This window comes from Brucella sp. IR073, from assembly GCF_049065735.1.
Classification (GTDB): Bacteria; Pseudomonadota; Alphaproteobacteria; order Rhizobiales; family Rhizobiaceae; genus Paramesorhizobium.
Map to the genome: position 1 here is coordinate 110,350 of NZ_JBAKHD010000002.1, position 227,736 is coordinate 338,085.

Consider the following 227,736-nt stretch of genomic DNA (forward strand, 5'->3'; position numbering starts at 1 on the left):
CCTTGCCTCGCGGCCAAACTTCATGCTGCTGGACGAGCCGTTCGCGGGCGTCGACCCGATCGCCGTGTCCGATATCCAGCAATTGGTGCGGCATCTGACGAGCCGCGGCATCGGTGTGCTCATCACTGACCACAATGTACGCGAGACGCTGGGCCTCATCGACCGGGCCTATATCATTCATGCCGGGCAGGTGCTTACCCATGGCCGGCCGGCGGAAATCGTCGACAATCCCGACGTGCGGCGCTTCTATCTCGGCGATCAGTTCACGCTTTAAATTTAGCGGGCCATATCCTGCACTATCCACGCTTATAGCGCGCCGATGAATTATAGCCCCGCGATGAACGCGGGGCTTTGCTTCGATAGCTGGAACGGGCGATCAGAACTTGTAGGCGACGCCGATCCGCACCTCATGCGACTTGAATTTGCTCTCGAATTCGCTGTCGGCAAAATCGAATTTCTCCTTGCCGAGATCCACATAGCGGTATTCGAGGCGCAGAAGGATATTATCCGTGGCTGCGTAATCGACACCACCGCCGACAGTCCAGCCGGTCCGGGTCTGCTTCTTTTCGAATGTCTCCAGTCCTGTGCGCGAGATATCGTGCTCGACCTTGCCGAAGGCAAAACCACCGGCAAAATAGGGCAGGAAACGATCCACCGCATAGCCGACGCGGCCTCGTACGGCACCTTCCCAGCGCATCCTGGCTTCATGCGTAAAGCTCGCATCGAGGGGCATGCTGATGGGGCGGAAAGTATCGTCCTTCTTGACGCCGGCATAGACAATGTCGGCTTCCGCGCCGAGGACGAAGCCATTCCCGGCGTCAAAATTATAGCCGCCGTAGACGCCGCCAAGCCAGCCGGATGGCTTCAGCTTGTGGGAATAGATATCGGTGCCTGCTTCAAATTCATCCCTGGAATTGGCCCATGCATAGCCGGCCTGCGCGCCGATATAAGCACCGGTCCAGGAGAATGACGGAGGCAGCGCTGCTTCCGGCGGCGCGGGCTCCTGCGGGATCATATCCGCCGCCCTCGCGGAGGTCGCGGCGCCAAGCGCTATCGCGGAGGCCAGGATCAAATGCATAACCTTCATAGTTTTTTCTCCAGTCTTCGTGAGGCCAAAACCAAGTCTATGTCGAATCTATATACATGCCTATCAAGCATTGTATGTAACTAGAAAGACACGCTCGCCTAAAATCAATATATTTTATCTGTATATTTTTGCTTTATTTCAAAAAGTATGAGGAATTAATCATTAATTAATTGTAAATGCGATAATTATATTTAACTAATATTATAATTATCCAAATAAAATGGCACAAATAAACCCCGCGACAACGCGGGGCTTAGGATTGACGAGCGCATGCCAATTAGAATTTATAGGCGATACCGACACGGACTTCGTGCATCTTGAAGTCTGTTTTAAAGGAAGATTCGTCCGATATCCTGTAATTTTTGTCTCCCAAATCAGTGTAGCGGTATTCGAGACGAAGAAAGATGTTGTCGGTGGCTGCGTAATCAACACCGGCGCCTGCAGTCCAGCCGACCTGTGTCTTCTTGAAATCAGCCGAGTAACGCTCCGGGGTGTCGATGCCTATTGCGGCCTCAATGCTATGCTTGACTTCGCCGAAGGCGACACCGCCCGCGATGTAAGGCAGGAAGCGATCGACCGCGTAGCCGACACGGCCACGAACCGAACCTAGCCATCCCAGCTTGGTCTGCACACTTCCGTAGCCATACTCATCATCGAACCACTCGTCCGTCTTTTTCACCCTTGCGTAGTTGAAGTCCGCATCGGCGCCGAGGAGGAAACCATCCCCGACTTCCCAGTTGTAGCCGGCAAAGACGCCGCCGATGAAGCCCTTGGACTTCAATGTTTCATTCTCGTCACCGAGATCGACGTCGTAGGAGCTGAATTTAGACTTGGCCCATCCATAGCCTACCTGGCCGCCGAAATAGGCACCGGTCCAACTGAACACCGGAGGCATGTATTCCGGCGTCGGCTCTTCGTAAACGGCGTCCGCCGCCCTGGCGGACGTCGCCGCACCAAGCACGATTGCGGAAGCTGCGATGAAATGCATAATCTTCATGGCGTTTCTCCAGTCTTCGATGACGCCGTTATAACCGGCGGGCCTGATTCTCGCTGTAGCGCCAAGGACACATTGGAAGTAATGCACAGAGTAATTTAAAGATTATATTTTAATAACCCAATGATTAAACAGATAATTTTTTGATATGCATTAATCACCTTAAGTATATGTAAATAAATAAAATTCCTACACAGAGAGTATGCTTTATGGCGGGCAAAGCGATGAATACAAGGGTCGATTGGGTCGATATAGCCAAGGGAATATGCATCATCTTCGTGGTGATGATGCATTCAACATTAGGTGTCGAAAAGGCTGCCGAATCAGAAGGCTGGATGCATTATGTCGTCGCATTCGCCAAACCTTTCCGGATGCCGGACTTCTTCCTGATTTCAGGACTATTCCTGAGTCTGGTCATCGACCGCCCGTGGCGGCGCTATATCGACCGCAAGGTCGTTCACTTTCTTTACTTTTATATACTTTGGCTCACGATTCAGTTCCTCTTCAAGGCACCCGGAATCGCCGCCGAGGGCGGCGCGCATGCTGTCATCTCGGCCTATCTGATGGCGTTCGTCGAACCGTTCGGCACGCTGTGGTTCATCTACATCCTCCCGGTATTCTTCATCATCACGCGATTGGTGAAGCGGCTGCCGGTCTGGCTCGTCTTCGGCGCGCTGGCGCTCTTGGAAAGCCTGCCGATCCATACGGGCTGGGTGATGATCGACGAATTCTGCGGGCGTTTCGTTTATTTTTATGCGGGCTATGCCTTCGCACCGGCGATCTTCCGCGCCGCCGAATGGATGCGCCAGCGTCCCCGCGTGGGGCTTGCCGGGCTCGCGGCCTGGGCGCTCGTCGAATATGGACTGGTGTTCACCCCCGCGCCCGCCGCGCTTGCACATCTGCTGACGCCCGAGGCGTTCATGGCCGGGGCGCAGGGCGGATGGAGCGAACTGCCTATCGTCTCGCTGCTGCTTGGTCTTGCCGGTGCGTTCGCCATCGTGGCGACATCGGCGCTTCTGTCATTACTGGCTGAGAGAAACCTGTTGCATCGGGCGCTGAGCTGGCTAGGGGCGCATTCGATCGTCGTGTATCTCGCCTTCTTCCTGCCGATGGCAGTGGCCCGGACGGTGCTGCTCAAGACTGGCATCATCACCGATATCGGCACGATCTCGCTTCTCACCACCATCTCGGGCGTCATCGGCCCGGTCATTCTCTACGCGCTGGTACAATGGAGCGGCTATGGCCACTTCCTGTTCCGCCGCCCGCAATGGGCGATGATCGACAAGGCACCGGCAGGGAAGGCGGCGGCCGTGGCGGCGGAATAGCAAATCTTGTACCCTTCATCCTCGTCCTTCGAGGCTCGCTTCGCGAGCACCTCGCCATGAGGATGAAGGAAGACTGCGCGCCACTAACCCTCATCCTGAGGCGCTCGCGAAGCGAACCTCGAAGGACGAGGGTTACTGGCGATACTTCTCAGCTATGCGCAAAAATATCCTCTTCGGGCCATCCCATCAGGTCGAGCCGGGCGCGGGTCGGCAGGAAGCGGAAGCAGGCTTCGGCTTCCTTTTCACGGCCGTCGCGCTTGAGGCGCGTCTCCAGCACGTTCTTGAGGCGGTGGAGATAGAGGACATCGGAGGCGGCATACTCCAGCTGGGCGGGCGATAGCACTTCCGCCGCCCAGTCGGAGGATTGCTGCTGCTTGGAGATGGTGACCTCCAGAAGCTCGTTGCAGAGATCCTTCAGCCCGTGCCGATCCGTATAGGTGCGGGTGAGGCGCGAGGCGATCTTGGTGCAAAACACCGGCTGCGGCATGACACCGAAGGTGTGTGCCAGCACAGCCAGGTCGAAGCGGCCATAATGGAAGATCTTGGTGATCGACCGGTCTTTCAGGAGGCGCACCAGATTGGGCGCCTTTTTCTGGCCGGGATCGATCTGGATCACATCGGCGGTGCCGTCTCCGGGCGATATCTGCACCACGCACAGCCGGTCGCGATGCGGGTTCAAACCCAGCGTCTCGGTGTCGATGGCGACGGCGTCGACCTGATAGTTGGAGAGATCGGGCAGATCGTTCTTGTGAAAACGGATGCTCATCGGTCCCCTCCCCCTTATTTCTGCGCCAAAGCGGCGAGGATGCGCGCCCAGGAGCGCTGGCCCTTGTGGAAGGAGTCCAGCTCATATTTCTCATTGGGCGAATGGATGCGGTCATCTTCCAGCCCGAAGCCGACGAGCAGCGATTCCATGCCGAGCATGCGCTGGAAGTCGCCGACGATCGGGATCGAGCCGCCCATGGCGATAAGCACCGCCGGCTTCGGCCATTCGTCGGAAAGCGCGTCCTTGGCCTTGGTAAGGATCGGTGAATCATAGGCAAGCTGGATCGCCGGCGAGCCGCCATGCGGGTGGAACTCCACCGAGCAGTCGGCGGGAATGCGGGCGCGCACGAATTCACGGAAGGCGGCGCGGATCTTCTCGGGGTCCTGCTTGTGGACGAGGCGGAACGAGACCTTTGCGGAGGCCTCAGCTGCGATCACCGTCTTGAAGCCCTCCCCGGTATAGCCGCCGGTGATGCCGTTGACTTCTGCCGTGGGGCGCGCCCAAGTCAGTTCCAGAACGCTGCGGCCCTTCTCGCCCGCAGGAATGGAAAGGCCGATGGGGCCGAGGAAGCTCTCCGCCGTGCGGCCAAGGCCCTCCCACATCTGCAGAATCTGCGTCGGCGTTTCCTCCACGCCGTCATAGAAACCGGGCAGCGTCACGCGGCCGTTCTCGTCATGCAGATCGGCGAGGATGCGCGTCAGGATATGGATCGGGTTTGCCGCCGCACCGCCGAAGAAGCCCGAATGGAGATCGCGGTCGGCGGCCTTGACGATGATTTCCTCGCCGACCAAGCCGCGTAAGCCGACGGAGATGGCCGGCGTCTCCGGATCCCACATGCCGGTGTCGCAGACCAGCGCGAAATCCGCTTTCAGTTCCTCAGCATGCGCTTCGAGGAACGGCTTCAGTGACGGCGAGCCGGATTCTTCCTCGCCCTCGAAAAGGATGGTGATGCGGCAGGGGAGATTGCCATGCACCGCCTTATAGGCGCGGCAGGCCTCCACGAAAGTCATCAGCTGGCCCTTGTCGTCGGACGAGCCGCGCCCGGTGATGATCTTGCGCCCCTCGCCTACATCCTTGATCGCAGGCGCGAACGGATCGTTTTCCCAGAGGTTCAGCGGATCGACCGGCTGCACATCGTAATGGCCGTAAAAGAGCGCGTGCGGCGCATCTGATGTAGCGCCTTCATGATGGGCGACGACCATGGGGTGGCCCGGCGTCTCGCGCACGCTCGCTGTAAAGCCGATGGATTCCAGATCCTTCACCAGCCACTCCGCCGCCTTGCGGCACTCGGCCTTATAGGCGGGATCGGTCGAAATCGACTTGATCTTCAAAAGCTCGAACAGCCGGTCGAGGCTTTTATCGAGATTGGCGTCTAGGTGGGAAAGGACGGGTTCGAGCGTGGACATGGAAACTAACCTGATTTCGATTCACGAAGAGCCGCACCCTATTCCATTTTGCAGGGGAATGCACAGGGTTAGCCGCGAACGTACTCGATACGCTTTCAAACAGGAATCAGCGGAATGGAGATCATCTAAAACAGAAGTTCGGCCAAAACAATCTATGCGAGTGGTACTTATACGCGCGACTCCGAATCGAACAGCCTTCTGCCCAGTCCTTTCCATTGCGGGCCTGCCATGAAGAATCTAAAACGCCTTGACCGGAGCCACGTCGTCAAATCTAATATAGCTGCTTTAATTTTTTATCCGCCAGCGGTTTAGCAAAAGGGTGTGCTGTGGCACGCATTGAAGGTTTTAGAGTCAGAAACTATCGAGCGCTTCGCGATGTAACCTTGGGGAGGCTCTGGAATCAGCGAGAGCAAGAACCATTAAGCCCATTGACCGCAGTTATAGGCAAGAACGGTGTTGGAAAGAGCACCTTATTTGATTCATTTGGCTTTTTGTCTGATTGTTTGAGATTGGGCGTAGAGGAAGCTTGTGACGCTCGCGGGAGAGGAGGCTTTGAACGTATTCGCTCTCAAGGCGTTGCCGAACCTATAGAATTTAATATATATTATAAGGAAGACAGCCAGTCGCGCCCGATCACATATGAGGTTGCGATAGATATCGACAGACACGGGCGACCGTTTGTGGCACGTGAGCGCCTAAGACAAAGAAGAAAAGGACAATCTTCAGGTTGGCCATTTTCTTTTCTGATACTGAACAACGGGCGTGGACTCGCTTGGAAAGGTGAAACCTTAGGTATTCAGGAATCAGAGCAGGAATACACCACTCTAGACGATCTTCTTGGTTTAATTGAGCGTGAGAAAAATGATGAAGAACGCGCTGAAACCGAAGTTGTCGAACTAGATGATACTCGCAGACTTGGAATCGCAACCCTCGGATCGCTAAAACAGCATCCGAGAATTTCGGCATTTCGTCGTTTTATTGAGGGATGGCATCTCAGTTACTTCACGCCGGACGCAGCCAGGGGTCTGCCTATGGCAGGGCCTCAACGGCACCTTAATGTTCATGGCGACAATCTGGGAAATGTAGTCCAATTTCTCGAAAGAGAGCATCCGAAACTGTTTCGTGAAATTCTAAACAGAATTTCTTTAAAAATCCCCGGGATACGAAAAATTGACACCCATAAGACCGAGGATGGACGCTTATTATTGAGATTTAATGATCAAGGATTTAAAGATCCATTTTTCGCACAGCAAATGTCGGACGGTACGCTGAAGATTTTTGCGTATCTCCTTTTGTTAGAAGATCCAGAGCCCCCGCCATTTCTATGTATTGAGGAGCCTGAAAACGGCCTATATCACAAGCTTCTTGATTCGCTGGCCTCTGAATTTCGCGAACACGCGTTGGGACGAAGAAATAGTTCTCAGCTGTTTGTGACTACCCATCAACCCTACTTTGTCAACGCGCTTATGCCTAATGAAGTTTGGGTAATGGAAAAAGGTAAGCACGGTTTTTCTTCGATCCGTCGGGCGAGTGATGATGAGGTTGTTCGGAATTTGGTTGCAGAAGGACTGCCACTTGGTGGTCTTTGGTATAGCGATTATTTGGATTCGTAATTATGACTCATTTAGAGGTGCTTGTTGAAGATTCCTCAGGTAAAGCTTCTCTTGAGTTTCTACTTCCCAAAATACTACCGAGCAATGTCAGCTTTCGTATTATATCGTATAAAGGGATCGGCACCCTCCCGAAGGGGCTGACCCCCAATTCCGATCCCAACAAACGCATCTTACTGGACCAATTACCAAGATTGATCTCGGGCTACGGCAAAGCGTTTGCAAACGATGCGCCAGGCTATCGCCGGTGGGTGGTCATCATTTGTGACCTAGACGATCGGGACAAACAGGCTTTCGAAAATGAGATTGCCCAGTTGGTTATAGCTGCCAGTCCGAAGCCCCCTACAATTATCTGCTTGGCAATTGAGGAAGGAGAGGCTTGGCTACTTGGGGATTCAGATGCCGTTCTTGAAGCTTATCCCCATGTTAGCAGGGCTGATCTAGCTCGCTATGTGCCAGACGAGATTTGCGGTACCTGGGAGTTTATGGCCGATCTCATTGAGAAAGGCGGAGCTAAGGGACTTAAAAAGCTCGGGTTCTACGAAGTGGGGCAAGCCAAGCATCGTTGGGCCACAAATATTGCGCCACTTATTGATATCCAGCGTAATAAATCACCCAGCTTCGCGCAACTTGTCAAAGCTCTACTCGAAAGCATAAGCGCGTAGGACTGGCTTTGGAACGGATCCCTAGTGCAGCAGCACTTTCTTGCTCCGTTAGCCAGTGGCGCCGTTCAGAAGCAAGGTAAGCGCCCCAAAAAAGATTTGACCGCTGCGATGAGGGGGTATCGCAGCGGCCAGATCATTATATTAGCGGCAGCCCGGAGAGGGGGGATGAGGCTGCCGCCAGATCCGGGTCCGGCGGGGGACGGGCCGGAAGGCCGGATATCGACATGGCGTCGATGACCCAAATCTGGGGGACGAAGATGGCGATTCAAGGGCACGAAACATTACATGTTCGTAACAAACCCGTGAGAATCGTGAGAGCGAAATGCGGGGCTCTTTTCAAACAATCTGTCCAAATCCAACTCTCCTGACAGGGATTTCATTCCCTTTCCTGGCCGTTTGTTTTAAATCAGCCCCATGAAAAACGGCGATCATCTCTTTCTCGTTGACGGCTCGGGCTACATCTTCCGCGCCTATCACGCTCTCCCTCCCCTCACCCGCAAGTCGGACGGGCTGCCTGTCGGCGCGGTTTCGGGCTTCTGCAACATGCTGTGGAAGCTTTTGAAGGACGCGCGCAACACGGATGTCGGTATCGTGCCGACCCATTTCGCCGTCATCTTCGACTATTCCTCGAAGACATTCCGCCACCAAATCTATTCCGATTACAAGGCCAATCGCACCGCGCCGCCGGAGGACCTCGTCCCGCAATTCGGCCTGATCCGCCAGGCGACGCGGGCGTTCAACCTGCCCTGCATCGAAAAGGAAGGCTATGAGGCTGATGACCTCATCGCCACCTATGCGCGGCTCGCCGTCGAAGCGGGCGGCGACGTGACCATCGTGTCGTCGGATAAGGATCTGATGCAGCTCGTCAATCACAAGGTGCAGATGTATGACGGGATGAAAGACAAGCAGATCTCGGTCCCCGAAGTGATCGAGAAATGGGGTGTCCCGCCGGAGAAGATGATCGACCTGCAATCCCTGACCGGCGATTCGACCGACAATGTGCCTGGTATTCCCGGCATCGGACCGAAGACGGCGGCGCAGCTTCTCGAAGAGTTCGGCGATCTCGAGACGCTCTTGGCCCGCGCACATGAAATCAAGCAGCAGAAGCGCCGCGAGAACATCGTCAACTATACCGAACAGGCGCGGCTGTCGCGTCAATTGGTGACGCTGAAAAATGACGTGCCTATCGAGGTCGATCTGGACGCGCTGGTGCTGGAGCCGCAGGACGGGCCGAAGCTGATCGGTTTCCTGAAAGCGATGGAGTTCACCTCGCTCACCCGCCGCGTGGCCGAGACGACCGGCACCGATGCCGCGCTGGTCGAGCCGGTGCCGGTGGAAACGCAATGGGGCGCGGAGGCCCATGGGCCCGACATGGAAGTGACCGTGACGGTGACTTCAGTGGAAGTGGAGGTGAAGGACGCCGCTTCCTCCCAGGCCGGATCCGGCTCGGAGGTGCTGACGCCCGCTGCGCTCGCCAAGTCCCGCGCCGACAGCGCGATTGGACAAAAGATCGACACCACGGGCTACACCTGCATCCGTGACCTCGCCACGCTGCAGCAATGGATCGACGAGGCGACCGAGAACGGCGTCGTCGCTTTCGACACCGAGACCAACTCGCTGCTGCCGATGGAAGCCGAACTCATCGGCCTGTCGCTGGCGCTCGCTCCGGGCCGCGCGGCCTATGTGCCGCTGGCGCATAAATCCGGCGCGGGCGACCTTCTGGGCGGCGGGATGCTGGAGGGGCAGGTTCCGCTCGACCAGGCGCTCGCAGCGCTGAAGCCTATGCTGGAGGACCGTTCGGTCCTGAAAATCGCCCAGAACATGAAGTTCGACTGGCTGATCATGCATCGCTACGGCATCGATGTCGCACCTTTCGACGATACGATGCTCATCTCCTATGCGCTCGACGCGGGCCCCGGGGGACATGGCATGGACAGTCTGTCGGAGCGCTGGCTCGGCCACAAGACGATCCACTACAAGGACGTGGCGGGCAGCGGCAGAACCGCCGTCACCTTCGACATGGTCGATCTCGAACGCGCCACCGCCTATGCGGGCGAGGATGCGGATGTGACCTTCCGGCTCTGGCAGGCTCTGAAGCCGCGGCTGGCGGCGGAAGGCATGGCCTCGGTCTATGAGCGGCTGGAGCGCCCGCTGGTCGAGGTGCTGGCGCGCATGGAGGCGCGCGGCATCTCCATCGACCGGCAGATCCTGTCGCGCCTTTCCGGCGATCTGGCGCAGTCGGCGGCGGCGCTGGAGGATGAAATCTACAAGCTCGCCGGTGAGCGCTTCAACATCGGCTCGCCGAAGCAGCTTGGCGATATATTGTTCGGCAGGATGGGTTTTCCGGGCGGATCCAAGACAAAGACGGGGCAATGGTCCACCTCGGCGCAGGTGCTGGAGGACCTTGCCGCAGCAGGCCATGAATTGCCGCGCAAGATCGTCGACTGGCGTCAGCTCACCAAGCTGAAATCCACCTATACCGACGCGCTGCCGGGCTACATCCACCGCGAGACGGGCCGCGTCCACACCTGCTATGCGATGGCCGCCACTTCGACGGGCCGGCTTTCCTCGTCCGATCCGAATTTGCAGAACATCCCGATCCGCACCACGGAAGGGCGCAAGATCCGGACGGCCTTCATCGCCGCGCCCGGACACAAGCTCATCTCCGCCGACTACAGCCAGATCGAATTGCGCGTGCTCGCCCATGTGGCGGACATTCCGCAATTGAAGCAGGCTTTCGCAGAAGGGATGGACATTCACGCCATGACGGCGTCGGAAATGTTCGGCGTACCGGTCGAGGGTATGCCGAGCGAGGTGCGGCGCCGCGCCAAGGCGATCAATTTCGGCATCATCTACGGCATTTCCGCCTTCGGCTTGGCCAACCAGCTCTCAATACCCCGTGAGGAAGCGGGACAATATATCCGCACCTATTTCGAGCGCTTCCCCGGCATTCGCGACTATATGGAGTCAACCAAGGCCTTCGCCCGCGAGCATGGCTATGTGGAGACGATCTTCGGGCGGCGGGCGCATTACCCGGAAATCCGCTCCTCCAACCCGCAAATGCGCGCCTTCAACGAGCGCGCGGCCATCAACGCGCCGATCCAGGGTTCGGCGGCTGATATCATCCGCCACGCAATGATCCGCATGGACGACGCGCTGGAGCGGGCGGGGCTCTCGGCGCGGATGCTTTTGCAGGTGCATGACGAACTGGTGTTCGAAGCGCCGGACGAAGAGGTGGCGGAAACCATCACCGTCGTCCGCCGCATCATGGAAAACGCCGCCATGCCGGCGGTCTCGCTCTCAGTGCCCTTGCAGGTGGATGCACGGGCGGCGCAGAATTGGGATGAGGCGCATTAGGTAAAATAGAAAATGCCGGCGCTCTACGTCGCCCCCTCTCCTGCCGGACATCTCCCCGGCGAGGGGGGAGATTGGCTGGCACCGATGACCGTACCATTCTGAGACGTCAGCGATTGGCGGCAGTGTTAATGACTGCGTAATATCCCCCCTTGCGGGGGAGACGTCCGGCAGGACAGAGGGGGCGACGTAGAGCGCCAACATCTCCATTTTATCGTAAAACGCTACCTCCCCCGAACCAACCGCAATTGACGCATCGGCGCTAAGCCGCTAAAGACAACCCAAACGTAAATTTATCCCGCACCGCCCGCCGCTATGAAAACTGCATGGGTCCCGCAAGGATCGAGGCAGCGGTGGCCGTGCCAGCGAAAGCCATTCATGACCCTGCCTTCTACCATCGCTCCGGCGCTGTCCGGCGCTCTTACCGCACGTGGCTATACGGCCCTCACCTCCGTGCAGACCGCCATGCTTGATCCGCAGGCGCGCGACGCCGACCTGCTCGTTTCCGCCCAGACCGGCTCCGGCAAGACCGTGGCCTTCGGCCTCGCCATTGCCCCGACGCTGCTCGACGATGCCGAGCGGTTCGACAATCCGGGCGCGCCGCTGGCGCTCGTCATCGCGCCGACGCGCGAGCTTGCTCTCCAGGTGCGGCGCGAACTCGAATGGCTCTATGCGGATGCGGGTGCGCGCATTGCCTCCTGCGTCGGCGGCATGGACATCCGCACCGAGCGCCGGGCGCTGGAACGCGGCGCGCATATCGTGGTCGGCACGCCGGGGCGCCTGCGCGACCATATCACCCGCGGCGCGTTCGATATGTCGGCGCTTCGAGCCGTGGTACTCGACGAGGCCGACGAGATGCTTGACCTCGGCTTCCGCGAAGATCTCGAATTCATCCTCGGCGAAGCGCCGGACGACCGCCGCACGCTCCTGTTCTCCGCAACGGTGCCCGCGCCCATCGCCCAGCTCGCCAAGCGTTTCCAGCGCGATGCCCTGCGTATTTCCGCGACGAGCGAGAAGGAGCAACATGGCGACATCAGCTATCAGGCGATGCTGGTGGAGCCGCGCGAGCGCGAGAACGCGATCATCAACACGCTGCTGTTCTTCGAGGCGCAGAACACCATCATCTTCTGCTCGACGCGCGAGGCGGTGAAGCATCTGACCAGCCGCCTCACCAATCGCGGCTTTGCCGTGGTGGCGCTTTCGGGCGAACTCTCCCAGGCCGAGCGCACCAATGCGCTGCAATCGATGCGCGACGGGCGCGCGCGGGTCTGCGTGGCGACCGATGTGGCGGCGCGCGGCATCGACCTGCCGAACCTCGATCTCGTCATCCATGCCGACCTGCCGACCAATCCCGAAACGCTGCTCCACCGCAGCGGGCGCACGGGGCGCGCCGGGCGCAAGGGCACCTGCGTGCTGGTGGTGCCGTTCTCGCGCCGGCGCGCCGCGGAACGGCTGTTGCAGATGGCGAAGCTCAAGGCCGTTTCGGTGAGCGCACCCGGCATCTCCGCCATTCAGGAGAAGGTGAAGGAACGCATCCTCAACGACCCCACTTTGTCGGAAGCGGCGGATGAGGATATGCTCGATCTCGTCCGCGAGCTTCAGTCGCTCTACTCCCCCGAACAGATCGCCGCGGCTTATTTGCGCCGTGAGCTTGCCTCGCGCCCGGCCCCGGAAGAAATCTCCGACGTGCCCGTGCGTCCGCTCGGGCAGGACCGCAAGACCGGCGAGCGTACCGGCAAGTACGAACAGCGTACCGGCGGGTACGATCGCGAAGGGCGCGGCGAACGGGAAGAGCGCCCGGCAAAATTCATGGATGATGGCGTGTGGTTCTCGCTGTCGCTCGGACGCAAGCAGCGCGCCGATCCGCGCTGGCTCCTGCCCATGATCTGCAAGGCAGGCGACGTGACCAAGCGCGATGTCGGCTCGATCCAGATATTGGAAACGGAAACCCGCTTCGAAATCGCCAGAGCGAAGGCCGGGGATTATCTCGCCACGCTGCGCGAGCGTGGTACGGGCGAGAAGGGCGTCGCTATTCGTCCGGTCGATGGAGGAACGCCCGCTCCGCACTCACGGAAAGAACGCCCCGCACCAAAGGCGAAAAGCTGGCAGAAAAGGGATGGCGCGGAGAAAGCCTATCACGGCGACAGACCGGCAAAGGCGAAGAAGAAGTTCCGCGCCTGAGTTGATATCCGCTGCGGCGACGGCAGCGTTGAGGCATGGATTCCTGTGACAAGCACAGGAATGACGGCAGGTTGGTATCGCGGCGAACCTTCGGCGTTTCCGTCATGCAGGACGGTTCTTATCGGAGCGGAAGCATATCCACCTCGTCATTCCTGTGCTTGTCACAGGAATCCATGCCTCTACATTCTCACCGCCGCGACGGTGTAGAACAAATTCCCGATAACCTTTTGCTAACGCTGATTTCCGGGTTCTCCGGCATCTTTCGATGCAATTGTGACAATTAATTCTATTTTTAAAAACTTGGGCAAAGCTGCAATCCATAGGGGAAACCCGTCGCGCGGGGAAACGCGACGGGGGCATATCAGGGCCGCATGATCTTGACCGAAAAGTCTGCAACTTTTTGCTGACGCTGACCTTCGGTTCGGGATCATGCTTTATGGGGGTTGCGGGCAATGTTTTTTCTCAAGGCATCCAACAAATACAGGCTGCGCGAACTTGAGCGCGCCTATCTGATTGCGGGGCTGGCGCTGGGGGCGGGGCTCGCCGGTGCCGGTTTCGTTCTCGATACGCGCTACAGGCTGCTGGTCGGGCTTTCCGGCGATGCGTGGACGACGTTCACCGGAACGATCATGCATTTTCTCATGCTGTTCCTGCCTTTCATCATGGCGGGGCTGTTCCGCCAATTCGGGCGCAGCCAGCAGCTTTATCTCGACCAGATGCGCCGGTTCGAGCAGGCGGAGGAGCTGACGCGCAAGCAGGCGCATAGCGATACGCTGACCGGCCTTTTCAACCGCACCTATCTTGCAAAGGTGATGGAGGAAGGGCTTTCGACACGGCAATGGGAAGCGCGCCGCGCCCATGCCTATCTGCTCGATCTCGACGATTTCAAGCATATCAACGACACGATGGGGCATGTGGCGGGCGACCATGTGCTCATGGCCATCGCCGGACGCCTCAAGGAAACGGCGAAGCCCGGCGATGTCGTGGTGCGGCTCGGCGGCGACGAGTTTCTGGTCGTGCATTTCCTGGAAGCGGACGAAGAGGCCAGCGCTTTTGCGGAGCGGCTGATCGCGGCAGTGGTGCAGCCGATCCCGTTCGGCGACGCGGAAATCATTCCGAACACCAGCATCGGCATTGCCCGCATCGGCCATGACGGGCGGACGCGCTCTGATATCCTGCGCTGCGCCGATCTTGCGCTCTACGAGGCGAAGGGCGAGCCCACCAGCACCTACCGCTTCTACAGCGCGGAACTTAAACTGGTGCGTGACCATGAGGCGGCGCTCGAGGCTGAAATGCGCCTTGGCATAGCGCGGGGCGAATTCCATGTCTATTACCAGCCGATCTATTCCGTCTCAACCGGGCAGTTGCGCAGCTTCGAAGCGCTGCTGCGCTGGAAGCATCCGGAACGCGGCATGGTTTCGCCCGTCGAGTTCATCCCCATCGCCGAGCGCTCGGGCATGATCATTCCCATCGGCCAACAGGTATTGCGCGATGCCTGCCGCGCCGCTGCTTCGTGGCCGGCTCCAATCGGGGTGTCGGTCAATCTGTCGGTGGTGCAGTTCAAGGATAGCGGGCTGGTTTCCAAGATCGAAGAGGCCTTGCGCGAGAGCGACCTTGCACCCGACCGGCTCGATCTCGAAATCACCGAGAGCCTGCTGCTGGAACCAAGCCCACGTGTCATCAGTGCCATCGAGCGGGTGCGCGCGCTCGGCATTCATCTCACCATGGACGATTTCGGCACCGGCTTCTCCAGCCTCAACAATCTGCGCCGCTTCCGCTTCGACCGGCTGAAAATCGACCGCTCCTTCACCCGCGACCTCGACAGCAGCGACAGCGCCGAGATCATCCGCTCGATGATCAGCCTCTCCAAGGCGCTGCGCATGGAAGCGACGCTGGAGGGCGTGGAGACCGAAACGCAACTCGCCTTCGCCCGCAACGAGGGCGCGACCGAAGTGCAGGGCTTCTATTACGCCAAGCCGATGACTGTGGAGGATGTCGCGGTTCTCCTCAGCGAACAGCGGGGCGTCAGGGCGGCGTAGAAGCGGAGCCTTTCACCAAAGCTTCATGCCGATGTCACCCAGCCGACATCGAGGCGCTCTATCGGGACAGGACCCATCAACGTCCATGCAGGATCTGTCCCATGAAAGCTCTGCTTCTATCGACGACCGCGATTCTCATCGCGATTGCCCCTAATCCGGCTTTCTCCGATGAGACGAAATTTCCCGCCACGCTGAAGGCGCAGGCCGTTCTGCCGGCGAATTCGGTCATCAAGGCGCCGGAGGATGCGCCGGAGCATCTGCAGACATCGGGCAAGTTCACCACGCCGGACCGCCACCGCGCCACGGGGCTCGGCACGGTTCCAGGCAAGGATGAAAACCGCCCGACCGGGATTTCGGTGCCGCTCGACGGCCAGCCGCTGCAGGGCTTCTCGGGCATCAAGGCGATGGGCGACGGCACCTTCTGGACGCTGTCGGACAATGGCTTCGGCAACAAGCTGAACTCGCCCGATGCGATGCTCATGCTGCATCATGTCAAGTTCGACTGGGACCAGGGCAAGGTCGAGCGGATGGAGACGATCTTCCTCTCCGACCCCGACAAAAAGGTGCCCTTCCCCATCGTGCTCGAAGGGGCGGAGAAGCGTTACCTGACCGGCTCTGATTTCGACGTCGAATCGATCCAGCCCGTGGATGACGGCTTCTGGCTGGGCGAAGAGTTCGGCCCCTTCCTCGTCCATGTAGACAAGACCGGCAAGGTGACGGATGTGGTGGAAACATCTATCGATGGCGAGCCGGTTCGCTCGCCCGATTATCCCGCCTTCACGCTGCCCGCCAATCCGACGCTCAAGAACCCTGCCATCAACCTCAAGCGCTCCGGCGGCTTCGAGGGCATGGCGCGGTCGAAGGACGGCTCGAAGCTTTACGCCCTCTTGGAAGGCCCGCGCTATCTGGCCGACGGCTCGGTGGAAAAGGCCGGCGACAATCCGGCGCTGCGCATCATCGAGTTCGACATTGCCGGCAAGAAGTGGACGGGCCGCAGCTGGCTTTATCCCTTGAGCGCGGGCGGCGCGGCGATCGGCGATTTCAACATGATCGACGGCACCACCGGCCTCATCATCGAGCGCGACAATGGCGCGGGCACGGCGGCGAAGGCCTGTGCCGACCCGAAGAACCCGCAGCCGGATTGCTTCTCGACGCCCGCCAAGTTCAAGCGCATCTACAAGATCGAGATGACCGACGCGAATGCGGGCGGTCCTGTCCGCAAGATCGGCTATATCGACCTGATGGATGTCAAAGACCCCGACAACAAGGCGCGCCAGGGCAGCGAGAACGGCACTTATACAATGCCCTTCGTCACCATCGAGAATGTCGATGTGGTGGATGAGAACCATATCGTTGTCGGCAACGACAACAACCTGCCCTTCTCCGCCGGCCGCCAGATCGACAAGGCCGACGACAATGAGTTCGTGCTGCTGGAAGTGGGAGATTTCCTGAAGGCGAAGTAATTGCGCTTTGTTCCCGTTTTCCCGTTAACGGACGCCGTAACGTCCCTTTAAACCGCCGCAATTACCCTGCAACGCATGGGTCATTGCGACGGAAACGGAACGGACGGATTGTAAGACGGCATGGCTTCGGGTGGCGAGAGGGACAAACGGATCGAACCTTCGTTCGGGGATGAGCCCGGCGAGCGGGATGATGATTTGCGCGTGGATGACGAGGATCGCGCCTCGCGCGCGCCGCGCCGCAAGGCTTCGCGCAAAACCTCCTCGAAAGGCAGCCGCAAGAAATCGGGCCGCGGCGAACGCCGCGGTTTTTTCGGCCTTGTCCGCCGCATGGTCTACTGGTCGCTGGTCATGGGGCTGTGGGGCGGCATCGCGCTGGCCGGTGTCGTCGTCTATTTCGCGGCCAAAATGCCGCCGACGACCGACTGGGCCATTCCCGACCGGCCTCCTAACGTCAAGATCGTCGACGTCAACGGCAATCTCATCGCCAATCGCGGCACCACGGGCGGCGAGGCGGTCGGCCTTCACGACATGTCGCCCTATATCCCGCAGGCAGTCATTGCCATCGAGGACCGGCGCTTCTATTCGCATTTCGGCATCGATCCCATCGGCCTCGCGCGTGCCATCGTCACCAACATTTTGAGCGGCCGCACCGTGCAGGGCGGCTCGACCATCACGCAGCAGCTGGCCAAAAATTTGTTCTTGACCCCCGAGCGCACCATCGAGCGCAAGGTGCAGGAGGTGATGCTGGCGCTGTGGCTGGAGCATAAATATTCCAAGGACCAGATCCTGGAGATGTATCTCAACCGCGTCTATCTCGGCTCCGGCTCCTATGGCGTCGATGCCGCCTCGCGGCGCTATTTCGACAAGTCGGCGCGGGACGTGAACCTGATGGAAGCGGCGACGCTGGCGGGGCTCCTGAAAGCGCCCTCACGCCTTTCGCCCGCGCGCGACCCGGAAGCCGCGTCCGAACGGGCGAAGCTGGTGCTGAACGCCATGCGCGAGCAGGGCATGATCAAGGAAACCCAGCTTGCCGAAGCGATGAGCGAGCCGGCCACCCGCGCCGCCGCCTATTGGTCGGGCTCGGAGAATTATGTCGCCGACCGGGTGATGGAGGAGCTTCCCGGGCTGATCGGCGAGACGAAGAACGACGTGACCGTCGAGACCACCGTCGATCTGCATCTTCAGAAAATCGGCGAAGAGGCGATCCGCGACCTTATCTCCGCCAATGGCAAAAAGATGGGCGTCAGCCAGGGCGCGCTCGTTTCCATCGACGGCACGGGCGCGGTGCGCGCCATGGTCGGCGGCTATGACTATGCCAACAGCCAGTTCGACCGCGCCACGGAGGCCAAGCGCCAGCCGGGTTCCACCTTCAAGCCTTTCGTCTATCTCGCCGCGCTCGAACAGGGTCGCACGCCGGATTCGGTACGCAACGACGCGCCGGTCAAGATCGGCAACTGGACACCCGGCAATTACAACGGCAAATATTTCGGCCCGGTGACGCTCGCGACCGCGCTGTCGCATTCGCTCAATTCCGTTGCCGCGCAGCTCGTCATGGAAGTGGGGCCGAAAACGGTGGTGGACACCGCCCACCGGCTCGGCATCCAGTCGAAGCTTACGCCCAACGCCTCGCTCGCGCTCGGCACGTCGGAGGTGACTCTGCTCGAACTGACCGACGCTTTCACGCCCTTCGCCAATGGCGGCTACAAGGCGCCGGTGCATCTCATCACCAAGGTGACCGATTCCAGCGGTAAGGTGCTCTACGAGAACAAGCAGGGCGCTATGCAGCAGGTCATTTCCCCGCGCAATGTCGGCATGATGAACGCCATGCTGCGCCGGACCGTGGAAGACGGCACGGCGAAGAGCGGCAATTTCGGCTGGCCGGCGGCGGGCAAAACCGGCACCAGCCAGAATTTCCGCGACGCCTGGTTCATCGGCTATACGGCTAATCTTACGACCGGCGTATGGTTCGGCAATGATGACGGCAAGCCGATGAAGCATGTCAGCGGCGGCTCGCTCCCGGTCAAAGCCTGGAAGGAATTCATGGTGGCCGCGCATAAGGGCGTTCCCGTCGCCGATCTGCCCGGCAATTACCAGATCGAGAATGTGCTGCCCGGCGGCAGCGACGAACTGCCCGATTCCAACGCGCCATCGCCCTATGATGCAAACGCGCCGATGCCCGTCGCAAGTGAGGACGAGGGCTATTGGCCTCCCGCGCCAAGCGCGCCCCGGAACGGCGGCGTACCCGGCATGATCGACAGCGCGCCCGTCGCCGCGCGCGGGCCCATTCCGCCAGCCGATGTCGGCGGCGGCCCGCAGCCCGCCCATGGCAAGCCCACGACCCTGCTCGACCTCATCATGGGGAACGCGCAGTAAGCGTGTGACAGCGCGTGGTGAGAAAAGAAAACTTGCTCACCACCGCTAATCAATGGCCTCGAAATCTTGAGTGGAATGGTCTATGAAAAAGCCCTCAACAAAGGTGCCTTTCATGACCGACACCAGAAAAACGCTTGTGCTGACCGGAGCGAGCCGCGGTATCGGACACGCGACCGTAAAGCGCTTCTCGCGCGCGGGCTGGCGCGTCATCACCTGCTCGCGGCAGGATTTTTCCGAGAATTGCCCTTGGCCTGCCGGGCCGGAGGATCATATCCGAATCGACCTTGCCGACGCGGAGGATATAGGCCGTGGCATCGCTGAAATCCGCCGCCGGCTCGAGGCGGATGGCGGCCAGTTGCATGCGCTCGTCAACAATGCCGGCATCTCGCCCAAGGCGGAAGGCGGAAGGCGCATGAATTCCCTGGAGACGCCGATGCAGGTGTGGCGCGACGTGTTTCAGGTGAATTTCTTCGCGCCGATCATGCTCGCGCGCGGCCTCTTCAAAGAACTGGAAGCAGCCAAGGGCTCGGTCGTCAACGTCACCTCCATCGCCGGAAGCCGGGTGCATCCCTTCGCCGGGACCGCCTATGCAACCTCGAAGGCGGCGCTTGCGGCGCTGACGCGCGAGATGGCCTCGGATTTCGGCCCGCACGGCATTCGCGTCAACGCCATAGCGCCGGGCGAGATCGAAACGTCCATTCTTTCCCCCGGCACGGAAAAGCTTGTCGAGCAGATGCCGCTGCGCCGTCTGGGACAGACTTCGGAAGTGGCCGAGACGATCTATTTCCTCTGCACGGAAGCCTCGTCCTATGTCACCGGCTCGGAAATCCACATCAATGGCGGCCAGCATGTGTGAGGTTGAAAGAGCAGCAGAAACGGGATAGCGCTTCAGGGGTTCAATCGATTAGAAAAGTGGAGGAGGTCCGCATGATCATTTCCTGCGGCGAAGCGCTGATCGACATGCTGCCACGCGAGACCGTCGGGGGCGAACCGGCTTTTGCCCCTTATGCGGGCGGCTCGGTGTTCAACACCGCCATCGCCATCGGCAGGCTTGGCGCGCCGGCTGGTTTCTTCTGTGGCCTGTCCTCGGATTTCCTCGGCGATATCCTGCGCGACACGCTGAAGCGTTCGAATGTCGATACGTCCTTCTGCGTCACCTCCGACCGCCCGACGACGCTGGCCTTCGTGCGCCTCGTCAACGGCCAGGCAAGCTATGCCTTCTATGACGAGAACACGGCGGGCCGCATGCTGAGCGAGGCGGATCTGCCATCGCTCGATTCGCGTGTGACGGCGCTGCATTTCGGCGCGATCAGCCTTATTCCCGAGCCCTGCGGCACGGCCTATGAAACGCTGATGGCGCGCGAGGCTGAACGTCGGGTGATCATGCTCGATCCGAACATCCGCCCCGGCTTCATCACCGACCGCGAAAAGCATCTGGCCCGGATGCGCCGCATGATCGCCATGGCCGATATCGTCAAGCTGTCGGACGAGGATATCGCCTGGTTCGGCGAAGGCGACGACCATGACGCCATCGCCGCCGATTGGCTCAAGCGCGGGCCGAAGCTCATCATCATCACGCGCGGCGCGGCGGGCGCGGACGCCTATACGGCGCGCGGCAAGATCAGCGTTCCCGGCGTCAAGGTGACGGTGGCCGATACGGTCGGCGCGGGCGATACGGTCAATGCCGGGGTGCTGGTGAGCCTTTACCGGCAGGGGCTGCTCACCAAGGACGCGGTCGCCAATCTGACGGAAGACCAAGTCCACGCCGCCGTGGCGCTGGGCGTGCGCGCCGCGGCGGTGACGGTTTCCCGGGCGGGGGCAAACCCGCCGTGGGAAAGCGAGATGGTGGATTAAGGCTCTAAAAATTCAGCCGCTGGCGGGACAGCACCCCCTCTGCCCTGCCGGGCATCTCCCCCACAAGGGGGGAGATTACGCCTTCATCAACGTTCGGCACCAACCGCGAACCTCGCAGAATGAGGGAAGAGCGTTGTGTCAGCCAATCTCCCCCCTTGAGGGGGAGATGCCCGGCAGGGCAGAGGGGGGTGTTTGGCGACTTCGTCAACGCGGGGCCTAATTGCCTACCCTATCCCCCCGCAACGCCGGATACAGCGCCCGATAGCGCTCATATGCTTCATCGAAGGCGCCGCGCAGATGTGCCTCCGGCTCGATGGTTTCCGCGATAGCGGGCAAGGTGCAGACCGCCCACGGATCGGCTTTTTCCGCCGCGATGAGGCCCAGCCGCGCTGCGCCGAACGCGCCGCCGAAATCGCCGTCGCCGGGAACATCGACGGGAATGCCGAGCGCGGTCGCAATCGCCTTCAGCCAATAATCGGAGCGCGAGCCGCCGCCGACCGCCGTTACCCGGTCGAGCTTCGTGCCGGCAGCGGCGAGCGCCTCGAGGCAATCGCGGAAGGCGAAGGAAACGCCTTCGACGACCGCCTGCGTCAGCGTGGCGCGATCGCTTTCGCGGCCAAGACCGACAAAAGCGCCGCGAATGGCGGCGTCGTTATAAGGCGTGCGCTCGCCCGAGAGGTAAGGCAGGAAGGTAACGCCGGATGGCGCTTTCAGCTCATCGCCCAGTTCCGCCGTAAGATTGGCAGGCGTGCTGCAGGCAATGCTGGCATACCAGTTGAGCGCGTCGGTGGCCGAGAGGACGACACCCATCTGGTGCCATGTGTCCGGCAGGGCGTGGCAGAAGGTGTGGACCGCGCTTGCCGGGTTGGGAAGATAAGCGCCGTTGGCCGCGAAGAGCACGCCCGAGGTGCCGAGAGAGACGAAGGCATGGCCGGGCGAGACGACGCCCATGCCGCAGGCCGACGCGGCATTGTCGCCGCCGCCGCCCGCCACAACCGGCGTGCCTTCGATACCCCAGCGGCGGGCGAGTTCCGGCTTCAGGACGGCGGAAACTTCCGTGCCCTCGACCAGCGAGGGCATGTGGCTTTCGTCCATGTCCGTTGCAGCAAGCAGTTCCGGCGACCAGCGGCGCTTGCCCACATCGAGCCAGGCGGTGCCTGATGAGTCCGACATATCGGAGACATATTCTCCGGTGAGCCAGAAGCGCAGGTAATCCTTGGGCAGCAGCACCTTCGCCACCTGGGCAAAGATTTCCGGCTCGTTGTTCTTCACCCACAGAAGCTTCGGCGCGGTGAAGCCGGGGAAAACGATGTTGCCAGTCATCTCGCGGAAGCGCGGATCGGCATCGAGCCGGGCTGCTTCCTGATAGGACCGGGTATCGTTCCACAACATGCAGGGACGCAGCACCTTGCCTTCGCCATCCAGCAGCGTCGCGCCATGCATCTGGCCGGAAAGACCGATGCCGCGCACAGCCGCAAGCCTTGCCGGAAAGGTGGATCTGAGGACGCCCATCACGGTTTCCAGCGCGTCGACCCAGTGCGCCGGGTTCTGCTCGGACCAGCCCGAATGGGGCCGCGAAACGGTGAGGGCAGCGGAAGCGGAAGCGGTGATCCGTTGATGATCGTCGATCAGCAGCGCCTTGATGCCTGATGTGCCAAGATCAATTCCGAGATACATGAAGTGCCATCCTCCTTGGCCAACATATCTTCCTGATTGCACAATTTTGGAGCGAGCGAAAGCGCGCCGGCGCCCTTCCGGCTTCACTTCTCAATTCAGACTTTTACGAGATGCTCCGCGCGGTCCTCATTGCCGAAAATCTTGAGATAGCGCTCCACTTCCCTGGGGTCGCCGGTGGCCTTGCGCGGGTTGTCGGAGAGCTTCACCGCCGGGTGGCCATTGGCCTCGCTGACCTTGCAGACGAGCGAAATCGCGTTGAGACCGCTGATATTGGTCGGCGCGCAGCCGGCAAAATCATTGGTGAGGTTGGTGCCCCAGCCGAAGCTCATCCGCACCCGGTCGTGGAAATGATGGTAGGTCTCCTCGATTGTATCGACATCGAGCGCGTCGGAGAAAATGAGCAGCTTGTCGCGCGGGTTCTTTCCCTTCTCCTCCCACCAGCGGATGATGCGCTCGCCCCCCTCGATGGGCGGGGCACTGTCTGGACGGAAGCCGGTCCAGTCCGCCACCCAGTCCGGCGCGTCGCGCAGGAAGGCGGCGGTGCCGAAGGCATCGGGCAGCACGATCAAGAGATTGCCGTCATAATAGCGCTCCCAATCCTTGAGCACGCGATAGGGCGCGCCGCGCAGCTCCTTATCGTTGCGCGAGATGGCGGCGAGCACCATAGGGAGCTCATGAGCATTGGTGCCGAGGGCTTCCAGATCGGTATCCATGGCGAGCAGCACATTGCTCGTGCCGGTGAAGGCGTCGCCGATGCCTTCCTTCAGCGCCTCGACGCACCAGCGCTGCCAGAGGAAGGAGTGACGGCGGCGGGTGCCGAAATCGGAGATTCTAAGATCGCGCAGCCGCCGCAACCGCTCGACCTTGCTCCACATCTTGGCCTTAGCGCGGGCATAGAGCACATCGAGCGCGAAGGGGCCGAGCGATTTCATCGCCGCGCGCGAGCGCAGTTCGTTGATGATGGCGAGGGCCGGGATCTCCCACATGGTGGTGTGCATCCACGGCCCATGGAAGTTCAGCTCGAACTGGCCGTCGCGGCGAACGAGCTCGTAATCCGGCAACTGGAAATTGGCGAGCCAGGCGAGGAACTCCGGCGAGAATATCTGCTTGCGGCCATAGAAAGTGTTACCCGCCAGCCAGATCATCTCCTTCTTGGTGAAGCGCAGCGTGCGGGCATGATCGAGCTGCGCGCGCAGTTCCGCCTCGTCGATCTCGTCGGCAAGGCGCACGGTGGTGGTGCGGTTGATGAGCGTGAACGTCGCCTCCACCTTCGGGTAGAGGCCCCAGATCATCTGCAGCATCAGCAGCTTGTAAAAATCCGTATCCAGCAGGCTGCGGATAATCGGATCGAGCTTCCATGTGTGATTGTAGACGCGCTGCGCGATGTCGGTTCTGGTCATCGGGCTCTCCGAGAGGGGAGTAAGGGAACAAGCGATAGGGGAGTAAGGATAACTGGATTCCCTTACTCCCCTATTTCTCTATTTGCTTATTCCCCTACTCCGCTTGTGCCATCTTGGGAAGCTCCACAATGATTTCGTGCTCGCCGGTCTTCTTCAGCGGGATGCCCTTTTCGGGGCTTGCCACTTTCTTGCCGTCAAGCTTGATCGAACCTGCCTTGCCGCCCGTTCTGATTTCGATGCGGTAGGTGGCGTCGTCCACGCGCAGCGACACCGAGCAGCCATTCCATGCCGAGGGCAGCGCTGGGTCGATAAACAGCCGGTCGGCGCGGCGGTTGAGGCCGAGTATGCCTTCCGTCGCGACGCGATAGAGCCAGCCGGCCGAGCCGGTGTACCAGGTCCAGCCGCCCTGCCCGCGCCGCGGCGCGACGGAATAGATATCGGCGGCGACCACATAGGGCTCGACGCGATAGCTCTCGGGGTTGCGGCTGTGATGGATCGGGTTGATCATCTCGAACCAGCGATAGGCCTCGTCATTCTGCTTGAGCCGCGTCAATGCCAGAATGGCCCAGGTCGCACCATGGGTATATTGGCCGCCATTTTCGCGAACGCCCGGCGGGTAGCCCTTGATGTAGCCGGGATCGTGCACGGTCTTGTCGAAGGGCGGCGTGAAGAGACGGATGAGCTCGCCTTCCACGTCCAGCAACTGCTCGCGCAGCGACTGCATCGCCTGCCCGGCACGCTCCGGATCAGCCGCGCCCGACAGCACCGCCCAGCTTTGGGCGATGGCGTCGATGCGGCATTCGTCGCTGTCCCTGGAGCCGAGCGGCGAGCCGTCGTCATAATAGCCGCGGCGGTACCATGCGCCATCCCAGCCGGCTTCTTCCAGCGCAGCCTTGAGGCTTTCCAAATGGCGTGCCCAGGCCTCCGCCCGCTTTGCATCCTTGCGCGCTTCGGCGATGGGGACGAATTGCCGCAGCGTATAGGCGAGGAACCAGCCGAGCCAGACGCTCTCGCCCTTGCCATGGACGCCGACCAGATTCATGCCGTCGTTCCAGTCGCCGCCGAGAATCAGCGGCAGGCCGTTTTCGCCAGTGCGGGCAATGGCGAGATCGAGCGCCAGCGCGCAATGCTCGTAAATGCTGGCGGTCTCCTTCGACACTTGCGGCTGATAGAAGGCATCGTGCTGGCCCTCCTCCAGCGCCTGGCCTTCGAGGAACGGCACTTGCTCATCGAGGACGGCGAGGTCGCCCGTTGTCTGCGTGTAGAGCGAGGCGGCATAGCCGAGCCAGACGACGTCGTCCGAGATGAGCGTGCGAACGCCCGCCCCGGTCGAGGGCAGCCACCAATGCTGCACATCGCCCTCGCGGAACTGGCGCGAGGCGACATTGACGAGCTGCCTGCGCGCCAGCATCGGGTCGAGCGCCAGCAGCGCCAGCGTATCCTGCAACTGGTCGCGGAAGCCATAAGCGCCGCTCGCCTGATAGAAGGCGGCGCGAGCCCAGATTCGGCAGGCGAGGCTCTGGTAGGGCAGCCAGCGATTGACCATCAGGTCGAAGGCCGGGTCGGGCGTTTTCACCTGCAGGCTACCCAGGAAATCACGCCAGACAACACGCGAGGCCTCCAGCGTATCGTCAAAGGACTTCACCCGCTGTGCGGCGATGAGGCGGCGCGCCTCGGCCTCGCCCTCGGTGCAGCCGAGGTAGAAGATGATCTCTTCCTCCGCGCCTGCCGCAATCTCCAAATCGAAGGCGAGCGCGGCGCAAGGATCGCGTCCGGCTTCGACCGTGTTCAGAAGCGGCCTGCCCTGGAGGACGGTATCCGGCTCCTCTACGGAACCGGTATTGCCGATGAACTCGACACGATCCGACGAAACGGAAGTGGGCTGGCGCGACGCCGCGAAGAAGGCGACCTGACCGGCCTTGTCCACCTGATAGGGGTTGCGGGCGAAGAGGGCGCCCAGCTTTTCATCATGCGCGGGCACGATGAAAGGCGCGGTCCTGGAGCGGACATTGCCGAGCACCCATTCGACGTATGCGTAGACGCGCAGGCGCTTCGCCGCGCGGCCGCGATTGCTGATCACCAGCTTCGACATGCGGACCGGCTCGGCCGGATCTACGATGTGGGTCAGCGTCATCGCGGTGCCGCCCCGCTCGCTCGCAAAGCGGGCGTAGCCGGCGCCGAACTTCGCCTCGTAATCCGCTTCCTCGTCGCGCAGCACGGCAGCGACCGGTGAGGAGGCTTCGCCCGTATCGAGATCGACCACATAGACCGCTTCGCCCGGCCGGTTCGCTACCGCATCGTTGGCCCAGGGGGTCAGCTGGAAATCGCGGCTGTTGCCGGCCCAGGTGAAGGCTGCGCCCTCGGCGGAAATATGGAAGCCGAAATTCGGGTTGGAGATGACGTTGATCCACGGATGGGGCGTGACGCGCTGGCCATTGAGGCGCACCACATAGTCGCCATCCGCGTCGAAGCCGCCATAGCCGTTCCAGAATTGCAGGCCCGTGCCGTCAGGCTGCGCCCGTTCCTTCACCGGCAGGACAGGCGTCGTGACCAGGGGCTTGGCAATCTCCGCCGCGCGCTCGGCGGCGGAAACGGCGCTTTCGGCCTCGGCGATGCTTTCGCTGCGCGCGGCGAGGTCGCCGGTGATCTCCTGCGTGCGCCGGAGCTGCTCGGCGAGCGAGCCGTTCTGCGCATGCATGACGATGCGGGCGGAAGCGAGCAGGGTGTTATAGGTCTCCTCGCTCATCTGGTCGCGGCGCACCGCGAAGATGTGCTGGCGCGGACCCGCCCACGCGCCACGGGCGCGATAGCTGTCGGCAACCCATTCGATGCCGCGGTGGAAATCCTGCGCATAGGAGAAGGCACGCTCGTTGATGGCGACGACATCGACCACCAGACCCTTGGCCCGCCAATATTCCTGCGCCTTCAGCACCTCGCGCAGCACGTCCAGCGCGGCTTCGTCATCCATGCGCAGGGCAAAGATCGGGAAGTCGCCCGAGATGCTGAGCGGCCAGAGCTCCGACTGCTTGCCGAGCCCGCTGGCAATCGCCTCCGGCGACTGGCGGAACGCCCGGTCGGGGTAGAGAAGATAGGTCGCGACCTTCTGGTAATCGGCGGCCTGCGCCGGGCCGATGCCGATGTGATGCAGCCGCACCTGCGAGCGCGTCCACGAGAGCGAGAACTCGCGGGCGAAGCATTCGGGGTGACGGTAGCGCGACACCGTTTCTTCCAGTCCCTGGCGGCTATCGCTGGCGAGCGTCCAGAAGACGAGGCTCACCTTCTTGCGCGCCGGAACGCGCACGCGGCAGCGCACCGAGGCGATGGCATCGAGCACACAGCCCTGGCTGCCGAGCAGCGGCGCGTTCGTATCCAGAACAGCGGGGTTGCGTAAGGAACGGCCGCGGCCGATGAAGACGCGGCGGTCGGTTTCGGCTTCCGCCTCACGCGCCGCGCCGGAGAGATCGGCGACGAAATGCGCCACATGGATATCCGGGTCCGACGGCGCGCGCTTGCGCCTGGTCGCATAGACCGTCGTGCCGTTGGCGGCAATCTCGGTTTCCACGAACATCTTGGAGAAGGCTGGGTGGGCGCTGTCCGATTCGTCCGGGGCGAGCACCAGCTCGGCATAGGACGTCAGCTCGATGACACGGTCGCGCGAGCTCGTATTGATGATGTCGATGCGCCGGCCCTCGCCATTCGATTCCGAAGCGACGATGCACTCGACCACCGTCTTGATGTCGCCCACCGTCTTGAAGAACTCGGCCTTCTCGTCGGTGAAGACGGCCTTGGCCTCGCCTTCCGCATTGCGGGTGGGCTCGCCGGTGGCGGACCACCAATGGCCGGTTTCGACATCGCGCAGGAACAGGAAGGTGCCCTGCATGTCCTCGGCGGCATCCGCCTGGAAGCGGGTGACGGCGAGATTGTTCCAGCGGCTGTAGCCGGAACCGTTGGCGGTGAGCATGACGGCATACTGGCCGTTCGACATGATCTGCGTGGCGCGCGGCGCTTTCAGCGGATTGTCGATGATACGCATGGGCGCATCGTCGAAACCGCCGTCGTCGGTGCGCATCGGGTTTTCCGCCTTGGCGTAAACCATCGGAATTTCGCGCGGCGCCTTCTCCTGCAGAAGCAGCTCTGCCGCCTCGATCACAGGATCGCTGTGGAAGCGCTCGCGCATGCGGCCATCGAAGATGACGTTGTTGACAGCAATAATCGACATGCCGCTATGGTGCGCATAATAGTTGCGCACGACCGCGCATTTCTCGCCTTCAGGCACGCGCGACGGGGTGAAATCCACCGAATCGTGGAAGCCATAGGGCCCCAGCGCGCCGACCGTACGCAGGCGCTTCAAATTCGCCACCGCTTCCGCCGGCTGGTACTGCGCGGCAAGCAAGCTGGCATAGGGCGCGATGACGGCGTTGCGCGAAAGGCCGCGCTTCAGGCCCAGCGTCGGCACACCGAAATTGGTGTACTGGTAGTTCATCTCGGGATCGCGGGCATTGTAGGCCGCTTCCGAAATGCCCCAGGGCAGGCCGCGCGACGTCGCATATTCGATCTGGCGCTTGACCACGAGCCGGTTGGTCTGGTCGAGTAGCGAGCCGAGCGGTTCCTTCATCACCAGCGGCGGCATCAGATATTCGAACATCGAGCCGGACCAGGAAAGGAGCGCGCCCTTCCAGCCCACGGGCACGAGTAGGCGTCCAAGCCGGAACCAATGATCGACAGGCACGTCGCCCTTGGCGATGGCGAAAAGGCTGGCAAGGCGGGCCTCCGAGGCCAGAAGATCGTAGCAGCTTTCGTCCAGCTCGTTTTCCTGTACGCGATAGCCGATGGAGAGGAGACGGCGCTCCTTGCGCTCCAGGAAGTCGAACTGCATGTCGAAGGCAAGCTGGCGGGCGCGGGTAGCGAACTCACGCAGCCGCTCGCGTAGCGCATCCGTGTCGTGCTCGCCGATGGCGTCGTCCGTATGCGCCTTGCAGGTATCGACGAGAATGCGCGCCCACTGGCTGGCGGCGAGGCTCCCCGGCGTGCCGATCTCGCTGTTGAGCTCATCCGTCAGCTTGACGATGTCATTGGCGAAGAGCGCCAGATTGATCGTGCGGAAGGAAGCGGTTTCCGGCTCCTCCTTCACCGTGCGGACGGCGCGGCGGAAGTTGGAAATGCGCTCTTCCAGCCTGCGGCGTAACGGGCGCAGAATGCGCCGGTCATCAGGGATTTCGGCCAGCGTTTCCTCGAGAATGTCGTTGACATCAAGGATGCCGTCGAGATCGCTTTGGAGATAGACGGATGGCGCTTCGGCCCATTCTTCGAGGGCGGAGGAAAGCGTGACCAGATGGCCCGCCAGATTGCCGCTGTCCACGGCGGAGACATAAAGCGGCATCAGCGGCTTCAGGCTGGTCGTGTCGTACCAATTGTAGAGATGGCCGCGATATTTCTCCATCTTCTCGACGGTGCCGAGCGTCCGGTCGATCCGGTTGAGCGCATCGGCAAAGCCGATCCAGCCGAAATCGCGCGCGGCCACCACCGAGAGGAGATAGACGCCGATATTGGTCGGCGAGGTGCGCGGTGCGACGACCGGGAACGGGTCTTCCTGGAAATTGTCGGGCGGCAGGTGGTTGTGCTCTTCGGTCGTGAAGGTCTCGAAATAGCGCCAGGTGCGGCGGGCATAGCGGCGTAAATCGCCCTTGTCCGATGAGCGGACCTCCAGCGTATCCTGCGGCTTGGCCGAACGGCTGACCAGCCAGGCGATGAGCGGCGAGAAGAGCCAGAGAACAGTGAAGGGCACGGCGACGAGCAGCGCCTTGCTTTCCGTAAGAAGCGGGATCATGAGCGACACGACCCCAAGGGTCACCGCCGGCCACATCAGCCTGATGTAATAGGCAAGCGTGTCCGGAGAGGATTTCGCCTGCGCCGCCGTGCGCCATTCCAGGAGATTGCGGTGGGATACGCCGAGGCGATAGAGCGTGCGCACGATGGCGTCCGCCATCAGGCAGGCATTGTTGGCGAGGAAGGTGGTGCGGAGCCATACATCCGCAGCGCCAAGCCTGACCTCCGTCAGCAGCGATTCCAAATGGCCCTTCACGGAATAATCCATACCGGGCGGAAGCAGGTTGCGGATCAAACCGAAGGTCGGGGCGACGAACATGCTGGCCAGCAGGAAGAATTGCCACAGCGCAGCCACGCCGAGCGGCAGGAAGGTCCAGCCGGCGACCGAGGCGATGACCCAGAGGATCGGGTTCAGCGATCGGCGCAGATTGTCAGCCATCTTCCAGCGGGTGATGGGATTGACGCCGCGCCCGGTTGAGAAAAGATAGGACAGGAGCTGCCAGTCGCCGCGCGCCCAGCGATGATGGCGCGAAATATCGACATTGTAGCCTGTGGGGTAGTCCTCGACCACCTCGACATCGCTGACGAGGGCGCAGCGCGCATAGCCGCCTTCCAAGAGATCGTGGCTGAGAACGGCGTTTTCTTCGATACGGCCGGCCATGGCCTTTTCGAACGTGTCGATCTCGTAGAGGCCCTTGCCCGTGAAGGTGCCCTCGCCCAGCACGTCCTGATAGACGTCCGACACGGCGAAGACATAGGGGTCGATGCCGCGATTGACCGAGAAGACGCGCTGGAGGAAGGAGGCGTCGTCGCCCGTCGTCAGCGAGGGCGTGACGCGCGGCTGGAGGATGCCGTAGCCGCGCACGACCTCGCCCGTCTTCGGATCGAAAACGGGGCGGTTGAGGGGATGGCTGAGCTTGCCGGCGAGATGCGTGACCGCCTCCGGCGTCAGGCGCGTGTCGGCGTCGAGCGTCATGACGAACTTGACGTCCACAGGCAGGCGCGGGTCGGCAGGGAAGAAGCTCGTGTCCTGATCGCCGCGCAGAAGCAGGTTCAGCTCATGCAGCTTGCCGCGCTTGCGCTCCCAGCCCATCCAGCAGCCCTGCCGCGGATTATAGAGGCGGCGGCGATGCAGGATGAAGAAGCGGGGCTGTCCTTCGCCGGTATAATGATAGTTCAGCTTGTCGATTTCGGCGCGGGCATATTCCAGCACCTCCATATCCGCTGCGGTGATTTCCTGCTGCGAATCGACCCAATCGCTGACAAGGGCGAAATAGACCTCGCCGCGCGGATTGGTGAGGTAATGGACCTCGAGATTGCGGATCTGTTCATCGACCGAATCCCGCGAGGTGATGAAGGTGGGCACAGCCACCAGCGTGCGCGCCTCGGGCGGCAAGCCCTCCTTGAACTCATAGCCGATAAGCCGTGTGGGCTGGATGAAAAGCGGCACCAGCGAATTGAACAGCGCATAAGCGGCCTCCATCGCCGGGAAGAGCGCCAGAAGCGTGAAAGCCGCCGCCGCGCCTGCCGAAACGCCGAAGGCCGAGAGACCGGAATGGACAAGCGCCAGCAGCACCACCGTGAAAATAGCGATGGGCACGGCGAGGCCCCAGAGCCCAAGGCCGCGATAAAAGCGCAGGAGGCGCAGCGACAAGGGCGGCTGATACTCGCAGATGCGCTCTAGCTCCGGCCTGCCGTCGCCCGCCAGATAATAGGCGACAGCGCCCGTGCCCTTCGCTTCCTCACGGCCGGCGATTTCGGCCCGGTTGCCGTCCTCGGCAAGGCGCAGCGCCGCCCAGGTGATCTCGATCTCGGTTTTCGGCGAATGGCGCGCCATCTTCTCGATGGTGACGCGATAGGCGTTGCGCGAGCGGAAATCGAGCTTCTCGAAATCGCTGTGCTCGCGCAGGATGGCATCGACCTCATTGACGGTCTCGAACCAGGAGGTCCAGTCCACGTCGTCGATGGCCTTGAGGCTGCGGATGATATTGCCCATCGACACGCCGCCGGTGGACTGGCGGGCATGTTCCTGGATGATGGCGTCTTCGGCATCGCTGCCGTGCTTTTCCAGCTCCTTTTCCAGCCAGTCGGCGGCGACGCCCACATCGTTCGGGCTGTTGCGCAGGCGGTAGAGAAGATGCGTAGCGAAAGTGGGGTCGCGCGCGGCATCGGCATATTGCGAGAGAACGCGCTGCATATCCTCCTTCGACTGCGCCAGCTCGATTTCGTCCGCCACGCGGTTGGCGAAATTGCGCATGCCGCGCGCGCGCTCGACGCGAAGCGCAAGACGGCGGGCGTTCTCGATCAGCACAAATCGAACGGCTGACGGCAGCGCCCACAATTCGCCGATGCGCAGGGGCTCTACCGTCTGGAAGCCCCTGACGATCGCCGTCAGCGTCTTCAGCGAGAAATTGCTATCGCTATGGGCGACATAGAGCCAGGCCAGCGCGACGATACGCGGCATACCCTCCACCGGCGGGTAGGGCGGCAATTGCCGCAGGAAGCGCGCGGGCAGGGAGCGGCGCACCTGCTGGATGTTCTTGTCAACCGTATAATGATTGTCGAGCAGCCATTGCGCGGCAGGAGTGATCGTCTCGCCGGCGCGCGCGGCAGCATCGGAGGTGCGATAGACGTGAAGGATCAGCCCGGCATTTTCGGACAGCCGCTTGGTGAAATCGAACGGCTCATATTCCGGCAGGCGGATATGCTCGCCCCGCGCCACGGCGGCGGCAAGCGTCTCCAGATCTTCCGGCGACTTATAGGATGCCCGGATAGGGATAGGCAGTTGGGCTAGAAGTTTCCCATCGGGCTTACGCGAAAAGAAAGACGACACAGAAAAAGACAAAGCCGGCATATGCCCTTGCAGCCCTATGAATTGACGGTTTCAGTTTTCCGAATTTTGGCCGGAAGCAGACGGTTGTAGCACACCGCAGCCATTTGAAAAACGATGCGTTTCCCCCGAAGCCCCCGATCCGTGGTGCTGACGAGTTTTGGCCAAAATGCGTCAGCGTTCCTCAAGTCCGGCTAAATCGATTCATCCGCAACGCACAAATCGTGTCCAGCCGTAAATCTGCGTTAGAAGATAGGGCGGCGCAAGGGATTTGCCAGTGTGATGTAATCGGCCATTGGGAATGGGTGCTCGCGGCCTGTGCGATCGAGCAGGCCCGGCAAAAACTCGCCAAGCGGCAGCCGTCTGTATGAGAACGTCGCTGCCTGCTATCTCGCCTTCTCCGCAAACAGCTTCCAATGCTTCGGCATGAAAACGATCCGGCTGCCGTCCGCCGCGGGATAGCCGGCGGAAACTTCGATCTCGACGCGGGTACCCTCCACCTCCAATTCGATCCGGCGCGTGCCGCCCACCCGGCGGCTGGCCACCACCGTCCCGGCAATGCCATGGCCGGAGCCATCGGCAAGCTCCACATCATGCGGGCGGAAGTACAGCGTCGCCTCGCCGTCCGGCAGGCTGTCAGAGGAAAGGCCGGTGTTCTGTCCTGACACGAGCACAGCACCGTTTTCGATCTTCACCGGAAGGGTGCTCGACTCGCCGATGAAACCGTAGACGAAGGGCGAGTTGGGCCTGTCATAGACCTCGTCGGGCGTGCCGACCTGCTCGATGCGGCCCTGGCTCATGACGACGACGCGGTCGGCGAGCTCCAGCGCTTCGTCCTGGTCGTGGGTGACGAAGATCGTGGTGTGGCCGGTCTTGTCGTGGATTTCGCGCAGCCAGCGGCGCAGTTCCTTGCGCACCTGCGCGTCGAGCGCGCCGAAGGGCTCATCGAGCAGCAGCACCTTCGGCTCGATCGCCATGGCGCGGGCGAGCGCGACGCGCTGGCGCTGGCCGCCGGAGAGCTGCGCGGGGTAGCGTTTTTCCAGCCCGTTCAGCTGGACGAAGTCGAGGAGCTCCAGCGCGCGGCGGCGGATTTCTTCCTTCGGCGGGCGGCTCGAGGATGGGCGCACTTTCAGGCCGAAACCGACATTATCGAGCACCGTCATGTGCCGAAATAAGGCATAATGCTGAAAAACGAACCCCACATTGCGTTCCTGAACGGTCTTTTTCGAGGCATCATCATGGCCGAAGAACACCGTCCCCTCCGTCGGCGTCTCCAGCCCGGCGATAAGGCGCAAGAGCGTCGTCTTGCCGGAGCCGGAGGGGCCGAGCAGCGCGATCAGCTCGCCCGACCTGATATCGAGCGAAACATTGTGCAGCGCCGGGAACCGGTCGAACTCCTTGCGCACATCGACAACGCGAACTTCCATTCAGTATTCCCCTTTTAGTGTCCTGTTTCCCGCATAATCTTGACCGAAAAGTCTACAACTTTTCGGGATCATGCACCTGCCGCTACGAGCTCGGCGCTGTACCGCATTTCCAGAAGCGATTTCAAAACCAGCGTGACGAGCGCGAGCAGGGCTAGCAGCGACGCCACCGCGAAGGCGGCGACGAAGTTATATTCGTTGTAGAGAATTTCCACATGCAGCGGCATGGTGTTGGTCAGGCCGCGAATATGGCCTGAGACCACCGACACGGCGCCGAACTCGCCCATGGCGCGGGCATTGCAGAGGAGCGTGCCGTAGAGCAGGCCCCATTTGATGTTGGGCAGCGTGACATAGCGGAAGGTCTGCCAGCCGCTCGCGCCGAGCGACAGCGCGGCTTCCTCGTCGCCCGTGCCCTGCTCCTGCATCAGCGGGATCAGCTCGCGCGCGACGAAGGGAAAGGTGACGAAGATCGTCGCCAGCACGATGCCCGGCACGGCGAACAGCACCTCGATGCCGTGGCTCTTGAGCCATGGGCCGAGCACACTGTGGCTGCCGAAGAGCAGCACGAAGACGAGGCCGGAAATGACCGGCGAAATCGAGAACGGCAGGTCGATGAGCGTGGTCAGGAACGCCTTGCCCTTGAACTCGTATTTGGCGATGGCCCAGGCGGCGGCGACGCCGAAGACGAGATTGAGCGGCACGGCGATGGCCGCCACGAGCAAAGTCAGGCGGATGGCGGCAAGGGCATCCGGCTCGAAGAGCGAGGCGATATATTCGCCGGGGCCCTTCCGGAACGCCTCGACGAAAACCGAGACGAGCGGCAGCAGCAGGAACAGCACGAGAAAGACGAACGCGACTGCCATCAGGCCGTAGCGCGCGGACGGGCTTTCCGTCACCGCACTGTGGCGTTTGGGAGGCGCCTGCCGGCGCACCTTCACCGGACTAGGCGCCATAGCCATACCTCCTGCGGCTCCACGCCTGAATGAGATTAATCAAAAACAGCATGATGAAGGCGATGATCAGCATGATCGTCGCCACGGCGGTCGCGCCGGCATAATCATATTCCTCCAGGCGGATGACGATCAGCAGCGGCGCGATTTCGGTCTGGTAGGGCGTGTTGCCGGCGATGAAGATGACGGAGCCGTATTCGCCGACCGCGCGGGCGAAGGCGAGCGCGAAGCCGGTGAGGATGGCGGGCTGCAGCCCCGGCAGCAGCACGCGCCAGATCGTCTGGAACCGGCTCGCGCCCAGCGTCGCCGCTGCTTCCTCGATCTCGCGATTGATCTCCTCCATGACCGGCTGCACAGTGCGCACGACGAAGGGCAGACCGATGAAGGTGAGGGCCACGATGATGCCGAGCTTGGTGAAGGCGATGCGCAGGTCAAGCGGCGCGACGAGCGAGCCGATCCAGCCATTGGGCGCATAGAGCGCGGTGAGCGCAATGCCGGCGACGGCGGTGGGTAGCGCGAAGGGCAGGTCCACGATGGCATCGACAAAACGCCGCCCCGGAAAACGATAGCGCACCAGCACCCAGGCGACGATGACACCGAACACCGCATTGATGAGCGCCGCCACCAGCGAGGTGCCGAAGCTCGTCTCCAGCGCGCGCAGTGTGCGCAAATCGGTGGCGATGTCCCAGAAGCCGGACCAGCCAAGCCCCGCCGTGCGCCATACGAGCCCGGAGAGCGGGATCAGGATGATCAGCGTCAGATAGGCAAGCGTAAAGCCGAGCGTCAGCCCGAAACCGGGAATGATGCTCGGCTTTTTCCACTGCCACCCCGCCCGCGAAGCGACAGGAATGGAGGTCATGTTTTCATCGTCCCCACTGTCTTTTCTGGCCGTCATTCGTGGTCCTCGGGTTTAACCCGAGGATGTCCCAAGAATGACGGGCGGATGACCCGTTTATTTCCCGGGCTTGTAAATCTGGTCGAACGTGCCGCCATCGCCGAAGTGATAGGGCTGCGCCTTGGCCCACCCGCCGAAAATGGGATCATCGATCGTCACCAGCGTCAAGTCCGGAAGTTTGGCGCGTTCCTCCGCCGGGACGAGTTCCGGCTTGGACGGGCGGTAGAAATGCTTTGCGGCGATGCGCTGGCCTTCCTCCGAATAGAGATAGGAGAGATAGGCTTCGGCGACCTTTCGTGTGCCCTTGGTATCGACATTCTTGTCCACGACGGCCACGGGCGGCTCGGCCAGGATCGATTGCGGGGGCACGACGATATCGAAGGCATCGGGACCAAATTCGGCGACCGAGAGATAGGCCTCGTTCTCCCAAGCGAGCAGCACGTCGCCGAGCTGGCGCTGGACGAAGGTGGTGGTGGCGCCGCGCGCGCCGGTATCGAGCACCGGCACATGCTTGAAGAGATCGGCCATATATTGCTTTATCTTGGCTTCATCGCCGCCATATTGCTTGTGGGCCCAGGCCCAGGCAGCGAGATAGTTCCAGCGAGCGCCGCCCGAGGTCTTCGGATTCGGCGTGATGACCTCGACGCCGTCCTTGATGAGATCGCCCCAATCCTTGATCCCCTTGGGATTGCCCTTGCGGGTGAGGAAGACGATGGTGGAGGTGTATGGCGCGGAATTGTTGGGCAGGCGCTGGCGCCAATCGGGGTTGACGCTGCCCGATTCCTTGACGATGGCAGAAATGTCGCTTTCGAGCGCCAGCGTCACCACATCGGCATCGATGCCGTCAATGACAGAGCGCGCCTGCTTGCCCGAGCCGCCATGGGAGGTGCGGATCGTCACGTCCTCGCCGGTCTCGGCTTTCCAATGCTTGGCGAAGGCGGCGTTGTAGTCCTTGTAGAGTTCGCGAGTCGGGTCGTAGGAAACGTTGAGGATGGCCTGGTCGGCAAACGCTCCGGGGACGACGCCGAAAACGGCGACACCGGCGAGGAGCGCCGCGAAGGGAATGGAGAGACTGTATCGAGCCATTGCGCTATCTCCGTGCTGAAGCCCTGTTTGGCCGCATGGGTTTCTCACTCATGCTCGCAAAGGCTATCAATCACGAAAGAATGCGTGAATGCCATAAACCACCTATTTTGGTGGAATTTAAAAAAATTTTCCTCCTCCGGTGGGGGAGGAAGGGAATAAGTGAGTAGGGGAATAGGGAAAGGGGTATTGTCTGACGGTCAGGCAATCCCGAACATATTCCCTTATTCCCCTATTCCCCTACTCCCCTGATCGACATAAGCGAACTGCACCACGCCTGCGTCATGAGCGCGCGAGAGTTCGGTCTTATGCGGGCTGCGGTCGGCGCTCGCCGGCGCGATGAGGGCAGCCACGGTGAGCGCGGCGGCGGCGGCAATGCCGAGACGTCTTTCGGTGCGTGAATTCATCTCGTGTTTTCCTTCGTCCCAATAACAGCGAAACGCCTTCAATGCCGTGGGATAAAAACTAGACCGCAAAGTCTGACGGAAATCAGCCAGAGGATCGGCAAAAATGCGGGCGGCGGCGGGCATTTGGTCGCAGCCATCCGGGTTAACTGGACCACGCGGCAACCCTGCACATGCTGCGCTTTGTTTTGCCGCATGATCTTATCCGAAAAGTCTGCAACTTTTCGGGATCATGCTCGAGTGCCGCAAATGACATCCGCCCAGACGCGAAATCTCCGGCTTCAGGCCGGGACGGCCGCTCGGCAGCAGATCGAGCTGCCAGGAAAGCCCATCCACCGCCGCGACGCGGTGGGAATCAAGACCGATCATCAGGTCCTCCAATCGAAAGGGTTCAAGGCCCAGACATCAAAGGTTAAAGCGCAATCATGCGCATCTATATAAAGCCTAGAGTTCACCCCATAGTCAATGCCGATTTTATTAAAGTGTTTAGATTTCAATAAGTTAGAATTATTCTAGACTATTATAGTCATATTTAATCCCGGTTGCGAAGAGTGGAGGCGGGGGATTACCCCGCCACCAGATTTTTCAGCTTTTCGAGCGCCGTATCCGGATTTTCCTCGAAGGCGATGGTGCCCTTCAGCCGGCCATTGCGGTCGATCAGGAACAGCGAGGCGGTATGGTCCATGGTGTAGCCGCCATCGTCGAGCGGCACCTTGCGGGCATAGACTTTCCATCCTGCGACCACCTTGGCGATTTCCGCGGGATCGCCGGTGATCCCGGTGATGCGGTTGGTGAAATTGCCGGTATAGGCCTTCATGATCTCGGGCGTGTCACGCTCCGGATCGACACTGATGAAGAAGGCGCGCAGATCCTTGCCCTGGTCGCCCAGCTTGTCGATAAGGCCCGCGAGCTCATAAAGCGTCGTCGGGCAGACATCCGGGCAATGGGTGAAGCCGAAGAACAGCACGGTCGGATGGCCCGCGAAGGCCGCCTCGGTGATCGGCTTGCCGTCATGGTCGATGAGGTTGAACGAGGTGCCCAATTCCGCCGGCCTGACGGCGGGCTGGAACTTGCCATAGGCATAGACGGCGGCGACCAGCAGGCAAAGGACGGCTACCGCCGCCCAAAGCCCGTAACGGATGACCCTGGCGTTCATCAGTGCTGGTGCTCCGAGGAAGATGCGCCTGCAGAGCCGACCTTGAAGGCCACATCCACCTTGCCGGCCTTCTCGAATTCGAGCGTGACGGGCACGGTCTCGTGTTCCTTAAACGGCTTCACCACGTCCATGAACATGAGATGCAGGCCGCCCGGCTTCATTTCCACCGTCTCGCCCGCAGGCACGGCGATGCCGTCCTTCAACTGGCGCATCTTCATGACATCGTTCTCCATGGTCATCTCATGGATCTCGACGCGTTTGGCGGCGGGCGATGTTGCGCCGACGAGCCTGTCGGCCTCGCTGCCGCTATTGGCGAGCTTGACGAAACCGGCGCCGACCTTCGCGCCCGGCACCATGGCGCGGACGAATGCATGGGAAATCTCGATGGAACCGGCTTTGACCACCTTGTCTGCGTCGCCATGAGTACCATGCCCGGCATGCTCATCAGCAGAAGCGGCGGCGAGGACCTTCAATTCCGGCGCGGGGTGTTTCAAATCGTGCGGGTTCTGTCCCTCGGCGGGGATTTCCGTCCAGGCAACGGACGCATCCGGCCCGCATGATTGGGTGGCGGGGAAATAGAGCACTGTGTCCTTGTCGAAATTCGCGAGCCGCCCGACCACCACGAACTCATCATAGAATTCGTCCGGCAGGCTGCCGTCCGTCCAGCGCACCTCGACCACACCGGAGCGCACGTCCTTGCCATGGACCGTGTAGCTCTTCTGGTAATCGCCCTTCACCGTTTCCGTCTTCCAGCCGGCTTTCGGCATGGGTTGGGCGGAGACAAAGCCTTCCGGCAGCTTGATGCTGACGGCGGTGGTCGCCTTGCCGTCGCAGCCATGTGGAACGCGAAGAACGGCCTTGTAGGAGCCACCCGCCTTGGCCTCACCCTTTTCGAGCGTGGCGTGGGCGTGGGCGATAACGGGCATACCGGCGAGCGCCATAAGGGTTGCCGCGAAGGCGGCAGAGGGAATGATTTTCATCGTCTGTTTCCTGAAATGGGGATGTGTGGCGGCCATGCGCGAGCACGCGCGGAAGCCGGGATAATGCAGGTCAGGTCAGACGAAGGGCGGCGCTTGCGGCGGGGCCGAAGGCGGATAGCTGTCGCGCCGGATGACCGGCGCCACCGCAACGCGCGCGGCGACTTCGCCGGTGCTTAAGGCCGGTCCGGGCGCCTTTGGCGGGACCGGGCAAACGAAGCCTGAGGAGATGCGGCAGGCTTCGCAAGCCTGGCTGTAAAGGTGATCGTCATGGCCGCGATGATCGTCCCCTTTGCCCGAGGGCAGGCAGAGGACGGGGACGGTACCGTCAGGCAAGGTATAGGCGGCCAAATCATACCCGTCGCCGGGCCCAAGATCGATGGGCTTGTGCGCAAAGGCGACAAAAACGAGCGCGAGCGCGCATAAAAAGCGCACCATATACCGCCCGTTCAAGAGAATGTCGCGCATCGGTCTGCAGCTCGCCTTATTCACTTCTTGTTGATAGCGCACAAGCGAGAGCTTTGGAATGCGACAAACGCGAGCAGTTTGATTCCGCGCAAACAGAAGAAGGAAAATCGCCGCTGCGCCGCAACTCTTTAGCGGGCGCACCATTGGCCTTTGTAACGAACTGCATTATCTCAGGCGCACGGATTTCAAGAACGGTTCAAAACATGACAGGCGTAACGCGCGAAAAGGTTCTCGAGCGGCTCAGGAGCGTAATCGGGCCGGATTTTCAGAGCGACATCGTCACGCTCGGCCTCGTCTCGGATATTTTCATTGCCGATGGCAAGGTCTTCTTCTCAATCACCGTCCCCGCCGAGCGGGCGCAGACACTCGAGCCGTTGCGGGCCGCCGCGGAGCGGGCGGTGAAAGAACTGCCTGGTGTGGCGGGCGCGCTGGTGACGCTGACGGCGGAAAAGAAGGGCGGCAAGACCAGCGATGACGCGCCCCCTCCCCCCAGGGTCGCCGCGCGGCATATCCCGCAGCGGGCCGCTCCAGCCGGCGCGACACCTCCCCCGCGCGTGCCGCGCCCGCAGACAGTGTCCAAGCCCGGCATTCCCGGCGTCGGCGCGATCATCGCGGTGGCGTCAGGCAAGGGCGGCGTCGGCAAATCGACGACGGCGGTGAACCTGGCGCTGGGATTGAGCGCCAACGGCCTCAAGGTCGGCATTCTCGACGCTGATGTCTACGGCCCGTCCATGCCACGTCTCCTCGGCATTTCGGGCAAGCCCGAAACGGTTTCGGGCCGCGTCATGAAGCCGATGGAGAATTACGGGCTCAAGGCCATGTCGATCGGCTTCCTCGTCGAAGAGGAGACGCCGATGGTCTGGCGCGGGCCGATGGTGATGTCGGCACTGACGCAGATGCTGCGCGAGGTGGAGTGGGGCGAGCTCGACGTGCTCGTGGTCGACATGCCGCCAGGAACCGGCGATGCGCAGCTGACCATGGCGCAGCAGGTACCGCTCGCGGGCGCGGTCATCGTCTCGACGCCGCAGGACCTCGCGCTCATCGACGCGCGCAAGGGGCTCCACATGTTCCGCAAGGTGGATGTGCCGCTGCTCGGTATCGTCGAGAACATGAGCTACTTCATCGCGCCCGACACGGGCAAGCGCTACGACATTTTCGGCCATGGCGGCGCGCGGAAAGAAGCGGAGCGGCTCGGCGTGCCTTTCCTCGGCGAGGTGCCGCTGCACATGGATATTCGCGAGACGTCGGATGCGGGAACGCCCGTCACCGTCAGCGAACCGGACGGCGTCCACGCGAAAATCTATCGCGATATCGCCGCCAAGGTCTGGCAGGGCGTGGAAGCTGCCCGCGCGACGCAGGCGAGGCAGGCGCCGGCGATTGTGTTCGAATAGGCGGCGCGCATGGTGCTGAGGATAGAACCTCTCGACCGGTACAATCTGAAGCATGTGGGGCAAGTCGACGGCGCATTCATCGTCGATGCCGAGCTCGCCCTCTCCTTCGAGGCGGGCTCATTCCATCATAAGCTTATCCCCGTCACCCCTTATACGAAACGTTACGAGGAGCCCGAGACGCTATCCGATTATCTGGATGCGCCTGATAGCGCGGGCTTCATCGCCTATCTCGATGGCCGTCCGGCGGGCTATGTCCTCATTCGCGAAAACTGGAACCGTTTCGCGCTCATCGAGGATATCGCGGTGGACGCAAATTGCCGCCGTCATGGAGTCGGGCGGGCGCTCCTGGAAAAGGCCGGGTCATGGGCGGGAGCCCGGAAACTGCCCGGCCTGATGCTGGAAACCCAGAGCAATAATGTCGCCGCCTGCCGCCTTTACGAGGCCTGCGGCTTCGTCCTCGGCGGCTTCGATCGTTTTCTTTACACCGGAGAAAACCCGAAGAGGACCGAGATAGCCCTGTTCTGGTATCGTAGGCTCGAGGCCGTCAGGTAATCACATTCGGCCCGTTACGACCGGTCCATTTCCGGATCTGGGCGATATCCTCTGCCGCCACGATCAGATCGGCCAGCGCTTCCTGCGTTTCGATATTCTGCCGGGCGGAGTCCGGCTCATAGCGCTCAATGTAGACGCGGAGGGTTGCGCCCGAGGTGCCGGTGCCGGAGAGGCGGTAGACGATGCGCGAGCCGCCCGAGAAGAAGATGCGAATGCCCTGGTGCTCGCTTACCGAATGATCGACGGGATCGTGATAGGCGAAATCGTCGGCATGTTCGATGGTCAGGCTGCCAAAGGAAGTGCCGGGAAGTGCTGCGAGCCGTCCGCGCAGATCGCCGATCAGGCTGTTGGCCGCGCTGGTTTCCAGTTCCTCGTAATCGTGGCGGGAGTAATAGTTGCGGCCATAGGTGCGCCAATGCTCCTCGACGATCTCGCGCACGCTCTGCCGGCGGACTGCGAGAATGTTGAGCCAGAGCAGCACCGCCCAGAGCCCGTCCTTCTCGCGTACATGGTTCGACCCTGTCCCTGAGCTTTCCTCGCCGCAGATCGTGACCAGCCCGGCGTCGAGCAGATTGCCGAAGAATTTCCAGCCGGTCGGCGTTTCATACATGCCGATGCCGAGTTTCTCCGCCACCCGGTCGGCGGCGCGGCTTGTCGGCATGGAGCGGGCGATGCCTGCTATCCCGGCCTTGTAACCCGGCGCGAGATGGGCATTGGCGGCGAGCATTGCCAGTGAGTCCGAAGGCGTGACGAAGATGCCGCGCCCGATGATCATGTTGCGGTCGCCGTCGCCATCGGATGCCGCGCCGAAATCCGGAGCCTCTGATGACATCATGAGGTCGTAGAGTTCCTTGGCATAGACGAGGTTCGGGTCCGGGTGATGGCCGCCGAAATCGGGCAGCGGCACGAAATTGATGACGCTGCCATCGGGCGCGCCGAGGCGGCGCTCGAAAATCTCCGTCGCGTAGGGGCCGGTGACGGCGTGCATGGCGTCGAAGCGGAGACGGAAGCCGGAACGGATGAGCGCGCGGATGGCGTCGAAATCGAAAAGCTCTTCCATCAGGGCTGCGTAGTCAGTGACGGGATCGATCACCTCCACCGTCATGCCGCTGAGCTTCGTTTCGCCCAATTCGTCGATGTCGATATCGCCGGCGTCGATGGTCAGATAGCGGTCGATGACTTTGGAGCGGGCGAAGATCGCCTCGGTCAGCTTTTCGGGCGCGGGGCCGCCATTGCCGATATTGTACTTGATGCCGAAATCGCCATCGGGGCCGCCGGGATTGTGGCTCGCCGAGAGGATGATGCCGCCGAAGGTGCCGTATTTGCGAATGAGGTTCGAGGCGGCGGGCGTTGAGAGAATGCCGCCCTTCCCGACCATGACGCGCCCGAAGCCATTGGCAGCGGCCATCTTCAGCACTGTCTGGATGACCTCTCGATTGTAGTATCGTCCGTCGCCGCCAAGGACTAGCGTCTTGCCCTCAAAGCCTTCGAGAGAATCGAAGATGGACTGGACGAAATTCTCCACATAGTTGGGCTGCTGGAAGACGGGCACCTTCTTGCGCAGGCCCGAGGTGCCGGGCTTCTGGTCGTCATAAGGCTTGGTGGCGATGGTCAGAACGGTCATGTGGCCCTCTGGGTTGGGGAAACGTCACTTAAAGCGTGCTGCATTTTATCGCATTCATGGAACACGCTTTAAGTTTTTGTTTTTGCGCATGTCTTTATCCCAAAACCGGTTCCCACTTTTGGGAGACATGCTTTAGCTATTGCGGATAGCATCGGTTTCCATACCGGTCGCTTGGCAGGATAGATCAAGTTTATTGTTTTGAAATAACAATTCGTCAGGGCGCTTCCTTGAACAGAACGCTCTGGTCGAAGAGATAGCGGTTGAAGAGCGGCAGGCTGGCGCCGCCCATGGCCTTGGCGTGGACGCCGACCTTGCCTTCGACGATCTGCGGCGCAGTAATACCCTGGAGATCGAGACGGGCGATTTCAGCGCCTGTCGCCTCGACGATGCGGCGGCGCACCGATGCGGGGAGCCAGCCATCGATGATCGCTGCGGAAAAATCGATGATCGAAGCTGCTGCCACCGTGGCATGGGCAAGGTTGCGGGCGGTGAGCGCGATCCATTCATCGACGGTTACGCCGAAACCGTCCCAGTTTTCAGGTGAGAGCCAGAGGGGAGCCGTGTCGATCCCCCTTTCCTGCAACATGCGCTCCAGCACGAAGATGGACGCCGCGTCGATCAACTGCCTGGGCTTGCCGTCGAAGGAGGGCACGGGCATGGAGCCGAGCGCGCCGGCATTGCCTGATCGACCGGGATAAAGCGCGTTGTTCAGCACCACGCCGCCGCCGATGAAGGACCCGATGAAGAAATAGATAAAATCCGGAAAATCCGGCCCGCGCCCGAAGGTGAGTTCCGCACCGCAGGCGGCGGTGGCGTCGTTCTGCACGAACACCGGAAACGGCAGATGCGCGGCGAAGTCGCGCGCCAGATCGGCATTGCGCCAGGCATCGAGATCGGCAGGCGGCGCGCCGACCTCCTCCACCCAGTTCCACAGCTCGAAGGGCGCGGCAATGCCGAGGCCGGCGATGCGGCGGCGCTCGTTCTCATCGAGCGAGGCGCTGAATTGCCCGATCCCATCGAGCGCGAATTTTTGAATCGCGTCGGGCACCGGCCAGCGATAGGTCTCATGCAGGCGCATTCTTATAGTGCCGACGAAATCCATCAGGATCAGCTCGGCGCTGCGCCGCCCGATCTTCAAGCCGAAAGAGAACACCCCTTCGGCGGCAAGGCGCATCGGCGTCGAGGGTTGGCCGACGCGCCCGCGCACCCGCTCGCCGCGCGTCAGCAATCCGTCCTCTTCCAGCCCGCGAATGATGACGGAGACGGTCTGTGCCGAAAGCCCGGTCAGCCTTGCGATGTCAACGCGCGGCAAGGCGCCATGGCGGCGGACCAGCGACAGGACGAGACGCTCATTATAGGCGCGCACGCCTGACTGGTTCGAGCCGCGTCCGATGGCGGGGCCATGGTCCACGGCATGATCGGGCCGCAAACCGGTGCCTCGCCCATCTCCGCCCGTTTCGCCTTTTGCCTTGCCCTGCACCGGCCGCTTCTCCTTCATGGTCCCCAGCCGAAGATTGCATGGCGAATTAATAAATCAAGCGGATTTATTTATTGACAGCTGCGCGGGTGCATGTTTCCTTTCAAGTCGCGTGTGCCGGAAGGAGGACAGAACCGGCGCATCGAGGAGCACAATTCAGCCGGCTTCGGAGCCGGCACAATCGGGAGGGACTTTCATGAGACAATTGATTCTTGCCCCGGCATTTGCAGGCCTGATGCTGGGCGTGGCCGCCATGTCCGCCAGCGCCGCCGAGCCGGGCGCCTGCCTTATCACCAAGACCGACACGAACCCCTTCTTCGTCAAGATGAAGGAAGGCGCTGTCACCAAGGCTGGAGAATTGGGCGTGAATCTCAAGACCTATGCCGGCAAGATCGACGGCGACGTGGAGAGCCAGATCGCCGCGGTGGAAACCTGCATTGCCGATGGCGTCAAGGGCATTCTCATCACCGCCTCCGACACCAAGGGCATCGTGCCCGTTCTCGAAAAGGCGCGGCAGGCGGGCATTCTCGTCATCGCGCTCGATACGCCGCTGGAGCCGGCTGATGCCGCCGACGCCACCTTCGCCACCGACAATTTTAGGGCGGGCGAACTGGTCGGCAAATGGGCTGCCGAAACGCTGGGCGACAAGGCGAAGGACGCGAAGGTGGCCTTCCTCAACCTGACCGCATCGCAGCCCAGCGTCGACGTGCTGCGCGACCAGGGCTTCGACAAGGGCTTCGGCATCGACCCGAAGGATGAAAAGCGCCTTGGCGACGAGGACGACCCGCGCATCGTCGGGCGCGACCTGACTGACGGCAATGAAGAAGGCGGACGCCGGGCGATGGAAAATCTTCTCCAGAAGGACCCGGAAATCAACGTCGTCCACACCATCAATGAGCCTGCTGCGGCGGGCGCCTACGAAGCCCTGAAGGCGCTAGGGCGCGAGAAGGATACGCTGATCGTCTCCATCGACGGCGGCTGTCCGGGCGTCAAGAACGTGCAGGAAGGCGTCATTGGGGCAACGGCGCAGCAATATCCGCTGCAAATGGCCGCGCTCGGCATCGAGGCGGTCAAGAAATTCGCCGATACGGGCGAAAAGCCGAAGCCGACCGAGGGGAAGAATTTCGTGGACACGGGCGTGGCGCTGGTGACCGACAAGCCGGTGCCAGGCGTGCCGTCCATCGATACGAAGACGGCGCTCGGGAAGTGCTGGGGGTGAGCGGCTCGCTTCGCTCGCAAAGGGAGTAAGGGAATAGGGGAGTAGGGCAGTAGGGGATATTTTAACATACTCCCCTACTCACTTACTCCCCTACTCCCCTCATCATGAGGGAACCGCACATGACCCAACCAACCCAGGAATTCGAGCGTGTGCTCTCCGGCAGCGCCAGCGAGGTTGCGTCGTTCGAAGATAGCGGCAAGACGTTTCTGCAGCGGGCGCGGACGTTCCTGCATGGCAACCCCGCTGCCGTGCCGCTGATCGTGCTTCTGGCGTCGCTCATCATCTTCGGCCTGCTCGTGGGCTCGAAATTCTTTTCCGCCTTTGCGCTGACGCTCATTCTCCAGCAGGTGGCGATCACGGGCATTGTCGCGGCGGCGCAGACGCTGGTGATTCTCACGGCGGGCATCGATCTTTCGGTCGGCGCAATCATGGTGCTGTCCTCGGTGGTGATGGGGCAGTTCACCTTCCGCTACGGCCTGCCGCCGGAACTTGCGATCCTCTGCGGCTTCGCCGTGGGTGGGCTTTGCGGCTTCATCAACGGGTTCCTCGTCGCCTATCTCAAGCTGCCGCCCTTTATCGTCACGCTCGGCATGTGGCAGGTGATCCTGGCCACCAATTTCCTTTATTCCGCCAACGAGACCATCCGTGCGCAGGAAATCAGCTCCAACGCACCGATCCTGCAGTTCTTCGGCGAGAATGTCCGGGTCGGCGGCGCGGTGCTGACCTATGGCGTCATTACCTTCGTCGCGCTCGTTCTCCTGCTCTGGTACGTGCTGAACCACACCGCATGGGGGCGGCATGTCTATGCCATCGGCGACGATCCCGATGCAGCCGAGCTCTCCGGCGTGCGGGTGAAGCCCATTCTCGTTTCGGTCTATGTGCTCTCCGGCCTCATCTGCGCGCTGGCGGGCTGGGCGATGATCGGGCGGCTCGGCTCGGTCTCGCCAACGGCGGGACAATTCGCCAATATCGAATCGATCACGGCTGTCGTCATCGGCGGCATCTCGCTCTTCGGCGGGCGCGGCTCGATCCTCGGCACGATGTGCGGTGCTCTCATCGTCGGCGTGTTTGCGCTGGGTCTCAGGCTATGGGGCACCGATCCGCAATGGACCTATCTGATGATCGGCCTGCTCATCATCGCCGCCGTCGCAATCGACCAATGGATCAGAAAGGCTGCGGCATGAACGCTTCCGTAAACGCTTCCGGCCAACCCATCCTTTCCGCACGCGGCCTGGTGAAACGCTATGGCAGGGTGACGGCGCTCGACCATGCCGATTTCGATCTCTATCCCGGCGAAATCCTTGCTGTGATCGGCGACAATGGCGCGGGCAAATCCAGCCTTATCAAGGCGCTGTCAGGTGCGATTTCCCCCGACGAGGGCGAAATCCGTCTCGACGGCAAGCCGGTCCATTTCCGCTCGCCCATGGATGCGCGGGCAGCGGGCATCGAGACGGTCTATCAGAATCTGGCGCTGTCTCCCGCCCTCTCCATCGCCGACAACATGTTTCTGGGCCGCGAAATCCGTAAGCCCGGCGTGCTGGGCCGCGTCTTCCGCATGCTCGACCGCCCTGCCATGGAGCGGACGGCGCGCGAGAAGCTCTCCGAACTGGGGCTGATGACGATCCAGAACATCAGCCAATCCGTGGAAACGCTTTCCGGCGGACAGCGGCAGGGCGTGGCGGTGGCGCGCGCCGCCGCCTTTGGCTCCAAGGTCGTTATCATGGATGAGCCGACCGCAGCGCTGGGCGTGAAGGAATCGCGGCGTGTGCTCGACCTCATTCAGGATGTGAAGGCGCGCGGGCTGCCCATCGTGCTCATTTCGCACAACATGCCGCATGTCTTCGAAGTGGCGGACCGTATCCATATTCATCGCCTCGGGAAGAGGCTCTGCGTGATCAAGCCATCCGACTACTCCATGTCGGACGCGGTGGCGCTGATGACGGGCGCGATGAAGCCCTCGGAAGGTCTGGCCGCCTGATGGAGCGCATCGACCGGGAACAACTGCCTTCGGCCATCCTGTCGAAGGCGAAAGGCGGCGGGCGGTTTCTCCTTGGCATCGCCGGGCCGCCCGGCGCGGGCAAATCAACGCTGGCCGAACAATTGCGCGATGCGCTCAACAAGGGAGGCGACGGACCATCCGCCATCGTGCCGATGGACGGCTTCCACCTCGACAATGCCATTCTCGACCAGCGAGCCTTACGCAGCCGCAAGGGCTCGCCGCCCACCTTCGACTGCGCCGGTTTCGAGATGCTGCTCAGGCGGCTCAAAACGGCGGAGGAGGATGTCGTCATCCCCGTTTTCGACCGGACGCTCGATCTCGCCCGCGCGGGCGGGGCCATTGTCGAGGCGCGGCATCGCATTCTCATCGTCGAGGGCAATTATCTGCTGCTCGACGAGGCACCATGGAATCGCCTTCATGGCGTCTTCGATATGACCGTCTTCCTCGACGTGCCCTTCGACGAATTGGAACGGCGGCTCGTCCAGCGCTGGCTCGATCATGATCACACGCTTGAAGAGGCGCGGGCGCGGGCCCTCTCCAACGACATTCCCAATGCGCAGCTCACCGTCACAGCGTCGCGCCCGGCGGATTATGTAATCCGCACAGAGAGTTGATGGAACGGCTGCGGCGTTTAGAGCCTTTCCTTCGCACTTGCTGCATGATTAATACAGCGGGCCGAACCGGCGCGCTTCTCCCGGCGCGCCAAAGCAATAACCAGGACCGCATGCCCGCCCTCCCACGGCGCATCGGCCTTCCGTTGTTTATGCAAGGAATCGCCATGATTGTGAAAAAAGTACCCAACGTCGTGTTCCGCACCCGTGTGCGTGACGAGAGCATCGAAGGACCGAATCCCTATCGCTGGGAAGACAAGACGACGGCCGACTATTTCGCCAATAAGCGGGTCGTTCTGTTCTCGCTGCCCGGCGCCTTCACGCCCACCTGCTCCACCTACCAGCTGCCCGATTTCGAGAAGCTCTATGAGGAGTTCCAGGCGGAAGGCATCGACGAGATCTATTGCATCTCCGTCAATGACGCTTTCGTCATGAATGCCTGGGGCAAGTCGCAGAACCTTGAGAACGTCAAGCTCATTCCGGATGGATCGGGCGAGTTCACCCGCAAGATGGGCATGCTTGTCTGCAAGGACAATCTCGGCTTCGGCATGCGCTCCTGGCGCTATGCCGCCGTGGTCAACAATGGCGTCATCGAGAAGTGGTTCGAGGAAGAAGGCTTCTCCGACAATTGCGAGACCGACCCCTACGGCGTTTCCTCGCCACAGAACATCCTTGCCAGCCTCAAGACCGCGAAAGCGGCCTAATCCGGCAAGTTCCCGGCCGCATTTAGGCGGCCGGGACAATTCTTGCCACGATTTCGTTGCAATGAGAGAGCGATTCTGAAGGAAGGTTGTGCATGACTACTCATCTCCCTCAAGATTTACAGGACGCTCTCGACCGTTTCATCGCCAGCAAGCAGGGCAGCGTCAACAAGACCGAGGCGATCGCCATGATCCTGCGGGACTGGATGGTGAAGGAAGGCTATCTGCCGGCCCGCAAAGACGAGGGCCTGCCGCCTGAAGCGCTGAACTCCAGCAACGACGACTGAGCCCGCAGGCGCATGGAGACCCCGCCGCCCGAGCTTCTGCCGCCTTCCACGCTGGGAAGGCGCCTCGCCATCCTCGTGGCGCTGGCCGTGATCCTGCTCACGGCGCTCATCTGGATGACTATCTATCTGCTCGACGCGACGGGGCATATCGATATCGATCCGTTCACCTTCACCGCCAGCGATCTGGACGAGATCAATCTCCTCTTACCGCGGCTTCTTTAAGCTTCCACCACAACGGGCAAACGTGTTAGAAACGAGGGAATCCCAAGAGGAACGCCCATGGCATTTGAAGACATCAAGGCGGAAATCGCGCTGCTTTTCCAGGAAATGGTCAACCAGCCCGAGGGCGCGGCGGAAATTCGCGAGGCCATTCGCGAGAAGCTGAACGCGCTGAAGGCAAGCGGAATGCCCTTGCCTGACGATCTGGTGGAACTCGAAAAGCAGCTTGGCAAAGATTTCGACGTCTGATGCGGATGCAATTTTCTTCTTTTCCGGCTCTTGCCCTCTGTTCGCTCGCCCTCGCCGCCTGCACCACGGCTAAGCAGGAAGCGCCCAACCCCGCGCTTGCGCCGGCAGCAAGCCCCGTCGCCCTCGCGCCCGAAAAACCCGCCGAGCAACAAGCGGCGGCTCCGCAGAAGCGGGGCGTCGATGCGCTGATTTCGGAATATGCGACAGCCTATCAGGTGCCGGAGACGCTGGTTCGCCGCGTCGTGCACCGGGAAAGCAAGTTCAATCCAGCGGCGCGCAACGGGCCTTATTTCGGCCTCATGCAGATCAGCCACAACACGGCGCGAAGCATGGGCTATTCCGGCCCGGCGAACGGCCTGCTCGATGCCGAAACCAATCTCAAATATGCTGTGAAATATCTCTCGGGCGCTTACCGTGTGGCTGATGGCAATGAAAGCCAGGCCATCCGCTTTTATTCTCGCGGATATTATTACGATGCCAAGCGCAAGGGGCTGCTGGAGGAAACCGGGCTGAAAGCGCAGGCTTTCACCGCCGATCCGGTGCTGCCAGCTGCGTTCGCGCTGCCGCTTGTTCCGGAACGCCCGCTCTATCCCCAGATGATCACGGCTTCGGCCACGAATCTCTCATCCAATTGACAAAATCGCCCTTCATCCTTTTGCAACAGGATGGCTGCATCCTGTTGAGCTAAGCTGCCCGATCCATCCCGTCTGGAGATTCATGGTCGGGGCGAGAGGATGGCGATGGGCGACCGTTTGAAATTACCCGAGACGATCCGCTGGGATTACGACATCGCCGAATTATGGGCTGATGGCGTTATCCATGTAGTGGGCGTGACGCTGGCCGTCATCGGCGCCATCGCCATGACCGCCTTTTCCCTGCGCGTCGACCCGCCGCATTTCTTCATCGCGGCGATCATCTATGCCGTCAGCCTCGTCGCGACGCTCGGCATGTCGGCGGTGTATAATATTTGGCCTGTGACGCCGACGAAATGGTTCCTGCGCCGCTTCGACCATGCCATGATCTATTTACTGATTGCGGGGACCTATACCCCCTTCGTCATGAAAATGGGCGGGCAGTCCTGGGTGCTGCTGGCGGCTATCTGGGCGATTGCGCTCATCGGCATGGGGCTGAAGCTCCTCCTGCCGGGCCGCTTCGACCGGCTTTCCATCGTCCTCTATCTGGCGCTCGGGTGGAGCGGCGTGCTCATCTACGACACGATGACCGCCTCGCTTTCCCCCGCCGTCGTCTGGCTCATCGCAGCGGGTGGCATCGTCTACTCGCTGGGCGTGATCTTCCATGTCTGGCGCCGCCTGCGCTTCCAGAACGCGATCTGGCACGGTTTCGTCCTTGCCGGCGCAATGCTGCACTATGGCGCGGTGTTCCATTCGATAGCCATCACCTGACCGGACGTCTCCTTGAAGTCATATACGAATCATATATGCTTCGTATAGCTTTCCAGGAGACGCCCATGGGCATCGTAAAAATCAGCGACGAATTGCATGAGGAACTCCGCAAGGCGAGCGACGTCATGTGCCGCTCCATCAATGCGCAGGCCGAATATTGGATGAAGATCGGCATGCTGGCGCAGGCCAATCCGGACCTTTCCTTCAATGAGATCGTGCAGATGCAATTGCGCGCTGCCGATGTGCATCTCCCGCCCATGCCGCTTCAGCCGTCATGATCAAATCAGCAGCCGATCTGCAAAAAATGGCGGCGGCAGGCTCGCTGCTGGCTTCCGTGTTCACGCTTCTCGACAGGACGAAGCTTGCCGGCATGACGACGATGCAGGTGAACGATCTCGTCGAGGACTATATCACGCGGACCCTGCAGGCGCGACCGGCGAGCAAGGGGCAGTATGACTATCCCTATGTGCTCAACTCATCGAAGAACAAGGTCGTCTGCCACGGCATGCCTTCCGATGACGACATCATCGCCGAAGGCGACATCATTAATTTCGACATCACGCTGGAAAAGGACGGCTTCATCGCCGATTCCAGCAAGACGTATATGGTCGGCGACGTCGCGCCCTTCGCCTCGCGCCTGGTGCGGGTGACCTATGAAGCCCTGTGGAAGGGCATTGCCGCCGTGCGCCCCGGAGCCTTTCTCGGCGACATCGGCCACGCCATCGAGCGCCACGCCAAGCGGAATAGCTACAGCGTTGTCCGCGAATATTGCGGTCACGGCATCGGTCGGCAGATGCATGAGGAACCGCAGGTGCTGCATTTCGGCAAGCCGGGCACCGGGGTTCGGTTACGCGAAGGCATGGTTTTCACCATCGAGCCGATGCTCAATCAGGGTTCAGCCCGGGTGAAGACCGAGGAAGATGGCTGGACGGTCGTTACCCGCGACGGCAAGCTCTCCGCGCAGTTCGAGCATACGGTGGCGGTGACGTCGGATGGGGTGCGTGTGCTGACCTTGCGGCCTGGCGAGGAGAAGATGCTGGCGGGGATCAGGCGGGCGGCTTGATGCGCATTGAGCGATGCGTTTGGCTGAATCGCTAAGCCTTACTTGTTTTGATGGAATCGCCAAGCGCCCTCCCCTTCAAGGGTGAGGGCGCTTGGCACTATTCAGCCAATCACCCCTTACGATCCCGCGCCGCCAGCGTGCGCAACCGCAATGCGTTCAGCTTGATGAAACCCGCCGCGTCCTTCTGGTCATACGCGCCCTGGTCGTCCTCGAAAGTGACGAGCTTGTCGGAATAGAGCGACTTCGGCGATTCGCGGCCGATGACCATGACATTGCCCTTGTAGAGCTTCAGCGTCACTTCGCCCTCTACATTTTTCTGGCTCAAGTCGATGGCAGCCTGCAGCATCTCGCGCTCCGGCGAGAACCAGAAGCCGTAATAGATGAGCTCGGCATAGCGCGGCATCAGCTCGTCCTTCAAATGCGCCGCGCCGCGGTCGAGCGTGATCGATTCGATGGCGCGGTGGGCGGCGAGCAGGATCGTGCCGCCGGGGGTCTCGTAGACGCCGCGCGACTTCATGCCGACGAAGCGGTTCTCGACCAGATCGAGACGGCCGATGCCATTGTCGCGGCCATAATCGTTCAGCTTCGCCAGAAGCGTCGCTGGCGAAAGCCGCTCGCCATTGATTGAAACCGCGTCGCCCTTCTCGAAGCCGATCTTGATGATGGTTGCCTTATCCGGCGCATCCTCCGGGGAAATGGTGCGCATATGTACATATTCCGGCGCGGCTTCCGCCGGGTTCTCCAGCACCTTGCCCTCGGAGGAGGAGTGCAGGAGATTCGCGTCGACGGAGAACGGCGCTTCGCCCTTCTTGTCCTTGGCGACGGGGATCTGGTGCTTTTCGGCGAATTCGAGCAGGTCGGTGCGGCTCTTGAACGACCAGTCGCGCCATGGCGCGATGATCTTGATATCCGGGTTCAGCGCATAGGCGGAAAGCTCGAAGCGCACCTGATCATTGCCCTTGCCGGTCGCGCCATGGGCAATCGCATCCGCGCCAGTCTTTTTGGCGATCTCGATGAGATGCTTGGAGATGAGCGGGCGGGCGATGGAGGTGCCCAGCAGATAGACGCCCTCATAGACGGCATTGGCGCGGAACATCGGGAAGACGAAATCGCGCACGAATTCCTCGCGCACATCTTGAATAAAGATTTCCTTGATGCCCAGCATCTCCGCCTTCTTGCGGGCCGGCTCAAGCTCCTCGCCCTGGCCGAGATCGGCGGTGAAGGTGACGACCTCCGCGCCCAGCTCCGTCTGCAGCCATTTCAGGATGATCGAGGTGTCGAGGCCGCCCGAATAGGCGAGCACGACCTTTTTGACGTCTTTCCACTTGCTCATGTTTTTTGTCCGGTAGGGGATTTATGAGGGTTCGACGGGTCTTTTATCAGCTAGGCGAAAGCGCGCAAGCAACATGCGGACAGGCCGGAAACAAACTATGGCGGCGAAGTCAAAACCGCGTTAGAGTCGGCACTTTCCGGAGCTTGCATCATGTCCTTCATTCCCGATTGGGCCGTCCTCGTCCAGTTCGCCATCGCCACTTTCATCCTAACGATTACGCCGGGACCGGATATGACGCTGTTTGTCGGGCGGGCGCTTGCGCAAGGACGTGCGGCGGGGCTCGCCTGCCTTGCCGGAGCCTGCACGGGCATTGCGATCCATACATCCATGGTGGCGCTCGGCCTTTCCGCGCTGATCGTCGCCTCACCGCAGGCCTTCTTCCTACTCAAAATCGTCGGCGCTGGTTATCTCGTCTGGCTCGCCTTCCAGGCCATCCGCAATGGCTCGGCCTTTTCGCCGGAAAAGAAAGGCGGCAACGGCCCGCAGAGCCTCGCCCGCAACTGGGCGACCGGCCTCGGCATCAATCTGCTCAACCCGAAGATCATCCTGTTCTTCATGACCTTCCTGCCGCAATTCGTCTCGGCCCATGATCCGCATGCGCCGGGCAAGCTGTTCTTCCTCGGCCTGTCCTTCATTCCGCTGTCGCTGCCCTTCGTCATCCCGATGATCCTCGCTGCGGACAAATTCGCGGGATTGCTCAGGAAGAACCCGACCGTGACGCGGATTACGGACTGGCTGTTCGCCGGGGTGTTTTCGGCGTTCGCGATGAAGATTTTGATGACACAGGCGAAGTGAGTCAGCGCCTCGGCCCCGCGCTCCGTCCGGCTATCGCCCAATAGACAAAACCGGCAATGATCCCTGCCACGGCGGCGCTCGTCAGGAAGAGCGCATAGTCCGAAGGGCCGGCCTGCGCGTTCTGGACAATGTTGTAACCGACGATGCCGACGCCCATCAGCAGGCCAGCGAGGCTGTAGAACAGCCAGTCGCGGCGGGCAGCGAATTCAGCCCAGACGATGATGAAGAGCGACGGGACGAAGGTTCCGGCTCCGACATATATGATCGTAAACGGCGTGGCCACGAGGCTCACCTTGAGGAGATTCTCTACCGTGTTCTGATCTGGCGGGCCCTTGACGGCGGCGAAGAGCAAGACGGTAATGACGAAGGCTGCGACGATGACCGCCACCAGCCAGGCGACCGAGGCCAGAATAAAGCGCCAGAGCAGATAAAAGAAGGCGCTCATATGGGCCTGCTCATTCCTCGCCGTGTCCTACGATCATCATGGCCTCCAGCGCCAGGCGGTCCGCCTTGCGCATGCGCTCGGATTCCGATTTCAGCTGGCCACAGGCGGCGAGGATGTCGCGGCCGCGCGGGGTACGGATCGGAGAGGCATAGCCGGCATTGTTGACATAGTCGGCGAAGCGCTCGATCTGCTCCCAGTCGGAGCACTGATAATTCGTGCCCGGCCATGGATTGAACGGGATCAGGTTGATCTTGGCCGGGATGCCCTTCAAGAGCCGCACCAGTTCCTTGGCGTCTTCGAGACTGTCATTGACGTCCTTCAGCATCACATATTCGAAGGTAATGCGGCGGGCGTTCGACAGGCCGGGATAAGCGCGGCAAGCGGCGATCAGCTCTTCCAGCGGGTATTTCTTGTTGATCGGCACCAGCATGTCGCGCAGGTCGTTGCGCACCGCATGGAGCGAGATGGCGAGCATGACGCCGATCTCCTCGCCGGTGCGGTAGATCTCGGGCACGACGCCGGAGGTAGAAAGCGTGATGCGGCGCTTGGAGAGCGAGAGGCCGTCGCCATCGGAGGCGATCAGCAGCGCCTTCTTCACTTCCTCGAAATTATAGAGCGGCTCGCCCATGCCCATCATGACGATATTCGTCACCTTGCGTCCCTCGGCGGGTACGATGGCGCCATCGGGTGTGTCCTTGTCGGGAAAGTCGCCAAGGCGGTCGCGGGCGGCAAGAAGCTGGGCGAGGATTTCCTCGGCGGTCAGATTGCGCACCAGCTTCTGCGTGCCGGTATGGCAGAAGGAGCAGGTGAGCGTGCAGCCGACCTGGCTGGAAATGCACAGCGTGCCGCGCCCTTCCTCGGGGATGTAGACGGTCTCGATTTCGACGGGTCGCCCAGCACCGCGCGGCGGAAACCGGAACAGCCATTTGCGGGTGCCGTCATTGGAAATCTGCTCGTCGACGATTTCCGGACGCGCGATGGAGAAATGCTGCGCGAGAAGCGCGCGCATATCCTTGGAGATGTTGAGCATGTCGGCGAAGTCAGACACGCCGCGCACATAAAGCCAGTGCCACAATTGCGCGACGCGCATTTTCACCTGGCGCTCCGGCACACCGATGCCGGCCAGCGCCTCGCCCATCTCCTCGCGCGTCAGCCCCACCAGTGAGGGCTTGGGTGCCAAGGTGGCGCGGGCGGTGGCGGCAAGCGCGTCCCGTGCGGAAGGAACGGTCAGGTCAAACGAAATGGACATCGGCTTTCAACATTCGAGAATTTCGGTTATATGGGCGCTCGCCCATGGCAGCGCCAGTCGCGGGCGCATCTTGCGCGGCTCTTAGCATGGAATTGGGGCGTAGTCATCCTGGCACCCCTCCTTCCCCCTCGCGGGGAAGGAGGGGTGCCAAGGCCTGCAAAGCAAAAAGGCCGGAGTCACCTCCAGCCTTTCGTGCCTACTGCCGTGCCAGCGCTCACTTACATTTCTGAATAGCCGCCAGCGCTGCGGAAATGCCCTTCAGCGAATAAGTATAGCTGGTATTGGTGCCGCGCTTGGAGACGGCCTTGACGGTCATGTCCGAGCCGCCGCGCATGGCGGCGATCAGTTGCGGCTCCTCGGCTGCGTTCTCCATCCAGCCGGACTTACCGTTGACGAACATGGTGAAGCTGCGGTTGCCCACGCTCACCGTGACCTTGGAATCGGGCTTCAGCTCGTAACCCGCCATGAATTGCGGCTCGAAGGAGACATTCTGGCCGGGCTTCTGGCTGACGAGGAAAAAATTATCGCCGTGATCGACGCTGGCTGGCGCCTTCTGGGTCGGCACCGACAGGACATAGCAGACCTTGCCATTGCCCGACTGGTAGCTGTAGGCGCCCCAAGCGTTGAACTGGCTGATCTGGCTCGGGGTCTGCGCGAGTGCCGTGCCCGCCATCCCCATCATGAACACAGAAGCCGCGACGATCGATTTTCCAAGCATGTTCCTACCGGTTCTCTTTCGTTTGCTTCATACCCGAATCCGGGACGGCTGCCGCTATCCGCGCCTCCCCGTTCAAATTCCCGATTAATTTGACTTAATCTGGGTTACGAAACGGTGAAGTTTTGCGGACGCGCACGCTTTTCTCACACGAAAAAGCTCTAGAAGCCCCTGAAGCGATTTTGCTCCGGTAAGGTTCTCCAAAAGAAAGCGGCGAGAATGTGTTTCCGTAAAATGCCGGATGTCTATCCTTAATATTTGGTTAATCCAGCTTCGAAAGCGCCGCGCGGGCCGCCTCTCGGTGGGCCGGCGTGATATGGGAACGCACGGCGTTCAAGGCCGTCATCAGCACCGCCACATCGTCCGTAAAGCCGAAAGGCAGGAGAAAATCGGGAACGAAATCGAGGGGCAGCACGAAATAGGCGAGCGCCGCCATCAGCGTCAGGCGCACGCGGCGCGGCGTATGCGGATCGAGCGCGCAGTAATAGGCGGCCACCACCTCCTCCATGAAGGGGATGTAGCGGGCCGCCTTGCGCACCGTCTTCCAGAAAGCCTTGCGCACGCGGTTTTCCCGCTCGCGCTGGTTTTCCTCGCTGCCGGGCTCCAGAATCTCACCGATCTTGACCTTGTCCATCATTCTCATCTCCGGATGGAAGCCGATCAAACATGGGAAGCCCGGCTCCCGCCCGCAAGAGGAGCCGGTATGTGGTCAAAACGTCCATTGCGCGTCCAGATAGCGCGGGGAGGACTGGCGGCGCGATTGCAGCGGCCATGCCTCCTCGACCACATAAGGACCGCCGCCGACCGAATCGCGTGAGGACATCAGTACGAAACGCCCGACCCGGAAGGGCACGGTGGCGAAATTGCCGCGGGAGGAGAGATAGCGCGCCACATCCTCGTCGCGGACATTTTTCAGCCGGGCGAGCGTGACATGCGGCGTGAACTTGCGCGGATCGGCGGGAAGCCCGAGCCGCTGGCAGATGCGCTCGATTTCCGCCTGCAGGGCAAAGAGATCGGGCGACGGCGCAACGCCCGCATAGACACTGTGCGGCTTTTTCGAGCCGAACGCGCCGACGCCGGAAAGGCTCAACATGAATTCCGGACGGCTGACACGGTCGAGCGCGTTGGCGACCTCGTCGGCCACATGGCCTTCGATGTCACCGAAGAAGCGCAAGGTGATGTGGTAGTTCTCGACATCGATCCAGCGTGCGCCGATAAGGCCGCCTCGTAACAGCGAGAGCGAAAGCGCGGCGTCACGCGGAATTTCGAGGGCAGTGAAAAGACGCGGCATGGCATCCTCCTCGAATCGTTCTACCCCTCTACCGAAACACCGAATGGAGGCAAGAGCAAGCCGTTTATTCCAGCGTGTCCCGGCAGGGTGAACAAGCGATGCTCAGTTTTCCTTCGATTTGAACTCTTTCAGCACCTTCTCCATGACAGGCAGGAAGCCCTCGACCATGCGCGCCACACCTTGGGCATTGGGATGCATTCCATCATCCAGCACCATGGTCTTTTGCGCCGCGACGCCATCGAGGAAGAAGGGATAAAGCGGCAGGCCGTATTTTTCCGCCAGGGCCGGGTAGAGGGCGTTGAAGCGCTCGTCATAGGCCTTGCCCATATTGGGCGGGGCGAGCATTCCGGCGAGAACCACGGTCATGCCGCGGTCTTTCAGGCGCGTGATCATGGTCTCGAGATTCTTCTCGGCGATATCTGGCGCGATCCCGCGCAGCGCATCGTTGGCGCCAAGTTCCAGAATCACGATGTCCGTGCCATCGGGGATGGACCAGTCGAGCCGGGCAAGGCCGCCCGCCGTGGTATCGCCCGATACGCCGGCATTGTCGATTGTCACGTTGTAGCCCGCCTTCTTCAGCGCCTCCTCCAGCCGGGCGGGGAAAGCGTCCTGCGGCGGCAATTGATAGCCGGCCATGAGACTGTCGCCGAAGCCGACGATGCGGATCGGCTTGCCATCTTCAGAAGCGCTCGTCTGAGCCTCGGCCATCGGCACGAGGATAAGGCTGAAAAGGACGAACGATGCGGCCATTATGCCGGCAATAAATGCATGTACTGGTTTGAATCTCATCGGCGGCAACCCATATCAAAATTCCTTCCTCATGCGATGTCCCGCATGACAGTCCCGAACATATAGGAAAGACTTGCCCGTGACAGAACCCGTGATCGCTCTCGACAATGTGCATCTGACCCTGGGGAGCGGCGCTTCGACGGTCCATGTCCTCAAAGGCGTGTCGCTGACAATCGAGGCGGGGGAATCGGTGGGCATTGTCGGCCCGTCCGGCTCGGGCAAATCGACGCTGCTGATGGTGCTGGCGGGCCTGGAACGGATCGACAGCGGCACGGTGTCGATATCAGGCGCGCGGCTCGACAATATGAGCGAAGATGAGGCGGCGGCCTTCCGCGGGCGCAATGTCGGCATTGTCTTCCAGTCCTTCCACCTCATCCCCAACATGACCGCGCTTGAAAACGCCGCTGTACCGCTGGAACTGGCGGGCCAGACGGATGCCTTCGACATCGCGGCGCGCGAACTGAAGGCCGTCGGGCTTGAGCATCGTATGTCGCATTATCCGGGCGAACTCTCGGGCGGCGAACAGCAGCGCGTGGCGATTGCGCGGGCGCTCGCGCCTTCGCCGAAGATCCTGATCGCCGACGAGCCGACCGGCAATCTCGACGCGGCCACCGGCGCGAAAATCGCCGACCTTCTCTTCCAGGCGCAGCGCGAGCAAGGGTTGACGCTGGTGCTCGTCACGCACGATCCTGCGCTAGCCGCGCGCTGCGACCGCGAAATCCACATCCGCTCCGGGCAGATCGAACCTGACAGTGCCGGCGCCGCTCCACAGCGTATCGTGGCGGCCGGCCGATGAGCACAGGTCCTTCTTTCCGTCTCGCGCTGCGCTTCGCCTTGCGTGAAATGCGCGGTGGTCTCTCGGGTTTTTACATCTTCCTCGCCTGTATCGCGCTCGGTGTCGCGGCCATCGGCGGCGTCAATTCCGTGGCGCAGTCGATCGGCGGGGCCATCGCCACGCAGGGGCAATCGATCCTCGGCGGCGACATGCGGTTCGAACTGAACCAGCGCGAGGTGTCGCCTGATGAGCGCGCCTTTCTCACCTCGCACGGGCGGCTCGCCGACAGCGCATCCATGCGTTCAATGGCGCGGCTTCCCGATGGCTCGGACCAGTCGCTGGTCGAGGTGAAGGCGGTGGACGAGGCCTATCCGCTATACGGCACGTTCAAGACCGAGCCGGCACTGCCGCATGACGCTCTTTTCGGCGAGAAGAACGGCGCCTATGGCGCAGCGACGACGCAGCTTCTGCTCGACCGGCTGGGGCTCAAGCTCGGCGACCGGGTGGAGCTTGGGCAGGCGACGTTCGAACTGCGCGCCATCATCACGGACGAGCCGGACATGCTTTCGGACGGCTTCGGCTTTGCGCCGCGCTTCATGGTTTCGCTCGATGGGCTGCGCGCGTCCGGGCTCATCCAGCCGGGCAGCCTTGTCGAGCATGTCTACAAGATCGCCCTGGCCGCCGGCGCGACCGATGCGGACATCAGGGCCATCGAAGCCCAGGCGCAGCAGAAGTTTCCGGAAGCGGGGTGGAGCATCCGCACACGCAGCAATGCCTCCCCTGCCCTATCAGCCAATATTGAGCGCTTCTCGCAGTTCCTGACGCTGGTGGGACTGACGGCGCTGATCGTCGGCGGCGTGGGCGTCGCCAATGCCGTGCGCGCCTATCTCGACGGCAAGCGCGGCGTCATCGCCACGTTCAAATCCTTGGGCGCGCCCGCCAATTTCGTGCTCATCGTTTACCTCATCCAAATCCTCATCATCGCGCTCATCGGCATCGCCATCGGCCTGTTGCTCGCCATCGCCGCGCCCTATGCTGCAGCGGCGGCGCTTTCCTCCGTCCTGCCGGTGGCGAGCGCGGCGGGGGTCTATCCGGGCGCTCTGGCGATGGCGGCGGTCTTCGGCGTGGTGACGACGCTCGCCTTCGCCATTCTGCCGCTCGGACGCGCCCGCGATATTCCCGCGACCGCGCTTTTCCGCGAGCAGGGCTTCGACCAGCGCGGCTGGCCGCGCGCGGTCTATCTCTTTGCTGCGGCGGGATTGATCCTACTGCTGGCGGCGCTTGCCATCCACTTCGCCTATGACCGGAGGATCGCGACGATCTTCATCGTCTCCACGGCCCTCGCTTTCCTGGTACTGCGGGCGGTCGCGACAAGCGTACAGTGGCTGGCGCGCCGCGCGCCGCGGGTGCGCTCCACAGCGCTCAGGCTCGCCATCGGCAATATTCACCGCCCCGGCGCGCTGACGCCCTCGGTGATCCTGTCGCTCGGCCTCGGGCTGACGCTGCTGGTAGCGCTGACGCTCATCGACGGCAATCTGCGCCGCCAGATATCCGAAAGCATCCCGGAGCACGCGCCCAACTTCTTCTTCGTTGATATCCAGAGCGCGGAGATCGACAATTTCAGGAAGCTGCTGCAAGAGGCCGCGCCCGGCGGTAAGGTCGTCAGCGCGCCGATGCTGCGCGGGCGCATCGTGGCGCTCAACGGAATCGATGTGTCCAAGCTCACCATCCCGCCCGAGGGCGCATGGGTGCTACGCGGCGACCGGGGCATCACCTATGCGCAAAACATTCCCGAAAACTCGACGCTGAGCGAAGGGCAGTGGTGGCCTAAAGATTATACGGGCGAGCCGCTCGTCTCCTTTTCAGCCCAAGAAGGGAAGGAACTCGGCCTGAAACTCGGCGACACGGTGACGGTCAACGTGCTCGGGCGTAACATCACGGCCAAGATCGCCAATTTCCGGCAGGTGCAGTGGGAATCGCTGGCGATCAATTTCGTCATGGTGTTTTCGCCCAACAGCTTTGCCGGTGCACCCCATGCATGGCTGGCGACGCTGACGGAGCCCAGCGCTTCGCCGGAACAGGAAGCCAATGTTCTGCGCACGGTGACGCGGGCCTTCCCCGCCGTGACCTCCGTGCGAGTCAAGGACGCCATCGATGTCGCCAACGATCTGGTGGGTCAGCTTGCGACCGCCATCCGCGCGGCGGCGGCCGTCGCGCTCGGCGCCTCGGTGCTGGTGCTGGGCGGGGCGCTTGCGGCGGGCAACCGGGCGCGCACCCATGACGCGGTGGTGCTGAAGACGCTGGGCGCCACGCGGCGGACGCTGATCAAGGCATTTTCGCTGGAATATCTGATGCTGGGACTGGCGACGGCTGTCTTCGCGCTCATCGCGGGCGGCGTCGCCGGCTGGTATGTGGTGGCGCGCGTCATGCAATTGCAGGCGCAATTCCTGCCCGATGTGGCGCTGATGACGGTGGCGATCGCGCTGGTGCTGACGGTCGGCTTCGGCCTGCTCGGCACATGGCGCATATTAGGCCAAAAAGCCGCTTCGGTGCTGCGGAATCCATAAAAACGCAATAAATTGGGGCCAGAATGGTTGTCGCTGGCCCCAAAACAGCTTTTTCAGCCGCATGATCCTATTCGAAAAGCCTGCAACTTTTCGGAATCATGCTCGCGACACTTGTGAAGGCACCTTTGAATCCCCATAATCTTGGGCAGGTATGCTGGGGTCCCGCCAGCGGCGCCCGGGGAGTGCCCCCGATACCGGACGGGACAACGCAAGAGGAAAACCATGGTTGACTATCGAAACATGCAAGCGAGAAGCCCGGCCGGCGTCCGTGTAGACACTGGCGTCGATCAGGGCCTTCGCAGCTATATGCTGGGCGTCTACAATATGATGGCCCTGGGCCTTGCCGTCACCGGCATCGCGGCTCTCGGCACATCGGTACTTGCCCAATCGAACCCGGCCTTTGCCCAGCTTCTTTACGCCAGCCCGCTGCGCTGGGTGATCATGCTGGCTCCGCTGATCGCCGTGTTCTTCCTGAGCTTCCGCATCGAGAATTTTAGCGTCGGCGCGGCGCGGGTGACCTTCTGGGTCTATGCCGCCCTGGTCGGCCTGTCGCTTTCGTCGATCTTCCTGGTCTTCACCGGCCAGAGCATCGTGCGAACCTTCTTCGTGACCGCCGCGTCCTTCGGCGCGCTGTCGCTCTACGGCTATACGACCAAGCGTGATCTTTCCGCGATGGGCTCGTTCCTGATGATGGGCGTGTTCGGCCTCATCCTCGCGTCCATCGTGAACATCTTCCTCGGCTCGACTGCGCTGCAGTTCGCCGTTTCGGTGCTCGGTGTTCTCATCTTCGCAGGGCTGACGGCGTATGACACGCAGTCGATCAAGGAGATGTATTTCGAGGGCGACTCGTCCGACACGATGGGCCGCAAGATCGTGATGGGCGCGCTCAGGCTCTATCTCGACTTCATCAACATGTTCATGTTCCTGCTGCAGTTCATGGGCAACAACCGGAACTGATTTTTCTGGACCAAGGATTGAAGAAAGGGCAGCGGAAACGCTGCCCTTTTTGTTTCCAGGGATCGCCCTCCTTCCCCTTGCGGGGAAGGAGGCGCTATACCTCAACCAGCCGCAAGCTCTTGTCGAACACGCGCAAGACCCGCTCCAGTTCGTGGCCGCGCTTGAGGATGAGACCGCTGGCGGCGATGACCGAATAGGCTCCCTGGCGCTGCGCCAGCTTCGGGTTCTTTTCGATGCGGAACAGGGGGATTTCGCTGGCGCGGCGAAAGATGGAGAAAACGGCGCGGTCGCTCAGGTGATCGATGGCGTAGTCGCGCCACTCGCCGGATGCCACCATTCGCCCGTAAATGCGCAGGATTTTATCGAGTTCGTGGCGGTTGAAGGTTACCGGCAGGACCTGTTGCCGCGCCCTTGCCGCATCGATGGATATCGCCGAAGCTTCGATCTGCGATGAACCTCTGTTTCCGCCGTCCATCATATCCTCTTCGCTCGAGCATAGTCAGGCGCGGGCCGCCCTCCGGCCTGCACCGGAACCACATGACAGTTCCATGACTAGAAGGTGAAACCTCGCACCTGGCTTTTCAAGCCAAAATGCGCAATTGCTTTGAAAATTCGCAAGCTCTCACGAAACGCTACACCGTGTTGCCATAGGTTACGGCCCGCCACATTTTCGCCTTTTGCCGTTCGCATTGCAGCCCAATTATGCCAGCAACATCCCTCTCGTTGCCTGAGACGGTTCGGTCTGGACACGCTCAACCCCAAGCCCCCCGCCCAATGGGCTGTCCGGACCGAACCAGCAGCATTCAGGATGGTGAAAACCACTCAGCTTTTCACCATCCGCAACGGCAACAGCCACGAAAGCTTCAGGCTGGCAATGCGCCGGCCTCTTTTTTTGCATCAACCATCACTCGAAAAGTTTGTCAGGCCTGCGCCGGAGCATGGCGGCGCCCAGAATGCCGCCCAGGCGGTTGTCGTAACCGACTTCCTGCAGCAGCACGGCGCAGCCTGAGGCCTTCTTCTTCGAAAGCTCCGAAGCCGGGATTTCCACGCGCAGCGGCTTACCGTCCCACATGCCGATCGTTTCGATATCGCGGACCGCGTTGCGGTAGGTGACCGAGCGTCCCCTGTTGTCGCCCTTGCCGATGGGGACGGTTATCTTGTCATCAAAATAGGCCACGAGAAGATGAACAGGGGTGTCCGGTTTCCTGCCCGCGCCTGCCTCGATGACGAGGCGCTGGCCGTCTTGCCTGCTGATCGAAACAGGTACGCTGAGGCCGCCGGGACCGTCAGCCAGCCTTGCAATACCTGCCTTTATGCTCTTCGCGTCATTGCCGTTGAGCTCGGTGCGGCCGTTGAGAATGACTTGGGGGGTATAGATCATTCGCGCTTTCAGCGCATTGCGATAGGCATTCTGCCGCGCCGTGTTCTCAGAGGTGGCGAGCGTGTCGCGCCAGCCGAGATAATCCCAATAGTCGACGTGGAAGGCGAGCGTCACGAGATCCGTGCGCTTGGCGAGCTCGCTCAATGTGGCATCGGCGGGAGGGCAGGAAACGCAGCCCTGGCTGGTAAAAAGCTCCACTACGCCGCGCGTAGCGGACAAAGGCGGCGCTGCATACGCATCGTCGGCATAAGCCGGGGACAGTTGCGCCGCGATGGAAAGGAGGCCTGCGAACAGCAGGAGGTTCCAATCGCGCGCGGATGGAACAGAAAAATATCGGCCCCATGGATAATAGTCGGCGATCGGTTCCAAGGCTCTCTCCGGCTCTCACCATCTTACGCAAATTGTAGGGGACCTCTACTTTTACGCGACCGGCCGATCAAGGGGAAGTCACGTTGAGGTTATCGATGGGGCCTTGCTTAACGCTTCATCAACCACGAATGAGGCAAAGTCGCCTTATTCGTTGTGTTTGGGGTCGTGTAGCATCCATGTCGAGAGAACCGGATTATCTGAACCGCCGGGCATTCATCTTCGGGGCCGGGGCGGTGGCGCTTACTGGCGCGACTGGATGTTCCCAGACTTTTGACATGTCGGGCCTCAATCTCGACACCATGCCCACAGGGGCGATCCGCCCGCAGATCAGCGTCGACAAGGCGGTCACCACGCCAGATGTCATGTATGCTGCGGTGCAGGAGGGACCTTACTCCCTGCCGGCCATTCCCTACGAGAAAGTGCCGAAGCAGTTCCGCCGCCAGATCGTTCCCGATCCCACGGGCGAAGCGCCCGGCACCATCGTGGTTAGCCTGAAGGACCGCTATCTCTATCTGGTACAGCCGGGCGGCGATGCCATCCGCTACGGCGTCGGCATTGGCAAGGACGGCTTCCGCTGGTCGGGCCGCGCCAATGTGCAATATAAGAAGCAATGGCCGCGCTGGACGCCGCCGCCGGAGATGATCCAGCGCAAGCCCGAGCTCGAGCAATATCGCAACGGTATGGAGCCGGGCCCGCAGAATCCGCTCGGCGCCCGCGCGCTCTATATTTTCAAGAACGGTGCCGACACCGGCTATCGCATCCATGGCTCGCCGGAATGGTGGTCCATCGGACAGGCGATGTCTTCCGGCTGCGTGCGGCTGATGAACCAGGATATCATCGACCTCTATAACCGCGTGCCGGGCAAGGCGCCCATTGTCGTCGGGTAAAAGGTCTTTCGAGCCGGCCTTCGGTTCGGCTCAGGCGGCGATGCCTTCCGCATAGGTGCGGTTCCGTCCGGCCTTCTTGGCGGCGTAGAGGATGCCGTCGGCGCGCTTCACCGCGGCCCATAAGTCTTCGTCTTCGCGCAAGCCGGTGATGCCGAAACTGCAGGTGATGATCTGCGTCGAGGCGACCTTGTCGAAATGCTGGTTCTGCACCGCCTTGCGGATGCGCTCGGCGAAAAGATAAGCGTTTTCCACCGCCATTCCCGCCAGAACCAAAACGAACTCCTCGCCGCCGATCCGGGCGACGAGATCGGTGGCGCGGGTCGATTTTTTTAGAATCCGGGTGAAATGGATCAGCACGGCATCGCCCGCTGCATGGCCATAGGTGTCGTTGATGCTCTTGAAGTAATCGAGATCGCAGACGATGACGCTCGCCCTCTGGCCGCAATTTGCGAGAAGTTGCGGAAGCTGCGCGTCCAGTCCCCTGCGGTTCAGCGCGCCGGTGAGTGGGTCCGTATCCCGCTCGCTGCGAAGAGCGATGACGATGTCGGCCCCGGAAATGGTGATCAATCCGAGGGCGAAAGCCGCACCCACGATGGTGACGGAGCCTTTGGTCCAATGCCAAAAGCTGCTCATGGATAGTTCCTGCAGACGCTCGGCCGGCGGAAGGTGAGCGATTGCCGTCACTGACCCGATCGTCAGATATGTGCTGATAAAGAATTGCAGGCCCATGACCAGGACCAGCCAGAAGAGCAGGCGGTCCGTGACAGCACCCTGCCGGAGAAATCCCGCCCGTGCCGCGAGAAAAAGAAAAATTGTGCCCATCCCGAAGTGGAGAATATAGATCCGGGCAATCAGATTCCGGTCTATTGCATAGAAATAGGTGATCGGTATCAGGATGGTGAAAAAGGTCGCCGCGTAAAATCCCCGCGGCAGGGTACGGTTCGATCTGGCCAGGATGCCGTGGACCAGGAGCAGACCTCCGCCGACGAAGAGCGAGCCGGAAAGCACCGCGTTCTGGCCCGAGTCGGATGGAAAATGGGCGAATTGCGAGAGCATCCCCAGGCTGAAAGCGAGAAATGCCGCGCCATAAGTGATGAGAAAATTATATTTGCGCTCCGGCAGGACAACCCGGCAGGCAGCCCAGATTCCAAAAAACGCCAGGCTGAAAATAATCAGCAATATCGGGGCGACGAATATCATCGTTTCATGAATGCCCGGGAGAGCGGCACAAGCGCCGCGGGAAGATAACTAAACCCGACACTACGAATTTTCTAAGCCGAATAGTTTTCATTTCTAAGGCTGGTGGAATACGCGGATCGGATTTCCACCGAAATTACATGTGGCGTTCAGGTTTTGGCTAATCAATAGCGCGTCAATAGGCGGTGATGAGGCGGGGTACCCGCTCGGATAAAGCAAAAGCCGAGAGTGATGCTCCCGGCTTCATTTCTCTCAATCGAATGTCTGGCTATTCCGCCGCAATTCTGAAAGCCGGGCTGGTCTTGCCTTCGGCTGGCAGCGCGGTCGCTACATGGCCCGCCACCATCTCCGCCGTCGCCGTCGAAAGCGTCCAGCCCAGATGTCCATGGCCGGTGTTGTAGAAGACGCGTGGATGCTTGCCCGGTCCGACGCGCGGCATCATGTCCGGCATCATCGGACGCAGGCCCGCCCAGGGCACCACGCTCGACGTGTTCATGTCGGGGAAAAGCTCGGTGCTCCAATCGATGAGCGGCTTGATGCGGTCGTAGCGGATGTCGCGGTTCTCGCCGTTGTATTCAGCGGTTCCGGCAACGCGCAGGCGGCCGGCGCCGAGGCGGCTCGTCACGATCTTGGCGTCATCATCGAGCAGGCTCACCCAGGGCGCGGCTTGCTGGCTCTGCGTGTCATTGAGATTGATGGTGATCGAATAGCCCTTCACCGGGTAGATATTGACCCGGTCGCCGAGCTGCGCGGCGAATTTGCGGCTGGCGACGCCAGCGCAGACGATCAGCCCGTCAAAGCGCGTCTTCTCGGTCTTCACATCGTCGCCCTTGCGGGTGATCTCGGCCCACTCGACGGTGACGCCGTCAGCGGCATGGGACAGCTGGCGCACATCCGCATCGCAGATGATGGTGACGCCGCGCTTCAGGCAGGCATCGGCCAGGCCGCGGGTGAATTTGTGGATATCGCCGGTAGAGTCCGATGGGGTGAAGAAACCGCCATAGAGCGGGCCGGTCAGGGCCGGCTCGATATTGCGGATTTCCGCAGCCGAAACCGGATTGCGCTCCAGGCCGCCCGCCTCAAGCAGTTTGTTGACGCGCGCCGCGTGGTCATAGCCCTTGGCAGTGCGGTAGATATGCAGAATGCCCCGCCGCTCCAGGTCGAAATCGATGCCTTCCGCCTTCGCGATCTCGAACATATGCTTGCGCGCTTCGATGGCGAGCCGGGTGGTGGCGATGGTGTTCTTCTCATAATTCGGGATGTTCGCGACGAACTCCGCCATCCAGGAATATTTATGCCAGGAGGGCATGGGGTTCATCAGCAGCGGCGCATCTTTGCGGAACATCCATTTGATGCCCTTCTTGACCGTCGCCCAGCTGTTCCACACCTCTGCGTTTGACGCCGAAAGCTGGCCGCCATTGGCAAAGGAGGTCTCCATCGCCGCATAGCGGTTGCGATCGAAGACGGTCACCTCATAGCCTTGGCGTACGAGGGCATAAGCAGTCGTAATGCCGGTGATTCCGGCTCCGATAACGGCAATGCGGGTCATTTTAAGGTCCTTGCGACACCCGGTTTCTGCCTTGCCGCCCATTTCGGGCAGCGACGAAACCCCATCTGTCACTGAACCTGAGAGCTTTGGCCGGGGCCGGAGACCAGATGTTTGCCACCTGTGTTCCAGTCCGCGCTCCATCGGACCGATCAAAGGTCCGCCGGATGGCTTTTCTCCTTCGGTGGACGTCTCGCTTTTAACAGGCGGACGCCTCTCTCCAGATGTTCACAACCATTCTGGTCCTTTTGCCTGAGAGTTTCCGGGGCGGTTGCTCCGTCGGCGCCGGATTTTACCGGTCTCTCCCAGATGGTCTTATCGAACCCCTCTATCATATCGCAGCCGCGTATGCCGTACAACTCTTTTGCTGCAGCGCGATTTTCGCTAGAGGTGATACTTAAGTTGGAAAAGGAGACTGTTCATGAAACCGGTTTTTCTGCAATTGCAGTGCGCGCCCGGCAAGACCTATGAGGTCGCGGACGCGCTCTTCGAGCGTGAGATCGTTTCCGAGCTTTATTCCACCAGCGGGGAATTCGACCTCCTGATGAAAATCTATATCGAGGAGGATCAGGACATCGGTAAGTTCATCAACCAGAACATTCTGAATATACCGGGAATCGTCCGTTCCTTGACGACGCTCACATTCACCGCATTCTAATTCTTGTTACTCTCCCCTTGCGGCTATAACTTAATGAAAAGTCATGGGAGCGGTGCGATGCTGGACAGGCCAGACAAAGAAGCATTCGGCGAAGCTGCGACCTTTTCGCCTGAGGAGCGCGCCGCGCTCTATAAGGCCATCTACACGCGCCGGGACGTGCGCGACGAGTTTTTGCCCGATCCCATTCCTGATGATGTGGTGAGACGGCTGCTCGACGCGGCGCATCATGCGCCCTCCGTCGGCTTCATGCAGCCATGGAACTTCATCGTCATCCGCGATGAGAGCCGTCGCGCCCATATCCATTCGCTGTTCACCAAGGCGAATGAGGAAGCGGCGGGGATGTTTCCGCGCGAGAAGCAGACTCTCTACCGCTCCTTGAAGCTCGAAGGCATCCGCAAGGCACCGGTCAATCTCTGCATCACCTGCGACCGCACGCGCGGCGGCAAGGTGGTGCTGGGCCGCACCCATAACCCGCAGATGGACCTCTATAGCACCGTCTGCGCGGTGCAGAATTTATGGCTCGCCGCGCGGGCGGAAGGAATCGGCGTCGGCTGGGTCAGCATCATCGATGACGCCGCCCTGCATGAGGCGCTCTCCATCCCCGCGCATGTCGAGATCATCGCATATCTCTGCCTGGGCTATGTCGATCATCTCTATCAGCGCCCCGAGCTGGAGGTGAAAGGCTGGCGCAACCGCCTGCCGCTCGAGGAGCTGATCTTCGAGGAAACATGGCAACCGGAATGAAAGGAATCCGCCTGTAGGTTCGGCTTCTCACCGCAAGGAGCCAATGGGGCGGAATGGACGCGCGCAGGCACACGAGACAGGACAACCGCATCGACTTCGCCTCGATTCTGGCCGAGGTGGAGCGCCAGCCTGCCGCTGCATCCGCAAACCCGCGTCCGTTTTCCTTCGATTTTCTCGATGCGCTCACCCATCTTGCTCCGGCCAGCGAGGGTTATCGGCAACCGAATTTTCTTCTCGAAGCCGATGAAAACGCTTCCCAGCCGGAACCTGAATCGCCGCTTCCCAGCATCGATCCCGATGAGATTGCCCGTGAATTGCGGCTCTCGCCGGGAATGTCACCCGCTGAACTGACCCGTGTGCGGCGGCGTTTTGCGGCGATGAACCACCCAGACCGGGTTGCCGCCGCCTTGCGTGAGCGGGCTTCGGACCGCATGAAGATCGCCAATGCGCTTATCGACAGGGCGCTTGAGGGTGCCCCCTCACGCGAAATTTAATTTCGTCATTCATCTGATTTTTTGCTTTATATTGCATATATGCTAGGAGAGGTCCGAGAGGGGGCGATTTTACGCGTTGCGCGATGCTGCCCTCTATGAGAGGACAAATCTAAAGAATTTCCGGCAAGGATTGCACAGGATGCCCGCTTATCGTTCACGTACCACCACCCATGGCCGTAATATGGCCGGCGCGCGCGGCCTTTGGCGCGCCACCGGCATGAAGGATTCCGATTTCGGCAAGCCGATCATCGCGGTGGTGAACTCGTTCACGCAGTTCGTGCCGGGCCATGTGCATCTGAAGGATCTGGGCCAGCTCGTCGCCCGCGAGATCGAGAGCGCCGGCGGCGTCGCCAAGGAGTTCAACACCATTGCGGTCGATGACGGCATCGCCATGGGCCATGACGGCATGCTCTATTCGCTGCCATCGCGCGAGATCATTGCCGATTCGGTTGAATACATGGTCAATGCGCATTGCGCCGACGCCATGGTCTGCATTTCCAATTGCGACAAGATCACGCCGGGCATGCTGATGGCGGCGCTGAGGCTCAACATCCCCGTGGTCTTCGTCTCGGGCGGCCCGATGGAGGCCGGCAAGGTCGTCTGGGACGACCAGGTGAAGAAGCTCGACCTCGTCGATGCGATGATCGCCGCCGCCGACGATCACTATACCGATGAGCAGGTCAAGGTGATCGAGCGCTCGGCCTGCCCCACCTGCGGCTCCTGCTCCGGCATGTTCACCGCCAACTCCATGAACTGCCTGACCGAGGCGCTGGGCCTGTCGCTGCCCGGCAATGGCTCGACGCTTGCCACCCATGCCGACCGCAAGCGCCTCTTCGTCGAGGCGGGGCATCTGATCGTCGATCTCGCCCGCCGCTATTACGAGCAGGACGACGAAAGCGTGCTGCCGCGTTCCATCGCTACTTTCGCCGCCTTTGAAAACGCCATGACGCTCGACATCGCCATGGGCGGCTCCACCAACACCGTGCTGCATCTCCTCGCCGCCGCCCATGAGGGCGAGGTCGATTTCACCATGTCTGACATCGACCGCCTGTCGCGCCGCGTCCCCGTGCTCTGCAAGGTCGCGCCCGCCGTCGCCAATGTCCACATGGAGGATGTCCACCACGCCGGCGGCATCATGGGCATTCTCGGCGAGCTCAACCGTGCCGGGCTGCTGGACACCTCCGTCGGCTCCGTCCATGCAAAGACGCTTGGCGACGCGCTCGACCGCTGGGACGTGAAGCGCACCCAGAACCAGATGGTCCATGATTTCTACCGCGCCGCCCCCGGCGGTGTGCCGACGCAAGTGGCTTTCAGCCAGGACCGCCGTTTCGACAGCGTCGATCTCGACCGCGAAAAGGGCGTCATCCGCGATTTGGAGCATGCTTATTCGAAAGATGGTGGCCTCGCCGTGCTCTATGGCAATCTAGCCGAGGATGGCTGCATCGTGAAGACGGCGGGCGTCGACGATTCAATCCTGAAGTTCTCCGGTCCCGCCCGGATTTTCGAAAGCCAGGATTCGGCGGTTCTCGGCATCCTCAACGGCAAGATCGTGCCGGGTGATATCGTCCTCATCCGCTATGAAGGCCCGCGCGGCGGCCCCGGCATGCAGGAAATGCTCTACCCGACGAGCTATCTGAAATCCAAAGGCCTCGGCAAAGCCTGCGCCCTCATCACCGACGGCCGCTTCTCCGGCGGCTCCTCCGGCCTCTCCATCGGCCACGTCTCGCCGGAAGCGGCGGAAGGCGGCACGATCGGCCTTGTCGAGGAAGGCGATATCATCGAGATCGACATCCCCAACCGTAAGATCCACCTCGCCGTTGACGACGCCGAACTCGCCCGCCGCCGCGAGGCGATGGAGGCCAAGGGCGACAAGGCGTGGAAGCCCGCCGAAGAGCGCAAGCGCAAGGTGACGACGGCGCTGCGCGCTTATGCGGCGATGGCGACGAGTGCCGCGAAGGGGGCGGTGCGGCAGGTGCCTTAACCTGCCAGCGCCTTCTCGATAACCGGCATCAGTTCGTCGCGGATCGATGCCGGATCGAACGGCCCGACATGCTTGTAAACGATCTTCCCATCCCGCCCGACGAGGAAGGTTTCCGGCACGCCATAGACGCCCCAGTCAATGGCGGCGCGGCCTGTCGTGTCCGTCCCCACCGCTGAAAACGGGTTGCCGAGCTGAGTCAGGAAACTGCGGGCGTTTTCCGGCTTGTCCTTGTAATTGAGGCCGACGAGGCGGATGCGGTTGTCTTTTGCCAGTGCCATGAGGAGCGGATGCTCGACACGGCAGGGCACGCACCAGGACGCCCAGACATTCACCAGCGTTACTTGACCGGCGAAGGATGCGGGATCGAGGCCCGCCAGCGGCTTGCCATCCTTTGCGAGGCCTTCCAGCGGCGGCAGCGTCATGTCAGGTGCGGGCTTGCCGATCAGGACGGAAGGGATGACGCTTTCGTCCTTTCCCGACAGAAGCTGCACGGTAAACACCGCCGCCAGCGCCAGAAAGATGGCGAGCGGCAGCAGCGCCAGCAGGATGCGGCGGCGCGGGGCTGGGGATGCCGCGCTGTCGCTCATGGCTCCACCGCCTTCTGCGAGCGCCGGCGGATGCCTTGCGCTTCCAGCCGTTTCAATTCCGAGCGCTGCGAGCGCTGGTCGATGAGCAGCCACGCGACGAGGCCGAGAAGCACCGCCAGCGAAATGCCATAGGAGAGGAGGACAAAGGCGAGATGGCTCATGCGGCTGCGGCCTCGTTCCGGTCGGCCTTGCGCGCCGCCATCCGCCGCATGGCGATGACGCGCCTGCGCCAGATTTCATTGCGCATCGCCATCATGTGCAGCGTGAAGAAGAGGAGCGTGAAGCCCGCCGCCATCACCATCAGCGGCCAGAGCAGCGTCGGATCGATGGTCGAGCCGCCGGCGCGGAACACCGAGGCGGGCTGGTGCAGCGTGTTCCACCAATCGACGGAGAATTTGATGATGGGAATGTTGATGAAGCCGACAAGCGTCAGCACCGCCGCCGCCCGCGCCGATTTCGCCGGGTCGTCCAGCGCGCGCGAGAGCGCGATGATGCCGAGATACATCAGGAACAGCACGAAGACGGAGGTGAGCCGCGCGTCCCACACCCACCATGTCCCCCACATCGGCTTGCCCCAGAGCGAGCCTGTCATGAGCGCCAGCGCCGTGAACGCCGCGCCGATGGGCGCCGCCGCCTTGGCCGAGACATCGGCGAGCGGATGCCGCCACACCAGCGTGCCGAGGCTCGAGGCTGCCATCAGTGTGTAGCACATCATGGAAAGCCAGGCGAACGGCACATGGATGAACATGATCTTGACGGTCATGCCTTGCTGGTAATCGTCGGGGGCATTGACCGACATATAAAGCCCGATCGCCAGCACCAGCGCGGAGAGCCCTGCCAGCCACGGCAGGAGCGTTCCCGCCAGCGACAGGAAGCGCGTGGGGTTGGCAAGGTCGAGCAGTCTCAAGGGCTGGCTAGCGGTGTCTGACATGGCCAATTACATAACCCTACCGGGCAATTCCGGCAATTGACTTGTATTAAAACCATTCCAAATCTCGTCAGTCCGTCGAGAGTTTCAATGCCGCAGCCGCAGCCACCGGGCCGATCACCGCGAAGACCAGCGTAATTGCCGAGAGGATGAGGAAAGGCGCGAGAAATGGCGCACCCTCGGTCGTCGCGCCATAGGCGGCGGAAACGCCGAAAATCAGCACCGGAACCGTGAGCGGGAGCACGATCACGGAGACAAGCAGTCCGCCGCGCGGCAGCGACACCGCCAGCGCCGCCCCCACCGCGCCGATAAGCGTGATGGCCGGGGTGCCGACAAGCAGGGTTAGAGCGGTCGCGCCGATGGCCTCGGGCGCCATGTTCATGAACAGGCCGAGCAGTGGCGCGGCGATGACGAGCGGCAGAACGGTCGCAGTCCAGTGCGCCAGGCATTTGACGAGCACGGTGACGCCAAGCATATGCCGATCAGCCGCCATGACGAGGAGATCGAGCGAGCCGTCCTCCCGGTCCGCCTGGAACAGCCGGTCAAGCCCCAGCAGGGCGGCAAGCAGTGCCCCGACCCAGAGCATCGCCGGACCGATGCGGGAGAGAAGGTTGAGATCCGGTCCGACGCCGAATGGCACGACGGTTATGACGGCGAGAAAGAACAGGACGCCCACCAGCGCCCCGCCGCCCGCGCGCAAAGCCAACCGGAAATCGCGGAAGAAAAGGGCGGTCATTGGATGCTTCCTCGTGCGCGATGACGAGTCTTTGTTTCAGCGGAATTGCGAGGCGCCCCCCTCTGTCCTGCCGGACATCTCCCCCGCGAGGGGGGAGATTGGCTGGCATCGATGACGGCGCTCAATTTGCGACAGCGGCGATTGGCGAAAGTGGAAATGAGAGCGTAATCTCTCCCCTTGCGGGGGAGATGTCCGGCAGGACAGAGGGGGGCGCTGTCCCGCCGAGATGTCCATCCAATAATGAACGCTTGACTGCCGGAGGATATGAAAGCGCCGCTCATCCCCATCCCCCCATCCTCAACTCCCGCGCTCCCTCCAGCCCCAGCGGCAAATGCGTCGCGGCAACGATAATGCCCCCTTGCTCCAAATGCCCCCGCATGAGCCCCGCAAACCGTCCTTCCGAAATCTTGTCCAGCCCCGCCGTAGGCTCGTCGAGCAGCCAGACCGGACGATAACTCACCAGCAGCTTGGCAATCGAAATGCGGCGCCTCTGCCCGGTCGAGAGATAGCCGAAGGGCAGATGGTCGGTGCCATCCAGTCCCACCGTCTCGAGCGCCGCGTCGATATCGAGCCGCGCTTCGCCGTGGAACGCCTGCCAAAAGGCGAGATTTTCGCGCACGCTCAGGGCATCCTTCATCGCATTCTTGTGCCCGAGATAATGACAGGCGGTTTGCAAATCAGGAAAGCCATCCGCACCCTCCAGCCGCACCTTGCCCGCAGCAGGCGCGAGCAGCCCGGCGATGATTCGCAGGAGCGTCGATTTTCCGGCACCGTTCGGCCCGGTCACGACAAGCGCGCTGCCCGCTTCGATCACAAAGTCGAGATCGGCGAAGATCGTCTCGCCGCTGCGCTCGGCGCTTAATTTCAGGGCTTCAAGCCGCATTTGCCCTCCGGATAAGCCAGATAATGGCCGGAAAATATGCCGCAACAATTCGCCGCAATCGCTGATTTCGCGCAATAACAGTCTGGAACAGTTTTAGGAAACTCTTTATATAGCGGCTACCATACCAGCGGTCGGTGTGGGAACCCATTTTTGGCCGATCTCAAATGTTCGCTTTTCGTGAGAAGCGGGCAGCGGGACGGACAGCGGAAATGACTGCACCCGCACCTTGAGCCGCGTCCTTGAAACGTGAGCATTAGGCGTTCGTCTCGTGGTTTCGGCCCACAGCATAAGGACGAATGTTCGTGTCACATATCGACAGCTTCAAATGCCGTAAAACCCTCACCGTGGGGGACAAGGAATATGTCTATTACAGTCTGACCGAGGCCGAAAAGAACGGTCTGGAAGGCATTTCCCGGCTTCCGTTTTCGATGAAGGTTCTGCTCGAGAACCTGCTGCGCTTCGAGGACGACCGCTCCGTCAAGAAGTCCGACATCGAGAACATCGCCAAATGGCTTTCCGACCGCGGCAAGGCCGGCGCGGAAATCGCCTATCGTCCGGCGCGCGTGCTGATGCAAGATTTTACCGGCGTGCCCGCCGTGGTCGACCTCGCCGCCATGCGTGATGCGATGGTGTCGCTGGGTGGCGATCCGGAGAAGATCAACCCGCTCGTTCCCGTCGATCTCGTCATCGACCATTCGGTCATCGTCGATGAGTTCGGCAACCCGCAGGCCTTCAAGCGCAATGTCGATCTCGAATATCAGCGCAATGGCGAGCGCTATCGCTTCCTGAAATGGGGCCAACAGGCGTTCCGCAATTTCCGCGTCGTGCCGCCCGGCACCGGCATCTGCCATCAGGTGAACCTTGAGTATCTCGCGCAGGCCGTCTGGACGAAGGAAGAGGGCGGCGTCACCGTCGCCTACCCCGACACCTGCGTCGGCACCGATTCGCACACGACCATGGTCAACGGCCTTGGCGTGCTCGGCTGGGGCGTCGGCGGCATCGAGGCCGAGGCGGCCATGCTTGGCCAGCCCGTCTCCATGCTTTTGCCTGAAGTCATCGGCTTCCGCCTGACCGGCAAGCTGAAAGAGGGCGTCACCGCCACCGACCTCGTGCTGACCGTCACGCAGATGCTGCGCAAGAAGGGCGTCGTCGGCAAGTTCGTCGAATTCTTCGGCGAAGGTCTCGATAATATGACGCTCGCCGACCGCGCCACCATCGGCAACATGGCGCCGGAATATGGCGCGACTTGCGGCTTCTTCCCGGTGGACGAGGAAACGCTCAACTACATGAATATGTCTGGCCGCGACGAAGAGCGCATCAAGCTCGTCGAAGCATATACGAAGGCGCAGGGCATGTGGCGCGAATCGGGCTCGCTCGATCCGGTTTTCACCGACACGCTGGAACTGGACCTCGGCGACGTCGTCCCCTCCATGGCCGGCCCGAAGCGGCCCGAAGGCCGCATCCCCCTGCCCGAGATCGCTTCCGGCTTCGCCAAGGCGCTGGAGACGGAATATAAGAAGACCACCGGCCAGACCACGCGCTATTCTGTCGAAGGCGAGGATTTCGATCTCGGCCATGGCGACATCGTCATCGCCGCCATCACCTCTTGCACCAACACCTCCAATCCGAGCGTGCTGATCGCCGCGGGTCTCCTCGCCCGCAATGCGGTCGCCAAGGGTTTGAAGACCAAGCCTTGGGTCAAGACCTCGCTTGCTCCCGGTTCGCAGGTCGTCGCCGCTTATCTCGAAAGCGCCGGGCTGCAGAAGGACCTCGACGCGCTGGGCTTCAACCTCGTCGGTTTCGGCTGCACCACCTGCATCGGCAATTCCGGCCCGCTGCCCGCGCCGATCTCCAAGACCATCAACGACAAGGGCCTGATCGCCGCCGCCGTCCTCTCCGGCAACCGCAATTTCGAAGGCCGCGTCTCGCCGGATGTGCAGGCGAACTACCTCGCCTCGCCGCCGCTGGTCGTCGCCCATGCGCTCGCCGGAACGGTGACCAAGGATCTGACCAAGGAGCCGCTCGGCGAAGACCAGAACGGCAACCCGGTGTTCCTGAAGGACATCTGGCCGTCCAGCCAGGAGATCCAGGACTTCATCGCCAAGAACGTCACCCGCAAGATTTTCACGGAAAAATATGCCGATGTCTTCAAGGGCGACGAGAACTGGCAGGCGGTGCAGGTCCCTGCGGGCCAGACCTATGCCTGGGACGACCAGTCGACCTATGTGCAGAATCCGCCTTACTTCGTCGGCATGGGCAAGGTGCCCGGCAAGATCGAGGATATCAAGGGCGCTCGCGTCCTCGGCCTCTTCGGTGACAAGATCACCACGGACCACATCTCACCCGCCGGTTCCATCAAGGCGCAGTCTCCGGCCGGTTCCTACCTCATGGAGCATGGCGTCGGCGTCGCCGACTTTAACCAGTACGGCACGCGGCGCGGCAATCATGAAGTCATGATGCGCGGCACCTTCGCCAATATCCGTATCCGCAACTGGATGCTGGGCGAGAACGGGCGCGAGGGCGGCTACACGATCCATTACCCCTCCAAGGAGGAAATGCCGATCTACGACGCCGCCATGAAGTACCGGGCCGAAGGCGTGCCGCTGGTGATCTTCGCCGGTATCGAGTACGGCAACGGCTCCTCGCGCGACTGGGCGGCCAAGGGCACCAATCTGCTCGGCGTCCGCGCGGTCATCGCCCAGTCCTTCGAGCGCATCCACCGCTCCAATCTGGTGGGCATGGGCGTCATCCCCTTCGTGCTGGATGAGGGCGTGAGCTGGCAGTCACTGGGTTTGAAGGGCGACGAGACGGTCGAGATCGACGGTCTCAACGCTATCAAGCCGCGCCAGAAGACGGTGGCCAAGGTCACCTATGCCGACGGTACGGTGAAGGAAGTGCCGATCTGGTGCCGCATCGATACGCTCGATGAGCTCGATTACATGAAGAATGGTGGCATCCTGCAATATGTGCTGCGTGATCTCGCGGCCTGATCGAACATTCCCAAAATAATAGAGCCGCCGGAGAAATCCGGCGGCTTATTTGTTTTTATCGGCTGGCGCCGGCGGCAAAGGAAGGCGCACTTTCCCAAAAAACGTGCGTTCAATAATCCTTTTCGTAGAACACGCCGACGCTCGAATCGGTGGTGCCGAGTGCGCCCTTGGCTTTGAGGTTCTTGGTGATATCGAGGTTGATCGTGGCCTTGGTGTTGCCTTCCGCGCCCGCTTCCACGCCGAGATAGACATTGTCCCTGATATAGCGGCCCGCGCGCACGCCTGCATTGCCCTTCGCATCGGTGACGATATCGAGATCATCGAGGCCGGTGCTGCGCCGGAGGCTGCCGAGGAGCGAGGTGTTCTTGCCGCCAGCCAGTTCCGCCGCCGCGGCGGCGAGCTGCGCGATCTGGAAGGCGGAGAGCTCATTGAGCGAGCGGTCGAAGATCAGCCGCGCCAGCACTTCGTCCTGCGGCAGCTCGGGCTGCGAGGAGAAGGTGATGGCGGGATCGTCCACCGTGCCCGCCACGGTGATGACGACGACGATGTCGCTCCGCTCCGCCCGCGCGACGAAATTCAATTGCGGGTTCAGGTCGCCCACCAGCGTCACCTGCCCTTCGTCGAAGGTGATGCGCTGGCTCAGCAGGTCGAGCCGCCCGCGCCGCAGCGAGAAACCACCAACGGGGTGGATATTCGTCACCGGCCCGGTCAGGCGCACGGAGCCGCCCAATTCCACATCGAGCCCGCGGCCGCGCACGAAAATCCGGTTCGGCGCGTTGACTTCGACATCGAGGCGCACGACGCTGGGGCGCGCAACAGGCTTGGGAACACCGCCGCGGCCAACCACTTTGGCGCGCTCCAGGGTGCGCTCCACGGCGCGCGGGGTGAAGATATGCTTCACATCGATATTAGCCGCGCCGCCGCCGAGCTTCTCAGGGACCGAGATTTCCGCTTTCTCCACATCGATGCGCCCCGAAATCAACGGATCGCGCAGGAGCGGGCCGGTGATGGCGAGGCCGCCATTGAAGGTCGCCACGATCAGGTCACCATCAGCGTAGCGGGTGCGGTTGAAGGTCAGGCGAAGGTCGGCGGGGAAATTGGCGGCGGGATCGATCGAAATCGTCCCGTTGGCGCTGATCGAGCCGCCGGTGGAGAGCGCGGCGGCGGCATTGCGGATCGTCAGCGTCTGCCCGTCCATGCTGCCCATGACATTGATGTTGCGCAGCTCGACATTCGTTTCGGGATCGATGAGCCGGGCGCCATTGGCCGAGAACATGCCCCGGACAGACGGTTTGTCGAAACTGCCGGAGACGCTGGCAGTCAGCGAGAGCGTGCCCGACGCCTGCGCGCCGCGATCGGCGAGGAAGCGGTTGGCGAGGGTCAGCGGCACGCTGCCGGTGACATCGACGCCGAGCCCCGCGCCCGAAAGCGGCACGCGGCCCTTACCGGACAAGGCGAAGCCCTGCGGGCCGTCTATGGTGACGGAGGAGAGATCCACCGCCTTGTCGGCGTAGCGGCCGCCCGCGTGCAGAGTAAGGGGCGCCAGGCCGTTGTCGCGCAGCGGCTTTGCGGCCAGTCCCGCGCCGCTCACCTCGAAGGTCGCGGTGGGATTGGCGCGGGTGCCACCAATGCGGGCGGTGCCGTTGACGGTGCCTCCCAATTCCAGGTCCGGACGGAAGGTGTTGGCGATGGCGAGCGGCAGATCGCGAATGGCGACCGAGAGGCCGAGCGTATCGGCTATTGCGCCGCTCAAGGACACCTGCCCGCCGCCGACATCGAGCATGATATCGCCGAGCGTGATATCCTGCCCCTTCACGCTGATCGTCGCGGGCCGCACCAGCCTTGCAGCCAGCGTGCCCTGGCGCAGATCGGCGTGGCTGAGCGACAGGCGATAGCCGCCATTCTGCGGCTCGAGTGCGCCCTCCAGAGCGGCGGTGGTCCCGTTCCGGAGCTTGGCGTTCGCGGAAAAATCGGTTTTGGAGCCGGCCTGGGCGGCTTTGGCGTCGAGGCTATCGACCGCCTGCCCGCCGAGAACCATATTGCGCGCGGTCACCGTGCCGTTTCCGGCGGGAACGCCGAAGAGATCGCGCACATCAGCCGCTATATCCGCCGTGCCGATCTCATTTTCGTCGGCTTTGAGATTGCGCACCGAGGCGGTGATATCGGCGTTCTGGCGGCCATCCTGATGGTCGAGGCTGATATCGGCCTTGGCCGCGCCGGACGCATCCATCAGAAGCAGGGCGGCGGCGGTGGAAACATCGGTCGCGTCGAGCGAGAGGTTGCCCTGGTAGAGGCCATCCGCCCCTTCAGTGATGCCGCCGGTGATGCGCGTGCCGCCTGCGCTGAAGGCGAGATCGGTCAGACGCTTTTCGCCATTGGCAAGGGCCAGCAGCGTGGAGAGATCGACCCGATCGCCATTGAGGAAAGCGAGGCCCTTGACCGCACCGCTCAGATCACCCTTGTCGAGCGTACCGTTGAAATCGACAGCTCCCTCGGACAGTTTGCGGCCCGCCAGCGTACCCTGCGGTACGGCGGCGTGGACGGAAAGATCGATTTTGTCTTCCTGCCCCTTGGCGCTTCCCTTAACGGTCAATTTTCCGGATGCCTTCTCGGAAAGCAGCGCCAGATCGGCCAGCGCGACACCGAAATCAAAATCGGCGGATTTGGAGGAGAAGGTGCCGTTGGCGGTGATTTCGCTTTGCGGGTTGCCGATGCGGAAATCACGGGCGGTAAGGCCATTCTCGCCGCGGGCGACGCCGCCGGTCAGCCGCGTTTCGCCCGCAATGATGCGGTCGACCACCTCATTGCTCACGCGCATTCCATTGGCGTCGCCATTGAGCGTCAGGTCGAACGCGCCGGAAAGCGGCTTGATCGTGCCATTGGCCTTCAAATCGAGACGGCCCGCGAGATCGCGCCCGGCGAGCGCGGAGAAGGGCGCAATACTCTCCGCTTTGACGGTCGTCTCACCGTTAAAGACATAATCCTTGATGTCGCCCGTGAGCCAAACGCTGAGGCCATTGCCCGCAATCTCGGCTTTGGAGAGACGCACCGGCGTTCCCGCCTGCCAGGCGCCATCGGCGGTAAGCCGGATGGTGCCGCCCAGCGCCTTGGCGATATCGGCGCGCTTGGCGGTGATGCCCGAGACGTCACCGTTAACGTTGAAGGTGATGTGCCGCGCCGTGGGCAGGTTCAGGTTTTCCGCAACACCGCCCATCTTCAGCGCCACCGCCCGGGAGGCGAAACTGTCCGTGGTAAGGTCGCTTATATCGAGCGAGCCGGTCCAGTCATTGGTCGGACGGTCGCCGAAGGCCACATGCAGCGCGGCGTTTTGCACCGTCGTCTGGCCGCCCGGCACCGGCAGGATCACTTTCTTGCCCGTGGGATCGGCGAGGCGCGCATCGACGCGCAGGCGATTGAGGAAGCCGTCCGCACTGGTTTCGGCAGAGGCGGTCAGGTTCAGCGCCGCGCTCGTCAGGTCGAGCCCGTCGATGCGCATCCCGCCTCCATCCTTGACGAGCCCATGGGCGGCGAGCACGGTCTCGGCCCCGAAGAAATCGCGGAACATAGGCGAGACGAGCACGGCAATCGGCCCGCGAAAATCGCTGCGGAAGCCGAGGCCGCCATTTTGCTTGTCGAGGCTCACAAGGCCCGTCAGCACCCGTTTGCTGGCGGCATCGAGCGCGAGGTTCAAATCGAGACTGTCGAGCGGCCCGGCCCCGGCCAGCGTCAGATCGACAGGAGGACGCCCCTCGATCTCAAGGAGATTGGCGACGATGCCGTTGGCGGGTTCCGACAGTTTCAGATTGAGGTTCAGTTCGCGCGTCTTGTTGGCGTAGGCGGCTGCCAGATGAAGCTGGCCGCCCGGCCCGTCGAGCCGCCGGATATCGAGCACGGTATCGAGCGAGCCGTCAGCGAGGCTCAACCGCCCATTGGCCGTGACTTCCGAGGCGAGGCCGAAGACATCCTTGCCGAAGGTCAGATGCGCAACGTTCAACTGGTCGAGATTGATGGCAAGCGGCAGTTCCGGCAGGCTGAAACCCCTCGCCTCGGGCGAAGGCAGGCTATCGTCCGGCAGAGGCTTGCGGATGACGTCGATGCGGTCGGCGGCAAGCGTCTGGACGCTGAGCCGCCCGGTCAAAAGCGCGGCGCGGCTCCACACAATGCGCGCATTGGTGACGCGCAGCCAGACGCCCTCGCGGTCGGCCACGGTGATGGAGCCGATGGTGGCTTCCGACGACAACACGCCCTGAATGCCCGAAATGGTGATGCGGCGGTTCGGCGTGGAAAGCTGGTTTTCCACGAAGGAGAGGAAATAGGACTTTTCTTCTTCGGCATTTTGCGACGCAGCAGGTGCGTTTTGCTGCGCAACAGCCGGCGCGTTTTCCTGCGCGAAGGCGGGAAACGCGAAGAGAAGAAGGGCGATGAGAGCGAACAACCGGGTCAAAACGCCTGTCCTATGCCAACGTAGAATGCCAAACTCGGATCGCCGGAACGGCGGTTCAAGGGAACGCCGATATCGAGACGGATGGGGCCAAGGCCGGTCTGGTAGCGAACACCGCCGCCGACGCCGACGCTCATTTCCTGCGAGAAATCGGGCAACGTATCCTTGCCGACATAGCCAGCATCGACGAAGCCGACGAGGCCGATATCCTCAGTCACCCGCGCGCGCACCTCGCCCGACGCCTCGACCAGCGAGCGCCCGCCGATGATGTCGCCCGTGGAGGTGACGACGCCGATATTGCGGTAGCCATAGCCGCGCACCGATCCGCCGCCGCCCGCGAAAAACAGCTTGTCGGGCGGAAGCTCCGAAATGTCCGGCCCGGCGATGGCGCCAAACTTGAGACGGCCGGCCAGCACGACACGGTCATCCTCGCCGAAGCCGTAATAGGTGCGGCCTTCGGCGGTGAACTTGGTGGCGAAATTGCCGTATTCGAACTCGTAGAACGGCTCGATCACGCCTTCGAGGAAAAAGCCCTTGGTGGCGTCGGTCTTGCTGTCGCGGTTGTCATAGGTGAGGCCGCCCAGCACTCCGGCGGTCAGGAAATCGCGCTTGCCGAAATAATCATCGGCGAAACGCGCTTTTGAAACATTGGCGAAGGCGCGGCCCGTCAGCTCATCATTGAAGATATGGGTAAAACCCGCAAGCCCCGTCACGGCCGTGCGCGTGTAGGCGTCGAGTACCTCGCGCTCGGCGAGGAGCGAGGCGACGAAATCCGTATCCGGCGTGAAGGTGCCGGGCTTGGTGAAGGTGACGCCGCCCAGATAGCTGTAATTCTTCGGATCGAAGGCTTTGTCCTTGGTCGATCCGATGCCGCTGATTTTGGCATCGAAGCGCAGGCGCTCCGCCTTGCCGAACAGATTGCGGTGCATCCAATAGGTTTCGACGCCCGCGCCGTCGAGCGTGGAATAGCTGCCGCCGACGCCGAAGCGGCGCAGCGGGCGTTCCTGCACGCTCAAGGTCATGGGCAGGGAGCCGTCCGGCCCGATCTCTTCCGCCTCGGTGATCGTCGCGGCGCGGAATACTTCCAGCCGGTTCAACCGCTTTCTGGCGCGCTCGATATCGCGCGGATTATAGACCTCGCCCGGTTTCAGCCCCGTCTGCCGCGCGACGAAGTCCGGGTCCATGCGCTCGGTGCCCTTGACCGTCAGCGGGCCGTAATGGGCGCGGCGGCCGGGATCGACGGCAATATCGACATCGACCGTACTGTCGCGATGGTCGGCGGTGATGCTGTCCTTGGTGGTCTTGGCCTTGGCGAAACCCTGCCTGCGCCAGCCATCGACGGCCAGAAGCTGGGCTTTGACGATCGTACCCGAAAACGCCACCTTGCCCGGCGCGAAACCTTCCTCCTGTGGCGATTTTACCGCATCGCGCGGATCGGCCGGCGGCGGGGCGAGTTCGCGGATGCTGGTACGCGCGAAGAGGAATTGCGGGCCGGGATCGACCGATATCGTTATTGCCGACTGAGCAGGCAGTTCCGTGTCGATGGGAATATCCGCTGCCTCGCGGCCATTGACCTTGATGCTGATCGTGCCGCCATAGCGGCCATCGCCATAGAGCGCTTCGAGAATGCGGCGGTAGTCACCCCTCGCCTTGGCGAGCAGGCCCGCCGCGCCGGAGACGGGCTTGTCCTCATCCGCAACAAGGCCGGAGGCGCCTTCCACCGTTTCCTTGGCGTCGCTCTCGCTGCCATCATGATTGCGGATATTGCCGGTGACGACGACCTCAACCTTATAGCGCTTCGGGTCGGTGATCGATGCGTCCTCGGTCTCCTTCTTCTCCCCCCAAAGGTGGATGCCGAAGAGATCGAAGGCGCGGGCGGGATCAAGTGCGAGCGGGGACACCTGTGCGGCAAGAACAAGCGCGGCAATGCCAATTCTTCGCAAGGGCCCTCTCATCAATATGTTCTCTGGACGGAAAATCTGGCTCAACTCGTAAAATTCCGCAGATGCGGGTTGAAGCCCCTCCCCCAAAGGCCGGAACCGGCGAATATCATAGCCGGGAACGGCGGCAAAACATATGTTTAAAATTTGAGCTTTTACGTCAATGAACCGTTAATGTGGCATTCACGCAGCATCGATCCCGCCGTTTCCAGCGGGATGATGGCATAATTTTCCGCAAAGCTCGGAATCGCGCCCGATGCTGCCGCTCATCTGCCATGACGGCCTGTCGGGGAAGACGGACTGCCGCCGCCCCAATGCGGGCGTTGCCAGGGCGGGCGAACCGGGCCGGGACCGCCATAGGTCGGGCGTCCCCAGCGGGGGCCCGCGGGCCAGCGCGGACCGCCCCAGAACGGCCCGCCCCACGGGCGGTGGCGGTGCCAATAAGGCGGCGGGCCCCAAGCGGGAGGCGGACCCCAGAAGAAGGGGTCGTCATCGTCCCAGAACGGGTCTACGCCGCCGCCGATGATGACGGTGCTGGTCGAATAGCTGGGCGCGGGAGCAGGCGCTCCTCCTACCGAGAGGTAGCGGGCGGATGTCCAGCCGGTGATTCCCGCAGCACGGACGCTGCACCAGCTACCGCTGCAGGCCCTTATATCCACCGCATAACCGCCCGGCAAAGTCGCCACGAGCGGATAGCCCGCACCGGGGCCGGCCCTGACATTCAGTGACGTCACCGTATAGGCAAGCTCCGCCAGCGCAGCGGGCGAAAATAGAACCGCCGACAGAAGAACAGCAGAAAAAGCACCGCCGCGAAACTTCATGTCAAACCCCTCACGAAGAATAATTGATCGCCAGACGATAGATGATATCAAGACTACAGCAAGGTATTTACACGAGTATTATTTACACGAAGATAATAAAAACACAGAGAATACATATTAAATACTATTAATACTGACGGGACATTAAAGGCACCCGGCAATGCCGGCTCCGCTTCGTCAGAACAATCGCTCGGCGAAGCTCTATGCCCAGCGAAGGTAATTATCTTTCTTTACGAGGCATGCAATCGTCACTTTTCTTTCACACGCATTCACATTAAAGAAATCCCACGTCGGGCGTACTTGGAATCCTGCAACCCGCCCGCCACAATATGACAAGTGATAAGTGGGTTATAAAATGACAATCGCTGCAACGGATACGGTTACGCCGCAAGCGAATTCCGCGCGTCGTGTTTTGACCGCGAGCATGATCGGCACGACCATCGAATTCTTTGATTTCTATATTTACGCAACCGCTGCGGTGATCGTGTTCCCGCAGCTCTTCTTCCCGGCCAGCGACGGTAATTCGGCGCTGCTGCAATCCTTCGCCACTTTCGCCATCGCCTTTTTCGCCCGCCCCATCGGCGCGGCCCTTTTCGGCCATTTCGGAGACAAGATCGGGCGCAAGGCAACGCTCGTCGCGGCTCTGATGACCATGGGGCTTTCGACCGTCGCCATCGGTTTCCTTCCGACCTACGCCTCGATCGGCGTCGCGGCTCCGCTTCTGCTGGCGCTTTGCCGTCTCGGCCAGGGCCTCGGCCTCGGCGGAGAATGGGGCGGCGCGGTGCTGCTTGCAACGGAAAACGCGCCCGAGGGCAAGCGCACCTGGTATGGCATGTTCCCGCAACTGGGCGCGCCTGTGGGTTTCATCCTTGCAACCGGCATCTTCGTCGTGCTCGGCGAGATCATGACGGATGAGCAGTTCTTCGCCTATGGCTGGCGCATTCCGTTTATCGCCAGCGCGGTTCTCGTTGCCGTCGGCCTGTTCATCCGCCTGAAGATCGCCGAAACACCGGAATTCCAGAAAGCCATCGACAAGGCGGAGCGCGTCGCCGTTCCCGCGGCGCAGCTGTTCCGGCAGCACAAGCTGAACCTGTTTCTCGGCACCATCGGCGCGGTCGCCACTTTCGTGCTGTTCTACCTGATGACGGTGTTCTCGCTCGGCTGGGGCACGCGCGTGCTCGGCTATAGCCGTGAGCAATTCCTCGTGCTGCAGATGATCGGCGTCTGCTTCTTCGGGTTCATGATCCCGATTTCGGCTCTGCTCTCCGACCGCTACGGCATGCGGCCCGTCATGGTCATCGTGACGGTGCTGATCGGCGCATATGGCCTCATCATGGCGCCGCTCTTCGGCGCGGGCACGCTGGGCGTCTTGTTGTTTCTCATCATCGGCTTCGGCCTGATGGGCATGACCTACGGCCCGATCGGCGCGGTGCTGGCGGAACCCTTCCCCACCGCCGTCCGCTATACGGGCGCGTCGCTCGCCTTTAACCTCGCCGGCATCATCGGCGCGTCGCTGGCGCCCTATATCGCGACCTGGCTTGCCACCCATTACGGCTTCAGCTTCGTCGGCTACTACATGATGGCGGCGGCCATTCTCTCGCTGCTTGGCCTTGCCTTCATCACGCTTAAGGACAAGCAATAGACGTTGCTGCCCTGCCCTGATGGTAAGAGGCAGGCACCGAATCAATCCGTGAGGCCGGCAGTTTCTTCCTTGGTGAGGATGCCGGCCTCGACGCAATAGCGCACCTCGGCGTCGAGAATATCGCGCGGGCGGATATTGGCAGATACATTGCCATTCTTGTAAAGAGTGAGGTCCGCCAGGCTCTGCCTGCATCCCGCCTTCTGGATGGCCATGGCATCCTCGACAGGCGCCGTGGCAGCAGGAGCGGAGGGAGGCGTTAGGGTGGCGGGCGCGGCAGGCGCTTCATGCTCGGGCCCGTGCAGAAGCGGCCTTTCAAGCCCGGCATTGCTCGTCAGGTAATAATAGGCGAAGACGGCCGTTGCCAGCACGAGCGCTCCGAGCCAGAAAACAAGCCTGCGATCCCGCATATATCCTCCCATACTTCTCGCGCGCGATGATGATTTTTATATAAGCCCTTTCCCCCTATAGCAGCGTTCAAGAAAAAGAGAGTGACAAAAATCAAAATAAAAAAGGCCGGGGCAAGCCCGACCTTCTTCACTCATCTCAACGCCAGTGCCAGTACATCCGTGGTCAAAAGCGGAGACGAAACTGTTAACCTTATATAGGCCTGCCGAGACCCAATTACAACCGATGGCGTTGCTTTATGCCTCATTTCATCCGCTTGATCCTATCGAGATCACGCGGCGGCCCTATTCTCCGAATAATCCAGCACATCGCCAAGGCATTGCTGGAACAGATCGAGATCCACCGGCCCTATCCGGCTCAGGTAAATATCGATCTCATCAGGACCCAGACCGCGATTGAGCAGTTCTGAAATCGCCTCAAGCAGTATGGCCCTCTGATCGAACCTATATCGTAGCATAGCTCTGCCCCCAGAAGCCCAACCGCAACCGATAGAATGGATGATGCATGGACATAGTTAACGAAAAGTTAACGGGACGCCAGCGGATTCGAAAATAATAAAATTTTCGGAAAATGATTCACAGGAGGGTATGGATTTGGTGGAGCCAAGCGGGATCGAACCGCTGACCTCCTGCATGCCATGCAGGCGCTCTCCCAGCTGAGCTATGGCCCCATTTCCCTTCGCTGCACTAGATGTCCCCAAGGCCTGGAAACGCCTCGGGATCGTGCTCTACCCGGTGGTTCCGGGCGGGATCGTCAGATGCATCGCCCTGACGAGGCGGCTTATTAAAGGGCGCCGCGGCGAAGATCAAGAGCTAAATCGCATCTCTTTTAGCCAGATACGATTTATTTTCGTGAGGCACGAAAATTCGCGCCTCACGAGATCGAGGAGCAGGCCCGCAAATTACGCAAGTCCTGACGGAAAACCGCTTCGCACTTTTCCTGGACTTGCTTAGTGCTCCTCGTCGTCCGAGCCGACGCCGCCGCCCAGAATGCCGGAGACGTCGTCGTCATCCTCGTCTTCCTCTTCCTCGAGGAAGGGATCGTCGTCGCCATCGTCGATATCGACCTCGTCATCGCCGAGATCCGGCAGGTCGTCGGCGCCCTTGGCCTCGTCGTCGGCTTCCTCGAGCGAGACGAAGTCGGGCTTCTCCAGAACGGTATCGACCTCTTCCTCCTCCGTCTCCTCTTCGGCGACACGGGATTCCAAGGTCGCTTCGAAATAGGAGCGCGGGTAGGACAGGCCCGTATAGGGCGAGACGATCGGATCGCGGTTCAGATCGTAGAATTTGCGGCCCGTTTCAGGGCAGATGCGTTTTGTGCCAAGTTCGGGTTTTGCCACGGGGAGCCTCGCTGCTGACTGGCTAGCACATCCTGCCCATCACCCACGGCTGAACGGGATATGCTTTTTTCGGTATTTTCGGTGCATAAGCGCAATTTGCCGCCTTTGTCAAAGCTTATGGCTCTCGGATGCTTATATTGCCGGATGACCCGGCGGCAAGGCTATGCTAGGGAACGCCCGCTTTCTTTTAATTCAGGGGCGGCGCTGCCCGCCCGAACGCGGCGATAGACATGTCCCATACCGCTTCTTTGAAACCCGCAACCGCCCACCGCTCGCGCGATCTCAAGGGCGACATCCGTATTCCCGGCGACAAATCGATCTCGCACCGCTCCTTCATGTTCGGCGGCCTCGCCTCGGGCGAGACCCGCATCACCGGGCTGCTCGAAGGCGAGGACGTCATCAATACCGGCCGCGCCATGCAGGCCATGGGCGCGAATATCCGCAAGGAAGGCGCGACCTGGATTATCCAGGGCACCGGCAATGGCTGCCTGCTGGAGCCGGAAGCGCCGCTCGATTTCGGCAATGCCGGGACCGGCGCGCGCCTCACCATGGGTCTGGTGGGCACCTATGACATGAAGACGACCTTCATCGGCGACGCCTCGCTCTCCAAGCGCCCGATGGGCCGCGTCCTCGATCCCCTGCGGCTAATGGGCGTACAGGTGGAAGCGGCCGCGGGCGACCGCCTGCCGCTGACGCTGCGCGGGCCGAAGACCGCCGCGCCGATCAGCTACCGCGTGCCGATGGCCTCGGCGCAGGTGAAATCCGCGGTGCTTCTCGCCGGCCTCAACACGCCGGGCGTAACCACCGTCATCGAGCCGATCATGACGCGCGACCACACGGAAAAGATGCTGCAGGGCTTCGGCGCGGACCTGACTGTCGAGACCGACCGGGAGGGCGTGCGCCACATCCGTATTGTCGGGCAGGGCCAGCTCAAGGGCCAGACCATCGACGTGCCGGGTGACCCTTCCTCCACCGCCTTCCCGCTGGTGGCGGCGCTGATCGTGCCGGAGTCCGACGTGACGATCCGCAACGTGCTGATGAACCCGACCCGCACCGGACTGATCCTGACGCTGCAGGAAATGGGCGCCGACATTGAGATTCTCAATGCCCAGCTTGCCGGGGGCGAGGATGTCGCCGATCTCCGCGTGCGCGCTTCGGAGCTCAAGGGCGTTACCGTGCCGCCCGAGCGCGCGCCGTCGATGATCGACGAATATCCGGTGCTCGCCATCGCCGCCGCCTTCGCGGAAGGCGAGACTGTCATGGACGGACTCGAGGAACTGCGCGTCAAGGAATCCGACCGTCTTTCAGCGGTCGCCGCGGGTCTCAAGGCCAATGGCGTCGATTGCACGGAAGGCGAGGCATCGCTCACCGTGCGTGGGCTTCCCGGCGGCAAGGGCCTCGGCGGCGGAACGGTCACGACCCATCTCGACCACCGTATCGCCATGAGCTTCCTCGTTATGGGGCTGGCAGCAGAAAAGCCCGTCACGGTCGACGATTCGGCCATCATCGCCACGAGCTTTCCAGAGTTCATGGATCTGATGACGGGGCTAGGGGCGAAAATCGATTGAGAGGGCGTGAATAACAAGCCTATCGCTCCGAATATTGTTGCCTGCCGCGCAATGTTGCTATTATGTTCTCCCTATGGAGGGGGATTGAAACATGAGCGACAATGATAACGGCCCAGTACATCTCGTCGAAGACTCAGAGACCGGAGACCGGTTTCTGGTCTATGGCACAGATAGGGGTTTACGCCTCGATATCCGCTATGAAGGCGAAACCCTTTGGATGACGCAGGCGCAGATTGCACAGTTGTTCGGGAAGGATGTATCAACCATATCCCGTCATATCGCAAACGTGCTCGAAGAAGGGGAATTGGACGAATCGAGTTCTTTGCAAAAAATGCAAACAACTACCGGCAGACCGGCTGTATCCTACAATTTGGATATGGTGATCTCGGTCGGCTATCGCGTCTCGTCCGCGCAAGCCACCCTGTTCAGGCGTTGGGCGACCAGCATTCTGGTGCAGTTTGCGAAAAAGGGTTTCGTTGTCGATGCCCCCCGCCTCAAGCAGCCCGAAGCCCGCGACCGGGTTGCGGAACTTCGCGAAATCATTCGCGATATCAGGTCGGACGAGGCGAATGTCTATCGCGAACTGCGCCGAATCTGCGCGATGTGCCAGGATTATGACGGCACGACCGAAGCGGCGCGCGAATTCTATCAGCGCATGCAGGCGAAACTGGTCTATGCGGTAACTTCGCACACGCCTGCGGAGATCATCGCGAACCGCGCCGATCACACGGCTCCCAATATGGGCCTGGCGAGCTGGCCGGGCGACAATATCCGCAAGGCCGATGTGGCCGTTTCAAAGAACTATCTTGCCGAAGCCGAGGTGAAGGAGCTGAACCGGCTCACCACCATCCTCCTTGATATATTCGAGGATCAGCTCGATATCGGACGGCTTGTCGTCATGCAGGACGCGCAGGAACTGCTGGACAAGCAATTGGCAAGCCTGGGGCGCAGCGTCCTGAAGGCAGGCGGATCGATAAAAACCGTCGCAGCCAAGCAGTTCGCGAAAAACGAATACGAAAAATTCGATCAAGCCCGAAAGCTGGAGCGACAGAAACAGGCGGATGAGGCGATTGCCGCCTTGACGAAGCAGGCAAAACAGCTACCCAAGACACCCAAACGCTGAACCATCAAGCCAGATCGCGCGGTTATCATGTCCACATCCTTCATCATCGCCATCGACGGCCCCGCAGGCGCGGGCAAGGGCACGCTCGCGCGGCGGCTTGCCGATCATTACCGGCTCAACCTGCTCGACACGGGCCTCACCTACCGCGCCGTCGCCCACGCGATGCTGGAGCGAGGGCTGCCGCTCGATGACGAGGCGGACGCGGTGGAGGCGGCCTATGCGGTCGATCTCGGGAAGCTCGACCGGCAGGTGCTTTCGGCCCATGCTATCGGCGAAGCCGCCTCGCGGATCGCTGTTATCCCCGCCGTACGGCGCGCGCTTGTCGAAAAGCAGCGGGAGTTTGCGCAAACGCCGCCCGGAGCCGTGCTTGACGGGCGGGATATCGGCACGGTCGTCTGCCCCGATGCCGACATCAAGATCTATCTCACTGCCAGCGCCGAGGTGCGCGCCAAACGCCGGTTCGACGAGATCGAGGCGCGTGGCGGCGTGGCGGACCTCACCACCATCCTCGCCGAGATCAGGCAGCGCGACGCGCGCGACATGGGCCGCACCGATTCGCCCCTTAAACCCGCTGATGATGCGCACTTGCTAGATACAACCGAAATGGATATAGAAACAGCGTTTCTGGCCGCAAAACGGCTGGTTGACGGGGCATTGGCGAAACGCCAAGCCTAGGGCATTGGCTAAGCGCCAAGCCTGATCCATATATCGCATGACACGATTGCCTGCCTCCCGGTCCACGCGCCGGACTGCCCTTGAGGGCGGACCGGATGCAGGCAAAACGAAACACCAACCCGCCGGCGCCGTGTCCGAGGATGAATTCCGGGCACATCAGGAGATTACATGTCACAAGCAAACCCCACGCGGGAGGATTTCGAAGCCCTCCTCGCCGAGTCCTTCGCCAACAATGACCTTGCCGAAGGTTATGTCGTCAAGGGCCGTATCGTCGCCATCGAAAAGGACATGGCGATCATCGACGCCGGCCTCAAGGTCGAAGGCCGCGTGCCGCTGAAGGAATTCGGCGCCAAGGGCAAAGACGGCTCGATGAAGCCGGGCGACGAAGTCGAAGTCTATGTCGAGCGCATCGAAAACGCGCTTGGCGAAGCGGTTCTCTCGCGCGAGAAGGCTCGCCGCGAGGAGAGCTGGGTCAAGCTGGAACAGAAGTTCAACGCCGGCGAGCGCGTCGAAGGCGTCATCTTCAACCAGGTCAAGGGCGGCTTCACGGTCGATCTCGACGGCGCTGTGGCCTTCCTGCCGCGTTCGCAGGTCGATATCCGTCCGATCCGCGACGTCACCCCGCTGATGCATAACCCGCAGCCCTTCGAAATCCTCAAGATGGACAAGCGCCGCGGCAACATCGTCGTCTCGCGCCGCACCGTGCTCGAGGAAAGCCGTGCCGAACAGCGTTCGGAAATCGTGCAGAATCTCGAAGAGGGCCAGGTCGTGGAAGGCATGGTCAAGAACATCACCGATTACGGTGCGTTCGTTGACCTCGGCGGCATCGATGGCCTGCTGCACGTCACCGACATGGCATGGCGCCGCGTCAACCATCCTTCCGAGATCCTGAATATCGGCCAGACGGTCAAGGTGCAGATCATCCGCATCAACCAGGAAACCCACCGCATCTCGCTCGGCATGAAGCAGCTCGAGAGCGATCCGTGGGATGGCATCGGCGCGAAATATCCGGTCGGCAAGAAGATCAACGGCACGGTCACGAACATCACCGACTACGGTGCGTTCGTGGAAATCGAGCCGGGCATCGAAGGCCTGATCCACGTCTCCGAAATGTCCTGGACGAAGAAGAACGTGCATCCGGGCAAGATCCTCTCGACCTCGCAGGAAGTCGAAGTGGTGGTGCTCGAAGTCGATCCGGTCAAGCGCCGCATTTCGCTCGGCCTCAAGCAGACCCTCGACAATCCGTGGACGACCTTCGCCCAGAAGTACCCGACGGGCACCGTCGTGGAAGGCGAAGTCAAGAACAAGACCGAGTTCGGCCTGTTCATCGGCCTCGACGGCGATGTGGACGGCATGGTCCATCTCTCCGACCTCGACTGGAACCGTCCGGGCGAGCAGGTCATCGAGGAATACGCGAAGGGCGACGTGGTCAAGGCGGTCGTTCTCGACGTGGACATCGAGAAGGAGCGTATCTCGCTCGGCATCAAGCAGCTCACCGGCGACAAGGTCGGCGAAGCCGCTGCTTCGGGCGAGTTGCGCAAGAACGCGGTCGTCACCTGTGAGGTCACCGCGATCACCGATGGCGGCATCGAGGTGCGCCTGGTCGATCACGACATCGACTCGTTCATCCGCCGCTCCGACCTGTCGCGCGACCGCGACGAGCAGCGCCCCGAGCGCTTCTCGGTCGGCCAGAAGGTCGACGCCCGCGTCATCGCCTTCGACAAGAAGACCCGCAAGCTGCAGGTCTCCATCAAGGCGCTGGAAATCGCCGAAGAGAAGGAAGCGGTTGCCCAGTACGGCTCGACCGACTCCGGCGCTTCGCTCGGTGACATCCTCGGCGCCGCGCTGAAGAAGCAGGAAAAGAACTAAGTCGTTCTTTTGAACGCTCGAAAAACGAAACCCGCCGGTCAAGTGCCGGCGGGTTTTCTTTTGATGTTTTGTAACAGGAATCAGAGCCAAGCGCCCTCGTGGTTCGATGCTCGTTTCGCTGCGCTACACTCGCACCTCACCATGAGGGTTACTGCAAGCACCGCGCCTCGCTACCCTCACCCTGAAGGCGCCGACGCCCCTTTACCCTCATGGTGAGGCGCGACCGAAGGGAGCCTCGAACCACGAGGGTAAAGGGGATGATTGCATTTACATGACTCCAAGCGCCAATATGAGCCCATAACTGATCGTTCCCAGTGCCAGCAGCGACAGCACTGCGGCGAGGGTGACCCTCCCGCCCGAGCGGGCAACGGTGCGCAGGTCCGTGCCGAGGCCGAGGGCGGCCATGGAGATGACGGTGAGAAAAGTTGAGACCGTCTCCATTGGGCCATGCAGCCCCGCCGGAATGAGGCCGAAGGTTCCGAGCGCCATCATCAGGAGGAAGCCAATGATGAACCAAGGCACGAGGCGGGTGAGCGATGGGCGCGCGCCAAGGCTCCTGTCGCCCAGTAGAGCCAGCGTGAGGATGACCGGCCCCAGCATCAGGACGCGGACGAGCTTTACCAGCGTGCCGAGCTGAACGCTCATTTGCGCGACGGGCGCGGTGGCAGCGAGGACCTGCGGCACGGCATAGACAGTCAGGCCAGCCAGAACGCCATATTGCGCCACCGACAGATCGAGCAGGGGCACGAGCAGCGGCAGAAGCAGGACGACCACGACCCCAAGCACCGCCGTGAAGGCGATGGAGGCGGCGACATCGTCGCCATGGGCGCCTATGACCGGCGCGGTGGCGGCAATGGCCGAGTTGCCACAAATCGAGTTGCCGCAGGCGACCAGCACCGCGAGGCGATGCGGCAGGCGCAGGAGCCGGCCTATGCAATAGCTAAGCCCGATGGCGATAATCACCACCCCGACGATGCCCAGAATGAGGCCCGGCCCCGCCGCCGCAATCGCGCTCGCGCTGACCGAAGCGCCGAGCAGCACGATGGCGATCTCAAGCAGGATCTTGGCGGAAAAGCCGATACCCGCATCGAACCGTCCGCCCGGACGGCACAGGGTGCGGATGGCCGCGCCGATGAGGATGGCGAGCACCAGCCCTTCCAGCCATGCACGGCCCATGAGGCGGGTTTCGACTATTTGCAGCAGCATGGCTATGGCAGCCACGGCACCACTGAGAAAAATTCCCGGCATTAACTCGGTAATTTTTGAATGATTTTTGGCGAGCATCGCCATACTCCGACATGATTTTTCTAACCTTATCGGAAAAATCGGATATTCAATCCATCGCATAATATGGCATATTCCATTCGATAAAATCGAACGGTTGGCCGGATGACGCTCGAACAGCTGAGAATCTTCATTGCGGTCGCGGAGCGCGAGCATCTCACCCGCTCGGCAGAGGCGCTGCGCCTGACGCCATCGGCGGTGAGTGCGGCCATCCGCGCGCTGGAGGACCGCTATGGCGTCATGCTTTTCAACCGGATCGGGCGGCGAATTGAGGTGACCGATGCCGGACGGATCTTCCTCGATGAAGCGCGGGCGGTGTTGACGCGCGCGCAAGCCGCCGAGCTGGCGCTCGCGGAACTGGGCGATCTGAAGCGGGGCTCCTTGCGCATCCATGCCAGCCAGACGATCGCAAGCTACTGGCTGCCGCCCTATCTGGCGCGGTTCCATGCCGCCTATCCTGCCATAGACGTCAGCCTTGCGGTCGGCAACACACAAAGCGTCGCCCGCGCGACCCTGGAAGGCGAGGCGGATATCGGTTTCGTCGAGGGTGCGGTGGATGATCCCGCGCTTCTTACCCAGCACATCGCGGAAGACCGGATGATCGCCGTCATCGCCCCCTCTCATCCGTGGGCGGATAGACGTGAGGTGACATGGAAAGAGGCCGCGGGGGCCCATTGGATCATGCGCGAGCCCGGCTCGGGAACCCGCTCGGTGTTCGAAAATGCGGCGCGGGCGCAAGGGCTCGACCCGCTCGCGCTGAAAGTCTCGCTGGAGCTTCCCTCTAACGAAGCCGTGCTTTCAGCCGTCCAGTCGGGGCCGTATGCGGCCGTCCTTTCCGAACTGGCGGCGGCACCCCACCTGGCGACCGGACGGCTCATCAAGGCCAATTTCAGCCTGCCGCAGCGGCGTTTTCTCCTGCTTTCGCATAGGGAGCGATATCGCAGCAGGGCCTTTCACTCGTTCGTCGACTTGCTCCTGAATGAAGGAGCAAGGCTCAGCGAATCGCGCCAATCAGCGCTTTCTCCGGAAAGCAGGTGACCGCCCGCCCCTGCTTCGCCTGCCAGTCGCCGATGGAGCGGCGCGTCTTGAAGCCGGGCAGGCCATCGGCCTTTCCGACGTCATAGCCCTTGGCCTGCAATGCCTTCTGCATCGTGGCGATATCGGAGCGGTAGAGGCCGCCGACATCGCCCCAAGGGCGCGAGAAGCCGCCCGAGCCATGAGCGATACGGTCGGCCATATGGCCGATGAAGAGCGCGTAGAGATCGCTCATATTATAGTCCTTGAGGACGTAGAAATTGGGCGTGACGATAAAGGCGGGCCCGTGGCGGCCGGCAGGCATGAGCAGATAGCCCTCCCCCGCGAGTTCCTTTGCCGGAAACGGCTTGCCATTGACGCGGGTGACGCCCATCTTCGCCCAATCGGCAATCTTGAGGCCCTGATCCGGGCCTTCCAGCGCGCAGGTCAGTTCAGCCGGAACATTGACCTCGAAGCCCCAGTCGCGCCCTGACTGCCAGCCATGCAGGCGCAGATAGTTGGCGATGGATGCGAGCGTATCCGGAACGGAGTTCCAGATATCGCGCCTGCCATCGCCGTCGAAGTCGGCCGCGTGCTTGAGATAGGATGTCGGCATGAACTGCGGCTGGCCCAGCGCGCCCGCCCAAGAGCTTTTCATCGTGCCGGTGTCTATATAGCCCTTCTGGGCGATTTCCAGCGCCGCCAGAAGCTCCTTGCGGAACATCTCCTTGCGCGTTGCCATGAAGGCTTTGGTGCCCAGCACTTCGAAAGCGTTATAGGGAATTTTCACGCCGCCGAAGCCGGACTCGCGGCCCCAGATGGCAAGGACGATTTCGCCCGGCACGCCGTACTGTTTTTCAATCGCGGCGAGGGTGCGGGCGTGCTGCGCGGCCCGCGTGCGGCCGCCCGAGACGACATGATTCACCGTCTTCTCGTTGAAATATTTGCCGGGAGAGCCGAATTCCGCCTGTGTCTGGTCCTTGGGCGTCACCGGCTTGGTACCGGGGGGCACCAGATCCGGCAGTTTCCAGTTCAGCTTCACATCTGCGAAAGCCCGGTCGAATGTGGTGCGGGAGATGCCCTTCACCTTAGCCTCCGGCCATAGGTCACGAACGAGCCATGCCCGGAATTGCGCTTCCGTTTCGGCCTTGGAAGGGGATGCCGCTACCGGATTTATGAGCAGGAACGGAAGGAAGAGGATTGCCCATCTCAGATATTTCAAAGCCACCTGCAATTTATACGCTATCCCTCTTCACCCAATCCAACCATCTGCTATTCATATCATATCGGGGGCAGAAGCAGAAAGCGCCGAGACCAGCCGGCACCACTGGCGATCGATGGCCGCGTCAGCCAAGGCAAGTGGCCCTTGCCTCCGGTACGGAGGATAGCTATGTGGCGAAAACCATTTAGCATCACCTTACAAATACGAAAGAACCGGACGTGCTGGTCATTCACCGTCCGGTTCAAACGTAACGAAAAGTAAGGTAAAAGGTCGATAGGGAGTTCTGGCTCCCTATCGGCACTCCGGAATATAATAGAATCGAACGCAGGTTTTCAAGACCTCATAAAGCCGTCCGGGCGCGCAAGGCTGCGGCCAGCGTTCCTTCATCGAGATAATCAAGCTCACCGCCGACGGGCACGCCATGGGCGAGCCGCGTCACGCGCAAGTCGAAACCGGACAATTGATCTGTAATGTAATGGGCGGTGGTCTGCCCTTCGACGGTGGCGTTGACGGCGAGGATCACTTCTTTCACCTCGCCCGCGCTCACCCGGTCGACCAGGCCGCGAATGTTGAGGTCCTCAGGCCCGACGCCGTCGAGCGGCGACAGACGCCCGCCCAGCACGTGATAGCGGACATTCATCGTGCCCGCGCGCTCCAGCGCCCAGAGATCTGACACGTCCTCCACGACGATGATCGTCGCGGAATCGCGGCGCGGGTCGGTGCAGATGGTGCAGGGATCGCTGGTATCGGCATTGCCGCAGGTGGAGCAGACGCGCACCTTCTCGGCGGCTTCCTGCATGGCACTGCCAAGGGGGATCAGCAGCGCTTCCTTCTTCTTGATCAGATGAAGCGCCGCGCGACGCGCCGAACGTGGCCCCAGGCCCGGCACGCGGGCAAGCAGCTGGATCAGGCGTTCGATTTCGGGACCGGCGATTCGTTTGGACATGATGACGTAGGGAATAGAACAAAAAGGGAGTAGGGGAATAGGGGATTAAGGGAATATGCTGTGCCCGTACTTACTCCCCTACTCCCCTTATTCCCCTACTCCCTTAAATCGGCAGCTTAAAGCCCGGAGGCAGCGGCAGGCCGGCGGTCAGGGCCTGCGTCTTCTCGGTCATCAGCGTTTCGATCTTGGTCTTGGCCTCGTTATGGGCTGCCACGATCAGGTCCTCAAGGATTTCTGCCTCGTCTTCCTTCAGCAGCGACGGGTCGATCTTGAGCGCGCTCATCACGCCCTTGCCGGTCAAGGTGACGCTGACGAGGCCGCCGCCGGAATTGCCGGTCGCTTCGAGAGCAGCGATCTCTTCCTGCAGCGCCTGCATCTTGGCCTGCATTTCCTTTGCCTTGCTCAGCATTCCCATCATGTCGCGCATGGGGCTCGCACTCCTTTACTTACCCTAATCAGTCGTCTTCATCCGGCGTCAGGGAAACATCCGGCATTTCGCTGTCGAGGTCGCCTATGGCGTCGTCCTGCGCTCCATTGGCGGCGATGCGCACGTCGGTGATCCTTGCACCGGGAAACTCGGCGAGGATCGCGGCCACATCCGGGTCGGCGCGCGCGTCGGTGACCAGCATGTCGCGGCGCGCGGCTTCCATCTCCGCCATGGTCTGGCCGCCCGCCTCGCGCGAGACGGAAACCATCCAGCGCATATCGGTCCAGGCGAGAAGCTTCTGCGCGATGTCGCTCGGCAGCGTCTTCGGCGCATCGTCGGTGAGGCCGATCTCCAGCCGTCCCGGCGAGATGGCGACGAGGCGCACGCAATTCTTGACCAATATCTTGAACTGCACGTCGCGATGCTTATCGGCGAGGGCCATGATATCGGCAAGGCTGTTTACGGGAACAGCGGGTAAAGGCTTCTCCGCGGCAGGCTCCGGCTGTTTCGCCGTTTCCTGAACCGGACGAGCCATCGGCTCCGGCTGGACAAGGCGCATCGTCGCGGCCCCGGCGTTGGCCGACACGCCCATGGGCGCGGATGCCACGGCATTCACCGCCGAACCGGCAGGCGCTCCGCCGCCAGACGAACGGGGGCCGTCGCCGGCTGCGCGCGGCGCCGGGACGGTACCGCCATCCAGCGCCTTCAAGGCTTCGTCCAGCGTGGGCAGGTCGGCAGCGTGGGCGAGGCGAATCAGCAGCATCTCCGCCGCCTGCACCGGGCGCGCGGCGGTTTCCACTTCGGAAATGCCCTTCAGCAGCATCTGCCAGGTGCGCGACAGGGTACGGATCGACAGTTTCTCGGCAAAATCGCGGCCGCGCACGCGCTCGTCTTCCGACAACGACATGTCGTTCGCCACCTCGGGCATGAAGCGCAGCCGCGTGACCAGATGGTTGAACTCGGCAAGGTCGGTCAGCACCACCGCCGGGTCGGCGCCGACATCATATTGCGCGCGGAACTCCTTCAGTGCCGCCGCTACATCGCCGCGCATCAGCATCTCGAACAGGTCGATGATGCGGGCGCGGTCGGCGAGGCCCAGCATGGCGCGCACCGTCTCCGCCTCGACCTTGCCGCCGCCATGGGCGATGGCCTGATCGAGAATGGAGAGCGAATCGCGCGCCGATCCTTCGCCCGCCCGCGCGATCATGGCCAAGGATGTATCGTCGATCTCGATTCCTTCCTGCCCGGCGATGTTTTTCAGATGACCGGCGAGAAGGCCCGAGTCGATACGGCGCAGGTCGAAGCGCTGGCAGCGCGACAGCACCGTGATCGGCACTTTACGGATTTCGGTGGTGGCGAAGATAAATTTCACATGCGGCGGCGGCTCCTCAAGCGTCTTCAGCAGGCCGTTGAAGGCCTGGTTGGAGAGCATGTGAACCTCGTCGATGATATAGACCTTGTAGCGCGCCGAGACCGGGCGGTAGCGCACCTGCTCGATGATCTCCCTGATATCGTCGATGCCGGTGTGCGAGGCGGCGTCCATCTCGATGACATCGACATGGCGGCCTTCCATGATCGCCTGGCAATGCTCGCCGGGCACAGAGAGATCGATGGTGGGCTGATCGATGGTGTCGGTCTTATAGTTCAGCGCCCGCGCCAGAATGCGCGCGGTCGTCGTTTTGCCGACGCCGCGAACGCCGGTCAGCATCCAGGCTTGCGCGATACGGCCCGTGTGAAAGGCGTTGGTGAGGGTGCGGACCATCGGCTCCTGGCCGATGAGATCGCTGAAATTCTGCGGACGGTATTTCCGGGCGAGAACGCGATAGGCACCGCCTGCCGTATTCGTCTCCATGCCCAGTTCCTTGCGCGCTTCTACGAGGGAGAGGGTGGGAGGCTGGCACGGTGACCCGTGCCCGGCTCGTTAGGGCTGCTTCCTTCCGGACCTGACCCGGTTGGCGAGTGGCTCGTCCACCACCAACCTCCCACGCCTCATATCGGCTACGACGGCGCAAAAAGCAAGCCAAGGCTCAAAAAAACTGCTATTTCCATGTTCATGACAGGTTTCACGCTCGATAACAGGCTCGCCGCCGATACATTCCCCATTGCAAGGCTCGGCCTTTGCGATTTGCGGCTGATGAACGACCGCCGCTGGCCCTGGCTCATCCTCGTGCCGCAGCGGCCTGACATGGCCGAAATTATCGACCTGACGCCGCTCGACCAGACGGTGCTCACCTTCGAGACAGGCATTGCCGCGCAGGCGCTGAAGTCCGTGACGGCGTGCGAGAAGATCAACATCGGCGCGCTCGGCAATATCGTGCGGCAGTTGCATATCCATGTGATCGCTCGAAACAGCGGCGACACCGGCTGGCCGGGGCCGGTGTGGGGATATGGGACGCGGGAGACTTATGCGCGGGGGGATGCGGAGGCGTTTATCGGGGCGTTTCGGAAGGCGTTGTAAAGCTTGGCGCCCTTCCCTCCCCCTTGCGGGGAGGGTGGCCCGAAGGGTCGGGTGGGGGTGGTGACGTTTGCGCTACGGTCTTCAGCAAAAGCGCATTCGTCACCACCCTCATCCGCCCGCTAACGCGGGCACCTTCCCCGCAAGGGGGAAGGAGAGCGCCAAGGTTACTCCCCCGGCTGTTGCTGCGTGTCGCGGAACGGATTGGCTGGATAGACACCGAGAATGCGCATTTCCTTCGAAAAGAACGCCAGTTCCTCGAGCGCCAGCTTCACGGGCCGCTCTTCCGGGTGGCCTTCGATATCGGCATAGAACTGCGTGGCGGTGAAGGTGCCGCCTAGCTGGTAGCTTTCGAGCTTGGTCATGTTGACGCCATTCGTCGCGAAGCCGCCCATGGCCTTATAGAGCGCGGCGGGGACGTTGCGCACCCGGAAGACGAAGGTGGTGACGATGCGGCTGCCATCCGCTGGAAGCGGGGCCCGTTCTTCCGTCTTCGAAAGCACGACGAAGCGGGTAATGTTGTTTTCCATGTCCTCGACATTCTCCGCCGCGATGTCGAGGCCGTAGAGATCGGCGGCGAGGCGGGGGGCGAGCGCCGCCATGCTCCGGTCGCCAAGTTCCGCGATGAGACGCGCCGCGCCCGCCGTATCGCCCGCCACGACAGGCTTCCAGCCATTGTTGCGGATGATGTTGCGGCACTGGCCGAGTGCGTGGATGTGGCTGTGGACCGTTTTGATCTCGTCGAGCTTCACCCCCGGCAGCACCATCAGCTGGAAGCGGATGGGCAGGAAATATTCGCCGACGATATGGAGCCGCGAATGCGGCAGGAGGTGGTGGATATCGGCGACGCGCCCGGCGATGGTATTTTCGATGGGGATCATGGCAAGGTCAGCCGCGCCCGTCTCCACCGCGTTGAAGGCATCTTCAAATGTCGGGCAAGGCAGAGGCTCCATGTCCGGGAACATGTTGCGGCAGGCCGTATCGGAATTCGCGCCTGGCTCGCCCTGAAATGAGATTTTGTTGGTCTTGCCCGTCATGTTGGTGTCTTTCTCTTACATGCTCTGCAGAATTGCACGCGCGCGTTCCAGGTCCGCGGGCGTATCGACGCCGAGCGGCACGGAATTGACGATCTCGACATCGATGCGCATTCCCGCCTCCAGCGCGCGCAGCTGTTCCAGGCTCTCGCGCCGCTCGAGCGGTGACTGTCCCATTGCCACGAAACGTTCCAGCGCAGCGCGGCGATAGGCATAAAGCCCGATGTGATGATAGAGCGGCCCGTCGCCCCAAGGGGCGGTGGCGCGGGTAAAGTAGAGCGCACGCAGGCGTCCTTCCGCAAGCGGCGAGCCGACGATCTTGACCACACTCGGCGCGGTCTTCTCGCTCTCCTCGGTGATTTCGACGCCCAAGGTCGCGATGTCGGCCGGGCCTTCGGCCAGCGGCTGCAGGGCCTTGGCGATAATCTCCGGCTCGATGGTCGGCAGGTCCCCCTGGACGTTGATGACGGCTTCCACGTCGCCGTTGGGGTCGAGCGCCTGAAGCGCCTCGTAAATGCGGTCCGAGCCGGATTGGTGATCCGAGCGGGTCATCACCGCCTCGAAGCCATACTTGCGGACGGCGTCGGCGATTTCCTCACTATCGGTGGCGACGACCGTGCGCCCGAGAGTGGCGGCAGCGGCGCGCTCGGCGACATGGACGATCATTGGCTTGCCGGCAATATCCGCCAGCGGCTTGCCCGGCAGGCGCGTCGAGGCCAGGCGGGAAGGAATAAGGACAAGGGTTTTCATGATTGGGGTCATCGACATCTGCCGAAAGTGTCAAAAAGTCACGGGGTTCAGCGCCCTTATAGGTGTTGCATGAAAGAAGCAAAAGACCTAGTTTCCGCGCCATCTTGGACATGGAGGGGACCGGTTCCAGCCTTGGAGCGCCTGCGCCTCCGGAACATTGGACTCTCGCAAGGGGGAGCGCTGATAGTCGATGGAATCACAAGCCTATAAATATACCGGGGCATTTCTGGCGGCAGTTTTCGTCATGATGTCCGTCAGCCTTCTCTCCGACGTCATTTTCGACAGCCCGAAGCCGGAAAAGGAAGGCTATAACATCCAGCCGCTGGAAACCTCCGCCGCCGCACCGGAGAAGCCTGCCGCCGCCGCTGTGCCGATCGCCACGCTCCTGCAAAATGCCGATCCCAAGAAGGGCGAAGCCGTGTTCAAGCGCTGCCAGGCCTGCCATAGCGGCGAAAAGGGCGGCCCGAACAAGGTCGGCCCGCATCTGTGGGATATCGTCAACCGCCCGATCGCCTCAGTGTCCGATTTCAGCTATTCCGCTGCCATGAAGGAATTCGCCAAGACCGCCAAGGTCTGGGACTACGAGCACCTCAACGGCTTCCTCACCTCGCCCAAGACCTATGTGAAGGGTACGGCGATGGGCTTTGCCGGCGACAAGAACGACCAGGAGCGCGCCGACCTCATCGCCTATCTGCGTACGCTCGCCGACAACCCCGCACCGCTGCCGGCGGCCGAGGCCCCTGCCGAGGGCGCCAAGCCTGCCGAAGGCGAGCCGACGAAGCCCGCGACCGAGACGGAAAAGCCTGAAAACGAAGGCGGCCAGCCCGGCGGCGGCACCGGCAACCCCGCTGGAAACGTCGCTCCGACACAGGGCGAACAGCCGGCCCCGGCGCCGGAACAGCAGCCAGCACCGGCCGCGCCTGCAGCACCGGCACCAGCCGGGCAGCCCGCCCCGGCGCAGTAAGGCCGTCATCCTCGTCCTTGGGGTAAACCCGAGGATGACGGAGGCGTAGCGACCGAGACGACGAAGGTGTAGCGAAAGCCGGGAACTTTCCGGCTTTTTTCATTTTTCCCCAGCTAGCGCCTTTCTTCCTCCGCAAAAGACATTACTCTGGCCTTACGGTTAGAATCCCTAGAGAGGGCAAGGCATGAGGGTTATGCTGGCAGGCGCGATAGCGCTGGCTTTGGTGGCTGGGTTTTCGTCATATGGAAACGCGCAAGATTCCGAGCCCAAATGGCGGCATGCAAGCAGTCTGGTCGGTGAACCCAAATATCCTGCCGGTTTCAAGCAATATGATTATGTAAACCCGAATGCTCCCAAAGGCGGGACGCTCAATAGCGTGGCTGTCGGCACATTCGACAGCCTCAATCCGTTCGTGATTCAGGGGGTACCCGCTGCTGGATTTTCACCCCTCCTTGGAGGACTTCTCTATGACTCGCTGATGGCGCGCTCCGCTGATCAAGACTCGGTCAGCTACGCCCTTGTCGCGGAAGCAATGCAATATCCCGACGATTTTTCCTGGGCGAAGTTTCGCCTAAACCCGGCGGCGCGCTGGCATGATGGCAAGCCGATCACCGTGGAAGACGTGATCTGGTCGTTCGAGACGGTCAAGAAAAACACGCCTATCTATAATAAATATTACGCCGATGTGGTGAAGGCGGAAAAGACGGGCGATCACGAAGTCAAATTCACCTTCTCTCAAAAGGGCAATCGGGAACTCCCTGCTGTGATGGGAGACTTGCCGGTTCTGCCGAAACATTGGTGGGAAGGAACCGACGCCAGCGGCAAGAAGCGAGATATCTCGCGCCCGACGCTGGAAATTCCGCTTGGCTCCGGCGCATACAAGGTTGAAAAGGTGGATCCAGGTCGCTCCATCGTCTGGGCGCGCGTACCGGATTATTGGGGCAAGGATCTGCCGATCCATGTGGGACGCAACAATTTCGACCACATCCGGTACGACTATTTCATGGATGCGAATGCAGCCTGGGAGGCATTCAAGAAGGGCGGGCTTGACGATTACCGGCCAGAAAACCGGATACAACGCTGGATGCAGGAATATAATTTCCCCGCCGTCGAGCGTGGCGACGTGATCAAGCGCGCCTTCCCCATCCATTCCATGGGCCGGATGCAGGCTTATTTCCTCAATACGCGGCGGGAAAAATTCAGCGACCGGCGCGTGCGTGAGGGGCTGAACTGGGTGTTCGACTTTCAGTCGATTAACCGCACACTCTTCTTCAACCAGTACAAGCGGGTCGAAAGCTATTTCGAAGGCATTGATCTGGCCTCAAGCGGGCTGCCCACGGGCAAGGAACTCGAAATTCTTGAGACCGTGCGGGACCAGGTACCGCCTGAAGTCTTCACCAAGGAATTCAAGGAACCGGTCTTCGATACGCCTCAGGCGACGCGAACGAATTTACGTCACGCGATGCAGCTGTTTCAGGACGCAGGATATACGCTCAAGGACGGGGTTCTGACCGATAAAAACGGCAATCCCTTCACCATAGAATTCCTCGGCAACGATCCAACCGATGAGCGCATCTTCAACCCGTTTGTCGAGAATCTTCGCCGCGTCGGCATACGGGCGACCGTGCGCATCGTCGACAGCGCGCAATACGAGGCGCGGGTGCGGGATTTCGATTATGACGTGATCGCCACCATTATCGGGCAGACCAATTCGCCCGGCAATGAGCAGCGCGAATACTGGGGTTCCGCCGCGGCAGACATCAAGGGCGGCAGGAACTATTCCGGCATTAGGAATCCCGCAGTCGATAAACTCATCGACCGGGTGATTTACGCCAAGGATCGCGATGAACTCGTCGCCGCCGTCCGAGCGCTCGACCGGGTACTGTTGTGGAACTATTACGTCGTGCCACAATGGTATGACGATAAGATTCATGTCGCCATCTGGAACAAATTCGGCATGCCCGAGAAGCAGCCGGATTATTCGGGCATCGATCCGTTCTCCTGGTGGATCGACCCGGCCAAGCAAAAAGCGCTGCTTGCGCGCGGGGAGTGAGGCGAAACATGCGGCGGGCCATTTCATGATCCTCAAGCCGAAGCTCGACAGACGCTCGTTCCTCCTGGCTTCCGGCAGCGCGGCGATTGCCGCCTTCCTGCCGGGACGGGCTTTTGCGGAGACGCCGGCGGGCAAGCCGCTGCACGGGCTCTCGGCGTTCGGAGAGCTGAAATATCCCGCCGGTTTCCCGCATTTCGGCTATGCGAGCCCGGAGGCGCCGAAGGGCGGGACCTTCACCTTCAGCCCGTCTTACTGGTACTACAACCAGAGCACGCGCACCTTCAACACGCTGAACAGTTTTTCGAACAAGGGCGATGCGCCGCCGCGCATGGAGCTTTGCTTCGATTCGCTGATGACTTCCGCGCTGGACGAGCCCGACGCAATCTACGGCCTTGTTGCCGAGAGCGTAACCATCGCGGAAGACCGCAAGTCCTATATCTTCAAGCTGCGGCCGAAAGCGCGGTTTGCTGATGGCACGCCGCTGACCGCCGAGGACATTGCGTTCAGCTATCGAACGTTCAAGGAAAAAGGTCATCCGGAACTGCTTCTGGCGCTGACACAGCTCGATGAGGCGAGAGCGGAGGATGCGCATACGCTGCGCCTCACCTTTTTGCCTGACCATTCCGCGCGAGCCATTCTCGACGCGGCGGGGATGCCGATCCTGTCAAAAGCGTGGTACGCGGCCCGCGACTTTTCCGCCTCCACGCTGGAGCCGCCGCGCGGCTCCGGGCCATATAAGGTGGGGCGCTTTTCCGCGGCGCAATTCATCGAATATGAGCGCGACAAGGACTATTGGGGACGCGACCTGCCCGTCAACAAGGGCTTCTACCATTTCGACCGCATCCGCATCGAGTTCTACCGCGACCGGCAGCCGGAGTTCGAGGCGTTCAAGAAGGGTGTGCTCGACTGGCGCTCGGAAAGCTCGTCGAAGTTCTGGGCGACGGAATATAATTTTCCGGCGATCTTAGACAAACGGGTCGTGAAGCACACCTTTCCACGCGAAAAGCGGCCCAGCATGCAGGCCTGGGCGGTGAACCAGCGCCGCGAGCGCTTCCGCGATCCCAGGGTGCGCGAGGCGATTGCCCTCTGCTTCGATTTCGAGTGGACCAACAAGAACCTTTTCTACGGCATATATACGCGCTCGCAATCCTGTTTCGGCGGGTCGGATTTCGAGGCGAAGGGCAAGCCCTCCCCCGCCGAACTCGCGATTCTGGAGCGCTATCGCGACCGGGTGCCGGAGGCGATCTTCGGCGAGACGGTGACCATGCCGGTTTCCGACGGCTCGGGCCGCGACCGCAGGCTCTTCCGCCGCGCCATCGACCTCATGACGCAGGCGGGCTTCAAGCGCGAGAACGGGCGATTCACTGATAAGGAGGGCAAGCCCTTCGATCTCGAACTCCTGACCGATTCGGAAGGCTTTATCCGCGTCTACAATCCCTTCGTGCAGAATTTGCAGGCCATCGGCATCAACGCATCGGTGCGCTTGGTCGATCCGGTGCAGTACCAGGCGCGCATCCAAAGCTTCGATTACGACATGATGGGCATGGCGGTCGTTATGGCGGCGACGCCGACACAGGAATCGCTGAGCTCCATGTTTTCTTCCCAATCGGCCGCTATGCCGAGCACACGGAACTATCCGGGCACCGCCGATCCCGTTGTCGACGCGCTGATCGAGGAGGTCGGCAAGGCTTCCTCGCGCGAGGCGCTCGTGCCTCTGCTGCAGGTATTCGACCGCCTCTTGCGTCTCAGGCGTGACTGGATTCCAAATTGGACTTCGGCGAATCACCTGGTCGCCTATTGGGACAAGTTCGGGTTCAGGGAACCGAAGCCCGACTATGGTTTTCCCGTAGAGACACTCTGGTGGATGGATGAAGAAAAGGCCAAAGCCATTGATAAGGCTTGAACGAAATAAAAAGATTGCGGGAGCGGCAGGCTGATGGGCGCCTATATTCTGCGCCGCCTGCTGCTCATGATTCCGACCATGTTCGGCATCATGGCCATATCCTTCGCCGTGGTGCAGTTCGCGCCCGGCGGCCCGGTCGAACGGGTGATCGCGCAACTTTCCGGCCAGGGGGGCGACGCGCTCGACCGTCTCTCCGGCGGTGGCGGCGATATGGGTCAGAGCAACAATTTCGATTCCGGCTCCATCAATTCCAGATATCGCGGCGCGCAAGGGCTCGACCCGCAATTCATCGCCAGCCTCGAAAAGCAATTCGGCTTCGACAAGCCGCCGCTCGAGCGCTTCTTCGATATGCTGTGGAACTATCTGCGCTTCGATTTCGGGCGCTCTTATTTCCGCGACATCAGCGTGCTCGACCTGATCCTGGAGAAAATGCCGGTTTCGATCTCGCTGGGCCTGTGGCTGACATTCCTGTCCTACGCCATCTCGATCCCGCTCGGCATCCGCAAGGCGATCAAGGACGGCTCGCATTTCGATGTGTGGACTAGTGCCGTCATCATCGTCGCCTATGCGATTCCGAGCTTTCTTTTCGCCATTCTGCTGATCGTGCTTTTTGCGGGCGGCTCGTTCTTCGACTGGTTCCCATTGCGCGGCCTGACCTCGTCCGACTTCAGCCAGCTTTCGCTGTGGGGCAAGATCACGGATTATCTCTGGCACATCGCGCTGCCCGTAACCGCGCTGGTGCTCTCCGCCTTCGCCACCACGACGCTACTGACCAAGAACTCTTTCCTCGAAGAGATCCGCAAGCAATATGTGACGACAGCGCGAGCCAAGGGTTTGACGGAGCGGCAGGTGCTTTATGGCCATGTCTTCCGCAATGCCATGCTCATTGTCATCGCCGGCTTTCCCGGTGCCTTCATCTCCGCCTTCTTCACCGGCTCGCTCTTGATCGAAACCATCTTCTCGCTCGATGGGCTGGGGCTGCTCGGCTACCAGTCGGTGCTTAACCGCGATTATCCCGTGGTCTTTGCCACGCTCTACATCTTCTCTCTGCTGGGCCTGCTGGTCGGGCTTCTCTCGGACCTTCTCTACACCTGGATCGATCCGCGCATCGATTTCGAGCGGAGGGATGTCTGATGGCGAAGGCTGCTGCCCATATCCGCATTCCGGAACAGGCCGCGCCGGTGCGCCGGCCATGGCTCTCGCCGCTCAACCAGCGGCGTTGGAAGAATTTTAGGGCGAACCGGCGCGGCTGGTGGTCGCTCTGGCTGTTCCTTATCCTCTTCATCGCCTCGCTCTTTGCGAATTTCATCGCCAACGACAAGCCGATCCTCGCCTATTACAAGGGCGAGCTGCTGATGCCAGTCTTGGTGGATTACCCCGAGGAAAAATTCGGCGGGTTCTATGCCGTGACCGATTATCGCGATCCCGTTATATCGGACGAGATCAACAAGCATGGCTGGATGCTGTGGCCGCCGATCCGCTATTCGTACCGCACGGTCAACAATGAGATTCCGCAAGCCGCGCCGTCTAAACCCTCCTGGCTCTATACGAAAGAAGAGCGCTGCCAGCGCTATCCCAAGGGCGTCGATGACGAAAACTGCGTCTTCGGCAACTGGAATCTGCTGGGCACTGACGACCAGGCGCGCGACGTCTTTGCCCGCACGCTCTATGGCTTTCGCATTTCCGTGCTGTTCGGGCTGATCCTGACGGCGGCCTCGGCGCTTATCGGCGTGACGGCGGGGGCGATACAGGGCTATTTCGGCGGCTGGGTCGATCTCCTGTTCCAGCGGTTCATCGAGATCTGGTCGGCGATTCCCGTCCTCTATCTCCTGCTCATCATCGCCGCGGTGTTGCCGCCGGGCTTCTGGATCCTGCTCGGCATCATGCTGCTGTTCTCTTGGGTGGCCTTTGTCGGCGTGGTGCGGGCAGAATTCCTCAGGGCGCGCAATTTCGAATACGTCAACGCGGCGCGGGCGCTGGGCGTACCCAACGGCACGATCATGCGCAGGCACCTCTTGCCGAACGCGATGGTGGCGACGCTGACCTTCCTGCCGTTTATTTTGAACGGCTCGATCACCACCTTGACCTCGCTCGATTTCCTCGGCTTCGGCTTGCCGCCCGGCTCGCCTTCGCTCGGAGAATTGCTGGCGCAGGGCAAGAACAATCTGCAAGCGCCCTGGCTTGGTATCACCGGCTTCATCGTCATATCGCTGATGCTATCGCTGCTGATCTTCATCGGCGAAGCGACCCGCGATGCCTTCGATCCGCGAAAGGCGTTCAAATGAGGGGCGTGATCCACTATATTACCCCAGCGAAACACGGGGTCTGAAGCCATGGGTGTCACGATCAAGCATTATAGGGCATCGAATTTGCCCAAGGAATTGCGTGAAGGATTGCCTGACGATGCGCTGGTCAGCGTGACGGTGGAGCCGGAGTCGCCGAGGCGCGGAGCGACGACTGCAGAGGAATTGCAGCGCGAAATCGAAGAAGCAAGAAAATCGTTCAAAAACCCAATAACCATGGAAGAAGCGGTCAGGCAAATAAGGGAACTGCGCGACGAGTGGGATGACTGATGGAGGTATTCCAGCGCCTCTATTTCGATACGAACATTTTCATCGGACTAGGCGAAGAAATAGGCGCGCGGCAGCAGGTTCTTAATGCGATTACCGCTCTAAGAATGAAAAACGGAAGGCCGTTCATCTGTACAAGTGAACTCACATTGGCTGAATTGCTGGTTCGCCCGCTGCGAGAAAAGGACGAAGCTATGGTCCGGTTTTATGAAAACTGGATCACGCCAGATAGCGCTTGGCTGGATGTGCGTCCGGTAACGCGAAACGTTCTTTGGAGCGCCGCGCTTGTCCGGCGGGATTATCCCAGGGTGAAACTGCCGGACGCGATCCACCTGGCTACGGCTATCGATTTTAAATGCAGCCATTTTTTAACTGCCGACAAGAAAGTTCCCGATCAAGTTCATGTCGCAACCGATCACTTGGGATATAGCCGACCATCGCCAATCCTGACGGTCATCGAACCCACACCCAACATCCTCCAATCGATCCTGAGCGACCGCGCATGAAGAAAGCCCCTCTCCTCTCCGTCCGTGATCTTTCCATTGTCTTTACCCAGGATGGCAAGGAGAGGATTGCGGTCGATCATATCTCCTTCGATATCGACAAGGGGGAGACGGTGGCGCTGGTGGGCGAATCGGGCTCGGGCAAATCGGTGTCGGCGCTGTCGATCCTGAAATTGCTGCCTTATCCTTCCGCGAGCCATCCCTCCGGTCAGATCCTTTTCAACGGCAGCGACCTTTTGGACAAGGACGAACGCGACCTGCGCCGGGTGCGCGGCAATGACATTTCCATGATCTTCCAAGAGCCGATGACCTCGCTCAACCCGCTGCATACGATCGAGCGGCAGGTGGGGGAGACACTCAGGATTCATCAGGGCATGGGCAATAGCGCCGCGCGGGCGCGGACACTGGAGCTTCTCAACGAAGTCGGCATTCGCGAGCCGGAAAAGCGGCTTAATGCCTATCCGCACCAGCTCTCGGGCGGGCAGCGGCAGCGCGTGATGATCGCCATGGCGCTTGCCAACAAGCCGGCGCTGCTCATCGCCGACGAGCCGACCACGGCGCTCGACGTGACCGTACAGGCGCAAATCCTTGAGCTTCTGGCTGAACTCAAGGCCAAGCAGGGCATGTCGATGCTGTTCATCACGCATGACCTCGGCATTGTGCGCAAGATCGCCGACCGGGTCTGCGTGATGACCAAGGGCCAGATCGTCGAGGCGGGGCCGACGCAGGAAATCTTCGATAATCCGCAGCATGAATATACACGGCATCTGCTTGCCGCAGAGCCGAAGGGCAAGCCGCCCGCAGCCAATGCCAAAGCCCCTTCCGTCATGGAAGGGAGGGATATCAAGGTCTGGTTCCCGATTAAAAAGGGTTTTCTGCGCCGCACCGTCGATCATGTGAAGGCGGTGGATGGAATCGATGTAACGATCCGCGCCGGGCAGACGCTGGGCGTCGTCGGCGAATCCGGCTCCGGCAAGACGACGCTGGGGCTAGCGCTGGCGCGCATGATTTCCAGCCAGGGCGATATCCGCTTCGACGGACGCGAGATCGAGGGCCTCAGCTTCAAGCAGATGCGGCCGCTCAGGCGCGAATTGCAGATCGTCTTCCAGGACCCGTTCGGCTCCTTGAGCCCGCGCATGTCCATTGCGGACATCATCGCGGAAGGCTTGAGCGTGCATGAGCCGCGCCTCTCCGCGGCGGAGCGTGACGCGCGGGTGGTGGCGGCGCTAGAGGAGGTCAATCTCGACCCGGACACGCGCTTCCGCTATCCGCATGAGTTCTCCGGCGGCCAGCGTCAGCGCATCGCCATCGCGCGGGCGATGGTGCTTAATCCGCGCTTCGTCATGCTGGACGAACCGACCTCGGCCCTCGACATGAGCGTGCAGGCGCAGGTGGTGGATCTGCTGCGCTCGTTGCAGAAGAAGCACGGCCTCGCCTATCTCTTCATCAGCCATGATCTGAAAGTGGTCCGGGCGCTTGCCAATGACGTGCTCGTCATGCGCAACGGCAAGGCGGTGGAATTCGGCCCGGCGGCAGAAATCTTCACAAAGCCGAAGGAGGATTACACCAAGGCCCTGATGGCGGCTGCGTTCCGCATGGAAGTGGCGAATGGAGTGAGGCAGTAGTGCCCAAGCGCCCTCGTGGTTCGAGGCAAATTCCGCTGCGCTCCATTCGCACCTCATCCTGAGGTGCGGAGCGACGCGGAGCCTCGAAGGATGAGGGTGAAGGGAATCATTTCATGCGCGGTAATTGATCGTCTCGAACCGCGCCGCCAGCCCATCATAGAGCAGCAGCCTGCCGACGAGCGGCTTGCCAATGCCGGCGATGAGTTTGATGATTTCCATCGCTTGCAAGGAGCCGAGAATGCCCGGTAGCGCGCCCAGCACGCCCGCTTCGGCACAGGTAGGCACTTGGCCGGGCGGCGGGGCTTCCGGGAAGAGGTCGCGATAGGACGGGTTCGGCCTGCCCTCTTCATCCGATTCATAGGGCTTCAGGACCGTCAGCGAGCCATCAAAGCGCCCGATGGCGGCGGTGACCAATGGCCGTTTCGCAGCGGCGGCGGCATCGGCGACGATGTAGCGCGTGGTGAAATTGTCCGAGCCGTCGGCGATGATGTCGTAGCTGCCGATCAGGGCTTCGGCATTGTCTGCGTCGAGCCGCAGCGTGTGCGTTTCCACTTTCACATGCGGATTGATGCGGGCGATGTTGCGCGCGGCACTCTCGGTCTTCAATTCGCCGACGCTGCCGGTGTCGTGGATCACCTGCCTTTGCAGGTTGGAGAGCGAAACGCGGTCGTCGTCGATAATGCCCAGCGTGCCGACGCCCGCCGCCGCCAGATATTGCAGCGCGGGAGCGCCCAGACCGCCCGCGCCCACCACCAGCACGCGGGCGCGCTTCAGCTTGTGCTGTCCCGGCCCGCCGATCTCGCGCAGCACGATATGGCGCGCATAGCGCTCCAGTTCCGGGCCGGACAGAGGTTCGTCCTGATGGCTCATGGCGTTACCTCCTTCAGCCGGACCCGTGCCTCAATCGCCGTTCTCGTCCGTCTCCTTCAGCTCGTCCAGCGTCGGCATGGAGACGATGTTGTAGCCGGAATCGACGAAATGGACTTCGCCGGTCACGCCGCTCGAGAGATCGGACAGCAGATAGAGCGCTGAATTGCCGATCTCGTCGATATCGACGGTGCGGCGCAGAGGCGCGTTGCGGCGCTGATAGTTGAAGATGGCGCGGGCATCGCCGATGCCGGCACCGGCGAGCGTACGCACGGGGCCTGCGGAGATCGCGTTGACGCGGATGCCTTGCGGGCCGTAATCGGCGGCGAGATAGCGCACCATGGCCTCGAGCGCCGCCTTGGCGACACCCATGACATTGTAGTTCGGGATGGTGCGCGTCGAGCCGCCATAGGTCAGCGTCAGGATGGAGCCGCCGTCTTTCATCAGCTTTTCGGCGCGCTGCGCCACTTCCGTGAAGGAGAAGGCCGAGATCACCATGGTGCGGCTGAAATTCTCGCGCGTGGTCACGTCAGCATAGCGGCCCTTCAGCTCGCTCTTGTCGGAAAAGCCGATGGCATGAACGAGGAAATCGATCTTGCCCCAGCGCTTCTCAATCTCGGCGAAGACGGCGTCGACGGTTTCAATGTCTTCCACGTCGCAAGGGAGAACGAAATCGGAGCCGACCTGCGCGGCGAGCGGCTTCACCCGTTTGCCCAGCGCGTCACCCTGATAGGTGAATGCAAGCTCGGCGCCATGCGCGGCGAGCTGCTTGGCGATGCCCCAGGCAATCGAATGATTGTTCGCGACACCCATAATGAGGCCGCGCTTGCCCTTCATCAAACCTTCCATATTCATTCCTCTCTCAGCCCGCCTTTTTTAGCCGCATGATCTTGTCCGAAAAGTCTACAACTTTTCGGGATCATGCTTGATACCGCTGGAATACCAGCGTCGCATTCGTTCCGCCGAATCCGAAGGAGTTCGACAGGACCGTGTTCAGGCGAGCATTGTCGATGCGTTTGCGGACAATGGGCATGTCGGCAAAGGCGGGATCCAGTTCCTCGATATGGGCGCTCTCGCAGATGAAGTCGTTCTGCATCATCAGGAGCGAGTAGATCGCCTCCTGCACGCCCGTCGCGCCCAGCGAATGGCCGGTCAGCGACTTCGTCGCCGCAATCGGCGGGCAATTCTCGCCCGAGCCGAAGACGCGGCGGATCGCGTCGATCTCGGGCGCGTCGCCGGCGGGCGTCGAGGTGGCGTGCGGGTTGATGTAATCGATCTTTTCCTTGACGGTGGAAATCGCCATTTTCATGCAGCGCTCCGCCCCCTCGCCCGAGGGAGCCACCATGTCGTAGCCATCGGACGTCGCGCCATAGCCGACGATCTCGCCATAGATCTTGGCGCCGCGCGCCTTGGCGGTTTCCAGCTCTTCCAGCACCACAACACCGGCGCCGCCGGCGATCACGAAGCCATCGCGGTTCTTGTCATAGGCGCGGGAGGCGGTGGAGGGGCGGTCGTTATATTTGGTGGACATCGCGCCCATGGCGTCGAAGAGCACCGACAGCGTCCAGTCCAGATCCTCGCAGCCGCCCGCGAACATGCGGTCCTGCTTGCCGTACTGGATCATCTCATAGGCGTTGCCGATGCAATGGTTTGAAGTCGCGCAGGCCGAGGAGATGGAATAGTTGATGCCCTTGATCTTGAAGAAAGTCGCGAGCGTCGCCGAGGCGGTGGAGCTCATCGCCTTGGGAACCGCGAAGGGGCCGACGCGCTTGGGGCCTTTCTCACGGGTGATGTCGGCGGATTCGACGATGGTGCGCGTCGAGGGGCCGCCGGAGCCCATGATGATGCCGGTGCGCTCGTTGGAAACCTCGCTCTCGTCAAGGCCTGCATCGAGGATCGCCTGGTCCATGGCGATGTGGTTCCATGCCGTTCCCCGGCCATGGAATCGCATGGCGCGGCGGTCCACCAACGCCTCGACATCGATCTGCGGCGCGCCGTGGACCTGGCAGCGGAAGCCGAGCGCGGCGTAGTCCTCCGCGCGGGAAATGCCGGACTTCGCCTCACGCAGGGAGGCGAGAACCTCCTGGGTATTGTTTCCAATCGAGGATACGATCCCCATTCCGGTGACCACCACACGCCGCATCGCGTTCTCCTTTATGCCTGTCCTGCCTCGATCCAGCTTAGGCGGCAGCTTCCATTTTCAGCCGCATGATCTTATCCAAAAAGTCTACAACTTTTTGGGTTCATGCTTTGAAAAGCCCGACGCGCAGATCGCTCGCCTTATAAATGGTTTCGCCATCGGCCTTCAGCCAGCCATCGGCGATGCCGAGCACGAGGCGTCCGCGCATCACCCGCTTGAAGTCGATACCATATTCGACGAGCTTGGTCTTGGGCGTAACCATGCCTGAGAATTTTACTTCACCCGTGGAGATGGCGCGGCCCTTGCCGGGCTCGCCGAGCCAGCCGAGGAAGAAGCCGGTCAGCTGCCACATGGCGTCGAGACCCAAGCAGCCGGGCATGACGGGATCGCCGATGAAATGGCAGGGGAAGAACCAGAGGTCCGGCTTGATATCAAACTCGGCGCGGATAAAGCCTTTCCCGTGCTCGCCGCCTTCCTCCGAAATTTCGGTGATCCGATCGAACATCAGCATCGGCGGCGCCGGCAATTGCGCGTTGCCTTGGCCGAACATCTCGCCGCGCGCGCAGGCGAGGAGTTCCTCATACCCGTAGCTCGATTTACGCTCTGCCATCATGTCTCCCATCATCAGTTCCAGACCGCGCTCCGCGCTGTCTGAAATATTGACACATCCTTAACCGGAGTGTTTCCAACAGTAAAACCGGGTCAATGGCTTTTTCCCGGCCTTTCATCGCCTAAGGAAACGCTATTGATCGTTGTCTCGCGAGGGCATATATCAATCCTGATACGCCATCGGCAACCGCCTGCGGCGTTTTTGACCAGATTTGAAGCGAAGTTGACGGAAGGCCGTGCACACAAACCCCGCCCACGCCACCAATATCGAGGATCGTCTTCGCCATGCGGGCCTGCGCCCGACGCGGCAGCGCATCGCGCTGGCCAGCCTGATCTTCGCGCAAGGGGACCGGCATCTTTCCGCCGAGCAATTGCATGAGGAAGCTGTCGGCGCAGATGTGCCGGTATCGCTCGCCACTGTCTACAACACGCTCCACCAGTTCACCGAGGCGGGCATGCTGCGCATGATCGCCATCGAGGGCTCGAAGACTTATTTCGACACCAACACCTCTGATCACCAGCATTTCTTCATCGAAGGCGACAACGCGGTCATCGACATCCCCAACGGCCCGAAGGGTCAGCCGGTCGTCGGCAATCTGCCCGAGCCGCCCGAAGGCATGGAGATTGTCAATGTCGATATCATCGTGCGGCTGAGGCGGAAGGGGCTATAGGGCCCAGCATCGTCAAGACATGAACAAGCGGCCCTTGCGGGCCGCTTTTGTTTTGGATGCGCTCCAATCATTCTACCAATCGCAACGATCCGGCTGGCTACGCGTTATCTTCGCCTCGACAATTGCGGAGCAGCCGGAATGGATCGGGACTGGAAACGTCAGCATTCTCTCTGGCGGCGCGGAGGCCTGTCCGGCTTGTTCGCCGTTATCGCGCAGACGGCGCTTGCCGCGACGACCTACACCGTCCAGCAATCTGCGAAAACAAACGAACTGGAAATTAGTGTCGAGCGTCCGGCTAAAGCTCCCGTCACGTCGCTCGTCTTGCGCGGCGCGCGGTTCGGCATTGCGCCGCAGGTCGAAGCACCATCTTGTGACGGCAAACCGCTTGTAGCGGCTGGAAAAGGCCGATGGAAGGTTCCAGCCGAATGCCGGAACGTCAGCTGGAAAGTGCCGCTCGAACCATCGGGCGCAGAACCGGCAAATGCCCAGCGAAGCCTTTCGATGACAAATGGCGTTCTGCTGTCCGAAGCGTCATCGCTCCCTCGCCTCGACGACGCGGGTCCTGAGAAGCTGAGCCTGCCACCGGGTCAGAACTTTCCTGCCGCCAAAGATGGCCTGCCCCTGCCACCGGCCGGCAAGCCACCGCTGTTCGTACTGCTCGGTGTAAATCCTGCGGAAACGCGCACCGCTGATCAAATCAAGCTGGTTTACTTTTTCGACAACCCTGCCGCTCGCTCCCGTGTGCCGGATATGGCCGAACACCTCGCCGGTCTTCGCTGGCTGCGGGACCGGGTTCCTTCCGACGGGCCCATGCGTTTTTCCGTTCTCTGGCTCGGCGTGCCGAAAAAGCTTCTTTCGCTGGGGGGTGCGCAAGGCGACGGACTGCTTCTGGTCAATTATCTCGCAAGCGACACGCCGGAGCCTTTCGGCAAAGCGATGCGGCTTTACGTGCCATTGCATGAAGCCATGCATCAGTTCGCCGCGACAGGGCGGAAACGTCCGGTCTGGATGGAGGAAAGCCTTGCAAGCTATTTCGCCATACGTGCTGTTCTCGCAGTGACGCATGATGCGGCGGGGGCTAAGGCTTTATTTGAACGCTTCAAGGAAGGGGCAAAAGCCTTTCCCGAAGGTCTCGTCGCCATTTCAAGCCGTGTGGATGAGACCGGTGATCAGATGGCCGGCATCGGCGCATTCTACACCAAGGGCGTCGCCTTCTGGGACGCGGTGAACATGGCGATGGAGAAGGCGGGCGGGCAGTCGCTGGAGAGCCGGCTGACGGTACTGGTAAACACCGATTTCGACGGCGATAAAACGCCGGATCGCCTGCGCACCCTTCTCGGCGTTCCCCCGGAAATCTGGGCTCCTATCCAGAAACAATATCTGGATTAGTCGAACTGCTCCCCTGGATAAGCGCCCCAGAGCTCGCGCTGTCTTATCCAGCCGCTGACTCGCTCTATCTTGAATTCGCACCACTCGCCGTCGCATTCGTTCAAGGTGCCGATCACGCCCGGCTCGACGCGCGCGACGAGGTTCGAGGTCTCGCTCGGGCCTGAATACAAGTTCATAAGCGTCTTCGGGTCGTCCTTCTTCCACGGCGCGACGATGCCGGTGCGCTTGCCTGACAGCAGCGACTGGTAGACCCAGCCCTCCGCGCCATCGGCATCGCGGATGCGGCGCCAATTGTCATATTCCTGGATGATTTCGACCGGCAGGCCGGATTTCTGAAACAGCCAGGAGACGGCATATTGACGCCCCGGCCCGATGCGCAAGTTCACCTTGCTGGGCTTCAGGCTGACAAAGCGCGGCAAAGGCAGGCCGCTCGGCCCCAGCACGGTGCCGGGGGCGGGGTCCGCAGCCGCGGCGTGGTAATCGCCGGGACTGGCGAGCGGTACGCCCATCAGAAACAGGAAAACAGCCCCCGCCAGGAAGAAGGGGGAACGCAGCTTAAAATCCTTGTACAAATCCGTCCTCGCCGGTTCTGCCGTCACGTCTTTTCGGGTGTCGTTCCGGCGATGGTGCCGGCCCCTGTTTTTCTTTGTCTTTGGCGCGCCGCCTTGGTAGACAGGATGATAGTCTGCACCCTCCGTAGTTAAGGAGGCCTCAACTTGATTGGTTAAAGAGAGCTTAATAGCTGACATCAAGGAGCCAATAAGGCTCTGTCATTGTTTTATGCATGATATTGTCCGAAAAGCCTGAGGGCTCGCCGGGCGCATGTGAGGGGCGGGACGGCCCGGATTCAAGAGGTGGACATGCCGACAAGAAAGAAGCCTTTGGTCGTCATCACGCGGAAGCTTCCCGATCCGGTCGAGACGCGCATGCGCGAGCTTTTCGACGCCAGGCTGAATATTGACGACCACCCCATGTCCAGAGACGAAATCATCGCCGCGATGAAGGAGGCCGACGTCCTCGTGCCGACCATCCGCGATGTCATCGATGCGTCCGTCATCGATGAGGCCGGGCCGAATCTAAAGCTCATCGCCAATTTCGGTAATGGCGTCGATAATATCGACGTCGCCGCTGCGGCCAGACGCGGCATCATGGTGACCAACACGCCGAATGTGCTCAACGAGGATGCCGCCGACATGACCATGGCGCTGATCCTCGCTGCACCGCGCCGTCTGGTGGAAGGGGTGAACGTGCTCAGCGAAACCGGCAAATGGCCGGGCTGGTCGCCGACATGGATGCTGGGCCGCCGCATCTGGGGCAAACGCCTCGGCATTATTGGCATGGGCCGCATCGGTACGGCCGTGGCGCGGCGCGCCAAGGCGTTCGGCCTGTCGATCCATTATCACAACCGGCACCGCGTCAGCCCGCGCGTCGAGGAGGAGCTGGAGGCCACCTATTGGGAGAGCCTCGACCAGATGCTGGCGCGCATGGACATCATCTCGGTCAACTGCCCGTCGACGCCCGCGACCTTCCACCTGCTCTCGGCGCGGCGCATCGCGCTGATGCAGCCGACCGCCTATCTCGTCAACACCGCGCGCGGCCAGATCATCGACGAGAACGCGTTGATCGAGCAGATCGAGCAGGGCAAGCTGGCGGGCGCCGGCCTCGACGTCTTCGAGCACGAGCCGACCATCGACCCCCGCCTCGCCCGCCTCGCGGCCGAGGGCAAGGTGGTGATCCTCCCCCATATGAGCTCCGCCACCATCGAGGGCCGCACTGACATGGGCGACCGGGTGATCATCAACATCCGCGCTTTCGTGGACGGGCATAGGCCGCCGGACCGGGTGTTGCCAGAGAGGGGTTAGGGCGGCTCATGTTTTGACGGCATCGCGAGGGCGACGTGGAGCGCTGCCGTTTCAGTTACTCCACTCCTATCCTGCCCCGGCCTTCTCACCACGGTCGGATATTCATAAAGATACGCGATCCGCTCTATCGCCTCGCGCAGCGGCTCATAGGTGACGGTCATGGTATGGCCGCTGGCGTGGATGAGCGTGCTTTTATCCGCCGCAATCGCCACATGACCTTTCCAGAAAACGAGATCGCCGCGCTTCAGATTGCCATAATCGGCGTCTGGCTCGATCACTGTCCCGATGGTCGGGGCCTGCATATCGCTGTCGCGTAGCACGTCCCTGCCCGCCATGCGCATGGAGAGTTGCACCAGACCGGAGCAATCGATGCCGAAGCCGGATGTGCCCCCCCAGAGATAGGGCGTGTGAAGCAGGGTTTCAGCGACCGCGACATAATCCTCGGCATATTGACCGGCAGGCGAAAGGTGACGGGCGATGACCGCATCGCCGTTTTCAAGAAGAGAGTACCGCGTTCCGCGCGTCTCCGCCTCGCCCACGATTGTCACGCCGGAGCCGAGCGACAGCGAGCTTGTGTGGGGAAAGCGCAAATCCGCCCCGGGATAGACGAAGGTGCGGGGCACGTTCACCACATGAGTCGGCTCGCCGCGTATTTCCTCAAGCGCGGAATTCATAACATAGCCGACATAGTCGTCGCGCACCGCCTGCACCCAACACCAGCCATCCGCCTCGTCGAAGACCATGACGTCATCGCCGAGGAGAAGCTGGGTCTGCGGGCCGCTCTCGAGGCTTGGCCTGCCGCGTAAGTCCACCACTGGCACGGCCACGCGCATGGGCCGGCCCTCAGTGAAGCGCTCCGCCTCCACCCGGCCCTTCAGCCTTATATCGGCAAGGTCGGGGCGGTGGGCGTGGAGGCGACGGTCGAGACTCATAATGGCAATTCCCTTGATTTGGCGATGACCAAATCGCCCAGCCGCTCAACATAGAGCGCGCCGCTTACGGTTCTCTTTATCAGCACATTGCGGCGATCTTTCTCATCGCGATGCCGCGAGACAAGGCCCAGCGCGCCCATCGTGTCGAGCGCGCGGGTGATGACGGGCTTGGTCACGCCGAGCTTCGCCGCAAGGCCCCGCACCGTATGGGGCGGCGGCTCCAGATAGATCGTCAGCAATATCGCCAGTTGCCGCCATGTGAGGTCGGGCATCTCGTCGCGCACTTCGGCGAGGGCCACGCTCTTCAACAATGTCAGCGCCTGCAGCGGCTTCAGCTCGACGGGCATGGGAAACCATATCGTTTCGGCTCCGTATCATTCAACCGTCTTTCGCCGCTTCACGCAAGCTCTGTCATGCCGTGGGAAAGCGCTGCTTCAACAGATGGTAAAGAGCGCGTATCGCCTGCGCCTCGCCGCCGATGGGCGCGGCGGGCTTTTCCACGGGCGTCCAGCCGAAAATATCGAAATGGCTCCATGCGCGCGCCTTGTCGACGAAGCGCCTGAGGAAGAGCGCTGCCGTCACCGAGCCGGCGAAGCCATCGGTCGTTACATTGTTGATGTCGGCAACGCGGGAGGAAAGCTTCTTCTCATAGGGCGTCCAGAGCGGCATGCGCCAGACCGGATCGGCCACGGCATGGGCGGCTTCGGCGACATCTCCGGCAAAACCGTCATCGTCGGTGTAGAAGGGCGGCAGGTCGGGGCCCAGTGCCACGCGCGCGGCGCCGGTCAGCGTCGCCATGTCGATGAGCACCTCGGGCTCTTCCTCGTCGGCGAGCGCCAGCGCGTCGGCCAGAACCAGCCGGCCTTCGGCATCAGTGTTGCCGATTTCGACCGTAATCCCCTTGCGGCTTTTCAGGATGTCGCCGGGGCGGAAGGCGTTGCCGGCGATGGCGTTCTCCACCGCCGGGATTAGCACGCGCAGCCGGATGGGCAGTCCAGCGTCCATGATCATGTGGGCAAGGCCCAAAACATTGGCTGCGCCGCCCATGTCCTTCTTCATCAGCAGCATGCCGCTCGCCGGCTTGATGTCGAGACCGCCGGTATCGAAGCAGACGCCCTTGCCGACGAGCGTGACCTTCGGGTGGTCCTTGTCGCCCCAGATAATGTCGATAAGCCTTGGTGCCTCAGCACCCGCGCGGCCGACGGCGTGGATCATCGGGAAATTACGGTCCAGAAGCGCCTCCCCTACCGTCACCGCGATTTCAGCGCCATGGGCGGCTGCGAGCTTGCGCGCGGCCTCCTCCAGCGCTTCCGGCCCCATATCGTTGGCGGGGGTGTTGATGAGATCGCGGGCGAGCGTGACGCCTGCGGCGACGCGCCTTGTCTCGGCTTCCTCGACGCCTTCGGGCAGAACGAGAACGACATTTTCCTTCTCCGGTTTGCTGCGATAACGGTCGAAGCTGTAGCCGCCCATGAGGAAGGCGAGCGCCAGGAGATCGCCGTCTTTCACCGCGCCTTCGATATGCCATGTGCCTTCCGGAAGGCTCCGCGCGAGCTTGCCCGGAAGCAGGCGCGACTGGCCGTCTTTGCCGGGCTTTTCGGTGCCGAACAGCGCGCAGGCAATGCCGCCGGTACCATCGGGTACGGTGAGAAGCTGCCCCGCCTGCCCGGTAAAGCCGTTGGCGCGCGCCCATGCGAGGGCATGTTCCGGCAAGGGCAGCCGGTCGAAACCGTCTTTCGTGACCAGCCAGACCGGGCGGCTTTCGGCAGTTTTCTGGGCGGAGATGTCAACGGGCATGGAAGCGACCTTTATTCCTGATGAAGTCCAGAACGGCATACACCCAAGCACGCCGTTTCTTAATCATCTGTTAGGGTTAACAGAATATTTCTCGTTGAGGGAATGATGTGGGCGGTTTGCGGCAAAAAGCCGGAACCGGTTTCGGAGCGGCGGGAAATGGGCATCAGGGCGACCGGCGCGGCCAGGCGGGGCCGTTTTGTTTTTTCGGCAATGGCAATGTTACTTGCGGCGGGCGCTGCCGGCTGCACCACCACGGACCGGACTACGACCGGCTCGATCTCCCGCTCGGCGGCGCGTCCTGTCGAGCAGATGAACAGCGCCGAACTGGCTGCAGCCGTGCGCGGCTATGGCTTGCAATATCAGAAGGACCCCAAGAACAAGCCCGTCGCGCTCGCCTATGCCAATGTGCTTGCCATGACGGGCCGCAACGACCAGGCGCTGGCGGTGATGCGCGCGCTGGCGATTGCCTATCCGCAGGACCGGCAGGTGCTGGCCGCCTATGGCAAATCGCTGGCAAGCGCGGGCGAACTGGAAGCGGCGCTCGATGCGGTGCGGCGGGCGCAGACGCCCGCCTATCCCGACTGGAGGCTTCTCTCCGCCGAAGGGGCGATCCTCGACCAGATGGGCCAGTCCGAAGCCGCGCGCGCGCTCTACCGCCGCGCGCTCGAAATCCAGCCGAACGAGGCGTCGATCCTCTCGAATTTCGGCATGTCCCACATGCTGAGCGGCGATTTGAAGAGCGCCGAAACCTACATGCGCAACGCCGCCATGGCGCCCGGCGCCGATAGCCGCGTCAGGCAGAACCTGGCGCTGGTGGTGGGCCTGCAAGGCCGCTTCCAGGAAGCCGAGGCCATCGCCCGCCGCGAGCTTTCCCCGCAGCAGGCCGAAGCCAACATTCAATATTTACGCGCCATGCTGGCCCAGCAGAATTCGTGGAATATGCTGAAGGACAAGCCGAAAAAATAGGGCTTACCTGCCGAACAGCCCGCCCTGTGCGCTGATCTGGATAAAGGCGGGGCCGAGGATGACCATGAAGAGCACCGGCAGGAAGAATATCACCATCGGTACGGTGAGCTTGGGCGGAAGCGCGGCGGCCTTCTTTTCCGCCTCGGTCAGCCGCATGTCGCGGCTTTCCTGAGAGAGGGTGCGCAGCGCCTGCGCGACGGGCGTACCGTAGCGTTCGGCCTGGATCAGGGCCTGCATAACCGACTTCACCGGCTCCAGCCCCGTGCGGTTGGCGAGGTTTTCATAGGCCTGCCGGCGCTCGGGCAGGAAGGAGAGCTCGGCATTGGTCAGCACGAATTCCTCCGCCAATTCCACCGACTGGATGCCGATTTCCTCCGCCACCTTGCGGAAGGCGGATTCCGTGGACATGCCCGATTCCACGCAGATCAGCATCAGATCGAGCGCGTCGGGCCAGGCGCGCTGGATCGATTGCTTGCGCTTGCTGGCCCGGTTCGAAACATAGAGATTGGGCGCGTAGAACCCGGCATAGGCGCCGAGAATGCAGACGATGAGGCGCAGGAAAAAGGGCTGGTCCGCCAGGAGGCCGAGCCCGAAAATGTAGAACGCCGTCAGCAGAAAACCGGCGAAGGGCAGGACGAAACGCAGGAACAGAAAGACGTTGAGCGGGTTCTGGCCGCGGAAGCCGGCATTGTGCAGGGCGGCGATGGTTTTCTCATCGGCGAGGGCGCGCTTCAGGTCGAGCTTCTCGACGAAATCGCGGATGCCCTGCTTCTGGGTGCGGCGCAGGCCGCGCCGCTTCTCGCCCTCGGCAACCATCCGGGCGCGCTCGCGGATACGGATCGCATCGCGCTCCAATGCCACCGTTTTCATGCGGGATCGCAGTTGATTCTGGCTAAGGAGTGGCAACAACACGGATAAAAGTGTCGCAAAGACGGCAACACTTACAAATGCTGCAACGAGAAATTGCGGGTCGGCGAAGCGGGTAAGCAGTGTCATGAGCCGATCCCCTACATGTCGAAATTGATCATTTTGCGCATGATCAATATGCCCGCCAGCATCAGCACCCCGGAGATGGCGAGCAGCATGTGTCCTGTCCCATCGGTGAAAAGCAGCATGATATATTGCGGGCTCGTGAGATAGATGAGGACCGTGACGATGAAGGGCAGCGCGCCGATGATCGCGGCGGAGGCCTTCGCCTCCATCGACAGCGCGCTCACCTTGGCCTTCATCTTCTTGCGGTCGCGCAGCACGCGCGAGAGATTGCCCAACGCTTCGGAAAGATTGCCGCCGGCCTGCGACTGGATCTGGATGACGATGGCGAAGAAATTGGCTTCCGGGCAGGGCATGGAATCCGGCATCTTGCCCACCGCGTCGGGAATCGAAAGGCCCATCTGCTGCGCTTCGACGACACGGCGAAACTCGGCCCGTACCGGCTCGCGCGCTTCGCTGGCGATCAGCCGCAAGCCGTCATTGAGCGGCAGGCCGGAGCGCACGGAGCGGACGATGACATCGAGTGCGTTCGGAAACTCCTCCAGAAACGCCTTGATGCGGCGGCTGCGCCGGTGGCCGACGAACCATCGCGGCAGACCGACGCCACCGGCCAGAAGCACGCCGGGCGCAAGCCACAGCGGCACGCCGAGAAGGAGAGCGGCGAGCGTGATGACCAGCCCTGCGACAGCCGAAAAAAGATAGAAGCGCTGGACGCTCATGCTCAGCCCGGCCTGAGCCAGAAAAATGCGCAAGGGCGGCGATTTCTGGTTTTTCTCGCGCAGCTTCTGCCGGTCTTCCAGATCCTTCAGATTGTCCTGCAGCGATTTTCGCCGCTTCTGGATTTCGGCTGCGCGGTCGCGCGCGGCCTTCCTGCTTGTCGCTGTCGTTGCCGATTGCTTGACGCTGCTGAGCCTGCGTTCCTGGGCCTTGCCCTCGGCGATCCTGTCATAAAGCAGCCCATAGGCGAGCGCTGCCGCGGCGACAGCGGCAAGCAGCGCGAAGAGAAGTGTCGAACCGAACATCCGTCAGCGCCCCTTCCCGCTCATGGCTGGCCGCGTTTTTCCATGGCGTCGAGGGCAGCGGCGAGGCGCTGCTCCTCGCCATAATAGCGGGCGCGCTCCCACAAAGCCGGGCGCCCGATACCGGTGGAGACATGCTCGCCGATGATGCGGCCTTGCGCGTCCTCGCCCTTGATGTCGTAGGTGAGCAGATCCTGCGTGATGATGACATCGCCCTCCATGCCCACCACTTCAGTGATGTGGGTGATGCGGCGCGAGCCGTCGCGCAGGCGCGCGGCCTGGATAATGACATCCACCGAGCCGACGATGATCTCGCGCACGGTCTTTGCCGGCAGCGTGAAGCCGCCCATGGCAATCATCGCCTCGATGCGGTTTAAGCACTCGCGCGGGCTGTTGGAGTGAATGGTGCCCATGGAGCCGTCATGGCCGGTGTTCATCGCCTGCAGGAGGTCGAACACTTCCGGCCCGCGCACTTCGCCGACGATGATGCGCTCGGGGCGCATGCGCAGGCAGTTCTTGACCAAATCGCGCATGGTGACCTCGCCCTCCCCTTCCAGATTGGGCGGGCGGGTCTCCAGCCGCACCACATGCGGCTGCTGCAATTGCAGTTCCGCCGAATCCTCGCAGGTGATGATGCGCTCGTCGGCATCGATATAGCGGGTGAGGCAGTTGAGCAGCGTCGTCTTGCCCGAGCCGGTGCCGCCGGAGATGATGACATTGCAGCGCACGCGGCCGATGATCTGCAGAATTTCCGCGCCATGCGGCGAGATCGCGCCGAAACGCACAAGCTGGTCGAGGGTCAGCTTATCCTTCTTGAACTTGCGGATGGTCAGCACCGCGCCGTCGATGGCGAGCGGCGGGGCGATGACATTGACGCGCGAGCCGTCCGGCAGGCGCGCGTCGCAGATCGGGCTCGATTCATCGACACGGCGGCCCACCTGGCTGACGATGCGCTGGCAGATGTTAAGAAGCTGCTGGTTATCGCGAAAGCGGATGCCGGTTTCCTGCACCTTGCCGTCGACTTCGATATAGGTCTTGCGCGGACCGTTGACCATGATGTCCGCAATGTCGTCCCGCGCCAGCAGCGGCTCCAGCGGGCCATAGCCCAGCACATCGTTGCAGATGTCGTCGAGCAGTTCCTCCTGCTCGGAAATCGACATGGCCAGATTCTTGATGGCGATGATGTCGTTGACGATGTCGCGGATTTCCTCCCGCGCCGCGTCGGGCTCCATGCGGGAGAGCTGCGACAGGTCGATGGTGTCGATCAGCGCGGAGAAGACCTGGCTTTTCGTGGTGTAATAGCCCTCGTCCTTCTCCCTGACAGGGACGACGGGAGCAGGCGCGCGCACCTGATGAGGCGGCTGGGAAAGGCTGCCCGGCTCGATCACCGCCGCCTGTGCGGGGCTGAGCGCTGGCGATACGGCCATCGCAGGGGCAAGCGCGGGACGGGGCGCCTGTCCCGTTTGCCTTACACCGTCATTGCCTCTTCTGCCAAACATATGCTTCCCACCCGAATCTTTGTTTTAGCCGCGCGAAAACGTGCCCTACTTCCCGCGTGACAGGCGCTCGAGAAGGCTCGTCAGGCCGCTCTTCTTTTTGGCTCGCACCTCGACCCGGCCGGTCAGGATATGCGCGATGTCGCCGATCACGCCCGTAATGGCGTGGGAAGAGTCTGTCTCGCCCAGCATTCGGCCATTGTTGGCGGCATTGCCGAAGAGCTGCGGCTCGAAACCGATCAGTCCTATCGGCTCGACGCCCAGGGGCTCGGCAAAATCGGCGGGCGATATTTCCGGGCGCTTCGGCACGCCGATCTGGTTCAGAATCAGGCGCGGCGGCGTATCGTTGGGTCGCAGGGCTTTCAGCGTGTCGATCAGATTCTTGGCGTTGCGCAAATTGGCGAGGTCGGGCGCGGCGACGATCACCACCTCGTCGGCGCGGGCGAGCGTGGTGCGCGTCCAGCCGTTCCAGCCATGCGGCACGTCGAGAACGACATGGGGCGCGGTGCGCTGGGCGACGTCGATCAGATTGGTGAAGGCATCCTCGCCGAAGTCGAACGGACGGTCGAGCATGGAGGGCGCGGCGAGCAGCGACAAATGGTCGGCGCATTGCGCCAGCAGGCGGTCGAGATAGACCTCGTCGATCCGCTCGGGGGCGAACACCGCATCGGCAATGCCCTGTGCCGGGTCCTGATCGAAATTGATGTTGGCGGTGCCGTAGGGAAGGTCCATGTCGGCGATGACCACATCGCTTCCGAACCGGCTCGAAATCGTCCAGGCGACGTTATGGGCGATGGTGGAAGAGCCGACGCCCCCCTTGGCGCCGATGAAGGCGAGCGAGCGGCCCAGCGGCTCCGCCTCCGGCGCAACGAAGATGGAAGAGATGATGGCGAGGATGTCGGCGAGCGAAACAGGCGCCACGACATATTCGGAAATGCCGCGCCGGATCAGCTCGCGATAGAGCCAGACATCATTGGAATGGCCGATGACCATCACCTTGGATGTGGGATCGCAGACTTCGGCAAGCCGCATCAGCTGGTCGAGCAGCGCGCGCGGCTCGGCCGTCGATTCGACGATCAGCAGATTGGGCGTCGGCGCGCTTTGATAGAACTCGATCGCGGTGGCGATGCCGCCCATATGCACCTTGAGATGGGCCTTCGCCATGCGGCGATCCTCGCCCGCCCGCTCGATGGGCTTGGCGACGCCATCGGTCTCGCAAAAGGCCTGGATCGAAATGCGCGGTATCGGCCGCAGCGATTGCAGGAGCGCGATGTTCTCCTGCCGGAGATAGAAATCCGGATTTTCATCCGTCTCTTCGGTTTCATAGGCCAGATTGTGCATCAATACTCGACCTCCCGCGATTCCTGCCACACGGAGCTGGTGCTCTGTGACCTGTCCTGATAATCGCCGATCACATTGCCGCGCCGCGCCGCGTCGACTTCACCGGGGGCGCGCGGTCCAAGCAGATCGGCCGGATTGGCGATCTGCGCGGCGAGATTGTTCTGGCTGGCACAGCCGAAATTCGCATAATGCTTGTTCTCGACGGTGTTGAGCAGATCGTCAGGCCAGCGTCCGCACGGACCGGCGGCGGCGGTCATGGCGTAATAGGTGATGCGGATGGGCCCGACATCGGGCGAGGCGACCTTGTAGGTCTCCGTCGCAATATTGCCGGGACGCACCCCGCCCTTGCGCAGTACATTGGCGATCTGCGTGCTCAGCCTATAAGCCGCCGCCTCATTATAGGATCCCGAGGGCAGCATGATGTAGACCATGCCGGAGCCATTGGCGCGGTAATTGAGAAGCGCATTCTGAACGATGCTGCGCTGGCTGGCGGAAAGCCTGGTATCGCCATGGCGGACGGGTATATCCACCACCTGCTCGCGCTCGGCGATGGTGATGGGATGATTGGTGCGGTAATCGTCCGGTATGGAGCCGACCGTCATGTTCTGGTTGCTGGCGCAACCGGAGAGGAGGAGGGCGGCGGTGAAGGCGAGAACGTGGCGCATGTGAATCCCCCCCTCTGCCCTGCGGGGCCGGTTGAGCACCCTCCTTCCCCCTTGCGGGGAAGGTGCCCGCGTCAGCGGGCGGATGGGGGTGGTGACGGGTGCGCTTTTGCTGAAGAACGTGGTGAACGCGTCACCACCCCCACCCGACCCTTCGGGCCACCCTCCCCGCAAGGGGGAGGGAGGGTGCGAGCCCGGCCCGGCAGGGCAGAGGGGGGTGTCGCAGCGCAAACGTTTCAGAAACATCTTCTTCCCCCTCACTTGTAAATATAACCGACGACGCCGTGGTAGCGGCCGGACGGAAGCTGCGCTTTGCCGGTGCCATAGACGCGGTTGACCTGGCCGAGGATGTAGCCCGCCGGATCGCTTGCCGGAGCGAAATTGTCATCGGGCCGCGCCAGCGCGTTGCGCGCCACGGGGCGCACCAGATAGGGCGTGACGAGGATGACGAGTTCGCTTTCGTTGCGAACGAAATCGCGGCTGCGGAAGAGCGTGCCGAGGACCGGTATCTTCGATAATCCCGGCATGCCTGATATCGCCTGCCGCGTCTCGTCGCGGATGAGACCCGCGATCATCATCGAGCCGCCGGAAGGCAGCTCCACCGTCGTATCGGCGAGGCGCTTGCGCAGCGACAGGATGTTGCCGGCGGGGCGGCTGCCGCCGGCGCTCATGGCGATGGAGCCTTCCATCGTGGGCTCGGAGACGGAGGTGCGGACCTTGAGGCTGATGCGGCCGGGCGAGAGCACCACGGGCATGAATTCGAGGCCGATGCCGTACTCGATCTTCTCATGATTGGTGACGAGGTTTTCCGCGCCGGTCTTCTCGTTGACCTCGATCTCCTGGCCGGTGATGATGTTGTATTCACCGCCGACCTTGAAAGTCGCCTTCTCGCCCGAGACGGCGGTCAGCGTCGGCTCGGCGAGCGTCTTCATCACGCCCGCCAGTTCCATGGCGTTCAAATAGGCGCTGAGGGTGCCACTGCCGAAACGGCCCGAGATCATTCCGCCCGAATTGGTGATGGCTTGACCCGCGAGAGCGGCGACATTTTCTGAAATGCCGCCATAGGTGATGCCGTCGGCGCTGCCCGAGCCGATCATGTTGACGCCGAGCTGTTTCATGACCGAGCGGCTGACTTCCGCCACCGTCACCTTCAGCGTCACCTGATCGTCGCCGATGGTCTTGATGAGGTTGACGATCTTGCTGGTGCGGCGGGACTCTTCATCCGAGCCGTCGATAATCGAAATGCCGCCGCCGCCGGTCTGCGCCGAGGGGCTGCTGTTATATTGTCCCGTCGTCGCCTCACCACCTGACACGAAGAGTTCCGCGAGCTGGGCGGCTCTCGCCGAATCCTGCGGCGTCTCCACCGTCCCCGTCAGCACCACATTGTCGTTGATGAGCTCGACGGTGATGTCCGAGCCGGGGATATATTTCTTGAGATAATGGTTGAGGCCCGCGACATCGCGCTCGATCTCGAGATCGAGGCTGGCGATCTGCTCGCCGCCCGGCCCGAAGACGAAAATGTTGGTCTGCCCCACCTGCTTGCCGAACAGATAGATGCGCCGCGCCGTGCGCGTCACCGCATCCGCGACATCGGGATTGGCGACGAGGATGTCATAGGCATCGCGCGGCAGGTCGATGACGATGGATTTGTTGAGACCAAGCTTGATGCGCTTGGCGCCGCCGGTCTGGCTGAGCTGGACGATGTTGGCTTGGGCGTGGGCCTCCAAGGGAATGGCCGCAGCAGAAGCGAAAAGCACCATGCCGGCGAAGAGCGCGCTGGAGATTTTCCGAAAGCGGAGACGCCAACCGTTCATCAATAGGCCGCTCAAAAGCGGGTTGCCATTCATAATCATCGTGCCCCCACTTCCGTCACGGTTCCCGATTTGATGAGCTTCACCGTCCCGCGCCGTCCGGGGGCGGATACGAGATAGTCGGCCTCCTTTTCCGCCGGTTCCTGCGCGTCATGCGCGGAGCGCAGCGCGAGGCTGAGGCGGTCGGCCATTTGCTGGGCGACGATGATGATTTCCGATTGCTGCGGGGTCAGCTCCAGTGTCGCCGTCTGGCCGACGATCACCTTGTTGCCCTTCTCATCCTCCTGGATATTCTGGTCGATCGCGAGGACGCGGATGTTTTCCAGGATCGTCTCGGTCAGAAAGCGGCGCTCGCCGCTTGAACCTTCCTGCTTGCGGGTCATGATGACGTCGACGAAATCATTGGGCAGGATGAAGCCGCCGGCGGAGGTGTCGGCGGAAATCTGGGTGGCGACCGCGCGCATGCCCGGCGGCAGCATGGCCGACATGAAGCTCTGGCCCGGGCCGATGAGCTTGGCCTTGCGGATGGGCTCGCCGGTCATCAGCTGCAGGCGCACAGTAGAGCCCTTCAGCTCCTCCATCGCCTGCGGCTCGGCATCGCGGGTGATATAGCCTTCGGTGATCGCATCGGCGGGCCAGGACTGCCAGCGCATCTGCCCGGAGAGCTCAGCGCCGACGCCGAGATTCTCGGTGGCGACGAGCACGTCGCGCAATTCGATCTGCGGCCTCGCATCGGCCGCCTCGACCACAACGGGCGCAGGCGCCGACATGCCCATTGCGATATAGCCCGCCCCGGCAGCGGCAATAACCGCGACGGCCAGAATGACCAAGCGTGCTGACTTCATATTCCCACCCCACGCACCCTACGCGAGGCCACCATGCAGCGGGAATCGTGTAATTATGGTTAACGCAATCTTATGAGATCGAAGAAAGCCGCGTGAGGATCCACAGGCCGAGCGCAGATTGCGGAAAGGTGAGAAGACCGGCGGCGCCGAGCGCTATGCCATAGGGAATGCCGACATCCTTTTGGGCAAGCCGGTGCATGAATTCAAAACGGCCCGCGACAACGGCCAAGGGCGAGCGGCGATAGGCGAGGATCGCCAGCGTCAACATGCCGCCGAGCATGGAACCGATAACGATATAATTGACGAGATCGACGCTCCAGCCGAGCCAGACGGCCGTCGCCGCCATCAGCTTGGCGTCACCCCCGCCCATGGCGCGGATGGCGAAAAGGCCGAAGGTCGCCGCGAGGACCGCAAGCCCGGCGACGAAATGCATGGCGTAGACATCCAATGCCATGCCGGTCAGCGGCGCGAGAATGGCGAAGGCGCCGACGAGGACGAGCGACACGCGGTTCTGGATTGTCATCGACAGAAGGTCGGACACCATCGCGAAGGCCATCGCGAAAGGGAAGATGAGGAGGATGGCTGCTTCGGTCATGGCGGCGTACGCTCAAGCGTTCGTTTCTATTCGCCGGTAATAAACGCCCCGAGGAGGCGGAACGTCGCGTCTAAATTAGCGGAAAGCTGCAAAAGCCCAGCCAGGATGGCGAGGGAGATAAGCGCACCGATCAGGCAATATTCGATCGCAGTGCTCCCGGACTGATCACGGAGATAGCGCTTGAGGATCGTCATCGGGTGCGGCTTTCTGTTTTGAATTCAACCTGGACGAACGAACCGCCCGACTGAGGGGCGGGCGGTTCCTTTGACGCAACTTAGCCGTTGGTATTCGGGGCGGTCGGCGCAGCCGGCGTCGTGACCGTGGTGGCGAGACCATCGAATCTCGTATTGAGGCTGGTGCCCAGAGCTTGGGCTCCGCCGATGATGGCGACGGAAATGAGGGCGGCGATCAGGCCGTATTCGATGGCGGTTGCGCCGGATTCATCCTTGGCGAAGCGCTTGAGAAGATTCTTCATGATTTTGGCTCCTGAACTCTTTGTTGATACAGCACTTCCGTCAACTTGTTGTTCTGGTCTCGTTGATCGGATGGCCGCAACCTAGGAGCAGCGGATTGCAATCGCCTTAAAAAACACCCTTAGGAAAAGGTAAATGCGGGACTTGATTTGATGTGGTTAATCCGAGGGAAATATTTTCCGTCCGTTTTGAAGTATTGGGCGCCATGCGCCTGATTTTTAAACCTTCCTTCACCAATGTGGCTCATGGATGGATAAGGATTTGTTGAGGGCGGGGAGAAGCCACGTGTTACATAAAGGCCGATATGGGATGAGCCGTGCCCTTCTGACGGCCTTAGTTCTTTTAACGGTGTTCGTTACCAGTGCGGGTTCCGCCGCCGCCGATGAGGGCATCAAGCTTCTCACCAATCAGGCGCGCGTGCTCCGCCTCGCCCGGCCGGCGGATACGGTCGTGATCGGCAATCCGAAAATCGCCGATGCGGTGGTGCAGGATTCCAAGACCGTCGTGCTGACCGGCAAGGGCTTCGGCGTCACCAATATCGTCGCCATGGATGCGGAAGGCCGCGCCATTCTCGACAGCTGGATCGTCGTCGGCCGGGACGATACCAAAGTCACCCGCGTCTATCGCCGCGCCACCGTCCAGACGCTCTCCTGCACGCCCTTTTGCGAAGACGCCTATCAGGGTGACGATGCGGTCAACTAATATGGTTGACCTGATGTAACGATTTTTCCTTCAATTTGCCCCCTTCCGCATACGGGAAAGCAACATGTCCGCGCCTATGATGCGGTCATGGGCTAAGGTTGTGGGGAGCCGGGGGACAATGCAATCGCATCAATCAGGATTCATCGCGCTGCTGCGCCGCTTCAGGCGCGACCGCAAGGGCGGGACGGCGATCGAATTTTCGTTTCTGATCCTTCCTTTCCTGCTGCTTCTCTTCTCGATCATCGAAGTCTGCGTCAGCTTCATGGGGCAGCAGCTTTTGTCGAACGCGGTCGACCGGGTCGCCCGGCAATTGCGCACCGGCGAATTACGGGCGGCGGATGTTGAGGGCACCAAGCTGCACAAGCTCATCTGCGACCAGATCGAGATCCTGGTTCCTTCCGGCTGCCCGGGGCTGAGCGTCAATCTGCAATCCTACTCGACATTCGCGGCGGTGCCGAAGAGCGGCATCGTCAATGCGGCCGGGCAATTGAGCCTCGGCAACAGGATCGATCCCGGCGAGGCCTTGTCGATCAACCAGCTCAACGCGCTTTATCGCTGGCCGCTGCTGACCGACATCATGCGCCGGCAGCTGAGCGCCGCGAATGGCGACGGGACCTGGCCGCTCTTTGCGACCAATAGCTGGCAGAACGAGCCTTTCCCGCTCGACAGTTAAGGTATCGGGACCAGGCCAGAGGGGGCAAACCATGAAAATGACGGAAAGGTTCAGCCGGTTCCTGCGCGATCGATCAGGCGTGGCGGCGGTGGAATTTGTGCTGGTCGCGCCGCTGATCATTCTTATCTATCTGGGCGCGGTGGAGCTGAGCCAGGGCATAGAGGTGAGCCGGAACGTCAACCGCACCTCCGGCATCGTCGCCAATCTCGTCGCCCAGCAATCGGTCATCAGGAAAAACCAGCTCGACGATATCCTCGAGATCGGCCAAGCGACGATGTATCCCTATAACCGCGACACGCCGAGCATCAGGATAACGGCCATTCAGGTCGAGGCCACCCCTTCGTCGAATGCATCCGCCACAGTCGCGTGGTCTTATGCCAATGGGCAACTCACGCGCGACGCAAAAGACAGCCAGATCGCCATTCCCGCCTCGTTCAGGGTGGCGGGCATGTTTCTTGTCAAGGTGGATGTCGCCTTGAGCTATGTGCCGATAACCGTCTGGGGCTTGCGCAACATCGCATCTGTCAATGGCGGCCTGCCGCTGGGTGAGACCTACTATTTCTCGCCGATCAATTCGGAGATCATCATCTGCCCGGATTGCTAAAGACAGTTCCTAAAGTTCCGCCTTCTGCCCTGTGATCGCCGACAGCATCTTTTGCGGCATGCGGTAGTCATGCGGGCCGACGGCGACGAAGCCGCCGCCATGCACCCGGTCGAGGAGGTCGTAGACCTCAGGGTCCTGGGTCGAAAGCGAGACCAGGAATCGGCGCAGGATCAGCTTCGCATCAGGGGCCAGATTGCTGCGCACCGCATGAGGGCCATAGCGCAGCAGCGAGGATTCCCAGGCGACCCGGTAGCTGCCCGGTTTCATGCCATACTTTGCCAGGCGCGACAGTGTGCCGCCGCTCGGGGCCTTATCGTCGCCGCTGGACGGCACCCAGCCGAAAAATCCATCGGCCTTGCCGGCGACGAACAGCTTCTCCGCATTTTCGAGCGAACCGGCATTGATGAAGGTTTCGCGGACGGCATCGGTGTCTCTCCCCGAAACCATATAGGCCGAGACCGGACCGAGCGACGCCGCCTTTGCCGCCTCGGCAGGCAGGGCGATGCGGACGCCCTTCAGGTCCTCGCCACCGATGCCGGGGCGCAGCAGGAGGATGGAGCGGATGCCGAGCGAGCCATCGGCTCCAACTGGTGCAACCAGCGGCTCGACGCATTCGCATGCGGCGTAGGCGGCGGCGTAAGCGGCGGCGGTGTCGATTGCATAATCGACCCGCTCGGTCGCCTGCGCATCCACCAGCGCCGGAATGTCGGGAAGCACCACCAGCTCGACCGGCATGTCGAGCGCCTTCGCATAAGCCGATTTCAGCTTTTCGATATCGGCAGGCGGAAGCTCGGCAACGCGCGGCGACGCCACGCCGATGCGGAACTGTCCCATCTCCTTGCGCCAGTCGGCATGGGCGGCACTGGTCAATCCAAGAACGGCGATGCTGCCTAGAACCAGCAGTCTCGAAAAGGCATTGGCGGAAAGCATTATTCAGAAACCCTCAATGGTTTCCCACTTGGCTTTTTATGCATCGTTCGCCCTATGCCGGATTGTGTGGCGCAAGGGTTAAAGCTCCGTTAACCATGATGAATTTTTCGTGGCCCGGCGCATGGTTTGTGTTCGCGAGGATTTTCTTCTATCTCTGGCCGCAACAGATGGACCAATCCAATGCCAAGAGCCTTTCTTTTCGTGCTTGATTCCTTCGGTATCGGCGGCGCGCCGGATGCCGGTCAGTTCGGCGATGCGGGTGCGGATACGCTCGGCCATATCGCCAAGGCCTGTGCCACCGGCGCGGGCGACCGGGACGGCCTGCGCTCGGGCCCGCTGAGCCTGCCGAACATGACCGCGCTGGGACTCGCCCAGGCGGCGAAGCTAGCGACAGGCAGAATTCCGGACGGGCTTGACGGTGCGGTGTGCCCGAGCGGGCTCTGGGGCGCGGCGCAGGAGGTCTCGCGCGGCAAGGACACGCCGTCAGGCCATTGGGAGATTGCGGGCGTGCCCGTCGCCTTCGACTGGGGCTATTTCCCTCATAGCGTCCCCGCCTTTCCAGCCGATTTCCTCGCAGAGATCGCGCGGCGGACCGGCATACCAGGCACGCTCGCCAATTGCCATGCGTCGGGGACGGAGGTGATCGAGCGCTTCGGCGAAGAGCATGTCGCAACCGGCAAGCCGATCTTCTACACCTCAACCGATTCCGTCCTGCAGATCGCGGCGCATGAGACCTATTTCGGCCTCGAGCGGCTATATGATCTCTGCGCCGTTGCCCGCGCGCTGGTCGATCCCATGAATATCGGGCGCGTCATCGCGCGGCCCTTTACCGGCGACACGGCGGCGACGTTCCAGCGCACCGGCAACCGCCGCGACTATTCGGTACCGCCGCCCGAGCCGACCGTTCTCGACCGTCTGGCGGAGGCCGGGCGCAAGGTGATCGGCGTCGGCAAGATCGGCGACATCTTCGCCCATCAGGGCGTCACCGATGTGCGCAACGCCAATGGCAACATGGCGCTGTTCGACGCGACGCTGCAAGCCATGACGGATGCGCGCGACGGGGATCTCGTCTTCACCAATTTCGTCGATTTCGACATGCTCTACGGCCACCGCCGCGACGTGCCGGGTTACGCCGCCGCGCTGGAAGCCTTCGACAGGCGCCTGCCGGAAGCCTATGCGCTGATGCGGGCGGGCGACCTCCTGATCCTCACCGCCGACCATGGCTGTGACCCGACCTGGACAGGAACAGACCATACGCGCGAGCGGGTGCCGGTGCTGGTCCATGGCTCGGGGGCGGGCGAAATCGGCATCCTCCCGACCTTCGCCGATATCGGCGAGACGGTGGCCGCGCATCTGGGAATTCCTGCCGGCAAGCACGGTACGAGCTTTCTTCGGCCGTCATTCTCGGGCTTGTCCCGAGAATCTACGACGGTGAAAACCCAATGACCGTCCTGATTGGCTTTGCGTTGCAGATTCTCGGGACAAGCCCGAGAATGACGACCGAGGTGCGCAAGAATGCCTGAACTCCCCGAGGTGGAAACCGTCCGGCGCGGGCTCGAGCCGGTCATGGAGGGCGCGCGGATCGTTTCCGTCGAACAGCGGCGGCCGGATTTGCGCTTTCCCTTTCCCGAGCGCTTCGCGGCAAGGCTCGAAGGCCGGCGCATCGAGGCGCTGGGGCGGCGGGCGAAATATCTGACCATGCATCTCGACGACGGGCTTTCGATCATCAGCCATTTGGGCATGTCGGGCTCCTACCGCATCGAGATGGAAGAGACGGCGGACGCGCCGGGCATGTTCCATCACGACCGCTCGAAGAACGCGCTGCACGATCACCTCATCCTGCATATCCAGCGCAAGAAGGGCGGCGTCGCCCGCATCGTCTATAACGACCCGCGGCGCTTCGGCTTCATGGTGCTGGCGGAGCCGGGGGAGCTGGACAGCCACCCGATGCTGAGCGGCCTTGGCATCGAGCCGACAGGAAATGCACTTTCCGGCGAAATTCTTGCGCGCCTCTTTGCGAACAGACGCGCGCCGCTGAAAGCCGCGCTTCTCGATCAGCGCCTGATCGCGGGGCTCGGCAATATCTATGTCTGCGAGGCGCTCTGGCGGGCGGGCCTTCTGCCGACGCGGGAGGCGGGAAGCCTTGGCGGCGCCGGCGAGGCCGACGCGCTCGCCATCGCCATCCGCGAGGTCATCGCCGAGGCAATCACGGCAGGCGGATCGACCTTGCGCGACCATCGCCAGGCCGATGGCACGCTCGGCTATTTCCAGCACCGTTTTTCCGTCTATGATCGCGAGGGCGCGCCCTGCCCGCGCGCGGGCTGCGGCGGCACCATAGCGCGCATTGTGCAGAGCGGGCGTTCGACCTTCTTCTGCGCCCGCTGCCAGAATTAATCATTGGAGGAGCCGGCCATGGCCTATCACAACATCATCGTCGAAACTTTCGGACCGGTCGGCCTTATCAGGCTCAACCGCCCGGAGGCGCTCAATGCCCTGAACTCCGCGCTTCTTGGCGAACTCAACGCCGCGCTTGCCGATTTCGACACGGACGAGGAAATCGGCGCGATCGTGCTGACCGGCTCGGAGAAGGCTTTCGCCGCCGGGGCCGACATCAAGGAAATGCAGCCGCTCGAATTCGCCGATGCCTATAAGTCTGATTTCATCGGCGAGTGGGAGAAGGTCACCCATATCCGCAAGCCCATCATCGCGGCGGTGGCGGGCTATGCGCTGGGCGGCGGCTGCGAGCTTGCCATGATGTGCGATTTCATCATCGCGGCGAGGACGGCCAGATTCGGCCAGCCTGAGATCACGCTCGGCATCATGCCCGGCATGGGCGGCACGCAGCGGCTCGCCCGTTTCATCGGCAAGGCCAAGGCGATGGATCTGGTGCTCACCGGGCGGATGATGGATGCCGACGAGGCGGAGCGCGCGGGGTTGGTAGCGCGTGTGGTGGCGAGCGAAGAACTGGTCGACGAGGCGATCAAGGCCGCCGGCAAAATCGCCTCCTTCTCGCGCCCCGCCGTCATGATGGCCAAGGAAACGGTCAATCGCGCCTATGAGACGACGCTCAGCGAGGGCCTGCGTTTCGAGCGGCGGCTCTTCCATTCCATGTTTGCGCTGGAAGACCAGAAAGAGGGCATGAGCGCATTCGTCGAGAAACGGACGCCCGCCTTCAAGCATCGGTAGGTGATCGGGCGATATTTGATTGACGTCTGTGGAAAGCTGATCTATAAGCCCGCCACGGTTTGGCTGCCACCAGGGTGGCCCATATGGTTTCACGCCCGGCAGAGGCCGGATAGCTGACAGAAAAGAGAGGCATTCATGGCCAACACTCCTTCGGCCAAGAAAGCGGTGCGCAAGATCGAAGCCCGCACGGAAGTCAACAAGGCTCGCCGTTCGCGCGTGCGCACCTTCCTGCGTAAATTCGAGGACGCCGTGGCGAGCGGCAACAAGGCAGCCGCCGAAGCCGCCTTCAAGGCTGCCGAGCCGGAAGTGATGCGCGCCGCCAGCAAGGGCGTGGTGCACAAGAACACCGCCTCCCGCAAGATTTCCCGTCTGGCCAAGCGCCTGAAGGGCATGGCTGCCGCCTGATCGGTTTTTCTATATTCTCTAATGAAACCCGGCTTATCATTAGCCGGGTTTTTTATTTGCGTCGCAAGGACATGGTTAACGCCAGCGCTCCGGGGCCAAGTTTTTGCGTATCCGCGAAGGTAATATTTATGTAAAAAATCATTTGCGAAAAAAAGAATGAACGGCGCTATTTGTTTAGGTTTTTCAAAGAGTTGCTCGCTACTGTCCACAGATATCCACAGGCAGGCGAAGAATCCCCGGCGAGCAAAAATGTCAAGCAATTTTTTAAAATTTTTTTCCGGTGCGCGGGGCGCGCGCGCAGGAAAAATGGAGGGCGGAAAAACGCGTTGAATCCGAAGACCTTATCGCATTAACCATGAGGCGAGCGCCTTGCGGGAGGGCCGCGGGAGGGGTCAAAGGCTTAAAAAACGGTAAGCTTCGCACTTGCCCTTGCCGCCCCGGTTTTTGTAATGTCCTCCCCATCGAGAGGGATGGGCCACCGGCCCAGGTCAGCAAAAAACGACTGTCAATTCGAACGCAGATTCCATCTGCGGACGGTGTTCCATTGTCTGAAGACAAGGTGATGGAAAAATGGGGATGCTGGAGTGCAGGCTTGGAATTTACCGGGCATTAACCGGAACGAACATTTGCGCGGCAAATGAAAATTTGAATGGTTGTTGAAAGGCGGCGTTCAGGCAATCAGCAACGGGCGGAGGGAGAGTGAGTCGTAGAGACCAGCCGGAGCAAGCTGGGCAATACGGGTCGGGTGGACCCAGGAAATAACAAGAAGTGCCGGAAACGGCGCGCCGGAAAAAGAATGACAGGCGAGGCAAGATGATTTTGAGCAGCAAGGCGAATGAAGAGATGCGCAATGAGGCGTACAATTCCGCCATTCCGGCACTACCAGTTTCAGGCTCCGAGAGGGATGTGATGGATGCGAATGGCGAGGCCGTCTTCGAACGGCTGATGAGCAAGCTGAAGGCGCGTGTCGGCAGCGAGATTTATTCCAGCTGGTTTGGCCGCCTGAAGCTCGATGAGATTTCGAAGAGCGTCGTTCGCCTCTCCGTTCCCACCGCCTTCCTGCGCTCCTGGATCAACAACCATTATGCCGATCTCCTGACCCAGCTCTGGCAGGAAGAAAACGACCAGATCCTCAAGGTGGAAGTCGTGGTGCGCAGCGTCAGCCGCGCCGTCCGCGCGCCCTTGAGCCAGCCTTCCGGCGATGTCACGGAAGCGACGCGCACGCCGGTTCGTGAAAAGATCGTCTTTCCCGTCGGCCAGTCCAACAGCGACAAGCGCATGGCGCCTGTTCCCGCCGAGGGCGCCAATCAGAGCTCGGTGCTCGGCTCTCCGCTCGATCCGCGCTATACGTTCGAAAGCTTCGTCGACGGCGCGTCCAACCGCGTCGCGCTTGCCGCCGCCCGCACCATTGCCGAGGCCGGCTCGAGCGCCGTGCGCTTCAACCCGCTGTTCATCCACGCCTCGGTCGGCCTTGGGAAAACCCATCTGCTCCAGGCCATTGCAGCGGCGGCGCTGAAGCGCCAGGAAAAGGCGCGCGTCGTCTATCTGACGGCGGAATATTTCATGTGGCGCTTCGCCACCGCTATCCGCGACAACAACGCGCTCTCCTTCAAGGAGCAGCTGCGCGACATCGATCTCCTCATCATCGATGACATGCAGTTCCTGCAGGGCAAGTCGATCCAGCACGAGTTCTGCCATCTCCTGAACACGCTGCTCGACAGCGCTAAGCAGGTGGTGGTGGCTGCCGACCGTGCGCCGTCCGAGCTGGAATCGCTCGATGTGCGGGTGCGCTCGCGCCTTCAGGGCGGCGTCGCGCTCGAAATTGCCGCGCCTGATTATGAGATGCGGCTGGAAATTCTGAAGCGCCGCCTTGCCGCCGCCAAGGTCGAAGACCAGACCCTCGACATTCCTGAAGAGATCCTCGCCCATGTGGCGCAGACCATCACCGGCTCGGGCCGCGAGCTGGAAGGCGCGTTCAACCAGCTCATCTTCCGCCAGTCCTTCGAGCCCAATCTCTCCATCGACCGCGTCGATGAACTCCTCGGCCATCTGACCCGCGCGGGCGAGCCGAAGCGCATCCGCATCGAGGAAATCCAGCGCATCGTCGCGCGGCACTATAATGTCTCCAAGCAGGACCTGCTTTCCAACCGGCGCACGCGCACCATCGTGAAGCCACGCCAGGTGGCGATGTATCTCGCCAAGATGATGACGCTGCGCTCGCTCCCCGAAATCGGCCGCCGCTTCGGCGGACGCGACCACACCACCGTGCTCCATGCGGTGCGTAAAGTGGAGGATATGGTTGGAGCCGACCAGAAGCTGGCGCAGGAGCTGGAACTCCTGAAGCGGCTCATCAACGACCAGGCCGCCTGATCAATCAGAACAAACGGTTATCAACAGAAAGCAGGCCCGGGCAGGGGGCATGACCGCTCCCGGGCTTGCTTTTATGCCTTGGTTTCTGCCACTTTATACCCCCTTGGGGTGGGCTTCCCGCCCTTCTGGCCAGGCGGAGCAAATGGTCCGCGCAGGCCCGCAGCCAGTCGAGTCCAGTCTATCATGCGTGTTGCTCTCGAACGTTCCAATCTTCTGAAGTCGCTCAACCACGTTCACCGCGTCGTCGAGCGGCGCAATACCATTCCCATCCTGTCGAACGTGCTGCTCAATGCCGACGGCACGAGCCTCAAGATGAAGGCGACGGACCTGGATCTGGAGATCACCGAGGCGACCCCGGCGCAGGTGGAGCAGGCAGGCGCGACCACGGTGCCGGCGCATCTGCTCTATGACATCGTGCGCAAGCTGCCTGACGGGGCGGAAGTGCTGCTCGCCACCAATCCCGACGGCAATTCGATGGCGGTTTCTTCCGGGCGCTCGAATTTCCGCCTGCAATGCCTGCCGCAATCGGATTTTCCCGAGCTTACCGCCGGGTCCTTCACGCACACATTCCAGCTGCCGGCAACGGCGCTGAAGCGCCTCATCGACCGCACGCAATTCGCCATTTCCACGGAAGAGACCCGTTATTACCTCAACGGCATCTATCTGCATTCCATCGAGGACAATGGCGCGCTGAAGCTGCGTGCCGTGGCGACCGATGGCCACCGCCTGGCGCGCGCCGAACTGACCGCGCCCGCCGGCTGCGAGGCCATGCCCGGCATCATCATTCCGCGCAAGACGGTCGCCGAACTGCAGAAGCTGATGGACGATCCGGAGCTGACCGTCACGGTCGAGCTTTCCGAAGCCAAGATCCGCTTTACCATCGGCTCCGTGGTGCTGACCTCAAAGCTGATCGACGGCACTTTCCCGGATTACCAGCGCGTCATCCCGCTCGGCAATGACAAGAAGCTGACGATCGACCGGCAGAGCTTCGCCGCCGCCGTCGACCGCGTCTCGACCATTTCGAGCGAGCGGGGCCGTGCCGTGAAGCTCGCCATAAACGATGGCCAGCTGACGCTCACCGTCAACAATCCGGATTCCGGCAGCGCCACGGACGAACTGCCCGCCGACTACGACGCCGACGCCATTGAGATCGGCTTCAACTCCAAATATCTCCTCGACATCACCTCGCAGCTCTCCGGCAGCGACGCCATCTTCCTCTTGGCGGATGCCGGATCGCCGACCTTGGTGCGCGACACCGGCGACGAGGACGCGCTCTACGTGCTGATGCCGATGCGCGTCTGACCGTGAGCGATTCCATAGAGGCAAATGGCAAACGGCCGGACCGGGTGGCGGTCCGACGGCTGCAGCTTGCGCAGTTCCGCAACTATGCCGGCCTCTCGCTTACGCTTTCGCCTAGGCATGTGGTGCTGACGGGCGAGAACGGGTCGGGCAAGACCAATCTTCTCGAAGCAGTTTCGTTTCTCTCGCCCGGACGGGGGCTGCGCCGCGCCACCTATACGGATGTGACGCGCAATGGAGCGCCGGATGGATTCGCCATTCACGCGACGCTGGAATGCGAGACTTATGGCGAGGCGGAGATCGGCACGGGGCTTGCCGGTAATGCGCCCGGCGACACGGCGCGCAAGGTGCGCATCAATGGCGTGCCGGCGGCCTCCAGCGACGACCTCCTCGATTATTCCCGCATCCTCTGGCTCACACCGGCGATGGATGGGCTCTTCACCGGTCCCGCGGGCGACAGGCGGCGTTTTCTCGACCGCATGGTGCTCGCCATCGACACCGCGCATGGAAAGCGCGTGCTCGACTATGAGAAGGCAATGCGCAGCCGCAACAGGCTCTTGACCGAGGAGCGCAGCGACGCGGCCTGGCTCGACGCCATCGAGGCGCAGATGGCGGAGCTCGGCACGGCCATCGCCGCCGCACGGGCGGAACTGATGCATCTCATCACCGCCATGATCGAACGCCTGCCGCAGGAAGGGCCGTTTCCGCAGTCCGACTGCGCCCTTGAAGGCACGCTGGAGGAGCGTATCGCAAGCATGGCTGCGGTTGATGTGGAGGAGGATTTCCGCCGCGCGCTTCGCGACGGCCGCCCGTGCGACCGTGCGGCGGGCCGCACACTCGACGGGCCGCACCGCACCGACCTCATCGTCTGCCACAGGCCGAAGGCGATGCCCGCGGCGCTCTGCTCCACCGGCGAGCAGAAGGCGCTGCTGATCGGCCTCATCCTCGCCCATGCGCGCCTGACAGGAGAATTGTCCGGCATGGCGCCGATGCTGCTTCTCGACGAAATCGCCGCGCATCTCGACGAAGGACGCCGGGCGGCGCTGTTCGGCATTATCGACGATCTGGGTGGCCAAGCCTTCATGACCGGCACCGACCGCGCACTGTTCGATGCGCTGGGGAATCGAGCGCAGTTTTTTACGGTGTCGGGCGGGGTGTTGCAGGCAGAGTAGTTTGCCGGAGCGCTGGCGCTCTACGTCGCCCCCCTCTGTCCTGCCGGACATCTCCCCCGCAAGGGGGGAGATTGGTCGATACGGCTCGCCTCGCTCATTCTGCAACGCCGGTAATTGATGCCGGCGCTGATGAAAGTGTAATCTCTTCCTTTGCGAAGGAGATGGCCGGCAGGACAAAGGAGGCGTGCCGGACGAGACCATCCAGAATATTATCTCCGCGCCTCGATCACCTTAAACCCCTCCGCTACCTCCAGCACCTCCACTGCGCGGAACAGCGCTTGCAACGTCGCCTCATAAGGCAATTGCCGGTTTGCAACGAGGAGAAGTCTGCCGCCGGGCTTCAGCCTCTTGGCGGCGGTGGCGATGAAGCCTTGGCCTAGCGAGACATCCGCAGCGCGGGCGGTGTGGAAGGGCGGGTTCATGATGATGGTGTCGTAAATCTCTGTCACGGGGTCGCCGACAAGGTCGTGCCAGTAGAAGGTGACAGGGATGTCCCCAGCAAGCCCGGACAGGTTGCTGCGCGCGGCTTCCAGCGCCTCGTAATCCGCCTCGTAGAGATCGAGTTTTTTCATCTTTGCGGGATGTTTCAGGCACTCGGCGGAAAGATAGCCCCAGCCCGCGCCGAAATCCGCCACCGCACCGCTCAACCGGCCCTTGAGATGGCGGGCGAGTAGCGCCGATCCCCGGTCGATCTCGCCATGGGAGAACATGCCGGGCGCGGTGTGGAACTGCCCATCGACAAGCGCCGGAGCGGGATGCAGGACCTCGATTGCATCGTCGGTGAGGTCTACCGGACGTGTCAGCCAGAAAGCAACGGCGTGGTTCTTGGAGAGGCGATCCTCGCTGGGAGCGAGCTTCTCCACCCATTTGCGGAAACTGTCGATGCCGAGCTTCTTGTCGCCGCAGACGACGATGAGACCGCCGGGCATAACACTGGCCAGCAGGTCGGCGAACCATCGCTCGTTTCGCCCGCGATGCTTGCCGAGGAGAAGAAGGCCACCGTCGAAGCGATCCCTGCCGTCAAGACGCGGCATGGCATGGAAGCCCGCCCGCTCCAGTTTGATAAAACCCGGACGGAAGGGCTGGATAATCGTGAGCGCCTTTTCCCATTCCCTGCCCAGCGCCGCATCGGCCTCAATGCCGAAGGCGAGGAAGCGCGTGGAATGCCCCTCACCCTTACCCTCTCCCCGCAGGCGGGGAGAGGGTAAGGGTGAGGGGCAATCTGCCGGTAAAGGCAATATGCCGTTCTCGAAAGGCAGAAAGAGTGTCTGTTGTGCGAGCGAAACCATGCGCCCTTACAGCACGAAACCGCCAAATAAAAAAGCGCGCCCGGAGGCGCGCTTTCAGAATCGATGCCGGGAAGATTATTCCGCGTCGGCGTCTTCTGACTTTTTCTTGTCCTGGGCGATTTCCTTGCCGGTCTCCTGATCGACGACCTTCATCGACAGGCGGACCTTGCCGCGCTCGTCGAAGCCCATCAGCTTGACCCAGACTTTCTGGCCTTCCTTGACCACGTCGGTGGTCTTCTGCACGCGCTCCGAAGCCAGCTGGGAAATATGGACGAGACCATCGCGGGGGCCGAAGAAATTGACGAAGGCGCCGAAATCGGCGGTCTTGACGACCGTGCCCTCGTAGATCTCGCCCACCTCCGGCTCGGCGACGATGGAGTGGATCCACTTCTTCGCCGCCTCGATCTCCTTGCCATTGGAAGAGGCGATCTTGACCGTGCCGTCATCCTCGATGTTGATCTTGGCGCCGGTCTTCTCGACGATCTCGCGGATGACCTTGCCGCCCGAACCGATGACGTCACGGATCTTGTCGACCGGGATGTTCATCACCTCGATGCGCGGGGCGAACTCGCCGAGTTCCGCGCGGGCGCCGGAGAGCGCCTTCGACATCTCGCCGAGGATATGGGCGCGACCGCCCTTGGCCTGGTCGAGGGCGACCTTCATGATCTCCTCGGTGATGCCGGCGATCTTGATGTCCATCTGCAGCGAGGTGACGCCGTTTTCCGTGCCGGCAACCTTGAAGTCCATGTCGCCGAGGTGGTCCTCGTCACCGAGAATGTCCGAGAGAACGGCGAAGCGCTCGCCCTCTTTGATGAGACCCATGGCGATGCCGGCCACCGGACGCTGCAGCGGCACGCCCGCATCCATCAGCGCCAGCGAGGTGCCGCAGACGGTCGCCATCGAAGAGGAGCCGTTCGACTCGGTGATCTCCGAGACGGCGCGGATCGTATAGGGGAACTGCTCCTTGGCGGGCAGCATCGGATGGATGGCGCGCCAGGCGAGCTTGCCGTGGCCGATCTCGCGGCGGCCGGGCGAGCCCATGCGGCCCGTCTCGCCGACCGAGAAGGGCGGGAAGTTGTAATGCAGAAGGAAGGTTTCCTTATACATGCCCGTCAGCGAATCGACGAATTGCTCGTCTTCGCCGGTGCCGAGCGTGGCAACGACGATGGCCTGCGTCTCACCGCGGGTAAAGAGCGCCGAGCCATGGGTGCGCGGCAGGATGCCCACCTGCGCCTCGATCGGCCGGACGGTGGTGAGGTCACGGCCGTCGATGCGGTGACCGGTGTCGAGGATGTTCCAGCGCACGATCTTGGCCTGGAGCTCCTTGAACACGCTCGCGACCTGTTCGGCCGTATACTCGGTCGTCTCCGCGCCTTCGGGAAGGAAATGCGCCTTGACCTTGGCCTTGGCGGCGTCGACGGCGCCATAGCGGGCCTGCTTGTCGGTGATCTTGTAGGCCTCGCGCAGGTCGCTTTCGATGACTTTCAGCATCGCGGCTTCAAGCGCGGAGAGGTCTTCCGGCTGGAAGTCGCGCGGCTCCTTGGCGGCGACTTCGGCAAGCTTGATGATCGCATCGATGACCGGCTGGAACGCCTTGTGGCCGAACATGACGGCGCCGAGCAGCACATCCTCCGAAAGCTCCTGCGCTTCCGATTCCACCATCAGCACGGCATCGGACGTGCCGGCGACGACGAGGTCGAGCTTCGATTCCGGCATCTCATCGAGATGCGGGTTCAGCACATACTGACCGTTGATATAGCCGACGCGCGCGCCGCCGACCGGGCCCATGAAGGGAACGCCGGAAAGCGTCAGCGCCGCGGACGCCGCGACCATCGACAGCACGTCCGGGTTGTTTTCAAGGTCGTGCTGCAGGACGGTGACGATGACCTGGGTGTCGTTCTTGTAGCCATCGGGGAAAAGCGGGCGGATCGGACGGTCGATCAGGCGGGAAACCAGCGTTTCGTTCTCGCTCGGACGGCCCTCGCGCTTGAAATAGCCGCCGGGGATGCGGCCGGCCGCATAGGTCTTTTCCTGATAATTGACGGTGAGCGGGAAGAAATCCTGCCCCGGCTTCGGCTCCTTGGCGGAGACGACGGTGGCAAGAACCACCGTTTCGCCATAGGTGGCGACGACGGCGCCATCGGCCTGACGGGCGATCTTGCCGGTTTCGAGAACGAGCGGACGCCCGCCCCATTCGATTTCGACTTTATGGGTATTGAACATGGTTCAGTCCTTTATCGGGAATGGCAAGCATTCCCTGCTTCGTTGGCGGACAGGCCATGGGCAAGACAGCAGAAAGCTTGGGATATGGCGACCCTGCGCCAAGCTCTCAACAATCCTGCCCCATGACAGGTCCTGTGTGCTGGCTTCCATCCCTTGAATAAAAGCCCAGTGAAAATTCGGCGGGCGTGTGACACGCCCGCCGAACAAAAAGCCTTAGCGGCGCAGGCCCAGCTTGCCGATCAGCGTCTGGTAGCGGCCTTCGTCCACGCCCTTGAGGTAGTCAAGGAGACGGCGGCGCTGCGAGACGAGCTTCAGGAGGCCACGGCGGGAGTGGTTGTCCTTCTTGTGGTCCTTGAAGTGCTCGGTCAGATTGGCGATACGCTCGGAGAGAACAGCAACCTGGACTTCCGGAGAGCCGGTGTCGCCTGCCTTCGTGGCGTATTCCTTGATGAGTGCCTGCTTGCGTTCAGCGGTAATCGACATCGCAAACCCTTTCATGTGAGAGGAGAAGAGTCGCCCACGGCCGGGATGTCGTCCAGCGGGGGCCGGTTCAATTACGGACAAGGCAGATGCCCGCCGATGCCGGGCATATAGTGGAAATGGGGCGATATTGCCAGTTATTTCTGGTTTCCCCTCGCCGTCATCCTCGGGCTTGTTCCGAGAATCTGCTGTCCGGGCAGTTTCAAAGCCGCGTCTTATGAGACACGGGTTTGCAGCGGCAAACGTTGTAGATCCTCGGGACAAGCCCGAGGATGACAGCATTGGCTACCCAGCTGTAAACACCCGCTTCGGCTTGAACTGGCCCTGTTCGATATAGCCGATGGCCAGCAGCTTGCCGCGGATCGTCACGCAGGCCTCGTCCGCTTCCACGGGCGCGTCACGACCACGGAGGATAATCGGGTTGCCCATGCGGATGCGGTGGGCCTGTTCGTCGGACAGCGCCATTTGCGGCAGGCAGTCGAGCGCAGCGCCCGTGTCGATGACCAGTGCGTCGAGGGCAGAGAAATCGCGCCGGGGGCGCGGGGCGGTGCCGTCCTCTTCGGCATCCCTCGGCGGGAGCGGCGGCCAGGCGGCTTCCAACTCTTCCAGGGTCACGAGGTCTTCAGGGGTGAATGGTGCGACTTCGACACGGCGCAGATCGGAGATATGGCCGTAGCAGCTCAAGTCACGGCCCATGTCGCGGGCGAGCGAACGGACATATGTGCCCTTGCCGCATTCGACCTCAAAGACCGTGTGGGTTTCGTCCGGCATATCCACGATTTCGAGCCGGCCGATTTCGACCTCGCGGGCGGGAATTTCGATGCTCTCGCCCTCGCGCGCCAGATCATAGGCGCGCTCTCCGGCGATCTTGATGGCGGAGAATTGCGGCGGCACCTGCTGGATGACGCCAGTATAGCGCGGCAGCAGGGCGGATATCTCATCTTTCGTCGGGCGCTTGTCCGAGGTCTGCGTCACGCCGCCTTCGAGGTCATCGGTGGAGCGTTCCTCGCCCCAGGCGACGGTGAAGCGGTAGATCTTCGCGCCATCCATGACGTAAGGAACGGTCTTCGTCGCCTCACCCAGCGCAATCGGCAGCATGCCGGAAGCCAGCGGATCGAGCGTACCGGCATGGCCCGCCTTCTCGGCATTGAACAGCCATTTGATCTTCGAGACCGCCTCGGTCGACCCCATGCCCTTTGGCTTGTCGAACACCACCCAGCCGGAAATCGGCCGGCCCTTTTTCTTGCCGCGTCTTGCCATTCTTAAAAGTCGTTCCTGTTATCTGAATCGTTTGCGGGTGCCGCACCCTCCCTCCCCCTTGCGGGGAGGGTGGCCCGATAGGGTCGGGTGGGGGTGGTGACGTTTGCGCCTTTGCTGAAGACCGTGGCGCAAACGTAACCACCCCCATCCGCCCGCTAACACGGGCACCTTCCCCGCAAGGGGGAAGGAAGGCGCCAAGCTTTCAATCGCTCCCGCCGTCTCCACCGTCGCTATCCATGTCGTCCCCATCTTCATCATCCCGACGAGGATTCGGCAAATCCCGCGATACCTCCGGCGAGCGCAGTAACGCATCGATCTTGGCGAAATTGTCGAAACTGGTGTCGATCCGGAAACGGAACTCCGGCATATATTTCATCTGCCGCAAGCCCGGCGCGACGCGGCCGCGGATGAACTTGGCGTGATGGTTCAGCGCCCTGATGACCGCATCGCCGTCGATGGCGCCGATGGGCGAGATGAAGCAGGTGGCGATTTTCAGGTCCGGCGACATGCGCACCTCCGAAACCGAAAGCACGCTGTTTTCCAGCACTGGGTCCATGACCTCGCCGCGCTGGAGCACATTGCTCAGCTCATGGCGGACCTGCTCGCCGACGCGAAGCTGGCGCTGCGAAAGGCCGGAGGAAGAAGAACGGGACATGGGATTAATTCCTGTATCCGCACAGATCGTCATTCTCGGGCTTGTCCCGAGAATCTACAACGAAGAAGCGCAAAGCCAACGATCGTCCTGGCAGCACGCGAGCCGCAGATCCTCGGGGCAAGCCCGAGGATGACGCCGTGATTACAGCGTGCGCGTGATGTGCTCGACGCGGAAGGCCTCGATGATATCGCCGGGGCGGATATCGTCGTAATTCTCGAAGGCCATGCCGCATTCCTGGCCGCCGGGCACTTCCGACACTTCGTCTTTGAAGCGCTTGAGCGTCTTGAGCTTGCCTTCGTGGATGACGACGTTGTCGCGGATAAGGCGCACACCGGCACCGCGCTCGACCTTGCCTTCGGTGACGCGGCAGCCCGCGACCTTGCCGACCTTGGTGATGTTGAAGACCTCGAGGATCTCCGCATTGCCGAGGAAGGTCTCGCGGCGTTCCGGCGAGAGCAGGCCGGACATCGCCGCCTTCACATCATCCACCAGATCGTAGATAATGTTGTAGTAGCGGATCTCGATGCCCTGCTGCTCGGCGGCGCTACGCGCCTGCGCATTGGCACGGACGTTGAAGCCGATGATCGCCGCGCCGGAGGCTTCCGCCAGTGACACGTCGCTCTCGGTGATGCCGCCCGCGCCCGAATGGACGATGCGCGCGCGCACCTCGTCGGTGCCGAGCTTCTCCAGCGCGCCGGCGATGGCTTCGATGGAGCCCTGCACGTCGCCCTTGATGACCAGCGGGAATTCTTTCACGCCGCTCACCTGCAGCTGGCTCATCATCTGCTCCAGCGAGCCGCGCGAACCGGCCTGCCTTGCCACGGCCTTTTCACGGGCGAGGCGCTGGCGGTATTCCGAAATTTCCCGGGCACGCGCCTCGTTCTCAACAACCGCCAAGCGGTCGCCCGCCTGCGGCGTGCCCTGCAGGCCGAGAATCTCGACCGGCATTGCGGGACCGGCTTCCTTGACATGCTCGCCACGGTCGTTGACGAGGGCGCGCACACGGCCCCATTCGCTGCCCGCAACGATGATGTCGCCCGGATGGAGCGTGCCCTTCTGCACCAGCACGGTCGCAACGGAACCACGGCCACGGTCGAGCTTCGCCTCGATGACGACGCCCTCGGCGGTGCGCTCCGGATCGGCCTTCAGGTCGAGGATTTCGGCCTGCAGCAGGATCGCTTCCAGGAGCTTGTCGAGGTTCAGGCCAGTCTTAGCGGAAACTTCCACATCGAGCGTTTCGCCGCCCATGGATTCCACGAAGACCTCGTGCTGCAGAAGCCCAGTGCGAACCTTCTGCGCATCGGCCTGCGGCTTGTCGATCTTGTTGATGGCAACAATGATCGGCACGCCTGCCGCCTTGGCGTGGTTGATCGATTCGATGGTCTGCGGCATGACGCTGTCATCCGCCGCCACGACCAGCACGGCAATATCGGTCGCCTGCGCGCCACGGGCACGCATCGCGGTGAAGGCGGCGTGGCCCGGCGTGTCGATGAAGGTGATCTTCTGGCCGTTCTGCTCCACCTGATAGGCACCGATATGCTGCGTGATGCCGCCGGCTTCGCCGGAGACGACATTCGCATGACGGATAGCGTCGAGCAGCGAGGTCTTGCCGTGGTCGACGTGGCCCATGATGGTCACGACAGGCGGACGCGGCTTCATCGCTTCCGGCTTGTCCGAGACATTGAAGATGCCTTCCTCGACGTCGGACTCGGCGACACGGCGAACCGTATGGCCGAACTCCTCGGCAATCAGCTGCGCCATATCCGCATCGATGACGTCGCCGGGCTTCATCATCTGGCCCTGCTTCATCAGATATTTGATGACGTCGACCGAACGTTCGGTCATGCGCTGCGCCAGTTCCTGAATGGTGATCGTCTCGGGGATGGTCACCTCGCGAGAAATCTTCTCGCGATTTTCCTGATACATCGCGCGCTTGGCCTTCTCCTGACGGCGGCGCATGGCAGCCATCGAACGGCCGCGCGCGGCGCCGTCATCGTCGAGAGCGCTTGTCAGGGTCAGCTTGCCGCGACGGCGGTCGTCATCCCCCTTGGTCGCCTTCGGCGCGCGCACCTCGGGCTTGGCCGGTGCGCCACGGCGGGCGCCGGCGGGACCGCGGCGCTCTTCCTCATCGTCGGCGACGAGCGGACCCTTGCGCGGCGCGACAACAGGCTTTGCCGCCGCAGGTTCCGGAGCGGGGCTGGCGGCCTGGGCCGCTTCGGGCGCGCGGCGGCGCGCTTCTTCCTCGGCGCGCTTGCGCGCTTCGGCTTCGGCCTTCAGCCGCGCCTCTTCCTCGGCCTGGCGGCGCGCGGATTCCTCGCGCTCCTTCGCACGGCGAGCCTCTTCCTCAGCCCGGCGCTTCGCCTCTTCGGCGGCACGGGCACGTTCTTCCGCATCGCGCGCCTGAGCGCCTTCAAGCGCACGGCGACGCGCCTCGATCTCGGAGCGCGAAAGCGTGTTCAGCACCATGCCGGAACGGTCGGCAGGCTTCTGGCGCGGCGGAGGAGGCGTCTCTGTGCGCGGCGTCGGAGGCGGCGCGACATGCGGCTTCGACACCGGCTGCGCGGCTGCAGGCGCAGGCGCCTCCGGCTTATCGCCGGGCAGCGAAAACTTACGCTTCTTCGTTTCAACGACGACAGACTTCGTACGCCCGTGGCTGAAATTCTGGCGCACGGTGCTCTGCTCGACGCCGGGCCGCTTCAGGGTCAACGTCTTCTTCGTATTGACGCTCAGCGTCTTGTCGTCGCTCGATTTGCTATCGCTCATTCCGTTTCCTTCGCGGCTTTGCCGCCATATCTATTCCGAATCCGTTGCGCTTCCACCGCGAAATCGATGCAGCAGACGCGCCCGCGTGACGAACCCGGTCGCCGCCGTTCCTTCAAGCACGGCAGCATGTATCACATTTCCGCCACCAAATGCCAAATCCATTTCACCGCCTGTAAAAAGTGTGAAGGCGGGTATGTCGGGGCCTCCCGCATGGATAACCGCGCGGCGGGCCTGATCAAGTTTTCGCACCCCGTCGGCAGCGGCTTCCACCGCATGGAGCACCAGAGCCGCCCGGCCGCTGCGAATGGCGTCGTCGACCTTGGCGGAGCCCGTCACCACGGCGCCGGCCTTGCGTGCCAGCGAGAGACTACCGAGGGCCGACTTGGTGAGAAGCCGATCCACCAGCGCTCCCAAACCATCCGGCGCGGTCACGCCCGCTTTCAGGGCACGGGGGAAGAGCTTCTTCCGCACCGCCTCGTCCACATAGCGCCGCTCGGCTTTCACCCAGCAGCCGCGGCCGGGCAGGTTGCGCTTCAAATCCGGAACTACCGAACCATCCGGCCCCGCCACGAAGCGGATCAAGCCTTCAACGTCGCCGCTTTCGCGCGTAACGATGCAAGTCCTGTCGTTCATATCGGGTTCCACGCTTCCCGCTCCCAGCGCAGCATCATTGCCCCTCACCCTTCTCCCCGTCCCACAACGCTTCGCCGATTCTATGCGAGCAGGGAGAGAGAGGCAGGCGGACAAGGGGCAATGCTCAGATTTTACTCCGCAGCCGCCTCGCCGCCGGCCTCAGCTTCGGCTTCCTCGTCGACGCTTTCCTCATCGAGCCCCTTCGCGAGATCTTCTTCCGTGATCCAGCCGCATTTCAGGCGGGCGGCCAGAACCATTTGTTCGGCATCGGCGCGCGAGACCTCGAAGGGCGTCAGCACGCCGGGATGCGTGGTCGTCTCGCCTTCCTTGCGCTCGCGCCAGCCGGTCAGATCATCGACGGCATAACCAGCGAAGTCCTCGACAGTCTTGACGCCGTCCTCACCCAGGGCCACGAGCATGGCCGTGGTGATGCCGGGCAGCTCGCGCAGTTCGTCGGAAACGCCCAGTTCCTTGCGGCGCGCATCGCGCTCGCTTTCGATGCGGTCGAGATATTCCCTGGCCCGCTCCTGGATTTCGCTCGCCGTATCATCATCGAAACCGTCGATGGATGCAATCTCATCCGACTCGACAAAGGCAATTTCCTCGACCGAGGCGAAGCCTTCCGAGGCCAGAACCTGCCCGACCATTTCGTCGACATTAAGCGCATCCATGAAGAGATTCGAGCGCTCGGTGAATTCCTTCTGGCGGCGCTCGGACTCTTCCTGCTCCGTCAGAATATCGATGTCCCAACCGGTGAGCTGCGAGGCGAGGCGGACATTCTGGCCGCGACGACCGATCGCAAGAGATAGTTGGTCATCGGGAACGACAACTTCAATACGCTCCGCGTCTTCATCGAGCACGACCTTGGCGACTTCCGCCGGCTGAAGGGCGTTGACGATGAAGGAAGCCGCATCCGGCGACCACGGAATGATGTCGATCTTCTCGCCCTGCAATTCGGCAACCACCGCCTGAACGCGCGAGCCGCGCATGCCGACGCAGGCGCCCACGGGATCAATGGACGCATCGCGCGAGATCACGGCGATCTTCGCGCGCGAACCCGGATCGCGGGCGACCGACTTGATCTCGATGATGCCGTCATAGATTTCCGGCACTTCCATGGTGAAGAGCTTCGCCATGAATTGCGGATGGGTGCGCGACAGGAAAATCTGCGGGCCGCGCTGCTCGCGGCGCACGTCATAGACATAGGCGCGGATACGGTCGCCATAGCGGAAGGTCTCGCGCGGGATCAGCTCGTCGCGGCGGACGATGGCTTCGCCCTTGCCGAGATCGACAATGACATTGCCATATTCGACGCGCTTGACGGTGCCGTTGATGATCTCGCCGACGCGATCCTTGTATTCGTCATACTGCTTGTCGCGCTCGGCCTCGCGCACCTTTTGTACGATGACCTGCTTGGCGGACTGTGCTGCAATGCGGCCGAAATCCATCGGCGGAAGCTGGTCGGCGATGAAGTCGCCGATCTGCGCATCGGGATTGCGGTCGCGGGCGATTTCAAGCGGAACTTGCGTGGCATAGTCCTCGACATTATCGACCACTTCGAGGAGGCGCTGGAGACGGATCTCGCCGGTCTTGGCGTTGATGTCGGCGCGGATATTGGTCTCCTGGCCATAGCGCGAGCGAGCCGCCTTTTGGATGGCGTCGGCCATGGCCGCGATCACGATCTCGCGGTCGATCGACTTCTCGCGCGCGACCGCATCGGCGATCTGCAGAAGCTCTAGCCTGTTTGCACTGACTGCCATGGGTATCTCTCCTTGGTATAGCGCCCGCGATTTCCTCATCGCCGGGGCCGCATGAGATCTCTATCAGTTCTTGTCCGCGTTATCGGCTTCGGCGCCTTCGCCTTCCGGCGCATCGAGCGAACCGGCGCCATCATCCGGGATGCGGCCTTCGCGCAGCGCCTTGTCCTTGCGCAGCGCTTCGCGGATCAGTTCATCGGTCAGGATCAGCCGGGCGTCGGATACGAGTTCGAACGGTATGCGTACGACAGCTTCCGCGCCATAGGTCGCCTGATCGCTCTCGATGGTGACGCTGTCCGCGTCAACCGCGGCGATGCGGCCGCGGAACTTCTTGCGGCCATCATGCACCATTGAGGTTTCCACCTTGGCGATATGGCCTTGCCAGTTGGCGAAGTCCGACTTGCGCACCAGCGGGCGATCGATGCCCGGCGAGGAAACTTCGAGATGATATTTGCGGTCGATGGGGTCCTCCACATCGAGAACCGGCGAAACCGTGCGGCTGACAAGCTCGCAATCCTCGACCGTCATCGTGCCGTCGAAGCGCTCGGCCATGATCTGCAGGGTCAAGCCATTGAGGCCCGAAAGCCGCACCCGCACGAGGCGAAAACCCAGCGCTTCCAGCACCGGCTCGACGATATTGGCGACGCGGGCGTCGATGCCGGTTTCGCGGATAATGCGCTCGTCATTTACCGGCGCGTCATTCGATTGGAGATTTGCAGTCTCTTCCGTCAACGGAACTTCCTTGTCAATTTCGCGACGCATGATCACATCCGAAAAGTCTGCAACTTTTTGCTGACGCTGACCTTCGGTTCGGGATCATGCTTCTAGGTAACAAAAAAGAGCGGGACCGGGTGGACCCACTCTTGTTCTGACGACCAAGAATTTGAGGTCTATATACCTGCCTTGGGGGAGATTTTCAAGGGCGGGAATGAAATGCTTTGATAGCCGAGCGTTTCCCCTCCCCTGCGGACGGATGTCACGCAAGCCATTTCTAAATCGTCGTTGAGGTGGAAACGTTGAGGAATGGATCCCAGTGACAAGCACTGGGATGACGGGGTGGAGGTGCTTTCGCTTTACGAGGACCGTACTTGCGAGCGGAGACATTGGCGATTAGCGCCGACAGCCACCCCATCCGTCATCCCAGTGCTTGTCACTGGGATCCATTCCTCAACGGCGAAGCTGCAACGACCTCGCAGAATATTTTTAATCCTCATTCGCCGCCAGCTCCGCCAGCAGTCTGCCCTTGCCCCGGGCGCGCAGGATGAGCGGCACGACTACGGCGGCGACGGCGAGCAGCAGCAGAACGATGGCAATCGGCGAATGGACCAGAACGGTCGGGTCACCCTGACTAATGGACAAAGCCCGGCGCAATTGCTGTTCCGCCATCGGGCCAAGGATCAGGCCGACGACGACAGGCGCGATGGGGTAGCCGAAGCGGCGCAGGAAATAGCCGAGAAGGCCGAAGACGAGGAGCATGCCGAGCTCGAAGGTGGAAGGGTTGGCACCGATGGTGCCCAGCGTGGCGAACACCACGATGCCGGCATAGAGCCAGTGGCGCGGGATCGACAGAAGCTTCACCCAGAGGCCGATCAGCGGCAGATTGAGAACCAGCAGCATCAGATTGGCGACGAGCAGGCTGGCGATCAGGCCCCAGACCAGCGGTGCGTTGGTGGTGAAAAGGAGCGGTCCCGGCTGGAGGCCGAATTGCTGGAAACCGGCGAGCATGATCGCCGCCGTGGCAGTGGTAGGTAGGCCCAGCGTCAAGAGCGGCACCAGCGTTCCGGCGGCTGAAGCATTGTTGGCGGCCTCGGGACCGGCGACGCCTTCGATAGCGCCATGGCCGAATTCCTCTGGCTTTTTCGCCAGCTGCTTTTCGACGGAATAGGAAAGGAAGGTGCCGATCTCCGCGCCGCCCGCCGGCATGGCGCCGATGGGGAAGCCGATGGCCGTGCCGCGCAGCCAGGGCTTCCACGAACGGGCCCAATCCTCGCGGCTCATCCAGACCGAACCCTTGACCGCCTCGATCTCATCCTTGCCGAATTTGTGGGAGGCCGCGACGCTCAGCGTCTCGCCGATGGCGAAGAGGGCGACGGCGAGCGTCGTCACTTCCACACCGTCGAGAAGGTCGGGGATGCCGAAGGCAAGCCGCGCCTGTCCCGTTTGCAGGTCGATACCGATGAGGCCCAGCGTGAGGCCGAGGAAAAGCGAGGTGAGGCCGCGCAGCGTCGAATCGCCGAAGGCGGCGGAGACGGTCATGAAGGCGAGCACCATCAGCGCGAAATATTCCGCCGGGCCGAAGGACAGCGCGAATTTCACCACCCATGGCGCGAGCAGCGCGAGGCCAAGCGTGGCGATGAGACCGGCGACGAAGGAACCGATGGCCGATGTCGCCAACGCCGGGCCGCCGCGCCCAGCGCGCGCCATCTTGTTGCCCTCGATGGCGGTGACGATGGAGGAGCTTTCGCCGGGAGTATTCAGCAGGATCGAGGTGGTAGAGCCGCCATACATGCCGCCATAATAAATACCGGCGAACATGATGAGCGAGCCGGCGGGGTCAAGCTTGTAGGTGACGGGCAGAAGCAGCGCGACGGTCAGCGCCGGGCCAATGCCGGGCAGCACGCCGACAGCGGTGCCGAGCGTGACGCCCAGCAGCGCATAGAGAAGGTTCATCGGCTCGAGGGCGACGAGGAAGCCGTGCGCCAGAAGGGAGAAGGTGTCCATGGGTGGCGTGTCCCTAATGTCCGATGGTTGCGGGCGTTGCACTTGGACGCGTTGGCGGGACAGTACCCCCCTCTGCCCTGCCGGGCATCTCCCCCTCAAGGGGGGAGATTACGCCCTCATCAGCGCTTGGTATCAACCGCAAACCGCACAGAAGGAAGGCCGAGAGCAGTGTCAGCCGATCTCCCCCCTTGAGGGGGAGATGCCCGGCAGGGCAGAGGGGGGTGAGAGGCGCTTCCATTGCAATATCGCGTTAAATCAACTGTTCCAGCGGTCCTGCGGGCAGCGATAGCTGCAGCCCCTTGGCGAAGACCAGCCAGATGACGAAGGAGAGCACGATGCCTATCGGAATCGTCTGCCAGAGCGGGCCTTTGCCGAAGCCGCGCGCGGTGGCGGCGAAGAGCAGGCCCGTGGCGATGGAGAAGCCGGCCGTTTTCAAGAGCAGCATCTGCACGGCCAGCCCGCCGACGATCCAGAGGATCGGCTGTGTCTCCTGCGGCTCGCGCTCCGGAAAATCGCCGCGCCATGCCTCGATTACCGTCCATACCGACAGGATAAGAAGCCCGGCGGAAATGGCATAGGGGAAGGCGGTGGGGCCGATGCGGGCATAGCTTGCCGCGCCGCCCATCGTCGCCGTCTTCCAGAAGACGACGATGGCGAGGATGGCAAGACCGGCGGCAAAAACGAGTGCCGCCTTATCCGGCCCTGCGCGGCGCTTTTTCTCACTCACATCGGTCATTTGACGAGGCCGATATCCTTAAGGATGGTCGTCGTGGAAGCGACATCGGCGGCGAGCTGCTTGTCGAAAGCCTCACCGGCGAGGAACGTATCCTGCCAGCCCTTGGCGGCAAGCGCATCCTGCCAGGGCTTGGACTTGGCCATCTTCTCGATGTCGGCCGTGATCGCGGCCTTCTGCTCCGGCGTAATGCCGGGAGCGGCGGCGACCATGCGCCAGTTCTGCACGGCGACGTCGACGCCCTCTTCCTTGAAGGTCGGCGCGTCGACGCCTTCGATCCGCTTGTCGCTGGAGACGGCGAGAAGCCGCAACGCGCCCGCCTTGATCTGCGCTTCGAACTCGCCATAGCCAGAGATGCCTGCGGTCACCTGACCGCCGAGGATCGCGGCCAGCGCCTCGCCGCCGCCGGAATAGGCGATATAGTTGACCTTGGTCGGATCGACGCCCACCGCCTTGGCGATGAGCCCGGCAGCGATGTGATCGGTGCCCCCGGCGGAGCCGCCGCCCCAGGAGACGGAGCCGGGATCGGCCTTCAGCTTCTCGACCAGTTCCTTCATCGACTTGATCGGCGAGGAGGTCGGCACCACCACCGCCTCATATTCGCCGGTGAGACGCGCGATGGGGGTGACGTCCGAAAGCGTCACGGGCGACGCGTTGGTGAGGATCGCGCCGACCATCACATAGCCGCCGACGATAAGCTGCGAGGGGTCGCCCTTGGCCTGGTTGACGAACTGCGCGAGGCCAATGGTGCCGCCAGCGCCGGGCACATTGACCACCTGCACGCTCTTGGAGATGCCGTCTTCCTGCAGAACGGTCTGCATGGTGCGGGCGGTCTGGTCCCAGCCGCCGCCCGGTGCTGCCGGGGCGATGATCTTGTAATCAGCCGCGAATGCGGACGTGGAAATCGTCATGGCTGCCGTGATGGCAATGCCGGCCAAAAATTTGCGGGTATGATACATCAGTTTTGTCCTCCCTGATCCCTGCAAACCAAACAAGCCTGCACAGGCAGGATTGTCAATCCGTCAAAATAGGGGAGTGGGAGAATGGGTGAGTTCCCGTTCTGATGGAATCGGCAAGGCCTTCGCCGCCGTCATTCTCGGGCTTGTCCCGAGAATCTACAACGAAGGATGAAACGGCTACGTCAGCGATTTGGACGCGTGGCAGATTCTCGGGACAAGTCCGAGAATGACGGCGGAGAGCTTTCCTACTTCCTCACAAAAGTCAGATAGGCCGCGCGCCGCCCCTCCCGAAATGCCTTCGCCTCGTAGCGCGTGCCGGGCCATGCCTCGTAAGGCGTGTGCCAGTCCGCCGCGGACGAGGCCTGCCATTCGAATGCCGGATGCTCGCGGCAGTGAAGCAGCGTCCAGTTGACATAGGTATCTATATCGGAAGCGAAGCGGAAACGGCCGCCCGGCTTCATGACGCTGGCGAAGCGGTCAAGGTTCTTCGTGTTGACGAAACGGCGCTTCCAATGCTTCTTCTTCGGCCAGGGGTCCGGGTAGAAGAGATCGATACCGTCGAGCGAGGCTTCCGGCAGCCAGTCGAGCAGCTGCGTCGCGTCTTCGTCATAAAGGCGCAAATTCGGGAGTGGATCGTCTTTCAGCGCTGCAAGCAGCTTGGCCATGCCGTTGACGAAAGGCTCGACGCCGATGAAGCCGGTTTCCGGAAAGCGCCGCGCCTCGTGCAACAGATGCTCGCCGCCGCCGAAGCCGATTTCAAGCCGGACGCCCTTCACCGGAGCGCTGAAAAGCGTGGTTAGATCGACCGGTGCAGGCGATGCCAGATCGAGCCGCAGACGTGGCAGAAGGTCGTCACGGGTGGCGCGCTGGGCGGGGCGCAACGGCTTCCCGTGGCGGCGACCGAAGAAAGCTTCGGTCGCGCGCCCGCGGCGGGGTTCATGAGTCATGGGATGTTATGCTGCTATAGCGACCGCATCCCGCAGAGCCTTGACGAGATCGGTCTTCTCCCAGGAGAAGGAGCCGTCGCGGCCGGGCTTGCGACCGAAATGGCCGTAAGACGAGGTGCGGGCATAGATGGGGCGGTTGAGGTCCAGATGCTTGCGAATGCCGGTCGGGGACAAGTCCATGACTTTGCGCAAGGCGTCCTCCACCGTCGCTTCCAGCACCCGGCCGGTGCCGTGCAAATTGACATAGACCGCCAGGGGCTGCGCCACGCCGATGGCATAGGCAAGCTGGATGGTGCAGCGGTCGGCGAGGCCCGCGGCAACCACGTTCTTAGCGAGGTAACGCGCAGCATAGGCCGCCGAACGGTCTACCTTGGTGGTATCCTTACCGGAGAACGCACCGCCGCCATGCGGGGCCGCCCCGCCATAGGTGTCGACGATGATCTTGCGGCCCGTGAGGCCCGCATCGCCATCCGGTCCGCCGATGACGAATTTGCCGGTCGGGTTGATGTACCAGTTGCAATTATGCGCGATGGTCAGATCGCCCAGTGCCTCGCGGATATAGGGCTCGACGACCTCACGCACCTTTTTCGAATCCCAATTGGGGTCGAGATGCTGGGTCGAGAGTACGATTTGGGTGACTTCGGTGGGCTTGCCATCGACATAGCGCACGGTCACCTGGCTCTTGGCGTCGGGGCCAAGCTTGGCAGCATCCCCCTCGCCCTTGTGGCGGGCGGCGGAGAGCAGCTCCAGAATCTTATGGGAATAGTAGATCGGGGCGGGCATGAGATCCGGCGTCTCGCGGCAGGCATAGCCGAACATAATGCCTTGGTCGCCCGCGCCTTCCTCACCCTGACGGTCGGCAGCGTTATCGACGCCCTGGGCGATGTCGGCGGATTGCGGATGCAGCAGCACGTCGATCTTGGCGGTTTTCCAGTGGAAGCCCTCCTGCTCATATCCGATATCGCGGATGGCCCGGCGGGCGGCAGCGCGGAAGCGGGAAGGGTTGATGACCGGGTTGCCACGGGCATCCGTCACCACATTGCCGTTCTTGTCCTTCTTCAGGAGCGTCTCGGGCACACGCACCTCACCGGCGATAACGACGCGGTTGGTGGTGGCGAGCGTTTCACAGGCAATGCGGACCGACCAGGGATCGACGCCGGTTTTGCGCGCCTCCCGGTAGATCATGTCGACGATTTCATCGGAGATACGGTCGCAAACCTTGTCCGGATGACCTTCGGATACAGATTCGCTGGTGAAGAGATACGAACTGCGTAGCACGGGAAACCCCTCTTGAAAGTCCTGCGACATATCGCAGAAGAACAACGGCCGAAACAGCCATCTTTTCTTTGCCAATATAGGCAAGAACCGTCAATGCAGATTCGTTTTTGAAAGAGGCAATCCGGAGGAATTTTGCTCCTCCGGCTTCGCAATTATTCGTTATCGTCGGCCAGCGACTTGACGAGATCTATGATCTTGCGGCGGATCTTGGGGTCGGAGATCTTTGTGAAGGAACGGGTCAGCTGCACGCCTTCGTTGCTGTTGAGGAAATCGACCACATAGGTCGCCTCATTGTCCTCGCCGAAGCTGCCGGCTCCCGTATTGGTGTTGCTGCCGGGCGCGTCTTCAAAAAAGAAGGAGACGGGGACGTTCAGGATCGACGAAATCGCCTGGAGACGGCTCGCGCCGACGCGGTTCGTACCCTTTTCGTACTTTTGAATCTGCTGAAATGTAATTCCGAGACTTTCGCCAAGCTTTTCCTGGCTCAAGCCCAGCATGTTTCGGCGCAAGCGAATACGGCTTCCGACATGAACATCGATGGGATTAGGTTTCTTCTTGTTCTCAGTCATCAAATGTTGCTCCTAGCCGATGGCGCGCTTTCGGCATTTATCAGTCCTGCGGTGAACAGGTCGGAAAATACTACTGTATGGGAGGTAGTCGGACAAATGAGACATCGAACATTTGTCGCAACTGCATAACATAGTATCAAAAATGCGTTGTCAATCGACCCGCCCGCGAGACGACACTACAAAACCCAAGGAAATGCTCAACAACAGGGCGAAAACCGTCCACATGACGCCCTTGCCCGGCGGCGTGCCCCAAAACGGATCAATTGGTGACGGAAGGGAAGCATCGATTATCCCAACCGTATTAAGTGCGAGGCCGTCGGTGATTCGACCATAGGGGTCAACGACCGCGGAAAGACCGTTATTGGCGGCGCGGATCAGCGGCAGCCCCTGTTCCACGGCGCGCAATTGCGCTTGGCGGAAATGCTGGTAGGGACCGGGCGTGTCACCATACCATGCATCGTTCGTCACATTGAGAATGGCCTTCGCCCTAGGCCCGGCATAGCCCAATTCCGAAGGGAATATCGCTTCATAGCAGATCAGCGGCAGAAACGCCAAGGATTCGTTAACCCTAAGCGAATGGCGGCTTGCCGCAGCGGTGAATCCGCCGGGCATTTCCACGACCTCCTGCAGGCCGAGCGCGCGCAGCCATTTCTCCAGGGGCAGATATTCGCCGAAGGGCACGAGGTGCACCTTGTCGACGGCGTCGATGATTTCGCCCCTGTCGTCGATGGCGTAGATGGAGTTGTAATAGCGGGGCTCGGCGGCGCCCGCGCCCGTCTCCTCGCGCACCGCGCCGGCAAGCAGCACCTGCCCGTCCGACAAAGCCGCGCCGATGCGCGCCAGCGCCTCCGGCGTGCGGGTCAGGATGTAGGGGATGGAGGTTTCCGGCCAGATGACGACCGAGGGCCTGGGCTGCCCACTTGCAGGCGGCAGTTCGGTGAGCGCGATCAGCTTGTCGAATATGGCGCGGCGGGCGTCATTATCCCATTTCATCGTCTGTGCGATGGAGGGCTGGACAATGCGCACGCGCACGCCGTCCGAGGCGTCCTTGTTGACAGGCGGCGCATCGTGCAGCCGGTAGAGGCCGAAGCCGGCATGAGCGGCGGCAAGCGCCAAAGCAATCCCCGCTCCCGCTCCAAGATGCCGCCGGTCAGCCAGAAGCGCCGGCATGGCGAAGACGAGGACGGCGAGCGCGCTCATGGCGAAAAGCCCCACCACCGCGTCGGACTGCATCAGTAGCGGCGTGGGCATGGCGGAATAGCCGATGGCATTCCACGGAAAGCCTGTCAGCACGAAGGAGCGCAGCCATTCGGCGATGCCGAAGCTGAAGGCGAGCGCGAAAATCCGCCCCAGCCCATCGGACCAGAGAAGCCGGGCGATCAGTGCCGCCAGCGCATAAAAGAAGGCGAGGAAGGCAGGAAGACCGACGACGGCGAGCGGCAACGCCCAGGCAAAATTTTCCGCGTCCACCAGAAGAGCGGAGCCAATCCACCACAGGCCGCCGAGAAAATAGCCGAAGCCGAACCACCAGCCGACGATGGCGGCCGGCAGCACCCGGCGGACCGGACCGCTATCGGCGGTATCGACCGCACCATCAATGAGCCATACGAGAACAGGGAAGGAAACGAAGCAGACGGCGAAGAAATCATAGGGCGGAAGCGCCAGCGTCGCCAGCGCCCCGGCAAGGAAAGCGGCGAGCGCTCGGCGCCAGCCGCTCAGCAATATGATCCAGCCGGAAAGCCCCCCGATAGCCCTCATAGACCCCCGGCAGCGCTGTTGGCGTCCGGTTCCGGATCGCGCTCGCTGCCGTTGAGCGGCACGATGCGCACCTTGCGGATGCGGCGGCGATCAGCCTCCAGCACGTGGAACCGATAGTCAGGCAGCGCCTCGACCACTTCGCCGCGGGCGGGGATGCGGCCTAACACAGAGAAAATCAGGCCGCCGACGGTGTCGACCTCCTCGCCATGCTCGCCGACCACGAAATGCGGGCCGATCCGTTCGGCCAATTCGTCGAGTTCGGCGCGGGCATCGACCACATAGGAGCCATCGGCTTCTTCCGCGATCATCGGCTCCTCGTCGTCATGCTCGTCCTCGATATCGCCGACGACCATTTCAAGGATATCCTCGAGCGAGACGAGCCCGTCCGTGCCGCCATATTCGTCGATGACCAGCGCCATCTGGATATGGGTCGCCTGCATGCGGGCCATCAGCGTGCTTGCCTGCATGGAGGGCGGCACGAACAGCACCTTGCGCATCAGGTTGAGTTCGCCGATGGTCTTGTCGAGATCGACACGGCTCAAATCGGGCTTCGACGGACCGCCATTACCGGCGCGGCCCGAGCGCGTGATGTGATTCAGCACGTCGCGGATATGGATCATGCCGCGCGGATCGTCGAGCGTCTCGCTATAAACGGGCATGCGCGAATGGCCGGATTGTTCGAAAAGCTCCAGCACCTCGCCCAGCGGCGTCTCGATTTCCACCGCCTCGATATCGGAGCGGGGGATCATCACATCCTCGACGCGAACGCCCTGCAATTGCAGGATATTGACGAGCATCGCGCGTTCTTCGGGGGAGAACGCCTGGTTGGTGCTTTCCTTGTCCGAAAGGGCTTCGACGAGATCGTCCCTAAGCGAAGTACTCGGGCGGCCACGCAAGAAGGGGAGAATGCCTGCAAAGAGAGAACGCTTCTCGGCCGCTACCGGCCGCTGCGTACTCTGCTCCTCGGCGTCATTTTTCTGCGGCACGTCGGCGGCAGAAGGAGGCTGGGCTGTCAGGTCAGACATGGTCAATCAGTTTCATCGTCTATCTGCGATACAGCATAAGGGTCGGGGATGGCAAGCGCTTGCAGGATAAGGCGCTCCCAGCCTTCCATTTCTTCCGCTTCCTCGTCATTCTCATGATCGTAGCCAAGAAGATGCAGAAGGCCATGGACGATCAAATGTGTCAGATGGTGATCGAAGGGCTTCTTTTCCAGAGCGGCCTCGCGCTCCACGGTTTCGCGGGCGATTACGATATCGCCAAGCATCGCCCCCGGCGCGTCCCCTGCTTTCACGGGAAAGGCCGGGAATGACAGCACATTGGTCGGCTTGTCCTTGCCGCGCCATTCGGCGTTGAGTTCACGAATCGCGGCATCGTCGGTGAAGACGATGCTGAGTTCCGTCTCCTCTTCGTCCGGCAGCCCGAGCGCTTCCCAAGAGGCGGCGACCGCGCGGCTTGCGAGCGCGCGCAACGGCGCCTCATCCGGCCAGCCTTCCGTCTCGATCAGAATGTCGATGTCGATCAAATCCGGCCATCCCGCGAGTGCGTGATGCTCTTTTTCTGCCAAATCATGTCTTCGCATGCCCCTTGGCGTCCTTGTCCCAGGCCGAAACGATGGCCGCGACGAGCGGGTGGCGCACCACATCCTTCTCCGTAAAGCGGACGGTGACGATGCCGGGGACGTCGCTGAGGATGCGCAGCGCATCGACAAGGCCGGATTTCTGGCCGGGCGGAAGGTCAATCTGGCTTGGATCACCGGTGACGATCATGCGCGCATTCTCGCCCAGGCGCGTCAGGAACATCTTCATCTGCATGGATGTGGTGTTCTGCGCCTCGTCCAGAATCACGGCGGCGTGGGCGAGCGTGCGTCCGCGCATGAAGGCGAGCGGCGCGATCTCGATGACGCCCGCCGCCAGCGCCCGCTCAACCTTTTCGGCGGGCATCATGTCATAGAGGGCATCGTAAAGCGGGCGCAGATAGGGATCGACCTTTTCCTTCATGTCGCCGGGCAGGAAGCCCAGCCGCTCGCCCGCCTCGACGGCGGGACGCGAAAGGATGATGCGCTCCACCAGCCCGCGTTCCAGCAGCATGGCGGCGTGGGCGACCGCGAGATAGGTCTTGCCAGTGCCGGCGGGACCGACGCCGAACACCAGTTCCGAGCGATCCAGCGCCCGCATATAGGCGTCCTGCGTCGGCGTACGGGCAAAGATGGTCTTCTTGCGTGTCGATATCTGCGCCGCCGTCATCTTGCCCTTCACTTCCATTGTCGGAAGGGTCAACTGGTCGTCGGCGGCGACAGCCATGCGGATGGCGCCATCCACATCGGACACCGTCAGCTCATGGCCCTTCTGCAACAGGCTATAGAGATGGTCGAGCGTGCGGCGCGCCTGCTCGGTGGCCTCCGGCCCGCCACGGATCGAAAGCTGGTTGCCCTTGGACCGGACGTCGACGCCGAGCTTCTGTTCTATGCGAGCGAGATTTTCATCGAACTGGCCGAAGAGCGCGCTGGCCAGCCGGTTGTTGTCGAATGTCAGTACGATATGCGCCATGTCCGAAGCCCCTGCGGGGGCTGTCTTCAGCTTTTCGGTGGCGGTCAACCGGGTCTCCTCATGATCGAACCTTTTCGCAGTCGCGTGGCTTCAAGGGAAGTCTGCACCTTTTTTCGATCACGCTCAAGCTTGCAGTGGAATGATCCCAGCTCAAGCATGCATACGCTCCGCCACGAGGCTGTTGGTTCCGGTGGCGATGATTCGCACGTCGATGATGTCGCCGATTTCACCGGGGTTCTCACCCACGATAACAGGCAGAAGCCAGGGCGAACGGCCAACCATCTGCCCCGGCAGGCGGCCGGGCTTTTCCAGAAGCACATCCATTGCCTTGCCGATCATGCTTTTCTGAAAGGCGTGCTGCTGCTCCGTCAGGAGGACCTGCAGGCGCTGCAGCCGTTCATCCTTGACCGCTTCATCGACATGATCTGTCAAATCCGCACCCGGCGTGCCGGGACGCGGCGAATATTTGAACGAATAGGCCTGCGCGTACCCGACCTCGCGCACCAGCCGCATGGTCGCCTCGAAATCCTCATCGGTTTCGCCGGGGAAGCCGACGATGAAATCACCCGATAGGGCGATGTCGGACCGCGCCGCGCGGATGCGCTCTACCAAACGGAGGTAATCGGCGGCTGTGTGGCGGCGATTCATGGCCTTCAAAATACGGTCGGAGCCCGCCTGCACCGGCAGGTGCAGATAGGGCATGAGCATGTCGAGGTCGCGATGGGCCGCGATCAGCGCGTCGTCCATGTCGCGCGGATGGCTGGTGGTGTAGCGCAGGCGCGCGACGCCGGGAATCTTCGCCAGACGGAACAGAAGCTCGCCCAGCCCCCATTCGCGGCCATCCTCGCCAGCGCCATGCCAGGCATTGACGTTCTGCCCGAGCAGGGTCAGTTCGCGCACTCCGGCGCTTGCCAGCTTCTCCGCTTCGGCAATGATCTGCGAAACGGGACGGGAGATTTCCGAGCCACGCGTATAGGGCACGACGCAGAAGGTGCAGAACTTGTCGCAGCCCTCCTGCACGGTGAGAAAAGCCGAAACGCCGCGGCTTCTCACCTGCTCCTTCTTCGGCGCGGGCAGATGCTCGAACTTGTCCTCGATGGCGTATTCGGTCTCGACCACTTTCTCGCCGCGCCCGAGGCGGGCGAGTGCCTGCGGCAGACGGTGATAGGTCTGGGGACCGATGACGAGATCGACCGTGGGGGCGCGGCGGATGATCTCTTCCCCCTCGGCCTGCGCCACGCAGCCGGCAACGCCGATCATCATCTCCCTGCCATCGGCGGCGCGCTCGTCCTTGATCTTGCGCAGGCGTCCCAGCGCCGAATAGAGCTTCTCGGAGGCCTTTTCGCGGATATGGCAGGTGTTGAGCAGGATAAGGTCGGCCTCTTCCGGCGTCTCGGTCGCCACATAGCCTTCTTCCGCCAGGCTGTCGGCCATGCGCTGGCTGTCATAGACATTCATCTGGCAGCCATAGGTCTTGACGAAGACCTTGCGGCGCGGCGCGGCTTCCAGGATCTGAGCGGTGTTGGTTTCCTTCATCCTGCGGGTTCTACCGCTTTTCGGCGCGATTGAGAATAGGCATCCTCATTCCGCCTCACGCCCCATGAGGGAGGTCAGAAGCATCGAGCGGACCTCAGCTTCCATATTGCCGGCGAGCCGCTTCCTGTCCGTGCCGGCGCGGATTTCGACCGGCTCGCCGAAACGGATATCGACGTCGATAGCGCCTTGCCGAAGGATTCCTTTCAGGTGCGGCATCAGTTCGACATCGCCCGGCCAGGCGGCAATGGGGCGGTGATAGCGGCCCATCGGCAAGCCGTGGAGCTTGGTATAGGCAATCGCCACCGGCTGTACTGCCACGGTTTCCACATCCGTTTCCCGGATTGCCGCGGAGGCCGCGCCGAACAGCGAGCTCTTGAACGGCAGCACGCGGTTGCCGTCCGATGTGGTGCCCTCGGCGAAAAGCACCATCACATCGCCCTCCACCAGCCTTTGCGCAATTTCCGATGCCTGCTCGCCTGTCTTGCCGCGCCGCTCGCGCTCGACGAAGACCGAACGCTGCAGCACCGCGAAAAAGCCGAACAAGGGCCAGTCCCGCATCTCGCTTTTGGCGATGAAGGAGATATCGGCAACCGTGGAAAGAAGGACGATATCGCTCCAGGATATATGGTTCGAAACCAGCAGCAGCGGGCGATCCCTAGTCATCGCGCCATGAACATGGATGCGGAAACCCAGAAGCCATGCCAGAATGCGATGAAAATAGCGGGGAAGGCTGCTTTTCCGCCCCCAGCCCGCCTTCAACAGAAGATATTGCAGCGGAACGAGCGTCAGCATCAACGCCGCCATGCCTGACAATACCAGCCCTATGCGCAGCGTGCGGATCATCGCGTCATTCCGGAGGATGAAAATCGCGACGGAGAATCAGCGCCGCCGACCGCCCGGCCTCGGTCGCATAATAGCCGGGGCGCTCGCCTACCTTGGTGAAACCCAGGCGGCGATAGAGCGCCTGGGCGGCGGCATTTGCCTGATCCACTTCCAGAAAGAGCGTGCGCGCCCGCTCATGGTGCAGATGGCGCAGCACGGCGTCCATCAGCGCGCGGCCAACGCCCTTCCGCCGAAAGGCGTGGGAAACCGCGATGGTCAATATTTCCGCCTCGTCCACGGTGAGACGCGCCAGCACGAAACCCGCCGCGCGGCTAGGCCGACCCTCCTCCCGGGCGATGAAGCCGAAGACCGTGCCCTGCCCGATGAGGCCGTGGAAATCCTCCTCTGTCCAGGGATGCCGAAAGGTTTCCGCGTGAATGCGGTGCAGATGGTGGCAATCCTCTGCGCCCAGGGGCTCGATGGCGAAATTCCTGCCAAAAAATTGACCGAAGGGCAGGCCGATCATGATCAGGCTTTCCTTGGAAGGGCAAAGCCCGTTTGCGGCTTGGCATCGGGACCGCGCAGGTAAAGCGGCTTCGGCGCCTCGCCCGGCCTCCGCGAGGCGGCGATACGGGCATAGGTTTCGATTCGGGCAGTGGCAGCCTCTCCGGCAACCGGAAGCGGCTCCGCCAGCAGTTCATTGAGGCGCACCGCCGCCGATCCGATGAGCACCGGCGGGTGGAGCATATCCACAAGGAGGGCGAGCACATCCTCTGGACTTCCCGCTATGGGATCACCCAGCACCGCACCATCGGTCCCGAACCCTTGCGCATAGATTTCGCCGCGATGCGCGTCGATGGCGACCAGAACCGGCTTTTCAGGATGACTAGCCAGCGCTTCCCGCGCCAGCCCTTCGAAGACTGTCACCCCGATAGCAGGGCGCGAAAGAGCCAGTGCAAAGCCCCGCGCCGCCGAAACCCCGATGCGCACCCCGGTGAAGGAACCCGGCCCGACATTGACGGCGATGCGGTCGATGGCGTCGAAGCCGATATTGGCCTCCTCCAGCGTCCGCTCGACATAGGCCATCAGCACTTCCGCATGGCCCTTGCCGATATTTTCGCTGACGCAAGCCAGTAAACGCCCCTCATTCGCATCATAAAGAGCGGCGGCGCAGAAACTGGCAGCGGTGTCCAGGCTAAGAATCTTCATCGTATCCAACCGCCTAAAGCATTTTGCAGCCGGATGGAATCATCTGCCGCTGCATAAATGCGTCAAAGCCACGGAAAAGGCCTGCCGCGCAGGCAGGCCTTACCAGTAGACGGTCAGGGTTATGCTCTAGGAAGCAAGGACCACGGCGTCCGGTTCCTTTGCAGTGCCATGTCCGATGAGGGCTTTCAGGAAATTCTCGCACCAGCGGGAGACGTCGTTTTCCAGAAGATGCGGCATCATCCCGCTCCACCGCTCACGGCGCGCCTCGAGCGGCATGGAGAGCGCACGGGCGATGGCATCCGAGACCCCGTCGACATCGTAGGGATTGACGAGCAACGCACCGTCAAGCTCACGCGCCGCGCCGGCAAAGCGCGACAGAACGAGGACGCCGGGATTATCCGGGTTTTGCGCCGCGACATATTCCTTGGCAACAAGGTTCATGCCGTCGCGCAGGGGCGTCACCAGCCCGACCTTTGCCATGCGATAGAGACCGGCCAGTACATTGCGCCCGATGGAGCGGTTGACATAGCGGATCGGGGTCCAGTCCACCGCGCTCATCGCGCCATTCACCCGGCCTGCGAGCTCGGCCACCGTGCGCTGCATCTCGCCATATTCCGGCACTTCGGACCGGGATTTCGGCGTGACCTGCAAGAACGTCACCCGGCCCCGGCTGTCGGGATTATTGGTGAGGAACCGTTCGAACGCCTCGATGCGGTTGGTGATGCCCTTGGAATAATCGAGCCGGTCAACGCCGATGATTAAATCGCGGTCGCCCAGGCTTTCCCGCATCCGCTCCACGAGGCTATGCCGGCGCGAGGCGCGGGCAGCTTCGGCGAAAGCCGCTGTCTCGATGCCGATGGGAAACACATCGGCCCGGAAAATATGGCCATAGGCTTCGAACAGCCCCTGCCCCAGTTCCCGCCCGATGCCTTCTCGGCGCAGGCAGCCGGCAAAATTTTCCGCGTCGTGCGCCGTCTGGAACCCGACCACATCATAGGAGGCAAGACCGCGCATGATGATCTCATGCACGGGCAGCGTGAAAAGCACGTCCGCCGATGGCCACGGAATGTGCAGGAAAAACCCGATGCGGTTTTTCAATCCTATCTCTCGCAATTCGGCAGCAAGCGGGATCAGGTGATAATCATGCACCCAGATCACATCATCCGGCTTTACAAGAGGCGCAAGGTGCTGGGCAAAAAGGCGGTTGACCCGGAAATAGCCCGCCATGTCCTTGCGGGCATATTCGGTGAGGTCAAGGCGATAATGGCAGAGCGGCCAGAGGACGCGATTGGCGAAGCCCGCATAATATTCGTCGACATCCTGCCGGTTGAGGTCGACCAGCGCATAGGTGATCCGGCCGCGCTCGTGAACCGCGATGTCGGGTGTCTCGCCGGCGGGGAGGGCCTTGCCCGACCAGCCCATCCATATGCCGCCCCGCTCCTCGAGCGCGGCCTGCAGCGCGACGGCAAGGCCGCCCGCGGGTGCGGCGCCGCTTTTATCGGGGAGCGGAACCCTGTTGGATATGACGATAAGCCGGCTCATATGTTTTTCTCCCGTCGCGCCTGTTGCGAGATCCAGTCCCTGAGCGCCGCTGGCTTTTCCAGATAGAGCTTCGCGGCGGACGGCCGCTCTCTTTCATCTGCCGCCAAGCCCGAACGGAAAACCGCCTCACGCTTTTCCTGGACCTGGCTTGGCAAGCCGATGCGAACGGAAAGGCCGCCGCGGACGTTCACCGCCTCGAACATCGCCTCATCCGTCACATCGTCGCCGAAGGCGAGCGGACGCCTCCCCACAAACGGCGGAGCGCGCATAAAGGTTTCAACCGCATGGCCCTTGTCATGCGCCGCCGGGCGCAATTCGAGAACCATCTTGCCGCGCTGGAGGGTCCAGCCCGGTCCGGCAAGTGCGGCGATCTCCTCCATGAGCTGCCGCATTTCGCCTTCCAATTGCGGCGCCTGGCGGTAATGGACGGCAATGGCCGCGCGCTTGTCTTCGACGAGGATATCCCGCCAGCGCGCCGCCTGCATGCGCAACTCCTCCTTGGCGCGCAGGAAGGCCTCGGTCGGCTCGGTCCGTTCGACACGTCCGGCGGCATCGCGGATTTCTCCGCCATGGAGGCCGGCAACGGGGAAGCTAGTTTCAGGGAAGAGCGTATCGACGAAGGCGATGGACCGGCCCGTCACCAGCGCAAGTGCGCCGCCGAGCTTTTCGTCCAGATCGAGAAGATCGCCGATGAGGCCCTCCGGGACGCGCACCGCTTCCGGGCTCTCAGCAAGATCCAGAAGCGTTCCGTCAATGTCGAAAAACACAGCCCAGTTTCCGAGCGAATCGATGCCGGGCAGGTCGTCCGTAAAAGGATTGTTTAGAGGCCGCGCAGTCATGTCCATAAAGTTAGGCCGCACGTCCGGGAAGACAACTGGTATAGGCGGTAAAATATTGGAATTATTCTAATTTCGGAGCGTGGCGAGAAATTCGTAGCGTTCCCTTCCAGTCATGAATTTTCTACCTATCTTCATGGAACCGACAGCTGGTTCATACGTTTGTTGCCCCGGACTGGGCGGGGTATTTCCCCACGACATGCTTGAATAACAATGGAGCTAACCCCCATGGACGACAAGCTTTTTCCCGTTCCTGTGGTCATTCGTATCGGCGAGGCTCGCAGCCGCGTCGTGGCGAGCGCCTGGGAGGCCGTGGAGTGCCTCCGCACCTATTGGCGCAATCGTGAACAGGACCGCACGTATCGGCAGGCGCTCCAGACGTGTCTCGATGCACTCGATGGGCTGAAGCCCGTCGCCAAGGCGCGCCGCGCCTTCATTCATGCGGCGACGGAAGCAGGTCTCCTGCTACAGCGCACGCCGACGCCCCACGCGGGACATGGCCGCGCCGCGCACGGCTTCTGACGGAAAGAAGCTTTCTTACTCAAAAGCCCGGAAGGCGTTACGCTTTCCGGGTTTTTTTGTGGGTGATATTGAAGTTGGCTAAGGGGCGCCTCGCGATTCCCTTAAAATAGAAAATGCAATCAAACGGCCCATTCGCCGCCGCGCATGACCGGTACGCGGCTGCCGTCCTTGGCGATGCCGTCGATATCGATCTTGTCCGAGCCAATCATCCAGTCGATGTGAATGAAGCTCTTATTGCCGCCGCGCGCGGCGATTTCATCCGCCGAGAGCGAAGCGCCGTCGACGAAACACTTCGAATAGCATTGGCCGAGCGCGATGTGGCAGGCGGCGTTCTCATCGAACAAGGTGTTGTAGAACAGGAGCCCGCTCTTGGAGATCGGAGACGAATGCGGCACCAGCGCCACCTCGCCCAGCCGCCGCGCGCCTTCATCGGTGTCGAGCACCTTGTTCAGCACCTCTTCGCCGCGGCTTGCCTTGGCCTCGACGATACGGCCTTCCTCGAAGCGCACGGAGATGTTGTCGATGAGCGTGCCCTGATGCGACAGCGGCTTAGTGCTCGTCACATAGCCTTCCACACGGCGGGCGTGGGGCGTGGTGAACACCTCCTCGGTCGGAATGTTCGGATTGCAGGTGACGCCGTTCTTGGCCATCGAGGCGCCGCCATGCCATTCATGCCCATCGGCGAGGCCGACCGTCAGATCGGTGCCCGGTCCGGTGAAATGAAGCGCGTGGAAGGCATTCTCGTTGAGCCAGGCGCTGCGGCGGCGCAGCGCGGCGTTGTGCTCCGCCCAGGCGGCAACCGGATCTTCTACATCGACGCGCGAGGCGGCGAAGATGGCTTCGGCAAGCTTTGCGGTGGCAACGTCTTCCGGATCGTCCGGGAAGACCTGCTTCGCCCAGGACGGGTTGGGATAGGAAACGATGTTCCAGTTGATGTCGAAATTGGCGATCTTTTCGAGCGCCGGCTGATAGGCGACGGAATTGGCCTTGTTGGCGCGGGCAACCTTCGCCGGATCTTGGCCAGAGAGAAGCAGCGGATTGTCGCCGGCGATGGCAAGACGCGCCGCGCCGTTGGCATAGGCCTTGGCCATGCCCTCATAGAGCCAGCCGGAGGCGCGGTCGAAGCTCTCGTCGGGGGCGAAGCGATAGCGCGCCAGCGTCACCTCTTCATCGCCGAAGAAAGGCGTCACCAGTCCGGCGCCTGCCTTATAGGCGTGCTCGGCGATGCGGCGCACCAGCGGCAGGGCGGCGACAGGCGCGGTGATGACCAGATCCTGCCCCTGCTGGAGCTGCAGGCCGACCTTGACGGCCACCTCCGCCAGACGGTCGAGCTTGACGGGATCGATGATTGCATCGCGGGAATGTATGGTCATGGCGCATCCGATCATTGAAATGGACGAAAGGCTTTCTTCATACTCCCGCAGACCGAAGCTGGCTACCCTCTCGCGCCAGTAGCCATCGCACCGCGCCCTCTGCTATAGTCGGCAGCGGATCAGGAAAGACCGACCCATGAAGAAACTTGCGTTCTGTGGTATCCTTCTCACCGCCGCGCTTACCGGATGCACGACGATGACGCCCGAGGAGCGGCGCGCCGCCGACATCCAGACCTGCCGCGCCTATGGCTTCCGGCCCAATACCGACGCGCTCGCCAACTGCCTGCTGCAACTCGATCTCGACCGGCGGGCAGCCCGCCGCGCGGCCTTCGACGAACCGTTCTACCGGCCGTTCGGGCCGCCGATGGTGATCTATCAGCCGTTTCCGGTGCGGGTGAGACCGCGGTAACAATCATATGTTGGCGGACAGCGCTTCCAACAAGAAGCAAATTGCTTCGGCGATTCCGTGCGCCGATATTATCCTACTGAAACGCCGGCTCAGGCCTGTCCTGTTTAAGCAGCAACTCACCGATCGCGTCGATGGGCTTGCGGCCTGAATCATAGCCCAGTTCGATTTGCGTGGAGGTCGTGGTGGTTCCCATGCGCACCGGGGCGGGGCCGGTCTGCCAGGCGACCGTCTCGACCCGTGCCGTCGGGGCGCGCGTCACGCGATCCCCCTTGGCGCGGGGGCCGAAGCCCTGGTCAGACGCAATGCTGGCGACCATCGTCCGGTCGACGGGCGAGGCCGTAGGAATCGGCACCGCACGCTCGTGGCCCAAGGCGGGCATTGCCGGCTTCAGCACATCGGCGGCGGCGATGAGGCGCGGGGTCTCGAGGATCGGCGTTTCGAGCGAGCCGTCGCGGCGGCGCTTCTCATAGAAGGCATTGCCGCCCGCCACCAGTACATAGTGCATGTTGCGATAGGGGAATTTCAGCCCGGCCGTGTGGAAGAACATGGCCTGCTTCACCTTGGGGTGCCGCTCGCCGCGCAGCACCGCATCCGCGGCTTCATCGAGTTCCGGGAGCGATTTCATCGGGCGGGAGAGCACGCCGGGCGCAAACTGGTTCTTCTGGCCGACGACGCCGCAGATCGTGTCCGGATATCTGCCGGAGGCCAGGCGGTTCATCACCACCGTTCCGACCGCGAGAAAGCCATCCTCGCTGGAGCGGTTCGATTCGAAATACATTGCCCGCTTGAGGCATTCCCTGTCTTTGGCGGTATAGGCGTAGGTTTTCTTGCCGCCAGCCGTATAGCCATAGCCCGACGCACTCGACTGCGAGACGGTTCCCTTGGCCGATTGGCCGGATCCGCTGCCCTTCGACGTCGTGCATCCCGTCATGACGACAGGCGCGATAATCGCACCGGCCACGGCCAGGATTTTCCAGTTTTCAGCGCTCTTCAAAAGCTCAGTCTCATGCTTGGACACCTCAACGAAGGCAGCCATGAGGACGCATGTTTTAGGCCAAAGAATGGCAACGAAGAAAAACGGCGGGATAAACATAATATCCTGCCGTTTTCCTAACTATTTCTTAATAATACTTACCAGTATAGTAATATTTACTTTTTATAAATCTTTCACTTTATTGGCGCTTTGCCACAATATTATCTACCCGAACGAGTAGCCGGCGCCCCGAACCGTGCGAATCGGATCGACGGCACGACCCGTATTGATGGCCTTGCGCAAACGCCCGACATGAACGTCCACCGTGCGGTCATCGACATAGATATCCGGCCCCCAGACACCGTCCAGCAACTGGCTGCGCGAAAAGACGCGGCCCGGCGACATCATGAAATATTCGAGCAGGCGAAATTCCGTGGGCCCTAAGCGGATTTCCCGGTCCTTGCGGTAGACGCGGTGCTGCTCGCGGTCGAGCACGAGGTCACCCACTTTCAGCACGTGGGAAAGCAGGCTCGGCTTGGCGCGGCGCAGCATCGCCTTGACGCGGGCGAGCAGTTCCGGGGTCGAGAAGGGCTTCACGACATAATCGTCCGCACCGACGCCAAGGCCTCGCACCCGCTCGCTCTCTTCGCCGCGCGCGGTCAGCATGATGATCGGCAGGCGCTCCGTTTCCACCCGCTGGCGCAGGCGGCGGCAAAGCTCGATGCCGGAGACGCCGGGCAGCATCCAGTCGAGGATCAGGAGATCAGGCACATTCTCGCGCAAGGCGATTTCCGCCTCGTCCCCGCGCAGGATAGTATCGACCAGATAGCCTTCCGCCTCGAGATTGTAACGCAGGAGGACGCTCAGCGCCTCCTCGTCTTCGACAACCGCGACTTTGGGTGCATGGGCCATTTCAGCAGTTCCTCATTAGAATATGCTTGTCGAAGCGGATATGCCGGCCCCCAAGGCATCCCCGCCACCCCCACCGGGCAGGGCTCGCACCCTCCTTCCCCCTTGCGGGGAGGGAGGGTGCGAGCTGGTTAAGCCCGCTTCGCCTCGTCCACGACGATGCCGTGGCTCAGATCTTCCTTCGGGCGATCGGGCGGCATCTGCTGGCCGGTGACGATGTAATAGACCGTCTCGGCGATATTGGTCGCATGGTCGCCGATGCGCTCGATGTTCTTGGCGCAGAAGAGAAGATGCGTGCAGGCCGAGATGTTGCGCGGGTCTTCCATCATATAGGTCAAGAGCTCGCGGAACAGCGAGGTGTACATGGCATCGATCTCGTCGTCGCGGTCGCGCACGATGTTGATCTGGGCGACCGAGCGCGATGCAAAGGCGTCGAGCACTTCCTTCAGCTGCGTCAGCGCCAGTTCGGCCAGCGTCTGCAGGCCGCGATAGACCTTGATCGGCTGGCGGGTATCCGACACGGCGGCGACGCGCTTGGCAATGTTCTTGCCGAGGTCGCCGACGCGCTCCAGATCGGAGGAGATGCGGATGGCGCCGATGATCTCGCGCAGGTCCGAGGCCATGGGCTGGCGCTTGGCGATGATGGTGACGGCGCGGTCGTCGATCTCGCGCTCGCTGGCGTCAAGGATCAGGTCATCGGAGATGACGCGCTGCGCGAGCGCGTTGTCGGCATTGACGATGGCCTCGACCGATTGCTCGACCATGCGCTCGGCATGGCCGCCCATCTCGGCGATCTTGTGCGCCAGGAACTTCAACTCCTCATCATAGGAGCGGACTGTGTGCTGGGATGGCATTTCGTTTGTCCTCAATTTCTTCCAGACCAGCCCGTCAGCCGAAGCGTCCGGTGATGTAATCCTGGGTGCGTTTTTCCTTGGGCGTCGTGAACATCATCTCGGTGTCGCCGACCTCGACCAGATTGCCCAGGTGGAACATGGCGGTGCGCTGCGACACGCGAGCCGCCTGCTGCATCGAGTGCGTCACGATGACGATGGTGTAGTTCTGGCGCAGCTCGTCGATCAGCTCTTCCACCTTGGCGGTGGCGATGGGGTCGAGCGCGGAGCAAGGCTCGTCCATCAAAATCACTTCCGGGCTCACCGCAATGGCACGGGCGATGCAGAGGCGCTGCTGCTGGCCCCCGGAAAGGCCGGTGCCGGCATCATGCAGACGATCCTTCACCTCTTCGAACAGGCTGGCGCGGCGCAGGCTGCTCTCCACGATTTCATCCAGCTCGTGACGGTTCTTGGCGAGGCCATGAATGCGCGGGCCGTAGGCAACATTCTCATAGATCGACTTGGGGAAAGGATTGGGCTTCTGGAAGACCATCCCCACACGCGCCCGAAGCTCGACGACGTCGATCTTCGGATCGTAGATATCCTCGCCGTCGAGGGTGATGTTGCCGGTCACGCGGCAGCCCTCGACCGTATCGTTCATGCGGTTGAGCGAGCGCAGGAAGGTGGACTTGCCGCAGCCGGAGGGGCCGATCAGCGCCGTCACCATCTTCTCGGGAATGTCGAGATCGACGTCGAACAGCGCTTGTTTCGCGCCGTAGAAGACGGAAACCTTCTCGCCCTTCATTTTGTTCTTGGCGGTGACAGCGTTCATCTTCTCCCCCACTGCTTTTTCGAGAGATCGTTCGGTCATCAGGTTCATTTCTTCACATCTCCCGGTTTACCAGCGGCGCTCGAAACGGCGGCGCAGGATGATGGCACCAATATTCATGACCGCGAGGAACAGGAGCAGCACGATGATAGCGCCGGACGTGCGCTCGACAAAGGCACGCTCCGCCTCATTGGCCCACATATAAATCTGCACCGGCAGCGCGGTCGAGGGATCGAGCGGCGTAGTCGGATAGCCGACGACGAAAGCGACCATGCCGATGAGCAGCAGCGGCGCGGTTTCGCCCAGCGCATGGGCAAGGCCGATGATGGTGCCGGTCATGATGCCGGGCGCGGCGAGCGGCAGCACATGATGGAAAACCGTCTGCGTCTTCGACGCGCCGAGACCCAGCGCCGCGGCGCGGATTGAGGGCGGCACAGCGCGCAGCGCAGCGCGGGTGGCGATGATGATCGTCGGCAGGGTCATCAGCGTCAGCACCAGGCCGCCGACCAGCGAGGCCGAGCGGGGCAGGCCGAAGAAATTGATGAACACGGCGAGCCCCAGGAGGCCGTAGACGATGGAAGGCACGGCCGCCAGATTGTTGATATTGACCTCGATGAGATCCGTCAGGCGGCTCTTCTTGGCATATTCTTCCAGATAGATGGAGGCGGCGACGCCGATGGGCAGGGACAGTGCCAGCACGATCAGCATCATATAGAGCGAGCCGATGAGCGCCACGCCGAGGCCGGCGGTTTCGGGGCGGCTCGACGCGCCGAAGGTGAAGAGGCCGGTGTTGAACTCCTCCTTCATCAGACCTTCGCCGGTGAGCGTCTTCATCCAGCCGACCTGACGGTCGGAGACCTTGCGATTGGCCTCGTCCACGGAGAGGTCGATCTGGCCCTTGAAGGCGGAGTCGATGTCGCCGGCGGCGAGCACGGGAATGGTCTGCGTCGTGCCGATCAGCGAGGGATTGGCGGTGACCATCTCGCGCAATTGGTTGCGGACGCCATCCGAGAAGAACTTGGTGATGTCGCGCATCGCCGGACGGTCGGATGGGGAAACGCCCAGTTTCTCCGCGAGGGCGTTGCGCACCACGAGCGGATAATTGGCCGTCATCAGCACTTCCGGATTGGTGGCGCGCTGATTTTGCGGGTCGATGATCTTCTCGTCCAGCTTTACCGGCAGCTCGATGGTCGTCTGCCAAAAGGCGGTGTAGCCATTGGAGATGACCGAGAAGAGCAGCGCGAACAGGAAGAAGATGCCGATGGCAATGGCGGCGATGCCGTAGAAACGGAACCGGCGTTCCGCCGCGTAGCGGCGCTTCAGGCCGATGTCGCGCCGCACCGGACGGCTTGTCGCGACCGCCATGTTCGAATTGAGCGTTGCGTCAGTCATTCGTACTGCTCCCGGTACTTGCGCACGATATAGAGGGCGAACACGTTCATCGCGAGGGTGAGGAAGAAAAGCGTGATGCCGAGCGCGAAGGCGACCAGCGTCTGCGGCGAGTTGAATTCGAGGTCGCCGGTCAGCTGGTTTACGATCTTGACCGTGATGGTGGTCATCGCATCGAACGGGTTGATGTTGATCCTGGCGGCGACGCCGGCAGCAAGCACGACGATCATGGTTTCGCCGACGGCGCGGGAGGCGGTCAAGAGCAGCGCGCCGACGATGCCGGGAAGTGCGGCTGGGAGGATGACGCGCTTGATCGTCTCCGACCTTGTGGCGCCGAGGCCGAGCGAGCCGTCGCGCATGGCGCGGGGCACGGCGGTGATGATGTCATCCGACAGCGACGAGACGAAGGGGATAAGCATGATGCCCATGACGAGGCCCGCCGTCAGAACGCTCTGCGCCATGATGAAGGCCGGGCCGCCCGATATCGCCGCGCTCATATCGCGCAGGAAGGGGCCGACCGTAATGAGCGCGAAGAAGCCGTAGACGATGGTGGGGATGCCCGCCAGGATTTCCAGGAGCGGCTTGACGATCGAGCGTACCTTGGGCGTTGCGTATTCGGCCATGTAGATGGCGGCGAAGAGGCCGATGGGCACCGCCACCAGCATGGCGACGAAGGCGATATAGAGCGTGCCGGCGAGAAGCGGGATCAGGCCGAACTGCCCTGCCGCGCCCTCGGAGCCCGCCCCGGCGAAGCGCGGATCCCAGACCGTTCCGAAGAAGAAGCTCGCGGGCGAGACGGAACTGAAGAATGTGATCGTCTGGAACAGCATCGAGAAGATGATGCCAACAGTGGTGAGGATCGCGATGGTGGAGGCGGCGAGCAATCCCCAGAGCACGATGCGTTCCACATTGTTGCGGGCGCGGGCGCGGGGATGGATGCCGGAAAGGCCGAAGACGAGCCCGGCAATGGCGAGCGCGATGGCGATGGCCGCGCCGATGGTGCGCGCCATGGCGGCCTGGCTGTTCCAGCGCTCGGCGATGGGAACCATATAGTCCTGGCCTTCGGAGGCAAGCGCTACGCCCTTGGCGGCGAGAAGAGTCCGCAGTTCGGTGTAGGTCTGCGGCAGGTTCTGGCGCTCGACCGGATCGAGGCGGTCAAGCCCGTCCGCGAGGCTTTGCACCATGCCCAGCGCAAGGCTGCGGCTGGCAAGGGCGCTCTCCGCGGTCTGCGGCGGCAGGCTCCCCTTGGCCGATTGCTCAAGATAGATCGCCGAGCCGGCAGCCCAGATAACGATGAAGAGAATCGCCGGAAGCACCGTGACCAGGAAGACCCACCAGCCATGGTAATGGGCGCGGGAATGGACCTTGACGCCCACGGTTTCCTTGGCGCGCGCACGCTGGCGCCCGACAAAATAACCGACGAGGCCTATTCCGAAGACGATAAGCAGAACCAGCATTACGGACATCAGATTTCCCCGGTTGCCCCATTTAAGTTAGGCGGGCATGGGCGGAGTTCGCCCATGCCCTCGGTCAAGCCTTACTTGGCCTGCATGGTCTTTCCGCCGTCGAAGGCTTCGCGCTGGGCGACGCGCTCGGATTCCGGAGCCGGAACCAGGCCGTAATCGGCCAGCGGCGAGTCAGGGCCGATCATCTGGTCAGACAGGAAGAAATCGACATATTCCTTCAGGCCCGGGATGACGCCGATGTGAGCCTTCTTCACGTAGAAGAACAGCGGGCGCGAAACCGGATATTTGCCGCTGGAGATGGTCTCGACCGACGGGGTGACGCCGTCGACGGTGGCGACCTTCAGCTTGTCGGCATTGTTTTCATAGAAAGCGAGGCCGAACACGCCGACGCCGGTCTTGTTGGACGAGATGCGGGCGAGCGTTTCGCTGTAGTCGCCGTCGATGTCGACAGCCTTACCGTCCTTACGGACCTGAAGGCAGGCCTTCTCGGCATCCTTCTTGTCCATGCCGCCCTTTTCCATGGCTTCGAGCGCGCCGGTTTCCTTGCAGCCGGCGGCGAGCAGCTTCTCTTCGAAGACTTCGCGCGTGCCGTGCTTTTCGCCGGGGATGTAGGCAGCGATGTCCCAATCCGGCAGGTCCTTGTTGACCTGGCTCCACTTGGTGTTCGGATTGTCGACCAGCTTGCCGTCGACTACAACCTTGGCGGCGAGAGCCGAGTAGACATCCTTCGGCGTCAGGTTCCAGTTCGGGCCCTTGATGTCGGTGGCGAAAACGATGCCGTCATAGCCGATGCGGACTTCCTGCACGTCCTTGACGCCGGCGTCGATGCACGACTTCAGCTCGCTGTCCTTCATCGCACGCGAGGCGTTGGCAATGTCGATGGTGCTTTCGCCGACGCCCTTGCAGAATTCCTTGATGCCGGCGCCCGAACCGCCGGATTCGACGACGGGGGTCTTGAAGTTCGGATAGGTCTCGCCGAAGGTCTCGGCAACGATCTTGGCATAGGGCAGCACGGTCGAGGAACCTGCCACCTGAATCTGGTCGCGTGCCTCAGCGGCGGAGACCGACAGGGCGGCGGCAATCGCCAGCGCAGCGGTCGTGTAGATCATCTTTTTCATAGGAGCAGCTCCTGTTGGAAGAATTGGGTGACGCCTCCGACGTCGCTAGCCCTCTACGGGGTTTATATTACAGTGATATGACAGCAATGTTACAGAACCTTGTCGGTCGAAATCCGCATGGGAATCCCGTTGATTCCTATGGTTTTTATGCCCGCTGTTTTTTTGCGGCTGCCCTTCAATTTCAAACGAAGCCGCCGAGACGTCCCCTCCATCCGGCCGCGCTTCCATCAAAACATGGACCACTCTAAAGCGCCTTTTTCATCGGCTTCCCCGCGACATAGACCTCCGCCACAGTGCGGTCGTCGCCGAGCGTCTGCAACAGGAACAGTTCTTCGAGGAGCGTACGCATGGTGTCCCTGCGCATCCGCATGGCCGTCGTCGCCCCTGCGTCGAGCACGGTGATGTCAGCGTCGGTGCCCGGTTCCAGCGTGCCGATCCGGTTCTCCAGCGAGAGGGCACGGGCATTGCCGAGCGTCATCATATAGAAGGAATGAAGCGGCGAGAGGCGCTGGCCACGCAATTGCAACACCTTGTAGGCCTCGTCCATCGTCTTCAGCATGGAAAAGCTGGTGCCGCCGCCGATATCGGTGGCGACCGCGATGCGCACGCCTTGCGTCTGCAGACGCTCGCGGTCGAAAAGGCCGCTGCCGAGAAAGAGATTGGAGGTGGGGCAGAAGACCGCGACAGACCCGGTTTCGGCCAGCACTTTTGTCTCGCGTTCGGTTAGGTGGATGCAGTGTCCCAGCAGTGTCTTGCCGCCCAGCAGCCCATAATGCTCGTAGATGCCGGTATAGTCGGGCGCATCGGGATAGAGTGAGCGGGTGAGCGCGATTTCCTCATGGTTTTCGGAAAGATGTGTCTGGACGTAACAGTCGGGATGCTCGCGGGCGAGCGCGCCGCTCATCTCCATCTGCTCCGGCGTCGAGGTGATGGCGAAGCGCGGCGTGATGGCATAATGGAGCCGCCCCCTTCCCTGCCAGCGGGCGATGAGCGCCTTGGTATCGTCATAGCCCGATTGCGCGGTGTCGAGGAGCGTCGGCGGGGCGTTGCGGTCCATCATCACCTTGCCACCGATCACGCACATGTCGCGCCGTTCAGCGGCACGGAAGAAGGCATCGACGCTCTGCGGATGCACGCTGCAATAGGCGGCGACGGTGGTCGTGCCATGACGCAGAAGCTCGTCCATGAAGCGTTCGGCTATGAACTGCGCATGCTGCTCGTCGGCGAATTTCTGCTCCTCGATGAAGGTATAGGTGTTGAGCCATTCGAGAAGCTGGGCCGCGTAGGAGGCGACCGCCTGCATCTGCGGAAAATGGATGTGGGCATCGATCAGCCCCGGCACGACCAGATGCGGGCGGTGATCGGCGACGGGCGTGTCCGCGCCTGCGAGCCGAGTGATATCGGCATAATCGCCCATCGCGGCGATCTTGCCGCCGCGGACCAGAAGCGCGCCATCCTCGGCATAGCGGTAGGAGGCGGTATCGGCGATATCGCTGGGCTCGTCGATGAATGTCAGCACGCGGCCACGGATCAGCAATTCAGTCATTTTCTCTCTGCCTTGTTGGGAAAGGTTCCGTAGCGCTCAATCCGGACGGGACAGGACATAGGCGGCGGAAGCGAGCATGAAGACCGCCACGCCCAGCCCAAGCGCCCAGCCAGGGCGCACGCTCCACCAGAAGATCGCATAGCCCGCCGTCATGCCGGCGCAGGCGGCGATCTTGGCCCGACGCGGGATCGCGCCCTTGTCGCGCCAGCCGCTTAAGGCCGCCCCGAAGGTTGGATGGCCGAGCAGCCAGCTTTCCAGCCTTGGCGACGAGCGCCCGAAAAACCATGCCGCGAGGATGATGAAAACCGTCGTCGGCATGACCGGCAGGAAGGCTCCGATGATACCAAGCGCGAGCATCACGACGCCCAGGGCGAAATAGGCCCAGCGCAGCGCGCCAGACGCTGGCGGGACGGCTTCCTGCTCCGGCTTCTCGCCCTCGATCTTGTCATCCATGGCGGATTTCGGCTCCCTTCGCACGGAACAGACGCTCTATAGAGCGAAATCCGGCGCTCCGCGCGAAAAAAATGCTTAACTTCGCCCCGCCTCCATAAAACTTGGGAGACAAATAATGAATCCGGCTCCTGAGCCGATCACGGCCGCGTGAAGGCGGAAACTGTTTCGGAATCCAAGTATCACAACTTACAGCTGCCCTGTCCGCCTCGTCCGAACAACAGAGGTGGCACAGTAAAATGATCCATCGCAAGCGAAAGCATAAAGAAGATTCGGTGACAGTAATTAAATTTTAACCATCATTTTACTTATGTATAGGATAATTTTCCTTAAAGATCACATAAATGAATCGATTTGTAACCTTCGGTGAAACCTTTTATTGCCACATTCTCACTTCAGCAAAAGCTCGCTTCCCAGGGGATAATCTGCCGGAAGCACTTCCGAAACAGCTAAGTGAAGAAGGCATGATCTTTCATACACGCAGGATATTCATGGCCGCGGCAACGGCCGGCATTCTCTCCGCATCCGTGATCGGGGCTTCAGCGCAGTGCGGTGGCGCCTCCTGGTATGCGCTCCATTCGCGCACTGCCTCGGGCGAACGGATGAACCCCAGTGCGATGACGGCGGCGCATCGCACGCTGCCGCTGGGCACGAAGGTAAAGGTGACGAACGAGCGGAACGGGAGATCGCTTGTCGTGCGCATCAACGACCGCGGCCCGTTCATCCGCGGACGCATCCTCGATCTTTCCAAGGGCGCGGCAGCCCGCCTCGGTTTTATCGGCGCGGGACACACCAAGGTTTGTATTAGCGAGATAGAGAAGACCCGTATGCCGGGTTGAGCATTTAGGGGAGCGAGCGCGTAGAGCGTAATCATGATCTTATCCGAAAAGTCTGCAACTTTTCGGGATCATGTTCTAGCACTACCTCCCCCGCTCCAGGCGCTCGATGAACCAGCGCGTCAGGTTGAGCCAGACTTCGTCCTTTTCGGCGGCATCCTCGATGCCGTGCTCGACATTAGGGTTGTCGTTGACCTCGATGACGAAGACGCCGTCATCGGTCTCCTTGAGATCGACGCCATAAAGACCTTTGCCGATGCAGCGCGCCGCCCTGAGCCCGGTCTCGATGACAAGCGGCGGCGCGTCGGCCAGGGTGAAGGAGCGGGATCCGCCTTCCAGAGGCTTGCCTCCCGTATCGTGCTTGACGATCTGCCAATGATGCCGCGCCATCAGATATTGACAGGCAAAGAGCGGCTTGCCGTCAAGAACGCCGACGCGCCAGTCGAATTTCGTCGGCATGTATTTCTGCGCGATCAGCAGGTCGCTGTCGGCGAGCCATGCCGTCGCCAGCGCCTTCAGCTCCTCACAGGAACCGACCTTCTTGACCCCGCGTGAGAAGGATGAATCGGGAATCTTGATCACCATCGGAAAGCCCAGAAGATCGGCAGCGCGGGAGAGATCCTCGTCGCCCGCGATCATCACCGTCGGCGGAACCGGAACATTGCTCCCCTGCATCAGCTCGTTTAAATATACCTTGTTGGTGCAGCGGATCATCGACACCGGGTCGTCGATAACAGGCATTCCCTCCTGCTGGGCGCGGCGGGCAAAGCGGTAGGTATGGTTGGAGATCGACGTCGTCTCGCGAATGAACAGCGCATCGTAATTGGCGAGCCGCGGCAAATCCTTCTTGCCGATCGGCTCGACATCGACGCCAAGCCGGTTGGCGATGCGCGCCCAGTGCTTCAGCGTCGAAACGGTCGAAGGCGGCATCGCTTCATGCGGGTCGCAAAGGGTGGCAAAGGAATAGCGCGCCGGGATCTTCTGCGGCGCGGCGCGCCATTCCCGCTGGGTATAGCGGGCGAGCGCCTGGTTGAACTGCGCCTTCTCCGCCTCGTCGAGCTTCGTCAGATTGGCGAAGGAGATCTTGCGGATGCGCGCCCATTCGCCGGGTTCCACCGAGACCTCCAGCGCCGGGGCGCGGAACCAGTCGAACAGGAGGCGGCTGAAACGCTCCAGCTGATGGTTCGGCGCAAAGCCGAAATAGACGCGAATGATGGTCGGCGCCTCTTCCGGATGCGCGCCCAATGCCTTGTTGAGCGCGTCCTCCAGTTCGGGAATCGCGTTTTCATAAAGCCGCCGCTCGGAAAGATCGATCATGGTCTCGACCGAAGGGATGACTCGGTGGCCGCGCGCCTCGGCCAGCAGCGAGGCATAATAGCCGCGGCTCTGATAGGCATAGGTGCGGGATAGATTGATGATGCGCGGGTGCTGGCCGCTGAACAGCGCGGGGTGGGCCAGATAATCGCGCGTGGTCATGACCTTATGGGGCGTTGCGCCGTTATCGATATCGGACGGGCGCCCGACGAGAATGACACAGATGGGCATCGTCAGGTCCTTTTTCCTTCCGGGTGGCGCGTCGTCTTGCCGGGAAAGTCAGCAATCTTGTCCGGATCATGTTCGAGAAACACCGCCGCGCGTAGGCCGTTTTTGCCGAACCGCGCCATACGGTCGAAAATGTCATAGGGCACCGGGACATTGGCCGCGTCGGCGACCGTCTCGCCGGCTTCGTCCTCCACCCACGGATCGTGGATCATGATATGGCGCCCGTCATCGCCATGGGCGAGGACCCAGTGCGGCACCTTCTTGCCGAACATATGGTAGCCGCTGACGAGGACAATGGCGGTGGCGCCGCGCCCCAATGCCTCGCGAAGATCAGCCATGGTGAAGCCTTTATGGCTGACGCCGATACCATAATCCTTGACGCGGCGGCGGAAGTCCGTCTGGGCGAGTTCCATGATTATGCGCTTTTCCGGGTCACGCACGGATTCAAGAAACAGGATCGCCTTGGTCGAGACCGCGACCGATGATTTCAGCCCATGCTCATGCGCGGCGACCGCAAGACCGTAGGGCTCACACCCGCCGGGGCCGGACTGCATGAAAATGGTCGTTGCCTCGCGCCACAGGCGGATTTCCAGAACCGGGTCGAGCTTGACCGAGGGGATATGGGCGGCGAGCGCCATCATGAGGCAGGCGGCGCCGCAGGTGAAATCCGTCGTCTGCTCGTAATAGGGGACCCGGGCGGAAACCGGCGCGTCGCCGCGCAGGGTTTTCTCGAAGCGCAGCGCATCGGAATGATCGGCGTAGTAATCGAGGCAGCGGCCGAGCGGACGAAAGCCGTGACGCCGGTAAAGCGCGATGGCCCGGGCATTGTCTTCCCGCACCTCCAGGCGCAAAAGAAGCCGGTCATGGTCGAAGGCGGCCTGTTCCGCCGCCTCCAGCAAGCGCGTGCCGACGCCGCGCGATTTCGCGTCGGGATCGACGGCGATCGAGTAAAGCCGGGCGAGCGACGTCCCTTTGCGGAAGAGGATCATTGCGTAGCCGATGATGGCTCCGTCCTCTTCGGCTACGATGGTTTCCGCCGTGCTGCTGGCGAGCAAATCCCGGAAGGAGCGCCGCGAGATGCGGTCGGCATCGAAGCAGCGCTCTTCTATGCGCAGAAGCGCCTCGATGTCGTCGGGAGTGGCCTTGCGCGTGGAAGCGCCTGTCATTTCCTGGCCTTTGGAGCGAAGCATCGGGATGGAGCCATGACGAACGGACGAAGCGATGGCCGGTCCGATAGCGCAGCGATGACTATTCCGTTGTTTACAGGCAAGCATGAGGACATGGGCGGGATTGTGACGCCGAAGGGCGTGAAACATGACCTCTCGAAAATGTGTGCATTGCAATATCCTCGTATTCCTTTATGTTCAGGCTTGGGGACGGGTGCAAGTATAAGATAGATTCGCTATCTTTATACTTAATATACTGTTGGGGCGTTGTGGATGTATTATCAGCTTTACGAACTAAATCATGCTGCCTTGCAGCCTTACCGGGCGCTGGCGGATGCGGCGAAGCTGTTTTTTCAGGATCCTGGCAATCCGATCTCGCAAAGCTCCTATGGGCGGTCCATGGCGGCGCTGATGGAGATGTTCGAGCGCACGACGCGGCGCTACGACAAGCCGGCCTTCAATCTCGGCCAGACCCTCATTGACGGCAAGCCGCGCGCTGTGACGGAGGAGACCGTCTGGCAAAAGCCCTTTTGCAATCTCATCCATTTCCGGCGCGACCTGCCGGAAGGCCATGCGCAAGGCCCGAAAATCCTGCTCGTCGCCCCGCTTTCCGGCCATTATGCGACGCTTCTGCGCGGCACGGCGGAGACGTTCCTCCCCCATGCGGATGTCCATATCACCGACTGGGTGGATGCACGCATGGTGCCGGCGAGCGAAGGCCGGTTCGACCTCGACGATTATATCGATTACCTCATCGAAATGCTGCAGCTGCTGGGCGGAAACACCCATGTCATCGCCGTCTGCCAGCCCTCGGTGCCAGTGCTGGCGGCGGTAGCGCGGATGGAGGCGCTGGGCGATCCGTGCTCTCCCGCGTCGATGACATTGATGGGCGGTCCGATCGATACGCGCATCAACCCGACAGCCGTCAACCGGATGGCCGCGGAAAAGGACATCGGCTGGTTTCGCGATCATGTCGTCATGCCCGTTCCCTGGCCGCATCCGGGCTTCATGCGCCCGGTCTATCCGGGCTTCCTGCAGCTCTCCGGCTTCATGAGCATGAATCTCGACCGGCATATTGCAGCGCACAAGGACTTCTTCTTTCATCTCGTGAAAGATGACGGCGATTCGGCAGAGAAACACCGCGAATTCTATGACGAATTCCTGGCGGTGATGGACATGCCGGCGGAATTCTATCTTCAGACGGTCGAAACCGTGTTCATCCGCCACGACCTGCCGAAGGGCCAGATGACGCATCGCGGCGAGCCGGTCGATCCCTCAGCCATCCGCAAGACGGCCCTGATGACCGTCGAGGGCGAGAATGACGACATATCCGGCCTCGGTCAGACGGAAGCGGCGCACAAGCTCTGCGCCAACATTCCGGAAAGCCGCCGGATGCATTACGTGCAGCCGAAGGTCGGGCATTACGGCGTCTTCAACGGCTCGCGGTTCCGCAATGAGATCGCGCCGCGGATTCTTGAGTTCATCAAAGTGAATGGTGATTAGTGAGCGGGACACCGAATTTTTCGGTGGCTGAAACTATTCACGACTTCACCATTCACTATTCGCCCTGCGGCGTCGCCCCGCAAGTTGTGCACAACCCTCCCCTCGCGCCTTAACCATAAATGTAATTGAATCGTTAAGGATCGGGATTCCGAATTGACTCAACTCCGTTTCAACTTTTAACGTTTTGTTAACGATTGAAGTGCGGCGGAGTGATGCGTATGTCGAGGGGCATGTTGTCTTGGGGGGCGGTCTGTGCGGTCATGCTCGGCACGCTTTTTTCTTTTTCCTCTCCCGCCTCTGCCGCGTCCGACGATTTCATGCGGATCGGCGGCCTGACCTCGCAGCCCATCGGCCATTACGAACTGTGCAGGCGCATGCCGATCGAATGCGCGTACCGCTCGGAAAACACCGCACCGCTGCCCCTTACCCATGAGATGTGGACCCAGCTCGTCGCCGTCAACGCCTCGGTCAACGAGCGGATCAAGCCGATGACCGATAAGGAAATCTACGGCAAGGAAGAATATTGGGCCTATCCGACCGTGTTCGGCGATTGCGAGGATTATGTGCTTCTCAAGCGCAAGGAACTGGCTGAGGCCGGCATTCCGCTTTCCGACCTGCTCATCACCGTGGTGCGCAAGCGCGACGGCGAGGGCCACGCGGTCCTGACCGTGCGCACCGACCGGGGCGATTTCGTCCTCGACAATCTCTCCGACGAAATCAAGATCTGGTCCGAGACGAGCTACACCTATTTGAAGCGCCAGGCGGCGAACAACAGCGGCCGCTGGGTCAGCATCGAAGCGCCGAGCAATCTGTTGGTTGGTTCGGTGGAGTAGGATAAAACAAGCCGGCGGATGGGCGGACAGTATCTATATCGCGCCCATCTTTGACGCCGGATGGCTTTCAATGTCCGTTTTACCAAATCGTTGCCCTTGAACGGCAAAGGCACTTTTGCGACCTTCGCGGTAGCGTAAGAAAAACAGTCGCCCATGTTCAGGGAGGCGGTATGCCGTCCTTTGCCGAACCTGCTGAAAGCTTTTTCGGCCGCATGGTAATGGCTTCCGTCGAAAGAAATCGCCTTCACATTCGATGCGGAAGCCAGACGGGAAATGATCTGGGGCGCGTTTGGAAACCCTTTGGACGTCAGGAGTATCCGGATTTCCAGCAGGGTCGGCCAGCGATCAGGACTAAATCTTGCCGTAGCGTTGCCTTGAAAGCCTCCGCCTCAGGTTCGTCCAGAGCGATAGCAACGATCACCGACGTGTCAACCGCTATCATCGCGGCAGGCCGTGTTCATCATAGAGATCATCATGGGCGAGGTCGTTGCGGCGGGAACATGCCGCCGTCCTTCCGCGGCTAGCTCCCACGCCGCATCGATGGGCTGGCGATACGTCGCTTCTCCAAGCTCAATGGCATAATGCTCCAACGCCTGCTCGACGAGCCGGTTCAGCGACAAACCCGTGCGGCGCGCCAGTGCTTCGGCCAGTTCCTTGGCCTTGGCGCTATGAATGGATAATCGCGGCTCGGTCATCTCGATGCTGTCGCTCCGGCTTCGATCCTGAAATATAAGGCCTCATATAGGTGGCGACAACGCCTCCATGGCTTACGCCGTCGCCATGATCCTGTCCCCGCTCATGCGGTAGGCGATGGCTTCGGCGAGATGCAAGCGGCCGACCTTATCCGCGCCGTCGAGGTCGGCGAGCGTGCGGGCGACTTTCAGGATGCGGTGATAGGCGCGGGCGGAGAATTTCATCTGCTCGCTGGCCTCGCGCAAAAGCGCCAGGCCGCCTGAATCGGGCGCGGCGATTTCTTCTATGAGCGATGGAGAACAGTGGGCGTTGGTCGAGATGTGCGGCAGCCCCAGCGCCTCGTAACGTCGCTTCTGGATGGCGCGGGCGCGCGCCACACGCTCGGCAACTGTCTTGCTGCTCTCGGCTTGTGACGGGCGGATGAGATCGGCGGCGGAGACGGCGGGGACTTCGATGCGCAGATCGATGCGGTCGAGCAGCGGGCCGGAGATGCGCGCCTGGTAATCCGCCTGGCAGCGCGGGCCGCGTGCACAGCGATGCCCCGGCTCACCTGCCATGCCGCAGCGGCACGGGTTCATCGCGGCGATCAGCTGGATCTGGGCCGGATAGCTGACACGGTGATTGACGCGGGCGATCATGCACTCGCCCGTTTCGAGCGGCTGGCGGAGCGAATCGAGCACCTGCGGCGTGAACTCAGGGAATTCGTCGAGAAAGAGCACGCCATTATGGGCGAGCGACACCTCACCCGGCTTGGCCCTGATACCGCCTCCAACCATCGCGGCCATGGAAGCGGAATGATGCGGCGCGCGAAAGGGGCGGCGATCGGAGAGCTTGCCGCCAGCGAGTTCCCCGGCGATGGAGGCGATCATGGAGACATCGAGGAGCTCGCGCGGCGAAAGCGGCGGCAGGATCGAGGGCAGGCGCTGCGCCAGCATCGATTTGCCCGAGCCGGGCGGGCCGACAAGAAGCAGGTTGTGATTGCCCGCGGCGGCGACTTCCAGCGCGCGCTTCGCCGTTTCCTGCCCCTTGATATCAGCGAGGTCAGGCAGATCGTCCGCTTTCAGCCGCATCGCCGGTTCGGGACGGGAGAGCACCTGTGTGCCGCGAAAATGATTGGCGAGCGCGATCAGGCTACGCGGCGCGAGGATTTCGATCTCTGCTCCCGCCCAGGCCGCCTCCGGGCCGCAAGCATGCGGGCAGATCAGCCCCTTGTCCTGCCTGTTGGCGCCGATGGCGGCGGGCAAAACACCGGCCACGGCGCTGATCGTGCCATCGAGGGAGAGTTCGCCCAGGACGACGAAGGATTGCAGCGCATCGCCCGGAAGCGCGCCCAGCGCCGCCATCAGGCCGACGGCGATGGGCAGATCGTAATGGGAGCCTTCCTTGGGGAGGTCGGCGGGGGCGAGATTGATCGTCACCCTTTTCGGCGGCATCGAGAGGCCGGAGGCATGGAGCGCCGCCTGCACCCGCTCGCGGCTTTCGGCCACCGCCTTGTCGGGCAAACCGACGATGGATATGCCCATCTTGCCCGGCGCGATCATCACCTGCACATCGACGGGGACCGCCTCGATCCCCTGAAACGCCACGGTGCTGACCCGCGATACCATGTCCCCGCCCCTCAATTCATGCCCAAGATAAGCTAAGCACAGATCAACGGGGCGAACAAGAACGTTTATAGAACGGTTGGTTTTATAAGCACGGTCTTATTCAAAGAGGCTGCAAAGATCGCTGCCTTATACTCACCGCCGCTTGGCCTCGACGCAATCCCAGAAAAGGCTCGCCACATCCGCGCCGCCGAAACGCTTGATTTCGCGGATGCCGGTGGGAGATGTGACGTTGATCTCCGTCAGGTAATTGCCGATGACGTCGATACCGACAAGGATAAAGCCGCGCTCGCGCAGCGAAGGGCCGATGCGGGCGCAGATCTCGCGGTCGCGCTCCGTCAGTTCCGACGCCTCGGCCCGTCCGCCGACATGCATGTTGGAGCGGGCGTCGTGCTCGGCGGGGACGCGGTTGATCGCGCCGACCGGCTCGCCGTCGATCAGGACGATGCGCTTGTCGCCCGCGCGCACATCCTTCAGATAACGCTGGACGATGAAGGGCTCGCGATACATCTGCGCGAACATCTCCAGCAGCGAGGCGAGGTTGCGGTCGCCATTCTGGAGATGGAACACGCCCGCGCCACCATTGCCATAAAGCGGCTTGATGATGATGTCGCCGAATTCGCGGCGGAAGGCCGCCACCTCCTGGGGGTCCTTGGTGATCAGCGTCTCCGGCATCAGGTCGGGGAATTCGGTGACGAAGATCTTCTCTGGGCTGTTGCGCACCCACATGGGGTCGTTGACCACGAGCGTCTTCGGGTGGATGCGCTCGAGCAGATGGGTGGTGGTGATGTAATTCATGTCGAAGGGCGGGTCCTGGCGCAGCAGCACCACATCCATTTCCGAGAGGTCGCGGCGCTCCGGCGCACCTAACGTGAAATGATCGCCCTCGATATCGCGCACCTGCAGCGGCTCGACCTGCGCGCTGACAATGCCGTCGCGCAAGGAAAGACGGTCCGGCGTATAGTGATAAAGCGTGTGGCCGCGGCGGGCCGCCTCCAGGCAGAGCGCGAAATCGGTGCTCCCGGCAATCTGGACGAAGCGGATATGGTCCATCTGGACCGCGATTTTCAATGCCATTGATGTCCTCGATGCTTTCGCGATTCGTTATGCCCGAAATGGCCCAAAAACTGCCACCGGTACAATCACGATAACAGGAAATTTTATTCATCATACTATACGATTTGCCTGAAACAGGCTAAGCCTCCCACCCAATCAAAAGCCTATCAACCCATACCCATTGCGGGAGGATTTCTCATGCTGCCATCGACCGTGTTTCCCGACCTGAAGGACCGCTCCGTCCTGATTACCGGCGGCGGCTCCGGCATCGGCGCGTCGCTGACGGAAGGCTTCGTCAAGCAAGGCGCCAAGGTCGCCTTCATCGACATTGCGGAAGCGCCGTCGCGGGAGCTGGCCGAGCGTCTGGAAAAGACCTATGGCAATCGCCCGCTCTATCTGAACGCCGATCTGCGCGACATCGAGGCGCTGCGCAAGGCTGTGGCCGAAGCGGAAGCGGCGCATGGCGCGATCACTGTGCTCATCAACAATGCCGCCTGGGACGACCGCCACGAAATCGAAGCGGTGACCGAGGATTATTGGAACCTGAACCAGTCGATCAATCTGCGCCCGCAATTCTTCGCGGTGCAGGCGGTGCTGCCGGGCATGCGCAAGGCCGGCGGCGGGGCGATCGTCAACTTCACCTCCGTCTCCTTTATGATGAACCAGGGCGATCTGCCCGTCTATACCGCCGCGAAGGCGGGCGTCATCGGTCTCACCAAGGGCCTCGCCGGACGGCTCGGCGTCGATAAAATCCGCGTCAACGCGATTGCGCCGGGCTGGGTGATGACGGAGCGCCAGAAGCAGCTCTGGGCCACCCCCGAAGGCATGAAGGCGCATGTCGGCAAGCAGTCGCTCAAGGAAGAGATCCAGCCGGACGACATGGTCGGCCCGTGCCTGTTCCTCGCTTCCGACGCCGCGCGGATGCTGACGGCGCAGACGATCATCGTCGATGGGGGCTATCTGTGAGCCAAGCGCCCGCCTTTGCCGGCGCCGATTGGGGGACCAGCCGCTTCCGGCTCTGGCTCATGGACCGCGAGGGGCATGTGCTCGCCGAGAAGCGCGCCGATGACGGGCTCGACGTCTCGCGCGCCAAGGGCTTTGCCAATGTGCTGGAAAGCCATCTTTCAGCGCTTGGCGCTCCCGATGAACTGCCGGTCGTGATCTGCGGCATGGCCGGATCGCGGCAGGGCTGGGTGGAAGCGCCCTATGTGGACGTGCCCGCCGATCCCGCGACCATCCTCGCGGCGGCGGCGCGCATTCCAGATGTGAGCCGCGATATCCGTATCGTGCCGGGGCTCGCGCAACAGGGGGCAAAGCCCAATGTGATGCGCGGTGAGGAAACCCAGCTTCTCGGCCTCGTCCATGGCAAGCCGGGCTATACCGGCCTCGTCGCCATGCCCGGCACCCATTCCAAATGGGTTTCTCTGGAAGGCGGAAGGGTTTCGGGCTTCTCGACCTATCTGACCGGCGAGCTCTATGCCCTGCTTGCCGGGCAGTCGATCCTGCGCCATTCCATTGGCGCTGGGGCCGAGAATGTCGATGCGGACCAGCTGGCGTTTGAGGAAGGGCTTGCCCAGGCCCTCACCCCCGGTTTCAGCCTGTTGGGCACACTCTTCGAAATCCGCGCCGCCATGCTGCTCAACGGGCAGAGCGAGGCGGAAGCCGCGGCGAAGCTCTCCGGCCTGGTGATCGGCTCGGAAGCGGCGGATGCGCGGGCGAAGGCTCATGCCGCGCTCAGTACGGTGCAGCTGGTCGCCTCGGGCCGCATGGAACGGCTTTACCGCAAGGCGCTTGAAGCAGCGGGGTTCGCTTGCGAAACGGTCGATGCCGACGATGCGGTGAGAAAAGGCTTACATGCGGCGGCTTCTGGACTATGGTTCCAAATCTGAACGCCTGATCGAGGAGATACCGACATGACCTATGCTCCCCCCGTCGCATGGCCGAAACTGAAGCGTGATCTCGTCGCCATCCTGCGCGGGATCAAGCCGGAGGAGGCGTTCGCCATTGGGCACGCCCTCGCCGAAGCGGGCTTCGAAGCCATCGAAGTGCCGCTCAATTCGCCGGAGCCGTTCCGCTCCATCGAGACGATGGCGAAGGCGCTGCCGGATGTGCTTGTCGGCGCGGGCACGGTGCTCGATCCTGCCGATGTCGCACGGCTTCACGATGCGGGCGGGCGGCTGATGGTGAGTCCGAATGTCGAGCCGGAGGTGATCCGCGCGGCTTCCGCCAAGAGCATGGTGACGATGCCGGGCGTGTTCACGCCGACCGAAGCGCTCGCGGCCTGCAAGGCGGGCGCGTCGGGGCTCAAATTTTTCCCGGCCAGCGTGCTGGGACCCGACGGCATCAAGGCGATCAGCACCGTTCTACCGAAGGGCGTCGTCATCGGCGCGGTTGGCGGCGTCACCGAAGGCGAGTTCGCGGCCTATGCGGAGGTGGGCATTCGTACCTTCGGCCTCGGCTCCAGCCTTTACAAGCCGGGCATGACCGTTTCGGACGTGAAGGAGCGGGCGTGGATGGCGGTTTCCGGCTATGATTCGGTCTTTTACGGAAAGAGCTACGCATGAGCGCGACCGTCTTTTGCGATATCGTCTGCGAGCTTGGCGAGGGGCCGGGCTACGATCCGCTGACCAACACGGTCTGGTGGCTCAACATTCTGGCGGGCCGGCTCATGGAAAAAAGCTGGCCGGATGGCGAGACGAAGGTTCATGACCTCGGCATGAAGGCGAGCGCGCTTGCCGTCATCGATTCGGAGCGGCAGCTCGTCTGGACCGAGAACGGCCTCTATATTCGCGAGCGCAAAAGCGGCGCGATGACGCTGCACAAGCCCATCGAGGCCGACAATCCCGCCACCCGCTCGAACGATGCGCGCGTTCACCCCTCCGGCGCTTTCTGGCTGGGGACGATGGGGAAAAAAGCCGAGGAAGGCGCGGGCTCGATCTGGTGGTACCGCGAAGGCGAGGTGCGCCAGCTCTTCACGGGCATCACCATCACCAATTCGATTTCCTTTTCGCCCGACGGTCGCGTTGCCTATTTCGCCGATACGCGGAAAAACATCATCTGGCGCGTCGATACCGATCCGGAAACCGGGCTGCCGGTGGGCGAAAAAAGCGTGTTCCATCATCGGACGGAGGATGGCGGCATCGACGGCTCGGTGGTGGATGCAGATGGCGTGCTCTGGAATGCCTGCTGGGGCGCGGGCGCGGTGCATGCCTATTCGCCCGAGGGCAAGCTTATTCGCACCGTCGCTGTGCCTGCCCGCCAGCCCTCCTGCCCGGCCTTTGTCGGACCGGATGCGGACCGGATGCTGGTCACTACCGCGTGGGAAGGCATGAGCGAAGCCGACCGCGCTGGAGACGGCAATGCGGGGCGCCCCCTGCTGCTGGATTTGGCGGTGAAGGGTGTGTTCGATCCGGTGGTGAGGCTTTAATTCACTGGACACCCTCCTTCCCCCTTGCGGGGAAGGTGTCTGCGGAGCAGACGGATGGGGGTGGTTACGTTTACACCAAGTTCTCCAGCAAACGCGCAAACGTCACCACCCCCATCCGCCCGCTAACGCGGGCACCTTCCCCGCAAGGGGGAAGGAGGGCGCCAAGCTCTAAGCCCCCGCCATCTCCGCCAAAATCGCCTGTGCGGCGGCTTTTCTGTCCGGTGCGGCGATAATCGGGCGGGCGACGACGAGATGGCTGGCCCCGGCCCGCAGCGCTTCCTTCGGGGTCATGACGCGCTTCTGGTCGCCTTTCTCCGCGCCGGCGGGGCGGATGCCGGGCGTTACCAGCGCCATGTCCGGTCCAATCACACGGCGCACGGCGGCGGCCTCAAGCGCGGCGCAGACGATGCCGCCCATGCCTGCCTCGCGGGCCTGCTCCGCCCGTCTCAAGACCAGCGCTTCGGGGTCTGCCACATAGCCCGCCTCGGCCAGGTCCGCGCCATCCATGGAGGTCAGCACCGTGACGCCCAGCAGGCAAAGATCGCTTCCCTTCGCCGCTTCCACCGCCGCGCGCATCGCCTTGGGATAGGCATGGAGCGTCAGCATCGACACGCCCATCCTGGCGATATTCTCGACGCCCTTGGCGACGGTGTTGTCGATGTCGAGCAGCTTCATGTCGAGGAACACTTTTTTGCCCGAGCGGATCAGTTCGCCCGCCAGACCGAGCCCGCCGACGAAGGCAAGCTGATAGCCGATCTTGTAGAACGACACCGTGTCGCCCAAGGTCTCGATCACGGCTTCGGCTTCCTTCACCGTCGGCACATCGAGGCCGACGATCAGCCGGTCGCGCACGCTATTCTCATCCATGAAAATCACCGCTGAATGTTTCCACCGCGCTCCAATCGCACAACAGCGCGCGGTCCGAAAGGCGGAAGGCGAAGATATTTCCACCGCCGGGCGGCTGGTCGTGATCGCGCGCAATCGCCTTGCCGCCGAGATGGCACTTCAAAAGCGTGCCAACGCCGCCATGGCCGACGAACAACACCGGGCCGTCGCTCGCGTGGCGGTCCAGCGCGGCATTGAACGCCTTGACGATGCGGGCCTGGGCCTCCACTGCCCGCTCCCATCCCTCGAAGCTCAATTCTGGCTCGGCAAAGAAACGGTCCGCCGCCTTCTCGAACTCGGGCGGGGGAAGGAAGCCGGTCGAAGAGCGGTCGTTCTCGCCCATCATGGCGTCGATCTCGATCGGGCAGCCGGAATTTCGGGCGAGTATCTGGGCCGTTTCGATGGCCTTTTTCTCGTCGCTGGAGAATATCCGCGCAAGCCTACCCACCCAAGGTCTTTCATATATTGCCTCGATCTGCGCCTTTCCCAATTCGGACAGGCCCCATTGCGGAACGGGAATCGCGGGATCGATCACAATCTGCGGATGGGTGAGGTAGTAGCCGACCGTCATCGCGGGTAAGACGCCAGTTGCGCGTGCTCGATCAGCGCGCGGCAGACTTTCGCCATCATCTTGGCAGTGCGCTCATCCTTCAGGGAACCGTCCTCGTCGAAGGCCTGCGAGGCATGAGCGACGGAACATTGTTCGGTCAGTATCTGAACGCCGACATTCATCAACACGGCGCGCAAATGATAGAGGCCGCGCATGCCGCCATACTGGCCGTCCGAGGAAGAGCAAAGCCCAACGACCTTGCCTGCATAGGGCTTTAGCACGCGCTCGCCATCGCGGGAAATGCGGCTGACCCAGTCGATGGTGTTCTTGAGGAGCGGCGGGATGGAGGCGTTATACTCGGGCGAGCAGATCATGAGCCCGTCATGGGCTGCGAAGAGGCGTCCGAGCCGCATGGCATTTTCAGGAATGCCACTCTCCTTCTGCAAATCCTCGTCCATGATCGGCAGGGGATAATCGGCAAGCGAGATGCGCGTGACTTCCGCGCCTTCGCGCGCAAGCTCCCTGGCGGCGGCATCCGCCGTGCGTCCGCTATAGGCGCCGGAGCGGATCGAACCGGCGAAAACGAGGATTTTGGGAGCCATTTTCTTTGCGAGCCTGGTTATGCATGGCCGCGCTTATAGACCCACAGCCGCGCCGGGGGAACATTGCGTATGACGAAATCATAGGCGCTGACGCTATAATTGCCGCGTCCTGCGGGGATGGCCGGAAGCGGGCCATAGGTGATCTGGATGACCGGACGGCCTTCGGGAATGCGCCGGAGGAGATCTTCCAGCAGCGCCACACGCTGCGGAACCGGGAAGTTCAGCAATGGCACGGCGCAGACCACGCTGTCGAAGGCCAGATCCTTATGCTCCCCAAGCGTGGTGTCGAGATCGAAGGCGTCACCTTGAATGATGTTCACCTCGGGGAAATCCTGGCGCAGGCGGCGGGCGAAATCCTCCGAATATTCGACGCAATAAAGGTCCTTTGGCTTCACGCCGCGCTGAAGAATCGCCTTGGTGATGACGCCGGTGCCGGGACCAAGCTCCAGCACGGGCAAGCCGGAATGGGGATTGACGACGCTCGCCATGCGGCGCGCGGTGACGGAACTCGTCGGCAGGATGGCTCCAACTGCCTTGGGGCCATCGATCCATCCCTTGAAGAACCGGATTTCCTCGTCGAACTTCTCGGCCAGCTTCTTGCCCAATGGTCCTGCCATGGCGTTCCTCTCCCATGTCGTTGCGGAGACGATTTATGACGCATCGCGGAGCAAAAGCAAAGCCTCGCAAGAACGAGTATAGCTATTCAACCTACCCCTCGAAGAACTCCTTCATCCGGGCAAAGAAGCCGCTCGATTGCGGGCTGTTTTCCTTCGAGGAAATCTTTTCGAACTCCTCCAGAAGTTCGCGCTGCCGCCGGGTCAGGTTCTGCGGCGTCTCGATATCGATCTGGATATAGAGATCGCCCATGGCCGGCTGGCGCAGGACCGGCATGCCCTTGCCCTTCAAGCGGAACTGCTTGCCGTTCTGCGTGCCCTCGGGAATCTTCACGCGCGTCTGGGTGCCGTCGAGCGTGGAAACCTCGAACTGGCCGCCAAGCGCCGCCGTGGTCATCGAGATCGGCACTTTACAATAGAGATCGGCCCCGTCGCGCTGGAAGAACTCATGCGGCTTGACGGAAAGGAAGATGTAGAGATCGCCCGCCGGTCCGCCGCGCAGGCCCGCCTCGCCCTCGCCGGAAAGGCGGATGCGAGTGCCGTCTTCGATGCCTGCGGGGATGTTGACCGAAAGCGAACGCTCCTGCGTGACGCGGCCCTGGCCGGCGCACTTCCCGCATGGGTCCTTGATGGTCTGGCCGCGCCCGTTACACGATGGGCAGGTGCGCTCGATGGAGAAAAATCCTTGCGCCGCCCGAACACGTCCGGCGCCGCCGCACATGGTGCAAGTGGCTGGCTGGGAGCCGGGCCGCGCGCCGCTGCCCGAGCAATCCTCGCAAACGATGGAGGTCGGCACCCGGATTTGCGCCGTCTTGCCCGAATAGGCCTCTTCCAGCGTGATTTCCATATTATAGCGAAGATCCGCGCCGCGCTCGCGGCCCGAGCCGCCCCGGCGCTGGCGACCGCCGCCCATCATCTCGCCGAAAATATCCTCGAAGATATCGGCAAAGCCGCCGGCCGCGCCAAAGCCATGGGCGCCGAAACCGCCATTGCCGTGCTCGAAGGCCGCGTGGCCGAAACGGTCATAGGCCGCGCGCTTCTGCGGGTCCTTCAGCGTCTCGTAAGCCTCGCCGATCTCCTTGAACTTGCGTTCCGCCTCGTGATCTCCCGGGTTCTTGTCCGGATGATACTGCATGGCGAGCTTACGGAATGCGCTCTTCAGGGTCTTTTCGTCAACGCCTCTCTGGACGCCGAGTGTCTCGTAATAGTCAGCTTTCATAAACCAGCCATCCCAACAGCAATATTCATGCGGATACGAGTTCCACGTTTTTCGTTCCGGTTAAAATGACGGATGCCAGGCATGCCGCCTGACCGCAATGCTCCAGCCCGCTATTTAGGCGCTCTCTTGCCCGAACGCCATAGCCAAACGGAAATTCTGCTGGGGTGTTGTCTGCGGAGGCTCCGGCAGGGACGAGCGCTCGGCTAAAACAATAATAAAATTATGGAAAGATTCAAATATATCCTCATGGTGCAACACGCAGCGTAATTTACTTAAATTTACTTTCAAGATTTTCATTAGAATAATTGAAACATTTGCTTTAGCTGAGCTTATGACTGCGTTTCAAATGTATAGTATTTTACACTTCTTGCGATTATTTACTTAACCAGACCTCATTAAATACAATAACTTAGGCCAGATTTTATTTTTACATCAAGGAAATACATGGCAGCTTCCCGGCGCATCGACGCGAAATGGTTCCGTCGCAAGCTGAGGATATGCATAATGAAAACTTTCCTTGTTACTGTTGCCGCCCTCGCGCTGAGCGCCAGCGTCGCCTTTGCCGAGAACCCGAACTTCGGCGATCCCGGTGACGGACCGGATTATCCGGGACAGCAGGTCGACATGAATGTCGGCATAAACAGCGATGCCGAGCCCGCCACCGATTATACGGCGACGAGCGATATCGGTCTTCGCACCGCTCCTTCCGCCGTCAGGGCGCCGGTCTATGTTCAATCTCCGGCGAACAATCCGGCCGCCAACCGGTTCGGCGACGCCTCGCCGCAGAACGGCCAGTGATCGCCGATTGCAGCTGAAGGGCGGCAAATCCTCCTGCCGCCCTTATTTTGCGTTTCGTTCCCGCTTGCCAAGCGCACTCATATGTGAAAATACTATTCACATAAGAAGAATAAGAACTGCGGGAGGAGACGCGCATTTCATGACCCCTGATACCGGACTGCCGCTCGCCGGGCTGCTTGTCGTCGACATGAGCCAGTTTCTCTCCGGTCCCTATTGTTCGCTCCGGCTTCTGGATCTGGGCGCGCGGGTCATCAAGATCGAGCGGCCCGATGGCGGGGATCTCTCGCGCCGGCTCTATTTGAGCGATACGGAAATCGGCGGGGATTCCACCATTTTCCACGCCATCAACCGGGCCAAGGAAAGCCTGGCGATCGACCTCAAGAACCCTGACGACATGGCGGCACTGCGCAAGCTCCTGCAGCAGGCGGACGTGCTCATCCAGAATTTCCGGCCCGGCGTAATCGAGCGCCTCGGGCTCGATTACGAGGCGGTGAGCCAGCTCAACCCCCGGCTCGTCTATGCCTCGATCAGCGGCTATGGCGAGGAAGGCCCGTGGGTGAAGCGTCCGGGGCAGGATTTGCTGGCGCAGTCGCGCTCCGGCGTGATGTGGCTCAATGGCGACGAAACCCAAGGCCCGGTGCCCTTCGGCCTCGCCATTGCCGACATGCTGGCGGGGGCGGCGGCGGCGCAGGGGATACTCGCGGCGCTCGTCCGGCGCGGCATTTCGGGCAAGGGCGCGCATGTCGAAACAAGCCTCCTCGAAGCGCTCATCGATTTCCAGTTCGAGGTGCTGACGACCCATCTCAATGACGGGCGGCGCCTGCCGAAGCGCTCCGGATTCCGGAGCGCGCATGCCTATCTCGCCGCGCCCTATGGCGTTTATCCGGCTGCCGACGGCTATCTCGCCATCGCGATGACGCCGATCCCGAAGCTCGCCGACCTCCTCGAAATGGAGGAACTTGCGCCCTATCGCGACGATCCCAAGAGCTGGTTTACCGCGCGCGATGAGATCAAGCGGCTAATCGCGGCGCGAATCGCGACGAAGACGATCGACGAATGGCTCGCCATTCTGGAGCCCGCCGATATCTGGTGCGCCAAGGTGCTCGACTGGAACGAGCTTCTGGAAAGCGACGGCTTCAAGGTGCTGGACATGCTGCAGCAGGTGGAGCGGGAGGACAACCTCTCCATCCTCACCACCCGCTCGCCGCTGCGGATCGACGGCGTGCGGCCCAATTTCACGCGCGCGGCGCCGAAGATCGGCGAGCAGAGCGCGGCCATAAGGGAGGAGTTCGGGCTATGAGCGCTGTTACCCTCAAGGCCATGACCTGGAGCCATCCGCGCGGCTATGATCCCATGATCGCGTGTTCCCGCCTGTGGCTGGAGAAGACGGGCGTCCAAATCGAATGGGACAAGCGCTCGCTGCAGGATTTCGAGAGCTTTCCGGTGGAGGAGCTGGCAAGGGCCTATGACCTTATCGTCATCGACCATCCGCATGTCGGCCAGATCACGGACGAGAAATGCCTGGCGCCGCTCGATACAACCGGGCGCGAGGAGGAGCTGGCGGCGCTGTCAAAGGGGAGCGTGGGTCAGTCCTTCCCAAGCTACCATTGGCAGGGCCGCCAGTGGGCCTTTCCCATCGACGCAGCGACGCAGGTCCAGGCCTGGCGGCCGGATCGCCTCACTGCCGCGCCTGTCCGGTGGACCGAGGTGCTGGACCTTGCGCGCCAGGGTCAAGTGCTGCTGCCGCTGCGCCCGCCGCATTCGCTGATGAGCTTCTTCACGCTGAGCGGCAATCTCGGAACACCGTGCGCCAATGACGGACCGGGCGATCTCATCGGCCTCGACGCTGGGAGCACGGTCTTCGAAATGCTGCGCGAGATCGCGGCGCTTATCGATCCCGCCTGTTTCGGCATTGACCCCATCGCCGTGCTGGAAGAAATGGCGAAGCCGGATGCGCGCTTCGTCTGCGCGCCGCTGATCTATGGCTATGTCAATTACGCCATTCCGGGCTTTCGCCCCGCCACTATCCGCTTCGCCGACATTCCCGCCGCCGGTAGTAACGGGCCGGTGGGTTCCGCGCTCGGAGGAACCGGCATCGCCGTTTCGGCTTTCTCGAAGCATCAGGATGAGGCCATCGATTTCGCTTATTGGATTGCAAGCGGCGATGTCCAGCGCGGGCCTTATGCGCAGGCGGGCGGACAGCCCGGACATGCAGAGGCGTGGGAAGACAAGGCCGTCAACGCCGCCACGAGCGATTTCTACGCCGCCACCCGCGCCACGCTCGAGGGCGCATGGCTGCGCCCGCGCCATGACGGCTACATGGCTTTTCAGCACGCGGCCTCCGACCGGCTCAATGAAGGGCTCCAGCGGGGGGAAAAACCCCGCGCGGTGATAGCCGATCTCAACCGGCTTTTTGCCGAGAGTTTCAAGGCTTAGAGTTTGGACGGAATCAGCGCCCCGTATTTTTTGCCGTTGTTGTGATGGATAGGGAGAGGAATGGATCCCAGTGACAAGCACTGGGATGACGGATGGGTTGGCTGTTCTCGGATAATCTCCACTGTCCGCATCTCCAACCCTTCCGGATGCCACAAATGGCTGTCCTTGGGCGAACACCTCTCAAGCGCGTCATCCCAGTGCTTGTCACTGGGATCCATTCCTCTACGGTAAATCTTACACCAAGGGCGAAGATCAAGCTTCGTTGAAAAAGAATTCCCTCGCCGCCGAAGCAGGCCGCGGCCCGTTCCGGTGTTCCCTTTTTCTGCTGCTGCCCTAGTTGTGGAAGGTGTTTCCCCGACCGTTCGGGGAGATCATGCTCGAAAGCAGATCAGGCAAGAGGGGAAATAGACGGACTGCCGACAATCTCTCCGGGTTTCTTAACCGCATGATCAGCACCTTCTTGCAATCATGCTCCCGACAACCGGTGTCAGTAGGATAGGGTGAGGGGCACTTCCCTTTTGCCCATACCGATGGTTCCTCTCCAGTCCGCCACGGAACAAAGGGAATACAAACATGTCTTACCGGAATATCTTTCTCAAGGCCGCGCTTGGCATCGCCCTGACCGTGGGGATTGCCACGGGTTCGGCCAGCGCTCAGGTGGTCGTTTCCTCCAAGATTGATACAGAAGGCGGGGTGCTGGGCAACATCATCCTCGCCATGCTCAAAGCCAACGATATTCCCGTCACCGACCGGCTCCAGCTCGGGCCGACGCCGGTGGTCCGCAAGGCGATCATCGCGGGTGAGATCGACCTTTATCCCGAATATACGGGCAATGCCGCCTTCTTCTTCGAAAAGGCGGGCGATCCGCTCTGGCAAGATGCCGCAAAAGCCTATGCGGAAGCGAAGAAGCTCGATTACAACGCCAACAAGATCGTCTGGCTGACGCCCTCCCCCGCGAACAACACCTGGGGCGTGGCGCTGCGCAAGGATGTGGCCGAGCTGAACAAGATCGTTACTTTCAGCGATTTCGGCAAATATGTTGCCGGTGGCGGCAATGTTGTGCTCGCTGCCTCATCGGAATTCGTCAATTCGGAGGGCGCGCTCCCCGCTTTCCAGACGGCCTATGGCTTTACGCTGAAGCCGGACCAGCTCATCACCCTCTCGGGCGGCGACACCGCGGCCACCATCGCCGCCGCCGCCAACCAGACCAATGGCGCAAATGCGGCCATGGTCTACGGCACCGATGGCGGCATAGCGGCCTCGGGGCTCGTCGTTCTCCAGGACGACAAGCATGTGCAGCCGGTCTACCAGCCAACGCCTGTTATCCGCGAGGCGGTGCTGAAGAAATATCCGCAAATCGAGACATTGCTGAAGCCGGTGTTCGAGAAGCTCGACCTCGTCACGCTGCAGGATTTGAACGGCCGCGTGCAGGTGGGCGGCGAGCCAGCAAAGGCCGTGGCGGCGGACTTTTTGGAGAAGAACGGGTTTGTGAAGTGACGGATATGTTGGCGGACAGCACCCCCCTCTGCCCTGCCGGGCATCTCCCCCTCAAGGGGGGAGATTGGCTGGCGCGGGCGATAGCGCTTATTCTGCACCGTCTGCGATTGGCATAAACATAGATGACGGCGTGATCTCCCCCCTTGTGGGGGAGATGTCCGGCAGGACAGAGGGGGGTGCCTCGCGGTGCCGTCAAAAACGAAGGGGCAATTCATGGACCGCTTCCGCATCGACAAGCTTGGCGTCGTCATTGCCTTCATTGTGATCGGCGGCGCGCTGCTGCCCTTCGCAACCTTCCGGGCCAATCGGATCGTTGCCGGAGAAGGCCGCACGATCTTCGAGTCGCTTCCGACATGGGCGGCGACCCTGCTCGCTCTCGTTCTTTCCACTGCAACGATCATCGCGCTCTTCCGTCTTCCCCTCGCCTGGCGGCTTTCAGCCGGCATCCTTGCGCTCGTGGCACTGCTGCTCGGCATCGGTCTTGCCCCAAGCCATCTGGCATCGCCGGACAACACTTACGCCCGCATTTCCCCGGCATCCGGCTTCTGGACCTTAAGTTTCGGCTTCGCGCTGCTTATTGCCGACAGTCTGACCCGGCTTCGCTTGTCTCCCATCGCCCGCATCGGCGCGCTGGCGGTTGCGGCGTTGGCGCTCGCCGCCGTCTTGCTCTCGGGAAGCTGGAACGGGCTGTCGATCCTCAAGGAATATGCCAACCGTTCCGACAGTTTCTGGGCTGAGGCGGCGACCCATCTGGAACTGGCGCTCGGCTCGCTCCTCGCCGCGGTGGCGGTGGGCTTGCCGCTCGGCATTCTCTGCCACCGCGTCCCCGTGCTGCGGGACGGCGTGCTCAATGTCCTCAACATCATCCAGACGATTCCGTCGATCGCGCTGTTCGGACTGCTGATCGCGCCGCTCGGCTGGCTCGCGGTCCATGTGCCGGGGGCAGCCGATCTCGGCATTCGCGGCATCGGCGCACCGCCCGCGGCGCTGGCGCTTTTCCTCTATTCGCTCTTGCCCGTGGTCGCGAACACGGTGGCGGGGCTTGCGGGTGTGTCGCCCGCCGTCACCGATGCCGCGCGGGGCGTCGGCATGACGCCGATGCAGCGGCTGGCGAAAATAGAGTTTCCACTGGCCTTTCCGGTCATCCTGACAGGAATTAGAATCGTGCTGGTGCAGAATATCGGCCTTGCCACCATCGCCGCGCTTATCGGCGGCGGCGGGTTCGGCGTCTTCGTCTTTCAGGGCATCGGGCAGACGGCGATGGATCTGGTGCTGCTCGGCGCTGTGCCCACCGTGGCGCTGGCCTTCGCTGCTGCCGTCATCCTCGACGCCATCACGGAAATGAGCCGATTCAACGGAAACGGACGGTCAGCCACATGATCGAGATCGAAAACATCACCAAGCGCTATGATGACATCGATGTGGTGAAGGACGTCTCCTTCACCGTCGAGCCGCATACCATCGCCGTGATCGTCGGCACCTCCGGCTCCGGCAAGACGACGCTGCTGCGCATGATCAACCGGCTGGTGGAACCGACATCGGGATCGATCCGGCTCGACGGACGAGACAATCGCGATGTGCCGGGCTATGAATTGCGCCGCCATATCGGCTACGCCATCCAGGGGCATGGGCTTTTTCCCCATCGCACGGTGGCGCAGAACATCGCCACGGTTCCGGTTCTGCTCGGCTGGGACAAGGCCCGCATCAGAGGGCGCGTGGAGGAATTGCTTTCGCTCTTCCAGCTCGATCCTGACATTTTCGGTCCGCGCTACCCGCACGAGCTTTCCGGCGGGCAGCAGCAGCGCGTCGGCGTCGCCCGGGCGCTGGCGGCAGAGCCGAACGTGCTATTGATGGATGAACCTTTCGGCGCGCTCGATCCCGTCATCCGCGCCACGGCGCAGGAGGAACTGCTCGCCATACAGCGGCGGTTCGGCACCACGATCATTCTTGTCACCCACGACATGGAGGAGGCCATTCATCTCGGCGACAAGATCGCTGTCATGGATGAAGGCCGCCTCATCCAATATGCGTCCCCGGCGGAAATTCTGAGCCATCCCGCCTCACCTTTCGTCGAAACGCTGGTCGGCGCGGGCGACAGGCCTTTCCGGCTGCTTTCGCTGGAAGAGGTGCGGAAGGCGGTGGAACCGGGCACGGCCAAGGGTGCGGCACTGCCCGCTTCGGCAACGCAGCGTGACGCACTCGCCGAACTGCTCTGGTCCGGTCGCGAGGCGCTTCCGGTCACCGCCAATGGCAAGCGCATCGGGCGCGTCACCGTCGAGGGGCTGATCAAGCGCGCGGCGAGGCCGGAATGAGGCTCTCCGTGCCGCTTATTCTGCGGCTTGTCACGCTCACGCTTCTGGTGACTTTTCTCGTGCGTCCGCACTGGTTCGAGCCGCTACTCCAGCCGCTGACCGAACACGGCGCACCAGCAATTTATAATCAGGGCAGCCTGCTGACGCTGACGCTCCAGCATCTGGGCCTCGTCTTCAGCGCCACGCTGGCGGCAGCCATCGTGGCACTGGCGCTCGCCATACTGGTCACAAGGCCCGCGGGCGCGGAGTTTCTGCCTTTGTCCCGCAGCCTCGTTAATGCCGGCCAGACTTTTCCGCCCGTCGCCGTGCTGGCGCTGGCGGTGCCCGCCATCGGCTTCGGCGCGAAACCGACGCTGATCGCGCTTTTCCTCTACGGGCTTCTGCCGATTTTCGAGAATGCGCTGACAGGCCTCACCAATCTGCCGCATGCCGTGGTGGAAGCCGCCAAGGGCATGGGCATGAACGAGCGCCAGCGGCTGGTGAAAGTGGAGCTGCCGCTGGCCCTGCCGGTCATCCTCGCCGGCATCCGGCTTTCCGCCGTCATCAGCCTTTCCACCACCACCATCGGCTCGACCGTGGCGGCGAAGACGCTGGGCGAAGTCATCATCGCCGGGCTCATCTCCAACAACCTCGCTTTCATCCTGCAGGGCGGGCTGATTGTGGGGGTGCTGGCTGTGCTCATCCACGACGTGCTGCTGGCGGTGGAGCGGATGCTGGCGAGGCGGATGGGGCAGAGGGCGAAGTAGCCGCCGCCTGCCCTCCCCCTTGCGGGGAGGGTGGCCCGAAGGGCCGGGTGGGGGTGGTGACGTCGCGCCATTGTTTCCAGCAAAAGTGCACCCTCCACCACCCCCATCCGCCAGCTAACGCGGGGTCCGTCACTGGAAAAGCCAAATCGTTGGCTTTTCCTCGGCCTTCGGCCGAACGTTCCTCAATCCCCGCAAGGGAGAAGGAGGGCGCCAAAGTTACTTATTCACCAGCGCCAACATCGCTTCGCTGTATCGCTCGCCGGCCACCCTGTCAGGCGGGAGGACATCGCCGATTCGGGTAAGTTCCGCCTTGTCGAGGACGATATCGGCCGCCGCGACATTCTCTTCCAGATGCTTGATCTTGCGCGCGCCGGGGATCGGCACGATGAAATCGCCCTGATGCAGCACCCAGGCGAGCGCGAGCTGCGCCGTCGTCACATTCTTCTCCCGGGCGATTTCCGTGAGTGTATCGACGAGGGCGACATTGGCGGCGAGATTCTCCGCCTGGAAGCGCGGCTGGGTCTTGCGCCAATCATCCGGGCCGAGCTCGTCCGCCTTACGGATCGTGCCGGTGAGGAGGCCGCGTCCGAGCGGGCTATAGGGCACGAAGCCGATGCCGAGATCGCGGCAGGTGGCGAGGATTTCTTCCTCCACATCACGGCTCTGCAGGGAATATTCGCTCTGCACCGCCGCAATCGGATGCACCGCATGGGCGCGGCGGATGGTGGCGGCGCTGGCTTCCGAGAGACCAAGGGCGCGCACCTTGCCTTCGCGCACCAGTTCGGCCATCGCGCCGACGGTTTCCTCGATCGGCACGTTCGGATCGACGCGGTGCTGATAGAAGAGGTCGATGACATCGACGCCGAGCCGCTTCAGCGAGGCTTCGGCAACGGCCTTCACATTCTCCGGGCGGCTGTCCACTCCCGAAATGGCCGCGCCGCCGGTCTGGCCCGGATTGATCTTGAAGCCGAATTTCGTGGCGATGGTGACGCGGTCGCGCACGTCTTTCAAGGCCTTGCCGACGAGCTTTTCGTTCTCGAAGGGACCGTAGACTTCCGCCGTGTCGAAGAAGGTGACGCCGAGTTCCACTGCGCGGTGCAGTGTGCGGATGGCGTCCTGCTCTTCCTGTCCGCCATAGGCATAGCTCATGCCCATGCAGCCGAGGCCGACGGCCGATACGGTGAGTTCATTGCCGAGTTTGCGTGTTTTCATTCTGAATGCTCCTTTGGCTTCCGGTCTGAAAATAGGCGAGAATGGATCGTTCGATAATTGCGCTTTGATTTTACGGGCTATTCTATAATTTAGAACAATGAACCGGAATCAGCTGTCGCAACTTGCCGTTCTCGCTTCCGTCGCCGCCCATGGCAGCTTTCGCGCCGCGGCGCGGGAATTGCAGATCGCCCCGTCAGCGGTCAGCCATGCGGTAGCCGCGCTGGAGGAAAGCCTCGGCGTGGCGCTGCTTGCCCGCACCACCCGCAGCGTCGCGCCGACGGAAGCGGGCAAGCGGCTTCTCGAACGGCTGTCCCCGGCACTCGGTGAAATCGAACTGGCGCTCAGCGCCGCGCTGGATACGAGGGATACCGTGTCCGGCACGCTGCGGCTGAGCATTCCCCGGCTCGCCTATCTCACGCTGGTGCCGCGCCTCGGCGCGTTTTGCGAGACCTATCCGGACGTGGTGCTCGACATATGCGTCGAGGACCATTTCGTCGACATCGTCGCCGAAGGATTCGATGCGGGGTTGCGGCTCAATGAAAGCCTGGAGCGGGATATGATCGCGGTGCGATTCGGTCCTGAGCTTTGCGGCGTCGTCGTTTCCGCGCCTTCCTATTTCGAGCGCCATGGCATTCCGAAGCATCCGGCGGACCTTGCCCAGCATCGCTGCATCCGCCACCGCTTTGCCTCCGGCCGCGTCTATCGCTGGGAACTGGAGAAGGGCGAGGAAAGTTTCGAGGTGGCAGTGGATGGGCCGCTGATCGTCAATGACGACCGGCTCGCGCTGGAAGCCGCACTGCAAGGGGCGGGCCTTGCCTTTCTTCTGGATGTCCAGGTGACCGAGGCGCTGGCCGATGGCCGGCTCATGCGGGTGCTGGAAGACTGGTGCCAGCCCTTTCCCGGCCTTTATCTCTATTACCCCAGCCGCCGCCGCATGCGCCCGGCCCTGCGCGCCTTCATCGATTTCTACCGGTCGTGATGCCTTTCCTTTTGCCCTGCCGGTGGATAGTTTCCGCGCCAAACGAACAAGAGAGGAGAGACCATGTTCCGCTGGGGTGTTCTTTCAACGGCGAAAATCGGTGTGACCCAGGTGATCCCGGCGCTTTGTACGGCTGATAATGGCGTGGTGACGGCCATCGCCAGCCGCGATCAGGCGAAGGCCCGCGCGGTGGCCGACCGCTTCGGCGCGACGCATGCCTTCGGCTCCTATGAGGAGATGCTCGCTTCCGACACGATCGACGGCGTCTATATTCCGCTGCCTACCGCGCAGCATGTGGAGTGGACGATCAAAGCCGCCGAAGCGGGCAAGCATGTGCTTTGCGAAAAGCCGATTGCGTTGAAGGCAGAGGAGATCGAATCGCTGATCCGCGCGCGCGATGCGCATGGGGTGCTGATTTCCGAAGCCTTCATGGTCTATCACCATCCGCAGTGGGTGAAGGTGCGTGAGCTGATTTCCTCCGGCGCCATTGGCCGGCTTCGCCATGTCGAGGGCGCGTTCACCTATTTCAACAAGGACCCCGGCAATATGCGCAACCGGGTGGAGCTCGGCGGCGGGGCGCTGCCCGATATCGGCGTCTATCCGACCGTCGCGACGCGCATGAGCACGGGACAAGAGCCCAAGCGCGTGCGGGCATTCGTCGAGCGTGACCCGGATTTCGGCACCGACCGCTACGCCAATGTGACGGCCGAATTCGACGGTTTCGACCTCACATTCTATGTTTCCACGCAGATGGCGCAGCGCCAGTCGATGGTTTTTCACGGCGACAAGGGCTTCATCGAGGTGCACGCCCCGTTCAATTCCGGGAAATACGGCCATGCCCGGGTGACGCTTCACGATGCCGGTCACGGCCAGTTGACCGAGTGGAATTTCCAGGACGCCAACCACTACCAACTCCAGGCGCAGAACTTCGCGAGGGCTGCCGCGGGCGAGGATGCACCGGTGTTCACGCTGGAAAATTCGCTTGAAAACCAAAAATTTATCGATGCGATCTATCGTGCGGGGGAAAGCGGCGGCTGGGAAGCCGTCTAACCTCGAACGGAAGAAAAGGTTTTTCCCTCGGTCGCAACTTCCTGACTTGCAGGGAAAAACCGCCCTTCTTATATACGCCGCGTGCGGCGAGCTGGTGTCCGGGAGACGGCCCACAAAGCCGTTTAAACCCCGTAGGGGCTGCTGAATGGAATGCTCGGCAGAGGTCCCGGCAGCCTGCTGAATGGAGAAACGAATATGGCAAAAGTAATTGGTATCGATCTGGGAACGACCAACTCCTGCGTCGCCGTCATGGACGGCAAGAACGCGAAGGTCATTGAGAATGCCGAGGGCGCGCGCACCACGCCTTCAATCGTTGCGTTTACGGATAGTGACGAACGCCTTGTGGGCCAGCCGGCCAAGCGCCAGGCGGTCACCAACCCCGAGGGGACGCTGTTCGCCGTCAAGCGCCTGATCGGCCGCCGCTATGACGACCCGATGGTCAAGAAGGACAAGGACCTTGTGCCTTACAAGATCGTCAAGGGTGACAATGGCGATGCCTGGGTCGAGGTGCATGGCAAGAAATATTCGCCTTCGCAGATCTCCGCGATGATCCTGCAGAAGATGAAGGAAACCGCCGAAGCCTATCTCGGCGAAAAGGTCGAGCAGGCCGTCATCACGGTTCCCGCCTATTTCAACGACGCCCAGCGCCAGGCTACCAAGGACGCGGGCAAGATCGCCGGCCTCGAAGTGCTGCGCATCATCAACGAGCCGACTGCTGCCGCCCTCGCCTACGGGCTTGACAAGAAGGACGGCAAGACCATCGCTGTTTACGACCTTGGCGGCGGCACCTTCGACGTCTCGGTTCTTGAAATCGGCGACGGTGTGTTCGAGGTGAAGTCGACCAATGGCGACACCTTCCTCGGCGGTGAAGACTTCGACATGCGTCTGGTCAATTACCTCGCCGAAGAGTTCAAGAAGGAACAGGGCATCGACCTCAAGAACGACAAGCTGGCCCTGCAGCGCCTGAAGGAAGCTGCGGAAAAGGCGAAGATCGAGCTTTCCTCCGCCCAGCAGACCGAAATCAACCTGCCCTTCATCACCGCCGACGCCACCGGGCCGAAGCACCTGACGATGAAGCTGACCCGCGCCAAGTTCGAGAGCCTGGTCGACGATCTTATCCAGCGCACCATCGAGCCGTGCAAGGCCGCGCTCAAGGATGCGGGCCTCAAGGCGGGCGAGATCGACGAAGTCATCCTCGTCGGCGGCATGACCCGCATGCCCAAGGTGCAGGAAGTGGTGAAGCAGTTCTTCGGCAAGGAGCCCCATAAAGGCGTCAACCCGGACGAAGTGGTCGCCATCGGCGCCGCAATCCAGGCGGGCGTGCTGCAGGGCGACGTCAAGGACGTGCTGCTTCTCGACGTGACCCCGCTGTCGCTCGGCATCGAGACGCTGGGCGGCGTGTTCACCCGCCTTATCGACCGCAACACGACGATCCCGACCAAGAAGTCGCAGACCTTCTCCACGGCCGAGGACAACCAGTCCGCCGTGACGATCCGCGTCTTCCAGGGCGAACGCGAGATGGCGGCCGACAACAAGCTGCTCGGCCAGTTCGACCTCGTCGGCATTCCGCCGGCACCGCGCGGCGTGCCGCAGATCGAAGTGACCTTCGACATCGACGCCAACGGCATCGTCAACGTTTCGGCCAAGGACAAGGGCACCGGCAAGGAGCACCAGATCCGCATCCAGGCCTCCGGCGGTCTTTCCGACGAAGACATCGAGAAGATGGTCAAGGACGCCGAGGCGAATGCCGAAGCCGACAAGAAGCGCCGCGAGACGGTCGAAGCCAAGAACCAGGGCGAGGCCCTCGTGCACTCCACCGAGAAGTCGCTCAAGGATTATGGCGACAAGGTTTCGGCTGACGACAAGAAGTCGATCGAAGACGCCATCGCTTCGCTGAAGACGGCGCTGGAAGGCGACGACGCCGAGGACATCAAGGCGAAGACGCAGACCCTCGCCGAAGTTTCGATGAAGCTCGGCCAGGCCATGTACGAAGCCGCACAGGCTGCCGAAACCGGCGGTGACGCGACGGCAGCCTCCGACAAGGCCGATGGCGATGTGGTCGATGCCGATTACGAGGAAATCGACGACGACAAGAAGAAATCGGCGTAAGAAGCACGATTTCTGAAAAAAGTACGATTTTGAGATTAGAAGCCCGGCCTCGTGCCGGGCTTTTTGATGGAATCATCAAAAGCGGTTCTGAACCGTCATTGGAATTGGAAATGTCGAGGCATGGATTCCTGTGACAAGCACAGGAATGACGGAAATGGGGATGTCTGCTCTCCAATGAAAGCCTTGTGCGTGCTGTAAGGTTGAAGATTATCAGCGGCATCAAAGCAATCCGTCATTCCTGTGCTTGTCACAGGAATCCATGCCTCAACGCCGTTCCCTGCTGCCAGGTTGACAACAGTGCACATTGCTTCCATCCAAAGTAAAATACTTGTCTTTTAACTCTAAGGATACGCTATGGCGAGACCACCGATCCATCCGGGAGAGATTTTGGGAGACGAATTGGCAGAGCTCGGGGTGAGCGCCAATCAACTCGCGCAGCAGATCAGGGTTCCATCAAATCGCATCAGCGAAATTCTACGCGGACGACGCTCGATTACGGGCGATACGGCGCTGAGGCTTGGCCATTGGTTTCAGACAAGCGCTGAGTTTTGGCTGAACCTCCAGACGGCCTATGATTTGCGGATTGCCGAACAGCAGGCCGGCGATGAGATCGAATCTCTTCCGGTGCGACCGGCGGGGACGACCGAGCAGCAACCGACTGAGCGGCATTAACGAAGCGCGATGTATTTCCGGCTGTTCGAGTTATGGCGCCTGATCGCGGCACTGCTGATCATGCTCTATCATTTTTCCTTCAACGGGCCGCCGGACGCACTATGGCTGACCGAATGGCTGGAGCGCCTGCGTCCGCTGCTCGACATGTTCTTCATCATCTCCGGCTTCCTGATCGTCGCGCATTATGGCGAGCGGGTCACGGACGGGCGCAGCTACGCCATCTATCTGGTGAAGCGTCTCGCCCGGCTTTATCCGCTTCATCTCATTACCTTCTCCTTCTTTCTCCTTATCGGCATCGGCTATCATTCTGGTTTCCTGCGGCCCTTCGGGGGTGCGGAACGCTATGATATGACGCAAATCATCCCCAACCTGCTGCTGATGCAGGCATGGGGCGTCTCGCCCAGCCTCACCTTCAACTTCGTTTCCTGGTCGCTGTCGGCGGAATGGTTCTCCTATCTCCTGCTGCCACTCATCCTTTTCGCCAACAGGACCGGCGGGGTGAAGGGGCTCCTCATGCTGCTTGCCCTCTGGGTCGCACTTTTGGAAACGCTGACCGCGCTCAGGATCATGCCGAACGCGCATTGGCAGGAGGCCGACACCTGGGGTGCGTGGCGAGCCTTCGCGGACTTCATCATCGGGGCTTTGATCTGCGTGCTCGCCTCGCGCAGCCGGCTTAAACTGACCTCCCGCTGGCCGGCATGGACAGTCATGCTCACGGCCTGCATCCTGATGCAGTTGCAGGTGGACGCCTATTACAGCATCGCGGTGATGAGCCTTGCGGTGTTCCTGGCGGCGGTGGCCGAACGCAACGACCAGACAACTCCGGTTTATCCTGCCTTCCTTCGTCCCTTCGCCGCGGTTTCCTTCGGCATCTATCTCTGGCATCCGGTGGTGGAGGCCGTCATGTTCGGCTTCGTATGGAAGCGGCTGATCGCGCCGCTCGGGATCATGGATTTCTTCGTTTTCATGCCCCTACCGATGATCGCCACGATGATCGTGGCGGTTCTCTCCTATCGCTGGTTCGAGAAGCCGCTGGGAGACTGGATCTTGAGCCGCCTCGGCCTTGGACGGCGGGCACCAGCGAACGCCGCCCCCCTCATTTGAAGCGATACGGGACGGAACATCCGTCAGCGATGCCGGTTAAATGGAAAGAGCGATGGAGATGTTCATGACGCCCGAGACCTTCCTGTTCGATCCGAGCGATGAAATACCCAACAACCCGCGCTTGTCGGTGCTTTATTATCGCGGCGGCGTGAAGCCTGACGGTGACGCAGCCAGCCATATCGAGCAGCTTTTCATCCGCAATGGCTGGACCGGAACCTGGCGCAATGGCGTCTTTTCCTACCACCACTACCATACCGAAGGGCATGAGGTGCTCGGTGTAGCGTCCGGATGGGCGCTTCTATTGATCGGCGGCCCCGGTGGAAAAGAAATAAAGGTCGAGGCGGGCGATGTCCTTATCCTGCCCGCCGGCACGGGCCATTGCCGTCTCGATGCCGGGGACGATTTTCTCATCATCGGCGCCTATCCGCCGGGGCAGCGCGCCGATATCAGGCGTGACCGCCCCACTGAGGAGGATCTGGCAAGGATCGCCCAGCTCCTCTTGCCATCATCCGATCCGCTCGAAGGAGAGGACGGCCCGCTGGTCGCTATCTGGTGGCGGGCCGCTGCAACTCAAACATAACGGTTGACGATATTCTCCAGATATTCCTGCCGTCCGGAACGCGGTTTCGGCTCGATGCCTTCCGCCTCGACACGGGCGGCAATGTCATCCAGCGAGTGCTCGCCCGCAAGCATGGCCTTTGCCTCCGGGCTTTCCCAGCCGGCATAGCGCTCCGTCACGAATCCGGTGAGCACCCCATCTTCCAGCATCTTCGCCGCCGCCTTCAGCCCGCGCGCGCAAGTGTCCATGCCGCCGATATGGGCGATGAGCAGATCCTGCGGGTCGAGCGACTGGCGGCGCAGCTTGGAGTCGAAATTGGTGCCGCCCGTGGCGAAGCCGCCCGCCTTCAGGATTTCATAATAAGCAAGCGCCACTTCCGGCACATTGTTGGGGAACTGGTCGGTATCCCAGCCCGACTGGTAGTCGTTGCGGTTCATGTCGATGGAGCCGAAGATGCCGAGCGCCGTGGCGGTCGCCAGTTCGTGCTCGAAGGAGTGACCGGCAAGGATGGCGTGGCCCTGCTCGATATTGAGCTTCACCTCGTTTTCAAGGCCGAAGCGCTTCAGGAAGCCATAGACGGTCGCCACGTCGTAATCATATTGGTGCTTGGTCGGCTCCTGCGGCTTCGGCTCGATCAGGATCGTGCCCTTGAAGCCGATCTTGTGCTTGTAATCGACGACGAGGCTCAAAAACCGGCCCATCTGGTCGAGCTCGTGCTTCATGTCGGTGTTAAGAAGCGTCTCATAGCCTTCGCGACCGCCCCAGAGCACATAATTCTCGCCGCCCAGCCGCTTGGTGACGTCGATGCAGGTCTTCACCGTCGCCGCGGCATAGGCGAAGACATCCGGGTCCGGATTGGTGGCCGCACCCGCCATATAGCGACGATTGGAGAAGAGATTGGCCGTGCCCCAGAGGAGTTTCGTGCCGGTCTTCTCCATCTTGCCGGCGAAGTAATCGGCGATTTCGTGGAGGCGGCGGTTGCTTTCGGCAAGCGTCTCGCCCTCGGGGCGCACGTCGGCATCGTGGAAACAGAAGAAAGGCGCTCCCAGAAGCGAGAACATCTCGAAGGCCACATCGGCCTTCTGCTTCGCCGCATCCATCGTATCGGCGAACCATGGGCGCTGGAAGGTCTGCCCGCCGAACGGGTCGCCGCCCGGCCAGACGAAGGAATGCCAGTAGGCGACCGCAAAGCGCAGGTGATCCTCCAGCCGCTTGCCGAGCACGATCTCGTCGGGATTATAGAAGCGGTAGGCGAGCGGGTTGGTGCTATCGGGTCCTTCATACTTGATCTTTGCGATATCGCCGAAAAATCCAGTCATGTTACTCCTCCTGTCGTTGTTGGATTGTGTTTCACGCCGCGCTGGTTTCGGCGGTGCGCTGGGTCTCGCCGGCGGAAAAAACCTCCGCGTCGAGATGCAGAAGCGAGGTCATGGCGCAGCCGTGCAAGATCAACGGATGCTCGTGCGGATAGCAGCGGATCGCCGGCTGGTGCCTGCCGTCCCAGCCTCCGGCGCCGGAAAGCGCGTGGCGTATCTCCGGCTCCATCAGGTCGAAGACCCGGGCGCCCGGGCCGACCAGCGCAATGGGCACCGGATCGATCAGCGAAAACAGATTGTTGAGACCGAAGCCGATGGCGTGCCCCGCCATGTGGAATGCCTCGCGCTCCACGCCCGGCATTTCCCGCGCGCGCTCGGCAAGCCGGGTAAAGACGGCGGGGTCGATGCTCGCCGCCGGCGGGCCGGTATCGGGCATGCCGACCGCGTTGCGCCAGATGGCATAGTCGCCGGCATAGGCCTCGATGCAGCCTCGCCTGCCGCAGCGGCAGAGCGCGCCGCGCGCCATATAGGCCATATGGCCGAATTCCGCCGCCGAGGAATGGGAGCCGGAAAAAGGCTGCCCCTTCAGATAAAGCCCCATACCGATGCCGTAGGAAAGCAATATGGCGGCGAAATCCGCGCCATATTGTCCCGGCTCCTTCCAGCGCAGCGCTTCGGCCAGCATGGCGCAATCATTCGCCATCACGACGGGCACGCCGAAGGCGCGCGATAAAGCCGGGCCGAAGCCGATATCCCGTTCCTCGATGATCGGCGCCCAGAGCAAATTCTCACCGGCGGCGTCGGTGACCCCCTGCACCGCCATGGCGATATGCATGAGCCTGCCGCCCTCCCTCCCTGTGGAAAGCAGATGGCGACGCAGCATCGCGCCGATTTCCGATAAGAGGGCCTCGCCGCTTGCCGTGCGGGTGGGGACGGAGGCTGTTTCTTCCACGATGATCCCGCCGGCATAATCGACCAGCGCCACGGTGATGCGGTTGAGCGACAGATTGACGACGCCGACCTTGGCGATATCGGGATTGGGCATGAGGGTCAGTTGCGGCCGCCCGCGTCCCTTCTGCTTTTGCCGCATTTGTTCGACGCCCGCCGAATCCACTTGGCCAGCGGATGCTCTGGCCTCCCCTTCCCGGCTCTCGGTGAGCACCCCTTCGGCGACCAGCCCCGCGGCGATGGCCGAGACGGTGGATGCGCTAAGGCCGGTCATGGCTGTCAAATCGGTGCGGGAAAGCGCGCCCTTGCGCCTGATCGCGGCGAGAACCAGCCCGCGGTTTTGCCGGCGCACATCGTCCGGGCGCGTGATCGCTCCAGCCAACGCCCTCTCCTCCCTTATGCTTTTGAAAGCACAAACCGAACCGGCAGCCTGCGGCGGGCGCAGACTCTCAGCCAAGATCATGCCCCGTTCGTTGCGCTGCAATATTGATTGCAATGCAACAAATACATGGTCTTCCATGTCCTCCACTTTGGATGTTGACACGGAAAAGAATCTTAGTCACTATTTTTTTCGAGCCTCGAAATAAAGGCTCGGCCTGCCAATGGAGGGGCAGGGGCTGATCGCATATGGGATCAATTGGTGGTGCTTTGGGCGCACCCGGGAGGATTATTATGAAGAAATACGCAGTAGCGCTTGCGAGCGCGGTTTTTGCCGTGTCTTTTGCGGGCCCCGTCCTTGCCAAGGACAAGATCATCGGCGTTTCGTGGTCGAATTTCCAGGAAGAGCGCTGGAAGCGCGACGAGGCGGCGATCAAAGCCGCGCTTGAAGCCAATGGCGACAAATATATTTCCGCCGACGCGCAGTCCTCGGCGTCGAAGCAGCTCACCGATGTGGAGAGCCTCATCTCCCAGGGCGCGAATGCGCTGATTATCCTGGCGCAGGATTCGAGCGCGATCGAGCCGGCGGTGCAGAAGGCCGTGGACGAGGGCATTCCCGTCGTCGGTTATGATCGCCTGATCGAAAACCCGAACGCCTTCTACATCACCTTCGACAACAAGGAAGTGGGCCGGATGCAGGCTCAGGCCGTGTTCAAGGTGAAGCCGGAAGGCAATTATGCCTTCATCAAGGGCAACGCCGCCGACCCCAATGCGGACATCCTGTTCGCCGGGCAGATGGAAGTGCTGAAGCCCGCCATCGATTCCGGCAAGATCAAGAATGTCGGCGAGGCCTATACCGATGGCTGGCTGCCGGCCAATGCCCAGAAGAACATGGAGCAGATACTGACCGCCAACGACAACAAGATCGATGCGGTCGTCGCTTCCAATGACGGCACGGCCGGCGGCGCCATCGCGGCCCTGTCGGCGCAGGGCCTGGCGGGTTCGGTTCCGGTGTCGGGTCAGGACGCCGACCTCGCCGCGCTCAACCGCATCGCGCTCGGCACGCAGACCGTCACGGTGTGGAAGGACAGCCGCGTGCTCGGCAAGGAAGCCGCCGACGTCGCCTCGCAGCTCGCCGACGGCAAGAAGCTGGATCAGGTCAAGGGCGTGGTGAAGTTCAACGGCGGCGCCAAGGGCGTCGAGATGAACTCGATCCTCTTGAAGCCCGTGGCGATCACCAAGGACAATCTGAGCACCATCATCGACGCCGGCTGGGCGACGAAGGATCAGGTCTGCCAGGGTGTGAAAGCGGGCAGCGTCGAGGCTTGCAAGTGAGCATGGGAATGTGGACGCCGCGGTGAAAGCCGCGGCGTTTTTCAAGGAGCCTTCGAAATTGGATGGAGGCGCTCGGTACTTCCCTCTGCCCGTTCGCGCCCTCCCCTCCCCCTTGCGGGGAGGGTGGCCCGTCAGGGTCGGGTGGGGGTGGTGACGTTTGCGCAACGTTCGTCAGCAAAAGCGCAAACGTCACCACCCCCATCCGCCCGCTAACGCGGGCACCTTCCCCGCAAGGGGGAAGGATGGTGCGAACCTTCTGGCGGAGGGGGTAAGAGCCAGCGTCTCATCCAGATAGGCAAGGCGCAAATACCGTCCGGGAGGAGCGGCATGAGCAATAGTGGGACCAGCGGGAGCGTCACCACCGATACGGCCCGATCGGCTGAGCTTGGAACCGTTGCCCGGTTCTTCAAGGCAACGGAGCTCGATCCGCGGCTTCTCGGCATGATCATCGCCATGGGGATCATCTGGGTGATCTTCGACATTCTCACCGGCGGGCTTTTCCTTTCGCCGCGCAATTTATGGAACCTGTCGGTGCAAAGCTCGTCCATCGCCGTCATGGCGACGGGCATGGTGCTGGTCATCGTCACGCGCAATATCGATCTTTCCGTCGGCTCTATTCTCGGCTTCGTCGGTATGATCATGGGCGTGACGCAGGCCGAATGGCTGCCGCAGGCGATGGGCTTCGAAAATCCCGCCACATGGATCATCGTGCTGGCGCTCGGCCTCGTCGTGGGCGCGCTCGTCGGGGCGCTGCAGGGCTTCATCATCGCCTATCTGGGCGTCCCGTCCTTCATCGTCACGCTCGGCGGCCTTCTCGTCTGGCGCGGCGCGGCCTGGTGGGTGACCTCGGGGCGCACCGTCGCGCCGATGGACTCCACCTTCCGCCTGATGGGCGGCGGGCCCGCAGGCTCGATCGGCGCGACATGGAGCTGGGTGGTGGGCGTCATCGCCTGCCTGGGGCTTATCGGCCTCATCCTCAACGGGCGGCGGCAGCGCAAGCGCTTCGATTTTCCACGCCGTCCGGTCTGGGCGGAAGTGTTGATGGCCATTGTCGGCAGCGCGCTTGTGCTCGGCGCCGTGGCCATCGCCAATGATTATCCCTGGCCGGGGCCGGTTGCCGCCCGCTATGCGGAAGCGCACAATATTCCTGTTCCCGAGGGCGGGCTGTTCATCGCGCATGGCATCGCCATTCCTGTCCTCATCGCCATCGGCGTCGGCATTATTATGACGTTTCTGGCGAACCGCACCCGTTTCGGCCGCTATGTCTTTGCCATCGGCGGCGATCCGGAAGCGGCGGATCTGGCAGGCATCAACACCAAATGGGTGATCATGAAGGTGTTCATGCTTATGGGCGCGCTTTGCGCCATATCAGCCGCCATCTCCACCGCCCGTCTCAACGCCGCCACCAATGCGCAGGGAACGCTGGATGAGCTTCTCACCATCGCCGCGGCCGTCATCGGCGGCACATCGCTTGCAGGCGGCGTCGGCACCGTCGCGGGGGCGATGCTGGGCGCGGTGATGATGCAATCGCTGTCGTCGGGCATGGTGCTTCTCGGCCTCGATTCTCCCCTGCAGAATATCGTGGTCGGCATCGTGCTCGTCATCGCCGTATGGCTCGATACGATCTATCGCCGGCGGCTGTCGTGAACGCGAGGAGCAAGATCATGGCCAACAAGCCTCTCGTGGAGATGGAAAACATCTCGATTGCCTTCGGCGGCATCCGCGCCGTCGATGATGCTTCCGCCGATCTTTATCCGGGCGAGGTGGTGGCACTTCTCGGCCATAACGGCGCGGGCAAGTCGACGCTGATCAAGATCCTCTCCGGCGCCTATAAGCGCGACAGCGGCACGATCCGCATCAATGGCGAGGAAGCCACGATCAACAATCCGCGCGACGCCAAGGGTTACGGCATCGAGACGATCTACCAGACGCTGGCGCTCGCCGACAATGTCGACACCGCCGCCAATCTTTATCTCGGCCGCGAGCTGATGACGGCATGGGGCACGCTGGACGATGTGGCGATGGAAGCGGCAGCGCGCGAGGTGATGGGCCGTCTCAACCCCCGCTTCCAGCGCTTCAAGGACCCGGTGAAGGCGCTCTCCGGCGGCCAGCGCCAGTCGGTGGCGATCGCCCGCGCCATCCTGTTCAATGCCCGCATCCTGATCATGGACGAGCCGACCGCAGCGCTGGGCCCGCAGGAGACGGCGCAGGTGGGCGAGCTGATCCAGCAGCTGAAAAACGAAGGCATCGGCATCTTCCTCATCAGCCACGATATCCATGACGTCTTCCACCTTGCCGACCGCGTGGTGGTGATGAAAAATGGCCGTGTCGTCGGGACTGCACGGGTGGGTGATGTCACGGAGGACGAGGTGCTCGGGATGATCATTCTCGGCAAGTGTCCGCCGGGGGCGGTGCCTGGGCCGGGGGCGATAGGTGGGTGACGGATAGTTTGGAAGCGTTGTGCGGCAGCACCCCCCTCTGCCCTGCCGGGCATCTCCCCCTCAAGGGGGGAGATCACGCTCTCATCGACGTGCGGCACCAATCGCAAACGTCGAGGGATGAGTGCCGGGGCTAGTGTCGGCTAATCTCCCCCCTTGAGGGGGAGATGCCCGGCAGGGCAGAGGGGGGTGTGCACCAGCGTTGCCGTCTGGAAGCAAAGCATTGTGAGGAGAGGACGACCATGAAGACCATCAAGGGACCGGCGATATTTCTGGCGCAGTTTGCGGGGGATGCGGCGCCGTTCAACTCATTCGATTCCATCTGCGAATGGGCGGCGTCGCTGGGTTACAAGGGTGTTCAGATCCCAACATGGGATGCGCGGCTGTTCGACCTCACCAAAGCTTCCGACTCCAAGGATTATTGCGACGAGATCAAGGGTGTGGCGGCAAGCCATGGGCTCGAGATCACCGAGCTTTCGACGCATTTGCAGGGCCAGCTGGTAGCGGTTCATCCAGCCTATGACGTCGCCTTCGACGGCTTTGCCGCACCGGAAGTCCGGGGCAATCCGCAGGCGCGCACCGAATGGGCCATCGATCAGGTCAAGCGCGCCATTCGCGCATCGAACCGTCTCGGCCTCAATGCCCACGCCACCTTCTCCGGCGCGCTGGCATGGCCCTATGTTTATCCCTGGCCGCAGCGCCCGGCGGGTCTTGTCGAGACTGCCTTCGATGAGCTTGCGCGGCGCTGGCATCCGATCCTCGATTACGCGGAGGAGAATGGCGTCGATATCTGTTACGAGATCCACCCCGGCGAGGACCTTCACGACGGCATTTCCTACGAGATGTTCCTCGACCGCGTGAACAACCATGCGCGGGCGAACCTGCTCTACGATCCCTCGCATTTCGTGCTGCAGCAGCTCGATTATCTTGACTATATCGACATCTATCATGATCGCATCAAAGCCTTCCATGTGAAGGACGCCGAGTTCAACCCGACCGGCCGGCAGGGCGTCTATGGCGGTTACCAGAGCTGGGTGAACCGGGCCGGGCGCTTCCGCTCGCTGGGCGACGGGCAGGTGGATTTCGGCGCGATTTTCTCCAAGCTCACCGCCTATGATTATGCCAGCTGGGCGGTGCTGGAATGGGAATGCGCGCTGAAACATCCGGAAGACGGCGCGCGCGAGGGGGCAGAGTTCATCAAGAAGCACATCATCCGCGTCACCGAACATGCGTTCGATGATTTCGCCGGGGCCGGTACCGACGATGCCGCCAACCGCAAGATGCTCGGCCTGAAGTAAGACTGGAGTGGGTTATGACGATTGAAGCAAGCAAGCAGGAACGGAACGCGGGGCGCATCCGGCTCGGCATGGTCGGCGGAGGTCAGGGCGCGTTTATCGGCGCGGTGCATCGCATCGCCGCGCGCATCGATGACCAGTATGAGCTGGTGGCCGGCGCGCTTTCCTCCGATCCGCAGCGCGCCAAGGCGTCCGCGCTGGAACTCGGCATCGCGCCCGATCGCGCCTATGGCTCTTTCGAGGAAATGGCGAAGGCCGAAGCAGGCCGGCCCGACGGCATCGAAGCGGTCGCGATCGTCACGCCCAACCATATGCATGCGCCTGCGGCCAAGGCGTTTCTGGAAGCGGGCATCCATGTCATCTGCGACAAGCCGCTGACGCTCAATGTGGATGAAGCCCGCGAACTGGTCGATCTTGTCGACAAATCGGGCAAGGTCTTCGCCGTCACCCATAATTACACCGGCTATCCGATGATCCGGCAGGCCCGTGCGATGGTGGAAAAGGGCGAGCTTGGCGAAATCCGGCTGGTGCAGGCGGAATATCCGCAGGACTGGCTCACCGAGCGGGCGGAAGTTTCCGGCAGCAAGCAGGCCGAGTGGCGCACCGATCCCAAGCGCTCCGGCGCGGGCGGCTGCATCGGCGATATCGGCACTCATGCCTATAATCTCGCCTGCTTCGTTACCGGGCTGGAACTGGATGAGTTGCTGGCGCAGCTCACCACTTTCGTGGAAGGCAGGCAGCTTGATGACGATGTGCAGATTCTCTTGCGCTGGAAGGGCGGCGCCAAGGGCATGCTCTGGGCAAGCCAGGTGGCGGTGGGCAATGAGAACGGGCTGAAGCTGCGGGTCTATGGCACCAAGGGCGGCCTTGAATGGACGCAGGCCGACCCCAACTATCTCTGGTTCACCCGCTTCGGCGAGCCGAAACAGCTGCTGACGCGCGGCGGCGCGGGCGCTTGGCCCGAGGCGGCGCGGGTGACGCGCGTTCCCGCCGGGCATCCGGAAGGCTATCTCGAAGGCTTCGCCAATATCTATGCCGAAGCCGCCCGCGCCATTCAGGCGGCGCGTAGCGGCGAAAAGCCGGATGAGGCGGTAACCTTCCCGACGGTCCGCGACGGGCTCAAGGGCATGGAGTTCATCGAAGCGGCGGTCGCCTCCTCCAGTGCCGGCAATGTATGGACCAAGGTCGGATGAGCGAAGTCTATCCCCTCTCCCCAGCTGAGCCGCCCGAGCCAAAAATATTGCTCGAAGCCGAAGGGATTTCGAAATCCTTCGGCCCGGTCGAGGTGCTCAGGGATATCAGGCTGCAATTGCAGCCGGGTGAGGTCCACGCCATCATCGGCGAGAACGGCGCAGGCAAATCGACGCTGATGAAGATCCTTTCGGGGCATCTTATGCCATCGAAGGGAACGCTCCGGATGGATGGCGAGAAGATCGCCTTCACCGGCCCGGTCGATGCGGAGAGGCACGGCATCGTTCTCGTCCATCAGGAAATCCTGCTCGCGCCCGACCTGACGGTGGCGCAGAACATCTATCTCGGCCGCGAACTCCGCAAAGGGCTGGTGCTGGATGACCGCGCCATGGCCGAGGGCGCGCATCGGGCGGTGCTCGATCTCGGCGCCGACATCGATCCGGGAACCGTGGTGAACCGGCTTTCCATCGCGCAGCGCCAGCTCGTGCAGATCGCCCGTGCGCTGCTGGTGCCGCACAAGCTCGTCATCTTCGATGAGCCGACCGCTTCTCTCACGCCCGTCGAAACCGAGGCGCTTCTGAAAGTCATCGCCGCGATCAGGAAGAAGAATGCCGCGGTGCTTTATATTTCGCACCGGCTGCCCGAGGTGAAAACCATCGCTGACCGCGTGACGGTGCTGCGTGACGGGCAACTTGTCGGCACCCATGCGGCCGGCGATCTCGAGCCGGTCGATATGGCGCGGCTGATGGTCGGCCGGGACGTCTCCAAGCTCTATCCTGACCGCGCCGGTGTGAAGACCGGCGAGATTGTTCTCGAAGTC

At 61.8% G+C, this 227,736-nt stretch carries 203 protein-coding genes, 1 tRNA gene, 1 other RNA gene, 3 pseudogenes and 1 riboswitch (2 of these 209 cut by a window edge); of the genes and pseudogenes, 92 read left to right on the plus strand and 116 right to left on the minus strand.

Annotation, left to right across the window (positions count from 1 at the left end):
• Window positions 1-274, plus strand: the 3' portion of a protein-coding gene (gene lptB / locus ACOWVG_RS04340) for an LPS export ABC transporter ATP-binding protein (RefSeq protein WP_420960775.1). Its footprint begins 497 nt before the window's first position; the window shows 274 of its 771 coding nt (coding positions 498-771); its start codon lies beyond the left edge, outside the window; the stop codon is at window positions 272-274.
• A gap of 102 nt (window positions 275-376) precedes the next feature.
• Here lptB and ACOWVG_RS04345 read toward each other — a convergent pair whose 3' ends face one another.
• Together ACOWVG_RS04345 and ACOWVG_RS04350 are read right to left on the minus strand one after the other, a co-directional pair.
• Window positions 377-1,087: an outer membrane beta-barrel protein gene (locus ACOWVG_RS04345; protein WP_420960281.1), complete on the minus strand. Its 711-nt coding sequence runs from the start codon at window positions 1,085-1,087 to the stop codon at window positions 377-379.
• A 277-nt stretch (window positions 1,088-1,364) separates the two neighbouring features.
• Window positions 1,365-2,084: an outer membrane protein gene (locus ACOWVG_RS04350; RefSeq protein ID WP_420960282.1), complete on the minus strand. Its 720-nt coding sequence runs from the start codon at window positions 2,082-2,084 to the stop codon at window positions 1,365-1,367.
• Window positions 2,085-2,305: 221 nt separating this feature from the next.
• On the opposite strand from ACOWVG_RS04350, the gene ACOWVG_RS04355 reads away from it, so the two are divergent.
• Window positions 2,306-3,406 (plus strand): acyltransferase family protein, encoded by a 1,101-nt coding sequence (locus tag ACOWVG_RS04355; RefSeq protein WP_420960283.1) that lies wholly within the window; start codon window positions 2,306-2,308, stop codon window positions 3,404-3,406.
• Between the two features lie 148 nt (window positions 3,407-3,554).
• Here ACOWVG_RS04355 and ACOWVG_RS04360 read toward each other — a convergent pair whose 3' ends face one another.
• The gene (locus tag ACOWVG_RS04360) at window positions 3,555-4,172 is read right to left on the minus strand and encodes a ribonuclease D (RefSeq protein ID WP_420960284.1); all 618 of its coding nucleotides are present in this window, start codon (window positions 4,170-4,172) and stop codon (window positions 3,555-3,557) included.
• A 14-nt stretch (window positions 4,173-4,186) separates the two neighbouring features.
• Complete coding sequence (locus ACOWVG_RS04365; protein WP_420960285.1) at window positions 4,187-5,578, minus strand: dipeptidase; 1,392 nt, start codon at window positions 5,576-5,578, stop codon at window positions 4,187-4,189.
• 326 nt (window positions 5,579-5,904) lie between these two features.
• Between ACOWVG_RS04365 and ACOWVG_RS04370 the strand changes: the two genes are divergently transcribed.
• The 9 genes from ACOWVG_RS04370 (at window position 5,905) to ACOWVG_RS04410 (ending at window position 21,117) form a co-directional block, all read left to right on the plus strand.
• Complete coding sequence (locus tag ACOWVG_RS04370) at window positions 5,905-7,191, plus strand: AAA family ATPase (protein ID WP_420960286.1); 1,287 nt, start codon at window positions 5,905-5,907, stop codon at window positions 7,189-7,191.
• A 2-nt stretch (window positions 7,192-7,193) separates the two neighbouring features.
• Window positions 7,194-7,853: a DUF4276 family protein gene (locus tag ACOWVG_RS04375; protein WP_420960287.1), complete on the plus strand. Its 660-nt coding sequence runs from the start codon at window positions 7,194-7,196 to the stop codon at window positions 7,851-7,853.
• A gap of 414 nt (window positions 7,854-8,267) precedes the next feature.
• On the plus strand, window positions 8,268-11,210 hold the full coding sequence (gene polA, locus ACOWVG_RS04380; protein WP_420960288.1) for a DNA polymerase I: 2,943 nt from the start codon (window positions 8,268-8,270) through the stop codon (window positions 11,208-11,210).
• Window positions 11,211-11,585: 375 nt separating this feature from the next.
• A complete protein-coding gene (locus tag ACOWVG_RS04385; protein ID WP_420960289.1) occupies window positions 11,586-13,388 on the plus strand; it encodes a DEAD/DEAH box helicase in 1,803 nt (600 codons plus the stop codon).
• A gap of 452 nt (window positions 13,389-13,840) precedes the next feature.
• Window positions 13,841-15,427 carry a putative bifunctional diguanylate cyclase/phosphodiesterase gene (locus tag ACOWVG_RS04390; protein ID WP_420960290.1) on the plus strand — a complete coding sequence of 529 codons (1,587 nt, stop codon included), beginning with the start codon at window positions 13,841-13,843 and terminating at the stop codon, window positions 15,425-15,427.
• Between the two features lie 101 nt (window positions 15,428-15,528).
• Complete coding sequence (locus ACOWVG_RS04395; RefSeq protein WP_420960291.1) at window positions 15,529-16,890, plus strand: esterase-like activity of phytase family protein; 1,362 nt, start codon at window positions 15,529-15,531, stop codon at window positions 16,888-16,890.
• 120 nt (window positions 16,891-17,010) lie between these two features.
• Window positions 17,011-19,263, plus strand: coding sequence for a PBP1A family penicillin-binding protein (locus ACOWVG_RS04400; RefSeq protein ID WP_420960292.1), 2,253 nt, complete (start codon window positions 17,011-17,013; stop codon window positions 19,261-19,263).
• An 82-nt stretch (window positions 19,264-19,345) separates the two neighbouring features.
• Complete coding sequence (locus tag ACOWVG_RS04405) at window positions 19,346-20,119, plus strand: SDR family NAD(P)-dependent oxidoreductase (RefSeq protein ID WP_420960293.1); 774 nt, start codon at window positions 19,346-19,348, stop codon at window positions 20,117-20,119.
• A 71-nt stretch (window positions 20,120-20,190) separates the two neighbouring features.
• Window positions 20,191-21,117 carry a carbohydrate kinase family protein gene (locus ACOWVG_RS04410; RefSeq protein ID WP_420960294.1) on the plus strand — a complete coding sequence of 309 codons (927 nt, stop codon included), beginning with the start codon at window positions 20,191-20,193 and terminating at the stop codon, window positions 21,115-21,117.
• Between the two features lie 216 nt (window positions 21,118-21,333).
• Here ACOWVG_RS04410 and xylB read toward each other — a convergent pair whose 3' ends face one another.
• The 12 genes from xylB to ACOWVG_RS04470 all read right to left on the minus strand — a co-directional run bounded on the left by xylB (window position 21,334) and on the right by ACOWVG_RS04470 (window position 40,207).
• Window positions 21,334-22,794 (minus strand): xylulokinase, encoded by a 1,461-nt coding sequence (xylB, locus tag ACOWVG_RS04415; protein WP_420960295.1) that lies wholly within the window; start codon window positions 22,792-22,794, stop codon window positions 21,334-21,336.
• Window positions 22,795-22,889: 95 nt separating this feature from the next.
• Window positions 22,890-24,194 (minus strand): nicotinate phosphoribosyltransferase, encoded by a 1,305-nt coding sequence (pncB, locus tag ACOWVG_RS04420; protein WP_420960296.1) that lies wholly within the window; start codon window positions 24,192-24,194, stop codon window positions 22,890-22,892.
• Window positions 24,195-24,288: 94 nt separating this feature from the next.
• The gene (locus ACOWVG_RS04425) at window positions 24,289-32,874 is read right to left on the minus strand and encodes a GH36-type glycosyl hydrolase domain-containing protein (protein ID WP_420960297.1); all 8,586 of its coding nucleotides are present in this window, start codon (window positions 32,872-32,874) and stop codon (window positions 24,289-24,291) included.
• A 362-nt stretch (window positions 32,875-33,236) separates the two neighbouring features.
• Entirely contained in the window at window positions 33,237-34,277 is a 1,041-nt protein-coding gene (locus ACOWVG_RS04430; RefSeq protein ID WP_420960298.1) for a sulfate/molybdate ABC transporter ATP-binding protein, read from the minus strand.
• A gap of 68 nt (window positions 34,278-34,345) precedes the next feature.
• Window positions 34,346-35,227, minus strand: a complete 882-nt coding sequence (gene cysW, locus ACOWVG_RS04435; RefSeq protein ID WP_420960299.1) for a sulfate ABC transporter permease subunit CysW — start codon at window positions 35,225-35,227, stop codon at window positions 34,346-34,348.
• Window positions 35,217-36,083 carry a sulfate ABC transporter permease subunit CysT gene (cysT, locus tag ACOWVG_RS04440; RefSeq protein WP_420960776.1) on the minus strand — a complete coding sequence of 289 codons (867 nt, stop codon included), beginning with the start codon at window positions 36,081-36,083 and terminating at the stop codon, window positions 35,217-35,219. Before cysT ends, cysW begins: the two co-directional genes overlap by 11 nt.
• Window positions 36,084-36,176: 93 nt before the next feature.
• Window positions 36,177-37,205: a sulfate ABC transporter substrate-binding protein gene (locus tag ACOWVG_RS04445; protein WP_420960300.1), complete on the minus strand. Its 1,029-nt coding sequence runs from the start codon at window positions 37,203-37,205 to the stop codon at window positions 36,177-36,179.
• A 221-nt stretch (window positions 37,206-37,426) separates the two neighbouring features.
• A complete protein-coding gene (locus ACOWVG_RS04450; RefSeq protein ID WP_420960301.1) occupies window positions 37,427-37,609 on the minus strand; it encodes a hypothetical protein in 183 nt (60 codons plus the stop codon).
• Between the two features lie 198 nt (window positions 37,610-37,807).
• Complete coding sequence (locus ACOWVG_RS04455) at window positions 37,808-37,975, minus strand: hypothetical protein (protein ID WP_420960302.1); 168 nt, start codon at window positions 37,973-37,975, stop codon at window positions 37,808-37,810.
• Between the two features lie 196 nt (window positions 37,976-38,171).
• Window positions 38,172-38,762: an SCO family protein gene (locus tag ACOWVG_RS04460; protein WP_420960303.1), complete on the minus strand. Its 591-nt coding sequence runs from the start codon at window positions 38,760-38,762 to the stop codon at window positions 38,172-38,174.
• On the minus strand, window positions 38,762-39,742 hold the full coding sequence (locus tag ACOWVG_RS04465) for a DUF1775 domain-containing protein (RefSeq protein WP_420960304.1): 981 nt from the start codon (window positions 39,740-39,742) through the stop codon (window positions 38,762-38,764). Before ACOWVG_RS04465 ends, ACOWVG_RS04460 begins: the two co-directional genes overlap by 1 nt.
• A gap of 75 nt (window positions 39,743-39,817) precedes the next feature.
• Entirely contained in the window at window positions 39,818-40,207 is a 390-nt protein-coding gene (locus ACOWVG_RS04470) for a hypothetical protein (RefSeq protein ID WP_420960305.1), read from the minus strand.
• A 203-nt stretch (window positions 40,208-40,410) separates the two neighbouring features.
• Between ACOWVG_RS04470 and ACOWVG_RS04475 the strand changes: the two genes are divergently transcribed.
• Complete coding sequence (locus ACOWVG_RS04475) at window positions 40,411-41,598, plus strand: Mrp/NBP35 family ATP-binding protein (RefSeq protein ID WP_420960306.1); 1,188 nt, start codon at window positions 40,411-40,413, stop codon at window positions 41,596-41,598.
• 9 nt (window positions 41,599-41,607) lie between these two features.
• Window positions 41,608-42,150 carry a GNAT family N-acetyltransferase gene (locus ACOWVG_RS04480; RefSeq protein ID WP_420960307.1) on the plus strand — a complete coding sequence of 181 codons (543 nt, stop codon included), beginning with the start codon at window positions 41,608-41,610 and terminating at the stop codon, window positions 42,148-42,150.
• Here the strand turns inward: ACOWVG_RS04480 and ACOWVG_RS04485 are convergent.
• Both ACOWVG_RS04485 and ACOWVG_RS04490 read right to left on the minus strand, forming a co-directional pair.
• The gene (locus ACOWVG_RS04485) at window positions 42,143-43,774 is read right to left on the minus strand and encodes an alpha-D-glucose phosphate-specific phosphoglucomutase (RefSeq protein ID WP_420960308.1); all 1,632 of its coding nucleotides are present in this window, start codon (window positions 43,772-43,774) and stop codon (window positions 42,143-42,145) included. The genes ACOWVG_RS04480 and ACOWVG_RS04485 overlap by 8 nt on opposite strands.
• A 214-nt stretch (window positions 43,775-43,988) precedes the next feature.
• Window positions 43,989-45,272, minus strand: a complete 1,284-nt coding sequence (locus ACOWVG_RS04490) for an ROK family transcriptional regulator (protein ID WP_420960310.1) — start codon at window positions 45,270-45,272, stop codon at window positions 43,989-43,991.
• Between the two features lie 175 nt (window positions 45,273-45,447).
• Here ACOWVG_RS04490 and ACOWVG_RS04495 point away from each other — a divergent pair, with 175 nt between their 5' ends.
• The 12 genes and pseudogenes from ACOWVG_RS04495 to map all read left to right on the plus strand — a co-directional run bounded on the left by ACOWVG_RS04495 (window position 45,448) and on the right by map (window position 53,002).
• Window positions 45,448-46,470: a sugar ABC transporter substrate-binding protein gene (locus tag ACOWVG_RS04495; protein WP_420960311.1), complete on the plus strand. Its 1,023-nt coding sequence runs from the start codon at window positions 45,448-45,450 to the stop codon at window positions 46,468-46,470.
• A gap of 119 nt (window positions 46,471-46,589) precedes the next feature.
• Entirely contained in the window at window positions 46,590-47,654 is a 1,065-nt protein-coding gene (locus tag ACOWVG_RS04500) for an ABC transporter permease (RefSeq protein ID WP_420960312.1), read from the plus strand.
• Window positions 47,630-48,448, plus strand: coding sequence for an ATP-binding cassette domain-containing protein (locus tag ACOWVG_RS04505; RefSeq protein WP_420960313.1), 819 nt, complete (start codon window positions 47,630-47,632; stop codon window positions 48,446-48,448). Before ACOWVG_RS04500 ends, ACOWVG_RS04505 begins: the two co-directional genes overlap by 25 nt.
• Window positions 48,448-49,083, plus strand: coding sequence for a nucleoside/nucleotide kinase family protein (locus tag ACOWVG_RS04510; protein ID WP_420960314.1), 636 nt, complete (start codon window positions 48,448-48,450; stop codon window positions 49,081-49,083). Before ACOWVG_RS04505 ends, ACOWVG_RS04510 begins: the two co-directional genes overlap by 1 nt.
• A 164-nt stretch (window positions 49,084-49,247) precedes the next feature.
• Window positions 49,248-49,784, plus strand: coding sequence for a peroxiredoxin (locus ACOWVG_RS04515; RefSeq protein ID WP_420960315.1), 537 nt, complete (start codon window positions 49,248-49,250; stop codon window positions 49,782-49,784).
• Window positions 49,785-49,876: 92 nt separating this feature from the next.
• Window positions 49,877-50,068: a hypothetical protein gene (locus ACOWVG_RS04520; RefSeq protein ID WP_420960316.1), complete on the plus strand. Its 192-nt coding sequence runs from the start codon at window positions 49,877-49,879 to the stop codon at window positions 50,066-50,068.
• Between the two features lie 12 nt (window positions 50,069-50,080).
• Entirely contained in the window at window positions 50,081-50,290 is a 210-nt protein-coding gene (locus ACOWVG_RS04525; protein ID WP_420960317.1) for a hypothetical protein, read from the plus strand.
• A 57-nt stretch (window positions 50,291-50,347) separates the two neighbouring features.
• Window positions 50,348-50,536 carry a hypothetical protein gene (locus ACOWVG_RS04530; RefSeq protein WP_420960318.1) on the plus strand — a complete coding sequence of 63 codons (189 nt, stop codon included), beginning with the start codon at window positions 50,348-50,350 and terminating at the stop codon, window positions 50,534-50,536.
• 170 nt (window positions 50,537-50,706) lie between these two features.
• Window positions 50,707-51,171 (plus strand): annotated as a pseudogene (locus tag ACOWVG_RS04535) (transglycosylase SLT domain-containing protein); the annotation flags it as partial.
• Between the two features lie 105 nt (window positions 51,172-51,276).
• The gene (gene trhA, locus ACOWVG_RS04540; RefSeq protein WP_420960319.1) at window positions 51,277-51,939 is read left to right on the plus strand and encodes a PAQR family membrane homeostasis protein TrhA; all 663 of its coding nucleotides are present in this window, start codon (window positions 51,277-51,279) and stop codon (window positions 51,937-51,939) included.
• A gap of 65 nt (window positions 51,940-52,004) precedes the next feature.
• Entirely contained in the window at window positions 52,005-52,217 is a 213-nt protein-coding gene (locus ACOWVG_RS04545; RefSeq protein WP_420960320.1) for a ParD-like family protein, read from the plus strand.
• A complete protein-coding gene (gene map / locus ACOWVG_RS04550; RefSeq protein ID WP_420960321.1) occupies window positions 52,214-53,002 on the plus strand; it encodes a type I methionyl aminopeptidase in 789 nt (262 codons plus the stop codon). Before ACOWVG_RS04545 ends, map begins: the two co-directional genes overlap by 4 nt.
• Before the next feature lie 109 nt (window positions 53,003-53,111).
• On the opposite strand, the gene ACOWVG_RS04555 is transcribed toward map, so the two are convergent.
• On the minus strand, window positions 53,112-54,335 hold the full coding sequence (locus ACOWVG_RS04555; RefSeq protein ID WP_420960322.1) for an argininosuccinate synthase: 1,224 nt from the start codon (window positions 54,333-54,335) through the stop codon (window positions 53,112-53,114).
• A 150-nt stretch (window positions 54,336-54,485) separates the two neighbouring features.
• Between ACOWVG_RS04555 and ACOWVG_RS04560 the strand changes: the two genes are divergently transcribed.
• Window positions 54,486-55,130, plus strand: a complete 645-nt coding sequence (locus ACOWVG_RS04560) for a LysE family translocator (protein WP_420960323.1) — start codon at window positions 54,486-54,488, stop codon at window positions 55,128-55,130.
• Window position 55,131: 1 nt separating this feature from the next.
• Here ACOWVG_RS04560 and ACOWVG_RS04565 read toward each other — a convergent pair whose 3' ends face one another.
• The 6 genes from ACOWVG_RS04565 to ACOWVG_RS04590 form a co-directional block, all read right to left on the minus strand.
• Window positions 55,132-55,575 carry a hypothetical protein gene (locus tag ACOWVG_RS04565; protein WP_420960324.1) on the minus strand — a complete coding sequence of 148 codons (444 nt, stop codon included), beginning with the start codon at window positions 55,573-55,575 and terminating at the stop codon, window positions 55,132-55,134.
• A 10-nt stretch (window positions 55,576-55,585) separates the two neighbouring features.
• Complete coding sequence (rlmN, locus tag ACOWVG_RS04570; protein ID WP_420960325.1) at window positions 55,586-56,824, minus strand: 23S rRNA (adenine(2503)-C(2))-methyltransferase RlmN; 1,239 nt, start codon at window positions 56,822-56,824, stop codon at window positions 55,586-55,588.
• A 214-nt stretch (window positions 56,825-57,038) separates the two neighbouring features.
• Window positions 57,039-57,542 carry an invasion associated locus B family protein gene (locus ACOWVG_RS04575; protein WP_420960326.1) on the minus strand — a complete coding sequence of 168 codons (504 nt, stop codon included), beginning with the start codon at window positions 57,540-57,542 and terminating at the stop codon, window positions 57,039-57,041.
• A 259-nt stretch (window positions 57,543-57,801) separates the two neighbouring features.
• On the minus strand, window positions 57,802-58,173 hold the full coding sequence (locus ACOWVG_RS04580) for a YkvA family protein (protein WP_420960778.1): 372 nt from the start codon (window positions 58,171-58,173) through the stop codon (window positions 57,802-57,804).
• 75 nt (window positions 58,174-58,248) lie between these two features.
• Entirely contained in the window at window positions 58,249-58,830 is a 582-nt protein-coding gene (gene thpR / locus ACOWVG_RS04585; RefSeq protein ID WP_420960327.1) for an RNA 2',3'-cyclic phosphodiesterase, read from the minus strand.
• 102 nt (window positions 58,831-58,932) lie between these two features.
• Window positions 58,933-59,619 (minus strand): arylesterase, encoded by a 687-nt coding sequence (locus tag ACOWVG_RS04590; protein WP_420960328.1) that lies wholly within the window; start codon window positions 59,617-59,619, stop codon window positions 58,933-58,935.
• A 79-nt stretch (window positions 59,620-59,698) separates the two neighbouring features.
• Here ACOWVG_RS04590 and ACOWVG_RS04595 point away from each other — a divergent pair, with 79 nt between their 5' ends.
• The 3 genes from ACOWVG_RS04595 (at window position 59,699) to ACOWVG_RS04605 (ending at window position 63,918) form a co-directional block, all read left to right on the plus strand.
• Complete coding sequence (locus ACOWVG_RS04595; protein WP_420960329.1) at window positions 59,699-60,415, plus strand: ABC transporter ATP-binding protein; 717 nt, start codon at window positions 59,699-59,701, stop codon at window positions 60,413-60,415.
• On the plus strand, window positions 60,412-62,961 hold the full coding sequence (locus ACOWVG_RS04600) for an ABC transporter permease (protein ID WP_420960330.1): 2,550 nt from the start codon (window positions 60,412-60,414) through the stop codon (window positions 62,959-62,961). The genes ACOWVG_RS04595 and ACOWVG_RS04600 overlap by 4 nt, the downstream gene beginning before the upstream one ends.
• 222 nt (window positions 62,962-63,183) lie before the next feature.
• Window positions 63,184-63,918: a Bax inhibitor-1/YccA family protein gene (locus ACOWVG_RS04605; protein ID WP_420960332.1), complete on the plus strand. Its 735-nt coding sequence runs from the start codon at window positions 63,184-63,186 to the stop codon at window positions 63,916-63,918.
• Between the two features lie 94 nt (window positions 63,919-64,012).
• Here ACOWVG_RS04605 and ACOWVG_RS04610 read toward each other — a convergent pair whose 3' ends face one another.
• Entirely contained in the window at window positions 64,013-64,393 is a 381-nt protein-coding gene (locus tag ACOWVG_RS04610) for a DUF2794 domain-containing protein (protein WP_420960334.1), read from the minus strand.
• Window positions 64,394-64,822: 429 nt separating this feature from the next.
• On the minus strand, window positions 64,823-65,668 hold the full coding sequence (locus ACOWVG_RS04615; RefSeq protein ID WP_420960335.1) for a DUF1223 domain-containing protein: 846 nt from the start codon (window positions 65,666-65,668) through the stop codon (window positions 64,823-64,825).
• Between the two features lie 176 nt (window positions 65,669-65,844).
• Between ACOWVG_RS04615 and ACOWVG_RS04620 the strand changes: the two genes are divergently transcribed.
• Window positions 65,845-66,555, plus strand: a complete 711-nt coding sequence (locus ACOWVG_RS04620; RefSeq protein ID WP_420960336.1) for a L,D-transpeptidase — start codon at window positions 65,845-65,847, stop codon at window positions 66,553-66,555.
• 30 nt (window positions 66,556-66,585) lie between these two features.
• Here the strand turns inward: ACOWVG_RS04620 and ACOWVG_RS04625 are convergent, their stop codons facing one another.
• Both ACOWVG_RS04625 and ACOWVG_RS04630 read right to left on the minus strand, forming a co-directional pair.
• Window positions 66,586-67,755, minus strand: a complete 1,170-nt coding sequence (locus tag ACOWVG_RS04625; RefSeq protein ID WP_420960337.1) for a diguanylate cyclase domain-containing protein — start codon at window positions 67,753-67,755, stop codon at window positions 66,586-66,588.
• Window positions 67,756-68,020: 265 nt separating this feature from the next.
• Complete coding sequence (locus ACOWVG_RS04630; protein ID WP_420960339.1) at window positions 68,021-69,301, minus strand: D-amino acid dehydrogenase; 1,281 nt, start codon at window positions 69,299-69,301, stop codon at window positions 68,021-68,023.
• Between the two features lie 227 nt (window positions 69,302-69,528).
• Window positions 69,529-69,616: riboswitch (glycine riboswitch) on the minus strand.
• A 103-nt stretch (window positions 69,617-69,719) separates the two neighbouring features.
• On the opposite strand from ACOWVG_RS04630, the gene ACOWVG_RS04635 reads away from it, so the two are divergent.
• The 4 genes from ACOWVG_RS04635 to ilvD all read left to right on the plus strand — a co-directional run bounded on the left by ACOWVG_RS04635 (window position 69,720) and on the right by ilvD (window position 73,175).
• Window positions 69,720-69,956, plus strand: coding sequence for an Lrp/AsnC ligand binding domain-containing protein (locus ACOWVG_RS04635; RefSeq protein WP_420960340.1), 237 nt, complete (start codon window positions 69,720-69,722; stop codon window positions 69,954-69,956).
• 57 nt (window positions 69,957-70,013) lie between these two features.
• Complete coding sequence (gene bluB / locus ACOWVG_RS04640) at window positions 70,014-70,700, plus strand: 5,6-dimethylbenzimidazole synthase (protein ID WP_420960341.1); 687 nt, start codon at window positions 70,014-70,016, stop codon at window positions 70,698-70,700.
• Window positions 70,701-70,753: 53 nt separating this feature from the next.
• Window positions 70,754-71,194, plus strand: coding sequence for a hypothetical protein (locus ACOWVG_RS04645; protein ID WP_420960342.1), 441 nt, complete (start codon window positions 70,754-70,756; stop codon window positions 71,192-71,194).
• A gap of 139 nt (window positions 71,195-71,333) precedes the next feature.
• Window positions 71,334-73,175, plus strand: a complete 1,842-nt coding sequence (gene ilvD, locus ACOWVG_RS04650) for a dihydroxy-acid dehydratase (protein ID WP_420960343.1) — start codon at window positions 71,334-71,336, stop codon at window positions 73,173-73,175.
• On the opposite strand, the gene ACOWVG_RS04655 is transcribed toward ilvD, so the two are convergent.
• The 5 genes from ACOWVG_RS04655 to ccmA form a co-directional block, all read right to left on the minus strand.
• Window positions 73,172-73,762, minus strand: a complete 591-nt coding sequence (locus tag ACOWVG_RS04655; protein WP_420960344.1) for a DsbE family thiol:disulfide interchange protein — start codon at window positions 73,760-73,762, stop codon at window positions 73,172-73,174. The two genes, ilvD and ACOWVG_RS04655, sit on opposite strands and share 4 nt — an antisense overlap.
• Entirely contained in the window at window positions 73,759-73,923 is a 165-nt protein-coding gene (gene ccmD, locus ACOWVG_RS04660) for a heme exporter protein CcmD (RefSeq protein WP_420960345.1), read from the minus strand. The genes ACOWVG_RS04655 and ccmD overlap by 4 nt, the downstream gene beginning before the upstream one ends.
• Entirely contained in the window at window positions 73,920-74,693 is a 774-nt protein-coding gene (locus ACOWVG_RS04665; protein ID WP_420960346.1) for a heme ABC transporter permease, read from the minus strand. The genes ccmD and ACOWVG_RS04665 overlap by 4 nt, the downstream gene beginning before the upstream one ends.
• A 67-nt stretch (window positions 74,694-74,760) precedes the next feature.
• Window positions 74,761-75,426, minus strand: coding sequence for a heme exporter protein CcmB (gene ccmB, locus ACOWVG_RS04670; RefSeq protein WP_420960347.1), 666 nt, complete (start codon window positions 75,424-75,426; stop codon window positions 74,761-74,763).
• A gap of 277 nt (window positions 75,427-75,703) precedes the next feature.
• Entirely contained in the window at window positions 75,704-76,309 is a 606-nt protein-coding gene (gene ccmA / locus ACOWVG_RS04675) for a heme ABC exporter ATP-binding protein CcmA (protein ID WP_420960348.1), read from the minus strand.
• 302 nt (window positions 76,310-76,611) lie between these two features.
• On the opposite strand from ccmA, the gene acnA reads away from it, so the two are divergent.
• Window positions 76,612-79,299, plus strand: a complete 2,688-nt coding sequence (gene acnA, locus ACOWVG_RS04680) for an aconitate hydratase AcnA (RefSeq protein ID WP_420960349.1) — start codon at window positions 76,612-76,614, stop codon at window positions 79,297-79,299.
• 109 nt (window positions 79,300-79,408) lie between these two features.
• Here the strand turns inward: acnA and ACOWVG_RS04685 are convergent, their stop codons facing one another.
• The 3 genes from ACOWVG_RS04685 to ACOWVG_RS04695 all read right to left on the minus strand — a co-directional run bounded on the left by ACOWVG_RS04685 (window position 79,409) and on the right by ACOWVG_RS04695 (window position 86,501).
• Window positions 79,409-83,743: a translocation/assembly module TamB domain-containing protein gene (locus ACOWVG_RS04685; protein WP_420960350.1), complete on the minus strand. Its 4,335-nt coding sequence runs from the start codon at window positions 83,741-83,743 to the stop codon at window positions 79,409-79,411.
• Window positions 83,740-85,695: an autotransporter assembly complex protein TamA gene (locus ACOWVG_RS04690; RefSeq protein WP_420960351.1), complete on the minus strand. Its 1,956-nt coding sequence runs from the start codon at window positions 85,693-85,695 to the stop codon at window positions 83,740-83,742. Before ACOWVG_RS04690 ends, ACOWVG_RS04685 begins: the two co-directional genes overlap by 4 nt.
• A gap of 251 nt (window positions 85,696-85,946) precedes the next feature.
• Window positions 85,947-86,501: an SH3 domain-containing protein gene (locus ACOWVG_RS04695; RefSeq protein WP_420960352.1), complete on the minus strand. Its 555-nt coding sequence runs from the start codon at window positions 86,499-86,501 to the stop codon at window positions 85,947-85,949.
• A gap of 355 nt (window positions 86,502-86,856) precedes the next feature.
• Between ACOWVG_RS04695 and ACOWVG_RS04700 the strand changes: the two genes are divergently transcribed.
• Window positions 86,857-88,143, plus strand: coding sequence for an MFS transporter (locus ACOWVG_RS04700; protein WP_420960353.1), 1,287 nt, complete (start codon window positions 86,857-86,859; stop codon window positions 88,141-88,143).
• 41 nt (window positions 88,144-88,184) lie between these two features.
• Here the strand turns inward: ACOWVG_RS04700 and ACOWVG_RS04705 are convergent, their stop codons facing one another.
• The 4 genes from ACOWVG_RS04705 to ACOWVG_RS04720 form a co-directional block, all read right to left on the minus strand.
• Window positions 88,185-88,550, minus strand: coding sequence for a hypothetical protein (locus ACOWVG_RS04705; RefSeq protein ID WP_420960354.1), 366 nt, complete (start codon window positions 88,548-88,550; stop codon window positions 88,185-88,187).
• A 269-nt stretch (window positions 88,551-88,819) separates the two neighbouring features.
• On the minus strand, window positions 88,820-89,005 hold the full coding sequence (locus ACOWVG_RS04710; protein WP_420960355.1) for a hypothetical protein: 186 nt from the start codon (window positions 89,003-89,005) through the stop codon (window positions 88,820-88,822).
• 137 nt (window positions 89,006-89,142) lie between these two features.
• Window positions 89,143-89,218: transfer RNA gene (locus ACOWVG_RS04715), tRNA-Ala, on the minus strand.
• A 279-nt stretch (window positions 89,219-89,497) separates the two neighbouring features.
• Window positions 89,498-89,887: a TIGR02300 family protein gene (locus ACOWVG_RS04720; RefSeq protein ID WP_420960356.1), complete on the minus strand. Its 390-nt coding sequence runs from the start codon at window positions 89,885-89,887 to the stop codon at window positions 89,498-89,500.
• 230 nt (window positions 89,888-90,117) lie between these two features.
• On the opposite strand from ACOWVG_RS04720, the gene aroA reads away from it, so the two are divergent.
• The 4 genes from aroA to rpsA all read left to right on the plus strand — a co-directional run bounded on the left by aroA (window position 90,118) and on the right by rpsA (window position 95,122).
• The gene (gene aroA / locus ACOWVG_RS04725) at window positions 90,118-91,455 is read left to right on the plus strand and encodes a 3-phosphoshikimate 1-carboxyvinyltransferase (protein WP_420960357.1); all 1,338 of its coding nucleotides are present in this window, start codon (window positions 90,118-90,120) and stop codon (window positions 91,453-91,455) included.
• A 91-nt stretch (window positions 91,456-91,546) separates the two neighbouring features.
• Window positions 91,547-92,578, plus strand: a complete 1,032-nt coding sequence (gene rhuM / locus ACOWVG_RS04730; protein WP_420960358.1) for a RhuM family protein — start codon at window positions 91,547-91,549, stop codon at window positions 92,576-92,578.
• Window positions 92,579-92,605: 27 nt separating this feature from the next.
• On the plus strand, window positions 92,606-93,253 hold the full coding sequence (gene cmk, locus ACOWVG_RS04735; RefSeq protein WP_420960359.1) for a (d)CMP kinase: 648 nt from the start codon (window positions 92,606-92,608) through the stop codon (window positions 93,251-93,253).
• A 168-nt stretch (window positions 93,254-93,421) separates the two neighbouring features.
• Complete coding sequence (gene rpsA / locus ACOWVG_RS04740; RefSeq protein WP_420960360.1) at window positions 93,422-95,122, plus strand: 30S ribosomal protein S1; 1,701 nt, start codon at window positions 93,422-93,424, stop codon at window positions 95,120-95,122.
• Between the two features lie 267 nt (window positions 95,123-95,389).
• Here the strand turns inward: rpsA and ACOWVG_RS04745 are convergent, their stop codons facing one another.
• Window positions 95,390-96,406 (minus strand): YeiH family protein, encoded by a 1,017-nt coding sequence (locus ACOWVG_RS04745; protein WP_420960361.1) that lies wholly within the window; start codon window positions 96,404-96,406, stop codon window positions 95,390-95,392.
• Between the two features lie 105 nt (window positions 96,407-96,511).
• Here ACOWVG_RS04745 and ACOWVG_RS04750 point away from each other — a divergent pair, with 105 nt between their 5' ends.
• Window positions 96,512-97,444, plus strand: a complete 933-nt coding sequence (locus ACOWVG_RS04750) for a LysR substrate-binding domain-containing protein (protein WP_420960362.1) — start codon at window positions 96,512-96,514, stop codon at window positions 97,442-97,444.
• On the opposite strand, the gene ACOWVG_RS04755 is transcribed toward ACOWVG_RS04750, so the two are convergent.
• From ACOWVG_RS04755 to ffs, 5 genes are all read right to left on the minus strand, one after another.
• The gene (locus ACOWVG_RS04755; RefSeq protein WP_420960780.1) at window positions 97,401-98,642 is read right to left on the minus strand and encodes a lytic murein transglycosylase; all 1,242 of its coding nucleotides are present in this window, start codon (window positions 98,640-98,642) and stop codon (window positions 97,401-97,403) included. The two genes, ACOWVG_RS04750 and ACOWVG_RS04755, sit on opposite strands and share 44 nt — an antisense overlap.
• A gap of 340 nt (window positions 98,643-98,982) precedes the next feature.
• Window positions 98,983-99,588: a recombination mediator RecR gene (gene recR, locus ACOWVG_RS04760; protein ID WP_420960363.1), complete on the minus strand. Its 606-nt coding sequence runs from the start codon at window positions 99,586-99,588 to the stop codon at window positions 98,983-98,985.
• A gap of 103 nt (window positions 99,589-99,691) precedes the next feature.
• Complete coding sequence (locus ACOWVG_RS04765) at window positions 99,692-100,015, minus strand: YbaB/EbfC family nucleoid-associated protein (protein WP_188823244.1); 324 nt, start codon at window positions 100,013-100,015, stop codon at window positions 99,692-99,694.
• A gap of 28 nt (window positions 100,016-100,043) precedes the next feature.
• Window positions 100,044-101,867 carry a DNA polymerase III subunit gamma/tau gene (locus tag ACOWVG_RS04770; protein WP_420960364.1) on the minus strand — a complete coding sequence of 608 codons (1,824 nt, stop codon included), beginning with the start codon at window positions 101,865-101,867 and terminating at the stop codon, window positions 100,044-100,046.
• A gap of 34 nt (window positions 101,868-101,901) precedes the next feature.
• Window positions 101,902-101,998, minus strand: an RNA gene (gene ffs / locus ACOWVG_RS04775) — signal recognition particle sRNA small type.
• 70 nt (window positions 101,999-102,068) lie between these two features.
• Here ffs and ACOWVG_RS04780 point away from each other — a divergent pair.
• A complete protein-coding gene (locus ACOWVG_RS04780; RefSeq protein WP_420960781.1) occupies window positions 102,069-102,473 on the plus strand; it encodes an HIT domain-containing protein in 405 nt (134 codons plus the stop codon).
• Between the two features lie 164 nt (window positions 102,474-102,637).
• On the opposite strand, the gene ACOWVG_RS04785 is transcribed toward ACOWVG_RS04780, so the two are convergent.
• Together ACOWVG_RS04785 and ACOWVG_RS04790 are read right to left on the minus strand one after the other, a co-directional pair.
• A complete protein-coding gene (locus tag ACOWVG_RS04785) occupies window positions 102,638-103,507 on the minus strand; it encodes a prephenate dehydratase (RefSeq protein WP_420960365.1) in 870 nt (289 codons plus the stop codon).
• 15 nt (window positions 103,508-103,522) lie between these two features.
• On the minus strand, window positions 103,523-104,266 hold the full coding sequence (locus ACOWVG_RS04790; RefSeq protein ID WP_420960366.1) for a 3-deoxy-manno-octulosonate cytidylyltransferase: 744 nt from the start codon (window positions 104,264-104,266) through the stop codon (window positions 103,523-103,525).
• Window positions 104,267-104,444: 178 nt separating this feature from the next.
• Between ACOWVG_RS04790 and ACOWVG_RS04795 the strand changes: the two genes are divergently transcribed.
• The 8 genes from ACOWVG_RS04795 to ACOWVG_RS04830 all read left to right on the plus strand — a co-directional run bounded on the left by ACOWVG_RS04795 (window position 104,445) and on the right by ACOWVG_RS04830 (window position 113,872).
• Window positions 104,445-105,218, plus strand: coding sequence for a c-type cytochrome (locus ACOWVG_RS04795; protein ID WP_420960367.1), 774 nt, complete (start codon window positions 104,445-104,447; stop codon window positions 105,216-105,218).
• Window positions 105,219-105,402: 184 nt separating this feature from the next.
• Window positions 105,403-107,271 carry an extracellular solute-binding protein gene (locus ACOWVG_RS04800; protein ID WP_420960368.1) on the plus strand — a complete coding sequence of 623 codons (1,869 nt, stop codon included), beginning with the start codon at window positions 105,403-105,405 and terminating at the stop codon, window positions 107,269-107,271.
• Window positions 107,272-107,296: 25 nt separating this feature from the next.
• Window positions 107,297-109,174, plus strand: coding sequence for an extracellular solute-binding protein (locus tag ACOWVG_RS04805; RefSeq protein WP_420960782.1), 1,878 nt, complete (start codon window positions 107,297-107,299; stop codon window positions 109,172-109,174).
• 33 nt (window positions 109,175-109,207) lie between these two features.
• Window positions 109,208-110,308, plus strand: coding sequence for a microcin C ABC transporter permease YejB (locus ACOWVG_RS04810; RefSeq protein WP_420960369.1), 1,101 nt, complete (start codon window positions 109,208-109,210; stop codon window positions 110,306-110,308).
• Window positions 110,308-111,459 carry an ABC transporter permease gene (locus ACOWVG_RS04815; RefSeq protein ID WP_420960370.1) on the plus strand — a complete coding sequence of 384 codons (1,152 nt, stop codon included), beginning with the start codon at window positions 110,308-110,310 and terminating at the stop codon, window positions 111,457-111,459. Before ACOWVG_RS04810 ends, ACOWVG_RS04815 begins: the two co-directional genes overlap by 1 nt.
• Window positions 111,460-111,543: 84 nt before the next feature.
• Window positions 111,544-111,747 (plus strand): hypothetical protein, encoded by a 204-nt coding sequence (locus ACOWVG_RS04820; RefSeq protein ID WP_420960371.1) that lies wholly within the window; start codon window positions 111,544-111,546, stop codon window positions 111,745-111,747.
• Window positions 111,747-112,250, plus strand: coding sequence for a type II toxin-antitoxin system VapC family toxin (locus tag ACOWVG_RS04825; protein ID WP_420960372.1), 504 nt, complete (start codon window positions 111,747-111,749; stop codon window positions 112,248-112,250). Before ACOWVG_RS04820 ends, ACOWVG_RS04825 begins: the two co-directional genes overlap by 1 nt.
• On the plus strand, window positions 112,247-113,872 hold the full coding sequence (locus ACOWVG_RS04830; RefSeq protein ID WP_420960373.1) for an ABC transporter ATP-binding protein: 1,626 nt from the start codon (window positions 112,247-112,249) through the stop codon (window positions 113,870-113,872). Before ACOWVG_RS04825 ends, ACOWVG_RS04830 begins: the two co-directional genes overlap by 4 nt.
• A 111-nt stretch (window positions 113,873-113,983) precedes the next feature.
• Here ACOWVG_RS04830 and ACOWVG_RS04835 read toward each other — a convergent pair whose 3' ends face one another.
• The 4 genes from ACOWVG_RS04835 to fabA all read right to left on the minus strand — a co-directional run bounded on the left by ACOWVG_RS04835 (window position 113,984) and on the right by fabA (window position 117,489).
• Complete coding sequence (locus ACOWVG_RS04835) at window positions 113,984-114,742, minus strand: molybdopterin-synthase adenylyltransferase MoeB (protein ID WP_420960374.1); 759 nt, start codon at window positions 114,740-114,742, stop codon at window positions 113,984-113,986.
• A 30-nt stretch (window positions 114,743-114,772) separates the two neighbouring features.
• The gene (gene fabI / locus ACOWVG_RS04840) at window positions 114,773-115,588 is read right to left on the minus strand and encodes an enoyl-ACP reductase FabI (protein WP_420960375.1); all 816 of its coding nucleotides are present in this window, start codon (window positions 115,586-115,588) and stop codon (window positions 114,773-114,775) included.
• A gap of 70 nt (window positions 115,589-115,658) precedes the next feature.
• The gene (gene fabB / locus ACOWVG_RS04845; protein ID WP_420960376.1) at window positions 115,659-116,882 is read right to left on the minus strand and encodes a beta-ketoacyl-ACP synthase I; all 1,224 of its coding nucleotides are present in this window, start codon (window positions 116,880-116,882) and stop codon (window positions 115,659-115,661) included.
• Window positions 116,883-116,982: 100 nt separating this feature from the next.
• Window positions 116,983-117,489 (minus strand): 3-hydroxyacyl-[acyl-carrier-protein] dehydratase FabA, encoded by a 507-nt coding sequence (gene fabA / locus ACOWVG_RS04850; protein ID WP_420960783.1) that lies wholly within the window; start codon window positions 117,487-117,489, stop codon window positions 116,983-116,985.
• A 235-nt stretch (window positions 117,490-117,724) separates the two neighbouring features.
• Here fabA and irrA point away from each other — a divergent pair, with 235 nt between their 5' ends.
• Window positions 117,725-118,159 (plus strand): iron response transcriptional regulator IrrA, encoded by a 435-nt coding sequence (gene irrA, locus ACOWVG_RS04855; protein ID WP_420960377.1) that lies wholly within the window; start codon window positions 117,725-117,727, stop codon window positions 118,157-118,159.
• Window positions 118,160-118,297: 138 nt separating this feature from the next.
• The gene (locus ACOWVG_RS04860) at window positions 118,298-119,548 is read left to right on the plus strand and encodes a hypothetical protein (RefSeq protein ID WP_420960378.1); all 1,251 of its coding nucleotides are present in this window, start codon (window positions 118,298-118,300) and stop codon (window positions 119,546-119,548) included.
• Here the strand turns inward: ACOWVG_RS04860 and ACOWVG_RS04865 are convergent.
• Window positions 119,545-120,120, minus strand: coding sequence for an SH3 domain-containing protein (locus tag ACOWVG_RS04865; RefSeq protein WP_420960379.1), 576 nt, complete (start codon window positions 120,118-120,120; stop codon window positions 119,545-119,547). The genes ACOWVG_RS04860 and ACOWVG_RS04865 overlap by 4 nt on opposite strands.
• 288 nt (window positions 120,121-120,408) lie before the next feature.
• On the opposite strand from ACOWVG_RS04865, the gene ACOWVG_RS04870 reads away from it, so the two are divergent.
• A complete protein-coding gene (locus ACOWVG_RS04870) occupies window positions 120,409-121,410 on the plus strand; it encodes a 2-hydroxyacid dehydrogenase (protein ID WP_420960380.1) in 1,002 nt (333 codons plus the stop codon).
• Between the two features lie 77 nt (window positions 121,411-121,487).
• Here ACOWVG_RS04870 and ACOWVG_RS04875 read toward each other — a convergent pair.
• The 3 genes and pseudogenes from ACOWVG_RS04875 to ACOWVG_RS04885 form a co-directional block, all read right to left on the minus strand.
• Window positions 121,488-122,342, minus strand: a pseudogene (locus ACOWVG_RS04875) (NlpC/P60 family protein); the annotation flags it as partial.
• Window positions 122,339-122,689 (minus strand): MarR family transcriptional regulator, encoded by a 351-nt coding sequence (locus ACOWVG_RS04880; RefSeq protein WP_420960381.1) that lies wholly within the window; start codon window positions 122,687-122,689, stop codon window positions 122,339-122,341. The pseudogene ACOWVG_RS04875 and the gene ACOWVG_RS04880, both read right to left, overlap by 4 nt.
• Before the next feature lie 64 nt (window positions 122,690-122,753).
• A complete protein-coding gene (locus ACOWVG_RS04885; protein WP_420960382.1) occupies window positions 122,754-124,139 on the minus strand; it encodes a leucyl aminopeptidase family protein in 1,386 nt (461 codons plus the stop codon).
• 210 nt (window positions 124,140-124,349) lie between these two features.
• Here ACOWVG_RS04885 and ACOWVG_RS04890 point away from each other — a divergent pair, with 210 nt between their 5' ends.
• A complete protein-coding gene (locus ACOWVG_RS04890) occupies window positions 124,350-125,105 on the plus strand; it encodes a tetratricopeptide repeat protein (RefSeq protein ID WP_420960383.1) in 756 nt (251 codons plus the stop codon).
• A gap of 3 nt (window positions 125,106-125,108) precedes the next feature.
• Here ACOWVG_RS04890 and ACOWVG_RS04895 read toward each other — a convergent pair whose 3' ends face one another.
• The 10 genes from ACOWVG_RS04895 to ACOWVG_RS04940 form a co-directional block, all read right to left on the minus strand.
• Entirely contained in the window at window positions 125,109-126,101 is a 993-nt protein-coding gene (locus ACOWVG_RS04895; RefSeq protein WP_420960384.1) for a type II secretion system F family protein, read from the minus strand.
• Between the two features lie 11 nt (window positions 126,102-126,112).
• Complete coding sequence (locus tag ACOWVG_RS04900) at window positions 126,113-127,117, minus strand: type II secretion system F family protein (protein ID WP_420960385.1); 1,005 nt, start codon at window positions 127,115-127,117, stop codon at window positions 126,113-126,115.
• A 20-nt stretch (window positions 127,118-127,137) separates the two neighbouring features.
• Window positions 127,138-128,613: a CpaF family protein gene (locus ACOWVG_RS04905; protein WP_420960386.1), complete on the minus strand. Its 1,476-nt coding sequence runs from the start codon at window positions 128,611-128,613 to the stop codon at window positions 127,138-127,140.
• A 45-nt stretch (window positions 128,614-128,658) separates the two neighbouring features.
• Window positions 128,659-129,951 carry an AAA family ATPase gene (locus ACOWVG_RS04910; protein ID WP_420960785.1) on the minus strand — a complete coding sequence of 431 codons (1,293 nt, stop codon included), beginning with the start codon at window positions 129,949-129,951 and terminating at the stop codon, window positions 128,659-128,661.
• Window positions 129,951-130,616, minus strand: coding sequence for a CpaD family pilus assembly protein (locus tag ACOWVG_RS04915; RefSeq protein WP_420960387.1), 666 nt, complete (start codon window positions 130,614-130,616; stop codon window positions 129,951-129,953). Before ACOWVG_RS04915 ends, ACOWVG_RS04910 begins: the two co-directional genes overlap by 1 nt.
• Before the next feature lie 254 nt (window positions 130,617-130,870).
• On the minus strand, window positions 130,871-132,466 hold the full coding sequence (locus ACOWVG_RS04920) for a type II and III secretion system protein family protein (protein WP_420960388.1): 1,596 nt from the start codon (window positions 132,464-132,466) through the stop codon (window positions 130,871-130,873).
• A complete protein-coding gene (cpaB, locus tag ACOWVG_RS04925; protein ID WP_420960389.1) occupies window positions 132,463-133,269 on the minus strand; it encodes a Flp pilus assembly protein CpaB in 807 nt (268 codons plus the stop codon). Before cpaB ends, ACOWVG_RS04920 begins: the two co-directional genes overlap by 4 nt.
• Before the next feature lie 70 nt (window positions 133,270-133,339).
• The gene (locus ACOWVG_RS04930; RefSeq protein ID WP_420960391.1) at window positions 133,340-133,864 is read right to left on the minus strand and encodes an A24 family peptidase; all 525 of its coding nucleotides are present in this window, start codon (window positions 133,862-133,864) and stop codon (window positions 133,340-133,342) included.
• Between the two features lie 26 nt (window positions 133,865-133,890).
• The gene (locus ACOWVG_RS04935) at window positions 133,891-134,058 is read right to left on the minus strand and encodes a Flp family type IVb pilin (RefSeq protein WP_420960392.1); all 168 of its coding nucleotides are present in this window, start codon (window positions 134,056-134,058) and stop codon (window positions 133,891-133,893) included.
• A gap of 80 nt (window positions 134,059-134,138) precedes the next feature.
• Complete coding sequence (locus ACOWVG_RS04940) at window positions 134,139-134,339, minus strand: Flp family type IVb pilin (RefSeq protein ID WP_420960393.1); 201 nt, start codon at window positions 134,337-134,339, stop codon at window positions 134,139-134,141.
• Window positions 134,340-134,646: 307 nt separating this feature from the next.
• Here ACOWVG_RS04940 and ACOWVG_RS04945 point away from each other — a divergent pair, with 307 nt between their 5' ends.
• The 3 genes from ACOWVG_RS04945 (at window position 134,647) to ACOWVG_RS04955 (ending at window position 136,316) form a co-directional block, all read left to right on the plus strand.
• On the plus strand, window positions 134,647-135,039 hold the full coding sequence (locus tag ACOWVG_RS04945; RefSeq protein ID WP_420960394.1) for a pilus assembly protein N-terminal domain-containing protein: 393 nt from the start codon (window positions 134,647-134,649) through the stop codon (window positions 135,037-135,039).
• Between the two features lie 118 nt (window positions 135,040-135,157).
• The gene (locus ACOWVG_RS04950; RefSeq protein WP_420960395.1) at window positions 135,158-135,712 is read left to right on the plus strand and encodes a TadE/TadG family type IV pilus assembly protein; all 555 of its coding nucleotides are present in this window, start codon (window positions 135,158-135,160) and stop codon (window positions 135,710-135,712) included.
• Window positions 135,713-135,743: 31 nt separating this feature from the next.
• Complete coding sequence (locus tag ACOWVG_RS04955) at window positions 135,744-136,316, plus strand: TadE/TadG family type IV pilus assembly protein (RefSeq protein ID WP_420960396.1); 573 nt, start codon at window positions 135,744-135,746, stop codon at window positions 136,314-136,316.
• Between the two features lie 9 nt (window positions 136,317-136,325).
• Here ACOWVG_RS04955 and ACOWVG_RS04960 read toward each other — a convergent pair whose 3' ends face one another.
• Window positions 136,326-137,246: a phosphate/phosphite/phosphonate ABC transporter substrate-binding protein gene (locus tag ACOWVG_RS04960; RefSeq protein ID WP_420960397.1), complete on the minus strand. Its 921-nt coding sequence runs from the start codon at window positions 137,244-137,246 to the stop codon at window positions 136,326-136,328.
• Between the two features lie 180 nt (window positions 137,247-137,426).
• Between ACOWVG_RS04960 and ACOWVG_RS04965 the strand changes: the two genes are divergently transcribed.
• The 7 genes and pseudogenes from ACOWVG_RS04965 to recF all read left to right on the plus strand — a co-directional run bounded on the left by ACOWVG_RS04965 (window position 137,427) and on the right by recF (window position 145,678).
• Window positions 137,427-138,692 carry a phosphopentomutase gene (locus ACOWVG_RS04965; protein ID WP_420960398.1) on the plus strand — a complete coding sequence of 422 codons (1,266 nt, stop codon included), beginning with the start codon at window positions 137,427-137,429 and terminating at the stop codon, window positions 138,690-138,692.
• A 69-nt stretch (window positions 138,693-138,761) separates the two neighbouring features.
• Window positions 138,762-139,640, plus strand: a complete 879-nt coding sequence (mutM, locus tag ACOWVG_RS04970) for a bifunctional DNA-formamidopyrimidine glycosylase/DNA-(apurinic or apyrimidinic site) lyase (protein ID WP_420960399.1) — start codon at window positions 138,762-138,764, stop codon at window positions 139,638-139,640.
• An 18-nt stretch (window positions 139,641-139,658) separates the two neighbouring features.
• The gene (locus tag ACOWVG_RS04975) at window positions 139,659-140,432 is read left to right on the plus strand and encodes an enoyl-CoA hydratase (RefSeq protein ID WP_420960400.1); all 774 of its coding nucleotides are present in this window, start codon (window positions 139,659-139,661) and stop codon (window positions 140,430-140,432) included.
• Between the two features lie 135 nt (window positions 140,433-140,567).
• A complete protein-coding gene (rpsT, locus tag ACOWVG_RS04980) occupies window positions 140,568-140,837 on the plus strand; it encodes a 30S ribosomal protein S20 (protein ID WP_420960401.1) in 270 nt (89 codons plus the stop codon).
• A 924-nt stretch (window positions 140,838-141,761) separates the two neighbouring features.
• Window positions 141,762-143,207 (plus strand): annotated as a pseudogene (gene dnaA / locus ACOWVG_RS04985) (chromosomal replication initiator protein DnaA); the annotation flags it as partial.
• Window positions 143,208-143,390: 183 nt separating this feature from the next.
• Complete coding sequence (gene dnaN, locus ACOWVG_RS04990) at window positions 143,391-144,509, plus strand: DNA polymerase III subunit beta (RefSeq protein ID WP_420960402.1); 1,119 nt, start codon at window positions 143,391-143,393, stop codon at window positions 144,507-144,509.
• 2 nt (window positions 144,510-144,511) lie between these two features.
• A complete protein-coding gene (gene recF, locus ACOWVG_RS04995) occupies window positions 144,512-145,678 on the plus strand; it encodes a DNA replication/repair protein RecF (protein WP_420960403.1) in 1,167 nt (388 codons plus the stop codon).
• Between the two features lie 209 nt (window positions 145,679-145,887).
• Here recF and ACOWVG_RS05000 read toward each other — a convergent pair whose 3' ends face one another.
• The 25 genes from ACOWVG_RS05000 to otsB all read right to left on the minus strand — a co-directional run bounded on the left by ACOWVG_RS05000 (window position 145,888) and on the right by otsB (window position 174,200).
• Window positions 145,888-146,967, minus strand: a complete 1,080-nt coding sequence (locus tag ACOWVG_RS05000) for a class I SAM-dependent methyltransferase (RefSeq protein ID WP_420960404.1) — start codon at window positions 146,965-146,967, stop codon at window positions 145,888-145,890.
• A gap of 75 nt (window positions 146,968-147,042) precedes the next feature.
• Window positions 147,043-149,190: a polyribonucleotide nucleotidyltransferase gene (gene pnp / locus ACOWVG_RS05005; RefSeq protein ID WP_420960405.1), complete on the minus strand. Its 2,148-nt coding sequence runs from the start codon at window positions 149,188-149,190 to the stop codon at window positions 147,043-147,045.
• Window positions 149,191-149,403: 213 nt separating this feature from the next.
• Window positions 149,404-149,673 (minus strand): 30S ribosomal protein S15, encoded by a 270-nt coding sequence (gene rpsO, locus ACOWVG_RS05010; protein ID WP_420960406.1) that lies wholly within the window; start codon window positions 149,671-149,673, stop codon window positions 149,404-149,406.
• A 282-nt stretch (window positions 149,674-149,955) separates the two neighbouring features.
• Window positions 149,956-150,930, minus strand: a complete 975-nt coding sequence (gene truB, locus ACOWVG_RS05015) for a tRNA pseudouridine(55) synthase TruB (protein WP_420960407.1) — start codon at window positions 150,928-150,930, stop codon at window positions 149,956-149,958.
• Window positions 150,931-151,132: 202 nt separating this feature from the next.
• On the minus strand, window positions 151,133-151,585 hold the full coding sequence (gene rbfA / locus ACOWVG_RS05020) for a 30S ribosome-binding factor RbfA (RefSeq protein WP_420960408.1): 453 nt from the start codon (window positions 151,583-151,585) through the stop codon (window positions 151,133-151,135).
• A 141-nt stretch (window positions 151,586-151,726) separates the two neighbouring features.
• Window positions 151,727-154,348, minus strand: a complete 2,622-nt coding sequence (gene infB, locus ACOWVG_RS05025) for a translation initiation factor IF-2 (RefSeq protein WP_420960409.1) — start codon at window positions 154,346-154,348, stop codon at window positions 151,727-151,729.
• A gap of 30 nt (window positions 154,349-154,378) precedes the next feature.
• Entirely contained in the window at window positions 154,379-154,981 is a 603-nt protein-coding gene (locus ACOWVG_RS05030; protein WP_420960410.1) for an RNA-binding protein, read from the minus strand.
• 131 nt (window positions 154,982-155,112) lie between these two features.
• A complete protein-coding gene (nusA, locus tag ACOWVG_RS05035) occupies window positions 155,113-156,741 on the minus strand; it encodes a transcription termination factor NusA (RefSeq protein WP_420960411.1) in 1,629 nt (542 codons plus the stop codon).
• A 63-nt stretch (window positions 156,742-156,804) separates the two neighbouring features.
• Window positions 156,805-157,500 (minus strand): ribosome maturation factor RimP, encoded by a 696-nt coding sequence (rimP, locus tag ACOWVG_RS05040; RefSeq protein WP_420960412.1) that lies wholly within the window; start codon window positions 157,498-157,500, stop codon window positions 156,805-156,807.
• 441 nt (window positions 157,501-157,941) lie between these two features.
• Complete coding sequence (locus ACOWVG_RS05045) at window positions 157,942-159,459, minus strand: tripartite tricarboxylate transporter permease (protein WP_420960413.1); 1,518 nt, start codon at window positions 159,457-159,459, stop codon at window positions 157,942-157,944.
• Window positions 159,460-159,709: 250 nt separating this feature from the next.
• Entirely contained in the window at window positions 159,710-160,195 is a 486-nt protein-coding gene (locus tag ACOWVG_RS05050) for a tripartite tricarboxylate transporter TctB family protein (RefSeq protein ID WP_420960414.1), read from the minus strand.
• Window positions 160,192-161,103, minus strand: coding sequence for a Bug family tripartite tricarboxylate transporter substrate binding protein (locus ACOWVG_RS05055; RefSeq protein WP_420960788.1), 912 nt, complete (start codon window positions 161,101-161,103; stop codon window positions 160,192-160,194). Before ACOWVG_RS05055 ends, ACOWVG_RS05050 begins: the two co-directional genes overlap by 4 nt.
• Before the next feature lie 293 nt (window positions 161,104-161,396).
• Window positions 161,397-162,098 carry a tRNA (guanosine(46)-N7)-methyltransferase TrmB gene (trmB, locus tag ACOWVG_RS05060; RefSeq protein WP_420960415.1) on the minus strand — a complete coding sequence of 234 codons (702 nt, stop codon included), beginning with the start codon at window positions 162,096-162,098 and terminating at the stop codon, window positions 161,397-161,399.
• A 6-nt stretch (window positions 162,099-162,104) separates the two neighbouring features.
• Window positions 162,105-163,406 (minus strand): methionine adenosyltransferase, encoded by a 1,302-nt coding sequence (gene metK, locus ACOWVG_RS05065; protein ID WP_420960790.1) that lies wholly within the window; start codon window positions 163,404-163,406, stop codon window positions 162,105-162,107.
• A 122-nt stretch (window positions 163,407-163,528) separates the two neighbouring features.
• Entirely contained in the window at window positions 163,529-163,945 is a 417-nt protein-coding gene (locus ACOWVG_RS05070) for a helix-turn-helix domain-containing protein (protein WP_420960417.1), read from the minus strand.
• Between the two features lie 150 nt (window positions 163,946-164,095).
• Complete coding sequence (gene lnt, locus ACOWVG_RS05075) at window positions 164,096-165,703, minus strand: apolipoprotein N-acyltransferase (RefSeq protein ID WP_420960418.1); 1,608 nt, start codon at window positions 165,701-165,703, stop codon at window positions 164,096-164,098.
• A complete protein-coding gene (locus tag ACOWVG_RS05080; RefSeq protein WP_420960419.1) occupies window positions 165,700-166,728 on the minus strand; it encodes a hemolysin family protein in 1,029 nt (342 codons plus the stop codon). The genes lnt and ACOWVG_RS05080 overlap by 4 nt, the downstream gene beginning before the upstream one ends.
• Before the next feature lie 2 nt (window positions 166,729-166,730).
• Complete coding sequence (gene ybeY / locus ACOWVG_RS05085; RefSeq protein ID WP_420960420.1) at window positions 166,731-167,285, minus strand: rRNA maturation RNase YbeY; 555 nt, start codon at window positions 167,283-167,285, stop codon at window positions 166,731-166,733.
• Window positions 167,272-168,300 carry a PhoH family protein gene (locus ACOWVG_RS05090; RefSeq protein ID WP_420960421.1) on the minus strand — a complete coding sequence of 343 codons (1,029 nt, stop codon included), beginning with the start codon at window positions 168,298-168,300 and terminating at the stop codon, window positions 167,272-167,274. Before ACOWVG_RS05090 ends, ybeY begins: the two co-directional genes overlap by 14 nt.
• A gap of 102 nt (window positions 168,301-168,402) precedes the next feature.
• Entirely contained in the window at window positions 168,403-169,788 is a 1,386-nt protein-coding gene (gene miaB / locus ACOWVG_RS05095; RefSeq protein ID WP_420960422.1) for a tRNA (N6-isopentenyl adenosine(37)-C2)-methylthiotransferase MiaB, read from the minus strand.
• Window positions 169,789-169,833: 45 nt separating this feature from the next.
• Window positions 169,834-170,631 (minus strand): lysophospholipid acyltransferase family protein, encoded by a 798-nt coding sequence (locus tag ACOWVG_RS05100; protein ID WP_420960423.1) that lies wholly within the window; start codon window positions 170,629-170,631, stop codon window positions 169,834-169,836.
• Window positions 170,632-170,635: 4 nt separating this feature from the next.
• Complete coding sequence (gene rimI / locus ACOWVG_RS05105; RefSeq protein ID WP_420960424.1) at window positions 170,636-171,136, minus strand: ribosomal protein S18-alanine N-acetyltransferase; 501 nt, start codon at window positions 171,134-171,136, stop codon at window positions 170,636-170,638.
• 2 nt (window positions 171,137-171,138) lie between these two features.
• Window positions 171,139-171,819, minus strand: coding sequence for a tRNA (adenosine(37)-N6)-threonylcarbamoyltransferase complex dimerization subunit type 1 TsaB (gene tsaB, locus ACOWVG_RS05110; protein WP_420960425.1), 681 nt, complete (start codon window positions 171,817-171,819; stop codon window positions 171,139-171,141).
• A 126-nt stretch (window positions 171,820-171,945) separates the two neighbouring features.
• Window positions 171,946-173,361, minus strand: coding sequence for an alpha,alpha-trehalose-phosphate synthase (UDP-forming) (gene otsA, locus ACOWVG_RS05115; protein ID WP_420960426.1), 1,416 nt, complete (start codon window positions 173,359-173,361; stop codon window positions 171,946-171,948).
• Entirely contained in the window at window positions 173,358-174,200 is an 843-nt protein-coding gene (gene otsB / locus ACOWVG_RS05120) for a trehalose-phosphatase (RefSeq protein ID WP_420960427.1), read from the minus strand. The genes otsA and otsB overlap by 4 nt, the downstream gene beginning before the upstream one ends.
• A gap of 225 nt (window positions 174,201-174,425) precedes the next feature.
• Here otsB and ACOWVG_RS05125 point away from each other — a divergent pair, with 225 nt between their 5' ends.
• Entirely contained in the window at window positions 174,426-174,719 is a 294-nt protein-coding gene (locus ACOWVG_RS05125; RefSeq protein WP_420960428.1) for a DUF982 domain-containing protein, read from the plus strand.
• Between the two features lie 119 nt (window positions 174,720-174,838).
• Here ACOWVG_RS05125 and ACOWVG_RS05130 read toward each other — a convergent pair whose 3' ends face one another.
• Window positions 174,839-176,092, minus strand: a complete 1,254-nt coding sequence (locus ACOWVG_RS05130) for an aminopeptidase (RefSeq protein WP_420960429.1) — start codon at window positions 176,090-176,092, stop codon at window positions 174,839-174,841.
• 136 nt (window positions 176,093-176,228) lie between these two features.
• On the opposite strand from ACOWVG_RS05130, the gene ACOWVG_RS05135 reads away from it, so the two are divergent.
• A complete protein-coding gene (locus ACOWVG_RS05135; RefSeq protein WP_420960430.1) occupies window positions 176,229-176,501 on the plus strand; it encodes a hypothetical protein in 273 nt (90 codons plus the stop codon).
• A gap of 73 nt (window positions 176,502-176,574) precedes the next feature.
• Here ACOWVG_RS05135 and ACOWVG_RS05140 read toward each other — a convergent pair whose 3' ends face one another.
• The 9 genes from ACOWVG_RS05140 to ACOWVG_RS05180 form a co-directional block, all read right to left on the minus strand.
• Entirely contained in the window at window positions 176,575-177,537 is a 963-nt protein-coding gene (locus ACOWVG_RS05140) for a cell wall hydrolase (protein WP_420960431.1), read from the minus strand.
• A gap of 162 nt (window positions 177,538-177,699) precedes the next feature.
• A complete protein-coding gene (gene phoB, locus ACOWVG_RS05145) occupies window positions 177,700-178,386 on the minus strand; it encodes a phosphate regulon transcriptional regulator PhoB (protein WP_188823389.1) in 687 nt (228 codons plus the stop codon).
• 128 nt (window positions 178,387-178,514) lie between these two features.
• Entirely contained in the window at window positions 178,515-179,237 is a 723-nt protein-coding gene (phoU, locus tag ACOWVG_RS05150; protein ID WP_420960432.1) for a phosphate signaling complex protein PhoU, read from the minus strand.
• A gap of 34 nt (window positions 179,238-179,271) precedes the next feature.
• A complete protein-coding gene (gene pstB, locus ACOWVG_RS05155; protein ID WP_420960792.1) occupies window positions 179,272-180,045 on the minus strand; it encodes a phosphate ABC transporter ATP-binding protein PstB in 774 nt (257 codons plus the stop codon).
• Between the two features lie 66 nt (window positions 180,046-180,111).
• Entirely contained in the window at window positions 180,112-181,434 is a 1,323-nt protein-coding gene (gene pstA, locus ACOWVG_RS05160) for a phosphate ABC transporter permease PstA (RefSeq protein ID WP_420960433.1), read from the minus strand.
• Entirely contained in the window at window positions 181,431-182,897 is a 1,467-nt protein-coding gene (pstC, locus tag ACOWVG_RS05165) for a phosphate ABC transporter permease subunit PstC (RefSeq protein ID WP_420960434.1), read from the minus strand. Before pstC ends, pstA begins: the two co-directional genes overlap by 4 nt.
• A 71-nt stretch (window positions 182,898-182,968) precedes the next feature.
• A complete protein-coding gene (locus ACOWVG_RS05170; protein ID WP_420960435.1) occupies window positions 182,969-184,015 on the minus strand; it encodes a PstS family phosphate ABC transporter substrate-binding protein in 1,047 nt (348 codons plus the stop codon).
• Between the two features lie 244 nt (window positions 184,016-184,259).
• On the minus strand, window positions 184,260-185,561 hold the full coding sequence (gene guaD / locus ACOWVG_RS05175) for a guanine deaminase (protein WP_420960436.1): 1,302 nt from the start codon (window positions 185,559-185,561) through the stop codon (window positions 184,260-184,262).
• Window positions 185,562-185,597: 36 nt separating this feature from the next.
• Window positions 185,598-186,014, minus strand: a complete 417-nt coding sequence (locus tag ACOWVG_RS05180) for a YbaN family protein (protein ID WP_420960437.1) — start codon at window positions 186,012-186,014, stop codon at window positions 185,598-185,600.
• A 461-nt stretch (window positions 186,015-186,475) separates the two neighbouring features.
• On the opposite strand from ACOWVG_RS05180, the gene ACOWVG_RS05185 reads away from it, so the two are divergent.
• Entirely contained in the window at window positions 186,476-186,850 is a 375-nt protein-coding gene (locus ACOWVG_RS05185; protein ID WP_420960795.1) for a septal ring lytic transglycosylase RlpA family protein, read from the plus strand.
• Window positions 186,851-186,931: 81 nt separating this feature from the next.
• Here the strand turns inward: ACOWVG_RS05185 and ACOWVG_RS05190 are convergent, their stop codons facing one another.
• Together ACOWVG_RS05190 and ACOWVG_RS05195 are read right to left on the minus strand one after the other, a co-directional pair.
• Window positions 186,932-188,392, minus strand: coding sequence for a RimK family protein (locus ACOWVG_RS05190; protein WP_420960438.1), 1,461 nt, complete (start codon window positions 188,390-188,392; stop codon window positions 186,932-186,934).
• Between the two features lie 2 nt (window positions 188,393-188,394).
• A complete protein-coding gene (locus ACOWVG_RS05195; RefSeq protein ID WP_420960797.1) occupies window positions 188,395-189,555 on the minus strand; it encodes a peptidase C39 family protein in 1,161 nt (386 codons plus the stop codon).
• A gap of 273 nt (window positions 189,556-189,828) precedes the next feature.
• Here ACOWVG_RS05195 and ACOWVG_RS05200 point away from each other — a divergent pair, with 273 nt between their 5' ends.
• Window positions 189,829-191,058, plus strand: coding sequence for a polyhydroxyalkanoate depolymerase (locus ACOWVG_RS05200; RefSeq protein ID WP_420960439.1), 1,230 nt, complete (start codon window positions 189,829-189,831; stop codon window positions 191,056-191,058).
• 260 nt (window positions 191,059-191,318) lie between these two features.
• The gene (locus tag ACOWVG_RS05205) at window positions 191,319-191,891 is read left to right on the plus strand and encodes a transglutaminase-like cysteine peptidase (protein ID WP_420960799.1); all 573 of its coding nucleotides are present in this window, start codon (window positions 191,319-191,321) and stop codon (window positions 191,889-191,891) included.
• A 428-nt stretch (window positions 191,892-192,319) separates the two neighbouring features.
• Here the strand turns inward: ACOWVG_RS05205 and ACOWVG_RS05210 are convergent, their stop codons facing one another.
• The 3 genes from ACOWVG_RS05210 to gshB form a co-directional block, all read right to left on the minus strand.
• Window positions 192,320-192,586: a type II toxin-antitoxin system VapB family antitoxin gene (locus tag ACOWVG_RS05210; RefSeq protein ID WP_420960440.1), complete on the minus strand. Its 267-nt coding sequence runs from the start codon at window positions 192,584-192,586 to the stop codon at window positions 192,320-192,322.
• Window positions 192,587-192,658: 72 nt separating this feature from the next.
• Window positions 192,659-194,191, minus strand: coding sequence for a YifB family Mg chelatase-like AAA ATPase (locus ACOWVG_RS05215; RefSeq protein ID WP_420960441.1), 1,533 nt, complete (start codon window positions 194,189-194,191; stop codon window positions 192,659-192,661).
• Between the two features lie 132 nt (window positions 194,192-194,323).
• Window positions 194,324-195,265, minus strand: a complete 942-nt coding sequence (gshB, locus tag ACOWVG_RS05220) for a glutathione synthase (protein ID WP_420960442.1) — start codon at window positions 195,263-195,265, stop codon at window positions 194,324-194,326.
• A gap of 177 nt (window positions 195,266-195,442) precedes the next feature.
• Between gshB and ACOWVG_RS05225 the strand changes: the two genes are divergently transcribed.
• Genes ACOWVG_RS05225 through ACOWVG_RS05240 form a run of 4 tightly spaced genes read left to right on the plus strand, consistent with a single transcriptional unit; the run spans window position 195,443 to window position 198,671 of the window.
• Entirely contained in the window at window positions 195,443-196,210 is a 768-nt protein-coding gene (locus ACOWVG_RS05225) for an SDR family NAD(P)-dependent oxidoreductase (protein ID WP_420960443.1), read from the plus strand.
• Window positions 196,207-197,133 carry a 2-dehydro-3-deoxygalactonokinase gene (locus tag ACOWVG_RS05230; RefSeq protein WP_420960444.1) on the plus strand — a complete coding sequence of 309 codons (927 nt, stop codon included), beginning with the start codon at window positions 196,207-196,209 and terminating at the stop codon, window positions 197,131-197,133. The genes ACOWVG_RS05225 and ACOWVG_RS05230 overlap by 4 nt, the downstream gene beginning before the upstream one ends.
• A gap of 24 nt (window positions 197,134-197,157) precedes the next feature.
• Window positions 197,158-197,808: a 2-dehydro-3-deoxy-6-phosphogalactonate aldolase gene (locus tag ACOWVG_RS05235; RefSeq protein ID WP_420960445.1), complete on the plus strand. Its 651-nt coding sequence runs from the start codon at window positions 197,158-197,160 to the stop codon at window positions 197,806-197,808.
• Window positions 197,805-198,671 carry an SMP-30/gluconolactonase/LRE family protein gene (locus tag ACOWVG_RS05240; RefSeq protein ID WP_420960447.1) on the plus strand — a complete coding sequence of 289 codons (867 nt, stop codon included), beginning with the start codon at window positions 197,805-197,807 and terminating at the stop codon, window positions 198,669-198,671. The genes ACOWVG_RS05235 and ACOWVG_RS05240 overlap by 4 nt, the downstream gene beginning before the upstream one ends.
• 168 nt (window positions 198,672-198,839) lie before the next feature.
• On the opposite strand, the gene pyrF is transcribed toward ACOWVG_RS05240, so the two are convergent.
• The 5 genes from pyrF to dnaJ all read right to left on the minus strand — a co-directional run bounded on the left by pyrF (window position 198,840) and on the right by dnaJ (window position 202,541).
• Window positions 198,840-199,538, minus strand: coding sequence for an orotidine-5'-phosphate decarboxylase (pyrF, locus tag ACOWVG_RS05245; RefSeq protein WP_420960448.1), 699 nt, complete (start codon window positions 199,536-199,538; stop codon window positions 198,840-198,842).
• Complete coding sequence (locus tag ACOWVG_RS05250; protein WP_420960449.1) at window positions 199,531-200,127, minus strand: histidine phosphatase family protein; 597 nt, start codon at window positions 200,125-200,127, stop codon at window positions 199,531-199,533. Before ACOWVG_RS05250 ends, pyrF begins: the two co-directional genes overlap by 8 nt.
• Window positions 200,124-200,708 (minus strand): NADPH-dependent FMN reductase, encoded by a 585-nt coding sequence (locus tag ACOWVG_RS05255; RefSeq protein ID WP_420960450.1) that lies wholly within the window; start codon window positions 200,706-200,708, stop codon window positions 200,124-200,126. Before ACOWVG_RS05255 ends, ACOWVG_RS05250 begins: the two co-directional genes overlap by 4 nt.
• A gap of 17 nt (window positions 200,709-200,725) precedes the next feature.
• On the minus strand, window positions 200,726-201,325 hold the full coding sequence (pmtA, locus tag ACOWVG_RS05260; RefSeq protein WP_420960451.1) for a phospholipid N-methyltransferase PmtA: 600 nt from the start codon (window positions 201,323-201,325) through the stop codon (window positions 200,726-200,728).
• Window positions 201,326-201,416: 91 nt separating this feature from the next.
• Entirely contained in the window at window positions 201,417-202,541 is a 1,125-nt protein-coding gene (gene dnaJ / locus ACOWVG_RS05265; protein ID WP_420960452.1) for a molecular chaperone DnaJ, read from the minus strand.
• Window positions 202,542-203,045: 504 nt separating this feature from the next.
• Between dnaJ and ACOWVG_RS05270 the strand changes: the two genes are divergently transcribed.
• The 7 genes from ACOWVG_RS05270 to ACOWVG_RS05300 all read left to right on the plus strand — a co-directional run bounded on the left by ACOWVG_RS05270 (window position 203,046) and on the right by ACOWVG_RS05300 (window position 210,330).
• Window positions 203,046-203,339, plus strand: coding sequence for a hypothetical protein (locus ACOWVG_RS05270; RefSeq protein ID WP_420960453.1), 294 nt, complete (start codon window positions 203,046-203,048; stop codon window positions 203,337-203,339).
• A 139-nt stretch (window positions 203,340-203,478) separates the two neighbouring features.
• The gene (locus tag ACOWVG_RS05275) at window positions 203,479-204,639 is read left to right on the plus strand and encodes a CaiB/BaiF CoA transferase family protein (RefSeq protein ID WP_420960454.1); all 1,161 of its coding nucleotides are present in this window, start codon (window positions 203,479-203,481) and stop codon (window positions 204,637-204,639) included.
• A complete protein-coding gene (locus ACOWVG_RS05280) occupies window positions 204,636-205,775 on the plus strand; it encodes an extracellular solute-binding protein (RefSeq protein WP_420960455.1) in 1,140 nt (379 codons plus the stop codon). The genes ACOWVG_RS05275 and ACOWVG_RS05280 overlap by 4 nt, the downstream gene beginning before the upstream one ends.
• A 573-nt stretch (window positions 205,776-206,348) precedes the next feature.
• Window positions 206,349-207,272 carry a glycine betaine ABC transporter substrate-binding protein OsmF gene (gene osmF, locus ACOWVG_RS05285; protein ID WP_420960456.1) on the plus strand — a complete coding sequence of 308 codons (924 nt, stop codon included), beginning with the start codon at window positions 206,349-206,351 and terminating at the stop codon, window positions 207,270-207,272.
• A gap of 213 nt (window positions 207,273-207,485) precedes the next feature.
• Complete coding sequence (locus ACOWVG_RS05290) at window positions 207,486-208,652, plus strand: ABC transporter permease (protein ID WP_420960457.1); 1,167 nt, start codon at window positions 207,486-207,488, stop codon at window positions 208,650-208,652.
• Entirely contained in the window at window positions 208,649-209,584 is a 936-nt protein-coding gene (locus tag ACOWVG_RS05295; RefSeq protein WP_420960458.1) for an ABC transporter ATP-binding protein, read from the plus strand. The genes ACOWVG_RS05290 and ACOWVG_RS05295 overlap by 4 nt, the downstream gene beginning before the upstream one ends.
• Window positions 209,581-210,330 carry an ABC transporter permease gene (locus tag ACOWVG_RS05300; RefSeq protein ID WP_420960459.1) on the plus strand — a complete coding sequence of 250 codons (750 nt, stop codon included), beginning with the start codon at window positions 209,581-209,583 and terminating at the stop codon, window positions 210,328-210,330. Before ACOWVG_RS05295 ends, ACOWVG_RS05300 begins: the two co-directional genes overlap by 4 nt.
• A 216-nt stretch (window positions 210,331-210,546) precedes the next feature.
• Here the strand turns inward: ACOWVG_RS05300 and ACOWVG_RS05305 are convergent, their stop codons facing one another.
• The gene (locus ACOWVG_RS05305; protein ID WP_420960460.1) at window positions 210,547-211,542 is read right to left on the minus strand and encodes an aldo/keto reductase; all 996 of its coding nucleotides are present in this window, start codon (window positions 211,540-211,542) and stop codon (window positions 210,547-210,549) included.
• Between the two features lie 97 nt (window positions 211,543-211,639).
• On the opposite strand from ACOWVG_RS05305, the gene ACOWVG_RS05310 reads away from it, so the two are divergent.
• The 6 genes from ACOWVG_RS05310 (at window position 211,640) to ACOWVG_RS05335 (ending at window position 218,036) form a co-directional block, all read left to right on the plus strand.
• Window positions 211,640-212,521: a LysR family transcriptional regulator gene (locus ACOWVG_RS05310; RefSeq protein ID WP_420960461.1), complete on the plus strand. Its 882-nt coding sequence runs from the start codon at window positions 211,640-211,642 to the stop codon at window positions 212,519-212,521.
• Between the two features lie 63 nt (window positions 212,522-212,584).
• Window positions 212,585-213,571 (plus strand): Gfo/Idh/MocA family protein, encoded by a 987-nt coding sequence (locus tag ACOWVG_RS05315; protein ID WP_420960462.1) that lies wholly within the window; start codon window positions 212,585-212,587, stop codon window positions 213,569-213,571.
• 195 nt (window positions 213,572-213,766) lie between these two features.
• Complete coding sequence (gene dnaK / locus ACOWVG_RS05320; RefSeq protein ID WP_420960463.1) at window positions 213,767-215,680, plus strand: molecular chaperone DnaK; 1,914 nt, start codon at window positions 213,767-213,769, stop codon at window positions 215,678-215,680.
• A 354-nt stretch (window positions 215,681-216,034) separates the two neighbouring features.
• Window positions 216,035-216,352 carry a HigA family addiction module antitoxin gene (locus ACOWVG_RS05325; RefSeq protein WP_420960464.1) on the plus strand — a complete coding sequence of 106 codons (318 nt, stop codon included), beginning with the start codon at window positions 216,035-216,037 and terminating at the stop codon, window positions 216,350-216,352.
• Between the two features lie 9 nt (window positions 216,353-216,361).
• Entirely contained in the window at window positions 216,362-217,456 is a 1,095-nt protein-coding gene (locus tag ACOWVG_RS05330; protein ID WP_420960465.1) for an acyltransferase family protein, read from the plus strand.
• Between the two features lie 64 nt (window positions 217,457-217,520).
• Complete coding sequence (locus ACOWVG_RS05335; protein ID WP_420960466.1) at window positions 217,521-218,036, plus strand: cupin; 516 nt, start codon at window positions 217,521-217,523, stop codon at window positions 218,034-218,036.
• On the opposite strand, the gene xylA is transcribed toward ACOWVG_RS05335, so the two are convergent.
• Together xylA and ACOWVG_RS05345 are read right to left on the minus strand one after the other, a co-directional pair.
• Complete coding sequence (gene xylA, locus ACOWVG_RS05340; protein ID WP_420960467.1) at window positions 218,027-219,334, minus strand: xylose isomerase; 1,308 nt, start codon at window positions 219,332-219,334, stop codon at window positions 218,027-218,029. The genes ACOWVG_RS05335 and xylA overlap by 10 nt on opposite strands.
• Before the next feature lie 31 nt (window positions 219,335-219,365).
• Window positions 219,366-220,661, minus strand: coding sequence for an ROK family transcriptional regulator (locus ACOWVG_RS05345; protein ID WP_420960468.1), 1,296 nt, complete (start codon window positions 220,659-220,661; stop codon window positions 219,366-219,368).
• A 290-nt stretch (window positions 220,662-220,951) separates the two neighbouring features.
• Here ACOWVG_RS05345 and xylF point away from each other — a divergent pair, with 290 nt between their 5' ends.
• The 6 genes from xylF to ACOWVG_RS05375 all read left to right on the plus strand — a co-directional run.
• A complete protein-coding gene (gene xylF / locus ACOWVG_RS05350) occupies window positions 220,952-221,992 on the plus strand; it encodes a D-xylose ABC transporter substrate-binding protein (protein WP_420960469.1) in 1,041 nt (346 codons plus the stop codon).
• 327 nt (window positions 221,993-222,319) lie between these two features.
• Window positions 222,320-223,639: a sugar ABC transporter permease gene (locus ACOWVG_RS05355; RefSeq protein WP_420960470.1), complete on the plus strand. Its 1,320-nt coding sequence runs from the start codon at window positions 222,320-222,322 to the stop codon at window positions 223,637-223,639.
• A 17-nt stretch (window positions 223,640-223,656) separates the two neighbouring features.
• Window positions 223,657-224,433, plus strand: a complete 777-nt coding sequence (locus tag ACOWVG_RS05360; RefSeq protein WP_420960471.1) for an ATP-binding cassette domain-containing protein — start codon at window positions 223,657-223,659, stop codon at window positions 224,431-224,433.
• 239 nt (window positions 224,434-224,672) lie between these two features.
• The gene (locus ACOWVG_RS05365; RefSeq protein ID WP_420960472.1) at window positions 224,673-225,728 is read left to right on the plus strand and encodes a sugar phosphate isomerase/epimerase family protein; all 1,056 of its coding nucleotides are present in this window, start codon (window positions 224,673-224,675) and stop codon (window positions 225,726-225,728) included.
• A gap of 14 nt (window positions 225,729-225,742) precedes the next feature.
• Window positions 225,743-226,918, plus strand: coding sequence for a Gfo/Idh/MocA family protein (locus tag ACOWVG_RS05370; protein WP_420960473.1), 1,176 nt, complete (start codon window positions 225,743-225,745; stop codon window positions 226,916-226,918).
• Window positions 226,915-227,736 carry the 5' portion of a sugar ABC transporter ATP-binding protein gene (locus ACOWVG_RS05375; protein WP_420960474.1) on the plus strand. The gene runs 738 nt beyond the window's last position, so 822 of the gene's 1,560 nt are visible here — the first part of the coding sequence; the start codon lies at window positions 226,915-226,917; its stop codon lies beyond the right edge, outside the window. The genes ACOWVG_RS05370 and ACOWVG_RS05375 overlap by 4 nt, the downstream gene beginning before the upstream one ends.

Excerpts from the sequence above, each read along its gene's own strand:
- ACOWVG_RS04345 (WP_420960281.1), bottom strand. The coding sequence starts at position 1,087 with ATGAAGGTTATGCATTTGATCCTGGCCTCCGCGATAGCGCTTGGCGCC.
- ACOWVG_RS04350 (WP_420960282.1), bottom strand. The coding sequence starts at position 2,084 with ATGAAGATTATGCATTTCATCGCAGCTTCCGCAATCGTGCTTGGTGCG.
- ACOWVG_RS04355 (WP_420960283.1), top strand. The coding sequence starts at position 2,306 with ATGAATACAAGGGTCGATTGGGTCGATATAGCCAAGGGAATATGCATC.
- ACOWVG_RS04360 (WP_420960284.1), bottom strand. The coding sequence starts at position 4,172 with ATGAGCATCCGTTTTCACAAGAACGATCTGCCCGATCTCTCCAACTAT.
- ACOWVG_RS04365 (WP_420960285.1), bottom strand. The coding sequence starts at position 5,578 with ATGTCCACGCTCGAACCCGTCCTTTCCCACCTAGACGCCAATCTCGAT.
- ACOWVG_RS04375 (WP_420960287.1), top strand. The coding sequence starts at position 7,194 with ATGACTCATTTAGAGGTGCTTGTTGAAGATTCCTCAGGTAAAGCTTCT.
- polA (WP_420960288.1), top strand. The coding sequence starts at position 8,268 with ATGAAAAACGGCGATCATCTCTTTCTCGTTGACGGCTCGGGCTACATC.
- ACOWVG_RS04385 (WP_420960289.1), top strand. The coding sequence starts at position 11,586 with ATGACCCTGCCTTCTACCATCGCTCCGGCGCTGTCCGGCGCTCTTACC.
- ACOWVG_RS04390 (WP_420960290.1), top strand. The coding sequence starts at position 13,841 with ATGTTTTTTCTCAAGGCATCCAACAAATACAGGCTGCGCGAACTTGAG.
- ACOWVG_RS04395 (WP_420960291.1), top strand. The coding sequence starts at position 15,529 with ATGAAAGCTCTGCTTCTATCGACGACCGCGATTCTCATCGCGATTGCC.
- ACOWVG_RS04400 (WP_420960292.1), top strand. The coding sequence starts at position 17,011 with ATGGCTTCGGGTGGCGAGAGGGACAAACGGATCGAACCTTCGTTCGGG.
- ACOWVG_RS04405 (WP_420960293.1), top strand. The coding sequence starts at position 19,346 with ATGAAAAAGCCCTCAACAAAGGTGCCTTTCATGACCGACACCAGAAAA.
- ACOWVG_RS04410 (WP_420960294.1), top strand. The coding sequence starts at position 20,191 with ATGATCATTTCCTGCGGCGAAGCGCTGATCGACATGCTGCCACGCGAG.
- xylB (WP_420960295.1), bottom strand. The coding sequence starts at position 22,794 with ATGTATCTCGGAATTGATCTTGGCACATCAGGCATCAAGGCGCTGCTG.
- pncB (WP_420960296.1), bottom strand. The coding sequence starts at position 24,194 with ATGACCAGAACCGACATCGCGCAGCGCGTCTACAATCACACATGGAAG.
- ACOWVG_RS04425 (WP_420960297.1), bottom strand. The coding sequence starts at position 32,874 with ATGCCGGCTTTGTCTTTTTCTGTGTCGTCTTTCTTTTCGCGTAAGCCC.
- ACOWVG_RS04430 (WP_420960298.1), bottom strand. The coding sequence starts at position 34,277 with ATGGAAGTTCGCGTTGTCGATGTGCGCAAGGAGTTCGACCGGTTCCCG.
- cysW (WP_420960299.1), bottom strand. The coding sequence starts at position 35,227 with ATGGCGCCTAGTCCGGTGAAGGTGCGCCGGCAGGCGCCTCCCAAACGC.
- cysT (WP_420960776.1), bottom strand. The coding sequence starts at position 36,083 with ATGACCTCCATTCCTGTCGCTTCGCGGGCGGGGTGGCAGTGGAAAAAG.
- ACOWVG_RS04445 (WP_420960300.1), bottom strand. The coding sequence starts at position 37,205 with ATGGCTCGATACAGTCTCTCCATTCCCTTCGCGGCGCTCCTCGCCGGT.
- ACOWVG_RS04450 (WP_420960301.1), bottom strand. The coding sequence starts at position 37,609 with ATGAATTCACGCACCGAAAGACGTCTCGGCATTGCCGCCGCCGCCGCG.
- ACOWVG_RS04455 (WP_420960302.1), bottom strand. The coding sequence starts at position 37,975 with ATGATCGGTCTTGATTCCCACCGCGTCGCGGCGGTGGATGGGCTTTCC.
- ACOWVG_RS04460 (WP_420960303.1), bottom strand. The coding sequence starts at position 38,762 with ATGAACGCCAGGGTCATCCGTTACGGGCTTTGGGCGGCGGTAGCCGTC.
- ACOWVG_RS04465 (WP_420960304.1), bottom strand. The coding sequence starts at position 39,742 with ATGAAAATCATTCCCTCTGCCGCCTTCGCGGCAACCCTTATGGCGCTC.
- ACOWVG_RS04470 (WP_420960305.1), bottom strand. The coding sequence starts at position 40,207 with ATGCGCGACATTCTCTTGAACGGGCGGTATATGGTGCGCTTTTTATGC.
- ACOWVG_RS04475 (WP_420960306.1), top strand. The coding sequence starts at position 40,411 with ATGACAGGCGTAACGCGCGAAAAGGTTCTCGAGCGGCTCAGGAGCGTA.
- ACOWVG_RS04480 (WP_420960307.1), top strand. The coding sequence starts at position 41,608 with ATGGTGCTGAGGATAGAACCTCTCGACCGGTACAATCTGAAGCATGTG.
- ACOWVG_RS04485 (WP_420960308.1), bottom strand. The coding sequence starts at position 43,774 with ATGACCGTTCTGACCATCGCCACCAAGCCTTATGACGACCAGAAGCCC.
- ACOWVG_RS04490 (WP_420960310.1), bottom strand. The coding sequence starts at position 45,272 with ATGAAGGAGAAGCGGCCGGTGCAGGGCAAGGCAAAAGGCGAAACGGGC.
- ACOWVG_RS04495 (WP_420960311.1), top strand. The coding sequence starts at position 45,448 with ATGAGACAATTGATTCTTGCCCCGGCATTTGCAGGCCTGATGCTGGGC.
- ACOWVG_RS04500 (WP_420960312.1), top strand. The coding sequence starts at position 46,590 with ATGACCCAACCAACCCAGGAATTCGAGCGTGTGCTCTCCGGCAGCGCC.
- ACOWVG_RS04505 (WP_420960313.1), top strand. The coding sequence starts at position 47,630 with ATGGATCAGAAAGGCTGCGGCATGAACGCTTCCGTAAACGCTTCCGGC.
- ACOWVG_RS04510 (WP_420960314.1), top strand. The coding sequence starts at position 48,448 with ATGGAGCGCATCGACCGGGAACAACTGCCTTCGGCCATCCTGTCGAAG.
- ACOWVG_RS04515 (WP_420960315.1), top strand. The coding sequence starts at position 49,248 with ATGATTGTGAAAAAAGTACCCAACGTCGTGTTCCGCACCCGTGTGCGT.
- ACOWVG_RS04520 (WP_420960316.1), top strand. The coding sequence starts at position 49,877 with ATGACTACTCATCTCCCTCAAGATTTACAGGACGCTCTCGACCGTTTC.
- ACOWVG_RS04525 (WP_420960317.1), top strand. The coding sequence starts at position 50,081 with ATGGAGACCCCGCCGCCCGAGCTTCTGCCGCCTTCCACGCTGGGAAGG.
- ACOWVG_RS04530 (WP_420960318.1), top strand. The coding sequence starts at position 50,348 with ATGGCATTTGAAGACATCAAGGCGGAAATCGCGCTGCTTTTCCAGGAA.
- trhA (WP_420960319.1), top strand. The coding sequence starts at position 51,277 with ATGGGCGACCGTTTGAAATTACCCGAGACGATCCGCTGGGATTACGAC.
- ACOWVG_RS04545 (WP_420960320.1), top strand. The coding sequence starts at position 52,005 with ATGGGCATCGTAAAAATCAGCGACGAATTGCATGAGGAACTCCGCAAG.
- map (WP_420960321.1), top strand. The coding sequence starts at position 52,214 with ATGATCAAATCAGCAGCCGATCTGCAAAAAATGGCGGCGGCAGGCTCG.
- ACOWVG_RS04555 (WP_420960322.1), bottom strand. The coding sequence starts at position 54,335 with ATGAGCAAGTGGAAAGACGTCAAAAAGGTCGTGCTCGCCTATTCGGGC.
- ACOWVG_RS04560 (WP_420960323.1), top strand. The coding sequence starts at position 54,486 with ATGTCCTTCATTCCCGATTGGGCCGTCCTCGTCCAGTTCGCCATCGCC.
- ACOWVG_RS04565 (WP_420960324.1), bottom strand. The coding sequence starts at position 55,575 with ATGAGCGCCTTCTTTTATCTGCTCTGGCGCTTTATTCTGGCCTCGGTC.
- rlmN (WP_420960325.1), bottom strand. The coding sequence starts at position 56,824 with ATGTCCATTTCGTTTGACCTGACCGTTCCTTCCGCACGGGACGCGCTT.
- ACOWVG_RS04575 (WP_420960326.1), bottom strand. The coding sequence starts at position 57,542 with ATGCTTGGAAAATCGATCGTCGCGGCTTCTGTGTTCATGATGGGGATG.
- ACOWVG_RS04580 (WP_420960778.1), bottom strand. The coding sequence starts at position 58,173 with ATGGACAAGGTCAAGATCGGTGAGATTCTGGAGCCCGGCAGCGAGGAA.
- thpR (WP_420960327.1), bottom strand. The coding sequence starts at position 58,830 with ATGCCGCGTCTTTTCACTGCCCTCGAAATTCCGCGTGACGCCGCGCTT.
- ACOWVG_RS04590 (WP_420960328.1), bottom strand. The coding sequence starts at position 59,619 with ATGAGATTCAAACCAGTACATGCATTTATTGCCGGCATAATGGCCGCA.
- ACOWVG_RS04600 (WP_420960330.1), top strand. The coding sequence starts at position 60,412 with ATGAGCACAGGTCCTTCTTTCCGTCTCGCGCTGCGCTTCGCCTTGCGT.
- ACOWVG_RS04605 (WP_420960332.1), top strand. The coding sequence starts at position 63,184 with ATGGTTGACTATCGAAACATGCAAGCGAGAAGCCCGGCCGGCGTCCGT.
- ACOWVG_RS04610 (WP_420960334.1), bottom strand. The coding sequence starts at position 64,393 with ATGGACGGCGGAAACAGAGGTTCATCGCAGATCGAAGCTTCGGCGATA.
- ACOWVG_RS04620 (WP_420960336.1), top strand. The coding sequence starts at position 65,845 with ATGTCGAGAGAACCGGATTATCTGAACCGCCGGGCATTCATCTTCGGG.
- ACOWVG_RS04625 (WP_420960337.1), bottom strand. The coding sequence starts at position 67,755 with ATGATATTCGTCGCCCCGATATTGCTGATTATTTTCAGCCTGGCGTTT.
- ACOWVG_RS04630 (WP_420960339.1), bottom strand. The coding sequence starts at position 69,301 with ATGACCCGCATTGCCGTTATCGGAGCCGGAATCACCGGCATTACGACT.
- ACOWVG_RS04635 (WP_420960340.1), top strand. The coding sequence starts at position 69,720 with ATGAAACCGGTTTTTCTGCAATTGCAGTGCGCGCCCGGCAAGACCTAT.
- bluB (WP_420960341.1), top strand. The coding sequence starts at position 70,014 with ATGCTGGACAGGCCAGACAAAGAAGCATTCGGCGAAGCTGCGACCTTT.
- ACOWVG_RS04645 (WP_420960342.1), top strand. The coding sequence starts at position 70,754 with ATGGACGCGCGCAGGCACACGAGACAGGACAACCGCATCGACTTCGCC.
- ilvD (WP_420960343.1), top strand. The coding sequence starts at position 71,334 with ATGCCCGCTTATCGTTCACGTACCACCACCCATGGCCGTAATATGGCC.
- ACOWVG_RS04655 (WP_420960344.1), bottom strand. The coding sequence starts at position 73,762 with ATGAGCGACAGCGCGGCATCCCCAGCCCCGCGCCGCCGCATCCTGCTG.
- ccmD (WP_420960345.1), bottom strand. The coding sequence starts at position 73,923 with ATGAGCCATCTCGCCTTTGTCCTCCTCTCCTATGGCATTTCGCTGGCG.
- ACOWVG_RS04665 (WP_420960346.1), bottom strand. The coding sequence starts at position 74,693 with ATGTCAGACACCGCTAGCCAGCCCTTGAGACTGCTCGACCTTGCCAAC.
- ccmB (WP_420960347.1), bottom strand. The coding sequence starts at position 75,426 with ATGACCGCCCTTTTCTTCCGCGATTTCCGGTTGGCTTTGCGCGCGGGC.
- ccmA (WP_420960348.1), bottom strand. The coding sequence starts at position 76,309 with ATGCGGCTTGAAGCCCTGAAATTAAGCGCCGAGCGCAGCGGCGAGACG.
- ACOWVG_RS04690 (WP_420960351.1), bottom strand. The coding sequence starts at position 85,695 with ATGAGAGGGCCCTTGCGAAGAATTGGCATTGCCGCGCTTGTTCTTGCC.
- ACOWVG_RS04695 (WP_420960352.1), bottom strand. The coding sequence starts at position 86,501 with ATGAAGTTTCGCGGCGGTGCTTTTTCTGCTGTTCTTCTGTCGGCGGTT.
- ACOWVG_RS04700 (WP_420960353.1), top strand. The coding sequence starts at position 86,857 with ATGACAATCGCTGCAACGGATACGGTTACGCCGCAAGCGAATTCCGCG.
- ACOWVG_RS04705 (WP_420960354.1), bottom strand. The coding sequence starts at position 88,550 with ATGCGGGATCGCAGGCTTGTTTTCTGGCTCGGAGCGCTCGTGCTGGCA.
- ACOWVG_RS04710 (WP_420960355.1), bottom strand. The coding sequence starts at position 89,005 with ATGCTACGATATAGGTTCGATCAGAGGGCCATACTGCTTGAGGCGATT.
- aroA (WP_420960357.1), top strand. The coding sequence starts at position 90,118 with ATGTCCCATACCGCTTCTTTGAAACCCGCAACCGCCCACCGCTCGCGC.
- rhuM (WP_420960358.1), top strand. The coding sequence starts at position 91,547 with ATGAGCGACAATGATAACGGCCCAGTACATCTCGTCGAAGACTCAGAG.
- cmk (WP_420960359.1), top strand. The coding sequence starts at position 92,606 with ATGTCCACATCCTTCATCATCGCCATCGACGGCCCCGCAGGCGCGGGC.
- rpsA (WP_420960360.1), top strand. The coding sequence starts at position 93,422 with ATGTCACAAGCAAACCCCACGCGGGAGGATTTCGAAGCCCTCCTCGCC.
- ACOWVG_RS04745 (WP_420960361.1), bottom strand. The coding sequence starts at position 96,406 with ATGCTCGCCAAAAATCATTCAAAAATTACCGAGTTAATGCCGGGAATT.
- ACOWVG_RS04750 (WP_420960362.1), top strand. The coding sequence starts at position 96,512 with ATGACGCTCGAACAGCTGAGAATCTTCATTGCGGTCGCGGAGCGCGAG.
- recR (WP_420960363.1), bottom strand. The coding sequence starts at position 99,588 with ATGTCCAAACGAATCGCCGGTCCCGAAATCGAACGCCTGATCCAGCTG.
- ACOWVG_RS04765 (WP_188823244.1), bottom strand. The coding sequence starts at position 100,015 with ATGCGCGACATGATGGGAATGCTGAGCAAGGCAAAGGAAATGCAGGCC.
- ACOWVG_RS04770 (WP_420960364.1), bottom strand. The coding sequence starts at position 101,867 with ATGGAGACGAATACGGCAGGCGGTGCCTATCGCGTTCTCGCCCGGAAA.
- ACOWVG_RS04780 (WP_420960781.1), top strand. The coding sequence starts at position 102,069 with ATGACAGGTTTCACGCTCGATAACAGGCTCGCCGCCGATACATTCCCC.
- ACOWVG_RS04785 (WP_420960365.1), bottom strand. The coding sequence starts at position 103,507 with ATGACGGGCAAGACCAACAAAATCTCATTTCAGGGCGAGCCAGGCGCG.
- ACOWVG_RS04790 (WP_420960366.1), bottom strand. The coding sequence starts at position 104,266 with ATGACCCCAATCATGAAAACCCTTGTCCTTATTCCTTCCCGCCTGGCC.
- ACOWVG_RS04795 (WP_420960367.1), top strand. The coding sequence starts at position 104,445 with ATGGAATCACAAGCCTATAAATATACCGGGGCATTTCTGGCGGCAGTT.
- ACOWVG_RS04800 (WP_420960368.1), top strand. The coding sequence starts at position 105,403 with ATGAGGGTTATGCTGGCAGGCGCGATAGCGCTGGCTTTGGTGGCTGGG.
- ACOWVG_RS04805 (WP_420960782.1), top strand. The coding sequence starts at position 107,297 with ATGATCCTCAAGCCGAAGCTCGACAGACGCTCGTTCCTCCTGGCTTCC.
- ACOWVG_RS04810 (WP_420960369.1), top strand. The coding sequence starts at position 109,208 with ATGGGCGCCTATATTCTGCGCCGCCTGCTGCTCATGATTCCGACCATG.
- ACOWVG_RS04815 (WP_420960370.1), top strand. The coding sequence starts at position 110,308 with ATGGCGAAGGCTGCTGCCCATATCCGCATTCCGGAACAGGCCGCGCCG.
- ACOWVG_RS04825 (WP_420960372.1), top strand. The coding sequence starts at position 111,747 with ATGGAGGTATTCCAGCGCCTCTATTTCGATACGAACATTTTCATCGGA.
- ACOWVG_RS04830 (WP_420960373.1), top strand. The coding sequence starts at position 112,247 with ATGAAGAAAGCCCCTCTCCTCTCCGTCCGTGATCTTTCCATTGTCTTT.
- ACOWVG_RS04835 (WP_420960374.1), bottom strand. The coding sequence starts at position 114,742 with ATGAGCCATCAGGACGAACCTCTGTCCGGCCCGGAACTGGAGCGCTAT.
- fabI (WP_420960375.1), bottom strand. The coding sequence starts at position 115,588 with ATGGAAGGTTTGATGAAGGGCAAGCGCGGCCTCATTATGGGTGTCGCG.
- fabB (WP_420960376.1), bottom strand. The coding sequence starts at position 116,882 with ATGCGGCGTGTGGTGGTCACCGGAATGGGGATCGTATCCTCGATTGGA.
- fabA (WP_420960783.1), bottom strand. The coding sequence starts at position 117,489 with ATGGCAGAGCGTAAATCGAGCTACGGGTATGAGGAACTCCTCGCCTGC.
- ACOWVG_RS04860 (WP_420960378.1), top strand. The coding sequence starts at position 118,298 with ATGGATCGGGACTGGAAACGTCAGCATTCTCTCTGGCGGCGCGGAGGC.
- ACOWVG_RS04870 (WP_420960380.1), top strand. The coding sequence starts at position 120,409 with ATGCCGACAAGAAAGAAGCCTTTGGTCGTCATCACGCGGAAGCTTCCC.
- ACOWVG_RS04880 (WP_420960381.1), bottom strand. The coding sequence starts at position 122,689 with ATGCCCGTCGAGCTGAAGCCGCTGCAGGCGCTGACATTGTTGAAGAGC.
- ACOWVG_RS04885 (WP_420960382.1), bottom strand. The coding sequence starts at position 124,139 with ATGCCCGTTGACATCTCCGCCCAGAAAACTGCCGAAAGCCGCCCGGTC.
- ACOWVG_RS04890 (WP_420960383.1), top strand. The coding sequence starts at position 124,350 with ATGGCAATGTTACTTGCGGCGGGCGCTGCCGGCTGCACCACCACGGAC.
- ACOWVG_RS04895 (WP_420960384.1), bottom strand. The coding sequence starts at position 126,101 with ATGACACTGCTTACCCGCTTCGCCGACCCGCAATTTCTCGTTGCAGCA.
- ACOWVG_RS04900 (WP_420960385.1), bottom strand. The coding sequence starts at position 127,117 with ATGTTCGGTTCGACACTTCTCTTCGCGCTGCTTGCCGCTGTCGCCGCG.
- ACOWVG_RS04905 (WP_420960386.1), bottom strand. The coding sequence starts at position 128,613 with ATGTTTGGCAGAAGAGGCAATGACGGTGTAAGGCAAACGGGACAGGCG.
- ACOWVG_RS04910 (WP_420960785.1), bottom strand. The coding sequence starts at position 129,951 with ATGCACAATCTGGCCTATGAAACCGAAGAGACGGATGAAAATCCGGAT.
- ACOWVG_RS04915 (WP_420960387.1), bottom strand. The coding sequence starts at position 130,616 with ATGCGCCACGTTCTCGCCTTCACCGCCGCCCTCCTCCTCTCCGGTTGC.
- ACOWVG_RS04920 (WP_420960388.1), bottom strand. The coding sequence starts at position 132,466 with ATGATTATGAATGGCAACCCGCTTTTGAGCGGCCTATTGATGAACGGT.
- cpaB (WP_420960389.1), bottom strand. The coding sequence starts at position 133,269 with ATGAAGTCAGCACGCTTGGTCATTCTGGCCGTCGCGGTTATTGCCGCT.
- ACOWVG_RS04930 (WP_420960391.1), bottom strand. The coding sequence starts at position 133,864 with ATGACCGAAGCAGCCATCCTCCTCATCTTCCCTTTCGCGATGGCCTTC.
- ACOWVG_RS04935 (WP_420960392.1), bottom strand. The coding sequence starts at position 134,058 with ATGACGATCCTCAAGCGCTATCTCCGTGATCAGTCCGGGAGCACTGCG.
- ACOWVG_RS04940 (WP_420960393.1), bottom strand. The coding sequence starts at position 134,339 with ATGAAGAATCTTCTCAAGCGCTTCGCCAAGGATGAATCCGGCGCAACC.
- ACOWVG_RS04945 (WP_420960394.1), top strand. The coding sequence starts at position 134,647 with ATGAGCCGTGCCCTTCTGACGGCCTTAGTTCTTTTAACGGTGTTCGTT.
- ACOWVG_RS04950 (WP_420960395.1), top strand. The coding sequence starts at position 135,158 with ATGCAATCGCATCAATCAGGATTCATCGCGCTGCTGCGCCGCTTCAGG.
- ACOWVG_RS04955 (WP_420960396.1), top strand. The coding sequence starts at position 135,744 with ATGAAAATGACGGAAAGGTTCAGCCGGTTCCTGCGCGATCGATCAGGC.
- ACOWVG_RS04960 (WP_420960397.1), bottom strand. The coding sequence starts at position 137,246 with ATGCTTTCCGCCAATGCCTTTTCGAGACTGCTGGTTCTAGGCAGCATC.
- ACOWVG_RS04965 (WP_420960398.1), top strand. The coding sequence starts at position 137,427 with ATGCCAAGAGCCTTTCTTTTCGTGCTTGATTCCTTCGGTATCGGCGGC.
- mutM (WP_420960399.1), top strand. The coding sequence starts at position 138,762 with ATGCCTGAACTCCCCGAGGTGGAAACCGTCCGGCGCGGGCTCGAGCCG.
- ACOWVG_RS04975 (WP_420960400.1), top strand. The coding sequence starts at position 139,659 with ATGGCCTATCACAACATCATCGTCGAAACTTTCGGACCGGTCGGCCTT.
- rpsT (WP_420960401.1), top strand. The coding sequence starts at position 140,568 with ATGGCCAACACTCCTTCGGCCAAGAAAGCGGTGCGCAAGATCGAAGCC.
- dnaN (WP_420960402.1), top strand. The coding sequence starts at position 143,391 with ATGCGTGTTGCTCTCGAACGTTCCAATCTTCTGAAGTCGCTCAACCAC.
- ACOWVG_RS05000 (WP_420960404.1), bottom strand. The coding sequence starts at position 146,967 with ATGGTTTCGCTCGCACAACAGACACTCTTTCTGCCTTTCGAGAACGGC.
- pnp (WP_420960405.1), bottom strand. The coding sequence starts at position 149,190 with ATGTTCAATACCCATAAAGTCGAAATCGAATGGGGCGGGCGTCCGCTC.
- rpsO (WP_420960406.1), bottom strand. The coding sequence starts at position 149,673 with ATGTCGATTACCGCTGAACGCAAGCAGGCACTCATCAAGGAATACGCC.
- truB (WP_420960407.1), bottom strand. The coding sequence starts at position 150,930 with ATGGCAAGACGCGGCAAGAAAAAGGGCCGGCCGATTTCCGGCTGGGTG.
- rbfA (WP_420960408.1), bottom strand. The coding sequence starts at position 151,585 with ATGTCCCGTTCTTCTTCCTCCGGCCTTTCGCAGCGCCAGCTTCGCGTC.
- infB (WP_420960409.1), bottom strand. The coding sequence starts at position 154,348 with ATGAGCGATAGCAAATCGAGCGACGACAAGACGCTGAGCGTCAATACG.
- ACOWVG_RS05030 (WP_420960410.1), bottom strand. The coding sequence starts at position 154,981 with ATGAACGACAGGACTTGCATCGTTACGCGCGAAAGCGGCGACGTTGAA.
- nusA (WP_420960411.1), bottom strand. The coding sequence starts at position 156,741 with ATGGCAGTCAGTGCAAACAGGCTAGAGCTTCTGCAGATCGCCGATGCG.
- rimP (WP_420960412.1), bottom strand. The coding sequence starts at position 157,500 with ATGCGTCGCGAAATTGACAAGGAAGTTCCGTTGACGGAAGAGACTGCA.
- ACOWVG_RS05045 (WP_420960413.1), bottom strand. The coding sequence starts at position 159,459 with ATGGACACCTTCTCCCTTCTGGCGCACGGCTTCCTCGTCGCCCTCGAG.
- ACOWVG_RS05050 (WP_420960414.1), bottom strand. The coding sequence starts at position 160,195 with ATGACCGATGTGAGTGAGAAAAAGCGCCGCGCAGGGCCGGATAAGGCG.
- ACOWVG_RS05055 (WP_420960788.1), bottom strand. The coding sequence starts at position 161,103 with ATGACGATTTCCACGTCCGCATTCGCGGCTGATTACAAGATCATCGCC.
- trmB (WP_420960415.1), bottom strand. The coding sequence starts at position 162,098 with ATGACTCATGAACCCCGCCGCGGGCGCGCGACCGAAGCTTTCTTCGGT.
- metK (WP_420960790.1), bottom strand. The coding sequence starts at position 163,406 with ATGTCGCAGGACTTTCAAGAGGGGTTTCCCGTGCTACGCAGTTCGTAT.
- ACOWVG_RS05070 (WP_420960417.1), bottom strand. The coding sequence starts at position 163,945 with ATGACTGAGAACAAGAAGAAACCTAATCCCATCGATGTTCATGTCGGA.
- lnt (WP_420960418.1), bottom strand. The coding sequence starts at position 165,703 with ATGAGGGCTATCGGGGGGCTTTCCGGCTGGATCATATTGCTGAGCGGC.
- ACOWVG_RS05080 (WP_420960419.1), bottom strand. The coding sequence starts at position 166,728 with ATGTCTGACCTGACAGCCCAGCCTCCTTCTGCCGCCGACGTGCCGCAG.
- ybeY (WP_420960420.1), bottom strand. The coding sequence starts at position 167,285 with ATGCGAAGACATGATTTGGCAGAAAAAGAGCATCACGCACTCGCGGGA.
- miaB (WP_420960422.1), bottom strand. The coding sequence starts at position 169,788 with ATGAAGGAAACCAACACCGCTCAGATCCTGGAAGCCGCGCCGCGCCGC.
- ACOWVG_RS05100 (WP_420960423.1), bottom strand. The coding sequence starts at position 170,631 with ATGATCCGCACGCTGCGCATAGGGCTGGTATTGTCAGGCATGGCGGCG.
- rimI (WP_420960424.1), bottom strand. The coding sequence starts at position 171,136 with ATGATCGGCCTGCCCTTCGGTCAATTTTTTGGCAGGAATTTCGCCATC.
- tsaB (WP_420960425.1), bottom strand. The coding sequence starts at position 171,819 with ATGAAGATTCTTAGCCTGGACACCGCTGCCAGTTTCTGCGCCGCCGCT.
- otsA (WP_420960426.1), bottom strand. The coding sequence starts at position 173,361 with ATGAGCCGGCTTATCGTCATATCCAACAGGGTTCCGCTCCCCGATAAA.
- otsB (WP_420960427.1), bottom strand. The coding sequence starts at position 174,200 with ATGACTGCGCGGCCTCTAAACAATCCTTTTACGGACGACCTGCCCGGC.
- ACOWVG_RS05125 (WP_420960428.1), top strand. The coding sequence starts at position 174,426 with ATGGACGACAAGCTTTTTCCCGTTCCTGTGGTCATTCGTATCGGCGAG.
- ACOWVG_RS05130 (WP_420960429.1), bottom strand. The coding sequence starts at position 176,092 with ATGACCATACATTCCCGCGATGCAATCATCGATCCCGTCAAGCTCGAC.
- ACOWVG_RS05135 (WP_420960430.1), top strand. The coding sequence starts at position 176,229 with ATGAAGAAACTTGCGTTCTGTGGTATCCTTCTCACCGCCGCGCTTACC.
- ACOWVG_RS05140 (WP_420960431.1), bottom strand. The coding sequence starts at position 177,537 with ATGGCTGCCTTCGTTGAGGTGTCCAAGCATGAGACTGAGCTTTTGAAG.
- phoB (WP_188823389.1), bottom strand. The coding sequence starts at position 178,386 with ATGGCCCATGCACCCAAAGTCGCGGTTGTCGAAGACGAGGAGGCGCTG.
- phoU (WP_420960432.1), bottom strand. The coding sequence starts at position 179,237 with ATGCCATCCCAGCACACAGTCCGCTCCTATGATGAGGAGTTGAAGTTC.
- pstB (WP_420960792.1), bottom strand. The coding sequence starts at position 180,045 with ATGAACGCTGTCACCGCCAAGAACAAAATGAAGGGCGAGAAGGTTTCC.
- pstA (WP_420960433.1), bottom strand. The coding sequence starts at position 181,434 with ATGACTGACGCAACGCTCAATTCGAACATGGCGGTCGCGACAAGCCGT.
- pstC (WP_420960434.1), bottom strand. The coding sequence starts at position 182,897 with ATGTCCGTAATGCTGGTTCTGCTTATCGTCTTCGGAATAGGCCTCGTC.
- ACOWVG_RS05170 (WP_420960435.1), bottom strand. The coding sequence starts at position 184,015 with ATGAAAAAGATGATCTACACGACCGCTGCGCTGGCGATTGCCGCCGCC.
- guaD (WP_420960436.1), bottom strand. The coding sequence starts at position 185,561 with ATGACTGAATTGCTGATCCGTGGCCGCGTGCTGACATTCATCGACGAG.
- ACOWVG_RS05180 (WP_420960437.1), bottom strand. The coding sequence starts at position 186,014 with ATGGATGACAAGATCGAGGGCGAGAAGCCGGAGCAGGAAGCCGTCCCG.
- ACOWVG_RS05185 (WP_420960795.1), top strand. The coding sequence starts at position 186,476 with ATGATCTTTCATACACGCAGGATATTCATGGCCGCGGCAACGGCCGGC.
- ACOWVG_RS05190 (WP_420960438.1), bottom strand. The coding sequence starts at position 188,392 with ATGCCCATCTGTGTCATTCTCGTCGGGCGCCCGTCCGATATCGATAAC.
- ACOWVG_RS05195 (WP_420960797.1), bottom strand. The coding sequence starts at position 189,555 with ATGACAGGCGCTTCCACGCGCAAGGCCACTCCCGACGACATCGAGGCG.
- ACOWVG_RS05200 (WP_420960439.1), top strand. The coding sequence starts at position 189,829 with ATGTATTATCAGCTTTACGAACTAAATCATGCTGCCTTGCAGCCTTAC.
- ACOWVG_RS05205 (WP_420960799.1), top strand. The coding sequence starts at position 191,319 with ATGCTCGGCACGCTTTTTTCTTTTTCCTCTCCCGCCTCTGCCGCGTCC.
- ACOWVG_RS05210 (WP_420960440.1), bottom strand. The coding sequence starts at position 192,586 with ATGACCGAGCCGCGATTATCCATTCATAGCGCCAAGGCCAAGGAACTG.
- ACOWVG_RS05215 (WP_420960441.1), bottom strand. The coding sequence starts at position 194,191 with ATGGTATCGCGGGTCAGCACCGTGGCGTTTCAGGGGATCGAGGCGGTC.
- gshB (WP_420960442.1), bottom strand. The coding sequence starts at position 195,265 with ATGGCATTGAAAATCGCGGTCCAGATGGACCATATCCGCTTCGTCCAG.
- ACOWVG_RS05225 (WP_420960443.1), top strand. The coding sequence starts at position 195,443 with ATGCTGCCATCGACCGTGTTTCCCGACCTGAAGGACCGCTCCGTCCTG.
- ACOWVG_RS05235 (WP_420960445.1), top strand. The coding sequence starts at position 197,158 with ATGACCTATGCTCCCCCCGTCGCATGGCCGAAACTGAAGCGTGATCTC.
- ACOWVG_RS05240 (WP_420960447.1), top strand. The coding sequence starts at position 197,805 with ATGAGCGCGACCGTCTTTTGCGATATCGTCTGCGAGCTTGGCGAGGGG.
- pyrF (WP_420960448.1), bottom strand. The coding sequence starts at position 199,538 with ATGGATGAGAATAGCGTGCGCGACCGGCTGATCGTCGGCCTCGATGTG.
- ACOWVG_RS05250 (WP_420960449.1), bottom strand. The coding sequence starts at position 200,127 with ATGACGGTCGGCTACTACCTCACCCATCCGCAGATTGTGATCGATCCC.
- ACOWVG_RS05255 (WP_420960450.1), bottom strand. The coding sequence starts at position 200,708 with ATGGCTCCCAAAATCCTCGTTTTCGCCGGTTCGATCCGCTCCGGCGCC.
- pmtA (WP_420960451.1), bottom strand. The coding sequence starts at position 201,325 with ATGGCAGGACCATTGGGCAAGAAGCTGGCCGAGAAGTTCGACGAGGAA.
- dnaJ (WP_420960452.1), bottom strand. The coding sequence starts at position 202,541 with ATGAAAGCTGACTATTACGAGACACTCGGCGTCCAGAGAGGCGTTGAC.
- ACOWVG_RS05270 (WP_420960453.1), top strand. The coding sequence starts at position 203,046 with ATGAAAACTTTCCTTGTTACTGTTGCCGCCCTCGCGCTGAGCGCCAGC.
- ACOWVG_RS05275 (WP_420960454.1), top strand. The coding sequence starts at position 203,479 with ATGACCCCTGATACCGGACTGCCGCTCGCCGGGCTGCTTGTCGTCGAC.
- ACOWVG_RS05280 (WP_420960455.1), top strand. The coding sequence starts at position 204,636 with ATGAGCGCTGTTACCCTCAAGGCCATGACCTGGAGCCATCCGCGCGGC.
- osmF (WP_420960456.1), top strand. The coding sequence starts at position 206,349 with ATGTCTTACCGGAATATCTTTCTCAAGGCCGCGCTTGGCATCGCCCTG.
- ACOWVG_RS05290 (WP_420960457.1), top strand. The coding sequence starts at position 207,486 with ATGGACCGCTTCCGCATCGACAAGCTTGGCGTCGTCATTGCCTTCATT.
- ACOWVG_RS05295 (WP_420960458.1), top strand. The coding sequence starts at position 208,649 with ATGATCGAGATCGAAAACATCACCAAGCGCTATGATGACATCGATGTG.
- ACOWVG_RS05300 (WP_420960459.1), top strand. The coding sequence starts at position 209,581 with ATGAGGCTCTCCGTGCCGCTTATTCTGCGGCTTGTCACGCTCACGCTT.
- ACOWVG_RS05305 (WP_420960460.1), bottom strand. The coding sequence starts at position 211,542 with ATGAAAACACGCAAACTCGGCAATGAACTCACCGTATCGGCCGTCGGC.
- ACOWVG_RS05310 (WP_420960461.1), top strand. The coding sequence starts at position 211,640 with ATGAACCGGAATCAGCTGTCGCAACTTGCCGTTCTCGCTTCCGTCGCC.
- ACOWVG_RS05315 (WP_420960462.1), top strand. The coding sequence starts at position 212,585 with ATGTTCCGCTGGGGTGTTCTTTCAACGGCGAAAATCGGTGTGACCCAG.
- dnaK (WP_420960463.1), top strand. The coding sequence starts at position 213,767 with ATGGCAAAAGTAATTGGTATCGATCTGGGAACGACCAACTCCTGCGTC.
- ACOWVG_RS05325 (WP_420960464.1), top strand. The coding sequence starts at position 216,035 with ATGGCGAGACCACCGATCCATCCGGGAGAGATTTTGGGAGACGAATTG.
- ACOWVG_RS05330 (WP_420960465.1), top strand. The coding sequence starts at position 216,362 with ATGTATTTCCGGCTGTTCGAGTTATGGCGCCTGATCGCGGCACTGCTG.
- ACOWVG_RS05335 (WP_420960466.1), top strand. The coding sequence starts at position 217,521 with ATGACGCCCGAGACCTTCCTGTTCGATCCGAGCGATGAAATACCCAAC.
- xylA (WP_420960467.1), bottom strand. The coding sequence starts at position 219,334 with ATGACTGGATTTTTCGGCGATATCGCAAAGATCAAGTATGAAGGACCC.
- xylF (WP_420960469.1), top strand. The coding sequence starts at position 220,952 with ATGAAGAAATACGCAGTAGCGCTTGCGAGCGCGGTTTTTGCCGTGTCT.
- ACOWVG_RS05355 (WP_420960470.1), top strand. The coding sequence starts at position 222,320 with ATGAGCAATAGTGGGACCAGCGGGAGCGTCACCACCGATACGGCCCGA.
- ACOWVG_RS05360 (WP_420960471.1), top strand. The coding sequence starts at position 223,657 with ATGGCCAACAAGCCTCTCGTGGAGATGGAAAACATCTCGATTGCCTTC.
- ACOWVG_RS05365 (WP_420960472.1), top strand. The coding sequence starts at position 224,673 with ATGAAGACCATCAAGGGACCGGCGATATTTCTGGCGCAGTTTGCGGGG.
- ACOWVG_RS05370 (WP_420960473.1), top strand. The coding sequence starts at position 225,743 with ATGACGATTGAAGCAAGCAAGCAGGAACGGAACGCGGGGCGCATCCGG.